Annotated in this window: 173 protein-coding genes and 1 riboswitch (1 of these 174 only partly in view); of the genes, 94 read left to right on the top strand and 79 right to left on the bottom strand. The window is 38.0% G+C overall.

What is annotated here, in order from left to right:
- The 8 genes from tssD to EYS08_RS02640 form a co-directional block, all read left to right on the top strand.
- Positions 1–300, top strand: a 300-nt coding sequence (tssD, locus tag EYS08_RS02675; RefSeq protein WP_131028297.1) for a type VI secretion system tube protein TssD, incomplete at its 5' end; no start/stop codon positions are given.
- 103 nt (positions 301–403) lie between these two features.
- Positions 404–955 carry a hypothetical protein gene (locus tag EYS08_RS02670; RefSeq protein WP_131028296.1) on the top strand — a complete coding sequence of 184 codons (552 nt, stop codon included), beginning with the start codon at positions 404–406 and terminating at the stop codon, positions 953–955.
- A 1-nt stretch (position 956) separates the two neighbouring features.
- On the top strand, positions 957–1544 hold the full coding sequence (locus tag EYS08_RS02665; RefSeq protein ID WP_131028295.1) for a T6SS effector amidase Tae4 family protein: 588 nt from the start codon (positions 957–959) through the stop codon (positions 1542–1544).
- A gap of 13 nt (positions 1545–1557) precedes the next feature.
- Positions 1558–3375: a type VI secretion system Vgr family protein gene (locus EYS08_RS02660; RefSeq protein ID WP_131028294.1), complete on the top strand. Its 1818-nt coding sequence runs from the start codon at positions 1558–1560 to the stop codon at positions 3373–3375.
- Between the two features lie 19 nt (positions 3376–3394).
- The gene (locus tag EYS08_RS02655) at positions 3395–4678 is read left to right on the top strand and encodes a tetratricopeptide repeat protein (RefSeq protein WP_131028293.1); all 1284 of its coding nucleotides are present in this window, start codon (positions 3395–3397) and stop codon (positions 4676–4678) included.
- Between the two features lie 11 nt (positions 4679–4689).
- Positions 4690–9321 carry an RHS repeat-associated core domain-containing protein gene (locus EYS08_RS02650; RefSeq protein WP_131028292.1) on the top strand — a complete coding sequence of 1544 codons (4632 nt, stop codon included), beginning with the start codon at positions 4690–4692 and terminating at the stop codon, positions 9319–9321.
- Positions 9322–9331: 10 nt separating this feature from the next.
- Positions 9332–10225 carry a hypothetical protein gene (locus tag EYS08_RS02645; RefSeq protein ID WP_131028291.1) on the top strand — a complete coding sequence of 298 codons (894 nt, stop codon included), beginning with the start codon at positions 9332–9334 and terminating at the stop codon, positions 10223–10225.
- 141 nt (positions 10226–10366) lie between these two features.
- Positions 10367–10792: a hypothetical protein gene (locus tag EYS08_RS02640; protein ID WP_165456344.1), complete on the top strand. Its 426-nt coding sequence runs from the start codon at positions 10367–10369 to the stop codon at positions 10790–10792.
- A gap of 89 nt (positions 10793–10881) precedes the next feature.
- Here EYS08_RS02640 and EYS08_RS02635 read toward each other — a convergent pair whose 3' ends face one another.
- A complete protein-coding gene (locus tag EYS08_RS02635; protein WP_131028289.1) occupies positions 10882–11775 on the bottom strand; it encodes a LysR family transcriptional regulator in 894 nt (297 codons plus the stop codon).
- Positions 11776–11851: 76 nt separating this feature from the next.
- Between EYS08_RS02635 and hutH the strand changes: the two genes are divergently transcribed.
- Together hutH and EYS08_RS02625 are read left to right on the top strand one after the other, a co-directional pair.
- Positions 11852–13387: a histidine ammonia-lyase gene (gene hutH / locus EYS08_RS02630; protein ID WP_131028288.1), complete on the top strand. Its 1536-nt coding sequence runs from the start codon at positions 11852–11854 to the stop codon at positions 13385–13387.
- 18 nt (positions 13388–13405) lie between these two features.
- On the top strand, positions 13406–15412 hold the full coding sequence (locus tag EYS08_RS02625) for a urocanate hydratase (RefSeq protein ID WP_131028287.1): 2007 nt from the start codon (positions 13406–13408) through the stop codon (positions 15410–15412).
- A gap of 209 nt (positions 15413–15621) precedes the next feature.
- Here the strand turns inward: EYS08_RS02625 and EYS08_RS02620 are convergent, their stop codons facing one another.
- Together EYS08_RS02620 and EYS08_RS02615 are read right to left on the bottom strand one after the other, a co-directional pair.
- Positions 15622–18117 (bottom strand): PAS domain S-box protein, encoded by a 2496-nt coding sequence (locus EYS08_RS02620; protein WP_131028286.1) that lies wholly within the window; start codon positions 18115–18117, stop codon positions 15622–15624.
- A 97-nt stretch (positions 18118–18214) separates the two neighbouring features.
- Positions 18215–19117 (bottom strand): LysR family transcriptional regulator, encoded by a 903-nt coding sequence (locus EYS08_RS02615; protein ID WP_131028285.1) that lies wholly within the window; start codon positions 19115–19117, stop codon positions 18215–18217.
- A gap of 99 nt (positions 19118–19216) precedes the next feature.
- Here EYS08_RS02615 and EYS08_RS02610 point away from each other — a divergent pair, with 99 nt between their 5' ends.
- A complete protein-coding gene (locus tag EYS08_RS02610) occupies positions 19217–19846 on the top strand; it encodes an NAD(P)H-dependent oxidoreductase (RefSeq protein WP_131028284.1) in 630 nt (209 codons plus the stop codon).
- A complete protein-coding gene (locus EYS08_RS02605) occupies positions 19818–20102 on the top strand; it encodes a putative quinol monooxygenase (protein WP_131028283.1) in 285 nt (94 codons plus the stop codon). Before EYS08_RS02610 ends, EYS08_RS02605 begins: the two co-directional genes overlap by 29 nt.
- Here EYS08_RS02605 and EYS08_RS02600 read toward each other — a convergent pair whose 3' ends face one another.
- Together EYS08_RS02600 and EYS08_RS02595 are read right to left on the bottom strand one after the other, a co-directional pair.
- On the bottom strand, positions 20103–20954 hold the full coding sequence (locus EYS08_RS02600) for an EamA family transporter (RefSeq protein ID WP_131028282.1): 852 nt from the start codon (positions 20952–20954) through the stop codon (positions 20103–20105).
- Between the two features lie 117 nt (positions 20955–21071).
- On the bottom strand, positions 21072–21419 hold the full coding sequence (locus EYS08_RS02595; RefSeq protein ID WP_131028281.1) for a hypothetical protein: 348 nt from the start codon (positions 21417–21419) through the stop codon (positions 21072–21074).
- Between the two features lie 117 nt (positions 21420–21536).
- Here EYS08_RS02595 and EYS08_RS02590 point away from each other — a divergent pair, with 117 nt between their 5' ends.
- The 5 genes from EYS08_RS02590 to EYS08_RS02570 all read left to right on the top strand — a co-directional run bounded on the left by EYS08_RS02590 (position 21537) and on the right by EYS08_RS02570 (position 26657).
- Positions 21537–22067, top strand: a complete 531-nt coding sequence (locus EYS08_RS02590; protein ID WP_131028280.1) for a superoxide dismutase family protein — start codon at positions 21537–21539, stop codon at positions 22065–22067.
- Between the two features lie 203 nt (positions 22068–22270).
- Positions 22271–22804, top strand: coding sequence for an ExbD/TolR family protein (locus EYS08_RS02585; RefSeq protein WP_131028279.1), 534 nt, complete (start codon positions 22271–22273; stop codon positions 22802–22804).
- 306 nt (positions 22805–23110) lie between these two features.
- The gene (locus EYS08_RS02580) at positions 23111–23317 is read left to right on the top strand and encodes a bacteriocin (protein ID WP_057931632.1); all 207 of its coding nucleotides are present in this window, start codon (positions 23111–23113) and stop codon (positions 23315–23317) included.
- Between the two features lie 62 nt (positions 23318–23379).
- Positions 23380–24540, top strand: a complete 1161-nt coding sequence (locus tag EYS08_RS02575; protein WP_131028278.1) for an HlyD family secretion protein — start codon at positions 23380–23382, stop codon at positions 24538–24540.
- A 5-nt stretch (positions 24541–24545) separates the two neighbouring features.
- Complete coding sequence (locus EYS08_RS02570) at positions 24546–26657, top strand: peptidase domain-containing ABC transporter (RefSeq protein ID WP_131028277.1); 2112 nt, start codon at positions 24546–24548, stop codon at positions 26655–26657.
- 582 nt (positions 26658–27239) lie between these two features.
- Here EYS08_RS02570 and metK read toward each other — a convergent pair.
- Positions 27240–28490, bottom strand: a complete 1251-nt coding sequence (gene metK, locus EYS08_RS02565) for a methionine adenosyltransferase (protein ID WP_131028276.1) — start codon at positions 28488–28490, stop codon at positions 27240–27242.
- A gap of 225 nt (positions 28491–28715) precedes the next feature.
- Between metK and EYS08_RS02560 the strand changes: the two genes are divergently transcribed.
- The 3 genes from EYS08_RS02560 to hisS all read left to right on the top strand — a co-directional run bounded on the left by EYS08_RS02560 (position 28716) and on the right by hisS (position 31706).
- Positions 28716–29597, top strand: a complete 882-nt coding sequence (locus tag EYS08_RS02560; protein ID WP_244215836.1) for a diacylglycerol/lipid kinase family protein — start codon at positions 28716–28718, stop codon at positions 29595–29597.
- A 120-nt stretch (positions 29598–29717) separates the two neighbouring features.
- A complete protein-coding gene (locus tag EYS08_RS02555) occupies positions 29718–30068 on the top strand; it encodes a translation initiation factor (protein WP_131028274.1) in 351 nt (116 codons plus the stop codon).
- Between the two features lie 246 nt (positions 30069–30314).
- On the top strand, positions 30315–31706 hold the full coding sequence (gene hisS / locus EYS08_RS02550) for a histidine--tRNA ligase (protein ID WP_131028273.1): 1392 nt from the start codon (positions 30315–30317) through the stop codon (positions 31704–31706).
- A 118-nt stretch (positions 31707–31824) separates the two neighbouring features.
- Here the strand turns inward: hisS and EYS08_RS02545 are convergent, their stop codons facing one another.
- The gene (locus EYS08_RS02545; RefSeq protein ID WP_131028272.1) at positions 31825–32556 is read right to left on the bottom strand and encodes a class I SAM-dependent methyltransferase; all 732 of its coding nucleotides are present in this window, start codon (positions 32554–32556) and stop codon (positions 31825–31827) included.
- A 140-nt stretch (positions 32557–32696) separates the two neighbouring features.
- Between EYS08_RS02545 and EYS08_RS02540 the strand changes: the two genes are divergently transcribed.
- The gene (locus EYS08_RS02540; protein WP_131028271.1) at positions 32697–33995 is read left to right on the top strand and encodes an MFS transporter; all 1299 of its coding nucleotides are present in this window, start codon (positions 32697–32699) and stop codon (positions 33993–33995) included.
- A 225-nt stretch (positions 33996–34220) separates the two neighbouring features.
- Here EYS08_RS02540 and EYS08_RS02535 read toward each other — a convergent pair whose 3' ends face one another.
- Positions 34221–34601 carry a VOC family protein gene (locus tag EYS08_RS02535; protein ID WP_025141902.1) on the bottom strand — a complete coding sequence of 127 codons (381 nt, stop codon included), beginning with the start codon at positions 34599–34601 and terminating at the stop codon, positions 34221–34223.
- 114 nt (positions 34602–34715) lie between these two features.
- Between EYS08_RS02535 and EYS08_RS02530 the strand changes: the two genes are divergently transcribed.
- From EYS08_RS02530 to EYS08_RS02515, 4 genes are all read left to right on the top strand, one after another.
- Positions 34716–35996 carry a replication-associated recombination protein A gene (locus tag EYS08_RS02530; RefSeq protein ID WP_131028270.1) on the top strand — a complete coding sequence of 427 codons (1281 nt, stop codon included), beginning with the start codon at positions 34716–34718 and terminating at the stop codon, positions 35994–35996.
- Between the two features lie 66 nt (positions 35997–36062).
- Positions 36063–37535 carry a DUF5687 family protein gene (locus EYS08_RS02525; RefSeq protein ID WP_131028269.1) on the top strand — a complete coding sequence of 491 codons (1473 nt, stop codon included), beginning with the start codon at positions 36063–36065 and terminating at the stop codon, positions 37533–37535.
- A gap of 2 nt (positions 37536–37537) precedes the next feature.
- Entirely contained in the window at positions 37538–38230 is a 693-nt protein-coding gene (locus EYS08_RS02520; RefSeq protein WP_208745767.1) for an ABC transporter ATP-binding protein, read from the top strand.
- A gap of 177 nt (positions 38231–38407) precedes the next feature.
- Entirely contained in the window at positions 38408–39085 is a 678-nt protein-coding gene (locus tag EYS08_RS02515; protein WP_208745766.1) for an OmpA family protein, read from the top strand.
- A gap of 565 nt (positions 39086–39650) precedes the next feature.
- Here EYS08_RS02515 and EYS08_RS02510 read toward each other — a convergent pair.
- Positions 39651–39995, bottom strand: a complete 345-nt coding sequence (locus EYS08_RS02510; RefSeq protein ID WP_131028267.1) for a hypothetical protein — start codon at positions 39993–39995, stop codon at positions 39651–39653.
- A gap of 105 nt (positions 39996–40100) precedes the next feature.
- Here EYS08_RS02510 and EYS08_RS02505 point away from each other — a divergent pair, with 105 nt between their 5' ends.
- From EYS08_RS02505 to EYS08_RS02495, 3 genes are read left to right on the top strand one after another with little or no spacing between them, the layout of a single operon-like run.
- Entirely contained in the window at positions 40101–41126 is a 1026-nt protein-coding gene (locus EYS08_RS02505; RefSeq protein WP_131028266.1) for a Gfo/Idh/MocA family oxidoreductase, read from the top strand.
- A gap of 51 nt (positions 41127–41177) precedes the next feature.
- Positions 41178–41951, top strand: coding sequence for a M90 family metallopeptidase (locus EYS08_RS02500; protein ID WP_131028265.1), 774 nt, complete (start codon positions 41178–41180; stop codon positions 41949–41951).
- A gap of 16 nt (positions 41952–41967) precedes the next feature.
- On the top strand, positions 41968–42858 hold the full coding sequence (locus EYS08_RS02495; protein ID WP_131028264.1) for a DUF6263 family protein: 891 nt from the start codon (positions 41968–41970) through the stop codon (positions 42856–42858).
- Positions 42859–42974: 116 nt separating this feature from the next.
- Here the strand turns inward: EYS08_RS02495 and EYS08_RS02490 are convergent, their stop codons facing one another.
- From EYS08_RS02490 to EYS08_RS02470, 5 genes are all read right to left on the bottom strand, one after another.
- On the bottom strand, positions 42975–43961 hold the full coding sequence (locus EYS08_RS02490) for an alpha/beta fold hydrolase (RefSeq protein WP_131028263.1): 987 nt from the start codon (positions 43959–43961) through the stop codon (positions 42975–42977).
- Between the two features lie 265 nt (positions 43962–44226).
- The gene (locus tag EYS08_RS02485; protein WP_131028262.1) at positions 44227–45072 is read right to left on the bottom strand and encodes a hypothetical protein; all 846 of its coding nucleotides are present in this window, start codon (positions 45070–45072) and stop codon (positions 44227–44229) included.
- 4 nt (positions 45073–45076) lie between these two features.
- Complete coding sequence (locus tag EYS08_RS02480; protein ID WP_131028261.1) at positions 45077–45451, bottom strand: GntR family transcriptional regulator; 375 nt, start codon at positions 45449–45451, stop codon at positions 45077–45079.
- Positions 45452–45466: 15 nt separating this feature from the next.
- Positions 45467–46285: a hypothetical protein gene (locus tag EYS08_RS02475; RefSeq protein ID WP_131028260.1), complete on the bottom strand. Its 819-nt coding sequence runs from the start codon at positions 46283–46285 to the stop codon at positions 45467–45469.
- A gap of 3 nt (positions 46286–46288) precedes the next feature.
- A complete protein-coding gene (locus EYS08_RS02470) occupies positions 46289–47116 on the bottom strand; it encodes an ABC transporter ATP-binding protein (protein ID WP_131028259.1) in 828 nt (275 codons plus the stop codon).
- Between the two features lie 327 nt (positions 47117–47443).
- Here EYS08_RS02470 and EYS08_RS02465 point away from each other — a divergent pair, with 327 nt between their 5' ends.
- The 3 genes from EYS08_RS02465 to EYS08_RS02455 all read left to right on the top strand — a co-directional run bounded on the left by EYS08_RS02465 (position 47444) and on the right by EYS08_RS02455 (position 50015).
- Positions 47444–47839, top strand: coding sequence for a DoxX family protein (locus tag EYS08_RS02465; RefSeq protein WP_131028258.1), 396 nt, complete (start codon positions 47444–47446; stop codon positions 47837–47839).
- A gap of 2 nt (positions 47840–47841) precedes the next feature.
- On the top strand, positions 47842–48831 hold the full coding sequence (locus EYS08_RS02460) for an aldo/keto reductase (RefSeq protein ID WP_131028257.1): 990 nt from the start codon (positions 47842–47844) through the stop codon (positions 48829–48831).
- A 104-nt stretch (positions 48832–48935) separates the two neighbouring features.
- Positions 48936–50015: an NADH:flavin oxidoreductase/NADH oxidase gene (locus EYS08_RS02455; RefSeq protein WP_131028256.1), complete on the top strand. Its 1080-nt coding sequence runs from the start codon at positions 48936–48938 to the stop codon at positions 50013–50015.
- Positions 50016–50275: 260 nt separating this feature from the next.
- Here EYS08_RS02455 and EYS08_RS02450 read toward each other — a convergent pair whose 3' ends face one another.
- Complete coding sequence (locus EYS08_RS02450; RefSeq protein ID WP_131028255.1) at positions 50276–52594, bottom strand: TonB-dependent receptor; 2319 nt, start codon at positions 52592–52594, stop codon at positions 50276–50278.
- 113 nt (positions 52595–52707) lie between these two features.
- Positions 52708–53127, bottom strand: coding sequence for a hypothetical protein (locus EYS08_RS02445; RefSeq protein ID WP_131028254.1), 420 nt, complete (start codon positions 53125–53127; stop codon positions 52708–52710).
- 100 nt (positions 53128–53227) lie between these two features.
- Here EYS08_RS02445 and EYS08_RS02440 point away from each other — a divergent pair, with 100 nt between their 5' ends.
- From EYS08_RS02440 to EYS08_RS02425, 4 genes are all read left to right on the top strand, one after another.
- A complete protein-coding gene (locus tag EYS08_RS02440; protein WP_131028253.1) occupies positions 53228–53800 on the top strand; it encodes a TlpA family protein disulfide reductase in 573 nt (190 codons plus the stop codon).
- A 115-nt stretch (positions 53801–53915) separates the two neighbouring features.
- The gene (locus tag EYS08_RS02435) at positions 53916–54419 is read left to right on the top strand and encodes a GNAT family N-acetyltransferase (protein ID WP_131028252.1); all 504 of its coding nucleotides are present in this window, start codon (positions 53916–53918) and stop codon (positions 54417–54419) included.
- Positions 54419–54901, top strand: coding sequence for a MarR family winged helix-turn-helix transcriptional regulator (locus EYS08_RS02430; RefSeq protein WP_131028251.1), 483 nt, complete (start codon positions 54419–54421; stop codon positions 54899–54901). Before EYS08_RS02435 ends, EYS08_RS02430 begins: the two co-directional genes overlap by 1 nt.
- Positions 54902–54965: 64 nt before the next feature.
- Positions 54966–56024: a nucleoid-associated protein gene (locus tag EYS08_RS02425; RefSeq protein WP_131028250.1), complete on the top strand. Its 1059-nt coding sequence runs from the start codon at positions 54966–54968 to the stop codon at positions 56022–56024.
- 97 nt (positions 56025–56121) lie between these two features.
- Here EYS08_RS02425 and EYS08_RS02420 read toward each other — a convergent pair whose 3' ends face one another.
- From EYS08_RS02420 to EYS08_RS02395, 6 genes are all read right to left on the bottom strand, one after another.
- Positions 56122–57468 carry a DUF58 domain-containing protein gene (locus EYS08_RS02420; RefSeq protein ID WP_131028249.1) on the bottom strand — a complete coding sequence of 449 codons (1347 nt, stop codon included), beginning with the start codon at positions 57466–57468 and terminating at the stop codon, positions 56122–56124.
- A 100-nt stretch (positions 57469–57568) separates the two neighbouring features.
- Positions 57569–58546 (bottom strand): AAA family ATPase, encoded by a 978-nt coding sequence (locus tag EYS08_RS02415; RefSeq protein ID WP_131028248.1) that lies wholly within the window; start codon positions 58544–58546, stop codon positions 57569–57571.
- A complete protein-coding gene (locus EYS08_RS02410) occupies positions 58527–59717 on the bottom strand; it encodes a DUF4350 domain-containing protein (protein WP_131028247.1) in 1191 nt (396 codons plus the stop codon). Before EYS08_RS02410 ends, EYS08_RS02415 begins: the two co-directional genes overlap by 20 nt.
- Positions 59714–60442, bottom strand: a complete 729-nt coding sequence (locus EYS08_RS02405) for a DUF4129 domain-containing protein (protein WP_131028246.1) — start codon at positions 60440–60442, stop codon at positions 59714–59716. Before EYS08_RS02405 ends, EYS08_RS02410 begins: the two co-directional genes overlap by 4 nt.
- Before the next feature lies 1 nt (position 60443).
- The gene (locus EYS08_RS02400; RefSeq protein WP_131028245.1) at positions 60444–61328 is read right to left on the bottom strand and encodes a hypothetical protein; all 885 of its coding nucleotides are present in this window, start codon (positions 61326–61328) and stop codon (positions 60444–60446) included.
- A gap of 1 nt (position 61329) precedes the next feature.
- Positions 61330–62283: a stage II sporulation protein M gene (locus tag EYS08_RS02395; RefSeq protein WP_131028244.1), complete on the bottom strand. Its 954-nt coding sequence runs from the start codon at positions 62281–62283 to the stop codon at positions 61330–61332.
- A 200-nt stretch (positions 62284–62483) separates the two neighbouring features.
- On the opposite strand from EYS08_RS02395, the gene EYS08_RS02390 reads away from it, so the two are divergent.
- Positions 62484–63227 carry an RDD family protein gene (locus tag EYS08_RS02390; RefSeq protein ID WP_131028243.1) on the top strand — a complete coding sequence of 248 codons (744 nt, stop codon included), beginning with the start codon at positions 62484–62486 and terminating at the stop codon, positions 63225–63227.
- Here EYS08_RS02390 and EYS08_RS26570 read toward each other — a convergent pair.
- The 5 genes from EYS08_RS26570 to EYS08_RS02365 all read right to left on the bottom strand — a co-directional run bounded on the left by EYS08_RS26570 (position 63224) and on the right by EYS08_RS02365 (position 66291).
- Positions 63224–63550, bottom strand: coding sequence for a DUF2752 domain-containing protein (locus EYS08_RS26570; protein WP_131028242.1), 327 nt, complete (start codon positions 63548–63550; stop codon positions 63224–63226). The genes EYS08_RS02390 and EYS08_RS26570 overlap by 4 nt on opposite strands.
- A 7-nt stretch (positions 63551–63557) precedes the next feature.
- A complete protein-coding gene (locus tag EYS08_RS02380) occupies positions 63558–64046 on the bottom strand; it encodes a DUF5684 domain-containing protein (RefSeq protein ID WP_131028241.1) in 489 nt (162 codons plus the stop codon).
- Between the two features lie 86 nt (positions 64047–64132).
- Positions 64133–64858 (bottom strand): SGNH/GDSL hydrolase family protein, encoded by a 726-nt coding sequence (locus EYS08_RS02375; RefSeq protein WP_131028240.1) that lies wholly within the window; start codon positions 64856–64858, stop codon positions 64133–64135.
- Positions 64859–64903: 45 nt separating this feature from the next.
- Positions 64904–65632 (bottom strand): lipoyl(octanoyl) transferase LipB, encoded by a 729-nt coding sequence (gene lipB / locus EYS08_RS02370; RefSeq protein ID WP_131028239.1) that lies wholly within the window; start codon positions 65630–65632, stop codon positions 64904–64906.
- Positions 65633–65643: 11 nt separating this feature from the next.
- Complete coding sequence (locus EYS08_RS02365) at positions 65644–66291, bottom strand: 4'-phosphopantetheinyl transferase family protein (RefSeq protein ID WP_108197253.1); 648 nt, start codon at positions 66289–66291, stop codon at positions 65644–65646.
- A 71-nt stretch (positions 66292–66362) separates the two neighbouring features.
- Here EYS08_RS02365 and dcd point away from each other — a divergent pair, with 71 nt between their 5' ends.
- The 6 genes from dcd (at position 66363) to EYS08_RS02335 (ending at position 73901) form a co-directional block, all read left to right on the top strand.
- Complete coding sequence (gene dcd / locus EYS08_RS02360; RefSeq protein WP_121284464.1) at positions 66363–66899, top strand: dCTP deaminase; 537 nt, start codon at positions 66363–66365, stop codon at positions 66897–66899.
- A gap of 566 nt (positions 66900–67465) precedes the next feature.
- Positions 67466–70156, top strand: coding sequence for a carboxypeptidase-like regulatory domain-containing protein (locus EYS08_RS02355; RefSeq protein ID WP_244215835.1), 2691 nt, complete (start codon positions 67466–67468; stop codon positions 70154–70156).
- Between the two features lie 97 nt (positions 70157–70253).
- The gene (locus EYS08_RS02350; protein WP_131028238.1) at positions 70254–71015 is read left to right on the top strand and encodes an enoyl-CoA hydratase/isomerase family protein; all 762 of its coding nucleotides are present in this window, start codon (positions 70254–70256) and stop codon (positions 71013–71015) included.
- Between the two features lie 149 nt (positions 71016–71164).
- Positions 71165–72046: an SDR family oxidoreductase gene (locus EYS08_RS02345; protein WP_131028237.1), complete on the top strand. Its 882-nt coding sequence runs from the start codon at positions 71165–71167 to the stop codon at positions 72044–72046.
- A 65-nt stretch (positions 72047–72111) separates the two neighbouring features.
- The gene (gene purD, locus EYS08_RS02340) at positions 72112–73383 is read left to right on the top strand and encodes a phosphoribosylamine--glycine ligase (protein WP_131028236.1); all 1272 of its coding nucleotides are present in this window, start codon (positions 72112–72114) and stop codon (positions 73381–73383) included.
- Positions 73384–73394: 11 nt separating this feature from the next.
- Complete coding sequence (locus tag EYS08_RS02335) at positions 73395–73901, top strand: SMI1/KNR4 family protein (RefSeq protein WP_131028235.1); 507 nt, start codon at positions 73395–73397, stop codon at positions 73899–73901.
- A 66-nt stretch (positions 73902–73967) separates the two neighbouring features.
- Here EYS08_RS02335 and EYS08_RS02330 read toward each other — a convergent pair whose 3' ends face one another.
- Together EYS08_RS02330 and EYS08_RS02325 are read right to left on the bottom strand one after the other, a co-directional pair.
- Entirely contained in the window at positions 73968–75122 is a 1155-nt protein-coding gene (locus EYS08_RS02330) for a TlpA disulfide reductase family protein (protein ID WP_131028234.1), read from the bottom strand.
- 234 nt (positions 75123–75356) lie between these two features.
- Entirely contained in the window at positions 75357–76538 is a 1182-nt protein-coding gene (locus EYS08_RS02325; protein ID WP_131028233.1) for a formimidoylglutamase, read from the bottom strand.
- Positions 76539–76609: 71 nt separating this feature from the next.
- Here EYS08_RS02325 and EYS08_RS02320 point away from each other — a divergent pair, with 71 nt between their 5' ends.
- The 3 genes from EYS08_RS02320 to EYS08_RS02310 all read left to right on the top strand — a co-directional run bounded on the left by EYS08_RS02320 (position 76610) and on the right by EYS08_RS02310 (position 79303).
- Positions 76610–77572: an NAD-dependent epimerase/dehydratase family protein gene (locus EYS08_RS02320; protein WP_131028232.1), complete on the top strand. Its 963-nt coding sequence runs from the start codon at positions 76610–76612 to the stop codon at positions 77570–77572.
- A complete protein-coding gene (locus EYS08_RS02315; protein WP_131028231.1) occupies positions 77572–78873 on the top strand; it encodes an HAD-IB family phosphatase in 1302 nt (433 codons plus the stop codon). The genes EYS08_RS02320 and EYS08_RS02315 overlap by 1 nt, the downstream gene beginning before the upstream one ends.
- A gap of 103 nt (positions 78874–78976) precedes the next feature.
- Positions 78977–79303 carry a hypothetical protein gene (locus tag EYS08_RS02310; RefSeq protein ID WP_131028230.1) on the top strand — a complete coding sequence of 109 codons (327 nt, stop codon included), beginning with the start codon at positions 78977–78979 and terminating at the stop codon, positions 79301–79303.
- Between the two features lie 311 nt (positions 79304–79614).
- Here EYS08_RS02310 and EYS08_RS02305 read toward each other — a convergent pair whose 3' ends face one another.
- Positions 79615–80904 carry a voltage-gated chloride channel family protein gene (locus EYS08_RS02305; RefSeq protein WP_131028229.1) on the bottom strand — a complete coding sequence of 430 codons (1290 nt, stop codon included), beginning with the start codon at positions 80902–80904 and terminating at the stop codon, positions 79615–79617.
- Between the two features lie 19 nt (positions 80905–80923).
- Positions 80924–80986, bottom strand: a riboswitch (Fluoride riboswitch).
- Between the two features lie 64 nt (positions 80987–81050).
- On the opposite strand from EYS08_RS02305, the gene EYS08_RS02300 reads away from it, so the two are divergent.
- Together EYS08_RS02300 and EYS08_RS02295 are read left to right on the top strand one after the other, a co-directional pair.
- The gene (locus EYS08_RS02300) at positions 81051–82016 is read left to right on the top strand and encodes a tryptophan 2,3-dioxygenase family protein (protein WP_131028228.1); all 966 of its coding nucleotides are present in this window, start codon (positions 81051–81053) and stop codon (positions 82014–82016) included.
- Between the two features lie 146 nt (positions 82017–82162).
- The gene (locus tag EYS08_RS02295; protein ID WP_131028227.1) at positions 82163–83227 is read left to right on the top strand and encodes a branched-chain amino acid aminotransferase; all 1065 of its coding nucleotides are present in this window, start codon (positions 82163–82165) and stop codon (positions 83225–83227) included.
- Positions 83228–83434: 207 nt separating this feature from the next.
- Here the strand turns inward: EYS08_RS02295 and EYS08_RS02290 are convergent, their stop codons facing one another.
- The 5 genes from EYS08_RS02290 to EYS08_RS02270 all read right to left on the bottom strand — a co-directional run bounded on the left by EYS08_RS02290 (position 83435) and on the right by EYS08_RS02270 (position 89011).
- Positions 83435–83899 (bottom strand): DUF4920 domain-containing protein, encoded by a 465-nt coding sequence (locus EYS08_RS02290; RefSeq protein WP_131028226.1) that lies wholly within the window; start codon positions 83897–83899, stop codon positions 83435–83437.
- A gap of 318 nt (positions 83900–84217) precedes the next feature.
- Positions 84218–85594 (bottom strand): DNA repair protein RadA, encoded by a 1377-nt coding sequence (radA, locus tag EYS08_RS02285; protein ID WP_131028225.1) that lies wholly within the window; start codon positions 85592–85594, stop codon positions 84218–84220.
- Positions 85595–85989: 395 nt separating this feature from the next.
- Complete coding sequence (locus EYS08_RS02280) at positions 85990–87540, bottom strand: Rne/Rng family ribonuclease (protein WP_029274483.1); 1551 nt, start codon at positions 87538–87540, stop codon at positions 85990–85992.
- Positions 87541–87820: 280 nt separating this feature from the next.
- The gene (locus tag EYS08_RS02275; protein WP_131028224.1) at positions 87821–88699 is read right to left on the bottom strand and encodes a tetratricopeptide repeat protein; all 879 of its coding nucleotides are present in this window, start codon (positions 88697–88699) and stop codon (positions 87821–87823) included.
- Positions 88700–88708: 9 nt separating this feature from the next.
- A complete protein-coding gene (locus EYS08_RS02270; RefSeq protein ID WP_025143406.1) occupies positions 88709–89011 on the bottom strand; it encodes an HU family DNA-binding protein in 303 nt (100 codons plus the stop codon).
- A 170-nt stretch (positions 89012–89181) separates the two neighbouring features.
- Between EYS08_RS02270 and mutY the strand changes: the two genes are divergently transcribed.
- Together mutY and EYS08_RS02260 are read left to right on the top strand one after the other, a co-directional pair.
- Positions 89182–90243, top strand: coding sequence for an A/G-specific adenine glycosylase (gene mutY, locus EYS08_RS02265; RefSeq protein WP_131028223.1), 1062 nt, complete (start codon positions 89182–89184; stop codon positions 90241–90243).
- Positions 90244–90299: 56 nt separating this feature from the next.
- Positions 90300–90737, top strand: coding sequence for a single-stranded DNA-binding protein (locus EYS08_RS02260; RefSeq protein WP_131028222.1), 438 nt, complete (start codon positions 90300–90302; stop codon positions 90735–90737).
- 139 nt (positions 90738–90876) lie between these two features.
- Here EYS08_RS02260 and EYS08_RS02255 read toward each other — a convergent pair whose 3' ends face one another.
- Both EYS08_RS02255 and EYS08_RS02250 read right to left on the bottom strand, forming a co-directional pair.
- Complete coding sequence (locus EYS08_RS02255; protein WP_131028221.1) at positions 90877–92316, bottom strand: DUF4270 domain-containing protein; 1440 nt, start codon at positions 92314–92316, stop codon at positions 90877–90879.
- Between the two features lie 22 nt (positions 92317–92338).
- Positions 92339–93163: a glycogen/starch synthase gene (locus EYS08_RS02250; protein WP_116249287.1), complete on the bottom strand. Its 825-nt coding sequence runs from the start codon at positions 93161–93163 to the stop codon at positions 92339–92341.
- A 149-nt stretch (positions 93164–93312) separates the two neighbouring features.
- Between EYS08_RS02250 and panC the strand changes: the two genes are divergently transcribed.
- The 4 genes from panC to EYS08_RS02230 all read left to right on the top strand — a co-directional run bounded on the left by panC (position 93313) and on the right by EYS08_RS02230 (position 97452).
- Positions 93313–94158 (top strand): pantoate--beta-alanine ligase, encoded by an 846-nt coding sequence (gene panC / locus EYS08_RS02245; protein WP_131028220.1) that lies wholly within the window; start codon positions 93313–93315, stop codon positions 94156–94158.
- A gap of 94 nt (positions 94159–94252) precedes the next feature.
- On the top strand, positions 94253–94603 hold the full coding sequence (gene panD / locus EYS08_RS02240; RefSeq protein ID WP_131028219.1) for an aspartate 1-decarboxylase: 351 nt from the start codon (positions 94253–94255) through the stop codon (positions 94601–94603).
- A gap of 4 nt (positions 94604–94607) precedes the next feature.
- Complete coding sequence (locus tag EYS08_RS02235) at positions 94608–95588, top strand: lysylphosphatidylglycerol synthase transmembrane domain-containing protein (protein WP_131028218.1); 981 nt, start codon at positions 94608–94610, stop codon at positions 95586–95588.
- 724 nt (positions 95589–96312) lie between these two features.
- Positions 96313–97452: an acyl-CoA dehydrogenase gene (locus EYS08_RS02230; RefSeq protein WP_131028217.1), complete on the top strand. Its 1140-nt coding sequence runs from the start codon at positions 96313–96315 to the stop codon at positions 97450–97452.
- A 53-nt stretch (positions 97453–97505) separates the two neighbouring features.
- On the opposite strand, the gene EYS08_RS02225 is transcribed toward EYS08_RS02230, so the two are convergent.
- Positions 97506–97850, bottom strand: a complete 345-nt coding sequence (locus EYS08_RS02225; protein ID WP_131028216.1) for a phage holin family protein — start codon at positions 97848–97850, stop codon at positions 97506–97508.
- Between the two features lie 18 nt (positions 97851–97868).
- Here EYS08_RS02225 and EYS08_RS02220 point away from each other — a divergent pair, with 18 nt between their 5' ends.
- The 5 genes from EYS08_RS02220 to EYS08_RS02200 all read left to right on the top strand — a co-directional run bounded on the left by EYS08_RS02220 (position 97869) and on the right by EYS08_RS02200 (position 104699).
- Positions 97869–98300: a hypothetical protein gene (locus EYS08_RS02220; RefSeq protein WP_131028215.1), complete on the top strand. Its 432-nt coding sequence runs from the start codon at positions 97869–97871 to the stop codon at positions 98298–98300.
- 121 nt (positions 98301–98421) lie between these two features.
- A complete protein-coding gene (gene rimP, locus EYS08_RS02215) occupies positions 98422–98886 on the top strand; it encodes a ribosome assembly cofactor RimP (protein ID WP_131028214.1) in 465 nt (154 codons plus the stop codon).
- Between the two features lie 2 nt (positions 98887–98888).
- Positions 98889–100133, top strand: a complete 1245-nt coding sequence (gene nusA, locus EYS08_RS02210) for a transcription termination factor NusA (protein WP_029274497.1) — start codon at positions 98889–98891, stop codon at positions 100131–100133.
- A 62-nt stretch (positions 100134–100195) separates the two neighbouring features.
- A complete protein-coding gene (gene infB / locus EYS08_RS02205; protein WP_131028213.1) occupies positions 100196–103294 on the top strand; it encodes a translation initiation factor IF-2 in 3099 nt (1032 codons plus the stop codon).
- Positions 103295–103466: 172 nt separating this feature from the next.
- On the top strand, positions 103467–104699 hold the full coding sequence (locus EYS08_RS02200) for an ATP-binding protein (protein WP_131028212.1): 1233 nt from the start codon (positions 103467–103469) through the stop codon (positions 104697–104699).
- Between the two features lie 34 nt (positions 104700–104733).
- Here the strand turns inward: EYS08_RS02200 and EYS08_RS02195 are convergent, their stop codons facing one another.
- The gene (locus EYS08_RS02195) at positions 104734–104988 is read right to left on the bottom strand and encodes a helix-turn-helix transcriptional regulator (RefSeq protein ID WP_131028211.1); all 255 of its coding nucleotides are present in this window, start codon (positions 104986–104988) and stop codon (positions 104734–104736) included.
- 397 nt (positions 104989–105385) lie between these two features.
- Here EYS08_RS02195 and EYS08_RS02190 point away from each other — a divergent pair, with 397 nt between their 5' ends.
- Positions 105386–106471, top strand: a complete 1086-nt coding sequence (locus tag EYS08_RS02190; protein WP_165456343.1) for a S41 family peptidase — start codon at positions 105386–105388, stop codon at positions 106469–106471.
- A 163-nt stretch (positions 106472–106634) separates the two neighbouring features.
- A complete protein-coding gene (locus EYS08_RS02185; RefSeq protein ID WP_131028209.1) occupies positions 106635–108089 on the top strand; it encodes an MAC/perforin domain-containing protein in 1455 nt (484 codons plus the stop codon).
- 543 nt (positions 108090–108632) lie between these two features.
- Here the strand turns inward: EYS08_RS02185 and EYS08_RS02180 are convergent.
- A complete protein-coding gene (locus tag EYS08_RS02180) occupies positions 108633–109379 on the bottom strand; it encodes a DUF268 domain-containing protein (protein WP_131028208.1) in 747 nt (248 codons plus the stop codon).
- Positions 109380–109622: 243 nt separating this feature from the next.
- Here EYS08_RS02180 and EYS08_RS02175 point away from each other — a divergent pair, with 243 nt between their 5' ends.
- Positions 109623–110714, top strand: a complete 1092-nt coding sequence (locus EYS08_RS02175) for an acyltransferase family protein (RefSeq protein ID WP_131028207.1) — start codon at positions 109623–109625, stop codon at positions 110712–110714.
- On the opposite strand, the gene EYS08_RS02170 is transcribed toward EYS08_RS02175, so the two are convergent.
- Entirely contained in the window at positions 110711–111718 is a 1008-nt protein-coding gene (locus EYS08_RS02170) for a glycosyltransferase family 2 protein (RefSeq protein ID WP_131028206.1), read from the bottom strand. The genes EYS08_RS02175 and EYS08_RS02170 overlap by 4 nt on opposite strands.
- Entirely contained in the window at positions 111715–112569 is an 855-nt protein-coding gene (locus EYS08_RS02165; protein ID WP_131028205.1) for an alpha-1,2-fucosyltransferase, read from the bottom strand. The genes EYS08_RS02170 and EYS08_RS02165 overlap by 4 nt, the downstream gene beginning before the upstream one ends.
- 82 nt (positions 112570–112651) lie before the next feature.
- Here EYS08_RS02165 and EYS08_RS02160 point away from each other — a divergent pair, with 82 nt between their 5' ends.
- Entirely contained in the window at positions 112652–113596 is a 945-nt protein-coding gene (locus tag EYS08_RS02160; RefSeq protein WP_131028204.1) for a glycosyltransferase family 2 protein, read from the top strand.
- A gap of 12 nt (positions 113597–113608) precedes the next feature.
- On the opposite strand, the gene EYS08_RS02155 is transcribed toward EYS08_RS02160, so the two are convergent.
- The 5 genes from EYS08_RS02155 to EYS08_RS02135 form a co-directional block, all read right to left on the bottom strand.
- Positions 113609–114403: a DUF5672 family protein gene (locus EYS08_RS02155; protein ID WP_131028203.1), complete on the bottom strand. Its 795-nt coding sequence runs from the start codon at positions 114401–114403 to the stop codon at positions 113609–113611.
- 12 nt (positions 114404–114415) lie between these two features.
- The gene (locus tag EYS08_RS02150; RefSeq protein WP_131028202.1) at positions 114416–115582 is read right to left on the bottom strand and encodes a glycosyltransferase; all 1167 of its coding nucleotides are present in this window, start codon (positions 115580–115582) and stop codon (positions 114416–114418) included.
- Between the two features lie 8 nt (positions 115583–115590).
- Positions 115591–117411 (bottom strand): ABC transporter ATP-binding protein, encoded by a 1821-nt coding sequence (locus tag EYS08_RS02145; protein WP_131028201.1) that lies wholly within the window; start codon positions 117409–117411, stop codon positions 115591–115593.
- A gap of 288 nt (positions 117412–117699) precedes the next feature.
- Positions 117700–118755, bottom strand: coding sequence for a glycosyltransferase family 4 protein (locus EYS08_RS02140; protein WP_131028200.1), 1056 nt, complete (start codon positions 118753–118755; stop codon positions 117700–117702).
- Between the two features lie 62 nt (positions 118756–118817).
- Complete coding sequence (locus EYS08_RS02135; protein WP_131028199.1) at positions 118818–119693, bottom strand: glycosyltransferase family 2 protein; 876 nt, start codon at positions 119691–119693, stop codon at positions 118818–118820.
- Between the two features lie 58 nt (positions 119694–119751).
- Between EYS08_RS02135 and meaB the strand changes: the two genes are divergently transcribed.
- Complete coding sequence (meaB, locus tag EYS08_RS02130) at positions 119752–120651, top strand: methylmalonyl Co-A mutase-associated GTPase MeaB (RefSeq protein WP_131028198.1); 900 nt, start codon at positions 119752–119754, stop codon at positions 120649–120651.
- Positions 120652–120702: 51 nt separating this feature from the next.
- Here meaB and EYS08_RS02125 read toward each other — a convergent pair whose 3' ends face one another.
- Entirely contained in the window at positions 120703–121992 is a 1290-nt protein-coding gene (locus EYS08_RS02125) for an aminopeptidase P family protein (protein ID WP_131028197.1), read from the bottom strand.
- A gap of 171 nt (positions 121993–122163) precedes the next feature.
- Between EYS08_RS02125 and EYS08_RS02120 the strand changes: the two genes are divergently transcribed.
- From EYS08_RS02120 to EYS08_RS02090, 8 genes are all read left to right on the top strand, one after another.
- Positions 122164–123507, top strand: a complete 1344-nt coding sequence (locus tag EYS08_RS02120) for an OmpA family protein (protein ID WP_131028196.1) — start codon at positions 122164–122166, stop codon at positions 123505–123507.
- 99 nt (positions 123508–123606) lie between these two features.
- The gene (locus EYS08_RS26515) at positions 123607–123744 is read left to right on the top strand and encodes a DUF6728 family protein (RefSeq protein WP_317130071.1); all 138 of its coding nucleotides are present in this window, start codon (positions 123607–123609) and stop codon (positions 123742–123744) included.
- Positions 123745–123755: 11 nt separating this feature from the next.
- Complete coding sequence (locus tag EYS08_RS02115) at positions 123756–124136, top strand: RidA family protein (RefSeq protein WP_131028195.1); 381 nt, start codon at positions 123756–123758, stop codon at positions 124134–124136.
- Between the two features lie 2 nt (positions 124137–124138).
- Complete coding sequence (locus EYS08_RS02110; protein WP_131028194.1) at positions 124139–125041, top strand: EamA family transporter; 903 nt, start codon at positions 124139–124141, stop codon at positions 125039–125041.
- A gap of 6 nt (positions 125042–125047) precedes the next feature.
- Positions 125048–127153 carry an ATP-dependent DNA helicase RecG gene (gene recG, locus EYS08_RS02105; protein ID WP_131028193.1) on the top strand — a complete coding sequence of 702 codons (2106 nt, stop codon included), beginning with the start codon at positions 125048–125050 and terminating at the stop codon, positions 127151–127153.
- A gap of 471 nt (positions 127154–127624) precedes the next feature.
- The gene (locus EYS08_RS02100) at positions 127625–130897 is read left to right on the top strand and encodes a SusC/RagA family TonB-linked outer membrane protein (RefSeq protein ID WP_208745765.1); all 3273 of its coding nucleotides are present in this window, start codon (positions 127625–127627) and stop codon (positions 130895–130897) included.
- A gap of 116 nt (positions 130898–131013) precedes the next feature.
- Positions 131014–132807, top strand: a complete 1794-nt coding sequence (locus EYS08_RS02095) for a RagB/SusD family nutrient uptake outer membrane protein (protein ID WP_244215834.1) — start codon at positions 131014–131016, stop codon at positions 132805–132807.
- Between the two features lie 177 nt (positions 132808–132984).
- Positions 132985–134307 carry an MFS transporter gene (locus tag EYS08_RS02090; protein ID WP_244215833.1) on the top strand — a complete coding sequence of 441 codons (1323 nt, stop codon included), beginning with the start codon at positions 132985–132987 and terminating at the stop codon, positions 134305–134307.
- A gap of 307 nt (positions 134308–134614) precedes the next feature.
- Here EYS08_RS02090 and EYS08_RS02085 read toward each other — a convergent pair whose 3' ends face one another.
- The 5 genes from EYS08_RS02085 to EYS08_RS02065 all read right to left on the bottom strand — a co-directional run bounded on the left by EYS08_RS02085 (position 134615) and on the right by EYS08_RS02065 (position 144432).
- A complete protein-coding gene (locus tag EYS08_RS02085; RefSeq protein ID WP_131028190.1) occupies positions 134615–134830 on the bottom strand; it encodes a PLDc N-terminal domain-containing protein in 216 nt (71 codons plus the stop codon).
- Between the two features lie 17 nt (positions 134831–134847).
- Positions 134848–136599: an ABC transporter ATP-binding protein gene (locus EYS08_RS02080; protein WP_131028189.1), complete on the bottom strand. Its 1752-nt coding sequence runs from the start codon at positions 136597–136599 to the stop codon at positions 134848–134850.
- 102 nt (positions 136600–136701) lie between these two features.
- Positions 136702–139872, bottom strand: a complete 3171-nt coding sequence (locus EYS08_RS02075; protein ID WP_244215832.1) for a TonB-dependent receptor — start codon at positions 139870–139872, stop codon at positions 136702–136704.
- A gap of 233 nt (positions 139873–140105) precedes the next feature.
- Positions 140106–141422 (bottom strand): amidohydrolase family protein, encoded by a 1317-nt coding sequence (locus tag EYS08_RS02070; protein WP_131028187.1) that lies wholly within the window; start codon positions 141420–141422, stop codon positions 140106–140108.
- Positions 141412–144432 carry an amidohydrolase family protein gene (locus EYS08_RS02065; protein WP_131028186.1) on the bottom strand — a complete coding sequence of 1007 codons (3021 nt, stop codon included), beginning with the start codon at positions 144430–144432 and terminating at the stop codon, positions 141412–141414. The genes EYS08_RS02070 and EYS08_RS02065 overlap by 11 nt, the downstream gene beginning before the upstream one ends.
- 113 nt (positions 144433–144545) lie before the next feature.
- On the opposite strand from EYS08_RS02065, the gene EYS08_RS02060 reads away from it, so the two are divergent.
- The 5 genes from EYS08_RS02060 to hflX all read left to right on the top strand — a co-directional run bounded on the left by EYS08_RS02060 (position 144546) and on the right by hflX (position 149874).
- The gene (locus EYS08_RS02060; protein ID WP_131028185.1) at positions 144546–144989 is read left to right on the top strand and encodes a cytochrome B; all 444 of its coding nucleotides are present in this window, start codon (positions 144546–144548) and stop codon (positions 144987–144989) included.
- A 364-nt stretch (positions 144990–145353) separates the two neighbouring features.
- The gene (locus EYS08_RS02055) at positions 145354–146751 is read left to right on the top strand and encodes an anthranilate synthase component I family protein (protein ID WP_208745764.1); all 1398 of its coding nucleotides are present in this window, start codon (positions 145354–145356) and stop codon (positions 146749–146751) included.
- A 52-nt stretch (positions 146752–146803) separates the two neighbouring features.
- A complete protein-coding gene (locus tag EYS08_RS02050; protein ID WP_131028183.1) occupies positions 146804–147391 on the top strand; it encodes an anthranilate synthase component II in 588 nt (195 codons plus the stop codon).
- Between the two features lie 103 nt (positions 147392–147494).
- Complete coding sequence (trpC, locus tag EYS08_RS02045; protein ID WP_131028182.1) at positions 147495–148316, top strand: indole-3-glycerol phosphate synthase TrpC; 822 nt, start codon at positions 147495–147497, stop codon at positions 148314–148316.
- Between the two features lie 367 nt (positions 148317–148683).
- The gene (hflX, locus tag EYS08_RS02040; protein WP_131028181.1) at positions 148684–149874 is read left to right on the top strand and encodes a GTPase HflX; all 1191 of its coding nucleotides are present in this window, start codon (positions 148684–148686) and stop codon (positions 149872–149874) included.
- Between the two features lie 164 nt (positions 149875–150038).
- Here hflX and EYS08_RS02035 read toward each other — a convergent pair whose 3' ends face one another.
- Positions 150039–150395 carry a four helix bundle protein gene (locus tag EYS08_RS02035; protein WP_131028180.1) on the bottom strand — a complete coding sequence of 119 codons (357 nt, stop codon included), beginning with the start codon at positions 150393–150395 and terminating at the stop codon, positions 150039–150041.
- Positions 150396–150617: 222 nt separating this feature from the next.
- On the opposite strand from EYS08_RS02035, the gene rbfA reads away from it, so the two are divergent.
- The 5 genes from rbfA to EYS08_RS02010 all read left to right on the top strand — a co-directional run bounded on the left by rbfA (position 150618) and on the right by EYS08_RS02010 (position 153754).
- Positions 150618–150995, top strand: a complete 378-nt coding sequence (rbfA, locus tag EYS08_RS02030; RefSeq protein WP_131028179.1) for a 30S ribosome-binding factor RbfA — start codon at positions 150618–150620, stop codon at positions 150993–150995.
- Between the two features lie 5 nt (positions 150996–151000).
- A complete protein-coding gene (gene trhA / locus EYS08_RS02025; protein ID WP_165456341.1) occupies positions 151001–151630 on the top strand; it encodes a PAQR family membrane homeostasis protein TrhA in 630 nt (209 codons plus the stop codon).
- 7 nt (positions 151631–151637) lie between these two features.
- On the top strand, positions 151638–152324 hold the full coding sequence (locus EYS08_RS02020; RefSeq protein ID WP_131028177.1) for a peptidoglycan DD-metalloendopeptidase family protein: 687 nt from the start codon (positions 151638–151640) through the stop codon (positions 152322–152324).
- Positions 152325–152710: 386 nt separating this feature from the next.
- A complete protein-coding gene (locus EYS08_RS02015) occupies positions 152711–153364 on the top strand; it encodes a TonB family protein (RefSeq protein WP_131028176.1) in 654 nt (217 codons plus the stop codon).
- Positions 153365–153754 (top strand): hypothetical protein, encoded by a 390-nt coding sequence (locus tag EYS08_RS02010; protein ID WP_131028175.1) that lies wholly within the window; start codon positions 153365–153367, stop codon positions 153752–153754.
- On the opposite strand, the gene EYS08_RS02005 is transcribed toward EYS08_RS02010, so the two are convergent.
- On the bottom strand, positions 153743–154615 hold the full coding sequence (locus EYS08_RS02005) for a diacylglycerol/lipid kinase family protein (protein ID WP_131028174.1): 873 nt from the start codon (positions 154613–154615) through the stop codon (positions 153743–153745). The two genes, EYS08_RS02010 and EYS08_RS02005, sit on opposite strands and share 12 nt — an antisense overlap.
- A gap of 57 nt (positions 154616–154672) precedes the next feature.
- On the opposite strand from EYS08_RS02005, the gene EYS08_RS02000 reads away from it, so the two are divergent.
- Together EYS08_RS02000 and EYS08_RS01995 are read left to right on the top strand one after the other, a co-directional pair.
- Positions 154673–155647, top strand: coding sequence for an App1 family protein (locus EYS08_RS02000; protein ID WP_131028173.1), 975 nt, complete (start codon positions 154673–154675; stop codon positions 155645–155647).
- Between the two features lie 18 nt (positions 155648–155665).
- Positions 155666–155947: a hypothetical protein gene (locus tag EYS08_RS01995; protein WP_131028172.1), complete on the top strand. Its 282-nt coding sequence runs from the start codon at positions 155666–155668 to the stop codon at positions 155945–155947.
- Positions 155948–155957: 10 nt separating this feature from the next.
- On the opposite strand, the gene EYS08_RS01990 is transcribed toward EYS08_RS01995, so the two are convergent.
- On the bottom strand, positions 155958–156326 hold the full coding sequence (locus tag EYS08_RS01990) for a YccF domain-containing protein (RefSeq protein WP_029274540.1): 369 nt from the start codon (positions 156324–156326) through the stop codon (positions 155958–155960).
- Between the two features lie 105 nt (positions 156327–156431).
- Here EYS08_RS01990 and EYS08_RS01985 point away from each other — a divergent pair, with 105 nt between their 5' ends.
- Positions 156432–156785, top strand: a complete 354-nt coding sequence (locus EYS08_RS01985; protein WP_131028171.1) for a hypothetical protein — start codon at positions 156432–156434, stop codon at positions 156783–156785.
- Between the two features lie 56 nt (positions 156786–156841).
- Here the strand turns inward: EYS08_RS01985 and EYS08_RS01980 are convergent, their stop codons facing one another.
- The gene (locus EYS08_RS01980) at positions 156842–158041 is read right to left on the bottom strand and encodes a DUF1501 domain-containing protein (protein ID WP_131028170.1); all 1200 of its coding nucleotides are present in this window, start codon (positions 158039–158041) and stop codon (positions 156842–156844) included.
- 93 nt (positions 158042–158134) lie between these two features.
- A complete protein-coding gene (locus EYS08_RS01975; protein WP_131028169.1) occupies positions 158135–159577 on the bottom strand; it encodes a DUF1800 domain-containing protein in 1443 nt (480 codons plus the stop codon).
- A gap of 73 nt (positions 159578–159650) precedes the next feature.
- Between EYS08_RS01975 and aat the strand changes: the two genes are divergently transcribed.
- Complete coding sequence (gene aat, locus EYS08_RS01970) at positions 159651–160283, top strand: leucyl/phenylalanyl-tRNA--protein transferase (RefSeq protein WP_131028168.1); 633 nt, start codon at positions 159651–159653, stop codon at positions 160281–160283.
- Here the strand turns inward: aat and EYS08_RS01965 are convergent.
- The 8 genes from EYS08_RS01965 to dapF all read right to left on the bottom strand — a co-directional run bounded on the left by EYS08_RS01965 (position 160280) and on the right by dapF (position 172922).
- Positions 160280–160876 (bottom strand): TMEM175 family protein, encoded by a 597-nt coding sequence (locus EYS08_RS01965; protein WP_131028167.1) that lies wholly within the window; start codon positions 160874–160876, stop codon positions 160280–160282. The genes aat and EYS08_RS01965 overlap by 4 nt on opposite strands.
- Before the next feature lie 250 nt (positions 160877–161126).
- Complete coding sequence (locus EYS08_RS01960) at positions 161127–161909, bottom strand: 3-keto-disaccharide hydrolase (protein ID WP_131028166.1); 783 nt, start codon at positions 161907–161909, stop codon at positions 161127–161129.
- A gap of 65 nt (positions 161910–161974) precedes the next feature.
- Positions 161975–162292: a YgaP family membrane protein gene (locus tag EYS08_RS01955; protein WP_131028165.1), complete on the bottom strand. Its 318-nt coding sequence runs from the start codon at positions 162290–162292 to the stop codon at positions 161975–161977.
- A gap of 308 nt (positions 162293–162600) precedes the next feature.
- Positions 162601–165492, bottom strand: a complete 2892-nt coding sequence (locus tag EYS08_RS01950; protein ID WP_131028164.1) for a DEAD/DEAH box helicase — start codon at positions 165490–165492, stop codon at positions 162601–162603.
- 227 nt (positions 165493–165719) lie between these two features.
- On the bottom strand, positions 165720–167120 hold the full coding sequence (locus EYS08_RS01945; protein ID WP_131028163.1) for an efflux transporter outer membrane subunit: 1401 nt from the start codon (positions 167118–167120) through the stop codon (positions 165720–165722).
- Positions 167121–167130: 10 nt separating this feature from the next.
- Complete coding sequence (locus EYS08_RS01940) at positions 167131–170307, bottom strand: efflux RND transporter permease subunit (protein WP_131028162.1); 3177 nt, start codon at positions 170305–170307, stop codon at positions 167131–167133.
- A gap of 48 nt (positions 170308–170355) precedes the next feature.
- Positions 170356–171525 (bottom strand): efflux RND transporter periplasmic adaptor subunit, encoded by a 1170-nt coding sequence (locus EYS08_RS01935; RefSeq protein WP_131028161.1) that lies wholly within the window; start codon positions 171523–171525, stop codon positions 170356–170358.
- Between the two features lie 614 nt (positions 171526–172139).
- Entirely contained in the window at positions 172140–172922 is a 783-nt protein-coding gene (gene dapF / locus EYS08_RS01930; RefSeq protein WP_131028160.1) for a diaminopimelate epimerase, read from the bottom strand.
- A 316-nt stretch (positions 172923–173238) separates the two neighbouring features.
- Between dapF and EYS08_RS01925 the strand changes: the two genes are divergently transcribed.
- On the top strand, positions 173239–174789 hold the full coding sequence (locus tag EYS08_RS01925; protein WP_131028159.1) for a trypsin-like peptidase domain-containing protein: 1551 nt from the start codon (positions 173239–173241) through the stop codon (positions 174787–174789).
- A gap of 59 nt (positions 174790–174848) precedes the next feature.
- Here the strand turns inward: EYS08_RS01925 and EYS08_RS01920 are convergent, their stop codons facing one another.
- Entirely contained in the window at positions 174849–175193 is a 345-nt protein-coding gene (locus tag EYS08_RS01920; protein WP_131028158.1) for a four-helix bundle copper-binding protein, read from the bottom strand.
- Positions 175194–176013: 820 nt separating this feature from the next.
- On the opposite strand from EYS08_RS01920, the gene EYS08_RS01915 reads away from it, so the two are divergent.
- Positions 176014–176517, top strand: coding sequence for a hypothetical protein (locus tag EYS08_RS01915; RefSeq protein ID WP_131028157.1), 504 nt, complete (start codon positions 176014–176016; stop codon positions 176515–176517).
- A gap of 291 nt (positions 176518–176808) precedes the next feature.
- On the top strand, positions 176809–177000 hold the full coding sequence (locus EYS08_RS01910; protein WP_010599638.1) for a cold-shock protein: 192 nt from the start codon (positions 176809–176811) through the stop codon (positions 176998–177000).
- A 90-nt stretch (positions 177001–177090) separates the two neighbouring features.
- On the opposite strand, the gene EYS08_RS01905 is transcribed toward EYS08_RS01910, so the two are convergent.
- Positions 177091–178212 carry a TlpA family protein disulfide reductase gene (locus tag EYS08_RS01905; RefSeq protein ID WP_165456340.1) on the bottom strand — a complete coding sequence of 374 codons (1122 nt, stop codon included), beginning with the start codon at positions 178210–178212 and terminating at the stop codon, positions 177091–177093.
- Between the two features lie 337 nt (positions 178213–178549).
- Between EYS08_RS01905 and EYS08_RS01900 the strand changes: the two genes are divergently transcribed.
- The 3 genes from EYS08_RS01900 (at position 178550) to EYS08_RS01890 (ending at position 182084) form a co-directional block, all read left to right on the top strand.
- Positions 178550–179230: a succinate dehydrogenase cytochrome b subunit gene (locus tag EYS08_RS01900; protein ID WP_131028155.1), complete on the top strand. Its 681-nt coding sequence runs from the start codon at positions 178550–178552 to the stop codon at positions 179228–179230.
- Between the two features lie 17 nt (positions 179231–179247).
- Complete coding sequence (locus EYS08_RS01895; RefSeq protein WP_057931499.1) at positions 179248–181227, top strand: fumarate reductase/succinate dehydrogenase flavoprotein subunit; 1980 nt, start codon at positions 179248–179250, stop codon at positions 181225–181227.
- Positions 181228–181313: 86 nt separating this feature from the next.
- Positions 181314–182084, top strand: coding sequence for a succinate dehydrogenase/fumarate reductase iron-sulfur subunit (locus EYS08_RS01890; RefSeq protein ID WP_029278232.1), 771 nt, complete (start codon positions 181314–181316; stop codon positions 182082–182084).
- Between the two features lie 488 nt (positions 182085–182572).
- On the opposite strand, the gene EYS08_RS01885 is transcribed toward EYS08_RS01890, so the two are convergent.
- The 8 genes from EYS08_RS01885 to EYS08_RS01850 all read right to left on the bottom strand — a co-directional run bounded on the left by EYS08_RS01885 (position 182573) and on the right by EYS08_RS01850 (position 188636).
- Positions 182573–182971 (bottom strand): energy transducer TonB, encoded by a 399-nt coding sequence (locus EYS08_RS01885; RefSeq protein WP_131028154.1) that lies wholly within the window; start codon positions 182969–182971, stop codon positions 182573–182575.
- A 26-nt stretch (positions 182972–182997) separates the two neighbouring features.
- The gene (locus tag EYS08_RS01880; protein ID WP_131028153.1) at positions 182998–183633 is read right to left on the bottom strand and encodes a TonB-dependent receptor; all 636 of its coding nucleotides are present in this window, start codon (positions 183631–183633) and stop codon (positions 182998–183000) included.
- A gap of 5 nt (positions 183634–183638) precedes the next feature.
- Positions 183639–185630: a M56 family metallopeptidase gene (locus EYS08_RS01875; protein WP_131028152.1), complete on the bottom strand. Its 1992-nt coding sequence runs from the start codon at positions 185628–185630 to the stop codon at positions 183639–183641.
- Complete coding sequence (locus EYS08_RS01870) at positions 185627–186004, bottom strand: BlaI/MecI/CopY family transcriptional regulator (protein ID WP_131028151.1); 378 nt, start codon at positions 186002–186004, stop codon at positions 185627–185629. Before EYS08_RS01870 ends, EYS08_RS01875 begins: the two co-directional genes overlap by 4 nt.
- 208 nt (positions 186005–186212) lie before the next feature.
- Positions 186213–186854: a response regulator transcription factor gene (locus EYS08_RS01865; RefSeq protein ID WP_131028150.1), complete on the bottom strand. Its 642-nt coding sequence runs from the start codon at positions 186852–186854 to the stop codon at positions 186213–186215.
- Positions 186855–186858: 4 nt separating this feature from the next.
- The gene (locus EYS08_RS01860; protein ID WP_131028149.1) at positions 186859–187650 is read right to left on the bottom strand and encodes a sensor histidine kinase; all 792 of its coding nucleotides are present in this window, start codon (positions 187648–187650) and stop codon (positions 186859–186861) included.
- A complete protein-coding gene (locus EYS08_RS01855) occupies positions 187617–188264 on the bottom strand; it encodes a hypothetical protein (RefSeq protein WP_131028148.1) in 648 nt (215 codons plus the stop codon). The genes EYS08_RS01860 and EYS08_RS01855 overlap by 34 nt, the downstream gene beginning before the upstream one ends.
- Before the next feature lie 3 nt (positions 188265–188267).
- Complete coding sequence (locus EYS08_RS01850; protein ID WP_131028147.1) at positions 188268–188636, bottom strand: hypothetical protein; 369 nt, start codon at positions 188634–188636, stop codon at positions 188268–188270.
- 291 nt (positions 188637–188927) lie between these two features.
- On the opposite strand from EYS08_RS01850, the gene EYS08_RS01845 reads away from it, so the two are divergent.
- The gene (locus tag EYS08_RS01845) at positions 188928–189158 is read left to right on the top strand and encodes a response regulator transcription factor (RefSeq protein WP_057931491.1); all 231 of its coding nucleotides are present in this window, start codon (positions 188928–188930) and stop codon (positions 189156–189158) included.
- Positions 189159–189264: 106 nt separating this feature from the next.
- Here EYS08_RS01845 and EYS08_RS01840 read toward each other — a convergent pair whose 3' ends face one another.
- Genes EYS08_RS01840 through EYS08_RS01830 form a run of 3 tightly spaced genes read right to left on the bottom strand, consistent with a single transcriptional unit; the run spans position 189265 to position 191235 of the window.
- Positions 189265–190062: an ABC transporter permease gene (locus tag EYS08_RS01840; protein WP_131028146.1), complete on the bottom strand. Its 798-nt coding sequence runs from the start codon at positions 190060–190062 to the stop codon at positions 189265–189267.
- Between the two features lies 1 nt (position 190063).
- The gene (locus EYS08_RS01835) at positions 190064–190972 is read right to left on the bottom strand and encodes an ABC transporter ATP-binding protein (protein ID WP_131028145.1); all 909 of its coding nucleotides are present in this window, start codon (positions 190970–190972) and stop codon (positions 190064–190066) included.
- A 5-nt stretch (positions 190973–190977) separates the two neighbouring features.
- On the bottom strand, positions 190978–191235 hold the full coding sequence (locus EYS08_RS01830) for a hypothetical protein (RefSeq protein ID WP_131028144.1): 258 nt from the start codon (positions 191233–191235) through the stop codon (positions 190978–190980).
- A gap of 258 nt (positions 191236–191493) precedes the next feature.
- Between EYS08_RS01830 and EYS08_RS01825 the strand changes: the two genes are divergently transcribed.
- Both EYS08_RS01825 and EYS08_RS01820 read left to right on the top strand, forming a co-directional pair.
- Positions 191494–192525, top strand: coding sequence for a sensor histidine kinase (locus EYS08_RS01825; protein WP_244215831.1), 1032 nt, complete (start codon positions 191494–191496; stop codon positions 192523–192525).
- Positions 192526–192582: 57 nt separating this feature from the next.
- A protein-coding gene (locus EYS08_RS01820) for a LytR/AlgR family response regulator transcription factor (RefSeq protein WP_029276707.1) crosses the window boundary here: on the top strand, positions 192583–192721 show its beginning. 611 nt of this gene lie beyond the right edge of the window; the window shows 139 of its 750 coding nt (coding positions 1–139); the start codon lies at positions 192583–192585; its stop codon lies beyond the right edge, outside the window.

Raw genomic sequence — 192721 nt, 5'->3', positions numbered from 1 at the left:
CCATCGTCAGGTGTTTATGGTGGTACCATCCATATCGAAATCGAATCAACCGAAGATACTTCTGTGATCGAATCAATGGTAAACAACCAGTACAAGCCGCTTTCAGGGACATTGGTTTTCAAGAAAGGCGAAGAAGATGCTAAAATGAAAGAACTGTCTTTCGAGGATGGTTATATCATCCAGTATAACGAGGGTATTGCGGTAAACGACAATACACCCATGACATTAAGTTTTGTGGTATCGGCCCGTAAGCTAAAGCTGGGCAACGCAGAACATGAAAACGATTGGCCTAAAGCTTAAATTTCAGCAGACCAGGCCACAGATATCTATCTAATGCCTGGTCTTATATTCTTTCCTTAATCAAACGGGATAGAATTGCAATAAACATTTAAATACCATCCTCATGGCAGATGTATTTGCTTTTAAAATCAATAAAATTATACGGAGGCAAGCAAAAAGATATGCACATAACTTACTATGGGCTCTTTTAGCCATAGGTTTTGCCGCATGCCAGCAAAATAATAATAAGCAGAATGTTTTACCTGCTGCTGTTAATGAAGATTCTTTGACTTTAGTCAACGCAAATAAGCACCTGGAACGCGAAAAAAATCAAGATCCACCAAAAGAAATGGTGCATGAGCTTAAAAAGGAAGCAGGGTACATCGTGCTGGTAAATATTACCAGGGTTGACTCCGTTTACAATGCTGAAAAGGTTTTTAGTGCGAAAGTATTGAAATCATTTAAGGGGAAGCTAAAGCCTATGGATAGCCTGAAGTATATGGTAATGAGTGATTTAAAATATATTGAATACCCAAATGATACGCTGATTGTTTTTCTCCAGAAGGCTAAATCAACTCTTTCATTTTCAGGAAGTAAGGATGTGTTTTTCTACGCAATGGAAAATGCATCATTTACAAGTACTAAATATCTTGATTCACTTCTAACCAAAAAATAGCATGCCACTTTCTTTGCCAAGTTTTACCGATTTAAGGATAAATTACCCCGTAACAAGTAGCGAACTGGTAAAAGCAACAATTGGTGGTGCTGTTAATGCAGCTTACATTACCAATACCTGTGTGGTGAGAATGAGCATGGCGTTTAATTATCTAGGTATTAATAACAAGGTTTTTAGCCTAAGCCTACCTAGCTGGAAATATACTACAAAACAGGATTTCCTGGCCCAGGAAAAGGTAAAAGTCCACGCCATACCCAGTCGGTATCCGTATACTAAAAAGTTCGAAACTATTGCTGGAGCTGATCAAAAGCGCTATTGTTTCCGTGTGAGCGAATTTTTCGACTACCTCAACCATAAATATAAAAAACCCGATATTAAAGTGGAAAAAGGAGTTAGAGACACATGGATAGCACATCATGATTTAAGGGCGTTTCAAAATAAAATAAGCGGCGTATCAGGCATTATCTGCTTTAAAACCCAGTTTAGTGATGCAACGGGCCACTTTACCCTGTGGGATGGCTATAAATGTTTATATCAGGATTATTTCTTAGACCCAAGAACCAGCGGAATTTATTTGTGGATTTGCTAAAAAGATCGAACTTATGGAAAAGAAACTCATTGTAGAAATTAACATAGAAAATAAGGCAATTACCCATTTTGCCTCATTTAGTTTAAAACAAGCTTTTAATGCGCATCATTTTTTCGAGCTGCGGTTTAACCACGATCAGATGGGTTCGCCGGGAATGATCAGTTTAAATGACAGCCGCGATTTTGTAGGTAAAACCCTTACCGCTTCCTTTGGCTACGATTCGGGTAGTTTACAGGAATTTGCTGGTTTGGTAACCAAAGTAGAACTGGCGCAAAGCCACGGTTATCACGGTGTGTTGATTGTGAGTGGTTATAGTCCAACCATTCTGATCGATCGGGGTCCCGACTTAGGTTCTTATCTTGATAAGGATTTAAATACAATTGTAAATCTTGCTACTTCGGACGTGCCTTCAAATGATATTAAGATTGTGGCCAATGCGGCCAGAAAAGATCCTATTGATTATCTGATCCAATATAGGGAGAGTGACTTTGATTTTCTGAACAGGCTTTCTGGCGAATACCATGAATGGTTTTACTATGATGGCAAACAACTGAATTTTGGTAAACCAGATGATCAGAAGGAAATCGCATTGATTTATGGTCGTGATGTACAAAATCTACAGTATGCCATGGAAATTGCGCCGATCAAAAATAAACGTTTCGCTTATAATCCCAAACAGGATGAAATGCTGCAGAGTGAAAGTAGCGGACAGAGCGACGGATCACCCGACCTTGCCCACGCCATACAAGTTTCTAACGCGATGTATAGCAAAACCTTTAATCAACCATCCCTTATTCGGGTAGACAATAGCAGCGACATTAAAAACCATGTTCAGAATGAAGAAAAGGCGCACATCAGCAATTTGTTGAAGGTAAATGCAAGTGGAGATAATGCTGCTTTGGGCATTGGCAGCATTGCCGAAATTACGATGAGTGTGAGAAAAGAATTATCCTTTTCTACAGAGAGCCTCGGTAAATTTTTGATCACCAGTATTAACCATGATATTGATGGTACAGGTAAATATTATAACACTTTCGAAGGTGTGGTAGCTACAACAGAGCGTCTGTTGGTTAAAAATTACGGTAAACCAAGCCCTGATATGCAACTGGCAGATGTAATAGACAATGCAGATCCGCAGGGGCAGGGCCGAATTAAGGTTAAATTTAAATGGGAATGTAAAACCAACGATGTAACGGAGTGGTTGCGTGTAATTACACCAGATGCAGGAAGCAGTGATAAAGTGAGTAAAAACAGGGGGTTTGTATTTATTCCCGAAATTGGCGATCAGGTAGCTTTAACCTTCGAGGAAGGCAATATTGCAAGGCCAATTGTATTAGGTTCGGTATTTCATGGCAAAAGCAGTAGCGGTGGCAGTGCCAGTAATAACAGCAAAAGCTTGACTTCTAAAAGCGGACATACATTAACTATGGATGATGGGGCAGGCATGATCATGCGGGATAAAGACAGCAATTTTATCGAGCTGGATGGTGCAGGAAAGGCCGTTTTCGAGACCAAAGAATCAATCCTCATTAAGTGTGGCGAGAGCAGTATTTTTATGGATAAAACTGGAAAAATTATCATTAAAGGAAAAGACATTTTAACACTTGGAGAAAACATCGGAAATTCTGCCTCAATTAGTATAGGCATAGGGGTAGGGCCTGAAGATGGAACACCAACCTCTGGTATTGGGATAGAATCTCAAACACTGGATATCGGTACAAAAACGCTTTCGATGAGTGGCGAAACAGAGGCCAATCTGGCTTCGAAAAAGATTAATGTAGGTGGCGAAAGTGAAACGAATATCAGCAGCGGTACCATCAATCTAAACTAATTTTCGACATTAAAGCTCAATGAACCCGATACAACTGGAATTATTTAAGATAGACAAACAATGGCAACAAGTAGTAAGGCAATATCCATCAGAAACCCTGTTTCTCTGCCTTGGTGAACGGCATGAGGTAAATCTATTCGAATCTTATTTCAAATACCAATTAACGGAAGAAAGTAGAACCAACGATATATTCCTGCTTCATTATCAGGAGTTCCAGAACAAAAATGATTATGGTAGAAGTTTGGTTAAAGAATGGAAAGAGATTTTTGACTTATGGCAAAAGGATACAAATGCAGGTGTTATTTGGGATGTTGAAACAGGTGGAGGTGATAAAAATTACAAAACCGATGCTTATTTGCCCGTTAGGGCTTTAGTACGGTTGTGCAACCTTTATCCCGATTTAAAATTAAAGAAAATATATGTTCAGCTGGCACCAACTACCATTCATGATGTGGCTGGCCTATCTGAATGGATTAACGAATGGTGTAGTTGTATTAAGGCATCCAATAACCACAATATTAAATTGGTTTATACCGAGCATCACATACACCGCACGTTAAAAAAATTAAAACAGGGAACGGAATTTAAACTCCATGTCGATGTTAGCCAGTTGATGCAAAATGCCGCGGCGCATACCAACCGGGAGAAGAACGATCCCGAAGCCGATTACCAGCAACAGATACTCATTGCGAGTAATTATTTAAGTAAAGGCAAACATGAGCAGGCCAATGCAGTTTTAGAACGGGCAATTGTGATCGCCCAAAAACAAGGGTTGCATGAGGCGGTAGTGGCAGCAAGGATAATGCTGGCACAGAGTTTAGCCGTAAAGAATAAAAGGAGTGAAGCACGCCAACAATATGAAATGGCTTTGGCCCGTGCTGGAGAAAACACACTATTGAGTGCACATATCCACATGAGCTATGGCAGTTTCTTACTGGCACATTCGGGTAAAGATGAGGCCAAAAAGTATTTTGAAAAGGCGATTAAAATTGCAGAAGTTATTGAGAATAATTTTATAGCGATGGAATGTACCCGGTTACTCGGGCAGCTTTCGGAAAGTAAAATAACCGGCTCTGCAAAAGCAATGGGTTATTATTTAAAGTGTTTAGAAATTGCCCGGAAAATGCCGATTGAAAAACGGCGACAGAGTTCGATGGCTTATACCGCATCGATCATGTTAAAGAAATATGGTGAGGAAAGCCCTGAGGGTAAGAAATTAGATATGGATATGCGGCAGGATTATGGAGAAGACTGGAAATCAATGGCCGAAGTACCAAAAAATCATGCTAATCCATTATCATAAAAAATATACGGATGAAAAAAGTAAAAGCAAGTAAACCGAATATGTCTACCGATAGGTCAATGAGCCTGTCTGCAAGCTTAACCAAAGCGGAACCAAAAGCAGTTGGCGGTGGTGGAGGTGTTGCCCCTGGAAGTAATCCCCCTGCGGCAAAAAGCACCTTAAAGCTTGTAAAAGCCCAAAAGCCTGCAATGGCCAATACTGCTGTGCAGCATGTAAGCAAGCATTTTGACGTGGTGCTGGCAATCGATTTTCACTGGACAACCATTCCCATTCCACCATCTTTCGGGTTTATTCCGTTGCCTTTGCCACACCCTTTTATTGGAATGGTGTTCGATCCGATGGATTACCTGCATTTCAGTATTCCTATTCCTAAATTTGCACAAGGTTTAATCGGTACCGCCAGTATTCCGATGGGCGGCTCAATTTATGTACATGGCCGACATAAAGCCACTACTACGACTACAGTGATGGGTGTTTTGCTGCCGTTTAGGCACATCAGTTCTCTTCCAGTTTATTTCATTGTGAACATACCCGGTTCCCCTCATGAAGGTGAGGTTTATTGGGGTTCTACCACTGTAAAAGGACAAGGTTCGGAAATGAGCGGTTCTAATCCTGGGCAGGTGCTTACCTGTTGGTGTCCGCCAATGGGTTTAAAACCCCTGCCAACTGTGCCTGGAAAACTTAAGAAAAACCCATTGGCTTATTTCGCTTTTTACAGTGATTTATTGAGTATGTATGTGCAGATCAATACTGGTAAACCTGTATTGGTTGGTGGTACTTTTGCGCCGCACAATTATACCCTTAAAGAGTATTTAATGCGTTTTGCAGCCATTGGCATTATGAGGGGGCTCACTAAATTGGGCGGAGCTTTAGCTAAGGGGGCCTTAAAAGGCGTAAATAAGCTTCTCCAGCGGATGTTGGGTAAAACAAACCCGCTATCAAAAAAACTTTGCCATTGGGGCCTGGAGCCTGTTAACTTTGTCACTGGTGCCATGTTTTTCGAGTGGGCCGATTTCGAATTACCGGCGGGCCAGGCAATGGTCTGGAACAATGTATGGCGCAGCGATAAGCCATACGCAGGCATGTTAGGCAATCAGGTTTACAATAATTACGATTTATATATTTATCCTGATCCGGAAGCTGGAATTGTAGGTTTTAGCCATCCAACCGAAAACATGGTGATGCCTTTGCGCTATATCGAGCCGTATTCAGGCAAACAGTACGATCGCGCGCAAAAAATCTGGATGGAACGGCCTGATGAAAATACCTGGGTACTCACCATCAATCAGGATATTTATACCTATACACTTTTTGGTGGCGGAGCTGACGGCGATATCTATCGGATTGACCAGATTGAATACACCAGCGGCACCAGTCTTACCTTTTACTATCAGAAACAACTTTTATCCCGCATTGTAGAAAATTCTGGTCGTGTGCTCGAAATGCAGCATAACAAAGGTGGCACGGCGATTAAAGCAGTTTATTATCACTATAAAAATACCAGCGATCTGTTGGTGAGTTACGATTACGATCAGCGTGGCAACATGATCAAAGTATACGATCAGGCAGGTAAAGCGATTAGCTTTGAGTACGATGATCATGATCGCGTAGTGAAAAGAATCAACAGGAACGGGATGGCTTATTTCTGGCGTTATGATGAAGAAGGCCGTGTAATCCATACCGAAGGTAGAGATGGTTTTATGAGTGGATCGATCAGCTATTTCCCGGAAGAAGGGTATAACGAAATATATTATCGCGATGGTAAAGTAGAACGCTATTATTATGATGAAAACGATCTGGTGTACAAAAAAGTAGATGCCATGGGTGGCGAAACCTGGTATGAACACGATCGTTATAATGAAGAAAAAATGGTTTCGAGCCCTGAAGGCAGGGTAATCGGCTACGAATACGACGATCGGGGTAATACCACTACTTACCATACTGCAGATGGCGAGCAATATCAGTATGCATATGATGAGAATAATAACCTGATATTGCGCAGTGATCCGGCTGGATCAAACGAAACGTGGTTATACAACGAGCAGAACCAATTGCTTAAACATGTGCAAAAAGATAATCGCGTAATCGATTTTTATTATACCGAAGGGCAAAAATTACCTATATTTTGTCGCGATAATGATGGCTATGAAATTCATTGGACATATAACGGTTTAAATCAACTGATAGAATCAGTTTCGAGCGAAGGTAATAGCCGTCGCTGGACTTATGATGATTACGGTCGACTGATCCGTTTTAGCCCCGATGGTGATCAAGCTACGATCTGGGAGCGTGATGAAATGGGGCGCGTAACCCTGGTAAAAGATTTTGGAGAAGAGGCTTTACGCTTCGAATACGATGCCTATGATCTGCCGGTTTACGCTACTGATGGCCGCGAAGAATGGCACATGGCCTATACCCCAATGGGTAGCCTAAAAACACAAAAAAGAAGCAGTCAATCGTCCAGTCAAAATGCCCAGGCCCTTCATTTTACCTATGATAAGTGGGAAAATTTAAAGGGTATTACCAACGAAAAAGGTGAAGAGTATATCTTTTTAAGGGATGCGAATGATGATGTGGTAAAAGAAATTGGCTTTGATGGGCAGGAGCAGCAATATATCCGCAACCAGGACGGGCAGATCGTTAAAACGATACAGGCCGATGGAAAGGCTGTGTGCCATAATTACGATCTGAGCGGTCGATTGGTATACAGCAGCTATGAAGATGGAACTTACGAAGCCTTTCAATACAATAAACTTGGTTTGCTCATTGCTGCAGAGAACGAACTTTCTTCGGTTAATTTTAAGCGCAATCCGTTGGGTATGATTACCCAGGAAATACAGGATGGCTACCAGATTAATTATCAATACGATGTTTTTGGAAATCTGACAAGTTTAAAAAGCTCATTAGGGGCCGATATTAAATACGATTATAATGAAATAGGTTATCTGAATGGCATCGCAGCTAAAAGTGGCGGATCAGCAGAATGGACTGCAACCATTGGCCGCAATAAAAACGGGCAGGAAACCTGCCGAAGTTTAAGCGGTGGGGTTAAAGCCACTTTTGATTACGACCACGAAGGCCATCCAATTAGTCAAAAGGTCGAAGCCAGCCGTTCCATTACCGCTTTTAAACAATACGCCTGGGGACCGAACGATAAATTGAATAGCTGCTTAAATAGCATTACAGGCGGCAGCATCAATTACAGGTATGATACTTTTGGAAGTCTGTCTTCGGCAAGTTATAGCGATGATGGTAAAGTGATTTACAAGAATCCCGATGAAACAGGGAACTTATATAAAACAGCCGATCGCAACGATAGACGTTACGATAAAGGTGGTAAACTGCTTAAAGACGACCAATGGTATTACCGTTACGATGCCAAAGGCAACCTGGTGCAAAAAAGTAAACGTAATATTATCGGTCTGGCCAAGGTAGAAGTTGCCGAACCGGAAGATAATGACTTATTTGGCAAAAAATTAAACTGGGGAATGGCCAATCCTGACATCCCCAAAGCCGAAACGCTCGATATCTTGGCAGATGCAGAACCCGATTTGCCAGAATGGAAAGAAGGCGACTGGGCTTACGCCTGGGCCGCCAATGGCATGATGGAAGCGGTTAAAAACCCGCATGGCGAGATCATCAGTTTCGAATACGATGCCTTAGGCAGGAGGAAAGCCAAAATTATTAAAGATACGGTTTACCGTTATGTATGGGATGGCAATTTATTACTCCACGAATGGAATTACCCCTTAAGCGAACGGCCAAATTTGGTAGTTAACGAAGATGGCTTGCTCAGTTACGATAAAACCGAACCGCTGGGCAACGATTTAATTACTTGGGTGTATGATCAGCATAAATTTACCCCAAGTGCCAAAATCGTTAATGGTCAATATTATTCAATTATTAGCGATTATTTGGGAACACCTGTACAAGCTTATGATGGTGCAGGTAAAAAAGTGTGGGATTGCGAGCTTGATATTTATGGAAAAATCCGTAAACTTAGCGGCAGTAGGGAATTTGTCCCGTTCAGGTATCAGGGGCAATATGAGGATGTAGAAACCGGGCTTTATTATAATAGGTTTAGGTATTATGATCCAGAGCAAGGAAATTATATTTCTCAAGATCCTATTGGTTTATGGGGGGCGAATCCTACATTATATGGTTATGTTTCCGATGTTAATAGCTGGATTGATGTCTGGGGTCTTAAATCAATACAGCAAAGTCTAGGAAACTGGGGAGAGAAGCAGGTAAAGGATGCCCTAATGAATTCTGGAAAGTATCAGGATGTTATAAGTGTTCAGAATGCATCAAACCACGGTATTGATTTAGTAGGTATTAGAAATGACGGGAAATATGATATTTTTGAAGTGAAGACTAATATTTCGGGGAATGTTGGAGATTTATCAGCTCGACAGCTAGATTCTGACTTTTTTATTAAAGATATTTTGACAAAACCAAATATTAACGATTTTGGTTTAACAAGAATCGAAGCCGATGATATATTAGACAATATTGGTGACAAGCGTGTAGTTGACGTATTTGTTGGACGAAATGCCAAAGGCCAGTTTAAATTAAAATCTTTATTGTTGTCCGATTGGGATGAAATCTCCCGTACACAAAAAGCAAGAGGTAGTTGTAAATAAATGACCTTAAATGAATAATAGATTAAATAGTCATAAACAAAAACTAAAAGAGTTTTTTATTAAAGTTTATCAATCAGAAAAAGAACAAGCTAGTTTCTTAGAGGATTTTTATTTAGAATATCTCAAAACGGGGAAATCCGATTTTGAATATAAGGCAATTGTTTTTGGCAGGGAAAAAATTGTTAAATATGAGGTTAGCCGAATTTTGCAACAATACTCATATGGATTCAAGATCCCAAAAGCAATAGTTGACTTTGAAAACAATAGTAATAATATAAGTTTTACGGAGCTTCTTAACGCTTACTACTACGATGTATTGGTGAATGCTAGAGCTTTTTTGGAAAGTAAACAGATAGATGGAGTACTGCATACAGATCTATGTATGACCCTTTTATTGACATTGAGTTATTTCCCAGATAAGATCGAAATAATTTCAAATCAATTAATCAGATTTCTTGAAGAAAACTCACAAAAACTAGAGAAATATGCAGCGCAAGAATTTGGACGTGGAAGTTTACTTTATTTGGTAGTCGAAATGTTAAAATTGAGAGATTTCTCCGCTCATGCAGCAACAATTTCAAAATTTTGCATAAAACCGATTGCGTGCTATCAGGAAGCCTTTGAAAGTGCTATTTCAAATGACGAACAAAAATTTTCCGATGCTATTGAAGAGCTTACTGCTTTTCATTTATCCAATAGCAAAGCAGATCTTACACTTCCTTTTAATCACGAAAGATGGCAATATATGCCAATGGAAATAATATCTTTAATTCAGTTATTTGTGTCAAATGGAGATAGGCAGTTGAAAGAAATATCGTTAGTAAGCAATTTGAACAGCTTTCTTTATCTTCCTATTGAGCTATCTGAAGAAACTTTATTGCTTGAATCTAGGATATTGTGTTGAACATGATGAGCAAGATAGATTAAGAAACTACTGGAAAGAAAGAGTATACCTTAAAAAATTATACACAAATTATTTATGGTGTTTTGGCGAGAATACCATATTCAACCCATATTATCGCCAAAAATTTACTCTTCCAAGAAGATGAAAGTTGTTGGAAATATTTTGAAAGAACCGCTCTCTTCTGGACGATGTCGCATATTAACGATCCTTTTATCGATCATATTAAAGCTGCACTTGAGTATCGAGAATTTACACCAAGAGGATTTCAATATACAAATGAGATTTTTGTTAACCTGTTTAGGCTGTGTAAAGCTATTGTATCATAAGTTTGGTATTGAGGTTAATAATGATTCTGATGATTATTCAGCAAAGTTTGTGTCAGGAGAAATAAAAATTAATAATCTGTATGATAAAATATTGGAGATTCTATTTTCCGATCCTGGCACAAAGTTAAATATTGAGGCTGATGAAATAAAAAATGAAGAAGAACAAGGACAAAACATTGTTAATTTTCTTAAGACAAACGAAACATTAGAGGCTTTTCAAAATATAGTTGAAAAAATATAATAAAATAATCACTAACTGTTCCATTAGATGAAGTAACCCACCATTTAGAAAAATCAAACGATGTGGGAAATTGCCAAAGTGGCTGCAACCTAAACCTTATCTTTTAACAACAATTTAATCACATTTTTTAATGCTGGGTTCCGGTTAGATTCTTTCCAGATCATATAGAGCTCCGTTCTTTGTGGAATATGGGTAAGCTCTACAAACTTTACGTTTTCCTGGTAGCCATATTGCAGGGCAGTGGGTACAATGGCGATGCCCAAACCTTCTTCTACCAGTTTGTAAATGGTGAGCGCATTGACTGATTTGTGATAGGTTTTGGGTTTAAAACCATGATCCTCGCAAATGCTCATCATCACATCATAATAAAAGGGGCTGTCATCACTCGAAAAAAAGATAAAAGGTTCATTGCCCAGCTTTTTCACCGCTTCAAAACTTGCCTTTTTTATGGGGTGGTTTTTAGGCAATACCAGCGAAAAAGTATCCTGGTGGATCATGTATTTAGAAATACCCGGTTTAAACTGTTGCATCCTCACAAAACCCATGTCGAGCATGTCTTTTTCCAGCAATTCGATCTGTAGTTTATTGGGCATTTCATCCAGATTGGTTCTGATTTCCGGAAAATCTTTGTTGAGCTTAAAAATAACTTCGGGTACAATTTTTTGTGCCGCCGAGCCTAAAAACCCAATGCGAAGTTCTCCCTGTTTGCCTTCGGTAATATTCATTAACTGTTTTTTAATGTTCTCGATATGGCTGAACAGAAAATCTACCTCGTCTTTAAGGTACAGGCCTGCTTCAGTAAGTTCCACCTTTTTCTTATTACGATCGAACAACGGGGCGTTAAAAATTTCCTCCATCTGTTTAATCTGCCGGCTCAGCCCTGGTTGAGAAATAAAGAGGCGGTCTGCAGCTTTTCTAAACTTCAGTTCCTCGGCCAAAACCTGAAAATATTTTAAGTGCCTAAGCTCTATCTGATAACCCATGGTTATTACATGTTGATGTAATTGGTATTTATAGGTATCAAATATAGGGCTTATTTTTGTTTAAAACCTTTTTAACATGAGCGAACAACAGATTTTTAATTACGGAACGGATCATTTAACTGCTAAATTGGCTTTGGCTATCAGCAATGGCGAGATAAAAGGCATATTGAGCCAGAACACCCGCGATAAAGTGTTGGAAAGCAGTAAGGTGGTTGAGCGAATTGCGGTTTCAAGTAAAGCTGTTTACGGCATTAATACTGGCTTCGGACCGCTGTGTACCTCCATGATTTCGGCGGTTGATACCCGTAAATTGCAGGAGAATATTCTAAAAAGCCACGCTGTTGGCGTAGGCGAACCGATAGATAGTGAAATATCAAAACTGATGTTGGTTTTAAAACTACAGGCTTTGGCTCAGGGATATTCAGGTATTAAAATCGAAACGCTCGATCGAATGATCTGGTTTGTAGAAATCGGTGCTACACCGGTAGTGCCAAAACAAGGTTCTGTTGGCGCTTCTGGCGATCTTGCTCCATTATCTCACCTCTTTTTGCCTTTAATTGGTTTAGGAAAGGTTCATTACAAAGGTGAAATTATTGCTACAGCTCAGCTTTTACAAGAATATCAGATGAGTCCGCTGCAATTGGGCCCAAAAGAAGGCCTGGCTCTAATTAATGGTACCCAGTTTATTGCTGCACATGCCGTTAAAGTTGTACAGCGATTAGAAAATGTGCTGGCTTCAGCCGATATTATTTCTGCGATGATGATCGAAGGACTACAAGGCTCTGAAAAGCCTTTTCATGCGCAGCTTCATCAGCTTAGGCCCTATCCGGCAAATATTGCGGTGGCGGAGCAAGTGCGTAAACTGTTGCAAGGTTCTGAAATTATGCAATCGCATGCCGATTGTGCCAAGGTACAGGATCCATATTCGTTAAGGTGTATTCCGCAGGTACACGGCGCTTCCAGAACGGCATGGTTGCATTTAAAAGAAGCTTTAGAAATCGAACTGAATTCTGTAACCGATAACCCTGTAATATTTAATGACGATTTAACGATCAGCGGCGGTAATTTTCATGGTCAGCCATTGGCCTTACCGCTCGATTATGCCTGTTTAGCGGCCTCAGAAATCGGAAACATCAGTGATCGTCGGATTTATCTTTCCCTGGAAGGAAATACGCCTGGTGTACCTAAACTGCTGATGAAAGAAACTGGATTAAATTCTGGTTTTATGATTGTTCAATATACCTCTGCAGCTTTGGCCAGCGAAAATAAGGGGCTTTGCTTCCCTGCTAGTGCGGATAGTATTCCAACTTCTTTAGGTCAGGAAGATCATGTGAGCATGGGTTCGATCAGCGGACGTAAAGCCCTTCAGGTGATCGAAAACGTAGAAAAAATCCTCGGTATCGAATTATTCTGCGCTGCACAGGCTGTTGATTATCATCACCCACTAAAACCTGGTAAAATACTGACTGCGGTACACGATTTTGTGCGTACCGAAATTGATCATTTTGAGGAAGATCAGATTATGTATGATAAGATGGAGAATGCCATTCAAATGGTACAGCAGGGCAAAATTGTTACCGTTGCGAGCGTAGCAGAATCAACATTGGTTTAAAGAGTTTAAATTGCAAACATGGATTTTAAAACACAGATACTGGCAGGTATTCCTTCAACATTGCCTGCAAAAAAAAACAGAAATACAGCACTAAGCCATGCGCCTGTAAGGAAGGATGTTTTAAATGCAGATGAAAAAAAACTGAGCATTAAAAATGCTTTGCGTTATTTCCCAAAAGAATGGCACCAAACACTTGCGCGAGAATTTTTAGCTGAACTGGAAAAATACGGACACATTTATATGTACCGTTTTATGCCTGATTATGCCATTTATGCAAGAGACATAACGGCATATCCCTGTCGTACTGTTCATGCTGCTGCAATTATGCTCATGATCCAGAATAATTTAGATCCGGCCATTGCGCAGCATCCTGAAGAGCTGATTACTTATGGCGGAAACGGAAGTGTATTCCAAAATTGGGCACAGTATCTTTTAACCATGCAATATTTGGCTACAATGACCGATCAGCAGACGCTGAATATTTATAGCGGGCATCCGCAGGGATTATTTCCATCAAGTACGGCTGCACCACGCGTTGTAGTTACTAATGGTATGATGATACCCAACTATTCTTCACCTGAGGATCTTGAAAAATTTAACGCTTTAGGTGTAACCCAATACGGCCAGATGACGGCAGGTTCGTACATGTACATCGGGCCTCAGGGTATTGTTCATGGTACAGCGATTACCTTAATGAATGCTTTTCGTAAAAAAGGTTTTTATGGGCAAGATACCGCTGGGAAAATCTTCCTTACCGCGGGCTTAGGTGGCATGAGCGGGGCACAAACCAAGGCGGGCAATATTGTGGGCTGTATTACGGTGTGCGCAGAGGTAAATCCAAAGGCGGCAACCAAAAGGCATCAACAAGGTTGGGTAGACGAACTGATTGATAATTTAGATGAATTAGTTAACCGTGTGATAGTTGCCCAAAAAGGAAAAGAAACGGTATCTCTGGCATACATTGGCAATATCGTTGATGTTTGGGAGCGGTTTGATCAAGAAAATATTGGAGTGGCCATTGGTTCTGATCAAACTTCACTTCATAATCCATATTCTGGAGGCTATTATCCGGTAGGTTTAAGTTTTATTGAAGCAAATGAAATGATGGCCAATGCAGCTGATCGGTTTAAAGTTTATGTTCAGGATTCGCTAAAAAGGCAGGCAAAAAGCATTAACAAACATGCGGCCAAGGGAACTTATTTTTTCGATTATGGAAATGCCTTTTTGTTGGAGTGCAGTAGAGCTGGTGCTGATGTAATGTCGCCAAATGGGGTAGATTTCAAGTATCCATCTTATGTAGAAGATATTTTAGGCCCATTGTGTTTCGATTACGGGTTTGGTCCATTTAGGTGGGTTTGTGCTTCAGGTAATGACAAGGATCTCGATTTAACTGATCGGATTGCTAAAGCAGTGATGGAAGAGATTAAACTTAGTGCCCCGGCAGAAATACAGCAACAATTGCAAGATAATATCAATTGGATCAGCGCGGCAAAAGAAAATAAACTTGTGGTAGGCTCAAAAGCCCGGATTTTATATGCAGATGCTGAAGGAAGGGCAAAGATTGCGCTGAGGTTTAACGAAGCGATTAATACCGGCCAATTATCTGCGCCAGTTATTTTGGGCAGAGATCATCATGATGTAAGCGGAACAGATTCTCCTTTTAGAGAAACCAGCAATATTTACGATGGAAGCAGGTTTACTGCAGATATGGCTATCCACAACGTAATTGGCGATAGTTTTAGGGGCGCTACATGGGTTTCGATCCACAATGGCGGTGGCGTTGGTTGGGGAGAAGTAATAAACGGCGGTTTCGGAATGGTATTGGATGGAAGTGAACAAGCTGCTGAAAAGTTACAAAACATGCTTTTTTATGATGTAAACAACGGCATTGCCAGAAGAAGCTGGGCACGAAATAAAGAAGCCCGCTTTGCAATCGAACGCGAAATGGAACGGACGGGTACTTTAAAAATTACACTGCCGAATTTGGTTGATGATGAGGTTTTGGAGGAATTAGAGATAGATTAAAGTTTTACAAAAGAAAAATGCCTTTTTGTCATTCTGAACGCAGTGAAGAATCTTTTCATTTAACAGCATATACCGAAGTGAAAGTTTCTTCGTTTCACTTAGAATGACAAACTAAATATAGATCGTACAAGTTCTGTAACGACAATTTTTCCAGAAAAAACTTAGTGCACTTTGCGAAAACCTTTGTGTTCTTTGAGGTAAAAAATGTGCTAATTCAATGGCAAAGTAAAATGAAAAACAGAACCCTTACCTTCTTCGCTTTCAGCCCATATCCGGCCGCCATGTCTTTCAATAATTTCGGCGCTTAAGTACAGCCCGATTCCAAAACCAGAAATAGTGTGGTTACCCTGCACGCGGTAATAACGTTCGAAAAGTTTATCAATGTCTTCGGGCTTTATACCTATTCCCTCATCTTTAATCTGAATTTCAACCTCTGTATGGTGCAATTTGCAGGTAATCTCGATACGTGTACCATTATCTGAATATTTTAAGCCGTTGCTGATCAGGTTAGAAATCACGTTACCAATTTTATTCCTATCGGCATTAATGTTAACCTCACATGTTGGATTTAATATAATTTGATGCGAAGATTGTGACACATAAGTTTCTTCGATGGTTTCTTTAAGCAGTTCACCTAAGCTAAAGTTTGTTTTTTCGATAAGCAGCTTACCCGATTCCAAACGCGATACATTTAAGAAACCATTAATCATGTTAGTCATTTTTCTGATCTGGCTATGCGTTTTATCTAAAGCGATAGCGGCATAATTATCTTCATCTTTTTTCGCTTTGCGCTGTAAAACCTGTACAAAACCATTAATAGCAGTTAGCGGTGTTTTCAACTCGTGGCTAACCATTCCGATAAAGTCGTTTTTTCGGAGCTCATCTAGTTTTTGCTCCGTTACATCTATAAAAAGACCAGAATACTCTGCTGCCTTTCCATGCTGGTCTAAAAATACACGTCCGGTTGTTCTTACCCATTTCTCGTGTCCATTAATTAAATTGTTAATCGGGTATTCTATATCGCTGGGTAAATGGTTTTTCATGGCATTATCAAGCGCCGAAAAAAGCATGTTACGGTAATCTGGATTCACGGCCTTCATAATCATATCTATTTCTGCAGGTTTATCCAATGGCAAGCCCAGCAAGTCCTTAACAAAGCTCGACATGGTAACTTCAAGTGTATTCGGATTGATGCTCCAGGTACCCATTCTGCCCGTTTCTATCGCCTGTCTGAGTTTTTCCTCACTGTCTGATAGTTTATTGGTGTACTTGACAAGGTCATCGTGCGTCTGAGCAAGCTCTTCATTCGTAGTGGCCAGCTCTTCGTTTGCTGCTGCCATTTCCATATTTATGCCTTGCAGTTCTTCCTGATAAAGTTTTCGTTCTGTAATATCAGGGCTTACCGTAGCAATGGCAACTATTTCATCGGTTTCTTCATTCCGAATGGCAAAGCCATTCCATTCAATCCAAAAAGGATTCCCTGTTTTTTCATTCCAGAACCGAATCTCCTGTCTGAAGGTATTATTTTTTAAAATCCCGGGTAGAATTTCCTCCGCCATTAACCGATCCTCTGGAAAAACGCAATCTAAGATTGTTCTGTTCGAAATGCCAGACCAACCTAGTTTTTGTAATGCGACAGGATTTAGGTACTGGATTGACATATCCAATTCGGCAATACCTATAAATTCTGAACTTGCCGCTATAAGTTTGTTCAGGTTAAGTCGTTCTATTTCAGTTAGCTTACGTTCTGTAATGTCAATGCAAGAGCTAATGTAACCGGCAAATGAGCCATCGGCATGAAAACGTGGAGGGCCGCTAGCAAGCAACCATCTATAGTCGCCTTTTTTGGTGAGTATTCTAAATTCGCCGGTAAAAGGTTTTTTTTCAGCAAGGGCCGAAAGGTAAATATTTAGATACCTATCCCGGTCTTCAGGATGAATTAAATCTGCCCAGCCAAAGTCGAGCAGGTCTTTCATCGATCGGCCCGTTAGTTTTACCCACAATTTATTAAAATAAATGGCATTTCCACTTTCATCAGCAACAGCAATAAAAATATCGGTTCCTTCTGCCATGGTTCTAAAGCGCTTTTCGCTTTCCGAAAGCTGGTTAAAGCGCTCAACCACCCTTAGTTCCAGTTCGTTGTTTAAAACGTGCAGTGTTTCTTGTGTTTCCTGGAGTTCTTCGTTGGTGGCCACAAGTTCTTCATTGGTTGTGGCAAGTTCTTCTACTGTTGCCGCCAGTTCTTCATTTAAAGTTTGCTCGCGTTGTAACGCCTCTTCTCTTTCAAGCGCCTGTTCTACAGCCTGCTGTCTCAGTACCCGCTCGCTTACATCAATTGCTGTATGTAAAATGCAGATGGTTTTACCCGCATCGTTTTTTATAGCCCGGTATTCAAAATCAAAATAAAATGTTTGCAGTTTACCGTCGATCACCAAATCCGCTGCGGTATCTTTTCCCGAGAGAACTAAGCCCTCCAACCATACTTTCCTGAACATATCGATAAAAGGTTGTCCTCTAAGTTCAGGTAAAGCCTCTTCTAACGATTTTCCGATCACGCTCCTGTCTTTTCCCCATATTCTGAGCATTGAATCGTTTGCCGCCTGAATTATGGCCGTTTCGCCAACATGTATGGCGGTTGCCGTATGCGTTAAATTAAAAACTTCCAATAATTGCTCATGGCTTAAAAATAGGCTTGATTGACTCATGTTGCGGTTTTAAGGAAAGATTCTAAAAATAAATGTTTAACTAGCTTTCAAAATAAACTTAAATCATGAATTTAATCATGATTATTTTCGATATAAACTATATACTAACCATAACCTCCTTAAAAAGTTTTTTAATGATGTGAATTTCTGATGCATATTGCGTATTTTTCCTACAACCAAAATATAAAGTGTTGGTGAGTTTTGAGGTGCCTTCCCAAATTACTTTTACTTTCCCTTCTTCAACTTCTTTTTTGCAAAGAAAATCGGGAATAATAGCCAAGCCTTTTCCTCCGGATAAACAGCGCACAATCGAATTAAGGTTAGGTACAATGTAGTTGGGGCGGAAATCGGCATGCTTGCCAAAATTAAGCTGCCAGAAACGTAGGAGATGTTCCATATCGCCAGCTGTTCCATACCATTTTTGCTGTCTTAACCAAACTTCCATTCCGGCTAAATCTTTCTTTTTAACCAGTGAATTAAAAGTTTGCCCATCAGTTTCTATTCCGCCTACTAAAACAATGGTTTCGGAAGAAAAGGCCTCGTGTTCTACATTGGCCGAATTGCTTTTTTGTGGGGTAATAATCAGGTCTAAAATACCTTTATCCAATTGATCTAACATCTCAGGATATTCTCCGAAACGGATAATTACATTAAAAGGAAGTGTAGAAATATATTGTTCGAGCGTAATTTGAAAAGTTTCGAAACACATGCCTACGCTAATGGTAGGTGTATGTTTTTCTGTGCTTTTTTGAAAATGCTTTTCGGCATCCTCAAGTTTTGTAAGTGGCTCTACAATGAAATTATAAAGCACTTTCCCTTTTTCGGTCGGGATCATCTTCCTGCCCGTACGTTCGAACAATTTATATCCAACATAACTTTCTAAAGAACTTAAGTGCAAACTTACCCCTGGCTGCGAAATAAACAGATTTTCTGCCGCACCGGTTAACGTTCCTGTTTTATAAATTGCCTTAAAACTTCTGTACCATTCTAAATTAACCATAATCTTGCTATTATAATTCTGATACAAAGCTATGAATTAACTTGTTTTAATAATAGATTTAGGCGCTGTAATTTTGTCTTATCAAAATAGAAAAACGAAATGACAAAAATATTCATCATCAACGGAGGACAAAAGTTTGGTCACTCTGGTGGCAGATTTAACGAAACAATAGCTGATGCAACAGCTAGTTTCTTTTCTTCATTAGCAGATTTCGAAGTGAAAACAACTAACATCAATCAAGATTACGATCCGAAAGAGGAAGTAGAAAAATATGTTTGGGCAGATGTTGTAATTTATCATACACCCATCTGGTGGTTTCAGTTACCACATGGGTTTAAACAATATATCGATGTTGTGTTTACCGAAGGGCATAAAAAAGGAATTTATGTAAGTGATGGCCGTAAAGCAGATAATCCGAGTAGAAACTACGGTACGGGCGGGATGTTGCATGGCCGTAAGTATATGGTAACATCATCGTGGAATGCACCAAAAGAAGCATTTACCTTACCTGAAGAATTTTTTATGGAAACGAGCGTAGATGATGGTGTATTATTTGGTTTTCATAGAATGAACGCTTTTACCGGAATGGAACGTATAGATGGCATCCATTTTCACGATGTAGAAAAGAATGCAGATATTAGAAGTGCACTTAAATTGCACGAGGAACATTTAACTCAAAATTTTTTAAATACAACAGTATATGAGCATTTATCTAACAGCAATTGTTAAAAGTAAAAAAGAAACCACAGCGGCATTAAGAGCTATGCTGTTGGATATGGTTGTAAATTCCCGTAAAGAGAAAGCCTGCATTCAGTACGATCTGCATGAATCTGCAGTTGATGATACTTTTATTTTTCAGGAGGAGTGGAAAGATCAGGCAGGTTTGGATCTCCACAACCAGCGGTCTTATATTTTAGCCTTTGTAGCCCAAGCGGATGTGTTGACAGATGGTATTGTAATTTATAAAACAGAAAAACTGGCCTAATTACAGTTTTACACGCCTGGCTGTTAACGAAGAACCCGCAGAAGCAATAACAACGAAAGCCACGGCAAAACACTCTTTTAAAGTGAGGTATTCTTGTAAAAAAACGAGCGCAGCTAATGAAGCCATGGCGGGTTCGAGGCTCATTAAAATGCTGAAAGTCCGGGCAGGGAGCTGCTTAAGGGCTCTCATTTCGAGGGTAAATGGGATGGCGCTTGATAGTAGAGCAAGCGCTGCTCCTAAACCCAGTAATTTCGGATTCAGGCTACTTAAACCACCGCTAAAAATACCAAACGGTAGGATTACCAAGGTAGCGAATAACATTCCAATGGCAACAGCATCACCACCTTTCATTATTTTTGAGATTCTACCACCCAGTATAATATAGGCTGCCCAAAAAATGCCAGCTAAAAGTGCAAGCAATACACCAACAACATTTAGCCCTGTACTTGTCCAGGGGGCAATTAGTGCGATGCCGCTTGCAGCCAGTATTACCCAAAGGAAATCTACAGTTTTTTTAGATCCAAAAATAGCTAGGCCCAAGGGACCAACAAATTCTAAAGTTACGCCTAAACCGATCGGAATTCTTGCTATAGCCATATAGAATACCATATTCATTACCCCTAAACAAACACCATATAGGGTAACATATTTCCATTGTTTGGCATTTAGTTTAAATAGGTTTGGCCTAAAAGCGATTAATAAGATGACCGCTGATAAACCGATCCGTAACGATGCTGTAGTAGCAGCGCCAATTTGTGGGAAAAGCCCTTTTGCAATTGCTGCCCCACATTGTACGCTGATAATAGACAGTAAAACGGCAGGTATAGGCGGTATATTGATTTTGCTTTTCATTCGGCGCTCGTAAATGAGGCGCAAAATTACGGAATTATAACCTGCTAATATTTTTAAAATAAAAAAAGGGAGAATCAGATTACGCTAATTCTCCCTCTAAATTAAATTTTTAGACTATTAACAAAAAAGTTCCTGTTCGTCTCTATTTTCGGTAGGAATTTTCTTTAAGAAATCATCAAATGCCGGTCCTTCATTATCAGAGTAGATGCCGTAAGCATCTAATATATACCCAATATTTTTTTCCTGATCTTCTACCAGATACAATACTGAATTGTCTGCAGGATCTGAGTCTCCTTCAAAGCGATAAGTTTTAACAATTGTTAAATCTTCTGGGCTATAAATTTTTCCGAGCGATTTACTTTGCATCTTACCATGATCAGAAATTTTTAATTCGTTATCTTTTCCTTTCAGCCTCAATTTCTCCAAAATTTGACTCAAAGTGTTCATTGCTGTTGGCTGTTCCATAGTTATAAGATTTTACTGATTAAACAAGTGGCATTCGAAATGGTTTTCCTATCTTTCTTTTTAGGTCAAACTAAATGATTGTCAATCTGTTTCTTATGTAAACTAAATTTTTATAAAATGAAAAAATATCTTTTAAGCTTAGCTATTGCAGGTGTAGCACTTATCAGTGCCTGTGCCAAAACCGACAAAGAAATTGCCCAGGCCACTTTGACCGAAACAGCTGATAATACAAAAACCATTGGCACGGCAAAGTTTTACGAATTAAGCGATGGAAAAATTAAGATGGATATCGAGATGAATTTTGCTGCGCGTGCAGACAGTAATGTTGCGGTCCACTTTCACGAACATGGCGATTGCGGCAATATGGGCGAAAATACACACGGCCACTGGAATCCAACCAAAGAAGCTCACGGAAAATGGGGATCTGCCGCTTATCATAGCGGCGATATTGGCAACATCAAGTTAGATAATAAAGGTCATGCCACGCTCTCGGTTACCACCGATAGATGGAGTATTAAAGATGGCGATATTAAAAACATTATCGGTCGTGGAATTATCGTGCATGGCGGTACCGACGATTATACTACGCAACCAACCGGTAACTCAGGGCCAAGAGTGGGATGCGGTGTAATTGAAGCGGTAAAGTAATATTATATTAATATGATCGTCATTGCGAGAAAGCTTTTTCAGCCGGCGAAGCCATCTTAATGCGGTAGCTGTGAACCCACAGTTGTAAGATTGCTTCGTCGTTCCTCCTCGCAATGACGACTTTTCTTAAGCGATTAATTTTTAATCGCTTTTTTTATGCAATTTGATCGGACTTGTCATCATCATAAAAAAACTAAATTATTATGGCAACGCTAAACGAACCTCAAAGCGGCAAGGCTGCAGAAGGAAGAACCAAAAAATCAGCACCAAGGGTAGACCTCACGGCTATGGTAGATCTGATGTTTTTATTGACTACATTTTTTATGCTCACCACTTCATTAGGGTCTTTAAATGCAGCAGATATTGCCAAACCTGATGAAACGGATATTAATGTGGTGCAAAACTATCCCGAATCGCGTACCATGACCATCCTGCTTGGCAAAAACAACAAGGCTGTTTGCTACATGGGAACAATAGAAAAGGCAAACATGAAGGTTACTGCTGTAGCAAACATTCAAAAAGAGATCGTTGCAAACGAGAAACTGGTTGCAGAAACCCATCAACATAATCCAGCCAAATATATGATCGTCATTATCAAACCAGCTAAAACGGCTAAGTTCCAGGATTTTGTTGATGTAATTGATGAAATGAAAATTGCCAATATTAAATCGTATGCCATTGATGATGATCATATCGCAGAAAAAGAGGCGGAATTTATGAGAATAAATGGTCTCTAAGTGGTCAGCTTTTTTGCAGTTGTACTTAAAATAGAGCGAATAAAAAGAATACAAAATACTTTAAGGTTAATGAATAAATTGAATAGGGTAAATAATACACTAAGTTTTCATTAAATGCTTCATTTTTTTTACCTCTGATAGGGTTTTTTATGGGGTATTATAGAATTGTTAGGTTTTTGTTAGGTGTTTAATACTACATCCATATAGCTAATAATGTTACATTCGTCGAAGTGTTTGGCCAAGCATCAGGCGCATCCCGAAAAGCCTTCAAAAGAGTAGGGGTCTTAAAACTCAAAAAAATCTAGTATGAAAAGTTTAGAATTAAAAAATCTTGGTGTTAAAGAAATGAACACAACTGAAATGTCACAAGTTGAAGGTGGTGGTATTATTAACAATACATTAAACGAACTTTTAACTTCTCTTGCAGGAACTTTAAATGCAGTTGGTGCAGACACTTCAGCATTTTTAAGCAAAACAGTAACCAATGTTTTGAAACTTGTTTGGAGTCTATAAGCAATTTATTGTATCCGCTGTTCTGGCTTTCAGAATAGCGGATGCTTTACGATTTCAACACTATGGCGTTAACCAACTACTCTACAGAAAGAATTTCAAATACCGCTCTCGTTTACCGTTCTCAAATTAGCAAATCAAACCAGTTAATTTATATCGTTGCCGTGGCAGCCATTTTAATTGTTTTGATTGCCCTTCCCTTTGTTAAAATACCCATTAGTATAAATGGTACAGGCGTTTTACAATCGACCATCGAAAAAACAGAACTTATTGTACCGGTTAATGGCCGGTTAATACAGTATAGACTATCAGATAATAAAAGACTTAAACTAGGCGATACGCTTTTGGCTATTGATGCCGGTTTACCCAAACAGCAAGATGCGTTAGTCGAAACGCGTAAAAACCAGATCACCCAATTTTTGCAGGATATCCGTACGCTACTTTCATTTAACGGGAGCTCATCCGATTTACAAAGCGGCCAATATGTGGCTTCCTGGCAACAATATGTACAGGAGTCAAAAAACGCCGGTATTGCAAAAAGACAGGCCGCAAGCAATTTTGCGCGGTACAGTAAACTTTATCAGAATAAAGTGCTTACACAATCAGAATACGAAAAATACAAATACGAACTCGAGCAGGCCGAATCGGTTTACTTAATGGTGCGTACCAAATATAAAACCCAATGGCAAACCGAAGCCAATGGTTACCGCAACGAACTGCGCCAGCTTTCTGGGCAGCAGGCAGAACTTAACGAACAGAAAAAACAATATGTATTGCGCGCACCGATTAATGGTTCTGTGCAGAGTTTAATTGGCTTGCAGAATGGTGCATATGTATTTGCCAACCAAAAAATAGGAGAGGTTTCGCCAGATGCCGGTTTGGCTGCTTATTGCTATATCAATCCTTCAGATATTGGTCTGATCAGAAAAGGGCAGGAAGTGCACTTTCAGATTAATGCCTATAATTATAACCAGTGGGGTTTGGCAGTAGGTAAAGTGATCGATATTTCGGATGATATTGTGATCCTAAATGGTAACCAGCCTGCTTTTAAGGTAAAGTGTTTAATGGATAAAAATTTTCTGATGCTAAAAAACGGTTACAAAGGATACCTCAAAAAAGGAATGAATTTTACCGCACGCTTTAAAGTAACCGACCGTAGTTTATATCAATTACTTTACGATAAGGTAGATGATTGGGTTAATCCAAACTTAATCCAAAAAACATAAAGGCAATGAGTACAAAGGTTAAGCAACGAGATATAACAGATTGTGGTGCGGCTTGTCTGGCTTCAATTGCTGCTCATTATAAATTAGATTTGGCCGTTGCCCGCATCAGGCAGCTTGCCGGAACTGATAAAAAAGGTACAACCGTTTTAGGACTTGTAGAAGCGGCTCAGAAATTGGGATTTGAGGCGAAAGGCGTAAAAGCACCTTTTGATAGTTTATTTAAAATACCTACGCCCGCTATAGCACATATCATTGTGAATGATATCCTTCAGCATTATGTAGTGATTTATAAAGTAAACAGTAAGTTTATAGAGGTGATGGACCCTATAGATGGGAAAGTGCACCGTAAAACGCATGATGAATTTAAAAAGGAGTGGACTGGTGCTTTAGTCTTATTGTTGCCATCAGAAGATTTTCAGATCGGCAATGAAAAAAAATCAATCCAAGGTAGATTTTGGAATTTGATTAAACCGCACAAAGGCATTCTGACGCAAGTTTTATTTGGTGCTATTGTTTATACTGTACTGGGTTTATCCACCTCTATTTTTGTTCAGAAATTAGTTGATTTTGTGTTGGTAGATGGTAACCATAATCTGCTAAACCTCATGAGCATAGCCATGATGGTTATTCTGTTGGTACAGCTATTTATTGGCTCGGCAAAAACAATTTTTACTTTAAAAACCGGCCAGTTAATAGATTCTCAGCTTATTTTAGGCTACTACAAACACCTGCTCCGTTTACCACAGCAGTTTTTTGATACCATGCGGGTGGGCGAAATTATTTCGAGGATTAACGATGCCGTAAAAATCAGAACGTTTCTAAATGATGTATGCGTAAATTTTGTAGTCAACATTTTTATTGTTTTCTTCTCATTCATCATGATGTTTACCTACTACTGGAAACTAGCACTCATCACGCTTACGGTTATCCCGTTGTACCTAATAATCTATGTAATTACCGATAGATTTAACAAACGTACACAACGTAGGTTAATGGAAGATGCTGCCGAGCTCGAATCGCAATTGGTAGAAAGCTTAAACGCGGTAGGTACCATTAAACGTTTCGGCTTAGAAGATCATGCTAACGATAAAACCGAAACCCGTTTCATCAAGTTGCTTCAGGCAGGCTTTAAATCGAATATAAATGCCGTTGTATCAGGAACGTCTACCGAGTTTATTTCTCGCATGATTACCATTGTACTGCTTTGGGTGGGTGCAGGTTATGTGTTAAGCAATTCGATTACCCCTGGAGAATTATTGTCGTTTTATACGTTGATCGGTTATTTTACAGGGCCGGTTTCCTCTTTAATCGGAATGAATAAAACCGTACAGGATGCCGTTATTGCGGCAGACAGGTTATTCGAAATTATGGATCTGGAACGCGAAAATGATGCAAACCAGATTGAACTGAGTACCGATAAAATTGGGGATATTCATTTCGAAAATGTTTCTTTCCGCTATGGGGCAAGGTTGCCCGTTTTCGAAAACCTGAATTTAACCATTCCACAAGGAAAATTTACGGCCATCGTGGGCGAGAGTGGATCAGGAAAATCAACGTTAATGTCTATCCTGCAGAATATTTATCCGATACAGGCGGGCAATGTGCGCATAGGTAAATATGACCTGAAGTACATTACCAATTCGTCGCTTCGCAGAATGGTATCGGTTGTGCCTCAGCAGATTGATTTATTTGCTGGCAATGTAATAGACAATATTGCCATTGGCGAAGAAGAGCCCGATATGCAAAGGATTATTGATATCGCCACTAAGCTGGGTTTAATTGGCTTTATTGAGGCTTTACCTAAGGGCTTTCAGACTTATTTGGGTGAAAATGGTACATCTTTATCAGGCGGACAAAGACAGCGGATTGCCATTGCTAGGGCTTTATACCGAGATCCGGAAATTCTGATTTTAGATGAGGCCACTTCATCGCTCGATTCTGTTTCGGAGCAACATGTACAACGCATGATCGAATTTTTAAAAGAAGAACAGAAAACCGTAATTGTAATTACGCACCGATCGAGTACGCTGAACAAAGCTGATAAAATTATTGTATTAGATAAAGGTTTAGTGGTAGAGCAAGGCAGCCACCAGGAACTGAAATACCACTTGGCCTAATACGAAGAGATTGGGCGACTTGCGAAGTTTACCAAGCCCGTAGCCCAATCTCTTCGTAAGGTTCGCGTAGGAAAAAATATTTTGTATTGTTTTTTTGGAAAGCAATTGCAGAAGCTCTTTTTAATGTCAGTCCTGCTCATTTTCATTACAAGTCCGCTCCCGGTGAAGGCCCGGGCTTACGGGCTTTTCATTTCAATCAGGTTTGGGTAGTTAGGCTTTTGCTACTATTACCGGAAGTCTGCACAGTTTCAGTGTATTTATTTCTTATGGGATTATCTCCCCAAGAACCACCAGCCCAAGTTAACTAAACCCGATAGCAGCGGTACGAAGTATAGCGTATAGCGGGATTATCGGAGCCGATGTACACAGAGCCCTGCTTTTCAAGCAAATATCAATGGTTTTTTTGGGTGGAGCCAAGTGTCACCACCTGACACAAATCTATTCAGTCAGATGTTTCCATCTGACTGCACGATCAAACTTACAAAGTTTAAGCAGGCCGCAGTATAGGTATTTGCGCTGGCCGCAACAAAAAAGGCGTTCTGCATAGCTGCAAAATGCCTTTTCTGTAATTTATTAGAAGAATTAAATGCCGAAAGCAGCTTTAACCTGATCTACGTAATCTAATTTCTCCCAGGTAAACAGATCAACCGTAACTGTTTTTTCTTCACCGTTTGGTGTTTTGAAAGTTTTGGTAACTGTTTCTGGTGTACGGCCCATATGCCCATAAGCAGCAGTTTCGCTATAAATTGGGTTTCTTAATTTCAAACGTTGCTCAATAAAGTAAGGGCGCATATCGAAAATCGATTCTACAATTTTAGCAATCTCGCCATCCGTTTTGCCCACTTTACCAGTGCCGTAAGTATTGATGTAAATACCCATTGGTTTTGCAACACCGATTGCGTATGATACCTGAACCAGAATTTCGTCAGCCACGCCAGCAGCCACTAAGTTTTTAGCGATATGGCGTGTAGCGTAAGCTGCACTTCTATCTACTTTACTTGGATCTTTACCCGAGAAAGCACCACCACCATGTGCACCTTTACCACCGTAAGTATCAACAATAATTTTTCTTCCGGTTAAACCAGTATCGCCATGCGGCCCACCAATTACAAATTTACCGGTTGGGTTAATGTGGTATTCAATTTTATCATTAAATAAATGTGCGTATGCAGGATTACTTTTGATAATTCTTGGGATCAGGATATTTACTAAATCAGTTTTGATTTTAGCCAACATCGTTGCCTCTTCATCAAAATCGTCATGTTGTGTAGAAATTACAATCGCATCAATACGAACTGGTTTATTGTTATCGTCGTACTCTAAAGTAACCTGACTTTTTGCATCCGGGCGTAAATAAGTGATTTCGTTATTTTCGCGGCGCAGAACAGCAAGTTCCTGTAATAATTTATGAGAAAGGTTTAATGCCAAAGGCATGTAGTCTTCGGTTTCGTTAGTAGCATAACCAAACATCATACCCTGATCGCCGGCACCTTGTTCTTCTTTGTTGCTTCTATCTACACCTTGGTTAATATCTTGAGATTGCTCGTGTATTGCCGATAAAATTCCGCAAGAGTTGGCCTCAAACATATATTCACTTTTGGTATAGCCAATTTTCTTGATTACATCACGGGCAATCTGTTGTACATCTAAATATGTTTTAGATTTTACCTCACCAGCCAAAATAACCTGACCAGTAGTTACCAAAGTTTCGCAAGCAACCTTTGATTCTGGATCGAAAGCTAAAAAGTTATCAATTAATGCATCCGAAATTTGATCGGCGATTTTATCTGGGTGGCCTTCAGAAACAGATTCTGATGTAAATAAATATGACATTTATTAAATAAATTAATGGTGAATAAACAAATTAATACTTGCCAAACCCCTTGGAAACAGGTGTTTAAGTGATTGAAAGGAGGCATTAGCAATTTTTTTAAGTGGTTGCAATCCGGTCCCGAGGTGTCGGGATAGCAAATCAATCCACTTTTTTACTGGTGCAAAATTAGCATATTTTCTTTATTTCAAAAATTATAGATTATTTTGTGCATTCATTCTTACACTTTGCACACAAAGATCAATATCCTCTTTATTATAAACCCTATCTCTGGTGGGCGAGGGAAATTACGCATCCCTGATTTTATTGATCAATATCTGGATAAGGAAAAGTTTAACCCAAACTTTGTTTTTAGCGAATATGTTGGTCACGCCGGCGAATTGGCAGACGAAGCCGCGACTAAAAATTTCGATGTAATTGTTGCTGCAGGTGGCGATGGCACCATTAACGAAGTGGCAAGCAAAGTGCTAAAACACAAAAAAATTTTGGGGATTTTACCGCTTGGATCAGGAAACGGCCTCGCCAGGTTTTTAAGGATATCGAAAAATTTAAGGTATGCACTTTCCCTGATCAATAATTTTAGGGTTGATGAAATTGATACTGCCGAGTTTAATAACAAATGTTTTTTTAATCTGGCTGGCATGGGGTTCGATGCCCATTTGAGTTCTGTTTTTTCGAAAGATAAAAAACGCGGACTATCAGGCTATGTAAAACTTGGTTTTAAAGAGGTTTTTAACTATAAAGCACAAACTTATCTGTTAAACATTGATGGTGCAGAATATACCAGAAAAGCTTTTGCCATTAGCATTGCCAATTCATCGCAGTATGGCAACGATGTTTATATCGCACCTAATGCTTCGGTAAAAGATGGTTTGCTTGATGTTTGCATTATTAAACCTTTTCCGATAATAAAATTGCCATTATTGGGTTATGTAATGTTAAGAGGTAAGGCCGAAACATCAGAGATGATTGAAATTATTAAAGGCAAAAACATTAAAATTACTAGAGAAAAAGCTGGCGCAGTGCATGTAGATGGCGAGCCTTTACAAATGGGGACAGAGATACATGCGGTAGTAAATCCACTCTCGCTCAAAGTAATTGTTCCTTAGTTGAGTTTGGAGTTGAGCGTTTGGAGTTTGGAGAAAATCTGACTATTAAGAATGAACCATCAAACTATCAACCATGGACTATTGACTAATGAACCAATGGCCAATGAACTTTTATAAAACATGAAACCAAAAAAAAATAGTTTAAGTGATCTTGGCGGAATTATGTATTCTACCAATCCAGAATTCGAATACGAAGAAGAAGTTGATGATACTGTTACTTCGCCAAACAATCAACAGGATTTAAGGGTAATGCTCGATAAAAAGAACCGTGGCGGTAAGGCGGTAACCTTAATTACCGGTTTTAGAGGGCGTACTGAAGATTTAGAAGTATTGGGCAAAATGCTTAAAACTAAATGTGGTGTAGGTGGCTCAGTTAAAGACGGCGAAATCATGATCCAGGGCGATGTGCGCGATAAAGTAATTGGCATCCTTCAGAAGGATGGATACAAAGTGAAAAAGGCTGGGGGGTAGATCCAAGATAAATCAAAAGTCGGTTGTCATCCTGAGCGTAGTCGAAGGATCTTTTTTTGATTGTTCCGGATATAATGGTCTTCGATTACGCCATCAATGACAGATATCTTAAGAAAAGGTCGTGATTGCGAGGTACGAAGCAATCTTAATGCACATGCAAATAGCGATCGTAAGATTGCTTCGTCGTTCCTTCTCGCAATGACGAAATTTTATTTTTAAACATTACATTTTTGTACTTTTGCGGCTATGTCAGTTATTAAACCCTCATTAGCAAAAGGTACCCGCGATTTTTCTCCGGTTGAAATGGTAAAACGCAACTTTATTTACGATACCATTAAATCGGTTTTCAGAAAATATGGTTACGCCGAAATCCAGACGCCAAGTTTCGAAAACCTTTCGACTTTGACAGGGAAATATGGTGATGAAGGAGATAAACTGATTTTTAAAATTTTAAACAGTGGCGAATTTCTTAAAGATCCAAAAAAGAAATCTTTCGATTTTGCAGATGAAGATAATAGCAATAAACTGATTCCGCTAATTTCTGAAAAAGCCTTGCGTTACGATTTAACGGTGCCTTTTGCGCGTTACGTAGTGATGCACCAACACGAAATTACTTTGCCTTTTAAACGTTTTCAGGTGCAGCCCGTTTGGCGTGCAGACCGTCCGCAAAAAGGCAGGTACCGTGAGTTTTATCAGTGTGATGTGGATGTGGTGGGATCTGAAAGTTTATTGAACGAAGCTGAATTTATTTTAATCTACAATGAAGCTTTGAGTAAATTGGGTTTGAAAGATTTCAGCGTAAAAATTAACAACAGAAAAATTCTATCGGGTATTGCTGAGATTATCGGTAAACCAGATTTAATTATCGATATGACCGTAGCCATCGATAAATTGGATAAAATCGGTTTAGATGGCGTAAGTAAAGAACTGTTAGAACGTGGTTTTACCGAAGCTGATTTAGAAAAACTCCGCCCGGTAATTTTGTTAGAAGGAACCAACGAAGAAAAACTGGCTAGTTTGAAAGAAGTTTTAGCACAGTCAGCATCAGGTTTAAAAGGCATTGGCGAAATAGAACAGGTTTTTGAATATGTTGAAAGCCTGATTTCTTATGGCTTACCATTAACAGCTAAATTAGAGTTAGATATTACTTTAGCGCGAGGTTTAAACTATTATACCGGCTGTATTTTCGAGGTTAAAACCAACGAAGTGGCCATGGGCAGCATCGGTGGTGGTGGACGTTACGATGATTTGACCGGTATGTTCGGCTTAAAAGATTTAACAGGTGTTGGTGTTTCTTTTGGTGCCGACCGTATTTATGACGTATTAGAAGAGCTGAACCTTTTCCCCGCCTCGGCAGAAGTTGGAACAAAAGTGTTAATCAGCAATTTTGATGCAGAAGCTGAAAAATACGCGTTGCCAATTGTTCAGCAATTCAGAAATGCAGGTATTTCAGCTGAACTGTACCCAAGTTCGGCCAAACTAAAAAAACAAATGGCTTATGCTGATGCGAAAAACATTCCTTATGTAATTTTAATTGGTGGTGATGAAATTGCAAGTGGAGAACTTACATTGAAAGATATGCAAAGCGGCGAACAGAAAAAACTTACTGTTTTAGGTATTCTGGAGTTGTTGAAATAATAATTTAAATTAACCACAGAGATCGCTGAGTTTTCACAGAGAACATAGAGGCTATATCCCACCTGGAAATTAACTCAGTGCCCTCTGTGCCTTATCTCTGTTCCCTCAGTGGTTAAACCTACCGTCCAACTCGCAATAAAACCGGGAAATGAACATCTTTCTCCGCATCATTGCCCCAGGCTTCTTTTAATTCGGTAAACATATACTCCAATGGATTGCGCTCATTCGCCTTTTTATAATGCTGCAAAGAAGACCAGGTATTTAAATAACCAATCAGTTGGTTAAAATTCCAGGTGGTTTTAATCTGAAAATGAGGAGCAATGATCTCTTCAAAGGGAAAGGGGATGGTTTTATAACCTTCTTCAATATAACGACGTTCGCTGTCCCAATATTTACCCAAAATATCTTCGTAAAGTTTATGTACAGCTTTATCTACTTTTTTATCGATAAACATTAAGCCATAACCAATCACCGCGAAAAGTCCACCGGGTTTTAGTGTTCTTTTTACCTCAGCATAAAACGATTCGAAGTTAAACCAATGGATGGCCTGTGCCACCGTAATCAGATCGAAACTAGCATTACCCACCGATGTTTGTTCCGCTGGTTCCACTTTGTAAGTAATATTTGGTAGTTGAAAAGCATTTTTTAATTGATTCTTGCTGATGTCTGTTGCATAAACAGCATCGAAATGTTGCGCCAATACGCGAGCAACCTGTCCGTTACCAGTAGCACAATCCCACGCCGTTTCTTTGTTTTTTACCAGACTAAACAGATAATCGTACAATTCCTGGGGATAAGTTGGCCTGTAAATAGCGTAATCGGCAGATTGGGTAGAAAAATTATCTTTCATTGCTGTAATGATTGAATTTTGAATGATGGAAGGAGTTGGCGGGATCGGGATGAAAAACAACTCCGCTCTTTCTTTATAAAATTATCATATTTTTGATTAACAACTGTTATAGATTTAAGTTTCATTCAATCATCCTCTATATGGAAAAAGCATTACAACAGAACGGAATTAAGGATGTAGAATATCGTTTAAAATCTATATTTGGTGGTTCGGTTGGTAATCTTGTTGAGTGGTATGATTGGTATACCTATTCTGCCTTTGCGCTTTATTTTTCTCCTGCCTTTTTCCCTAATAGTAATCCAACTGCACAATTGTTAGATACCGCAGGGATTTTTGCAGTAGGCTTTTTAATGCGGCCTATCGGTGGCTGGCTGTTTGGCAGCATTGCAGATAAGTTAGGGCGAAAACGTTCGATGACACTTTCTGTACTCATCATGGCGATAGGATCATTAATTATCGGTTTAACCCCTGGTTACAAACACATTGGAATTGCAGCTCCTTTATTGCTCATTTTTGCAAGGTTGATTCAAGGATTAAGCACTGGAGGCGAGTATGGAACTTCTGCCACTTACCTCAGCGAAATGGCTACCAAAAAACACCGTGGATTTTATTCAAGCTTTCAATATGTAACCCTGATCGGTGGGCAATTATTGGCTTTGGGTATTCAATTAATCTTGCAAAACTGGTTGCTTACACCTGCCGAACTGCATGAGTGGGGCTGGCGGATTCCATTTTTTATCGGGGCCATACTTTCATTCATCGCGCTGTACCTACGTAGACATATCGACGAAACTTCGGCTTTTAAAAGCAAAAACTCGGCAGACAAAAAAGGTGGCATTGCAGTACTGATGAAATATCCAAAGGAAGTTTTTACCGTGGTAGGCCTAACTTTGGGCGGAACCATTGCCTTTTATACGTTTAGCACTTATATGCAGAAATTTTTGGTCAATACGGTTCACCTGAGTAAAGAAACCTCCACAACATTATCATTCGTTTCACTGTTGGTTTTTGCCATTATGCAGCCGCTGTTCGGCCTGTTATCTGATAAAATTGGGCGTAAACCTTTATTAATTGGTTTTGGTGTGCTCGGTACTTTATGTACTTATCCCATTTTAACAGGTTTGGCTGGAGAAACCAATACGACTATCATATTCTTGCTGATGATTGGCGCCTTGATTATCGTGAGCGGCTACACGAGTATTAATGCAGTAGTTAAAGCCGAGCTATTCCCTGCCGAAATCAGGGCTTTGGGCGTAGGTTTACCCTATGCGTTAACTGTTGCCATTTTCGGTGGAACGGCAGAATATTTTGCACTATGGTTTAAAAATATCGGTCACGAAAATTATTTCTATTGGTATGTAACCGGATGTATTTTAATCTCGTTGATTTTGTACACCACCATGAAAGATACCAAACACCACTCGAAGATTGAGGATTAATTTTCTGGAGCTTGATACAATACGGAGCGTCATTCCCAACTTGATTGGAAATCTTAATGCCATCAAAACAACCCTTTTTTGTAATGAGATGTTGAGGTGTCAGACTGAGCTTGTCGAAGACCTTTTAAACACCCCTAAATAGCCATTGTTGCAAAGGAAGTCGATAAAAGAATTACAATCTCCGTGTCAATCTGTGCTTCCGTGGCAAAAGTCTTTGTGAAGAGTTTACAAATAATTACTCACCTCAATTAAATTCATATCCGGATCGCGGAGGTAAATAGAGATGATTTTCCCATTAGCGCCGGTGCGTTCTACAGGCCCTTCCTCAATTTCAATGCATTTTTCTTTAAGTTCCTGCATCACTTCGCGTAAGGGGAAATCGGTAATAAAACATAGATCGGCTGTTCCGGGCATGGGTTTGAAAGCTTTTGGTTCAAACTCACTTCCATATTGGTGCAGGTTAATTTTCTGATTCCCAAATTTCAAAGCTTTTCTATTCTCGCCAAATTCAATAATTTCCATTCCCAGGGCAAGGCTGTAAAACCTGCAGGTACTTTCTAAATTCGCAACCGTTAATACAAGGTGATCTAAGTTTTTAATGTCCATAGTAATAAATTAGAACTAAGCATTCGTCCTTTTGTTTTAAAAGCGTTATGCTTTCAATATTTGGTTAGTAAATTATCGACAAACAAAATACTCAATTTTTATATATTTACCATTATGCAAAACCTGCCTCCTTTAGCCGAACGTATGCGCCCTCAAAATATCGATGAATATGTTGGTCAACAGCATTTAGTTGGAGAAGGTGCGGTTTTACGCAAAGCGATCGAAAGCAGTCAGCTCCCCTCCATGATTTTTTGGGGACCTCCAGGTGTGGGTAAAACAACTTTGGCCTATATCATTTCGCAGGCATTAGATCGTCCGTTTTTTAACTTAAGTGCTATTAACAGCGGTGTGAAAGATATTCGGGAGGTAATCGATAGGGCTGCACAGCTGAAGGATAGTTTTTTAGGCCTACCCATTTTGTTTATCGATGAGATTCACCGCTTTAGTAAATCGCAACAGGATAGTTTACTTGGGGCTGTTGAGCGGGGCTTGGTTACCTTAATTGGTGCAACAACCGAAAATCCATCTTTCGAGGTGATCTCTGCTTTACTTTCCCGTTGCCAGGTTTATATTTTAAAATCGTTAACCGAAACGGAGTTAGCGGGTTTATTGGAAACAGCCATTAAAAAAGATAACATTCTTTCAGAGAAAAATATTACTATAAAAGAGCACGAAGCACTGATCCGTTTATCGGGCGGTGATGCACGGAAATTGTTAAACGTGCTTGAAATTGCCATTAATGGCATTGGTGGAAATAAAATTGTACTCACCAACGAAAATGTGCTGGAGCATGCACAGCAAAATCTTGCGTTATATGATAAAGCCGGAGAGCAACACTACGATATCATTTCGGCCTTTATTAAATCCATCCGTGGTAGCGATCCCAATGCCGCTGTTTATTGGCTGGCCCGGATGATAGAAGGTGGTGAAGACCCACTGTTCATTGCCCGTAGGTTACTGATCTTGTCTTCAGAAGATATTGGCAATGCCAACCCTAATGCCCTGCTTTTGGCCAATAACTGTTTTACTGCAGTAAATGTAATCGGTTACCCGGAGGCACGGATCATTTTATCGCAGTGTGTAACCTATCTGGCCAGTTCGCCTAAAAGTAACGCATCTTATGAGGCTATTAACAAAGCACAGGCCTTGGTTAAACAGACCGGAAATTTGCCCGTGCCTTTGCATATCCGTAATGCACCGACCAAACTGATGAAAAATATCGGTTATGGAAAAGATTACCAATATTCGCACGGATATGAAGGCAATTTTTCACCACAAGAATATTTTCCAGAAGAATTAAGTGGCACAAAACTCTACGATCCGGGGAAAAACCCTGCAGAAGAGAAGTTGCGTGAAAAGCTTAAGCAGAACTGGAAAGACAAATACAAGTATTAGTGTAACATTTTCTGCTGAATGCATACTAATAGATATATTGACTAAAATCAAACACCTAAACTAAATATGCTGAGTACTTTTTTAAGCCATCAAAGAAAATCTTTCTGGCGTTCGCGGAATAAAGGCGGTAGTATTGCTACACAAATCATTATTGGTTTTTTTATGCTTTATTTTCTTGTTGTTGCGGTGGGGATTGGCTTTGGTATGACAATTTTCCTCCCAAAAATTTTCCCCAATCAAACTGTAATGACAAGCTTCAACGGAATAATTTTATATTATTTCGCATTCGATTTTTTGATGCGGTTACAGCTTCAGGACATTCCGACACTGAGCATCATTCCCTATTTGCACCTCAAGATACCAAAGCGTAAGATCATCAACTTTTTAAATGCAAAGGCACTTTTCTCGGCCTTTAATTTATGGCCATTTTTCTTGTTTTTTCCGTTCATATTCATCGAGATATGGAGTGTAGATGGTGCGTTAGTTGCAGTAATGTACATTGTCGCTATCCTCTCCATAATGGTATTTAACAACTATTTTATACTATACCTTAAGCGTAAATCGATCACCAATGTATTGTTTACCTTGGTTGGTTTGGTTATAATCGGCGTGTTTGCCGCCTTAGAATATTATAAGGTGATTTCTATCATGGTCGCATCTAACTTTGTTTTTAGCGAGATGGCCGATAAACCTTATTTGGGGCTTATCTTTCCAGTTATAGCATCTGTAATTTTTATCCTCAATTCTAATTACCTGCGCAGAAATCTTTATGTAGAAGAATTAGGTTCGAAACAGGAGAAGAAAGTAAGTACTGATTATGCCTTTTTAAACCGATTTGGGAAAGCCGGCGAGTTGGCTGCACTAGAACTCAAATTAATTTTAAGGCACAAACGGCCGCGATACTCGGTATTTATGGGGCTGTTCTTCTTATTATATGGATACCTCTTTTATAAGGCCCCGTATATTGCAGCAGATTCTTTTAGTAAGATGATTTTTGCAGCAATTTTTATGACGGGTTTTTCTGTACTCAGTTATGGCCAGTTTATGTTTGCGTGGCAAAGTTCACATTTTGATGGTTTACTCATAAATAAAATCGACTTTAAAGATTACATCAAAGGCAAGTTTTTGCTCTTTACTATAATGTGTACCATAACAACTATTTTAGCCAGTTTTTATGGCTTTTTAAGTCCAAAACTTTTATTATTACACTTAGCGGCTTATCTGTATAACATTGGCTTCTGTACAGTTCTGGTTTTGTATTTAGCCACTTTTAATTACAAACGGATTGATATCACAAGAAGTGCTAGTTTTAATTTTCAGGGCATGGGAGCCACCCAATGGATCTTAATGATCCCTTTTATACTTATTCCCTATCTTGTTTATTTGCCTTTTGGTTATTTAAACAGGCCTTACCTGGGTTTAATGACAATCGGATTTTTCGGCCTTATCATGTTATTCATGCGGGCTTACTGGGTTAACTATATTGCAAAAAGATTAGAACTACAACGTTATAAAATAGCCGAAGGCTTTAGAGAATAATTATGATTTTAGAAGTTAAGAATTTACAAAAAGTTTATGGCGATAAAACCGTTGTAAACATCGAAGATTTACAGATTGCTGCAGGCGAAACAGTTGGCTTGGTTGGGAATAATGGCGCTGGTAAAACCACTTTCTTCCGAATGCTTTTAGATCTGATCCGCCCTACCAATGGACAGGTTTTATCAAAAGGTGAAAATGTAATGCAAAGCGATAATTGGAAAAATTATACAGCATCGTTTTTGGATGAAGGTTTTCTGATCGATTACCTAACTCCAGAGGAGTATTTCATTTTTATTGGCAGTTTGCATAATTTAAGTGTGGCTGATGTTTCTGCCTACCTAAACCAATATGGCGAGTTTTTTAATGGCGAAATATTAAACAGTGGAAAATACATTCGCGATTTTAGTAAAGGAAACCAGAATAAAGTAGGAATTGCGGCAGCCCTGATGCAGAAGCCAGAAATCTTAATTTTGGATGAGCCTTTTGCCAACCTTGATCCAACCACGCAGATCCGTTTAAAGAAATTGTTGAAAGAGCAAACAGGCAACATGACTACCTTTATCTCCAGTCATGATTTAAATCACGTTACCGACGTTTGTAACCGGATCATTTTGGTTGAAAAAGGGCAAGTAATTAAAGATTTTAAAACAGATGAAAATACATTAAAAGAGTTGGAAAGTTACTTCTCTGCTTAGTTTTTGTACTAAGAATGATACATTATCGAAGCGTCTCCATTATTCGGGACTCTTTTTTTTATGCCTATAATTCTTATTTATAGTAAAATTTGGTCAAAACAGACAGAAAATACAGTTCGGTAACTTTTTGGCATTGTGTTTGAATATAAGGAGTAGAAATTATAAATCTAGATTATTATGAGTATTTCAAAAGTAAGAATAGCAACATTAAGTATAGGGTTAGCAGTAGGTTCGATGGCATTCCAAAGTTGTGATAGTTTAACTAAAACACAAAAAGGAGCTGGTATTGGTGCTGCAGCTGGTGGTGTTATTGGTGCATTGATCGGTAAAAAAGCCGGTAATACAGCAGTAGGGGCACTGATTGGTGGAGCTATTGGCGGTACAGCGGGAGCTTTTATCGGCCGTAGAATGGACAGACAGGCAGCTGAAATTCAGAAAGCTATTCCTAATGCAGAAGTTATTCGTGAAGGTGAAGGAATTATTGTAAAATTCGACAGTGGTATTTTATTCGATTTCGATAAAACGGCTTTAAAGGATGCAGCTAAAACAAATATCCAGAGTTTAGCTTCTTCATTAAATCAATATCCTGATACAGATATCAAAATTATCGGTCATACCGATAGCCGTGGTACAGAACAATATAATATGGGCTTATCAGAAAGAAGAGCAGCAGCAGTTAAAGCTTATGCCGTTTCTCAAGGTGTGCCTTCAACAAGGTTAGTTACCATTGGTAAAGGTTTTGCTGAGCCAATTGCAGATAACGAAACTGATGCAGGACGTGCAGCTAACCGTCGTGTTGAGATTGTAATCGTTGCTAACGATGCATTAAAAGCGACTGCACAGAAGCAAGGATAATATCGCAATTTCCCTCTACCTATGAGGTCATTATAAATGCAGCCCCAGTGTACATCCACTGGGGTTTTTTGTTTATGAGTTGTCAACTTTCTCGCAAACCTGCTATTTAAGTTGACAACTCTTTAAATGGAGATAACATAATTTTTTGAAAATCAGGTTCCTGTGCAGATCGGTTCCGAAAGTCCTGCTATGCACTTCAAGCCTCCACTGTGTTACGGGCTTTCCGTTTCTATCAGTAGTTTAGTTAACTTGGGTTTGGTGCTGGCCAGGCCAAACTTACGAAGTTTTCTAACCGCCCTGCAAGCCCAAATACTTGCACAAACTGAAGGATCTAAACGGGATTGAAGCGACATCCTCCCGATCCCGATTCTTCATCGGATTGGGAGATATAGTGAAAAGCCCGACTGACATTAAAAAAAGTAAATGGCCTTGCTTTCCAAAACCTATAAATAGATCGTGTCGGATGGTAACATCCAACACCACGATAAGATATTGTGCCGTCAGATGTTACCATCTGGTGGAGTAGATCGATGCCGGATAGAAATATCTGACAGCAGGATAGAATTTACGAATAAATATCTTCGAAATAACTTACCACGAGCGATTTCATCAGCATTTCCTGCTCGAGCATGGTATAGGGAGGTATTGCTTTAATTAACTTCCAATGAGGCCAGCCATCCTGATCTAGGCCCTCGAGTTCATAGAATCCCATTTCGCTTAATAAACGGCAGGTAGCAATGTGCATCAGTTCCTCTTTTTGGCGTTTACTGTATTTCTTTGGCCCTTTGCCCAATTCCTGAACGCCAATTAGAAAAAGCATTACTTTTAAATCAGGAAAATCCGAATCAAATTCCTTTGAAATCTTTTCCTGTAAAACTTTCCACTTGGCATTGATCTCCGACGGCTTCATATCTTGCAAAGATAAGGTAAAAAGGTGTAAGGCCTAAGTAAAAGCTTTGCTGTTTTAACATTAAAGCTTGAATCATAATTGTATTTTTAGCTACATTTATAACCTATGGATACGAATATCAATAAAACAATTAATGCCGGTTTATTAGCTTATGGCATGTCGGGGAAGGTTTTCCATGCTCCTTTTTTAGAAGCACATAGTGGGTTCAATTTAAAGGCTATAGTAGAACGCAGTCATAAAAATGCAGTTAATGATTACCCTAATATTACAAGTTACAACAGTGTTGATGAGCTTTTAAATGATACCGAAATAGAATTGGTTGTTATTAATACGCCTAATAATCTTCATTATGAGCATTCGAAAGCGGTATTAACCAAGCATAAACATATTCTGGTTGAGAAACCATTTACGGCAACAGCTGCGCAGGCAAAGGAACTTTTTGAACTTGCCGATAGTGTAGGGAAACAAATCTTTTTCTACCAGAACCGCCGTTGGGACAGTGATTTTACCTCGGTTAAAAAGGTAATAGAAAGTGGTAAATTAGGTAAATTGAACGAAATGCACCTGCGTTACGATCGCTATCGTAACGTAATTGGGCCGAAGGCATTTAAAGAAAACCCGGTAGAGGCCAGCGGGCTTTTATACGATCTAGGCCCACACCTGTTAGACCAGGTAATCTGCCTGTTTGGCAAACCATTGAGTTACCATAAAATTCTGGGTAAGAATAGGGTAGGTACTTTGGTTGACGATTATTTCTCGATCCAACTGAGTTACCCTAATAGCTTGTATGTTTTTGTTACTTCGAGCATGTTGGTGGTAAACCCACAAGCGGGATTTGTTTTACATGGCGTAAACGGAAGTTTTATTAAACAAAGAACAGATATCCAGGAAGAACAGTTGCTGGCGGGTATGAAATTAACCGATCCGGGTTACGGCGTTGAGCCTGCAAGTAAAGATGGTTTATTAACAACCATTGATGCCGAAGGCCGTAAAACCGATGAGACAATTCCATCAGAAGTAGGAAGTTATTTGCCGCTTTTCGAAGCCATTTATCAGGCCATAAACAACAATAAACCTTATCCGGTTACACGCGAAGATGTTTTGATCCAATTAGAAATTATCGAAAGCTAATATAAACCATCATCCAATCTGTGTAATCCCCTAATCTGTGTAATCCCATTTATGAACTCGCTTCCACTTGCCTACTTAATTCCTATTTTTTTAATTGCTCTTTATCTCATCCTTAAAAAAAAGAAGGTTACTATTGAGCCTTTAACGGATGTAGACAAAAAAATACTGGATGATTATGTAGGGTATTACCATAATCTTGATTCGACCGATAAGCTGAGGTTTGAACAGAAAGTGGCCGCGTTTTTTAGCACGGTTAAGATAGAAGGGGTGGGTTTAGAAATGACAACATTAGACGAATTGCTAATTGCTTCGAGTGCAGTTATCCCCATTTTCGGTTTTGACGATTGGCAATACAAAAACTTAACCAGCGTTTTATTGTATCCTGATACTTTTAATAAAGATTTTCAGTTTGAAGGTGGCGAAAGGAACATTATGGGTATGGTGGGTACAGGTTATATGAACGGACAGATGATTTTATCGCGCTCGGCCTTGCGACATGGTTTTTCTAAAAGTGCAGGGAAAGAAAATACGGCTATCCACGAATTTGTACACCTTTTGGATAAATCTGACGGCGCAACAGATGGTGTTCCGGAGAATTTAATTGCGCATGAATATACTTTGCCCTGGATTAAGATGATGCATGAGGAAATGGAAAAAATTGAAGACAATAAATCGGATATTAATCCATATGCCATCACCAATCAGGCTGAATTTTTTGCTGTGGTTTCTGAATATTTCTTTGAAAAACCTGAACAGTTAAGGGATAAACATCCGGAATTATATTTTCAGTTAAGCCGTATTTTTGCGCAACAGCCTGCAGGTTAAAATGGTCAATTATCAAATGAAAATATTTGCAACAATCATCTGGAGCCTACTCTCTATAAGTGCCTTTGCGCAGAAAACTTATGTGCTGAGACAAAATTATCCAACGGGTTATAGGTACGCTTTCACGCTTACTTCCGAACAGATCATTAACCAGAAAATTGCTGGCCGCGATGTACATTTAACCCAAAGCATTGGAACAGATTATACTTTTGATATTACCGAAGGCCATAGTGGCGAAAAGGACGTGAAAGTAACTTACAACAGAATTTCTATGAAATCTGTAGCGATGGGTAACACCATGGCCCTTAATTCAGATGATCAGGATAGTACCAAAAAGAATCCTTTTAGCGGTTTAAAAGGGGCATCTTTTTATATGACTGTAACTCCAAATGGTGGCATTAAAACAGTTGCTGGTATAGATAAAATGCTTGACAATATGGCGGCAAGGATGACTAAGGATACCAGTGAGGTTAAACAGATTAAAAATGCTTTAAGTAAACAATTTAGCAACGAGGTGGTGAAACAAACCATGGAATCGTCATTTAAAATTTACCCTGATAAACCTGTTAAAATAGGCGATAGCTGGACTGTTGATACCAAAATGCAGATGAATATGCCCATTGAAACAATTACACAATACACATTGAAAGAGGTAAAAGATGGCATTGCGATACTAGGAGTAAAAGGAACCCTCATATCAAAAGGGAATTTTGAAGTGATGGGCAACAAAATGGAAACTGATTTACAAGGAACCAACTCCGGAGAAACCTCACTTGATATGAAAACCGGAATTGTACTTAACAGCCACCTCCGTGTTGAGCTGTATGGTAAAATGAAATCGATGAGGCAGGACATCGATTTCGAAATGCAGGGTATTAATAAAATTGTAGGAAAAGAGGTTAATTAGATTTAGCGTTGTCGTCATTCCCAACTTGATTGGGAATCTTAATGCTATATAGTGTTTGTTATAAGCTTTAGGATTCCCACATACGCGAGAATGACGACCACTCAAAAATATTTAAGTTACAAACTACCAGTTAAAGCGACCAAAAACTCCGTCGGAATTTCGATATGCGGAATATGCCCGCAGGCATCAAATTCGATAATTTTGGCGCCGATAATTTTGGCTGCAGTCTGCTTCCCTAAAAGTTTATACTGACCATGTAAGGCTTGTTGATCTGGCGTAAGCAGGCCTTTGCCTACAATGGTTTTATCTTCCTTACCAATAAATAAAACAGTAGGGACCTTTAAGTTCTGAAATTCGTATACTACAGGCTGTTCATAAATCATGGTATAAGTTAGCGCGGCAACTTTAGCCCAGCGCGGGTAGTCGGAACTATTGGTTACGCCTCCGGCAATGCTCACCAGGTATTCATATTCAGGTTTCCAATACGTAAAGTAAGAGCCCTGATAATACTTTCGTACGCTCTCAGCTGTGGTTTTAAGTTCCGTTTGGTACTGTTGTGCAGTGGTGATGTAAGGAATGAAAGTTTTATAATCTTCGAGCCCGATTGGATTTTCGAGCAAGAGTTTTTCGGTTGTTTCCGGGTACATCAAAGCAAAACGCGTAGCCAGCATACCACCCATACTATGACCTAAAACTACGGTTTTTTGAACGCCTAAGGTATCCAGAAGTCTTTTATTCCAGGTAGCCATTTGGTGGAAACTGTAATGAATAAAAGCTTTAGATGATTTACCAAAACCAATTTGATCGGGTACGATAACCCGATAACCGATGTTGGTTAAGGCTTTAATTACATTGCCCCAGTAATAACCTCCAAAATTTTTTCCATGGAAAAGGATGGCTGTTTTGCCATTGGCCGCAGCGGTTGGTGCAACATCCATATAGGCCATTTTAATATCCTGCCCTTCGGTATTAATAGGAAAATATTTAACTGGATGTGGGTATTTAACGTTATCAAGGGTGATAGATAGGGTGTCTATTTTTTGTGCATGTACATGGCTAAAAACGAATAGGCTGAGGGCAAATAAAAGAAAATATCTCTTCATAATGGGGTAATGATGTAAAACTAAAAAGCTAATTGGCCCAAGTTAAACTTTTGCCAATTAGTTAGCTTAAAAATCATGCCCTTTTTACAAAACCCGAATAAAAGACGTTTATAAAAATATTTGGCAAGAAAAAAGAGGCTGTATCATAAACGTGTATTGTCATCCTGAGCCTGTCGAAGGACTTGCTTAAATGTCTTGCAGGGCGTTTCGACAAGCTCAGCCTGACAGATCTGAATTATTTAACTTTATGATACGGCCTTATAAATTATTTCTTAAACAGCTGCTTAAGCAGAGGTGTTGGAATCTGCAGGGTTGTAGCATCAGAAAAATCGCCAGTGAAGGTTTTCACTTTAACGTTTTGCAACTTTACGCTCGATGTATCCGTTGTTTTGATATTCAGGTTATCAAAAGGGAATTCTTTGTTATCATCTTCATTTCCAATTTCGATCGCTGATTTATTTGCTGTAACGTGCAGATCTTTAAAGGCATTTGTATAACCATGAAAAGTGGTGCTGTTTAGGTTCAGGAAGAGTTTTCCGATTTTGGTTGGGTTAATTACACTGATAACTTTCCCTTTGGGATCGTTGTTAGTAATGTCACCTGATAAAAATAAACTTTCACTATGATCTACATTTAGTGTTAAAGAATCTGCACGAGCACTAAATTCTAAAATGGATGAATTTGCAACTGAAACCCTGTTGATTTTAGGGCAGTAAATCACAAGAACAATTTTTTCGCCATTATTATCGTCGGTGAAATTGTTGATCGCAAACTGTATTACACCATTGGCATCTACCTCAAATTTTAAATCGTTTTTAAACTTTTCGGGGACTTTAAGTCCATATCTGTTGTCTTCTTTTATAAAAAGTTGGACATTAAAACCTTTTGCGTCTTTAAACTGAATAGCCTCAAAAGGCGTTTGTAAGGGAATAGTTATCCTACCTTTCGATTTTTGATCAAAAGTTTCGTTATTGATTTCTTGTGTCCCCAAATAAGAGTCTTCGATACCTCTTTCTTTGTAGTTCAGCTTTACATTTATGGCCACCACTAAAATTGGTATAACAATTAATAGGATCGCCAGGCTGATTAATAATTTATTACTTGTTTTCATTTTATTAAGCGTTAAAGTTCTCTTTTACAAATGTTTTATATTGATTTTCCAATTCGTCAAAACTAATATTAAGTAGGTAAATATTCCTGAAAACCACAGGCAGATCATCTATAATGAACTGCTGTTTTCTGTAGTTTATTACATTGTCTATTGCCGCTTCGTCCACAAAAAAACCAATTCCTCTTTTATTGTTAATGATGCTCTTGTTTTGTAGCAGCTCGTAGGTGCGCATTACCGTATTAGGATTTACTTCCATTTCTACAGCCAGTTCCCGCACAGAAGGAACTTTTTCATCGGCTTTCCACTTTCCCAACAAAATGTGTTCGCAAACATATTCTGCTATTTGAAGGTATATTGCCTTGTTATCTCTAAATTCCATATCTATACCTTTTAATTAAACTTCTTTTTCTTTAAGACGGATGTAAGTAATCGTCCAGACAATTAAAGTGATGATACTTGTTACTAATAAAATTGTTAGCAAAACCCAGTCTTTATCTTCTTTTCTAAAATTATGATGATTAGCAACTTTGCCCTCCATTAACCATATCGAAAGTTTAACCACCAGGTAAGAAGCTAGGCCGATAAAAACCATAACCGAAAGCGCCGTTTTGATGTAGTGAAAACGGTTAAAGTAGACAGACCCTAAAAGGAACAGGCTGGTAATAAGAAAGGGGAAAGCAAAAAAGTAGCCGCAATATTTTCTATAGCCTTCATCATTAAATACCTGATAGGTAATCGTTTCAACTTCTCTAATAGCCCCGTTTTGTGGCAATAGGACTTTAAAGGCATCAAGGTGACCGTTCAGGTATTTTACAAAGGCCAAATCTGTTAAATAAAAGATCAACAGATAACTAAACAAACTTATTATTGCAGTGTAAACTACACCTGCCAGAAATTTTTCGAATATTGAAGCGGGTGTCATCAGTTCTAAAATGGCCCTTGATTTCTGCCCCAGGATATTAAAATAGCTACTGGCTACAATACTGATAAAAACAAAACCCAAAATCAGGAAAAGAGGGTAGCGGAAACGCATATCAAGGTTGCCGTTGTAGTCAAAATTATTGTCTTTAAATGGCGAGGGTATACTGTAGCTATAAAATCCCACTACAATTCCCAATAACACCACTAGACTGATCAGGTAAATCTTCCCAAAATCAAGCCATTGTCTTCTAAGCAATAAGCCAAATCGATTAATATTAAATGTGTTGTTCATTGCTTAACTGAATAAAGGTTTAAATTTGATTTTTTCTGCAAGTATGGCATTGAAAAGAAGCTCCATATCTAATTTGCTTTCTTCTTGATGATAGTTTGGCATAACAGCATTATAACCAGAGAGTGATGCCTCCGCGTAGATGATGCTATCATCTATTTCTTTGACTTTCTTGAAGGTTAATTTTGCTGTAATTTCTTCTACTGAAGCTTTAAGCGCAACATCATTTTCGTCAAGCATAATCACCGTGTCGATCAGGTTATCTAAATCCCTTACCTGATGGGTCGAAATGATGATACAGCGTTCATCGGTCATGGCTGAGGCCATAATTTTTCTGAACTGTGCCTTTGATGGAATGTCTAATCCATTTGTAGGCTCGTCCATAATTACCAGTTTGGCTTGTGTGGCAAGGCCGAAGGCAATAATTACTTTTTTCTTCTGTCCGTAGCTCATGTTAATGAGTTTCTGTTCAACAGGAATATCGAATTCCTTAATCAGATCAGTAAAGTAACTGTGATCAAAGTTTTTGTAAAATGGTGCGTTTGCTTTCAGATAGGCATCAATTTTTACCGATGGTAAATAGAATTCTTCTGGTATAAAACAGATTTGCTCTAACAGTGCGGGTTGTCTTTTTGCTGGATTAAAGCCCATTACATCCAATGTGCCGCTTTGTGCATATACTAAACCGGCCAGGTTTTTTAATAAGCTCGATTTACCAGCTCCATTTTTTCCAAGCAAACCGTAAATATGCCCATTGCTTAACCGCATGCTCATATTTTTAAATAATGGCTTATGCTTGCTGTAGCCAAAATTAAGATTGTTAATATTGATCATATCTACTGTATTAGTTAAATAGTACACTAATGTATGATGTTGTTTGATGATTTCCAAATTTTTAGAGGAAAAAGTCTGGCGATTAGCGTAACGTGTATCGCGGTTGAATATGGGAAATGTAAATAGATGAGAAAATTAATTTCTGATAACACCATGCGCTCTTTGCGCTCTGTGATTTTCTCCGTGCCCTTTGTGGTAAAATACACTATGCACTTTACGCTGGACCCTCTGCTAATCGCCATTGAAAGGTAAAATATCAGTCTAATAATTGTTGCATTAAAACATCCTTAATATGGAGATTGTATGTTTGTAGCATATCGATATACTATGGATACAAAATGGGCATATTTACTTAGCCGCTTGGCAATTGGTTTAAGCTTTTTCGGACATGGTTTGGTACGTTTACCAAAACTTGTAGGTTTTAGCCATTGGATGGTAGGGCAATTCTCTAAATCTTATTTACCCGATACATTGGTTATCCCCTTCAGTTATATTTTGCCATTTGCTGAATTTATAGCAGGGTTAATGATTATATTAGGATTATTTACAAGGCAAGGGTTATTATTTGCCGGAGTAATTTCTTTGGCACTGATTTTCGGAACAACGGTAATTGAGAATTGGGAGGCACTACCTTCTCAACTCGTCCATGTGGCATTTTTATCGGTACTACTCGCTTACTTGCCGCATAACAGTTATGCGGTAGATAAAATCATTAAAAAATAATTATGGAATACAGAAAAATTGGAAACTCAGATTTGGAACTTTCAGTAATCACTTTTGGCGCCTGGGCAGCCGGGGGATGGATGTGGGGAAGTACAGATAGAAACGATGCGATTAGCGCAATTAAAGCAGGTTACGATTTAGGGGTTACATCAATCGATACCGCTCCAATTTATGGTCAGGGCGATAGTGAAGAAATTGTGGGCGATGCAATAAAAGGTATCTCACGCGATAAATTACAACTGGTAACCAAATTCGGGATGCGCTGGGATTTGGCCAAAGGTGATTTCGGTTTTAAAAGTAAAAATAACGATGGAAAGGAAATCGATATTTATAAATATGCCGGAAAAGAAAGTGTAATTTATGAATGCGAGCAATCTTTAAAACGCCTGGGTACAGATTATATCGACCTTTACCAGATCCACTGGCCAGATGTAACCACACCGATCAGCGAAACTTTCGAAGCGGTGAACAAATTAATTGAGCAGGGTAAAGTGCGTTATGCCGGTGTATGCAATTATAATGTAGCACAATTAAAAGAAGCAGATCAAACTTTAGAAATTATATCCAACCAAATTCCATTTAGCATGGTAAACCGCGGGGTAGAAGAAGAAACTGTTCCATATTGCATCGAAAAAAATAAATCGGTTTTGGCTTATAGTCCGATGGAACGTGGTTTGTTAACCGGAAAAATGACTACCGATTATAAATTTGAAGAGGGTGATCACCGTCAGGGAAATAAATTCTTTTCATCAGAAAGCATCGAAAAAACAAATGCATTTTTGGTTAAAATAAAACCGTTGGCCGACGAGAAAAATGCTAGCTTATCTCAATTGGTTTTGCGTTGGACGGTTGAACGACCAGGTATTACCATTGCTTTGGTTGGCGCCAGAAATGAAAAACAAGCCGTTCAGAATGCTGAAGCTATAAACGTAAAATTAAACGCTGAGGAAATTCAGTTCATCAATACTGAATTAAAGAAAGCTGGTTTTTAATTGTAATATTAACCACAGAGCAAACGGAGTTTTTCACAGAGAAAAGCATTCGGTGTGCTCTGTGTATTTCTCTGTGCCCTTCGTGGTTAAAATATTAAAAAGATATGTCTAAATTATTTTCTCCTTTTACCATAAAGGATGTAACCTTAAAAAATAGAATTGTTATTTCGCCAATGTGCCAGTACTCGGCTATTGATGGTTTTGCAACCGATTGGCATTTGGTGCATTTAGGAAGCCGTGCCGTTGGTGGTGCAGGTTTAATTATCCAGGAAGCTTCTGCGGTAACTGCCGATGGAAGAATTACCTATGCCGATTTGGGCATCTGGAAAGATGAACATGTAGCTAAATTAAAACAGATTGTTTCGTTTATCCATGATAATGGAGCAATTGCAGGCATCCAGTTGGCACATGCAGGTAGAAAAGCCAGTTGTGAAGTGCCCTGGAAAGGTGGCGAACAAATTGCCGCTGGTGAAAATAGCTGGAAACCAATTGCGCCATCTCCAATTTCTTTTAAGCCAGGACAGGTTGAGCCACATGAATTAACAATTTCAGAAATTCAGGATATTGTTTTTGCTTTCAGAGCAGCAGCTAAACGTGCATTGGCTGCAGGCTATAAAGTAGTAGAAATACATGCTGCACACGGTTATTTATTGCATCAATTTTTTAGTCCGCTAAGCAATAAACGTACAGATGTTTATGGCGGAAGTTTCGAAAACCGGATTCGTTTGGTAATCGATGTGGTTGAGGCTGTACAATCGGTATGGCCAGAAAACTTGCCTTTATTTGTTCGCATTTCTGCAACGGATTGGACGGAAGGTGGCTGGAACGAGAATGACTCATTACAATTGGCAGCGGTGTTAAAAGATCGCGGTGTTGATTTAATTGATACCTCATCGGGTGGTAATGTACCTGATGCCTTTATCCCAGCCGGACCAAACTACCAGGTTCCTTTCGCTGATAAGATCAGAAATGAAATTGGTATTTACACGGGAGCAGTAGGCGTAATTGTAGAGGCGCAGCAGGCGGAAGAAATTTTAGAACAGGGCAAAGCTGATTTGATTTTTATTGCCCGCGAATCGCTACGTGATGCTTATTTTCCTACACATGCAGCGCAAGTGCTTGGCGATGATACCGAATGGCCAAGCCAGTATGTTAGGGCTAAAAGGGAGACGTTTAAAAAGTAACAGCGATAATAAACAGCCATAAATCGTCATTTCGACTGAAGCTTACCGATTTTTCATCGGTTGCATAACGGAGAAATCTTTAATTTTTTTAATAAACATGTTCAAAGATCTCTCCACTCCGCGTTGCTTCGGAGATGACGACCTTTCTATTGGAGCCCGTTAATGATAGCGGAATGACGATTAATCTTAGATATACTTAAACAAAAAGCGAAGTGATCTCAATCAGCTCCGCTTTTTGTCTATAATGAAATTAATGGGTTTTATTTAACCACTGTAAAAGGAATATACAATCCGAAAGTGATGTTTCGGCCAGGGTTGTAAACACCTAAATTAAGGTTTTCTGAATCTAAACGACCAGGTTTTAATCGGCTCAATGCATCATAATATTTCTGATCTAACAAGTTGTTGGCCGAAACAGATAATTTAACAGGTTGTTTGCCCAAATTAAAGGTAGCGCCGATACCTGCATTTAACAGCGTATAGCCACTTGTTGGTGTTTCAAAAACATCATCCACACGGGTTTGTTTAAATGCCGAGTTGATACCAACTGATAGGTAGGCATCATTTGTTCCTTTAAGTTTAGGCTCGAAACGTAACTCGTTTCTTAAAGTTCCCGCAGGAATAAATGAAAGTGGCCTGTTTAAAGTGTTATTCTGTGCATGAACATAACCAAAGGTATTTTCGAAATGGATAAACGGAACAGGGTGAATAGTTAAACTCGCCTCAGCACCATAAAGATTAGCATTAACCTGGCCATAACGGTAAACTGGATAATTATCGCCTTCTGCATCTATTCTTTCTCCGTTGGTAGAAGCATAAATGAAGTTGTGAATATAGTTATTGTAAATACTCGCACTTGCACTGACAATCTTTCCTTCGTATTCTAAAGCGGCATCTACCTGATAACTGCGTTCGGGGCTTAAATTGGGATTACCGATTTCATAGCGAAAAGTTCCTTCATGTACACCATTTGAGGCTAACTCAGCTGGATTTGGTGCCCGGAAAGCCGAACCTGCGTTGGCTTTAAAGTTTAACTCTTCATTAAATTGATGGGTAAAACCTAAGGCACCACTCACGTTCGAAAATTTATTCTGAAAAGGTGCAAACTGCTCTTCGTCATCTACAAATAATTGTTTCCCATTATTTTTTCTATAATCGTAACGCGCACCGATGCTAAAAGTATTGTTCTCCCAGTTTTTCTTGGCATAAGCAAAAACACCAATGCCATAAGTGTTATAATTTGGTATCAGAAATTCATCATTTGCTTTGTTTTCACTATGGCCAGCATCGGCACTTACTCCAAATACAGGTTGCCATCCATTCGTTTCGTGGATGTAGTATTTTAAATCGGCATTATAAGTTTTAAGATCGAAAAATAAAGATGGGTCTGGCCCTTCTTCTAATTCGCGGCGCTGATTTTGTTGATAGCCAAAATCAGCTTTGAAATTACCGTTACCGATAATGAAATTGTTATTTAAGGCAATTTTAAAGTGGCGAATATCCTGACGAGGGTAATCCAGATCACGGTTTTTAAACTCTGAGGTAATAAACGATTCACCATCTTCTTTAACGAAGTTGCCATTCTCATCTAATGTTGGCTCGTAAAAACCAATATTATTACGGAAGTTAGAAACGTTTAAATGAGAATATCCCCAGCTTTTGTTTAAACCAATCATTCCACTTAAATCGGTTTCATTAAAACCAGAATTTGGGAAATATCCAGTAGGTGTTTTAAAAGAGTAGGCATTTTTGTAGGTTCCACGTGCTCTCCAAACAAAACCGTTTTCGTTACCGGTTAACATTAATGAATTAGCCGTAAGCCCATTATTAGTAGAATAATTGGTGATAAATTCACCTTTAACCTGTCCTTCAGGAGCGGTACTTGGCTCTAATAAATTAATTACACCACCCAGCGCATCAGAACCGTACATTAACGATGCCGCGCCACGTAAAACTTCAACGCGGTCTGATTTAAACTGATCGATTTCAATACCGTGCTCATCGCCCCATTGCTGGCCCTGTTGTTTTATCCCATCGTCTAAAGTTACAATTCTGTTATAGCCCAAGCCTCTGATTACAGGCTTAGAAATAGATGGGCCAGTAGTAATTTGCGATACACCGGGTATTTTAGTCAATGCATCGATTAAATTGGTTGAAGGCTGTAATAACTGATCCTTGCCAACTACCGCAGATGAAGCACTATTTCTTTTGCTGGTACTGCTGATCAAACTTCCGGTGATTACAATTTCTTTGGTCTCTATTGCAGTAGGTTGTAAAGAAAATTCTAATCCGGCTGCTGTAGCCAGATTTACTATTTGTGTAGCTGTTTTATAGCCAACGTAATGTACCTCAACGAGGTAACTTCCTTTTGATGGAAGGTTATTCAATGTAAATTCACCATCATTGTTGGTTACTGCAGTAACTTTTAAATCAGGGATAAAAATGGTTGCCCCTGGCAACGTTTGTTTAGTACTGGCATCAATAACCTTACCTTTTATATTCTTTAAAGCGGCAGCAAAAACAGTGCTGCTTAATAATGTATATAGAATTACTAAGCCAATAAGCTGTAATTTTTTCATGTGTTGTAGTAAATAAAAATGATAGAAAAACCAAAGCAATAGCGTAATGAAGCTAGTTTTAGTTTCTCATGTAAATAATTTGATTAAGCGCGGATGCACTTGAAAAGAAAAAATTAAGCTAAAGGAGGGCCACGTAAGCAAGCACGCTTTATTTCTGTAAAAGCATTCTTTAAGGTAGGCTCGGTTCGACTAAAAATTTTGGCCGATAAGAAGATTCTGTAAATGTGGTGCGTTTGCACATAATTTTTTTCAAAACTAGCATTACAGATTAAACAGGTATCGCCATGGGCCTGCACATGGCTAACGTGTTTACAGTTGACCTCTTTCTGCACAACAGGAAGAGGGATATGGTGGTGAAGTACACTCCACGGAGTTAAAGCAATAGCAAATACAATCAGCATAAATGCTGATAGATATTTCTTAATGTTTTGTCTATGCTTTTTCAACAGGGCAAAAATAGTAATTCCTAAGCAATTATATATATTTACAAAGTAACATTGTATTTGCGCTGTTTTGACTGGTGATTTAATCAATAGTTTAACGTATGAAGGGTCTAAATCTTCTAATAAATTATTGAAGTACCAATTGGAAGCCCATTTCGTTATTATTTACGATAACTAAAACGAACAATTAATGAAGTTTATCAGGAAAAATATATTCAACGCATTATTTATCATTATCCTTTTGGTAATTGTTTTGGTACCTGATGCTAAAGCATTTTTAATTAAGGGATTAATGGAAATTGGTTTTTATTCGCCAAAAGTTGAAAGCCCAAAGGAAATCGTAACAAGCCTTAACGGAATGCGGTTTAAGGATGTAAAAGGAAATGTGATTGATCTTGGCGATTTAAAAGGAAAAGTTATTTTTCTTAATTTTTGGGCAACCTGGTGTCCGCCATGTAGAGCAGAAATGCCATCGATCAATAAATTATATACTCAGTTTAAAGATGATAAACATGTTGTCTTCATTTTTGTGGATGCAGATGGCGATTTTGCCAAATCAGGCAAGTTTATGTCCGACCGTAATTATGCAATGCCGGTTTATAAAGTAGAAAGCGAGATTCCTGAAAAAGTATTTGCTGGCGCTTTACCAACAACAATTATTTTTGATAAACAAGGCAGATTGTCTTTCAGGCATGAAGGCGCGGCCAATTATGCTGATAAAAAGATTGTCGACTTTCTCAATAAGTTAAAGAACACAAAATAATTTTCTCCAATAACCAAAACAATTCCCAGTCCTTCCTAAAATTTGAGGTTCAAATGATATTTGCATTTGGAATATATGTAGTTGACTACATATATTTGTCGAATAATATTTAGCAATGCAAAACGATTTTAAAATTGAACGGTTAGATAATCAATTCTGTGAAGCGATTATTGGGTTAATTCTACCCATCCAGCAAATAGAATTTAATGTCGATATCGATTTGGCAGCACAGCCAGATTTGTTGGATATAGAAAAAAATTACGATGGTTCTGGCGGTGCTTTTTGGGGTGCCATACTAAATGGTGAATTGATTGGGACTATTTCTTTAATTGCTGTACCTGAGCACCAATCGGGGGCAATTAGAAAAATGTTTGTTAAAAAAGAATTCCGCGGAAAGGAACTGGGGGTAGCGCAGGCCTTATTAAAAACCCTATTGACATATTGCAATGATAACAAATTGAATGAGGTATATTTGGGTACTAAAGACATATTGCAGGCCGCCTGTCGCTTTTATGAACGTAACGGATTTAAATCAGTTGCAATGGAAGATTTGCCGGTTTACTTTCCTAGGATGGCTGTAGACAATGTTTTTTATAGCCTGGATTTAAAATCTCTTTAATGGAACAAAATGTAATTGATGCTTCTGGTTTATTGGCCGTTTCTACCCGATTGCAAAGGCTGAGCGATCAGATCCGTAAAGATGGTCTGTTGATTTATAAAGCATTCGGAATTGATTTTCAACCCAAATGGTTCCCTGTGCTTTATACTTTATATAAAAAATCGACGATGAACGTGGTTTCGTTGTCTGATGAAATTGGTTATGCACACCCTTCTACCATCAGTTTGTTAAAAGAATTGGAGAAGGAGAAACTGATCCGGTCTAAAAAAGATAAAGTAGATACCCGTAAACGTTTGGTTGAACTTACAGAAAAGGGTACAGCACTTCTTTCCACTATGGAGCCTGTTTGGGATGTGATTATTAAAGCCACAGCAGAAATTACGAACACTCAAAATAACTTAATGAAGGCTATAAATGAGGTTGAGGCATCCTTAAAGGAAAAAAGCTTTCTGCAGAGGGCCGAGGTTTATATCAAGAAATAATTGAATTATAGAATGATTGAATGACGGAGGTGGTTAACCCAATGATTTTACTATTTTTGCGCCCATGATTTCATTTTTCGAGGCTTCACTTAAGCAACTTTCTATCCACCATACAGGCAATAAACTGCTTGAAGAATATTACAAATTATCTGATGCGCCTTTAAAAATTGATGATGAAGTGTTGGGAAACCTGTTAATGCAGTATTTCTTAAAACCTTTCGAAAAGGTAAATGAAGTCTACCGTTTTTATCACCCCAACGATAATTTAGAACTAAATGAAGTATTTCATTTTGTTCATGAAATTTTCGAAAACAACGAACTTTTTCACGAAGATTCGCAACAACTGGCCAAACATTTATACGATGTAGCCAACCACCCAAAAATTAAATCTGGCGAGCTATATGTCGCTTATTTTGAAAAGGTGCAGATAGAAGGCGAGCAATTGGATGTAGTTGGTGTTTTTAAATCTGAAACAAAAGATACTTACCTAAAAGTTTACCCTGAGCAGGATGGCTTTAATGTAAGTTACGAGCAAGAAGCCATCAGTATTAATAAATTAGATAAAGGCTGCCTGATTTTTAACGTCGATAAAGAAGAAGGCTATAAAGTTGTGGTGTTGGATCAATCGAAAAGTAGCAATGATTCTGCTGTTTACTGGAAAGATGAATTCTTGAAGCTGAAAATCAGGAACGATAGTTATAACCAAACCAATAATGTTTTAGGGGTTTACAAAAACTTCGTTACGCAGAAACTTGAAGATGATTACGAAATCAGCAAAGCGGATAAAATCGATCTCTTAAACCGCTCGATGAAGTATTTCAAAGAAAAAGAAACCTTTGATATTGAGGAATTCGGTAATGAAGTAATTGGTAATGCCGAAGGGATTGAATCATTCAAAAACTATAAGAAGAATTACGAGCAAGAGTACGAAAGTCCGATTGCCGATAATTTTGAAATCGCTGAATCTGCCGTTAAAAAACAAGCCCGTGCCTATAAAAGCGTGTTAAAGCTGGATAAAAACTTCCACATTTATATCCATGGCAATAAAGAGATGATCGAAAAAGGTTACGACGATGATAAATCGATGAACTTTTATAAGGTATATTTTAGGGAAGAGGAGTAAAGGAGTTTTGAGTTGGGCGTTTGGGGTTTGGGGTTTGGAGTTACCTAGCATGGTTCAGTAGAACAGTGCCTCCAAACTCACCACTCTCAACTCCAAACTAAATCCTTTGCTGTGCCTTTAATGCCAAATACTGGTTAATTACATTAACAGTAAGTTTTTGGGGAGGGGTAAGGATGGCTAAAATGCCATGTTTGTTGAGTTCCTTAACCATTAGTTTTTTCTCGTAGATAAATTTCTCGGCAATGGTTTTATGGTAAATGCCTTCTACATCTTTGGCAGGTTCTGTACTTAATTCTTTTAGTTCTGTATTTTCGAAAAATACCACAACCAATAAGTGATATTTTGCTATTCTTTTTAAGTAAGGCAACTGTCTTTGCAGTGCCGATAAACTTTCGAAATTGGTAAAGAAAACCAAAAGGCCCCTTTGTTTCACTACTGATCGTACCGCGGAATATAGTGCCTCGAGATTACTTTCAAGGTATCTTGTTTTTTCTTTGTAAAGCACATTCATGATGCTGCCAAGCTGAGAAGCTTTACGATCTGCTGGTACAACAGCGCCAATATTTTCAGATATCGTAATTAAACCTGCCTTATCTTCTTTAAGCATGGCCACTTTCGAAAGTGCAACGGTTGCATTTATAGCATAATCGAGTAGGCTCAATCCTTCAAATGGCATGCGCATCACACGCGATTTATCAATAACGCAATAAATATTCTGCGATTTCTCGTCTGTATAAGTATTCACCATTAAGCCACCTTTTCTGGCGGTAGCTTTCCAGTTAATGGTTCGGATATCGTCGCCACCAACATAGTTTTTAATCTGGTCGAATTCGCTGCTTTGTCCAATCTTCCTGATCTTTTTAATACCGAATTCTGTTAGATAGCGTGAAGCGGCCATCAATTCGTATTGACCAAGATTAATAAAAGAAGGAAAAACAGGCAGGATCTTGGCGCCATCAAAATTATAACGGCGGTTGATTAAACCCAAAGGTGAACTGATATACGCTCTAATAAAGCCAAAATCATACTCACCACGTTTCGTTGGTCGCAGGTTGTAGTGGATCGATTTTACTTCAGCAGATTTTAGGTGAAGTTTAAAATCTTTATCCCGGAGTTGAAACTGAAAAGGTACTTCATCAATCACCCTGGCATTTACCCCAAAACCATAACTATTCTTGATTTCGATTTGTATCGGATTTTCATCACCATTACTCAAACGTTTCGAGGTAATTCTTTTGACATCAATCCCTTGGGTATTTCGGTATAGAATAAAAATATCGATAAAAAATAAAACAAATACGGCGCCAGTGGCAATTTCAGGGATATCGCCCATCCAGGCAAAAAAGAACTTCAACAAAAAAAGCACAATGCAGAGGCCTAAAGCCGCAAATAAGCGATCGCTTAGGAATAGATTGTTATAATATTGCTGAAAGAATTTTTTCACTATAGGATTAATTGTAAAAGTTGGTTAATCGGTTAATTGTTTAAACTGGTTAACTGTTAGTCGCCAACCGTAAACTGAAAATCGGCTACTGATAACTGACCTACCGTGGTACTTCAATTTTTTTAATAATCTGGTTAACGATGTCGCTTGTGGTTAATCCTTCCATTTCTTTTTCAGGTGATAACAAAATCCTGTGCGCTAATACAGGGGCTGCAACAGCAATAATATCTTCAGGTGTAACAAAATCGCGGTTTTGAATGGCAGCGAAAGCTTTTGCACTGTGTACAATTGCTAAAGATGCCCTTGGTGAAGCGCCCAGATAAAGAGACGAATTGTTGCGGGTTTCGTTTACAATTTTGGCGATAAACTCCAATAATTTTGGCTCTACAAACAAATTGCGGATGATTGCCCTAGCCTCTTGTATCTGTTTAACAGACAATACTGGTTTTACATCGTTTAATAGTGTTTTATTAACTAAAGTGTGCTGAGCCATTAAAATCGCAGTTTCTTCCTCTAGCGAAGGGTATTTAACCTCAATTTTGAATAAAAACCTATCCAATTGTGCTTCAGGCAGGCGATATGTTCCTTCCTGTTCAATCGGGTTCTGTGTGGCCAATACCATAAAAGGCTCGTCCATGATATAGGTATGGCCATCTATGGTTACCTGGCGCTCTTCCATCACCTCGAACAAGGCTGATTGGGTTTTTGCCGGTGCACGGTTTATCTCGTCAACCAGAATAATATTGCCAAAAATAGGACCTTTCCTAAATTCGAAATCTCCTGTTTTGGTATTAAAAATCGGGGTTCCTAAAACATCAGATGGCATTAAATCGGGCGTAAACTGAACCCTCGAAAATTGTGCATCTATAGATTTTGCAAGCAACTTTGCGCTAAGTGTTTTGGCTACTCCCGGTACGCCTTCAATTAAGATGTGCCCGTCGGCAAGCAAACCAACAATTAAGAAATCAATAACCTGTTTTTGGCCAATAATGATATTTCCAAGTACATTTCTGATTTGATTTACAGCTTCATTTAAGGCGCTTAAATCGGTACGTGGGTTAAACTGTTCTTGTTCCATTGCTTTGCGTATTTTTATAAAACTGTTCTATGCTTTCGTTTAAATTAATCAATTGGGTATCACTTAAATCGCCCATTGTTGGCGTTTGGATAAAATGTTTGGTCAGGGTTTTGGCCAGCGCTTCATTAATACCTGTTTTCTCTATTAGGACCTGGGCAAATTTGCTGTCTATATCGTAGGTCTTTAGATAATACCTGGCCCTTAAGTACTCCATAAAGTAATTGATCTTTTTTAAGGCTATATCGAGGTTGTTCCGCTCGTGGTAATAAACACTGCCCACCACATTAACAAAGGCCAAAGAAGAGTTAGTAAGCGGATCTGCGATTGGGATAATTCTTTGCCTGCGCTTAATGTCATACAAAACAAAAATTATCAGACTAAATATGGCCAGATAGTATGCAAACTCCAATTCAGGATGTTTAAAGAACACCCTGAGCATATCGGTAGTGGTGTTCTTTTGCGCAGAAAAATATTCGTCAAAAATGAGCTGCTTATTTCCGTGTAAATAACTCAGGGTTTTAGCGGCATATTCTGCGCCATATTTATCCAGCAGATTAAAATTAGTGTAAAAACCGGGTTCAGCAATCAGGTAAAGATTGCCTTTTCCGTAAGCATAACGGATAAAATTAGGCTGGCCTTTCCCATTTACCCCAAGTATTGTGGTTTTACTTGTATCAACCTTACTAAAATACTGGCTGCCAATACCTCTTTCAAAACCATAGTTTGCATCGGTTTTTAGTTCTGGATTAGTGAAATTTAAGGTACTTCCTTCTGGAGACATTGCGGTAGAAGTTTGCACTTTAAGTTCCTTCCTTATTTTTCCTAAGTCATAAGTGGCTATAAATACATCATTACCTGCTTGCATATATTTTATCAGCTGTTCAAGATCAGTTTTACTGACGTCTGTCTTTTGCGCAACGATTATATAAGCCGTTTTATTGAATTTTTTAGATTTTAGCGTAGTGTAAACAGCAGTTTTCGACTGTTGAATACTTGCCGATGGCAAAATATCTTTAATTCTATTGTATAAAATATATGTTCCATAAGGGATTTTATCTTTAACAGCATACGTTGGTGCCCAGTTTGTTGGCGTAGGCTTATTATACTGCGCAATTAAATAACCCAAAATTAGAATGGAACCGATAATCAGATATAATTTGTAGCCTTTCATTTAATCTGGTTGTTAAACTGGTTAAATGATTGCTTAATGGGGTCGAATTTCACTTCATCGATAGGAAAATCGCCGTACCAGATATAATCGAACTGTAGGGTAAGCTGGCCAAAATCGTTTCTTAGCTCCGGCTTACTAATTTCCATTAAATAATTATAATTGGTTTTATCGGGCTGCCACTGGATAATTTCGGCATCGCTCAATTTTTTAAGCGCCCTCAAGTACAGAAGCCTAACGGCCAAACGGAATTTTCTTTCGGTAACTAATCTCTGTAATTCCTGTTCATAATCTATCTCATGGATATTTTCGGTAATTACATCGTACGGTAGGATTGTTTCTTTCGATTTTTTAGTGAAGATTTTTTCAGCACCAATAACCTTAAACACAATAAATATGATCAGCGCCACACCAAGTCCGATAAAAATATACCTGGAAAAAATATTAGATGCTGCTCCCTGAAACAGCTCGCCGATTATACTCCAAAACCATAACCAAAATTTATCCCAGAGCGATAATTGTTGCTGACCTATTTCGTCGTATTGAAACTCTTTTTGTTCTTTATAATTACTTATGGCCTCTTTATCAAATTTCGAGGTCATAACCTTACTGCTATCTGTTTTAATTATAGCAGTAACAGGCTTAGGTTTAGCCGTTTGTGCTTTGTTAATTACCGGAATAAAAAACAAAAGAGAAACAAGAAGATATCGGAATAGAGCACGCTGCATTTTAATATTCTTCAGGTCTGGTATCTATGGGTTTTTCGGTATTGCCAAAATTTGCGATACGTTCCATCAGGCCAGTGCTTTCTTTTTGTTCAACCAAACTGAAATAGGCCAATGAAATGGTAATAATCGGGATGACGGTAAATACCTGGCATAATGACTGCAAAACAGTTGTAATCATGGTAAGTGTTAAAGACATGTGCGGTGTTTTATGGGTAAACATACCAATCATATTAAAAATGCTTGTAGGTAAAATGATCATGGTCATACAAGCATAAACAATAATCCATACCACGATCAGCGTGCCAAAAGTAATCCAGAAATTATCTTTAATAATTTTGAAGCTTCTGCTAAAGGAGTAACCTAAAGAACCATTTTCGATTACCATTATGGGGAGCGTCATGGCCGCATAAGGAAATAGCCAGAAGAAAGGCACCCCACAGAATAACATGGCTACACCAAGCATCAGCATCAATAAAAGGGAACTCCCAAAAATCCTGAAGAAGTAATACTTAAAATATCCCCATACCTCATCGGTGGTTGGTATTTGGTTCCCTTTCTGCACGTATATAGAGATATAAGAAAGTATAGCAACACTCATACTGGCATATGTTGCTAAAGAGAATAAAATAGATAAGAAATACTCTAATCCATATAAAGCTGAAAAACCTAAGCCTTTGGCATTTCTTCCATTACCGATGGTATTGATGATGTTTACCATTTTGTATTGTTGCAATAACATGGTTAACATACTGGCCAGTACAAATAAGCCACAAAATGTGAAATATATTTTAATGAGGGGCTTAAAATTTTGACGCATGAAGGTAAAGGTGTCGTTAATCACCTGTCCGAAGTCTCTTCTTTTCTTAAATTCAATTTTCCCTAGCATGTTAATTTAGCGTTGTTTGTTTATTGTAGATTTTTATGGGGTATATAAATACATACCAAATAATGAAAGCCGCAGAAGATAATAAAATGAACATACTTAACCATACAGGCATTTCAGTATGTCGGGTAACAAAGCTTTCAAAAAATGCTGCAACTATAAAAATCGGTATCAGGCCAATTACAATTTTTAATCCATCTTTGGCCCCTTTTAAAACTGAAGCCATACGCGTATAGGTTTTGGGAAATAAAAGGCTATTCCCTAAAATCAAACCAGCAGCTCCAGCCAGTACAATTGCCGATATTTCTAATGTGCCGTGAATCCAGATAACCAGAACCGATTGAAAGCCCAGGCCTTTACTAAAAAAGAAATATTGGAACGAGCCAAGCATCACTCCATTTCTGAATAATGAAACGATAGACCCAAATGAAAATATAATGCCCAAAACAAAGGTATATAGCGCAACATAAATATTATTAACTCCAATTTGCATAAACATCATTAACTCGTTACGCTGTTTATAAACCCCAAATGGATCACCTTTGGCAATGTTTTCATTTGTCATGTTTACATAACCATCGCCCATGATCAATCGTACAAAGGTATCATCATATTTGGCTGATAAGGCACCAATGGCACAAGAAACCAAGAAAAAAACCAATGCATAAACTACCTGTTTTCTGTGTTCCAGGAATATTAAGGGGAGCTCTGTTTTCCAAAAATGGATAAAACGGTTCGATTTTTCCTTTTTGTTTTTGTAAACGGATTGATGTAATTTAGAGGCTAAGCCATTGAGATAGGCTGTTGTTTTCGAATTTGGATAAAATGTTTTTGAGTAAGCCAAATCGTTGGTTATTTCGATAAACTGATTGGCCACTTCATCAGGGTTTGCCTGTTGCATGGAATCATAATGTTGCCACTTCTTCGAATTCTGTTTAACAAATAATGCTTCTCTCATCTAAAGGCTTTACCAAATCTCGGGTTAAAATAGCTAATTTTTTATGGAAATGAAACCAACATAATTTTCAGATCAATTAACCAGTCTGAACAAATATACATAGATGAACAATCTAAATATTAAAATATAAGAAAACTTTAGTTTAAAAAAAATAAAGATCTGCCTACAGCTAATATCCTTAAAAAAAATTATGTTTGAATATGGATAGCATCAGAATTAGCACTGCTCAAAATATTGATATTGATTACGAAATTGCTGGCCTTGGAGAGCGTATAGCTGCAAGGTGTATCGATCTGGCTGGATTTCTAATTCTTGCTGTAATTACTTTAGTAGTAATGGGCGCTGCACAAATGGCGATGTCGGGAAGTGCTGCAATAGTTGTTTTCTTCATTTTCCTGGCAATTTTTGCTTTCTACGACCTGGTTTGCGAAATCACTATGGATGGCCAAACTTTGGGAAAGAAGGTGTTAAAGATAAAGGTAATTAGCATTGATGGCACACAGCCGACCATAGGGCAGTATATTTTTAGGTGGTTATTTCGGATGATTGATTTCGGCTTCCCTTTTGGCTGGGGTGTTGTGGCGCTGGTTTCGGTAGCGGTAACAAAAAATCATCAGCGGTTGGGCGATATACTGGCTAAAACAACGCTGATTAAAACTAAACCACGAACTGAATTTTCTAATGTGGCATTCAGTTTTAATTTGCCTGAAGAATACGAACCGCAGTTTAAAGAAGTTCTGCATTTAAACGATAGGGATATAGAACTTATTCATGAAGTGTTAACCGGTTATTACCAAACAGGGAATGCCGATTTAATTTATGCCATGGCAGCCAAAACCAAGGAACACATTTTTGTAACTATTCCGAGTGGAATGAACGAGTTACAGTTTTTAGAGGTGGTATTAAAAGATTATAATCACCTTACCGCTAATATAAGTGTTTAGCTAAAAAACATTTTGTGTACATAGCTGATCATTACAAAATTACCGATTACAATAACCAACACTTTAAAAATAAGGGAACGTTGTTTGATTTGGAATTTATACAATAGGCCCGCTGAGATAAACAAGAACAACAGTGGAATGGTGGGTGGATAAAGCGACCAGCTTTTTGATAAATCCCCTTGAACAAGAGCGATAAAAGATCTTTGAAAGCCACAGCCCGGACAATCGATTCCGGTTAGTGCTTTAAATGGGCAGGGGATTAAATGATTTTGCAGCCAATCAACCAGGGTGATTAAGCTGCAAAATATAAATATGATAAACATCCTTGAATTAAACTACCGGTGGAGGAGTATCGTTTGGAGTGTCTTGATTGCCGAATGGTTTGTTAAATGGATTATTTGGATTGTTGAATGGGTTATTGCCAAAACCGCCATTTTGTGCTTCTGCTGCCGAAGGACCTAAATATTTAGCATCGCTAAAACCTAAAATTGGCCAAAAAATGTAAGGAAAAATAACTAAACCAACAGTAAAGCCTTCTGATTTGCCGAAGCTCTTGCTTAATAGATTTGTTGCCCAGATTCCGAATACAATGTTTACGCAGGGGATAAGCATCCATAAAATCCAGATCATTGGTTTGCCAATGATTTCAAGTAAAATAATTAAGTTGTAAATGGGAATAATTGCAGCCCAGCCTGGTTTGCCGGCTTTTTCGAAGGTTTTCCACATGCCCACAATCATCAGGACAATTACCGCCAGGTAAATAATCCCGCCTACCAGACCAATACCCGCGGCTATTCCGCTTGATTCATACTCATTCATAATTTACTGTTTTTAAAGGTGATTAATTTAAATAGTTAAACTAAAATATATTTTTTAATTTAAAAACAGCATAAACAAATGTTTAATTATTTCAATACTTTGGCCACTTTTGATAATAAAGCGGTTGCCCATTCGGTGTACATTTTAGCACTTGGATGCAATCCATCGCTTGCCACCAAAGATAAATCTGTTTCAGCATTTCGAGATGCAGGGGTAATATCGGTATAGTTTACACCAGCTGAAAGCGTTATTTCTTGGTTTACGGTGTTAAAGCTATCGATTTCATTGGCAATCGTTTGTGGGGTTCGCCCCGAGCTTTTGCCAAAGGGCGTAGTGCCCCAATCTGGGATAGAAACTACAAAAACCTTATTCTTGTTGCCTCCGGCAAAAGCGATTGCTGTTTGTAACAATTCTGTGAACTCCTTTTTGTAAGTATTTATTGGATAACCCCGATATTGATTGTTTACACCAATCAAAAGCGTAACAAAACTATAGGAGCCTGTTAAATTCTCCTTTTTTATAGCGCCCTGCAGCTCGTCTGTGGTCCAGCCGGTAACCGCAATAATTTTTGGATTTGCTACACTGCTACCTTGGGCTTTTAATAAACTTTGAAGCTGATAAGGAAAAGATTCTGCCCGTTTAACTGATTCGCCAATCGTATAAGAATCGCCAAGTGCCAGATATGTAAAATTACCTTCTCCGTTTGGTGAAGCTTTTGTTCGATCGATAACTGGTTCAATGGGCATAGGCTGTTGTTTTGTACAGCCCGAAGTTAAGAAAGAAAATAAAATGGCGCTTAATAAAATCTTCATAGCTTAATCTACGAATTAGCGTTCCGTTTAGTTTTATCCAGCTAGTTAAATCAGCTGCATTTTAAAGAGTTGGGCAATGTGATTCTTTAATTTTCCTTTAACCTCTTCCATATCAAGATGATAACCAAGCTCCTTTGCTAAAGAAGTTACGGCTTTATCATCAATGCCGCAGGGCACAATATTTTTAAAATAATCTAAATCTACATTTACATTAAATGCAAAACCATGCATGGTAACCCAACGGCTGCAACGAACGCCCATAGCACATATTTTACGGGCCTTTTTGTTATCGGCATCTAACCACACCCCTGTAAAACCAGGATAACGGCCAGCTTCTATCCCATAATCTTTTAAGGTAAGGATAACGGCTTCTTCCAGTGTGCGTAGATATAAATGGATATCGGTAAAGAAATTATCAAGATCAAGAATAGGGTAGCCCACTAGTTGCCCTGGGCCATGATAAGTGATATCGCCACCCCGGTTTATTTTATAGTAGGTTGCTTGTTTATCTTTTAATCCCTGCTCATCCAACAATAAATTTTCGGGATGCCCGCTTTTACCTAAAGTATAAACATGCGGGTGCTCGCAAAATACAAGATGGTTCGGGGTCGGCTTATTACTGTTGTTTACGCGGTTTTCTGTTTTAATGGCCACCGTTTTATTTAGCAAATCTTCCTGTTTATCCCAGGCTTCCTGGTAGTCTGTTAAGCCCCAGTCTGTAAAAATAGTTGGCTTTAAATCTATTGCAATTGCTTTTTCCGCTGTCTCGTTCATCTCTATTTATTTTAAGAATTGCTGGCTACATAGCCTAACATGTAACTGTCTTTAGTTTTAAAGTAATTAACGGTCAGTTCTCGCGTACCTGTTGGCAGTTCTACCAATGCATTTAGTGAGCCTTCGTTTTTTAGCTTAAAGGGTTTAATATGGATATGCTGTTTAAATTCTAAACCCTTTTTGCCGTGCCATTTGTAAATAGCTTCTTTAGCACACCATGCAACATATAGGCCATCCGTATTATCGCCAATCTGTTTCTGGGCAAGCTCTACATCGCTTAAAAACTTGTGTTTAATGCTTTTTATCTTGTGCTTAATCAGTTCAATATCAACACCCACAGCATGGTCTTTGCTAATCATTACGGCAGCATAATCATAAGAATGGCTTAACGAAATATGATAGTCGAAGTTAACCAGATAGGGTTTGCCGTGTTCATCAAACTGACAATCGATATACTCGGTTGTATTAAGCATTGTTCTCAATAGCAATCTCGTGCTTAACCAGTGCAGTAACCGCTTGCCGCTGTTTAACGACGAAATAATATCATGTTCATGCTGCTTAAGCTGCAGTCCGGCCAACAACTCTTCCTCCGTTTCTTCAATTTTCCAAATTGCTAAAACAGAATGCTGATCAATATTTTTATTGTAAATTATTGGCATTGATTAAATTGGAGATTACATGCAAAATTATCTTAAATAAATGATAATTTAGGCCAAAAATACGTATAAAAATGATATTATCTGATAGCAGGATATTAGAAGAAATTGAGAAGGGAACAATCATCATTGAGCCTTTTAAACGCGAATGTTTAGGAACCAACTCGTATGATGTTCATTTGGGAAAATACCTGGCTACTTATAAGAGCCGTGTGCTTGATGCGAAGGCTCACAATGAAATCGAACATTTCGAAATCCCTAAAGATGGCTATGTCCTTCATCCAGGCACACTATATCTTGGTGTTACAGTAGAATATACCGAAACGCATGGGCATGTGCCTTTTTTAGAGGGTAAAAGCAGTACCGGCCGTTTAGGGATCGATATTCATGCAACAGCAGGTAAAGGTGATGTTGGTTTTTGTAATACCTGGACTTTAGAAATATCAGTAGCACAACCTGTAAAAATTTATGCCGGAATGCCTATTGGCCAATTGATTTACTTTGTTGTTGAAGGTAAGATCGAAACGATGTACAATTCAAAAGGTAATGCTAAGTACAACAACAAAACCACCCGGCCGGTAGAAAGCATGATGTGGAAGAATAAGTTTTAACAATTTGCTAATCGGTTAACTGTCAGATTGCTTTTAGACCACCCATTTGCAAATCACTGAGCCTAAAAAGAATGTTTTTTGTTTTTTTGGAAATGAAAACCTTGTGCATTTGGCCGCTGTAGCCCCGCCATTCGCTAAGGTCCAATAGAAGAATCGGGAGCCGCCGCTGCTGTCGGGTTTATGATTGGCAGTCTGTTCTCCGTGGTCCAAACATTGTTCCTGAACCCGATTGTCGTGAATGCCGATTTTTCATCGGCAGAAACAAAAGCGGGGCTGGTGAGGCCAAGTGATCAGAACCTCTCATTTCCAAATCAATAGCCTAAAAGAATATTTTTCTTTTTGGAAATGAAATCCAATGTGCTTTGGGCCGCTGTCGGGTTTATGAACAACGGACGGATAAGGTCAAGCACACTTAATCCTTCATTTTCAAATCTATATTGATAAATTAATGTGTTTCTTTAACTGTGAACTAAAAATTTAGAAGTGAAACTAAATTTCATGGTATCTTCATAAAAATATGCCTTAGGTTTTGTACCTTGACACATATTTATTTGTTACCAAACCACATGAAACTCAAAATTACTCTCGCAATCAGTTTTCTATCTCTACTTATTGTTTTTGCCGCATTTAAAATGGATGATGATCCATTTGGTCAGCTCTTGCAAAAACTCGAAGATTACACCAGTAAATATCCACAAGAAAAAGTTCACCTTCACTTAGATAAGCCTTATTATGCCATTGGCGATGATATTTGGTTCAAAGCCTATGTGGTGAATACGAAGACTTCGGCCCCTTCGGGCATTAGTAAGATCCTGTATGTGGAGCTGATCAATGAAAAAGATTCGCTAAAGAAACTGGTTAAGTTACCCATTATGGGAGGAATTACCTGGGGCGATTTTAAGTTAACAGATTCACTTGGCGAGGGCAATTATAGAATTAGGGCCTATACCAACTACATGAGGAATTTTGGTACTGAATTCTTTTACGATAAGACAATCAAGATCGGAAATAGCTGGGCTAACAAAGTTTTTACAAAAACTTCTTACAGTTTTACCAAAGAAAACACTGCAGATAAAGTAACGGCAACAGTTCATTTTGAAGATAAAAATGGTGTAGCCTACAGTGAAAATGAAGTAAGTTATGAAGTTCAGTTAGATTATCGTACCATAACAAAGGGCAAAGTTAAAACAAGTTTGACTGGTGATGCGGTAATTAGCTTCACAAACAATCAATCTTTCCAAAATAAATCAGGGAAGATTATTGCTACCATCGCGCTGGATAATAAACAAAAAGTAATCAAATCTATCCCGATCACTTCTACGTCTAACAATGTTGATGTACAGTTTATGCCAGAGGGGGGAACGCTTGTTGAAGAATTGCCGCAAAAAGTTGCCATTAAAGCAGTTAATGCCGATGGCCGCGGTGAAGATGTAGAAGGAACTATAGTAGAAGAAGGGGGAAATGAAGTAACCAGTTTTGCCACCAATTATTTAGGTATGGGTAACTTTGTGTTTAACAACCAGGCCGGGAAATCATATTCTGCAAAAGTTAAATTTAAGGATGGATCAGAAAAAACGTTGAAATTACCTTTGGCCGTTAAAAGTGGTTATGCACTTTCTGTAAATGCTTTAGATACAGGTAAAGTGGTGGTTAAAATTATGGCCAGTGCCGATCTTGTAAATGGCGAAGAACTAAAAGTTGTTGCACAGCATGGTGGCAATGTATATTATGGCTCCAAAGCTAAAATGGATAAACAGGTACTAGTGGCTAATATTCCAAAAAAGAACCTGCCAACTGGCATTGTGCAGTTTACTTTATTTTCAAGCACCAATCAACCTTTAGCAGAGCGGTTGGTTTTTATTAATAACAAGTCTGAGTTAATTGATGTATCACTTAATTCATCTGGAGTTTCTAGCGCAAAAAGAGGGAAAGCAGCCTTTACTTTCAATGCTACTAATGATAGCAAACCCGTTTTAGGTAGTTTTTCGGTTGCTGTAACCAACTTGGCAAAAGTAACACCTGATGAAAATAATGAGTCGAATATCCTCTCCTCGTTATTACTTACCTCTGATTTGAGCGGCTATGTAGAAAAACCTAACCATTATTTTTTAAAGGATGATCTTCAAACACAAAAGGAACTCGATAACTTAATGCTTACCCAGGGCTGGAGAAGATTTCTCTGGAGAAATATCATCAATAATGTTGGCCCGAACATTACTTATAAACCCGAGCAGTCTATTACCATTAGCGGAACGGTAATGAGGGGTAATAAACCTGTACCAGGTGGTAAGGTAATGCTAATGGCTACAAAAGGAACGGTAGCCATTTTGGATACGGTAACCAATGCCGAAGGAAAATTTGTTTTCGATAATTTAAGTTTTGGCGATAGTACAAAATTTGTTGTTCAGGCAAGAACTAAAACAGAAAGGAAGTTTGTAGATATTAATCTTGATATCGTTCCTGGGCAGATTGTAACCAAGAATAAAAATGGAGCCGATGTAGATATCAATGTGAATAATACTTTGATGAAGTATATTAAAGAAAGCGATAACTATTTTAATGAGATGACCCGTTTAGGCTTGCTAGAGCGGACAATTAAACTCGAAGAAGTAACCATTACTGAAAAGAAAAACCCAGCGAAAAATTCATCCAACCTAAATGGTGCCGGAAGAGCCGATTTCGTGATGACAGCCGATCAGCTATCTACCTGCATTACCTTATCGCAATGTTTACAGGGCAGACTGCCCGGAGTAATATTTAGAGGTAACGTGCCATACTTAATGCGTAGTCAAAATCAACCTATTAATATTATTGTTGATGGCATGCAGATGGAAGCCGATTTTTTGGATAATGTTAATCCTAACGATGTAGAATCTATTGAACTTTTAAAAAGCATCGGCAATACGGCCATTTATGGTTCGCAAGGTGGTGGAGGTGTAATTATTATCACTACTAAACGTGGCGATGGAGGTAGAAGTACCAACCGGTATGCACCGGGAATTGTAACGTTTAATCCACAAGGATTTACGATTTCAAGAGAGTTTTATTCACCAAAATACGATGCGGCAAGCTCAAGTAGCAGGGCCGATTTAAGAACAACTATTTATTGGAATCCACAGGTTGTTACAGATAAAGATGGAAAAACACAATTCGAATTTTATAATGCAGACGAGCCTGGAACCTACCGTGTAGTAATAGAAGGAATAGACGCTATAGGGCATTTGGCAAGAAAAGTTTACACTTATGATGTTAAATAGAGAAAAATAGATAAATTTGAATTAGTATGCATGCATAGTTTATGCTATGGTGTATTTGTCTTGATACTAGATTCTTAAATCTTGATACTATTTAAATATGAATACAATAAAAGTAAGTGTTAAAGATCGCCTGGCAACCATTACATTAGATAGAGGTAAATCGAATGCCTTAAACCGCGAGTTGATTACCGATCTTGACGATATGCTTAAAAATATTACCGCCGATGATAACATTGGCGGTGTAATTTTAACTGGTACAGCACCTTTCTTTTCTGCTGGATTGGATTTGGTAGAACTTTATAAGTACAACGAAGAAGAGGCTAAATCTTTCTGGCAGTTGTTTTTGGGTTTTACTGCCAACATGGTTGCGTTTAAAAAACCAATGGTAGCTGCAATTAGTGGTCATAGCCCGGCCGGCGGATGCGTAATGGCATTAGCCTGCGATTACCGGGTAATGGCAGAAGGGCAATACATTATCGGACTAAATGAGGTGCCAGTAGGTATTATTGTGCCAAATAGTATTTTTCAATTGTATGCGTTTTGGTTAGGTAAGGCAGAAGCCAGTCGTAGTTTGCTTTCAGGTAAGCTTTATAGCCCAGAAGAAGCTTTGAAGGTTGGTTTGGTTGATGAACTGGTGAGGAATGAAAGTTTGTTAACGGCTGCCGAGCGTAAGATCAAGAAATACATGGAACTCGAAAGTAACACCTGGTCGCAAAGCAAATTAAATATCCGCGAGGAATTAATTGCTGCGGTAACTGCAGATCAATCTGCTACGTTAGAAAAAATGTTAGCACAATGGTGGTCGCCGGCAACGCGCCATATTATAAAAACGATTTTAGCTAATCTGCAGAGAAAATAAGTTTGGAGTTCGGCGCAGGGCGTTTGGAGTCGATTACTCGGTTCAAACAACTGAGCGATTATCCAAGCTAAACAGTTAACCAGTTTAAATAATTAACCGATTAACCATTCCCAACAATCTAATAATTAACTTAATAACCAACCACCGCTATGTTCAGTTATAACGCACCAATGCTCAGAGAAGACGCTTTAAAAGGAAAAACCATTGTAATTACAGGTGGCGGAACGGGCTTGGGTAAAGCAATGGGCGTATATTTCTTGAAATTAGGAGCCAACCTCGTAATTACAAGCAGAAAACAGGATGTACTACAAAAAACTGCCGATGAAATGGAAGAAAAAACAGGCGGCAAAGTATTGGCAGTTGCCTGTGATGTTAGAGAAGTAGCACAGGTAGAAAATGTATTGGCCAAAACTTTAGAAAAATTTGGCTCAGTTGATATATTATTGAATAATGCTGCGGGTAATTTCATCTCTCCAACCGAAAGGTTATCGGCCAATGCATTTTCATCCATTATCGATATCGTTTTAAAAGGAACAGTTAACTGTACACTTACCTTTGGTAAACATTGGATTAAGGAAAAGCAAGCTGCAACAGTTTTAAATATAATTACCACTTACGCTTTTACAGGCTCAGCCTATGTTGTGCCTTCGGCTTGTGCAAAAGGTGGTGTTTTAGCACTAACCAGATCTTTAGCCGTAGAATGGGGTAAATATGGTATTCGTACCAATGCAATTGCTCCAGGTCCGTTTCCAACTAAAGGTGCCTGGGAGCGTTTATTGCCCGGCGATTTAGCTAAAAAATTCGATTTTAAAAACCGTGTGCCGTTAAAAAGAGTAGGGGACCATCAGGAATTGGCTAATTTAGCCGCATTTTTAGTGAGCGATTTCTCCGGATACATTAATGGTGAAGTAATTACGATTGATGGCGGTGAATGGTTGCAGGGCGCAGGTCAGATGAATGGCTTAGAGGCAATCCCGAACGAAATGTGGGATATGCTTGAACAAATGACAAGAAGTGCAAAAGGAAGCTAGTATTTGAAGACAAGTCTTATTACTTGATACTCGCTACTTGTTACTAAAATATTATCTTTGCCGATATGAATATCTTACTTTTAGGGTCAGGCGGCAGAGAAAGCGCATTCGCTTGGAAAATGAGCCAGTCTTCGCACTGCGATAAACTAATTATTGCTCCAGGTAACGGTGGTACAGGAGCTTATGGTACAAACATCAACATCAATGTAAACGATTTTGATGCCATTAAAAAAGTAGTGCTTACCGAAAACATCGAACTCGTTGTAGTAGGTCCGGAAGAACCTTTGGTAAATGGTATTCACGATTTTTTCCTTGCCGATAAAACCATTGCGCACATTCCAGTTATCGGACCTAAAAAAGAGGGAGCTATTCTAGAAGGAAGCAAAGATTTCTCTAAGCAGTTTATGGAGCGCCATGGTATTCCAACTGCGGCTTCAAAATCATTCACGCCCGAAACTTTGGAAGATGGCTTGGCTTATCTGCAAAACCATGCTTTACCGGTTGTTTTAAAGGCCGATGGTTTGGCAGCAGGTAAAGGTGTGTTAATCTGTACCGAAACCATTGAGGCTCAGGAAGAATTAAAACTGATGCTTGGCGGTAAATTTGGTGCAGCTGGAGCAACAGTCGTAATTGAAGAATTTTTAAGCGGAATAGAACTTTCGGTATTTATTTTAACTGATGGTGAAAATTATATCACACTGCCTTCAGCTAAAGATTATAAACGGATTGGTCAGGGCGATACCGGTTTAAATACTGGTGGTATGGGCTCAGTTTCGCCGGTTCCTTTTGCCACGCCAGAATTTTTGGCTAAAGTAGAAGAGCGGATTATTAAGCCAACGGTTGATGGTTTAAAGAAAGATAATATCGATTATACAGGTTTCATCTTTTTCGGACTGATTAAAGTAGGAGAAGAGCCATTTGTAATCGAATACAATGCACGTATGGGCGATCCTGAAACAGAGAGTGTGATCCCTAGAGTTGAAAACGACTTGGTAGAACTGTTTTTAGCTACTGCCAACAAACAATTAAACCAGGTGAGTTTGGTTATTTCTGAGCAAACAGCTGCTACTGTAATGATTGTGGCAGGTGGTTACCCAGGCGATTATCTGAAGGGTAAAGCCATTACTGGAATTGAAAACCTACGTCATTCTAATGCATTCCATGCCGGAACATTGTTAGAAAATGATGTAGTGAAAACAAATGGAGGTAGGGTAATTGCCATTACCAGTTTGCAAAAAGATTTGTTTACTGCTTTACAATCGGCAACTGCTGATGCCGGCAGAATTTATTTCGATGGCAAATATTTCAGAGAAGATATTGGTTTTGACTTAATTTAAAAGAATATAAGTTGAAAAAAGTACTCAAAAAGATTTCCGAAACCGCAATTAAACAAGGAGAGTTTAGTTTTACAACCAAACAGATCGAAACAAAATGGCTAGGTAATCAACCTGCCACATTAGCTGAAATACAGGAAGCTGAAGCAAGATTGGGAATAGCGTTCCCAGCTGATTATAAAGAACTCCTGTTGATTACCAATGGATTTACTACACCAAACGAAAACGTTGATCCATCGTTCTCCAAAATAAGCGATGTGGCATTTCTAAAAGATGTTGACGCACAGCTCATCGAAATCTGGACTGAGCATATAGAATTGCTAGAGGTGGCCATTAAACTGGCTCGAAGTATTGTAATCGGTGGCTTAACTGAAGAACAATATTTTCTTTTAATCCCACCGGTAATCGAAAATGCCGATTGGGAATACTGGAAATTCGCATCATGGATTCCAGGAGAAGATCCTTACGAAGGACTTGAAAACTATTTCATTAACGTATTGGATTTCTTAAAATCTGCATAATACGTTTTCGTATAAACAAAGAAAGCCCCAATATCGATTGGGGCTTTCTTTGTTTTGAATACTTTTTTATTTCGATTTGCTTCCTAATAATTCTTGAAGTTTATCTTGTAAAGCCTGTTCTCTTAAGCCTTTTGCAATAATTTTGCCTGTTGGATCAATTAAGAAATTAGCCGGGATAGATTGGATGCCATACATTTGGGCCACTTCATTGCTCCAGCCGTTTAAGTCTGATACATGTGTCCAGGTTAACTTGTCGGCTTCGATGGCTTTTTGCCACGCAGCTTTAGTTGTTCTGGTATTTCCTCCATCTAAAGAAACACCCAAAACAGTAAAGCCTTTATCTTTAAATTTGTTGTAAGCCACTACTACATTTGGGTTTTCCTGACGGCATGGGCCACACCATGATGCCCAAAAATCTACCAGAACATATTTACCTTTAAAATCAGATAATTTAACAGGTTTACCTGCAGTATCAACTTGTGTAAAGTCCATAGCCATGGCACCTACAGCGGTTTTCCTTCCAGCGTCGAATATTTGAGCAATTTTTTTACCTGTCGTAGTTGCCTTCAAATCTGGCGATAATCCAACAAAAGCTTTTTCTGCTGCTGTTGCCTGTTCAGGATCTGCGGCCAATTGGCTAATTGCGCTTAAGCTGATAAAAGATTTTGGATTGCCGTTTGCATACTGTAATAATAATGGAGCCATTCCAGCAGCTTCTTTTTCATAACGGGCACCTAAAGCGCCCATAACCGCTTTATCTTGTTTTTGCTCGGGTGTATAGCCTGCATATTCAGCATTAATTGCAGCAAGTTTGTCTGCTACAGGTTTAGTTAATGCTTTTAATTTCTTTGCATCGTCATTAACTGGTGAGCCGGTGATTGTTGCTTTCTTTAAAGAATCTGCTGCGGCTAGCTTTATATTTCCTGGCTCTACATATAGAGATAAAGCATCTAATTTCTCACCTTGTGCCGGGCGGTTTACGTAAGGGTTTTTGTTTAAGAAAAGACTTCCTTGCGCAGGGCTCAACAATGTTCCTTTAAATGCAAAAGTACCATTTGTCACTGTTGTAGAATCGGTGACATTTTTGCCGTCACCTTGATAGATCAGATAAACCTTATCTCCGGTTTTCAATCCTTTTATGTCGCCACTAATTGTAAATGGCTTTTGTGCCAAAGCTGCAAGGGGCAATAGCGCCATTGCAGATAATAATATTTTTTTCATCTGTATAATATTTTTTCATTGGTGATGAAGCTATCATGATTTGTTGATTTTACTTTGTGGTCACGAAAATCATGATGGTTTCATGAGGTTAGTTTAATCCTGTTCAAATATAGAAATCTGTACCGCTAAAACGTAAATAGCTGTGTAAAATTATGATAGACTGTTCATAGGGTAGACTTTTATTTTATCGATTTCCAGCAAAAAGTAAGATATAAACTTTGAACTTACATAAGTTTAGTTTAGTTTTTGGTAGGTTCTCCACCATAAATCAGGCATTTCGCCATTAACAGCAGTCTGGTAATCATCATATCTGCAAGGCACAAGATGGTAGCGCTCATTTTTGGATTGCCCTGAAGGGTAAGGGACCTGCATCCACCAGCGGTCTGATTTTTTGCTTTTTACAAACATCATTTCTCCCGAACCATCTTTTAAACTGGTTCGATAGATCATAAACTGCGATTTAGGTGTAAGCGGGAAATCCTTTTTACGGGCGTAAAATCCATCCACAAAATACCATACCATTTGAGCAAGTAAGAAGGCCGTTTGGCCGTTGTTATCGTAGGCTGGATTAAACTCGTAAAAGCCAATTGAGGTCAACTTATCATTCATGCCAGCATAACGGGCAATTCGACAGGCTTCTTCGCCATCAAAACCATTTGGCGTGGTATTCGCATTTGCTGCGGCATCTGCAGAACGGATAGCGCCCATGTCAAAGCTAATCATATTTGCATTACGGATAATGGGCTCTGTTAAGGAAATGTCCTGAGCAAATTCACCTAAACGGTGTACATCAAAGTATAATTTATCCATCACACTTAAACTCTCCTGGTTTACAAAATAAGTTTGATAACCCACATTGCTGAAATTGAAAAGGTAATTGGGCTGGTGAAGAAAAATTTTGTTTAGGTAACAGTCCGATCGGGTAGCAATTCCTTCATTGTCATCATCGCCAATGTCAAATTGGTTATCAATAACCACCAGATCTACTTTTTGCTCTAAATCTTCATAACCCAGGTACTGGCCATAGGTTAAATCTTGGCCGCCACCAATAATGACTGGAATAATGTCTTTTTTAATCAGCTCCGAAACCACCATCTTGATCGCAATGTAAGTATCGGCAATGGTTGCGCCGTGTTTAATATTGCCTAAATCGACAATCCTGCTATTAAAAGCACCTTCGTTGAGTTTATAAAATTTCTCTCTAAAATAATCCGGTGCCAGGGCAGAACCTTCATTATTAACGGCGCCTCTTCCATCAAGTACCCCAAAAATTGCCAAATCATAGGTATGCTCCTCAAAATCGGGGAACGATTCGGTGTAAATTTGCGCTTTTAACCCCAGCTGACTTGTAAAAAATCCTTGCTTAGGTGTAAAACTATCTGGGTTTATAGGGGAAAAGAAATCCGTTAATGACATATATTTAAAACTCTCGGCTCAAATATCTATTTTTGAATGCGTATTTCCACATATAGCTCGAAAAAAATAAAATGATACTGGTAACCGGAGGAACTGGATTTTTAGGATCTGAATTAATTAAGCAGTTAACCGATAAGGGATTAGCTGTTCGGGCCTTGAGGCGAGAGAAATCTAAAATCCCTTCACAAATCAAGAATATTCCACTCATTGAATGGTTTGAGGCTGATATTAATGAGCCATCAGCTCTGGAAGATGCCTTTTTCGGGATTACCAAAGTTTACCATTGCGCAGCTTTTGTGTCCTTCAACCCAAAAGATAAAAAACAACTTTTTCACGTAAACATAGAAGGAACCTCGAACATTGTAAACCTTTGTGCCGAAAATAATTGCCGTTTATTGCATGTAAGCTCAGTTGCTGCGTTAGGAAATGCTAAAAAGGGCAATAAAATTACTGAAAAAGACTTTTGGGAATATGATGCCAAAGCACATGCCTATGGTTTATCGAAATACGAGGGTGAGATGGAGGTTTGGCGGGGCATCACTGAAGGTTTAGACGCTATTATTGTCAACCCATCGGTAATTATCGGTAAAAATGCTGGATTTGAGGGAAGCGGAGCAATTTTTAAAGTGGTTAGGGGTGGTTTCCCGTTTTACACCGATGGTGCTTCTGGTTTTGTAGATGTTGAAGATGTAGCCAAAGCGATGATCCTGTTAATGGATGCGGAAGTTTCGGGACAACGGTATATCATTTCTGCCGATGATTATCATTATAAAGATCTGTTCAGCGAAATTGCACAGGGTTTTGGTGTTAAAACACCAAAAAGAGAAGCAAAATCATGGATGCTCGGAATAGCCTGGAGGGCACTAAAATTTGCATCTATATTCACTGGTAAACAGCCTTCCATCACTAAAGATGCAGCGAAGAGCAGTTTAACCTTAAGTTATTACAATAACAGTAAAATAAAAACGGAAACAGGCATTACCTTTAAGCCGGTTGCCGAAAGCATAAAAGAAATTACCCAACATTTAAGATAATGCCCAAACAGAAAGCCTATTACATCATCGATTTTGATAGTACCTTTACACAGGTAGAAGCACTTGATGAACTTGCCCGAATTTCGCTAAAGAACCATCCAGATAAAGAGGCGATTTTCCAAAAAATTGAAGATTATACTAATTTTGCCATGGAGGGAAAACTCTCCTTTTCCGAAAGTTTAGCCCAACGTGTTAAGCTTCTTGAGGCGAATGAAGATCATTTAAAACAACTCATCAAACATTTAAAAAAGAAAGTATCAACTTCTTTTTCGCGCAATGCCGAGTTTTTTAAGAAACATGCCGATGAGGTGCTGATTGTTTCTGGCGGGTTTAAGGAATTTATTACCCCTGTAGTGAGCCAGTACCACATTAAAAAGGAAAATATTTATGCCAATACCTTTGTAACCACTGGCGATGGTAAAATTATAGATTACGATCATGCCAATCCTTTGAGTGAAGAAGGTGGTAAAGTAAAATTACTTCAGCATTTAAAGCTCGAAGGCGAACTATTCGGTATTGGTGATGGATATTCTGATTTCCAATTGCGCGAAAGTGGTATCATCAATAAGTTTTTTGCATTTACGGAGAATATAGCCCGCGAAAGTATTGTTTCGAAAGCTGACCATGTAACACCAAGCTTCGACGAGTTTTTATACGTAAACGATCTGCCGCGTGCCATTTCTTATCCTAAAAACAGAATCCTTTGCCTGGTAATTGGAGAGGTTGATCCCTTAACAATTTCTATCCTTAAAAATGATGGTTTGTCAATTAGGCATAAAACTTCTTTTGAAGATAAATACGTAAAGGATGTGGGGATTATCCTTTTAGGTGATGGTGAAAAAATAAATGCGGAACAGTTAAAAAATGCGGCTAAGCTAAAAACTATAGGTTATTTAGGTAATGCGAAAAATAAAATAGACCTCGATTTATGTACCAAACAAGGTATTGTTGTTTTCGATGATCCTAAACATAATCCACGTAATATCGATTTTATCCCGAAACGGGTTGCCGATTTTATGAATACCGGAGCAACTTATCTGAGCAGCAATTTCCCTAACTTACAATTGCCAAAAATTGAGAAATCGCACCGCTTAATTCACATTCACAAAAACGTTCCGGGTATTATGGCGAAAATCAATACTGTTTTTGCTAAGCACGACATTAACATTGTGAGTCAGTTTTTAATGACCAATCCTGAGATTGGCTATGCCATTACCGATATCAATGCAGAATACGATAAACAATTGTTTAAATCGCTTAAAAAGATCGAGCATACCATAAAGTTTAGGGTGCTTTACTAATGTAGTTGATCAAAGTTTTTGACAACCTTATAGGCTATTTGCCAGTAGGTTGTCAAAGCTTTTTATAGCCTATTTTTAGTATATTGGTTTATGCAATTATATTATGGCAAAAACCGAACATTACTATACTAAATTTGAAGAGGGAAAATTCTATCACGTGTATAACCGATCTATAGATAGGCAACCACTTTTTAAATCTGATGCCAATTATAGATTTTTTCTAAAGAGATTTGACCAATACCTTTCAAATGTTTTAGATGTTTATGCTTTTTGTCTGTTAGGAAATCATTTTCATTTATTAATTCTTGTTAAAGAAAATCTAAAAGATCTGAATCACAATAATTTATCCATTCATGATCTTGTAAGCAAACAATCAGAATATTCTTCCAATCATATGCATTGGCATTTAATATCCAGCATAAAAGAATAGGTACATTATTTCAAACTCCATTTAAACGTGCTCAGATAAACGACGAATCTTATTTTACAAGGCTTGTTTATTATATTCATTCTAATCCTCAAAAGCACAATCTTATTTCCGATTTCAGAGATTAGAAATGGAGTTCTTACGGTCGGATTCTACTTGAAACCGATACCAAACTAAAAAAGCAAGAAGTATTGGACTGGTTTGGCGGGAAAGCAGAGTATTTAAAATTTCATTCTAATCTTCATGAAGCCATCCTGCTTGATGAGCTTTGACAACCTTCATTGCTAAGCACCAGAAGGTTGTCAAAGCCAATTCTATCTCAAGAACTGGTGTCTCTTCAACAACAAATGCTTAGGCGCACCTATCGTTTGCGAGCGATAAATCCCCGTATGGCCTGAAAATAAGTAAGCAGTAACGCAGGCTAAGGCGATATAAATTCCCGATGAGGTACCAAATAGCTCTACACCCATAAAAATGCAAGCCAAAGGGGTGTTCGCTGCCCCTGCAAAAACAGCCACAAAACCCATTCCTGCTAACAGCCCAACAGGTAAGGGAATAAAGAAACTCAAAAAGCTACCAAGTGTGGCCCCAATAAAGAAAAGTGGAGTAACCTCGCCGCCCTTAAAACCTGCACTCAAGGTAAACGCAGTTAAAAATAATTTGATTGCAAATGTATAATACGCTTCTTGTTGAACAAAGGATTCTGAAATAACCGGAATGCCCAAGCCGATATATCGTGTATTCCCAATCAGGTAAATAATGCCAATTAAAACTAGTCCACCAATAAATGGCCTTAATGGTGGGTATTTGATTTTACTGAAAAGACTTGATAAGCTATGGTTTAAGGCCGAAAAAGATCTCGCCACGAGTCCAAATAATATTCCTGCACCTAATGATAATAGTAAATTTATCGAATTCATTTCCGGTACCACAGAAATGGAATAATGGGTATGCCCAACACCCCAGCTTTTGCAGGCATAATCGGCAATAATTGCAGTAATAAATGAAGGAAGAATGGAACCGTAAGTTAAACTTCCAATAACGAAAACTTCCAATCCAAATATAGCACCTGCCAAAGGTGTCCCGAAAACAGAGGCAAAGCCAGCACTAATTCCGCAAATGAGGATCACTTTTCGATCTCTGGCTTTAAGTTTAAACAGTTTCGTAAACTGATCGGCAAAGGCCCCTCCAATTTGCACCGCTGTACCCTCTCTTCCAGCCGATCCGCCAAATAAATGGGTAATAATCGTGCCTGCGAAAATGAGTGGCGCCATGATCAGCGGAATCACATTTTTGGGCGATTGTAATTCCTCGATCAAGAGGTTGTTGCCCTTTACAACGGCTGCACCCCAATAATGGTAAGACAGACCAATAATTATACCCGCAATTGGTAAAAAGGCGATAATCCAAAGGTGTTGTTCACGGTAATTGGTTGCCCAGTTTAAAGTTTCTAAAAAAAGGGCAGAGGCAGAGCCAATAATCCCACCCAAGATTGCAGAAATCAATAGCCACTTTAAAGTGCTAATTAAGAGTAATCCGAAGTCGAGTTTAATAAAATGTTTAATCGACAGAAGAAATCCTTCTGTTAGTTTTTTAACAGGCATTTGAATTCAATTCTAAATAAAAATCGTAGGAGTCATCAGCCTGTTTGGGCGGTTTTGGCGGTACTCCATCGCCATTGTTCCAAATGTATAAAATTTAGTTATTTGTTGCAAAATCTTTATCACCTTTGTGCAGCTAACTTTAAACCATGGATTTCACACCCGAAATAAAAGACAAACTACACCAACTGCAGGAAAAGTATACGGCAATGGGGCAGGATATGGCATCATACCTCGATGGGCTTTTATATGCCGATTTCTTAACCTATTGGGACTACATTCATTTGGATACTTTGCTGAGCTTACAGAATCCTAAAACACCAATTCCGGATGAAGAGATTTTCATCATGTACCATCAAATTACGGAACTTTATTTTAAGCTTGCACTGCACGAATGCAGGCAGATTGCTGAACATGAAAATTTAACCGTCGAATTTTTTACTGCACGTGTAAAACGGATCAACGCTTATTTCAGCGCCTTAACTACTTCTTTCGAGGTGATGGTTGATGGTATGGAGAAAGAGCAGTTCCTGAAATTCCGCATGTCGTTATTGCCTGCCAGTGGATTCCAATCGGGCCAGTACCGGATGATCGAGATCTGTGCTACAGATTTTATCCGATTGGTAGATAAAAGCAAACGCGAAGAACTAAATAATGCAACAATAGAAGAACAATTCGAAAATATTTACTGGAAATTCGGTGCAACCGAACTGTCTTCGGGTAAGCAAACTTTAACCTTAAAGCAATTTATTAAAAAGTATGCTGCTCAGTTTCTGCAACTGGCCAAAGACCGCACTTTAACCAATTTTTCAGCTTTATACCATCAATTGCAAACGAATGGAGCCGATGTTTCTGCCCTTGCAGAGGAGCTGCGTAAGCTGGATTTATATGTAAATGTAGAATGGCCTTTATCGCACTACAAATCGGCCGTACGTTATTTGGAGAAGGATCCGGTTGATATTGCTGCAACAGGCGGAACCAACTGGCAAAAGTATCTGCCTCCGCGTTTTCAGAAGAGAATCTTTTACCCGTTCTTATGGACTGGTGAGCAAATGGAAGAGTGGGGTAAAGGTTGGGTGCTTAGTGTACTTAAAACACTCAAAAACAAAGATTAATATTGCAAAAAGCTATTAAAAAAGCCTGTTTTTTCTTAATTTGCGCGAAATAATTAATGACAGAATGAGTAAATTATTGAATTAGAGAATAGGAGAGTAAAATACTCAATTATTTCAATCAATCACCCATTCAAAATTCAAATACAATGACCGAGACATTAGATATAAAAATCACCAAAGCAGAACAAACACGTTTGGCTGTTACTGATTTTTCGCAATTACCGTTCGGTAAGGTTTTTACCGATCACATGTTTACTGCCGACTATGAAGATGGCGAATGGAAAAATTTGCAGATTCTTCCATATGGCCCAATTCCAATGAGCCCGGCAATTTCTGCACTTCATTATGGACAGGCTATTTTCGAAGGATTAAAAGCTTACCGCCAACCAGATGGTAAAATTAGTGTTTTTCGTGCTGATAAAAACTTCGAACGTTTTAACAAATCAGCCGCAAGAATGTCGATGCCAGGTATTCCTGAGGAAATTTTTATGCAAGGTTTGGCTGCACTAATCAATGTTGATGAGAAGTGGGTGCCGAATCAAGAAGATTATGCTTTATATATCCGTCCGGTAATGTTTGCAATGGATCCTTATTTGGGCGTTAAGGCATCTGATACCTATAAATTTGCTTTATTAACCACCCCAACTGGTCCATATTACAGTAGTGCGCTAAAGGTTAAAATTGAAACTGAATTTACACGTGCGGATGAAGGTGGCGTAGGCTTTGCCAAAACAGCTGGAAATTATGCACGTTCGTTATATCCTTTCGAGCAAGCAAAAAAAGAGGGTTACGATCAGTTGATCTGGACAGATTCGGTAACCCATGAGTTTATTGAAGAAGCTGGAACGGCTAACTTACTTTTTGTAATTAATGGCAAATTGGTTACCCCATCAGTACGCAGTACGGTTTTGGATGGTGTAACGCGTGATACCATTATTAAACTGGCTAAAGATGCTGGAGTAGAAGTTGAAGAACGTAGGGTTTCTGTTAAAGAAGTGATCGAAGGAATTGAAAACGGAAGCTTAACAGAGGCTTTTGCCGCAGGAACTGCAGCTACAGTAACACATGTAGGCGAAATGGGCTATAATGGTCAGATCTATAAATTAACCGACCCATCTACTAGACATATTTCTAACGGCATTGCTAAAAAATTAAACGATATCCGTTACGGTTTAGCACCAGATGAATTTGGTTGGAACTGGGTAATCTAAGATCACCGTCCATAAAATATAAACCCCGATGTATATTCTGTATCGGGGTTTATATTTTATAATATCGTCATGCTGAATTTATTTTACAAGTAGAAAAATTATTTTCAATTGTCTTGTAGCTACTTCGTGGTCAGCATCTTTCTTTGCCACCATTAAGACCCTGAAATGAGTTCAGGGTGACGAATATTACTATGTTAATTCTGGGAATTATTTATCTAAAATCACGACGCCTTTAGCTTCGAAAGCTAGTTCTTTTTTAGGATCGGTAATTTTGGCTACTTCTTCAGGGGATTTTTTAGCGTCTTCTGCATAATGGCGTAACGTTTCTACCGAGATGGTTTGCTTCTTAGCTAAGCCATCTAAAACTACTTTTTTGCCAACAATGTCCATCGGCATAAAGAATGCATAATCTTTAAAAGTTACCCGCATTGGATCGCCATTAGGCATTTCTAAAGTCATCCAGCAGCCCTTTTTCTTACACACATCTACTACCTTGCCTTCGATTTTCATATCGACAGTTTTTTTATCCCCCATGGCAGCTTCCATCTTTGCAGCTGGTTTTACATCGCCTGGTTTAACTTCTTCTCCAAATTTTTGACCAGTATATGCGCTTTGAGCAAATGAAAATGCCGTAAATAGGCAAAAGCCCAAGCTTAGAATGATTTTTTTCATAATTATAATTATCCGGTTAATGATCTAATCAAAGTTATTTAAAATTTTTCTAAATAATGAAAACAAAAAATCCCCGCTAAACTCCATTAGCGGGGAAAATCATCCCTATAATTGCAAATCACATTTTATGATGTACATTTAAATTGTTATATGCAAACTAGAATCCAAAAGTTTAATTTTTATTTTGGTTTTAATTAATGTATTTGTATACAGTTAGTTGTGGTTTTTTGTCAATTTATTAATGTTCAATGATGTTGTAGGAATGTAGAATATTATCTTCTTTTTGTGGAAATTTGTTGAGCTGTTTCCCCATCTTATCTATCCAAAAACAAGACTGAACACTTCTTCTATTTTACTTACTGCTTTAATCTCAAGGTTGTATTTGTCTACAGCAATTCCTTTCAAATTGTATTTAGAGATGTAAATTGTTTCGAAACCTAATTTGTCTGCTTCGGCAATACGTTGTTCGATTCTGTTTACCGCCCTAATTTCTCCTGATAGGCCTACTTCTGCGGCGAAACAGTTTTTTGAAGAAACAGCGATATCCTGATGCGATGATATAATGGCAATTAATACAGCCAGGTCAATTGCAGGGTCTTCTACTCTAATTCCACCGGCAATATTTAAGAAAACATCTTGTGTACTTAACCTAAAACCACAGCGCTTTTCTAAAACGGCTAGGAGCATATTCATCCTTTTGGTATCGAAGCCTGTTGCTGAGCGTTGAGGGGTTCCATACGCAGCCGAACTCACTAAGGCTTGTGTTTCAATCAACATCGGCCTTGCGCCTTCTAAGGTTGCGGCTATGGCGATTCCGCTTAATTCTTCATCGCGTTGTGAGAGTAAGATTTCTGAGGGATTGGAAACTTCTCTTAAACCACTGCCTTGCATTTCGTAGATACCCAGTTCTGCTGCCGCACCAAATCGGTTTTTGATTGATCTTAGGATGCGGTAAACGTGGTGCCTGTCGCCTTCGAACTGCAAAACCGTATCAACCATGTGCTCGAGTATTTTAGGCCCTGCAATGGCGCCGTCTTTGGTGATGTGGCCGATAAGAAAAACAGGTACGCCGGTTTCTTTTGCAAAACGCAATAGTTCGGCAGTACATTCCCTTACCTGCGATACACTGCCTGGGGTTGAATCGATATGCGCAGAGTGCAAAGTCTGGATAGAATCTACAACTAAAATTTCAGGTTCCAGAATTTCGATCTGTTTAAATATGTTCTGGGTAGAAGTTTCTGTTAAAATGTAACAGTTGGATGAGGGACTTTCCTGGATCCTTTCTGCCCGCATTTTAATCTGCTGTTCGCTCTCTTCACCGGAGATATAAAGCAGTTTTTTGCCCTTTAAGTTTAAGGCCAGTTGCAGCATCAAGGTCGATTTTCCGATACCGGGTTCACCGCCGATGAGCACTAGCGATCCTTCTACCAATCCACCACCTAAAACGCGGTCTAATTCTTTATCGCCAGTTAATATTCTACGTTCTGTAGATGACTGTATTTCATCAACCTTGCTTGGTTTGCTTAATTTGCGACTGGTATTATCACTTTTCCAGGTCGGAACAGAAGCTGAGCTTTTTTCTACAATTTCTTCGACAAAGGTGTTCCATTGGTTGCACGATGGACATTTACCCAGCCATTTGGCCGATTCGTAGCCACAGCTCTGACAGAAAAATGCACTTTTTGATTTTGCCAATTGATTTAGATTTAAGATTACGAATTTAACCTTTCAGGATTGAAAGTGTCTTTATTTTTTTGAACAATTAATCGTTTGCCTGAATCGCGTTTACGTTAAACCTCGCAGGTTTTCAAAACCTGCGGGGTTTGAAACATCACTATAAAATGCAGAGCCATTGTTGATAAATCTGATAGAACGGAAAGCCCGGAGCAAGGAATGAGTGAGGACTTGGAGGGATAGCAGGACTAAGTGACCAAAACGCACAGGACAGTTGTTTTCCAAAAATATTGACCACCTAAGTCATCTGAGCACAACTTAGCGAGGCACTTAATTAATATTTTAGGTTTGAAATACACTTAAACAAAAAAGCCCAGATTTAAAAAAACCGGGCTTTCTGTTAAATGTGTTTTGAGTTATAATTTAATCTCTTCATCTTTTGCAGAGATGAAGTGAAACTCGGTTAAGTGATACGATGATTGTGCCTTAACTTTAATCCATTGGCCGTATTTAAAGAACCAGCGGCGTTGAAGGTTGAAAATGCCTTTTGTAATATAAGCTTCGATGTATGGGTGTACACAAAGTGTTACGCCTTTTTCATTCTGCTCTCTTAAAATATAATTAAGGTTGTTCTCAATATCATCCATTAAAACGATACTCGCTTTAATTTCTCCGGTCCCATCGCAGGCCGGACATTTTTCTACCGTAACAATATTCATTTCCGGACGAACACGTTGTCTGGTAATCTGTACCAAACCAAATTTGCTTGGAGGCAAAATAGTGTGTTTGGCTCTATCCAATAACATCAGCTCACGCAAATAATCGAATAGCATTTTACGGTTTGTTGGTTTGTGCATATCGATAAAATCGATTACCACAATACCGCCCATATCGCGCAAGCGCAATTGACGGGCAATTTCTTTGGCCGCCTCTTTGTTTACCTGTAAAGCATTCTCTTCTTGATTTTCTTTACTGGCAGTACGGTTTCCACTGTTCACGTCTATCACGTGGAGTGCTTCAGTGTGCTCTACAACGAGGTAAGCACCGCCTGGTAAGTTTACTGTTTTTCCAAAAGCGTTTTTAATTTGCTTTTCTACACCAAAATGATCGAAGATAGGTTCTTTCTGTTTATAAAGTTTAACGATCTTTTCCATTTCAGGAGAAATATCGTGAACATAAGAACGGATATCATCGTAAAGTTCTGGCGTACTCACGTAAACGTTTGTAAAATCAGGGTTCAGAATATCACGGATTAACGTCGATGATCTGTCCATTTCTCCCCAAACTCTTTTTGAAGGTTCGGTAGATGGCATTTTTTTAATAAAGTTTTCCCACTTTGCAATTAAATCTAAAAGATCTTTTTGCATTTCGGCAACTCCTCTGCCTTCAGAAACGGTTCTGATAATGACCCCAAAATTTTGAGGTTTAATACTTTCAATAATCTTTTTTAAACGATTACGTTCGGTATTACTTTTAATTTTTTTTGATACAGATATGGTATTGGAGAATGGCACCAGTACCACATACCTGCCGGCAATCGAAATGTCGGAACTTAAACGTGGTCCTTTTGTAGAAATTGGCTCTTTGGCAATTTGTACAGGTAGGAGCATGTTTTTACTGAGCACATCAGAAATTTTGCCTGCCTTGTTAATGTCGGCTTCTAGCTTTAAATTATCTAATAAAGTGCCTGTAACCGAGCCATTACGCTTGATCTTCGTTAGCTTAATTAAAGATTGCACCTGAGGGCCCAAATCAAAGTAATGCAAAAAAGCATCTTTTTCATAACCAACATCCACGAAAGCGGCATTCAGACCAGGCATAATTTTTTTAATGCGGCCTAAATAAATATCGCCTACAGCGTAGTTAATATTGATTTGTTCTTTGTGAAGCTCAACAAGTTGTTTGTCTTCAATCAACGCTATGGTAACTCCGGCAGGAGTCGAATTGATAATTAATTCTTTTACCAACAGCTACAGATTTAAGGCTTTCGCCTATTAACAAATGGATAGTAAATAAAAACAATGATGTAGCCAAAAAAATATACAATAAAAAAATCATATAAATTGTTTAAACCTCATAGTGTTTACTATGAGGTTTAACTGGCTTTATCAAAATAAGAAACTATTTTTTCTTATGTCTGTTTTTTCTTAAACGTTTTTTACGTTTGTGGGTAGCCATTTTATGTCTCTTTCTTTTTTTACCGCTTGGCATAGTTTTAAGTTTTAAATGTTTTTATTAATCTGTTAATTAATTTTTATTCTTTAGTTCAGCCACCTTCTTATCAATGAATGAAGATAAGGTTGGGTTAGCCGCTAATTTTTTGCTTGATAGGTAAGCATCTACTGCTTCTTTATTTCTGCCTAAATTTTCTAAAGCTGTTCCTAAATAAAAATAGGCTTCAGGGGTTGGAGCAGTGGCAATTACGGTGTTAAAACGAGGAATTGCTTTATCAAACTGACCTGATTTTATGGAGAACAATCCTAAATTCATATTCGCCTTTACATTTTTAGGTTCTTTAGCAACAACTTCTAACAACATTGCAATACCTTGCATTGGTGCGCCTAAGCCGTTTACGATCGTTACACCTAAGCCTGTTTTAGCTTCAATGTTTGTAGAGTCTTTCTCTAATGCATTTTTGTAAGACGTGTTAGCTTTCTGCAATAAAGCAGGTTGCGCTATGCTATCTTGTGTGCTTTCAAAAGCTTTTATAAATTGATTGCCGGCCGCTAACCACGATTTTGTTGATGGTTCGCCTTCGGCTACAACTTCTAAATACAGTGCAGATGGCGTAATTTGTTCAACATCGTCCCATTTCTGAGCCAGTTGTTTGGCAAGTTCAATCTTCTCTGCGCCATTTGCGCCTTTGTAGCTATTTTCTAAAGCTGTAATATCTGTAGCCAAATTTTTATTGATTACATTCTTTGCAGCAGTAGACGAAGTTTCGAGGTTTAGTACCGATGTAGCTGATGGAGAAGCTGCTCCGGCCATTGGGCCACTTGAAGGCATTTTTCCATTTTCTTCCGTTGGTTTAACCAAACCCTTAATGTCTCTTGTAAATAAGAATGCAACAAGCAATGCAATCGCTCCAATAATAATGGTTTGTTTTGATCTGATGTTGCTATTCATATATAAGACTTAGGCTTCTACGTTAATTTTTTTTGAATTACTTTTCACTTTATCAACAAATACTTTTGCTGGTTTAAAGCTGGGAACGAAGTGTTCTGGGATAATTATTGCAGTGTTTTTTGAGATATTTCGCGCAGTTTTTTGCGCTCTCTTTTTAACAACAAAGCTTCCGAAGCCTCTAACGTATACATTTTCACCGCCAATCATGCTGGTTTTGATAACCTTGAAAAATGCCTCCACTGTTTCCTGTACATCAACCTTCTCAATTCCGGTTTTTGTTGATATTTCTGAAATAATATCTGCCTTAGTCATATTTTATTATTTATTATATTATTATGTTTTAATATTACTACTGTTTTGGGGTTGCAAAAGTATTGCTTTTTAATGAGATAGGGAAATAAAAGATGATTTTTTTATCACTAGACTTATCAGGCAATTGCAAGTTTTTTTTTAATCGGATAAATAGACCGTAATTTGCAGTAATGACATTTCAAAATGAACTCATCAATTGGTACCTGATAAACAAGAGAGATTTGCCCTGGAGGCATACCAATGATGCCTATACCATCTGGTTATCAGAGGTTATATTACAACAAACACGGGTAGAACAAGGGCTCCCGTACTTTAATAGGTTTTTGGAGAATTTTCCTACAGTTGCCGATTTTGCCAGTGCTACCGAAGCCAAAGTTTTGAAGCTTTGGCAAGGACTGGGTTATTACTCAAGGGGCAGGAATATGCATGCAACCGCTCAAATTGTGGTGAAAGATTACGATGGAATCTTCCCAAACCTGCATGATGAGCTCATAAAATTGAAAGGAATTGGTGAATATACAGCTGCTGCCATATCTTCATTTTCATCGGGAGAAGCAAGGGCTGTGGTAGACGGAAATGTATTTCGGGTGCTTTCCAGGTTCTATGGTTTAGCTACGCCAATAAATAGCCCCGCTGGCAAAAAAGAATTTTATGCATTAGCAAATGATTTGCTATACAAAGAAGATCCTGCCTTATATAACCAGGCTATTATGGAGTTTGGGGCCATGCAGTGCAAGCCAAAATCGCCCAATTGTGGTATTTGTCCGGTTAACCAGAGCTGTTATGCCTTTAACCATGGTCAGGTAAATGTGCTGCCTGTTAAAATCCGCAAAGCCGAACAAAAACATCGATATATTAATTATTTTGTTTGTTTTGAAGATGAAAAGGTATTGATCAGAGAGAGACAAGCAGGAGACATATGGCAACATTTATATGATTTCCCTAGCTTGGAAACTACAGAAGAATACAAGTGGAGCGATTCATTACTCATCGATCGGGTAAAAACTGTATTCGGAAGTAAGGCTGATTTTACATTTATAAGCGCCAAAAAGCACATATTAACTCACCAAATAATCCATGTACAATTTTTTGCATTAAAAAATTATATATTTAACTTTAATAAACAAAAGGAACTTAATTGGGTTTCTTTAAGTAAATTAGATGAGTTACCGCAACCAAAAGTAATCCATGATTTTGTCCTGGAATATTTTTATAAGGACAAAATGGAGTAACTAACCATCTTATCCTGCGCGCATTTAGAAAACGAAACAACTAACCAAAAATATTTATGTCTGGGATTAACAAAGTTATTTTAGTAGGCCATTTAGGCAAAGACCCTGAAGTGCGACATTTAGACGGTGGCGTAACAGTAGCCAGTTTTCCATTAGCTACATCGGAAACATACAACAAAGACGGTAAAAGAGTAGAGCAAACGGAGTGGCACAATATTGTGTTATGGCGTGGCTTAGCAGAAGTTGCTTCCAAATACCTTCAGAAAGGCAAACTGGTTTACATTGAAGGCAAATTAAGAACAAGATCCTTTGAAGATAAAGAAAAGGTTAAAAAATATGTAACAGAAATTGTAGCCGAAAACTTTACCATGTTAGGCAGAAAAAGCGATTTCGAGCAAAGTCCAACTACACCAACACATCAAAGTTCTGAAACTAAAATTGAAGATGAATTTACAATTGGCCCATCAGATGAAAATGGAGATCTTCCGTTTTAATTAAGGGCTTAAATGCATAAAAAAGCTACCTGATGAGAGGTAGCTTTTTTATGCACTTTTATTTCGTAGCTCTAAATAATGATACAAAAAACTCCTGCCAGTTTTGCTAGCAAGAGTTTTTATGATTACACTAAAACTATTAATTAATTTTAGTGTAATAAATATTTAGCTTTATTTTATTTGCAGTTGTATTGCTGGCACCTATAATAGATCTTTCTGCAGATGTAGCAGTAGATGCTCTCTGGAAATCGGTATATGATGTAGGAGCTAGGAATGTGCCATAATCTTCAACGTTTTTATCAATCAAGCTTTGAACATAACTGGTTACAATAAAGATGTAGCGTTTCTTTAACGAATCGAAATAACCGCCAAAAAGCGCTGCACCACCAGAGGCGCTACCAGAGAATGTTGTATAATCTGGTATGTCGGCTGGTTGTTGTGCAATATCCCAACGATATAAAGAAAGACGTTGAGTGGGATTAAAAGGATATGCTGGCGCACTCTCACCAAGCTCTACAACTAACTCTGCCTTATTAATAATTGCTTTTCCGTAAGTATTGGTAAAACTTGTCAATTCTGGGAAAGTTAGCTTGGTTTTTACACCGGCTAATCCTTGTAAATAAGTTACATTATATTGTTGAGTTGGATCTGTTGGAGCCGGAACATCAATTTGCGTTTGCACTTGCGTACCTGTGTAATCGTGTTTAATGTTAGTTGTTACACCAGAAATTATATTTGCAGTTTGTGCAGGATTCAAAACCATCTTTCCTACAGGGAAATTTACACTTGTAGTATCTATGCCGCTTGATGAGTTCGTTTTTTTCCAAACCAGTTGCAGGTAAGAGTCAGTTCCCGAAAAGTTAAAGAATGCAATCCCTCCAACACCTGTTGAAGATGTTTTATTGATCTGTGCGTACAAACCTTTAAATGATTCTATAAACTTAGCATCTGTTGCTGTTCCTGCAGTACCCAGGTTTAATATCGCGTTTTGTATAAATGCCTTGTTTAAAGGAATCCTGATCTGTGCAGGTACGGTTTTTAAAGTATCAGCTTTGCCTGTAACAATATCAAATATCTTTCTTTTCGTATTTGGGGCCAGTTTACCTGTAAAGTTACCCAAAAGTGTGTTGTTAATCGCGTGTATATCAGAGCTTTTGTAAGTGGTAACCTTATTGGCTAACTGATAAACATCAATACTGTATTTAGAATTAGTGGTATCGCCGTAAAATTTGGTTAACGTAGATGTTGTATCTAATTTTAATACCAAAACTGCAGAGTCGAGTACTGGGGAAGTACCGAAATCATAACTTGCACTCACTGGGTAAACTGTTAATGCTAAAGCTGCCTCCGTTTTTCCAAAAACAGGATCAACCATATATCCCAACGGGTAACGGTTTAATCCGTAGGTATTGGCAGCGTCTTCTTGTACAAGTTGAGACTTAACTTGCGATACCACCAGCGTCCCGGTAATTGCAGCGTTCGGATCAACATCTAAACCAACACCATCAGGGTTTTTGCACGATGCAAAAAGAAAAAGACCTATCAACAGGGTTAATAAGTCTTGTTTTGTAAATTTCATATTTAAAATAATAATACCTTAATTAAGCAAGTGAAACCAGTTCGTCATTCGAAATTTCTTCATAAAAAGTATAGAAGTTTTCGAAATTCTCGGTTAAGTTAAAAGCTAATGTTGGCTTATTGGAATCTTTAACAAATTTTAACATAGCTGCATTAAGGTTTTCATCTGCTAAAACTACTGCATCAGCGTGTGTTATCGCACCAATGTGCATGCTGTCGCAATCAGATGGTAAGAATGCTTTAGTGTCGTCTTCTGTCATATTTGCCATCACTGCTTTATTCGCGAAATTAGCATTTAACTTCTCTGTAAAGCCATCTTCATAAACAGAATATACTACTTTAGAATTTTTAAAAGTAGGATCGTTTTTATAAGTCGTTTTGATGTAGGCAGGAACTAATGCACTCATCCAGCCATGACAGTGAACGATATCTGGCGCCCAGCCTAATTTTTTAACGGTTTCCAATGCGCCTTTGCAAAAGAAAATTGTGCGTTCATCATTGTCGTCGAAAAATTTTCCGCTAGCATCTCTAAATACTTGTTTGCGTTGGAAATATTCTTCATTGTCTAAGAAATAAACCTGCATGCGTGCAGCTGGGATGGAGGCTACTTTAATGATTAAAGGGTTATCATTGTCATCAATTATGATGTTCATTCCTGATAAGCGGATTACTTCGTGTAAACGATTTCTTCTTTCGTTGATGTTACCAAATTTAGGCATTAAGATGCGGATTTCGAATCCTTTTTCTTGCATTGCTTGTGGTAATTGGCGCGTGATTTCAGAAATTTTAGTAAGCTCGAGGAAAGGCGACATCTCGTGTGTAACAATCAGCAGCTTCGTTTTGGCCATCTCCATATTCTAAGAAAATATTAAGTTAAATAAAAGATAATGAGCTGCAAAGGTAAGCATAATAATACTATTTATCAATATAGCAAGCATTTGTTTGGTTTCGTTTAGATTAATTTACACCTTTACGGCTTTAATTTAGTTTGTCCAAATTGGAAATATTTAAAACCAAAGCAGCGCTTAAGGCTTTTTTAAAACCCTTAAAAGCATCAGGTAAAAAAATAGCACTCGTACCTACTATGGGTGCCTTGCACAATGGCCATATCTCGTTGATAAAATTGGCACAGCAGAATGCCGATATCATTATCTGTAGCATATTTGTAAATCCAACGCAGTTTACAGATCCTAAAGATTTAGAGAAATACCCGCGCCCAATTGAACACGATTTGGCCATGTTGGCAGATGCTGGTTGTAATGGAGTGTTTATGCCTAAGGTAGAGGAGATGTATCCTGCCGGAGCCCACGAGGCTTGGCACATTGATTTGGGCAATGCCGAATTTCTATTGGAGGGCGAATTCAGGAAGGGCCACTATCAAGGCGTAACGCAGATTGTAAAAAAGCTGTTTGATGCCGTTGAACCAGATGTAGCCATGTTTGGACAAAAAGATTTCCAGCAGGTATTAATGATCAAGAATATGCTGGCTTATTTTAAGTTGCCTATCACTATTATTACCTGTCCGATTATCCGCGAAGCCGATGGTTTAGCTATGAGCAGCCGAAATATCCATTTATCAGCCAATGACCGTAAAAATTCTTTGGTATTAAGTAGGTCATTGCAATATGTAGTTGACCATTTTAATGAATATTCGTTAAGTGAGCTGGAAGATAAGGCCAGATTGTTCTACCATAATATTGATGGTGTTGAACTGGATTATTTTACCATTGCCAATGGCGATACACTGGAACCAGCCAAATCAAAAGACGAGAATAACTTAGTTGCCCTGGTTGCCGCAAAAGTAGGTTCGACCAGGCTGATCGATAATATGATTATTAAGTAAAGTCAAGATGTGAGTATCAAGAGTCAGAATTTATCGATTTGCGAAACTCCAAACTGATGACTGAAAACTCCAAACTGATTACTAACTTTGCCGAATGGTTATCACAATATTAAAATCGAAAATACACCGCGTTAAGGTAACACAAGCTGAATTGAACTACGTAGGCAGTATAACGATAGATGAAGATTTGATGGATGCAGCTAACATTATCGCTAATGAAAAGGTGCAGATTGTAAATAATAATAATGGTGCACGTTTCGAAACCTATGTGATTAAAGGCGAGCGTGGAACCGGAACCATCTGTTTAAATGGTGCTACCGCCCGTTTGGCACAATTAGGTGACATTCTGATCATTATGTCTTATGGTTCATTACCAATAGATGAAGCCAAAAAATACAATCCAATATTGGTTTTTCCTGACGATAATAACCACTTGCTAAAATAACCTTGTGATAATCGACCTCAAAACAGCGCTAAAATATATCATCCTGTTTTTAATAGGAATGGGGGTTTTGTATTTAGCATTTCGGGGTCAGGATTTAGAAAAAATTTGGGAGGAAATTAAAGCGGCCAACTACTTTTGGGTAGTCATCTCTGCTATTGCTGTTTTAATTGCCCATGTGTTACGGGCTTTGCGCTGGCAGATGCTGTATCAGTCTATCCATTACAAAGTAAGTTTCTGGAACGCCTACCATGCTGTAATGATCGGTTACCTGGCTAATCTGGCATTACCCCGCTTTGGTGAAATTGGTCGCTGCTCTGTTATTCATAAAGTAGAGAAGGTACCTATGTTTGCCTCTATTGGAACCGTAATTACCGAACGGCTTTTTGATGTGCTGATGCTTTTTTTCACCAGTGTAGCGATGGTGACCTGTCAATACGATATCGTTTCCGATTTTTTGTACAATTTAATTTATCTTAATCTTGTTAAAAAATTAGGGGACATTAATTATTTATGGCTGGTTGGAATTGGCATTATTATTATTTCTCTTATTATAGTTGCCGTCTATTTTCTCCGTCAAAAATTCAGTAAAAAATTCCTTCGCATTTTTGTAAACCTCCGTCAGGGCTTTGGCTCATACAGTAAGCTAAAACAAAAAGGCTTGTTCTTAACCTATACCTTAGGTATTTGGCTTTTCTACTCACTCTCCATGTATTTTGCCTTTTCTTCCATTCAGGCTACTTCCGGATTGCATTTTAACGCCGCATTTACGGCAATTGTGTTTTCTGGTTTTGCTATGGCAGCCCCTGTTCAGGGTGGCATTGGTGTTTTCCACTGGATGGTTGCCCAGTCATTGGTGCTATATGGCGTTTCTTTTAAAAATGGCTTGGCTTATTCAACCATGATTCACTCTTCGCAGGTTTTGTTGATTTTAGTTTTAGGAAGTTTAAGCCTGGGTCTCATCCTGACTAAAAAAGAAACTAAATAATTCTTTTTTATATGGGCGTTTTAACACGCTGTCCGCTGTATCTTTTTGGTTGTCCTTCGACTACGTCCAGGATGACAGCCAAATAGGATGCGCTTCCATCGTTAACGCAGATCACACAAGCAAAAAAATCTGGAACTTCTGTCGCGTTTAGGTGGCTTAATAGTACAGCTAGCCTTGGTTAAATAAACCTGATCGATGGCGTTATTCAGATTATTCCATCTGCATTAAGCAAAGGGCAGGGCTATCGGAACTAAAGTATTACTGCTGTTGCTTTCCAAAAAGCTGAATATTTTTTTGCAACTACAAGAAACACCATAATACACGCAAGCACATATAACATAAACCGGTGCTTAATTGGACGCCGCCGCTGCTGCCGGGTTTATGATTAGCGGTTTTGTTCTCTTGGCACTATACGTTGTTCCTAAACCCGATTAGAGCGAACACGGATCGCAGCGAAGTAAAGCGTAAAGCGGGCCATGGCTGCCAAACGCTTGGAACACCTCATTTCCAAGCCAATAGTCTAAAAAGAACGTTTTTTGGAATAAATGGAGGCCGGTGCGCTTTGGGCCGCTGTAATCCCGCCATTCGCTGTGATCCCAATAGGAGCAGAACCAAATACGCCGTCGCAGCATGAAATAAATTTAAAAATAAATTACTATGCAGCCATAGTAATTCGAATCATAAATGCTACATTTGATTTACTAACCTTTTATACATAAATGTTATGCATTTTGAATTAAGTGAAGAACAATTAATGATCCAGCAGGCTGCCCGCGATTTCGCGCAGCAAGAATTAAAGCCTGGTGTAATCGAACGAGACGAACATCAGAAATTTCCGGCAGAGCAGGTGAAAAAACTTGGAGAACTTGGTTTTTTGGGGATGATGGTGAGCGAAAAATATAACGGAAGCGGACTCGATGCCATTTCTTACGTTTTGGTAATGGAAGAGCTTTCTAAAATAGATGCCTCAGCATCGGTAGTGGTTTCGGTAAACAACTCATTGGTTTGTTATGGATTGGAGGCCTATGGCAGCGAAGCCCAAAAAGAAAAATATTTAAAGCCGCTTGCAGCTGGAGAAAAAATAGGTGCCTTTTGTTTATCAGAGCCCGAAGCCGGATCTGATGCTACCTCGCAACGTACAACTGCTGAGGATAAAGGCGATTATTATCTGCTGAATGGTACAAAAAACTGGATCACCAACGGAAGTACCGCATCAACTTACCTGGTTATAGCACAAACCCATCCCGAATTAAGGCATAAAGGCATTAATGCTTTTATTGTAGAAAAAGGAATGGAGGGTTTTACCACTGGGCCAAAAGAAAATAAATTAGGCATCCGTGGTTCTGATACGCATTCGCTGATGTTTAACGATGTTAAAGTGCCAAAAGAAAATAGGATTGGTGAAGATGGCTTCGGTTTCAAATTTGCCATGAAAACTTTAGAAGGGGGCAGGATTGGTATAGCGGCACAGGCTTTAGGCATTGCACAAGGTGCTTTCGAGTTAGCTACACAGTATGCTAAAGAGCGTAAATCATTCGGCAAACCAATTGCTGAACATCAGGCTATTGCTTTTAAACTGGCCGATATGGCGACACAGATCGAAGCCGCCAGGTTATTGGTTTATAAAGCTGCGTGGTTAAAGGATCAGGGTTTACCTTACACACAGGCTGGTTCTATGGCCAAGCTGTTTGCTTCGAAAGTGGCGATGGATGTAACCATTGAAGCCGTACAGGTGCACGGCGGTTACGGTTTTGTAAAAGAATACCACGTAGAACGTTTAATGCGCGATGCTAAAATTACCCAGATTTATGAAGGTACATCTGAGATCCAGAAAATGGTGATTTCGAGAGAAGTTATTCGTTAGTTTTGAGCTTGGAGTTTGGAGTCTTTCCAAACTCTCAACTCAAAACCCCCAACTTAATCTTTCTCCCCAGCTACTGCACTAAACACTGCTTTGATTAAGGCTACAACTATAGCCAAAAATGCCGCAGCGATAAAACCTGAAGTGTTAAAAGAGGTCATCATGTTATCAACCAGTAAAATCATTAAAACGGTGATGATAAATGATACTAACCCTAAGGTTAAGAAATTGATCGGAAAAGTTAATAGCCTTAGGATGAATCCGATCGTTGCATTTGCAAGAGCAATAAGCACAGAGGCGATAATTGCATTTCCGAAGCCATCAATACTTACCCCTGGCACCAGTTTTGCGCCTACAAAAAATGCCAGTCCTGTTAAAAGGATTTCGATAATAAATCTCATAATTGTTTATTTTTGTAAATGTTTAAATGCTTTTTTAAATACCAGGCCGTAATTGCTGTTGCACTATTTGCACCTTCATGTTCGAATACAAACAACAGGCCAATAATTAAGTTTTCTGAGGATAGTTCATCAATAATAATTAAAAATATTGATGAGGCGAGTCTCTTACAGGTAAAAAATGCCTATCAGGCTAATGCAGATACACTTAATTTGGTGTCTGTTTTAATAAAACCAGGTGATCTGGACAGTATCCAAGATGAGCTGGAAGTGCCCGGCAAGGTTGAGATACTTGGTGATTCACTCGTGTTTAATCCCGATCAGCCATTTCGTAAGGGTAAAGAATATCTGGTTGAGAGTTATATCGGAATAAAATTTGCAACCGTGGGCGATCTGATTATGGGAAAGGGTAAGCAGAATTTAAAAGCGCAGCGACAAACACTTAAACGGTAATAATCAGCATAATAATTAGCGCAAGTGTTTGATTTTTTCTAAAAAATTACTACATTTGCATCGTAATCGAAGAAAAGAGAAGGGGACAGTGTCCCCTTTTTCTATGAAATCAGGTTAAAATATGCAGGTAGAAAAGAGAGTTGCAGCCCTCGTTGAGGAAAAAATAGCAGACCGGCCAGAACTCTTTCTGGTTGAAGTAAAAATGTTGCCAAACAATAAACTAATTATTCATGTTGATGGCGACGAAGGTATTAGCATACAGGATTGTGTGGCCATAAGCAGGCATGTTGGTTTTCATCTCGAAGAAGAAAATGCAATAGAACAGGCTTATAATTTAGAAGTTTCTTCACCCGGTGTCGGTGAGCCTTTAAAATTAATCCGTCAATACAATAAAAATATTGGCCGTACAGTAAGCATTAAGCTGAAGGAAGGATTGAAAAAAGAAGGGAAACTGCTATCGGTTACAGAAAATAATCTGCTGATTGAAGAATCGGTTAAAGAAAAAGGGAAAAAGGCGGTAGCAATTCAAACAGCTGTTCCGTTTAATGATATATTAGAAACAAGTGTGTTAATTTCATTTAAGTAAAAATGAGTACTACAACAATTAATTTGATCGACTCTTTTCAAGAGTTTAAAGATTTCAAAAATATAGATCGCCCAACTGTGATCAGTGTGCTGGAAGAAGTTTTTCGTAGCATGTTGCGTAAAAAATACGGAACAGACGAAAACTGTGATGTTATCGTGAATCCGGATAACGGGGATTTGGAGATCTGGAGAACAAGAAAAGTAATGGAGGATGGATTTTCTGAGGATGATGATTTAGAGATCGAGCTTGCTGAAGTTTCTAAATTAGATAGCACTTTAGAAGTTGGCGATGATTATATCGAACAGATTACTTTAGAAAGTTTTGGCCGTAGAGCAATTTTAGCTGCACGCCAAACTTTGGTTTCTAAAGTATTGGAATTAGAGAAAGACGAAATCTTTAAAAAATATAAAGATAGAGTAGGCGAAATCGTAACAGGTGAGGTTTACCAGGTTTGGAAGAAAGAAACTTTGGTTTTAGATGATGAAGGTAACGAACTTTTAATGCCTAAAACAGAGCAGATCCCAGCAGATTATTTCAAAAAAGGCGATTCTGTAAGAGCAGTAATCTCTAAAGTAGAAATGATCAATGCCAACCCTAAAATTATCATTTCGAGAACGGCACCAGAATTTTTGCAACGCCTGTTCGAACAGGAGGTTCCAGAAATTTTCGACGGTTTAATTACCGTTAAGAAAATTGTTCGTGAGCCAGGAGAGCGTGCTAAAGTTGCGGTTGAATCGTACGATGACCGTATCGATCCGGTTGGAGCGTGTGTAGGTATGAAAGGATCACGTATCCACGGTATTGTTCGCGAATTGAAAAACGAAAACATTGATGTGATTAATTTCACAAATAATATTTCATTATACATTACCCGTGCTTTGAGCCCGGCAAAAATCACCTCTATTAAATTGGATGATGAAACAAAACATGCATCGGTTTACTTAAAACCAGATCAGGTTTCATTGGCAATTGGACGTGGCGGACACAATATTAAACTGGCTGGTAAGTTAACTGGCTACGAAATTGATGTGTACCGTGAAGCTGGAGAAGAAAACGACGAGGATGTTGATTTAGAAGAATTCTCAGATGAGATTGATAGCTGGATCATTGATGAATTAAAGGCTATCGGTTGCGATACTGCTAAGAGTGTATTAGCACTTACAGTAGAAGATTTGGTAAAACGCACCGACCTTGAAGAGGAAACCATTAAAGAAGTGGTTCAAATTTTGAAGTCAGAATTTGAATAAGTGGTGTAATTGCCAAATAAACACTACTTTTGTATTAAATAAAAAACAATAACAGGAGCTAAATGTCAGACGACAAACCAATCATTTTAATTAAAGCTATTAAAGAACTTAATATAGGCATGGGTACGGCCGTTGAGTTTTTAAACAAAAAGGGGTTCTCTGCCGAGAAAAGCCCTATGTTTAAACTTACGGGAGACATGTATAATGCCTTATTGAAAGAGTATCAGGGAGATAAGATCGTAAGAGAAGAAGCCAAACAAATAGTGATTGGTAAAATACGTCGTGATGAGCCTGAGACTGAAAAGCCAGTAGAAGCGCCGAAGAAGAATACCGATTTTGAGAAAAATGAAGAGATTTTAATTAAAAATGCTCAATCATTTACCCCTCCGGTAGAGAAACCAAAGGTTGTAGAAACACCTAAGGTAGAAACGCCAACGCCAGCACCTGCGGCAGCAGTAGAGCCGGTAAAAGAAACTAAGGCAGAAGATAAGGTTGAAGAAACTGGATTGCCGGGGGTTAAAATTGTAGGAAAGATCGATTTAAACGACCTTAACTCTAAAACACGCCCAGCTAAGAAAGAAGAAACGCCTGCTGCACCAGCGCCTATTGTAGAACAGCCTTTGGTTAAAGCACCAGAGCCTGTAAAACCAGTTGAACAACCCAAAGTGGAAGAAAAGCCGGTTGAGGTTAAAAAGGAAGAAACTCCTGCTGCACCGGCACCAGTTGTAGAACCGCCAGTGGTTAAAGCACCGGAGCCTGTAAAACCAGTTGAACAGCCTAAAGTGGAAGAAAAACCAGCTGAAACAAAACCGGTAAGCAACGAGCCTGAGGTAATTAAAGCACGTACCGTTAAATTAACCGGTCCGAATATTATTGGTAAAATTGTTTTACCAACCACACCGGATAGAAGAAACGGTCCAGTAGCATCATCTAGCGATAGTGAAGCCGCTAAACGTAAGCGTAAACGCAAAAAAACTCCAGGAGCACCGGGTCAACCAGGTCAACACGGTGGTCAAGGCCAGCAAGGACAAAATAATCCTGCAGGTCAGGGCCAAGGTCAAAGCGGTACGCCAGGGCAACCTCGTACACCTTATCAAGGTAATAGACCAGGCGGTGGAACCCCATACCAGGGTAACAGACCAGCGGGACAAGGCGGAACTCCATACCAAGGAAATAGAAATAACAACAATAACAGACCAGGTTTCCAAAATAGAAACGCTACACCAAGCGGACCTAAAGAAGAACCTACAGAGAAAGAAATTCAAGATCAGATCAAAGCAACACTTGCCCGTTTAAGTGGTGCTGGTAAATCAGGTAAATTTGCACAACGTGCTAAGTTACGTCGTCAGAAACGTGATGATGTAGCGTCGAACGCAGAAGAGGCTGCAAATGAGCTTGAATCACAATCGAAAATATTAAAAGTAACAGAATTTGTTACGGCTAATGAGTTAGCGAGCATGATGGATGTACCGGTTACCAAAATTATTGGTACCTGTATGAGCCTTGGTATGTTCGTTTCCATTAACCAACGTTTAGATGCTGAAACCTTAACCATCGTTGCTGACGAGTTTGGTTACGAAATTCAATTCGTTAAACCAGATGAGGATGAAGAAAATGTAATTGAGGAAGAAGATAACGAGGCAGATTTAATCGAAAGAGCTCCGGTTGTTACGATTATGGGGCACGTCGATCACGGTAAAACCTCATTGCTGGATTATATCCGTAAAGCAAACGTGGTAGCTGGTGAGGCCGGTGGTATTACCCAGCACATTGGTGCTTACATGGTAACTACGCCAACTGGTAAAAAAGTAACTTTCTTAGATACACCAGGTCACGAAGCCTTTACAGCGATGCGTGCACGTGGTGCTAAGGCTGCCGATATTGCCATTATTGTTATTGCTGCAGATGATGCGGTAATGCCTCAAACAAAAGAGGCGATTAACCACGCACAGGCAGCAGGGGTACCATTGGTATTTGCTTTCACTAAAGTAGATAAACCAGGTGCAAATGCAGATAAAGTACGCGAGCAGTTATCAGTAATGAATATCTTGGTTGAAGATTGGGGTGGTAAATATCAATCGCAGGAAATCTCAAGCAAAAGCGGCTTAAATGTTGATTTACTTTTAGATAAAGTATTATTAGAAGCCGAATTATTAGAACTGAAAGCAAATCCGAATAAGAGAGCTACAGGTACTGTAATCGAGTCGGCATTAGATAAAGGACGTGGTATTGTAACTACGGTATTGGTTCAGGCCGGTACATTAAGAGTTGGTGATCCAATCTTAGCGGGTAGTTATAGTGGACGTGTAAAAGCATTAACCAACGAGCGCGGTGCTAAAGTAGAATCAGCAGGCCCATCACAACCGGTACAGGTTTTGGGTATGCAAGGTGCACCTACAGCAGGTGATAGGTTTAATGCTTTAGAAAGTGAAACTGAAGCTCGTGATATTGCAAACAAACGTATGCAGTTACAACGTGAGCAGGGATTACGTACACAGAAACACATTACCTTGGATGAGATCGGTCGTCGTTTGGCCATCGGTAACTTTAAAGAGCTTAACATCATTGTTAAAGGTGATGTGGATGGCTCTATCGAGGCATTGGCCGATTCATTGTTGAAATTATCAACCGAGCAGATCCAGATCAATATCATCAGTAAAGGTGTTGGTCAGATTTCGGAGTCTGATGTACTGTTAGCTTCGGCTTCTGATGCGATTATTATTGGTTTCCAGGTTCGTCCATCAACAGGTGCACGTAAACTTGCAGAAGCTGAGCAGATCGATATCCGTTTATATTCTATCATCTACGATGCAATCAACGAGATTAAATCGGCGATGGAAGGTATGTTGGATCCAGAATTTGAAGAGAAAATTGTGGCTAATGTTGAGATTCGTGAGACTTTCAAAATTACTAAGGTGGGTACCATTGCAGGTTGTATGGTATTGGATGGTAAGATTACCCGTAACAGCAAGATCCGTATCGTTAGGGATGGTGTTGTAGTGTACACTGGTGAACTGGCATCGTTAAAACGCTTTAAAGATGATGTGAAAGAAGTGAATAAAGGTTACGAGTGTGGTTTAAACATTCAAAACTTTAACAACATCGAAGTTGGCGATATCGTAGAAGCTTACGAACAAGTAGAAGTAGCTAGAAAACTATAATTCTACAGTGTATTATAAAATTAGAGTGGCCCAAAAGGCCACTTTTTTTATGCTAAAAATATTTTAACCTTAAAAATATCGGATAATTTTTAATTCCAATCTTAAAAATATCGGATAATTTTGAATTAAAATCTTAATAATATCATATATTTGTCTTTTGGTATCGATAATTATGGAAAGATCAGGAGCACTAAAATCTTTAAAAGACCATTTGGGTAAGCCTCAGCATACTATCGTGATAGGTCCAAGGCAGATCGGTAAAACCACACTGGTTAAACAATTGGCTGAACAGTTAAATCAAGCTAATGAATTGGTTTATTTTCTGACTTTTGAAGATCCTGCTATTTTAGAAGCTGTAAATCATCATGCTGAAAATATCTTTAATTATACATTATTACCAGCTGATGTTCCTGCAGATAAAAGATTATATATAATTATTGACGAAGTTCAATATGCAAAAGATCCCAGTAATTTTTTAAAGCTTTTGTATGATAAGTATGCTCCAAAATTGAAAATTATTGCAACAGGGAGTAGTGCATTTTATATTGATAAAAGCTTTAAGGATAGTTTAGCGGGAAGAAAAAAGGTATTTGAATTTTTTCCTTTGGCTTTCGATGAGTTCCTGCACTTTAAGGGTGAGGATAATTTAATTGCAGAGTGGGAGCAGATGAAGAAAAGGGCTTCATATCAGGGTCTTCAACGTAACCGTATAAATTCACTTTTTGACGAATATTTAGTTTATGGCGGTTATCCTGCCGTAGTTTTGGCTGATACTGAACAGGAAAAGCAGGAAATGCTTAAAGAACTTGTAAATAGCTACATGAAAAAGGACGCTTTAGAAGCGGGCATTAAAGAAGAATTAAAATTTTTTCAGCTGGCAAGGTTATTGGCCGATCAAACAGGTAATCTGGTGAATAATCATGAGCTGGGAAATACCTTGCAAATGGCCAGTGCTACGGTAGAAAGCTACATTTATTTAATGCAGAAAACCTTTATTGTACACTTGCTGTCTCCTTTTTACGGCAATGTGCGGAAAGAATTAACCAAAATGCCAAAGATTTATTTTAACGATAATGGTTTGCGTAATACATTGTTAAATAACTTTTCTAAGCTGAATGATAGAGCAGACAAAGGAGAATTGTTAGAAAATTATGTCTATTGTAGGTTAAGGCAGTTATTTGATACAGATAATCTGCACTTTTGGCGAACTGCTGATGGTAATGAGGTAGATTTCATTATAGAAAAACACTTAAACAAAGGAATTGCTTACGAGGTGAAGTATAATGATGTTCAGTTTAAGCCAACCAAGTATAAAAAATTTGTAGAGGCATATCCTGATTTTGATTTAGAATGTGTTTGTAAGATACTTACAAAAAATGATTCGATAGAGGCTATTAGATTATAACTTGCTGATCAGAAGATAAACCCAAAAAGGGGTATCAATAATATTGATGCCTTTTTTGTTGGATAGAGATTACTTTGTTCTTTTTAAAATCAGATTGGATGATGATCTCATGGATCGGCATGTCATATAGTTCGGCAACTTTGTTTAGTTGAGATAATGAAAAATCAACCTCATTATTTTCCCACTTTCGATAAGCAACCCTGCTTATTCCTATTACATCAGCAACATACTGCTGTGTATAATTGTATTTGTCTCTATACCTTCTTAATGAGGTTCCTATGTCTAACATGTTGAGAAGCGTTAATGATTATGTGTATTTTCTGTTTACTCATTGTATTTGTAATAAGTAAATAATGATAATAAGAGATTGTCAAAATTAGCGAATAAAAATCAGTAATTTGTGTTGATAAAAATTATTAGAAAAAATAAATTATATCAAATGAATCGTTATAGTTTAATTAAACTTTAAGTTCCAAAAATTGAAAATTCATAATATTTTGAATTGCAAACTGATAAAGATGATTATGTTTTTGTTTATCGCATTAACTTACATCAGCTGTAAAAAGGATAAGCCAACCGATCAAAATGATGAAGAAATTGTTTCGCCATCTAGGGGAACAAGAACTGAATTTACCCTCGATTCTATTTTTCTATATGCAAAACAGATTTACTTATGGAATGATGTATTGCCTGGTTATAGCAATTTTAATCCCAGAGAAAAATACGGCAACATCAAACCAGAATTAAGTGCTTTTAAGAACGAACTTTTTGATATTTCACAACTTAAACTAAACCCTGTAACCGGCAAACCATTTGAAATCTCAAGTCAAAATAGCGTGCCAAAATACTCCTATTTACAGATCGGACGATCTAATAGTGGTGGAACTCGTGCAGGATTCATTAACGGAGAAGCTGTATTGGCCAAGCGCATCATTGAGTCAGACGACAAGCTTATTGCTTATATAGCCTTAGGTTCATTCCCCTCCTTAATTAGCGCTCAATCGAAATTAGATCAGGTTTTTAAAGAAATGGCAACTGCTAAACCTAAGTATCTTATTTTAGATTTACGTTCTAACGGGGGCGGTTATGTTGAAACAGCAGAGTATGTTGCTAATCTAATCGCTCCAAGTGCATTAAATGGCAAAATAATGTATTCAGAACAGTTTAATCAAACACTTCAAAGCGGTAAGGCAACAATTCTGCGTCATCAACCGTATCTAGATGAGAATGGAAAAACCGTAATTTATAACGGACGTTTGGCAACACTGGCTGATGTTGATTATACAGAAAACGGTAATACTTACAAATTCAATAAAAAGGGAACTTTAGAATCAATACAGAACGTGTACATCATAGTATCTGGCCAAACAGCTTCGGCAAGCGAATTATTGATTAGCTGTTTGAAACCTTATTTTAATGTTAAACTAATCGGAGTAAAAACATATGGAAAACCTGTAGGCTTTTTTGGGGTTAATATAGATCAGTACTCGTTTTATCTCAGTAGCTTTTTAATCAAAAACGCCCAAGGATGGTCTGATTATTTCAATGGCATGGAACCTGATTTGAATGTTGTTGGATCTGCAAATCCTATATTAGGTGATCCTGGAGAAATATGCTTAAAGTCAACGCTTTCTGCAATTAGCGGTAAAATACAGCTAATACCCAAAAAAACTGCTAGCATCTCAAAAAGAAATATAGTTGTACAATCTTCTGTGTTTAGTGCTCAAGATAATGTTGGTATGATCGAAAATAGGCTGAGGTTAAAACATTAATTGATTTTATATTTATCAAGCAACATGTATGTAGAATTAACTCTTTAATTTAGTATTTACTAATTTATGAATGAGTATGATTAATAATTATTGATAACTACACATTATCATAATTAATTTTTCTTATCGGTAGTTTTGTGAAAAAAATAACAGATAAATACTGATGAAAAACAATTACAAATTAAAAATTATTTGCTTGCTGTGTGTCTTAACAGCATTGTTCAGCAATTGTAAAAAAAGTGATCTTACTGAAGAAGCTAAATTAACTAATAATCATAACGAATTGGCATTTGCTGGTGATAATATATATGATGTTTTGGGATTTGGTTATGATGTAACTGATAGATTTGCGGAATATTCATCAACAAGATCTTCTGTTATCGATATTGCAAAATTTGTAAGAGAGGATCCTGGGAGTTATTTGCCCAAGAAAGGGGTTATTGATTATTGGATTTATGCTTATGGGGAAAATGCGCTAAGCTACTCTAATAGATTATCACAAAAATATACTGCCACATCTGATGTATTTGGTCTTTTTAAGGGGGAATTTAATTTATCTTTTGCAGGGAAAGATAGTACGTCTTCAAAATATGTATATTCTTCTGCAAAAAAGATAATTGAGCAGCAAAGCCAACAAATATTCTCCAGTGCTGAAAATCTGAAGAATAACTATCTGACTGAAAAATTTAGATCTGACATTTATGACTTGTCTCCACAGTTATTTGTTGAGAAATATGGGACACATATATTAACAGATATTACATTAGGTGCTAGATTTGATTTCAACTATGAAAGCCAAACAAATAATTCCAAAAGAGAAGAAGCGGCAAAAGCTGGTTTAAAATATAACGGTCTTTTAGCTATTATCAATGTTACAGCCGATATAGAAACAAACAGCGTTGAATCCAGCTCAAATTTTAATCAAACAGTACACTATAGGTCAATAGGTGGTGATGGAACTAAAGGACTTGTTGGAGATATTTCATTAGATAATACTGCACCAAAATTAACTGTTGCTACGTGGCAAAGTAGTTGTACTTTCGAAAATAAAGTACTAATTAAAATTGGTGAAAATGGATTGATGCCGATTGAAGAGCTAATAAGTGATCCGAATAAGAAAGCGGAAATAAAAGCATATATTAAACAGTATATTGATAGTAAGAAAATTGGAATTACAATAGATCCAGAAGAAAATTATAATCCGTTAAAAGAAGGATTACTCCTGCAAACACCTAATGGTAAAGTGTTTAGCGTAATAAATGGAAAAGCTAGACATATTCAAGATTACGGGACTTTAACAGCCGTTTATAATTACGAAACTGTAACAATAACACAACGACCTCTCTTTCCACCTGTGAGAACAGTAGTTTCACATATTAAACAGATAACAAACCTGTCGGATGAAGGTGTTACTGAAGGAAGCCCAATACCTCCAGGCGCTGAACTATTGCGTGATTCTAGAGATGGTAAAATTTATTTTTTCGAAAGTGCTCAGGGAAAATATATATTAAGACATATTATTAGTCCCGAGGTAGCGAATAAATATTATTTCAAATTAAATAATGCTAGAAATATTAGCAGTACGGTTGGTTTTACAATTGCCGCGCCAATTCAGTAATCCAAATAATATTTTAAACACTATTCTACATTAATAAAGAATAGTTTCTTGAGTTTGACTATTTACTAGTCAAGAAAGAAAAGTAGCCGTAAATTTGGTTTTACGGCTACTTTTTTGATTTTTATATCTAGTTAAAGAACTAGATATTGCGCACTTCCCCAAAATCAGATCAGTTAAATGTATAATTCTAGAACGTATATTATAATACAGTTCTGCTGGTCATTATTACGGCTTAGGTAACCAACCTACAATCGGTAATAGAACTTTTAGAAATGAAGGAATTGCTTTCTGTGCATATCCTAATAATACGCCAAATACTAGGCCTGTTTACATGTATTGTGGGTCATGAGATAGCGACCACTATTTAGGTACAGGTAATCATCCAACTATTGAAAATGGAGTTTTTGTAAATGAAGGTCCTGCCTTCAATGTTCCTTTGTAATATAATGGTGTTATCATAACTGTAATATTTTACACACTAAATGTTAAAAGAGCTTCAATATAAATTGAGGCTCTTTTTTGTACAATAGGGTAAGCCTGTGGTTATTTGCCTTTGCTAAACCAAAAACACCCACAGCCATAGAACTGCTTTTTAAGTAATTCCTCTGATGGATTAACTACTAATCCGCCATCTGCTTCATCTTCTGGGATTAATGCGAATTCTTTAAGTTTCAGGTCTGAAAACAAATTTAAAACCTGATCCCTGGAATAAATTCGATGCGCATTAAAACAGATTACATCTTTTGCCCCAAGAGGAACAACGAATAACAAATTGCCACCAATTGCTAATACCCGCGTCAATTCTTTTACTGCTTTAATATCCGCATCGTAATCCAGAGGGTCTCCATAACGGCCTAGGCCAACATGCTCTACTGTGTGCATGCATGATAACGATTCGACGGAGGCCGATTCAAAGGGCAAATTCATTAGATCGCCAGATAACGATTTCAAATTTGGTAATTCCAATTTCGCTGGTCGATAATCATAAAACTCAACTGGTAAAATTGCTGAGAGCATAGAGCAGAAATGCAGCGTAGATGAGATGTCTATATGTTTAGAAGGCTTATTGTTGATGATTATTCTGGTTGCCCAGGCAGGATGATAAACGTAATGCCTATCAAAGCCTGTATCTGTTGTATTATCAAATAAACATGGATAAAGATTTTCTTCATCCAAAGAAAAACGTTTTTTTGAACTTTTCTCTAAGTCAAGCAATTGTTTAAATTCGGCTTTGAATTTTATATTGTGGGAATTGTCTTTAGAAAATGCTTTTCTTATTTTTTTAATCATACTAAGTACTAATTATTCTCCCGACTAAGATAACGCAATTATTTAATGAAACCTTTCAGCCTTACTTAATATTAAATGATGTAAACTTATAGCGGGGTAAAAATAATTCTTGTAGAGATCTAATACATATCTTCTACCTGATATGGGTAATATTCTTTATACATGTGTGTTAAAATTTGCTCGATTTTTTATATAAGATCATTTTTTGTAGATATTCGCAGACTGTTTTAAAAATGTTATTCAATGGATACTGAGCCAATAAAAGTTACGACACCTAAAACAAAAAATTTTTCTTTTGTCGATTCAATCAGGTGTATATCTATGATTGGGATTGTTCTTGAGCATTGCGGAGTTGTTCCTCCAAATCACTATAGCAGGCAGTTTGAAAACATTGTCGAAAGTTCTATTATACAATCTTTTAAGTTCAGCACAATAGCTTTTTTTCTAATTGGCGGTTTTTTAATTAACCATAAGTTTAATGAATACACCCCTTTTCAGTATTTAAAGAACAGATTTAAGAAAACCATTAAACCATGGTTGTTCTGGATATTTATGTTAATTATGCTAAGTGTTTTAGACCGTTATATCGCCCATAGTAGAGGCAGCGAGATGGGTTTGATAGGAAGTAACTTTTTCCTATACTTTGTTGAAACCTTTACACGTATCGTACTCATTAGCCCATATTGGTTTATCCTTAATTTTCTTATTTGTATTACCATTTTATTGCTATTTAAAAAGCATTTGTATAACCTTTGGTTTGGTTTGGTTTTGGCGCTTTTTTCGCTGTTTTATAGTGTTAATATTTATCAGGACTGGATTGCCACAACCCATACTACCGCAATTTTTGGATTCGTATTTTATTTATGGCTCGGCGTTTATTTTAACGAGTATTATGATAAAATAATGAATATAATTAAGGCCACATCCTGGTTTATTATCTTGCTTTTAGCACTTGTTACCTTTTGGATAGCGGTTGGGGAATCTACTTTCCTTAACAGTATTGGTATAAAAGATGCATATAATACCTTACGTTTTAGTAATATCATCTATTCTTTGGTCATGTTTGCATTATTGTTAAAAGTCGGCAGTTTAAATTGGCTCCAGCGAAATTTACGACCCAGGGAAACTACGTTCGGTATCTATCTCATCCATGTGATTATAATTGACAGAGGACTTCCCCTAATTTTTCAGCCCTTAAAGTTAAATTTTCTTGAGCTTAGCATATGGCAGAATACCGGAATACTGCTAATTAGATTTTTAGTTACCTATGCGCTAAGCTTTTTCCTGGCTAGAGCTATAGGAAAAACCAAAGTGAAATGGATGGTGGGGAATTAACTGATTAATCCCCTAAGCGTGATTTTAAATATTTTTCGAAATTGCTTAAAATTGAAATACGCTACATTATACAATTCCTTTTTAAAATACCAATTTAATGCTTTAGCATTTGATTTTTTTAACCGCAGTATTTCGTACCATTTATTAAATAAAAACCGATTCAATTTAGCTGTATCAAATCTTTTTGATTTTGTATTTGCAACTTTCATTGCAATCAGTAGTTCGAGATATCCAGCAAAATGAGCTTCATTTAAATTATTTGTTAATAATTCTTTATGTAGATTTAAGCTGCTCGTGTTAAACGACATGCCTAAGTTATCTTGCATATTTTTAAGAATTTCGAGTTCATTTTTTCCCTGATCCTCTGATCTTTTGATCGTTATATTTTCACCATGTATCCTATACTTAACTAAAAAGGCATCAATATTTGCAACTTTGTATTTTTCTGAAATCCGGGTAAAAAGGTCAAAATCTTCAGCTAATGCAAAATCTCTATAGCCGTTAAGTGCTTTAAAGATTTCCGTTTTAAACATTGTACTTGAATTTATGAAAGAATTGGCAAATAACATACGCATGTTTATCGAATCATCAGTTGGCACAATTATTTTTTTATCGGCTTCTATTCCATTTTCATTTATAATTGTACCATGCCCTCCACATAATGCAACTTCGGGATGTGAAGAAAAAAAGTTTAACTGTAACTGAAACCTATCAGGATAAGCGATATCATCACTGTCTAAAATTGCAATGTACTCACCGTTAGCTAGTTCAAGCAACCTGTTTCTGGTAAATGGCAATCCTTTATTCACGTCGTTTTGTAAAAACCTGATTCTGTTATCATTAAATTTTTTAACTGCTAACGCCGTATCATCAGTTGATCCATCGTCAATAATAATAAGTTCAAAATCTTTAAAGGTTTGGTTTAAAATACTAGATACAGATTCTTCTATATAATCAGAAGCATTATAGGCAGCTATAAATGCTGTTATTTTAGGGCTTTTCATAGTTTGATCCAGCTTTTTGGACAAATATCAGTATCATCAACAGCAAGATTATTTACCCATTTCCCTGGGGCAATCACCACTTTATTAGTATTGTTATTTAGCCATGCACCCCACCAGCTAAAGCTGCTATTTGCAATAATATTATGCTTACAGTTACTCATCAATTGCATATCTATATAACTGTTTTTTCCCTTATTCAAATCAATGTAGGTTACATTCTCCAATTTAAGATTTTGTCTGCACCAGGCCATGTCATCAGAGAAGACAAAGAATTGCGTGTCTTTAATTTTTGAATTGATGTTCAATATCGCTTCCTCATAATAATATAAATTACAAATATTGCCTAATAAGGGGTCTTTTAAATAATCACCCCTTCTCACATGGATCGATACACTTTGAGTATTTGTGATTTTTTGAAGGATTGTTTTATTTTCTATATCTACAATTTTAGGGAAAATGAAATCATGTTTTATTTGGTCAGCTATATCATGGAAATATCCCTCGTTTTGCCAATAACCAAAATAATATTTATTAGTATCGCTTAAAAAAGAGGGATCGAACCTAAATTCCCTTTCCTCTACCCTGTAGGTCTTTTTTAAATTTAAAACCCTTTTCAGTTTTCTAAATACCCATTTGGTTTGATTGGGCTTAAATAGATTTAAAATAAATTTGCTTGGTGTTCTTACGGTTAAATTAAAAATTCTTCCCAGTTCATAGCCATTATGTAAAGGATAATCTTCAAAATCAGATAAATCTGCATAAACCTTGAAGCCCTTACTTTGTAAAGATTTGTAGAAAGAATATTGAAACATCTGATTGCCCAATCCGCCTATTATTTTTATGATGATCATACCTTGAATTGAATCAATAAATTTCTACTTAAATCTGAATGATCTGAAATACATACTCAGATTTAAATTAACTTTGTTATAAATGGAAAATCCTTTAGTTACTATTGTTATACCCGCATATAATTATCAGTCGTTTTTACCTGAGACTTTAAATTCGGTATTGGCACAAAAATATCAAAATTTTGAACTTATTGTTGTAGATGACGGTTCGACAGATAAAACAAAAGATGTTGTAGCTGAATTTTTAGCAAAAGATCCCAGGATAAAATATTTCTATCAATCAAATGCTGGCTTATCGGCTGCAAGAAACCTGGGGATAAAAAATGCACTTGGAGAATATATCCAGTTTTTAGATGCTGATGACCTTTTGTCTGATCTAAAATTAAGCTTGCAAGTTGAAGAGATGGAAACAGATGCTCATATAGATATCTCTTATACTATAGCGCGTTATTTTGTAGACGGCAATAAAGAAAAGCTTTATAAAAGTATAAACTTAAACCAAGATGAATGGATGCCTAAGTTGAATGGTTCTGGATATGAAGTTTTAGAAATGCTGGTTAAGCAAAATATAATGCCAGTTAATTCTGCTTTAATTAGGGCATCTTCATTGAAAAAAGTAGGCTTTTTTGATATGTTTTTGAAAAGTTTGGAAGACTGGGATTTTTGGATTTCGTGTGCATTTAGAAATTTCTATTTTTCTTTTTTGCCGGTAGAGGAGGCTTTTGCTTTAATTAGGGTTCACAAAATCAGCATGAGTCAGAACAGGAAAAAGATGTCGGAGTATGAAGTAATAGTGAGGAAGAGAATTAAAAATTTAATAAAAAACTGTTCATTTATTAATCCAGGGCAAAAAAAGATGCTGGGAAAATCAAATTCGAGGCATAATAAGGTTATTTTAAGTGGATTGATTAAAGAATCAAAGCCTAGCTTAAAAGAATGTTTTAGCTTAATTAAAAATGCTGGTATATCTCAATTCCTGGCATCTTACTTAAAAGCAATGAACGATAGCAGAAAAAGTAAATCCTAACGCGATTGTAGTTTAAATAGAATATCCAAAGCCTTTAAATATAGGTCTCCATACATCCAGATTTTTGTTCCAGGCATGGCATCCAAAAGGGAGTGCATTGTTAGTGAGTTCGAAGGCCCTATCAACAGGCACTTCAAACGCAAAATATACGGCTTCCTTATATGAAGGTATCCTTAAATTTTTTTTCTGCCTATTTACTTCTATGCTCCAAAAAACATCTTCATTAAAGTTAGCTGCCGGATTTAAAGAATATTCTTTTATTTTTTTCTGGAAGCGTTTGGTTAAATCATAAAATAACTGTGTTCTACGTAAAGATAAACCCCCATTTCCTACTTTATACTCCCGCTGGATGTCGGTGGGGGCAAGCGTATTTTTCTCTTTAATATCGAATTTTCTGTGTATGTAACCCAAAACGCTATTTTTTATTGCTTTGATCGCATCAGGATATTTATGTCTGAGCCACGGAGCTCCAACGTAGTCTATGTTTTTTTTACACCAGATAGTTAAGTCATCTTTAAAAACAAAAGCATCTAGTTGATAAATCAAGATGTATTCATAGTCTAAAAATGCTTTATAAAATTCTCCGGACAGCATTAATCTGTTGTAGCCTGCGATATCTTTAAAATACGCATCATCAAAACTGATGAAGTTACTAAATGGATACTTGGTATTTAAATTTAAAGAGTTAGGTTTTATGCAAAAGATTGGATGTGATTTAGAAAGAACTTTGAAACACTGCTGCAAGGATACATCCTCTAAATAGCTTATTTCTTTATAAATAGGTACAATAACGGCAACCTTTTTCATAATATGATGAGATTAAACTATTTCAAAAACAGTATCAAGATTTTTGTAACAACGTTCTTTTTCATAATTAATACTAAAAGCAGCAAAGGCATTTTCGGCCTGTTTTTTATATTCCGATTCGTCTGTTAATAGTTTCATTATGTTATTTCCGAATTCAACGGGATCATCACTAACCAAACAGCCATTGTCGGTCTTGTTGATCAGCCCATCGATCCCACGGGCATTACAAACGATCGGTAAGCCATAAGATAGCGCTTCTACTACTTTTATCTTGGTTCCGGTGCCCGTAAGCATAGGGCATAGCGATACTTTAGCATTTTGGTAATAGATTGATAAATCTTCGGCAAAGTTTACGGAAACAATGTTCGGCGCCTTTATTGAAAGATGCTCGTTTATCTGTCCAATGACGCATATCTGCACGCTGGTTGGTAATAACGGATACACATCCTTAAAAAACCATTTGGCAGCTTTTTGATTATGTACATTATCACTAGCGACATATATCAGATCAAACGACTTTTCATTAATATCATGAAGATTTTGGGGTTTATCAAGCATCATTGGCGCTAACACAATCTTGTTTTTACAGAATTGACTAAAGATATACTGTTCTTCGACAGAAATGGCTAATGCAATATCAAATAAAGAAATTCTTCTGATTTCTTCTTTAAAAGCCTGGCCAATATTAACTTTTTTTTGAAGTTGAGCGGTTATAAAATCATGTGTATCAATTACTTTAATTGCATTTTTTGCGAATCGGTTATTTTCTACCAATGTTGCCCAACTTGCATAGTTGATGAAGATGTAATCGTAATCGTTGTTTTTTAGAATTTTTTTGAATGCCCTCTTAAATCTTAAGGTTACCAATTCAGGGAATTGAAGCGGAAAGAACCAGGCCTTATTCTGATAGAAGAAATTAGGCAGTTTATAAAAAAGCAGATAATAGAATATGTTCTTTTTAGATGGTTTTTTTTTAATTACATAAGTATTATTGGCCAGGCCTGCTTGCTCAAATGCTTTAATATCTGTTTCGTTCCATTGCCCAGTGAAATATTCGCTTACAAAATCGATTTCAAAATCCCTTGATTTAAAATAGCTTAACATGCTTAAAGCCCTGGTTCTGTTGCCCGCATTTTTTTTTAGCGGATTATCAGGCATAAAAAATAGTACTCTACTCATCTAAATATCTAGTCGTTAAAGGCCTGCATATCAATTAAACGCTTGTACAAGCCATTTTTAGTCATTAATTCGCTATGGCTTCCGGTTTCTACAACACTACCTTTATCAATCACTACAATTTTATCCGCATGTTGTATTGTACTTAAGCGGTGCGCAATTACAATTGAGGTACGATTTTTCATTAAATTATTTAAGGCATCCTGAACTAATTTTTCAGATTCTGTATCTAATGCTGAGGTGGCCTCATCCAACAGCATGATTGGTGGGTTAGCCAATACGGCCCTTGCAATACACACACGCTGTTTCTGTCCTCCTGAGAGTTTATTTCCTCTATCGCCGACAAAAGATTGATAACCATCTTCTGTATTCTCGATAAAATCGTGCGCATTTGCAATTTTCGCAGCAGCAACAACTTCTTCCATTGTAGCATCTGGTTTGGCAAACGCAATGTTATTAAAAATGGTATCGTTAAATAGAAAAGACTCTTGATTAACGGTTCCCATTTGTGCCCTGATGCTTTCTACAGTAAGTTCCCTGTAATCGTGGCCATCAATTTTAATCACCCCCGATTTCGGATCATGAAAACGGGGGATTAAATCCATTAATGTGCTTTTTCCACCTCCTGATGGACCAACCAAGGCTAGTGTTTTTCCTTTCTCAATATCAAAAGAGATGGATTTTAGAATTTGTTTATCCCCATAGTTGAATGATACATCCTGAATACTGATGACATTGTTAAAGCCATCCAACACTTTGGCATCGGATTGATTAACGAGCGATGGTTTTGTGTCTATTAAGTCTAAAACACGTTCTCCGGCAGAAATTCCAGAATGTATTCCGCTAAACGAATCGGTTAAAGCTTTAATAGGTTGCATCACCTGAGAGAATGTTGCCAGGTAAACCACAAAATCTGCTGCTTCAAGATCTCCCTTTCCGCTTAAAATCAAGGTGCCACCATATAATAAGATAAATACGACAACCAAAACCCCGAGTGTTTGCGAAACTGGGGAAGCAAGCTGTTGCCTTCTTGCCATCTTTCTGTTCAAAAACGAATAAAACTTGTTTTCGTCATCGAACTTTTGCTTCATTCTTTCTGTAGAATTAAAGGCTTTGATAATCTTTATTCCACTGAGCGATTCATCTAAAAATCCGATCATCTTTGCAAAAGATTCATGCGATTGTGTTGCCTGCTGTTTTAATCTTTTTACTATTTTGCTGATAATAAAACCAGATATTGGGATAACCAACAATGAAAACAACGTTAATTTCAATGAGATGGAGATTAAAACCCCTACGAAGAACATAAGCTGTAAAGGTTCCTTAAAAACCACTTGTAGGGTATTGGTTACGGTAAACTGAACCACCTGCACATCAGATGCTACCTTTGAAATGATATCGCCTTTGCGCTCATTATTAAAGTAGCCCACGTGTAAATTCATAACGTTATTAAAAACTGTTTTCCTTAAGTTTAATAAAGTATGCACGCGCAGATCTTCCATAAAACGCTGAGAAAAATAACGGAATAAATTAGATAAGAATACCGTTGCAATAATAACAACGCAGATAATTTGCAACGCATGTATTTTATCGTGTGCAATTATGGCATCCATGTAATCATTAAACCTGCCAAGAAAATTTAATGAGCCTGTAACTTTATCAGGTTTAATGTTCGTAACCGCTTTGCCAAGAAACAAAGCCTGCATTAATGGACCCAGCAATGTGAATAGAAAAGTGTTAAAAATTATCGCGAATAATGTTGCAATAATATAAGGTATGGCAAACTTTTCGATGGGTTTGGCAAATGATAATAAACGAAAATATGTTTTCATTAAGTATTGTATATATAACAAAACCCAGGAAGTACCTGGTCGGGAAAAAAATATAATAAAATCCGAGCAAATGTACGGTTTTTCATACATATGAATAAGATCGTGAAACCCAACATAATTAAAAATACAATTCTTGGGTTTTAGAATGCTATTTTACGGGATGTAGTGAGTTAATAGTCTGGTATTAATTATTTGATTCTTGTCATAGAATACAGGGTTAGGAGCTGTTACTATACCTTACTTATGTTTTTACACCTGTTAATTTTTGCCATTAAAACTTACTTTTTGTTATTCCAAACATTCTTGATATAAATTCAGATACTGGTTGGCTGCAATTTCCCACGAAAATTTTTCTGCTTGTGCAATTGCTTCTTGAACACGATTATTTTGAGCGAAATCACTCATTCCTTTTTTAAATACTTCCTGCATGTGTTCAGGTTCGAAATTGTCGAAGTAATAAGCCACGTTGCCGCCAACCTCTGGGAGTGAGGTGAATTTTGAGAGAAAAACAGGTTTTCCAAAGTGCATGCCTTCTATTACAGGAAGGCCAAAACCTTCAGCAACCGAAGGGAATAAAAAAGCATCGCAATTTTTGTAGTACCAAGCTTTATCTTCATCACTAATTGGCCCGGTAATGTGTACCCTGTCTAGACAATTATGTTTTTCTGCTTCCTCTAAAATCCGCTGCTTGTGAGGTGTTTCTCTTCCGGAAATGACCAGTTCAAAATCGTTATCTTTTAATAATGCAGGTAACAAGTGGAAACCTTTTTGTACCGAAAGCAAACCAATGGTAAATAGAAATTTCTTTCTAGGTTTAAAAGCTGGCTGATGATTTTCATCTGAAATTAATTTATCGGCCCCGTTATAAATTACACTGATTTTATTTGCTGACTCAGGGAAATAGTGTTTCACATCATTTGCAACAAATTGCGATATGCATACAATTTTATCACACTGTGCTATTAGCTTGCCTAGTTTTTTTAGATATACCTGGATTCTGTGTGGCTTGCTAAACTTTAAATGAACCTTATTCATGTCATGAATGGTCATTATTTTTTTTGCATTAACTTTTTTTGGCCGTAATCTGCAGGTCTGATCAGAGAGATGAACAACTTCGAAATCATTTTTTTTCTTAAAAAATAACCGATCTAATCTCGAAAGATAAATGATATCAACCAAGCCGTTAAAAAGATATTTTGTCTGTTTGAAAAGATAAAATTTTAATTCAAACTTTCCTTTGTTTTCCTGGATTAATGCGTCGCCTAATCCTTTTCCAAACGAAAAATAGCCACAATTGGCATCTTTCATCGAATCAAAAGTTACTAAGACCTTAGGCTTTTCCATTAATTAAATCGTGTATTTAGAAGAAAAAAATTATGCAAATATAGACAGATTTAAATTGTAGACTACTTTACAATTTTATAATTTCGGTATTCGAACAAACGCATTCCTGTTAAATCTTCAATTTTTTGCAAAACGCTCCTGCGGAAATTCATTTTTGGAGTTTCCTTGGTTAAATCTTTTTCAAATTTCCAGTTTGCAGCAGCTATTCTTTCCTGCATTACTTTTGGATGGCTACCTTTAAAATGAACTAAACGATCGGCATTGTGCATATCATAGGTTTCCTGCACAGGATAATTCTCTTCAATCCATTCTTCTGTTTGATAAAACTGATTAAAGTTCCGCACTTTACCTTGTAATCCTTTTGGTGGTTTAACCCAGCCATAATGATAAATATAAGCATCAATTAGCTTAACCTTAAGTTTTCTGTCGTTAATTCTGAAGCCTTGCGCGTCGCGGTAAGATTTTACCCCTGGTAAATTTTTTATAATCCGAACCTCTCTTCTATACCAGCGTCTGGATTCAGCCAGATAGTCGTAAGAAGCATAAAAATGTTTGTATTTTAAAAGTAAGGCCTCTACATTGCTATTGTTAAGCGCTAGCTCCATTTCTTTTTTGATCAGGGGGAGATAATCTTCATGTATGGCTTCGTCACCCTGAATATAGATCATCCAGTCGGTATCTTTCCCTATTTCTGCTAAGGCCTTGTTGGTTTCATCAGCAAAAACACGGCCCCCTTCCCTTATGCTGTCATCCCAAACGGTATCGATGGTCCTGATTTTAGGATCGATGCTTTTAACCATTTCAGAAGTCTCATCAGATGAGTTGCCCAGTGCAACTATAAAATCATCACACAAGGGTAATACAGAAAGTATGGCTTCTTTTGCTGGATAATCGTTTACAATTGCATTTCTTAAAAAGGTAAAACCGGTAACTTTCATTATGGGGATGCTTTGTAGCTGATAATTTTTGTTTATTTGTACAAAGATAGTTTTATTGATGAATACGCATCTATCCATTTTAAGCGAAGTAAAGGCGGGTAATTACAAGGTTTTGGCAAGAACATTAACCCTTGTCGAAAACAATATTACACCAGCTGATTCGATTTTAAGAGATCTGGATAGTCGGGTTAATGTACCGGTTTTAGGCATTACCGGACCTCCAGGTGCCGGTAAAAGTACCTTGGTAAATGCAATAGCTGGTCATTTTGTTGCTAAAGGAATGCGCATTGCTATATTGGCGATAGATCCTACCTCTCCATTTAATTTTGGTTCTTTGCTAGGTGATCGTATCCGTATGGCTGGTCAGTTTAACAATCCAAATGTTTTTATCCGTTCGTTGGCTACACGGGGTGCTCTGGGCGGTATTTCGGCGAAAACTATCGAAATGGTTGATGTTTTAAAAGCCGCTAATTTTGATCTGATTATTGTAGAAACTGTTGGTGTTGGGCAATCTGAAGTAGAAATTGCCGGATTAGCAGATAAAACCATCGTGGTGCTGGTTCCCGAATCGGGTGATGAGGTGCAGAATATCAAATCTGGTTTGATGGAGATTGCCGATTGCTTTGTGATAAACAAGGCTGATAGAGAAGGTGCGGATGTTTTTGCCAATAATTTAAAGAAAATTGTTCATCAGGGCACGAAGACTATCCCAATATTAAAAACAATGGCCGATAAAAATACAGGTATTGATGAATTATGTGCTTGGATAATCAAGCCGCTTACTGCCGATCATAACCAAAAGGCTTTTCTGTATGCAGAGAAAGCCTGGAGACTTATTCAGCATGAGAAAATGAGGGGTGTTGATAAAAAAAGGCTGCTAGAAAAAGTTCAGGCAGCCTTAAAGCAAGATGATTTTAATATTTATCGTTTTGCTGATGAATTTATCCGTAATGGTTAACCTATAAATTGTCGAAATCGGTTAACTGAAAACGGCGAGCTGTAAACTGAATTAACTATTCATAATATCCTCAATTTCTTCAGCTTCTAATGGGATATCGGCCATTAAATCTACATTTCCACTTGCGGTGATAAGAATATTATTTTCTAAACGGATACCCAGGCCTTCTTCTGGAATATAGATTCCTGGTTCAACAGTTAAAATATTGCCTGCTGCAAATGGCGTGTATCTTCCGGCAAAGTCATGTACATCAATGCCTAAATGGTGTGAATTGCCATGCATAAAATATTTTTTATAAGCTGGCCACGCTGTCGTTTGGTTCTTCACGTCTGTTGCAGAAATAAGTCCAAGATTTACCAGCTGCTCAGTCATAATTTCGCCGACCTGTTCGTGGTAGGTATTCCATATGGTTCCTTCGCCAATTAATTTAATCGACTCTTTCATTACGTGCAATACTGAATTGTATACCTGTTTTTGTCTTTCGGTGAACCGACCATTAACAGGGATGGAGCGGCTCATATCTGCATTATAATTGGCATATTCGGCCCCAAAATCAAAAAGTATTACGTCGCCATCTTTACATTCCTGATTATTATCATTGTAGTGGAGGATGTTTGCGTTATGACCGGAAGCAATAATAGGAGAGTAGGCATGGCCTGTTCCGCCTTGGCGGATAAATTCGTGGATAATCTCCGCTTCAATTTCATATTCTTTAACACCGGGCTTGGTGAATTTTAATACCCTGATAAAAGCATCTCGGGTTATTGCTGAAGCCTTTTTAGTTAGCTCAACTTCAACATCCGATTTAACTGCACGTAAATTTCGCATAATTGGTGCCGAACGTTCATAATGATGCAATGGATATTTCGCCCGCATTTTCTCAATGAAACGGATATCACGATAAGGAACTTCATGGGCATACCTATCATTTTCATTTGTATTTAAATAAATATGTTCAGCATAGTTAACAATGCTATGCAATATGTTGTCGAAATCCTCTAGCCAATATACCTCTTGAATACCCGATGCAGCTTTAGCCTGCTCTTTAGTGTATTTGTATCCTTCCCAAACTTTAATGTAATCGTTGGTCTGTCTTAAAAACAGGACTTCCCTGTACAATGGATTAGGACAATCAGGAAATAATAGCAATATTGTTTGTTCTTGATCAATTCCAGATAAATAAAATAAATCAGGGTTTTGCTTAAAAATAAAGTTCTGATCACCACTTCTAGGAAATTCATCGCTTGAGTTGAATATGGCTAATGAATTGTTTTTTAGGTTATTAGTGAATTTTTTTCTGTTTAAAATAAATAATGACTGATCAATAGTAGGATATTTCATGAAAATGGTATTTTTATATGGGCAATGGCCAAATGTAATAAAATGATTAATTACTGTGAAGTTTGGAACGGAGTTTGTATAAAAGTTTGAAAATTTAAAATTTTGTTTAATTTTGGCATTACTAAAAAATTAATCAATTAAATTGTTTAACCCTTAAAAAAGAAAAAGATTATGAATTATTCTACTTTAAAGAAAAGTGTTGCACTTTCTTTAGTGGCATTAACAGGAGTTGCTTCTCTTGCTGTCGCTCAAGATGCACCTGCAACAACTTCTGCTACCAAGGTATTTGGTGGTAGAGGACAGTACAGAACTTGGTCTATCGGTGTACATGGTGGTGTTTTAATGCCAGTTGTTGCTATCGGCGGTTCTAATGACTTCAACAAATGGGATGCTAACTTAGGTTACGGTTTAAATATCCGTAAACAATTAGGTCACTCATTCGGTTTAGAATTAAACGGAACACGTGGTAAACTTTCAGGTACAAACGAAGGTATTACTTCATCAGTTAAAGATTTCGAAACTGAATTGCAATATGCTGTAGATTTACGTGGTGTTGTAAACGTAGGTTCTATCGATTTCTTACGTCGTGAGAACTCAGTAGGTTTCTTCTTAACTGCTGGTGCTGGTTACATGGCTTATGCTCCAAAAGTTACTTTATCAAACGGTTCAGTAATTGATTGGAAAGGTAAAGCTACTGGTCCTGCTGATGACAAACATGATGCTAAAGATTACGTAAAAGGTTTCTACATTCCAGTTGGTGCTGGTGTTAAATTCAAAGTTTCTGAGCGTGTTAACTTTAACTTAGGTTACACAATGAACTTTGTTGATGCTGATAACTTAGATGGAGTTTATGCAAAAGGTACAACTAAAGATAAATTCTCTTACGGTTATGCTGGTTTAGAATTCTCTTTAGGTTCTTCTGCTAAACCAAGTTTAGAGTGGACTAACCCATTAGCTACTATGTACGATGAGTTAAAAGATCCAACTTTACGTCAAGAAGTTGAAGCATTGAAAAACCGTGTTTCTGCTGTTGAAAAATCTGTTGAAGATTTGAAAAAAGATACTGACGGTGACGGTGTTGCTGATCAATTCGATAAATGCCCAGGAACTCCTGCTGGTACTGCTGTTGATGGTTCAGGTTGTCCTCTTCCAAAACCAGCTCCAGTTGATTCAGTATCGTCAAATGTAACTGGTTTCGAAAAAATCGGTTTCGATTTCAACTCTTCAGTTTTAAAAACTGAGTCTTACCCTACTTTAGATAAATTATCTTCAGTGTTACGTGAAAACGGTGGTAAAGTAACTGTAAACGGTTACGCTTCAAGCGAAGGTACTGCTGCATATAACTTGAAATTATCTAAAGACAGAGCTAACTCTGTTAAAACTTACTTAGTAAACTCTGGCGTTAACGCTAGTCAAGTTGCTACTAAAGGTAATGGCGAAGCTAATCCAATTGCTTCTAACGATACTGAAGAAGGTCGTATCCAAAACCGTCGTGTTGAAACTGCTAGAAACTAGTATTTCAATATAAGATTTAAAAAAAAGTCCTGATGAAAGTCAGGACTTTTTTTGTGCCTTTTAATTTTCTGTGTTAAGCTTTTTAGCTAAGTTTGTGTTATGTACTTCTTTAGAAAAAAGGATCCGAACAGGCCAAATAATATCAATCTGAAAATTATGCATTTTATAAATGCATTGGCCATCTTAATTTTTCTTGCAGGTATCATCTATAAGCTGATCCAATGGCTTGCTAAATAACCCTAAATTGTATGAAACAAATTATTAAAACAACCAATGCTCCAGCTCCAATTGGACCATATAGCCAGGCTGTACAAGCCGGAAACTTTTTATTCATATCTGGCCAGGTAGCCATTAATCCCGAAAATGGAGAATTAAATATTGGTAATATTGAAGAAGAGACGCACCAGGTAATGCGTAACCTTAAAGCAGTTTTGCTTGAAGCAGGTTTAACTTTCGATAACGTTGTAAAGTCTACTATCTTCTTAAGCGATATGGGTACCTTTGCTCAGGTAAATGAAGTTTATGGTCAGTATTTTACTGCTGATTTCCCTGCACGCGAAACGGTTCAGGTTTCGGTATTACCTAAAAATGTTAATGTAGAAATTTCTGTAATTGCCATTGTAGGCTAATTTTGGCAGATAGTAAAAGCAAATATTTTATAGCGGGCATTGTTCCTTACATTATCTGGGGAACAATGTCTATACCTTTGCGTAACATAAAAGGTTTCCCGCCACACGAAATTTTATACTACAGGATATTTATTTCCATTATCGTAGTTTGGACAACCATTTTTTTATTCAGAAGGGAAGCATTAAAAAATGATTTGAATTTCCTAAAATCATTAAGCCCCCATAAGAAAACCAGGCTGTTGCTGCTTACCGTAGTGTCGTCATTTCTGATTACGGGAAACTGGTTTACCTATATTTATGCTGTAAATAGCGTAAGTTTAAAAGCAGCAGCCTTTGCTTATATGGTGTGCCCACTGTTAACTGCGCTCTGTGGATTTATCATTTTAAAGGAACAGTTAACAAAGGCTAAAATTATTGCCCTGATCATTGCATTTATAAGCATTATCCTATTGGCAACAGGCTCGTTACACGAAGTAATTTGGGCCATTATCATCGCATCTTTTTATGCCATATATGTTATTGTGCTAAAAGTAATTAAAGACGTAGATAAGTTTAATTTTTTGGGCGTTCAATTAATTTTATCAGGATTAATGATGCTGCCGTTGTATTTTCTTAACGCTGCGCCTTTTCCTACAGAAACCTTCTTTTGGTTGCATATATTGTTGATTGCCATTGTCTTTACAATTATCCCGCTCTTTTTAAATTCGTATGCACTGTTGGGCATGCCTTCGTCGGCCTTAGGTATTTTGATCTATCTCAACCCTATAGTTGCATTTACAGTTGCATTTTTCTACTTTAAAGAGAAAATAGATCTGCACCAATTTTTTGCCTATTTGCTTTTGCTGCTATCGATCGTTATTTTTAACACACAGTTGCTAAAGAGTGTTATTTACAAAAAACATTAAAATATTTTGTTTAATTCGGTATTAGATACACCTGTTGAGTTTTTAAAAGGCGTTGGACCAAGCCGTGCCGATGTTTTGAAAAAGGACCTCGGCCTGTTCACTTATCAGGACATGCTTGCCCACTATCCGTTCAGGTATATCGACCGTACAAAATATTTCAAGATTAACCAGATTAATCCGGATTTGCAATATATCCAGATTATTGGGCGTGTGATTAGCAAAAAAGTAATAGGCGATAAAAGAGCAAAACGTATTATTGCGGTTTTTAAGGATGAAACCGGAATTATGGAATTGGTTTGGTTTCAGAGCCTAAAATGGGTTGATGACAATATCACTGTTGGCACCGCTTACGTAGCCTTTGGGAAACCAACTATCTTTAACGGAACATTCAGTATCTCGCACCCAGAAATGGAGCTGTACCAGCGTAAACAGGTGGGGCGTGGGAATTTAACCTTACAGCCAGTTTATAACTCAACAGAGAAGCTTAAAAAGTTTAATCTCGATTCAAAAGGCTTGCAACGTTTAATCGCTGGCTTGTTAGACCAGATTATCCCTCAGGTTCCAGAGAATTTACCACAATACATTATTGATAAGTATCAGCTGCCAGATAAAAGATTGGCCTTGCTGAATATTCATTTTCCTAAAAATGTCAAGGATTTAAGTGCAGCAGAAAGACGTCTTAAATTTGAAGAATTATTCTTCATCCAGTTACAGCTTCTGCACAATAAACATTTACGCCAGTTAAAATTTAAAGGTGTAACTTTTGAAAAGGTGGGCGAAAAAGTAAACCGTTTTTATAATGAATTTTTGCCTTTCGAATTAACCAATGCGCAAAAGCGTGTGGTTAAAGAAATTAGGATAGATACACAACGTGGTGTGCAAATGAACCGGCTTGTTCAGGGCGATGTAGGAAGCGGTAAAACTGCGGTTGCATTGATGAGTATGCTTTTGGCAAATGACAATGGCTATCAGGCTTGTATGATGGCTCCAACAGAAATTTTGGCCCGTCAACACTATGCATCTATAACTGAACTTGTAACCGAAGACCTGGTGCGTGTGGCTATCCTTACAGGAAATACCAAAAAGAAGGAACGTACTGTTTTGCATGAGCAATTGGAGAATGGAGAAATCGATATTTTGATCGGAACCCATGCCCTGATTGAAGATAAGGTTCAATTTAAGAATTTGGGGCTGGTTGTGATTGATGAACAGCATCGTTTTGGTGTGGAGCAACGCGCTAAGCTTTGGCGGAAAAATATTATTCCCCCCCACATCCTCGTGATGACCGCTACGCCAATTCCGCGTACTTTGGCCATGACCTTATATGGCGATCTTGATGTTTCGGTTATTGATGAATTACCTGCCGGCAGAAAACCTATAGAAACCAAACACCTTTTTGAAGCCCAACGCCTCAGGATGTTCGGTTTTATGAAGCAGGAAATTGCTAAAGGCAGGCAGGTTTATATTGTTTATCCTCTAATTAAGGAAAGCGAAAAATTAGATCTTTTGCACCTCGAAGCTGGAATTGAGCAGTTGAGCTATCAGTTTCCAAGGCCAGATTACCAAATGAGTATTGTGCATGGGCAAATGCCCAATGCCGATAAACAGTTCGAAATGCAGCAGTTTATTGATGGTAAAAGCCAGATTATGGTAGCCACTACCGTAATAGAGGTAGGCGTAAACGTACCTAACGCTTCGGTAATGGTAATTGAAAATGCCGAACGGTTTGGGCTTTCACAACTGCACCAGTTGCGCGGCAGGGTAGGTCGTGGTGCAGAACAGTCTTTTTGTATATTAATGAGTGGGAATAAACTGAGTAAAGAAGGTAAGATCCGTTTGGAAACAATGGTAAGAACCAACAACGGCTTCGAAATATCAGAAATAGATTTACAGTTACGCGGCCCTGGCGATATTACTGGAACTCAGCAAAGCGGCGTTTTAGATCTGAAGCTTGCTGACCTGGCCAAAGACCAGATTATTTTGTCGGAAGCACGTAACACCGTAATCGCACTTTTTGAAGACGATCCGCAGCTGACAAAGCCCGAAAATGCAATCTTAAAAGCTTACCTGCAAAAATTAGAAAGAGGCATTTCTTTCGACAAGATAAGCTAATTTTTGTATTGAGTTTGATGCTTCTGATTATTATAATCTTCTTCTCCTCCTATTTTGCAATTATATTTAGTGCTGTATTATTAGTGCTACTTTGTGTCGTTTGTAATTGTTTTTTTACGAGTCAGCCCCTTATAATTATTATTATACCCCCTTTTTTTTAACTCCTAATATTTCTATCTTGCGTGTAACCAAATGTGAACTGTAGCATCGGCAAGTCCAAAATTAGGTGCATCGTACCTTGTAATTTTTAATCTCAAAAATGAATTTTGAACTAATTAAAGCCGATTTGATATGGTTAACAATGATTTATTGGCGTAATTAGAAGGGAGCCTTAATTTTTTTGATGTTAAGTGGTGTAAGCAATTATGTCGATAAGTCATATTTAATTGATTTGTGTAATGACAGTTCGATATTACTTATGAGTATTAAATTATAATACAATTATTATCTAACCAAAATAAATTGAAAACTATGAAAAAAAATCTATGGAAGACTTTTGCCAGAAGTAGCATGTTTCTTGTTTGCGGTGGTTGTCTCGTTTTTTCCCCGTTTACCAGCATGTCTGCTAAAGCATCATTGCACGAAAAAGAACCCTTTGATTTTTACAGACCTCCACTTGAGGATATTATTGTGAAGGGACAGGTTACCGATGCTAAAGGTCCGATTCCTGGAGTAAGTGTTAAATTAAAAGGAGGTGCTACAACTGCCGTAACAGATGCTTCCGGAAAATTTAGCATAAAAGTACCCGAAGATGCTACTTTAGTATTTACTTATGTAGGTTATGTAGATCAAGAAATTCAGGTAAAAAACCAAACCAATATTAATGTCAGGTTATTAGAAAACAACCAAAACTTATCTGAAGTAGTAGTGGTAGGGTATGGAACCCAAAAGAAGGCAGTCGTATCTGGTGCCGTAGCATCGGTTAAAGGTACAGAGCTGGCTAAATCATCTTCAGTAAACTTGACCAATTCATTGGCTGGTCGTTTACCTGGCGTTACGGCACTGCAAGGAAGCGGGGAGCCGGGATACGATGGCTCGACGATCCGGATTCGCGGTATAAATTCGCTTGGTAATAATAATGCCTTAATTGTAATCGATGGAATACCTAACCGAGCAGGCGGGATTGAGCGGCTAAATCCGAACGATATAGAAAGTGTATCGGTGCTAAAAGATGCATCTGCTGCTATTTATGGCTCGCAAGCTGCAAATGGGGTTATCCTCATCACTACTAAACTAGGAAAATCGGGGAAACCACAATTTTCTTACGATTTTAGCTATGGCCTACAACAGCCTACACGCATACCTAAAATGGCCAATTCCACTCAATATGCTGAGATTTTAAATGAACTGAATATTTTCGGCTCTGATCTTAATCCGAATGAATGGTCGGCAGCGGGGAATAGTTTCAAAACAACAGGTACTTATTTGTCTACTGGTGGTAAAACGATTAATGCAGCTTACAAACCAGATGAAATCCGGAAATTCGGCGACGGCTCAGATCCTTTAAGGTATCCCAATACTGATTGGTTTAAAACTACTTTCCAAAATTGGTCTCCTCAGCAAAGACATAACGTTCAGATTAATGGAGGGAGTGAGAATGTTAAATATTTACTTTCACTAGGCTATCTAAACCAGGATGGTTATTATAAAAATTCTGCCACAGGTTATCAGCAGTATGATATGCGTTTTAACCTGGAAGCAAAATTAAGTAAGTATATTACTACAACATTGGGAGTAAGTGCGAGAGAGGAAGATCGTAATTTCCCAACGGTTTCAGCAGGTGATATCTTTAGATTCTTAATGCGGGGAAGGCCTAACGAGATAGCCATATGGCCTAACGGGTTGCCTGGTAGGGATATTGAATATGGCTATAATCCGGTGGTTTCTACTACAGATTTAACGGGAACTAATAAAGATGTTAGAGATTACTTTCAAACTACAGGTAAAGTAGAAATTAAAATTCCTGGTGTTGATGGATTAAAGGTAACTGGTACAGCTGCAATAGATAAATATTCTGGCAGGCAAAAAAACTGGCAATTGCCCTGGACACTTTACGATTGGGACAAGAAGACGTTTGCAGCCGATGGTGTAACACCAGTGCTTGCAGGTACGGTGCGTTCTCAATACACCGATCCAAGGCTTAGGGAAACTGCAGGTGGACAATTGGCCATAAACTTAACAGGAATGGTTAACTATGATAAAAAGATTAGTGATCATACGATTGGTTTGATGGCTGGCGTAACACGCGAAACAGTTAACAACGATGGTTTTACCGCATTTAGAAGATACTTTATATCATCATCTGTCCAAGAGTTACTTGCAGGTGATGAAAGGGAGCAATCGTTAGGCAATAATCCTGGTGATCCGAATAATTTATTTAAAAGAGCACGGTTAAGCTATTTTGGTAGGGCAGGCTATAATTATAAAGAAAAATACCTTGCCGAATTTTTGTGGCGGGTAGATGGATCTTATATCTTTCCAACAGATAGACGTTTCGGTTTCTTCCCTGGGGTATCAGTAGGTTGGCGCTTATCTGAAGAGCCGTTTTTCAAAGACAATGTTAAATTTGTCAACAATTTGAAATTAAGGGCTTCATGGGGCCAAATGGGAGCTGAAGCCTATTTCGGAGATGCTTTGCAAGAATATCAATACCTCAGTTTGATGAACTTTGGCACTTATACCTTTAATGATTTGGTAACCAAAACCTTAACTGAAGGCAAGGTGCCTAATTTTGATTTTGGATGGGAAGTAGCAAATAATACCAATATTGGTTTAGATGCATCCTTTTTAAATAATAAACTGTCGTTAGAGTTCGATTACTTCTATAATAAGCGGACAAATATTCTGATCAGTAGAGGCAGCTCAGTGCCAGAAAGTTCGGGTATTACCGATCGTTTACCGCCAGTTAACTTAGGAAAAGTAAACAACAAAGGTTTCGAATTTAAATTAAGTTATAACGACCAGGTTGGCGATTTAAATTTTGGGGTGAGTGTAAACGGTGGCTACGCCAAAAATAAAATCATCTTCTGGGATGAAACTCCTGGTGCTCCGGAATGGCAGCGTTCTACAGGTAGGGTAACTAGTTCGTGGTTGGTTTACGATTATGATGGTGTTTTTAAAGATCAGGCAGAAATTAGCGCCAATAAACTTAATTATAGTGCACTTACCAATAACCTGCGCCCGGGCGATATGAAATTTAAAGATATTAACGGCGATGGTAAAATTAATGCAGATGATAAAATACGTTTAGATAAAAATGGTACACCAACATTTACAGGCGGTGTAAATTTTAATGTTCAGTACAAAGGATTTGACTTATCAGTGCTTATTCAGGGAGCAACCGGCGGGATGCAGATTGTTGGTTTAACAGAATCTGGAGATATTGGTAACTTCCTGGAATGGTCATACCTGAACCGTTGGAGTATCGATAATCCAAGTTCGGTAAACCCGCGCTTATCAAACAGGGGGGCTACCTATTATACCGATAGCAATAATGCATTAAACAATACCTATTGGTTAAGGAGCAATAACTACATCAGACTTAAGAATGTAGAGCTAGGTTATACATTGCCAACCACGTGGGTTGAAAAAGTTGGGTTAAATAGTGTAAGGGTATATGCAAATGGCCTCAATTTGGCAACGCTTGATAAAATCAAGATATGGGACCCTGAATCTACCAATACAAGTGGACAGTACTATCCACAAGCTAGGGTAATTAATATGGGTATTAAAGCCACTTTTTAACAATGTATAGCTGTTTATCAATTACAAAGAAGAATATGAAAACAATAATTCAAAATAGAAATTTATATCTATTGGTTCTTATTACCTTTTTTGCATTTGCGTGTAAAAAGGATTTTTTGAACGTAGAATCACCTGGACAGGTGCCTGCCGAATCGGTATGGAAAGATCCAGCAACTGCGCAGGCATTTGTGAACGATATCTATAACGGATTGGGTAACGGCGGCTTTTCTGAACAGATGTTAGCATCTGTTTCTGACGAAGCCTTGTTTACGCATCCTACCCGTGGAATAGATCTTGTTAATAACGCTACCATTAATCCTTCAACACTTGGGTGGGTAGACGATACCTGGGCTTATAAACAAATGTATAACCGGATCAGGGCCTGCAACATTACCATTGAGAAAATAACCAGCGGTGATAATTCACTTACCAGCCAAGCGTTAAAAGATCAATTGCTGGGCGAGGCCTATTTTTTAAGAGCCTATTTTTATCAACAACTGGTGCGCTTTTATGGAGCGGTGCCTATTATTACAAAAATTTATGTGTTAGACGATAATTATAATGCAAAGCGCAATACTTATGAGGAGTGCGTAAACTTTATTCTAAAAGATTGCGATGAGGCCAATAGATTATTAACCGGCAAAACCATGGAAAAGGGGCGCACTACTGCACTTGCAGCCTTAGCGTTAAAATCGAGGGTATTGATTTATGCAGCAAGCGATTTGCATGACAGGGCAAAACTTACAACAAAAGTTAGCGGAATCGCCACTCAAAAATTAGATTTCTTAAGTTATGCAAGTGGCAATCAGGCAGATCGGTATAGATTAGCCCAAACAGCAGCAAAAGCAGTTATGGATTTAAGTACGGGCTATAAACTTGATCTTACGGCACCAGCTACTTCAGCCAATGGGCAGTTAAATTATAAAAGCATTGCTATGGGCGGAGCCAGTAAAGCGCCTGGTGTAGATGCTAGTGCAGCTTCAGAATTAATTTTTGCACGTTATTTTATTATTCAAAACAACATCAAACATGCACAACAGAATGGTCCAAACGGTTACCACAACTGGGCGGGCAATACACCAATAGGCTTATTGGTTGATGATTATGAAATGTTAGATGGTACAAAGTTTAGTTGGGCAAACTCAGCACAAAAGGCCAGTCCTTACCAAAATAGGGATCCACGCTTTTACGCTACTGTTTTATATGATGGTGCTGGTTGGAAACCCCGCGATAAAGCTTCGGGTAATGTTGATCCAGCCAGTCAAATCCAAACTGGTGTATACGATTTAATGGATAACACTACGAGGATTGACTTTAGAGGTTTAGATACACGTGCAAGTTCTATCGAAAACTGGAACGGCAGCTGGACAGGCTATTACTACCATAAATTTATCGATCCAGATCCAAGTATTGTAGATGCCTCGATGTCGCAGAATGTGCCTTGGCCTTTCTTTAGGTATACCGAAGCAGTATTTAATTATATCGAAGCGAGTATTGAGCTTGGCGAACTGGGCAATGCTACAAACTGGTTAAATAAAATCCGTTTCAGGGCAGGTATGCCTGCTGTTACAGCAACAGATCAGGCTGGCCTTAGAGCGGTTTACCGTCACGAACGCCGCATAGAAATGGCTTACGAAGAACAACGTTATCATGATACCCGCAGGTGGTTAATCGCTGGTGAAACATTGGGCAGAAAAACCACTTATATTAAGGTTACTGGTAAATTTAAACCAGGCAAAACGATGTCTGCCCCTTACCATTATGATAATACTGTATACGATTATACTTATAGTCCGGTGGAAGAGAATGCACAAGAGAACAGGAGCTGGAACGATAAACTTTATTTCAGGCCATTTAGCCGTGATGAAGTAAACAAAAATAATTTGCTGGAGCAAAACCCCGGTTACTAAGCTAACCATTTCCAGATACCCGATGGATAATATTATTCATCGGGTTTTTTATGTAATAATTTCTGGAGCTGGCCGATCGGATATTTTTACTTTTAAATAGAAAAACAGGTGAGCTTAAGCCTTTGGCCATTCCCGTATTTAATTTTCAAAGCGTAGTTTTGCAAATAAATTTTTTCTGTGGCAGATTCAGACCTCAACTCCGTTATTGTAAAACCAGATCCTTACGCCGCATTGCGCTTTAGGGAGTTCCGCTCTTATTTAGGCATGCGTTTTTTCTTCACATTTGCCTATCAAATGCAGGCAGTAGTGCTTGGGATTTATATTTATCATGTAACAAAAGATCCAATGGCCTTAGGGTTTGTAGGCCTGTGTGAGGCTATTCCTGCGATAGGGATTGCATTATACGGAGGTTATGTTGCAGATAAAAGCGAAAAAAGGGGTTTATTGCTCAAAGTATTTGGAGGCGTATTTCTTTGTACCCTTATTATGCTGCTGGTAACATTACCGCAATTTAACCTTAGGCAATTCGATATTATTTTTACCCTGTTTAATTTTAAGGTTAATCTAATTGCCTTAATTATGTATGTACTCGTATTTGGGATGGGGATATCAAGAGGGTTTTTCGGTCCGGCTACATTCTCTTTAATGGCTCAGATTTTACCAAAAAACCTTTATCCAAATGCGAGTACCTGGAGCAGTTCGAGCTGGCAGATGGCTTCTATTTTAGGGCCGGCAATAGGGGGAATAACTTATGGTTTCTTCGGTATTACCATCACTTATATCGTAATTATTTCTTTTGTATTTATAGCCCTTATCTGTATTTTCTTTTTAAAAGTACACCCTCCGCAGTTTGTGCCCAAAGAAAATATTAAAGAAAGTTTGCTTAAAGGAATAAATTTTGTGTTTAAAACCAAAATGATGGTTTGGGCAATGAGTTTGGATCTGTTTTCGGTGTTTTTTGGTGGTGCGGTAGCCATATTGCCCGTGTTTGCAAATGATATATTAAAAGTTGGCCCCGAGGGTTTAGGGTTTATGCGGGCCGCTGTTTCTGCAGGATCTGTTTTTACCATGCTTGCTATGACGCGTTTTTCGCCTATGAACAAACCATGGCGAAATTTATTGATCGCCGTAACCGGTTTTGGCTTAAGTATCATCTGCTGGAGTTTATCTAAAAATTTCTACTTAACGCTCTTCTTTCTCTTTTTAGAAGGCTCTTTTGATAGCGTAAGTGTAATCATCAGATCAACCATTATGCAATTGTTAACACCCGACGAAATGCGCGGACGTGTATCGGCAGTAAACAGCATGTTTATTGGGTCGTCAAACGAAATCGGAGCTTTCGAATCGGGCCTTACAGCAAAGTTAATGCGTACTATCCCATCGGTAGTTTTTGGTGGAACGATGACATTGGCAATTGCTGGAATTACATGGTTAAAAACTAAATCTTTAACGAAACTAAGTTTGCAGGATATTAATGAACAAACCAGCAAGGCTGCTTAGTTACTAAAAGAGTTGTCAACTTTAATAGCCAGTTTGCTGGAAAGTTGACAACTCTGAAATTTAATGATAATTAAGTACTATTGTGCCTTTGCGTCTTGGTGATGAAATACAAAAAATGGTTCGTGAGGACACGAACCATGGCGATAGAAATAAAATCAGGATGGCGATTCCCGGTGTAGAGTTGACAACTTTAACAGTCAGTTTGCTAGAAAGTTGACAACTCTGGAATTTAAATATTTATTGTGTTTTTGTTTCTTGGTGGTGAAAAGCAAAAAATGGCCCGTGAGGACACGGACCATGGCGAAAATTAAAACTTCTTATTCTTACCCCAGATTAGATAAATAATGGAACCTAAAAAAGGGGCAAGAAGGATAATGATAAACCAAAGTACTTTTACCGAGAAACCGATGCTATTGTTTCTTGATATATGGTACAATGCTGTTAATATTAAGGCTAGCCATAATACGGCTGCTATAATAATGATAATTGCAATCTGGTTGCTTTCTACTTGTGCTAGTAACATAATAAAGATATTGTTCCTTAAGCTTCAACAACTCTTTCGCCAATTTGTTGGCGCCACATGGCTTGATATAAACCATTTTGTGCAATTAGCTCTTCATGCCTTCCTTGCTCAATGATATGGCCTTTCTCCAGCACATAAATTTTATCAGCATGTTTTATGGTCGATAAACGGTGGGCAATCAAAATGGTAATGTGATCAGTTAAATTTGAAACCGAACGGATGGTTTTGGTTATCTCTTCCTCTGTAATCGAATCTAGCGATGAGGTAGCCTCATCAAAAACTAAAATATCTGGCTGACGAAGTAATGCTCTTGCAATTGATAAACGTTGTTTCTCGCCACCAGAAACCTTAACCCCACCTTCGCCAATTAACGAATCTAAGCCTTTGTCGGCACGGGCCAAAAGCGTTTGACAGGCAGCCTGGTTTAATACTTTATAACATTCTTCATCGGTTGCGTTGGGGTTAACAAACAACAGGTTTTCTCTTATTGTACCCGAGAATAACTGTGTATCTTGCGTTACGAAACCGATTTTCTCACGTAAAGCATCAAGATCGATATCGTTACTTGGAATGCCATTATATAAAATCTCACCATCTTTTGCCGGATATAAACCCACCAATAATTTCACCAGTGTGCTTTTTCCAGAACCTGATGGACCAACAAATGCAATGGTTTGCCCGTGATGGGTTTTAAACGAAATATTATCTAAAGCATTTCTATTGGCTGTTAGGTGTTTGAACCCCACATTGCTAAAGGTTAAATCTTTAATTTTTGCAATCGAAGTTGGGTTTTCAGGTTTTTTATCAACAGGGGTACTTAGTATCTTTTTAAAGTTACCTAACGAAACTTCTGCCTCACGCCAGGTTAAAATCACATTGCCCAACTCCTGTAGTGGTCCGAAAAGGAAGAATGAGTAAAAAAGGAATGAAAAATACTGTCCGGCAGTAATGGAATTATCGAAAATAAGCAACAGTAAAACCAACACCATTGTGCTACGCACCAGGTTAACGGTAGTACCCTGAACAAAACTCATACTGCGTACATATTTCACTTTTTTAAGTTCTAAGCCGAGAATTTTGTAAGTGGTTTTATTCAGTCGGTCAATTTCCTGATCGGCCAAACCTAAACTCTTAACCAGCTCGATGTTTCTTAACGATTCGGTTGTAGAGCCTGCCAAAGCTGTGGTTTCGCCAACGATAGAGCGTTGGATAGTTTTGATTTTTCGGCTTAAAAACCAGCTTACAAAACTGATGATCGGGATAGCTGAAAAATAAACTAAGGTAACTTTGTAGCTTACCGAAACCGAATACACGATAACGAAAATCATTCCGATTAAACTTACAAAAAGGATGCTGATAAAGGCGGTGATAAACTTCTCCGAATCTAATCGTACTTTTTGTAAAATACCCAGGGTTTCTCCGCTACGTTGATCTTCGAAAACCTGATAAGGCAATTTTAAAGAATGTTGCAAACCATCAGCATACATTTTTGCGCCAACTTTTTGAACGATCACACTGGTGAAATAATCCTGAAAGTTTTTAGCGATACGCGAAACCATAGCTGCGCCAATAGCGAGGCCAATTAAACCCAATGAGCCCCAAAGGTACTGGTTGTAGGTTAACGAATCTTTTTTATTGATAAAGCGGTCTAAAATTCTTCCGGTGATATATGGATCTAAAAGTGAAAAACCAATATTTATGCCTGCCAGCAATAGCGCTAAGGCCACAATCCACTTGTGGTGTTTCAGGTAGTCAAGTAATAATCCCATTAAGTTTTGCTGTTTGTTAATGCAAACATAAAAAAAGGGAACGGATTAAAATCCATTCCCCTTTTTTATGACTTTAAGCTAAGAAAGTTAGCTAAGTAAAGGTTAAAATCCGTAACGTAAACCGATTTGTGCCTGCCAAGGGTTTCCGGTTGGTGTTACAATACCAGTATTGTTTACGCGGTAATTGTAATTAGAAGTTGCAGCGTCAAAGCCTGTAACAGCATATAATGCCTGTGTACCTAAAGTTTCCGTAGTACCCCACGTTTTCTTAAATAAGTTTGCTACGTTAAACAAATCGCCAGAAATTTCAATGCTTTGTTTTTTACCACGTCCGAATTTAATCTGATAAGCTAATCTTAAATCAATTGTACCATAAAAACCATTTATACCACCATTGCGCTCAGCAAATGTACCTTCATACTTAGTGATATAATCTTTCAAACTTTGGCTTGCAGCACCATTATCCAATAAGGTTTGTAAAGCAGTTCTAAGGGCAGCTGGTACATTGGCATTTGATCTGCTGAAGATGTAGGCTAAATCATTTGTTGCCACGAAATCACCATTGGTATTTCCACCAGATAGTAAACTATATCTGGTACCACCAATGCCCGAATATCGAATACCGGCTATAATACCATGGAATGATGGTAATGTTCCGTAAACTACAACTTTGTTTCTAAATTGACCATTTGAGTAAGTCATTCTGCTTAAATCGCGTGGATCATCAACAACAGGTAAAGATAATGTTGCTGAGTTAGCTACGTTACCATTGAACGATGTGTTATCTTTTGTATCATTCCAGGTAAAACTAGCCGAAATTTCTCCATCTTTAAAGTATCTCCAGGTACCATCTACAACTACCGCAAATTGATTTACCTTGCCTTTGCTGTTCATCTCTAATACTCTACCAAACTGATTAGTTAAACGACCTCTTTTCCAATCTGTAGTTCCATTACCTGTAATGATACTGTTTGCAGGCACATAAACTCCTCTGTTTCCTTCGTTCGATAATCTGAAGAAAGGATCGACAACCATATTTCTATCAACATACATGTAGTTATTACGTGCTAAAGTTGCATAACCCGTAATACCCACCCTTATTCTATCATTTATTAATTTGTTATAAGATAAGTTAGCTTTATACACTACTGGTACTTTGGCATCATCAGCATAAGTATTTATGGTAGGGATTTGTAATGCTGGTAGCGTTGGTGCTGTAACAGTTCCATTTCTGTAACCAATAAAATCTGGAGTTGGTACACCTGTACCAGTAACGTCAACTGTAGCCAAGTGTTTACCATCAAATGTTAAGTTGTTAATGATTACATAATTGTTTACATCTGATCCAAAAATTCCGGCGCCTAAGCGAACGTAATCAGTATGTTTTTCATTCACATCCCAATTAAACTGGATACGAGGCTGAATTAAAAACTGCTTTAATTTATGATCTGTTCTTACACCTATGGCATCAAATAATTGCTGATTTAATGGTGAGGTTGGGTACTTGCTATAATCTAAACGTAAACCACCTGTAAAATCTAAACCTTTACCCAATTTAGTTTGCATTTGGCCGTAAAGTGCTGTATTCCATAACTTGCCTACAACAGTTGGATCAGCAACTAAAGGAACTTCTCTGTAATAACTGATTGGTGTTAAATTATCGAAGTTTTGTAGAGCGGTTGCATCGGTTGCTCCTGTGCCTGATCTGTTAAAAGTAAAACGACCATTTACTTCACTGCCATACAATGATTTTGCATGGGTGTACATGATATCTACACCAAAAGTATATTTAATTTTATCTGTGTTATAATAAAAATTATCTACCAATTGCAACACGTTATTGGTAAAATCTTCTTGTCCAAAGCGGTGACCACCAATTTGAACAGCTGTTAATAAACTGCCAGTTGGGGTAGTAGATTGTAAATTAGAAACAACCGCTCTTGGTATAGCAAAACCTAGTTCATCATTTTGCGTACTGGCCTGGTAGGTGTACAAATGCTGTAACTTTAATTCATTGGTAACTTTGCTGCTGATTGTTGATCGTAAGGTAGCCAATAAGCTATTATCCACGTTTTTATCATTTCCATAACTTTCATAAAAGTTGATGGCCGTATTGTCAGCTAATCCTAACGGATTTCTGTCGTTGGTATAGTTATCTCTGACGGTTAATAAATTTTTATCATCAATCTGCCAATCCAAGCGTAAGAAACCGGCATCAGTTCCTCTCTTCTTATCGAAAGAACCAAACTGAGGTGTGTTTGCTACGCCATATTTGTTGCGTGCAATGGCCAAAAAGTTGTTTAAAGTAGTATTGGTAACATTAAAACGGGCTTCATCTGCTGATGAATTGATATCGGCAATAATTAACGGACGAGAATCTCTCTGGTGATCCCATGCTGCAAAATAGTGCAATTTATCCTTTATAATCGGACCGCCTAAGCTAAAACCATACTGGTAGGTAGAGAAATCGTTAACCCTTTTATTACCCCTTATATCGTAAGTACTTGCCAAAAAATCGGCCCTGTTGTAAGCAAATGCGCTACCGGTAACCTGGTTGGTACCCGATTTTGTTACGGCACTGATGGTACCACCACCGGCACGGCCTAAACTTACATCATATTGGTTGGTAACTACTTTAAACTCCCGAACACTTTCGATAGAGATGGAATAGGGTGCACCGCTTCGGCTAGTTGTACTACCAGCAGATGTCGGGTTTTTTGCCGTCATACCATCAATAGTAAAGTTGGTAGAAGAACCCAGCTGACCAGATATACCGCCAGGGCCAGACAAAGGAGATAAATCTGTTAAGCTCGAGAAATTACGACCGTTTACTGGTAATAAGTTCATCGTTTTTGATGAAATCTCGGTAGATGCGCCAAACTGTTGCGCTTTATTTCTTAACGAAGATCCGTTAATTTCTACGCCATCGAGGTTTTGAGCAGTCTCCTGCATGTTAATGGCAACCCTTACTGCATCGCCTTGGTTTAACATGTAACCTGTTCTATTTTGCTCTGCATAGCCTATATAAATGGCTTTAACAGTGTAGGGTCCACCCAATGGAAGCTCTTTAAATGTATACTCGCCCTGGGCATTGGTTGAGGTTCTGGTGGTAAAACCTGTTGAATTGTTTCTGATTTGGATAGAAACTCCAGGTATGGGCTTCTTTTGTTCATCCGTTACAATGCCGGAAATTGATGCCTGCGTTGTTTGTGCAAATGCCGAATTGTTGGCAAAGCAAAATAGCAACAATACCGCAATAAGTAAATTTTTCATCATCATTTTTTTTTAGGGATTATGAAGCTTGCCTGAGGTTTTTTATTTGCCCAAGCAGGTTCATCATAATTAGTTTCTGATTTTTATGATGACAAAGGTGTTAATGTGCTGTTAACTGAATTCTGATTTAATATTAATAATAGGTTTAGTAATTGACGGTTTTTAGACCTGATGTTAAAATAAAAAACGGCCAATAAATTAATATTGGCCGTTGGTGTTAAACTGGTGTTAACTTATTTCTTTTCAGCGGTGTATTTATCACTGAATTTTTTATCCAATTGTTTGTGCAGATTATCCAGGTTGATGTCTCTCCCCTGAATAAAAGCCTGCTCCACTTTGTTGGTACGCATATCCAAAGCATCACCAGCCGAGATAAAAAAAGTAGCATCTTTGCCCGTTTCGATACTGCCGGTAGTTTTATCAATGCCCATTGCTTTGGCCGCATTTAAGGTAATGGTTGATAATGCTTTTTCTTTGTCTAAGCCCCAGGCCGTAACTGTACCCGCCATAAAAGGCAGGTTACGCTGTTGCCAGTAACCATCAATGCTCAATACTACGTTTAGGCCTGCATTGGCCAATACTGCGGCATTTTTGTAAGGCATATTCACATCATCATCATTGTTATTGGGTAAAGCATGAGGCTGCTTAACTACAAGTGTGATATTGTTTTCTTTTAAGAAATCGATTATGAGATAAGCTTCATCGGCACCTGTGATTATCGGCGTGATACCAAATTTCTTGGCGAAATTAACGGCTGCAACAATATCTTTCTGACTCTCGGCAGCAATGAACAATTTTTCATTACCAGCGAATACTTTTTTCATCGCTTCGAAACGGGTATTGATAACCTCTGGTTTACCCATTTCCGAATAGGCTTTCGCCTCGGCGAAGAAAGAGGTTAACTGTGCAATGGCAGCTTGTGTTCTTTCGGCGAGGACCTCTGGCGATTGCTGTGGTCTGCCGAAACCACCAAAACCACCTCTAAAACGAGGGGTAACGGGCCAGGTCATGTGCATGGCATCATCCGTTTTAAGGGCTGCATCTTCCCAGTTCCAGGCATCGAGCTGAACAACTGATGAACTGCCCGAAACGGTGCCGCCCTGTGGTGTTGGTTGTGCCATTAATACCCCATTGCTGCGTAATGTGGCCGGAACTTTCGAATCGGTATTGTAAGCCACTATAGAACGGATGTGCGAGTTGAAATCGCCGATTTCCTGAAAATCCAGGGTTGCTTTAACCGCTTCAATTTCTGTTAAACCCAGGTTTGTGGTTGCGGCAATAAAACCTGGGTAAATGTGTTTACCTGTAGCTACGATGCGCATTACATCATCTTGTGGTACCTGTCCGTTAGCAGTAACCGAAATAATTTTTCCGTTGCCAAAAAGGATGGTTCCGTTTTCGATTACTGTACCATTGCCCACATGCACGGTTGCACCCGTAATGGCGATGGTTTTGCTTTGTTTTCTAGCTGGCGAAATGTTTGCCTGCGCGAAACACATCAGGCTTGTTGCCGATAAAGCCAGACTGAATAAATATTGTTTAGTGTGCATGTTCTTTCTCGGTTAATTCTGATGAATAGTTTTCTAAAGTTTCGCAATTGTACAGGCGTGGTGCATCACCCAATGGGCGTTGTGTACGGCTGCCTTTACTTTTACTCTCTAACATCTTTTGGATCAGGCGTGCTTTTTCTGCCTGCTGGGTTTTAATTACCTGAGTATCTTTCTCAATATCCCAATACGCGATACCATCTACAAAAGTTTTCTCTGCCCTGGCATAAATAGAAAGTGGATTGGCTGTCCAAATCACCACATCTGCATCTTTACCTGCTTTTAAGCTGCCTACTTTATCATCAATGTGAAGCATTTTTGCCGGGTTTAGGGTTACAAACTTAAAGGCATCTTCTTCAGGAACGTTACCATACAATACCGATTTACCCGCTTCCTGGTTTAAGTGACGGGCCATTTCGGCATCATCAGAGTTGAAAGCTGTTGTTACACCAACATTATGCATGATTTTTCCGTTATAAGGAATCGCTTCGGCAACTTCGTTTTTATAAGCCCACCAATCAGAGAAGGTTGAACCTGCAATGCCATGTGCTTTCATTTTATCGGCCACTTTGTAACCTTCTAAAATGTGCGTAAAGGTATTGATCTTGAATCCTAAGCTATCAGCCACATGAATTAACATGTTAATTTCGCTCTGCACATAAGAGTGGCAGGTAATGAAACGTTTGTTGTTCAAAATCTCAACAATGGCATCTAATTCTAAATCTTTACGTACACTATTGCCTTTTACTGATAAAGCTTTTTCGTACTCTTTTGCGCGTGTAAACTCATCCACAAAAGTTTGCTCAACACCCATGCGTGTAACGGGGAAACGGGCACCTGTACCGAAATTACTTTGTTTCACGTTTTCGCCCAAGGCAAATTTGATGAAGCCATCGGCACCTGCAAATTTCAGTTCCTCTGGCGATTTACCCCAGCGCAGTTTGATCAGTTGCGATTGACCACCGATTGGATTGGCCGATCCGTGTAAGATTTGTGAAGTGGTAACACCACCGGCCAGCTGGCGGTAAATGTTTACGTCTTCGGAGTTGAGGATGTCGGCAACGCGTACTTCAGCAGAAACCGATTGTGCACCTTCGTTAATACCACCCGACCCTGCAATGTGCGAGTGTTCATCAATAATACCAGCGGTAACATGTTTTCCTATAGCGTCGATCACTTTAGCGCCACTTGCCGAAAGGTTTTTTCCAACCGCTTTAATTTTTCCGTTTTCTAAAAGTACATCAGCATTTTGGAGGATTCCGTCTTTTTCATTCGTCCAAACAGTACCATTTTTAATTAAAACCGTTTCTTGTTTAGGCAGTTCAGTATTGCCGAAAGCCGAGAAAGGGTAAATTACCGGTCCCATGGCTAAAGTAGTTTTTGGTTCTTCTTTTTTAGGCGTTTCTTTAGCTGCTTCTTTATAGGTTGCGGTAAACTTTCCGGTAGTACCATCAGCCAGCGCCGATTCGCCTTTAATCGTAATCGGATTTACCGAAGTAAGGTACCCGCTTAAACGGACATCACCTTTAGGGTTTTTCTTTAAGTTGAAATTGATACTTACCCAATCGCCATTTCTGGTAAAGGTTGCTGTGGTTTTAACACTATCTACACCAATTCTTTCAATTGCAGCTGTCGATCCGCCACCTGTGCCCGTAATTTTTAGGGTCAAAGCACCCACGCCATCTACATTTAAGTTATAAGTACCTCGTACATCGCTCACATCCATTTTGTTTACAATGAAACGTTTGCCCTGCACCCAGTTTTCGAAAATAATGTTTCCGTTTTTGAACAGGTTATCAGAGGAGATTAAAAAGTTGGCTACTTTTCCTTTTTCTAAAGATCCTACTTTATCGCTGATGCCTAAAAGTGAAGCAGGGATTTCGGTAACTGATTGTAAAGCTTGTTTTTCGGTTAAGCCATTTTCTATTGCTGTGCGGATGTTTGCCCAAAAATCGCGGCTGTTTTCTAAGCCAAATGCCGTTAAGGCAAATTTAATTCCTGCTTTTTCTAAACTTGCCGGATTGGTTGGTGCCAGTTCCCAGCCTTTCATTTGCGATAAACTTACATTTCTGGCTTCTGCAGGATCTTCAACATCATACGCTTTGGGGAAAGTTAAGGGGATAATTAAACTTGCACCTGTAGCCTTAACCTCATTTATGCGCTGGTATTCATCGCCTGTAGATTTAATGATGTATTTCTTGCCAAATTCTTTTCCGATTTTATCCGCACGGAGGATATTCTGCCATCCATCTACTTCAAATAGCTGCGGCAGGGTCTGTTGCTTGCCAAATTCATCTAACGAGATATTGTACTCATCTTTTTGTTTGCCATACCATTGCGCATCATAATAGGTTTGGCGCAATAAAGCAATCGAACCCATTAACGAAGTCGGGTAATCGTTTGATGAAGTTCCTTTGTTAAACGAATAATTTGCTGCGGTCTGATCCTTTAAAAATACACTGTTAACTGCGCCTTCGTTTAAAGTTACAGCAGCAGAAACACCCCGCGCTATACCATCGCGGTTAATTACATTTACACTACCAAAGCCTACTTTACGCAGTTCATCTGCTTTTTTGCTGTCGGTAGAAAAGATACTTTTTACATAAGTTTCTGGTCGGATAGATTCGTTCCAGCCATAAGCACCTTTTTTGGTCGATAAGAAAATAGATTGGCGCTGAGCTCCGACAACACGCTGTTGTGCAGGTGCTTCGCTAAGGCCATAACTGGTAAAGGCATCAATTAAGGATGGATAAACAAATTTTCCTTTAAGATCGATTATCACATAGCCTTTAGGCACGGTTAAACCAGTACCAACACCCTGTATGGTTTGTCCTTTAATTAAAAGTGTGGCGTTTGTTAGGGTTTGGTTGGCGTTAACTACAATAGTTGCATTGGTAAAAGCAAACATTCCGGGTCTGGTATCGAAAGAACCGTTAACAGGAAAGGAGGTTTGCTGTGCAAACAGTAATGTAGTAGAAAATACCAGCCCAATGGCGAGTAAAATTTTCTTCATAATAAGTTTAGCGTTTTTTTTTGTTTAAAACTAATATAAATAAGCGTTCAATCTGCTGAATATCCTATTTTTTACAATTAATGTCTATTTTTGACTAAACATATTTGATAAAAATGTACAACATCTTAAAATCTGCGCACTCCGGATGGCGCTACATCGTATTAATTCTATTGGTTATTGCTGTAATCAATGCTTTGTCGGGCTGGTTTGGTAATAAAACTTACACAGAAGGTAACCGTAAGCTGAATGTATTTACGCTGATCAGTGCACATATTCAATTCCTGATGGGTTTGGTGCTATTTTTCTTAAGTCCATTAACAAAATTGCCGATGAGCGATGCCATAGGCCGTTACTTTAAGGCTGAGCATACTTCAATGATGCTTATTGCCATTATTTTGATTACAGTAGGTAATGCTAAATCGAAAAAGGTAACGGAAGCTGTAGCAAAACACCGTACCATTGCCGTTTTCTTTGGATTAGCATTGATCCTGATCATTGTTGCCATTCTGCTGATGGTTAAAGCTGTGCCAGGAAGATCGTTTTTTGGGGTTTCTTAATAAGTTTGGAAGCGGGGGCTGGGCGCATGGCGAAAAGCGTAGGTAATCAGGATTAATCTTATGCTGTATTCGACTTCGGACTCCCGACTACTGACTTTGGACTAAATTTATTTTCATAATTATTTCCATTTTTGGAAATTCTTTATATTTTTGTTGCTCATGATCAACAATATACATACATGGCTTTGGCAAAGTAATTCGAACGAATTGCGCTGGCTGCGTATGAACAAAATATAGTTTATCAACCTAAACCTTATTAAAGAACCATTAAAGCCCGGCGTAGAACCACACGCCGGGCTTTTTATTGTTAAAAAATACGAAATGCAAACCTTAAGCCCTATAGCTTACACCATTTACCCTTATCATGTATAAAATTAATACCACTTACAAAAAAATGCTTGCCGATACCACAACACCAGTGAGCATTTATTTACGCTTACGTGATGTGTATCCTAACAGTATCCTGTTAGAAAGTTCTGATTACCACAGCAGAGAAAACTCGATGAGTTTTGTTTGTGCCGATCCGGTAGCGGGAATTATTTTGAAGGGATCGCGATTGGAGACTTATTTCCCCGATGGCACTGTAGAGATTACGGAAAGTAAAAACCTGATCGAAGAAATTACCGATTTTAAAGATAAATTCAGAGAAACGGAATTACCCGAAATTAAATTCATTTCGAGCGGTCTGTTTGGCTATTTTACCTGGAATGCAGTACAACATTTTGAAGATATAAAGTTTACTTCTGAAACACCAGAGGGTGAAGAAATCCCAGAAATGCAGTACCATTTGTATCGCTATATTATCGCCATCGATCACTTCAAAAATGAAATTACCCTTTTCAAAAATACTTTCGAAGGAGAAGAAGAGGGTGGGCTTGAAAAAATGGAATACCTGATCCAGAATAAAAATTACCCTGAATATAAGTTTCAACTTCGTGGTGAGGAAAGCTCAAACCTAACCGATCAAGGTTTTATGGATCTGGTAGAGAAACTACAAAAGCATATTTACCGTGGAGATGTTTTTCAGATTGTGCCTTCAAGGGCGTTTAAGCAATCATTTTCTGGTGATGAATTTAATGTATACCGTTGCCTGCGCTCGATAAACCCATCACCTTACCTGTTTTACTTTGATTACGGGAATTTTAAGTTGTTCGGTTCTTCACCAGAGGCACAGATTACCATCAAAAACAATTCGGCCAACATTTTCCCAATCGCAGGGACTTTTAAACGCAGCGGAAACGACATCGAAGATGCTGAACAGGCCCGTAAATTAGAACAAGACCCAAAGGAAAGTGCAGAACATGTAATGCTTGTTGATCTGGCCAGAAACGATTTAAGCAGGCACTGTAACCGTGTTGAGGTAAAATCTTTTAAAGAGGTACAATACTATTCGCACCTGATCCACCTGGTAAGTAAAGTGAGCGGCCATTTGCAGGAAAACGTAAGTGCTTTTAAAGTAGTTGCCGATACCTATCCGGCAGGTACCTTAAGTGGTGCGCCAAAATATAAAGCCATGCAGCTGATTGACGAAAACGAAAAATTGGGCAGGAATTTTTATGCGGGTGCAATTGGTTTTATGGGCTTCAATGAAGATTTTAACCATGCCATCATGATCAGGACGTTTATGAGCAAGAATAACGAACTGCATTACCGTGCAGGTGCAGGTATTGTGGCCGATTCTGTTCCCGAAACTGAAATGCAGGAGGTGAACAATAAAATTGCAGCGTTGCGTAAAGCGGTGCAAATGGCAGAGCAAATCTAGTTTGGAGTCGAGGGTTTTTAGTTAGGAGTAAAATCCACTAGTAAGAAATACAATGGAAAATATAAATAAGAAAACGGTATTGGTAATCGATAACTACGATAGTTTCACCTACAACCTGGTGCATTTAATTAACGAGGTGGGGTACGAAGCCGAAGTTTGGAGAAACGATAAATTCGATCTGGCCGATGTAGATAAGTACGATAAAATTTTACTTTCTCCAGGCCCAGGTATTCCTGAAGAAGCTGGATTGTTATTGGATGTAATTAGAACGTATGCGCCAACCAAGAGTATTTTTGGGGTATGTTTAGGCCAGCAAGCCATAGCCGAAGTTTTTGGTGGCACTTTATTGAACTTGGGCAGACCAATGCACGGAATTGCTACACCGGTAACTGTTGTAGATGGTGATGAGCCTTTGTTCTGGGAATGTCCACAAACGATAAATGTTGGCCGTTACCACAGTTGGGTAGTAAGTAAGGAGAACTTCCCTTCGTGTTTAAAAATTACAGCAAGAGATCATAAGAATGAGATCATGGCGTTAAGGCATGAAACATTAGATGTTCGCGGGGTACAGTTTCACCCAGAAAGTGTACTAACGGAGTATGGGAAACAGATGATGAAGAATTGGTTGACGACCCCCTAGCCCCCTAAAAGGGGAATTAAAGGCTAGTTGAAAATAGCAAAAGCCAAAGGGCATTTAAAACTCAGTAAAATAACTAAAGATTTAACTTAATTATAAAAATGGCATGAACGATAGCGCTGAAAAGCCCCCTTTAGGGGGTGGGGGGTCTATATTAGATAAAATAGTATTACGTAAAAAAGAAGAAATTGCTGCGGCAAAAGCTCTGGTTTCTGTACAGGATTTAGAAAATTCGGTGCATTTTAACCGAATGCCTTATTCTTTTAAAGAGTTTCTATTGGCTGAAGACCGTACCGGTATTATTGCTGAGTTTAAGCGCCGCTCACCATCAAAAGGGTTAATCAATGGTATTGCCGATGTTGCAGAGGTAACCCAGGCTTATAATGCCGCGGGTGCATCTGCGCTTTCGGTATTAACGGATGTAGATTTCTTTGGCGGTAAAACCGACGATATTCTGGCAGCACGGGCGGCAAACAATATTCCGATCTTAAGAAAGGATTTTATGATCGATGAGTATCAGATCCTGGAAGCGAAGGCCTGGGGTGCTGATATTATTCTGTTGATTGCGTCAATATTAACACCTCAGCAGATTAACGATTTCGGAAAGTTTGCAAAAGATTTAGGTTTAAATGTGTTGTTAGAAGTGCACAACCTGGAAGAGTTGGAACGGAGCATCTGCCCGAATCTGGATGCTATTGGTGTAAACAACAGAAACCTGGGCGATTTTACGGTAGATATTCAGACATCGTTCGATTTGGTAAATAAAATCCCGAACGAATTTTTAAAGATTTCGGAAAGTGCGATCAGTAATCCACAAACAATCAGCGAATTAAAAACCGCAGGTTTTAACGGATTTTTAATTGGCGAGAATTTTATGAAAACCGATAATCCAGGTGTTGCGATAAAAGAATTTGTAGGGCAGATATAGTCTGTATACACCTTATAGGTCTTAAAGACCTATAAGGTGTATATTGCACTTTGCCTTTAAACTAAGGACTTCAGTCTGCTATTAAATAAACCTGATAAAGTGGAAAACCCGCAGCGAGGCAACGAGCGAGGATTTGAAGCGGTAGCAGGACTTTCGTAACCGAAGTGCACAGCCCCCTGTTTTCCTAAAAAATAATTTTTGACCATCTCAGTCACCTGAGTGCATCTAAGTGTTATGATTTGGTCGTATTGCCATAGAAGCGATGACAATCCCTTTTCTCCAAAGGAAACTAAAAACTTTTATTGCATCCGTATGGTTTGTTAATGGATTTACACGTTCGCAAATTTCGTATATTTGCCTCAATTACATGGGAAAACAAAAGACATATGATACTGCCGTGGTGCAGGAACGGGCAATTTTAGTCGGAGTGGTTACACCTGGTGAAAAAGAAGCCCAAACAAAAGAATATTTAGATGAGCTGGCCTTTTTGGTCGATACAGCTGGTGGGAAGGTAGAGAAGGTTTTTACACAGAAGATGCTTAAACCAGAGCGTGCTACATTTGTGGGTACGGGAAAACTCGAAGAGATAAAAGCTTATGTAAAATCAGAAGAAATTGATGTGGTGGTTTTCGATGATGAATTATCACCCTCGCAGCTGCGTAACATCGATCGTGAACTTGGAGTTAAGGTGTTAGATAGAAGCAATCTGATCCTGGATATTTTTGCCAACAGGGCCCAAACTGCACAGGCAAAAACACAGGTAGAACTAGCACAATTGCAATATGTTTTGCCACGGCTAACCGGTATGTGGACTCACTTAGAGCGCCAGAAAGGTGGTATCGGGATGCGTGGTCCGGGTGAAACGCAGATTGAAAGTGATAGACGGATTATTTTAAATAAAATCTCTTTGTTAAAAGAGCGTTTAAGAAACATAGATCGTCAGAACGAAACACAGCGCAAAAACCGCGGTCAGTTAATTCGGGTAGCTTTGGTTGGCTATACCAACGTTGGTAAATCTACCATCATGAATATGCTGTCGAAATCGGAAGTATTTGCTGAAAATAAATTGTTTGCAACTTTAGATACGACTGTGCGTAAGGTGGTGATTGAAAATTTGCCTTTCTTGCTTTCTGATACCGTTGGGTTTATCCGCAAGTTGCCTCACCATTTGGTAGAATGTTTTAAATCTACTTTGGATGAAGTTCGCGAAGCTGATTTGTTGATCCATGTGGTAGATGTTTCGCACCCTAATTTCGAAGATCAGATTAATACGGTTAACGAAACGTTGAAAGATATTGGCGCGATTGATAAGGACATGATCTTAGTTTTTAACAAAATTGATGCTTATGTTTCGCCTGAGCTTGACGATGAAGAAGATGATGGCAAGCTGACTTTAGAAGACTTTAAGAAAAGCTGGATGAGCCACGATAAGGTGCCGGTTTTGTTTATATCGGCCACAGAAAAAGAAAACTTAGAAGAGTTTAAAACATTATTGTACGATAAGGTTAAAGCTGCGCACGTGGAAAGATATCCGTATGATAGTAACCTCTTGTATTAATCGTTAGAAAAAAAACTGGTAGATTAATAATCAATCACCAATTTTCAATGATCAAACCGTAGCGATGAGCTTAGAAAGATCGGTTATAAATAACCAAAATTGTCTTTTTCGATTGTAATTTGATAGTTGAAATTGGTTATTGTGATTTGGCCATTGGTTTGTGACTATTGCGATTTTTTAATTATTGCATTAAAGATTAACATGAGTTGATTGGCTTCACTTACGAGACTTATCTTTGTTGGTTCCAGTTCTTTTTTATCATCAATGTCGATCAGATTAAGCCAAAGTTTAGTTTCTTTAGCTTCTTTTCGGCAGACTTTTATCCGATAAATAAAATCAGCTTTGCTTAACGATTCATTGGCTTCGATATAATTTGCAGAAACGGAGCCAGAAGATCGAACAACGTGCTTAATATCTTGAATATTGATAATGCTATGTGTAACCTTTTTACAATATGACCTAATAGATTGAGCAAATAGAAAAGTTCTTTCTTCAAGATTAAAATTTGTTCCGTTGTTCATTAATTAAATATAAGTATTTTTACAAAAAAACTAAAGGCTAGTAACTGGCCAGCAGTTTAATAATTCGTTTTTAAATTTTATTGTCTTTCCCATTTAACATTAGCAGATTAGTTATGGTCTGATAATTGACTATTGGATTGATGATTTTAAAACCTTATCAATTTAATTTTAGGCCCTGCATGGTCTGATGATTGATTATTGGTAATTGATAATTATAATATTATGGAAAGTAAACGTCAGCAGAAATTTGCAGGAGTATTACAAGAGGAGTTAGCGCAGGTTTTTCAGCGGGAAGGTGCTGCATTTTTGCCTAATACATTGGTAACCATTACCCGTGTTCGGGTTTCACCAGATTTGGCAGTGGCTAAAGTTTACCTGAGCTTTTTTAATACCAATAACACCACGCTTTCTATCAATACTGTTAACGCACATTCGGGCGAAATCAGGTATAAACTGGGAAGCAGAATCCGCCATCAGGTTAGGGTGGTGCCAGAGCTTACTTTCTTTGTAGATGATACGAACGAGTATGTAGAGCGGATGGATCATCTTTTTGATAAAATTGCAAAAGAACCCAGACAGAAGGACGAAGACGGCGAATAATCTTTGTGAGGAAGCTAAGGGAACCCGTTAATTTTTTCACTCATTTTATACCGGCGTTAATTGCAATTCCGGCTGGCTGTTTGTTGCTCCAAAAATGCAATACACCTATTGAATATACTGCTGCCTGGATTTATAGCATTGGCACTTTTATCCTTTTTGGCGTAAGTGCCGTGTATCATGGTTATCCGGCTACCGATTATGGTGTACGTTTTTGGCAAAAATTCGATCATTGCTGCATTTACTTGATGATAGCAGGTTCTTACACACCAACTGCTTTGCTGGTTTTTGATGACTGGTTACGTTGGATTTTGTTCGCCATTGTATGGATTATTGCTATTGTCGGTTGCCTGCTTAAAATCTTTAACCGATTAAAAAGCATGGCTATTTCATTGTCTATTTATATTTTAATGGGCTGCTTAATTGTGCCTTTGCTACAGAAAATGCTAGGTACGTTACCTATTGGCGCTATTTTCTGGTTGCTGTTTGGCGGTGTTTTTTACATTGCCGGAACTTATTATTACGCAAAGGATAAACAGCTGTTCGGGTGGATGCACAGTCACGAACTTTGGCACCTGTTTGTAATCGGAGGGGCCTTATCACACTATATTTATAACTTCGTTTATATTTTTAAGTAGATTATAAATGCAAACTTTTGAGCAGCTTATTCAAGCGAATGTTTCATTGATCCATAAGGTGGTTGATTTTGATGTAGAACGGGATCAGCTTTTATCTTTAGATTTTACAGTAGCAAATACTGAACTAACGGATGAAATTCTGGATAATACCGATTTATTTTCTGCCTGGGTAAATGAAAAACTAACTGATAATAATGCTCGGTATGGGATTGGTGGCTATGGCGAACACCGTGCTATTTACTCGAGAAGTGAACATTTTAATACAGGTGAAGAAGCCCGAAGGTTACATTTAGGTGTAGATATCTGGGGCCCAGCTGGAACACCGGTCTATAATTTTTATGATGCCACTGTTCAAAGTTTTGCCAACAACAATAATTTTGGCGATTATGGCGCAACCATTATCCTCGCTTATGAAATAGGTGGACTTAAATTTAATGCGTTATATGGGCATTTAAGTTTGGCTTCGTTAAATGGCCTCAAGGAAGGTGAATTTATTCCTGCTGGGGCTAAAATAGCAGCATTAGGAGCAAAGGAAGAGAACGGTTACTGGCCACCACACCTTCATTTTCAATTGATCGAAAATATGGAGGGATTAAAAGGCGATTACCCCGGGGTTTGCAGGTTTAGTGAGCGGGAAAAATATCTGGCAAACTGCCCCGATCCTAATTTGATTTTGAAGGCTACGTTTTCTTAGTTTTTAACCACCGAGAACACAGAGGGAAGGCCACAGAGACCTTAGAGAGGTTTGTTTGCGATTGTCATTTCCAGAGGTCAGTCTTAGAAAAAACACGGAAGTTATGATGACAAACATAGGCGGATTATCATTTGCTTAAACAAAGGAAATGATGGTCGATTTTTTTAAATCCGTCATTGGTGACTTGATTGGGAGCCACGAAGTGCTAATCGTAATGCAATAAGCTTTAAGATTCCCGCCTGCGCAGGAATCATGATCTTACTATTTAAATGTCAATTAAATCTCTCATTTTCTCTGTGAAAAACTCCGTGCCCTCTGTGGTAAAATATCAAGCTACCTTACAAAAAACTTTACGTTCTCTGTGGTTAAAAGCGTAAATTAGTATAATGAAAAACCTGTTCACCCTTTCTTTACTTTTCTGCTGTTCATTGGCCATGGCCCAGGTTCAGTTTAAATCGGGTAAAAGCGGTTTTGTAAATTTTCTGAGAGAGAATACCATTTATCCGCAGTTCTCTAAAGATAATTGTATTCAGGGAACGGTAAATGTGAGCTTTAAGCTTGATGCACAAGGGAAGGTTTATTTTTCGAAAATTAGTAAAGGCATATTGTCTGACCTGGATGAAGAAGCCTTGCGCTTGGTGCGTTTAAGCAGTGGCAAATGGCAGGTTCCGGTGGGTTACGATACAACGGTTTCAATTGTTGCGCCAGTTAATTTTAAACTTTCGGGCTATAATTGCGAAGGAAAATCAAGTGAAGCCATTCAGGAAGCTATCCGTACTTATTTGGCTGAAGAAGGTTTAACCAACTCTGTCATTAATTTTTATAAAAACATCGACCAGGCAAAACCTGGACAAGAGGTTCAGATTATTGCCATTAAAAACCAGTTGGGCATTGATGATGAATATTTGGATGACCGGATAAAAATGGCCCTAAAAAAAATAAAACAGGGTGATAAACAAGGTGCCTGTGAGGATTTTTTATTTGTTAAATATATGGGAAGTAAAATGGCTGATGATTATCTAGCAAAGTATTGTAAGTAAATGAAGAACACCATTAAATTTTTTGCCTTATTGGACATCATCAGCATTGCATTATTGGCTAAACAGTTTTGGCAGATTTTAACACACCTGAACGAAATCCCCGATCAGATCCTTTCGCAGGCCAAGGTTGTTTTATTGCTACCTTTATTTGTTTCGCTTTTTGTATCGGCAGCAGGTTTAATCTTGTTTAAAAAATTCGGTTTTATTACCTACTACATTCAGTTTCCATTTCGTTTGGTGGTATGGATATTTTCCATCGGCTTTATTACTTATTTACCAGAAGTGTTAAACCTCGGCGAACGGTGGTTTGATATTTTATTCCGCATCTGTTTTATCGCCGAATTTTTCAGATTATATTTTACCATTAAAATTCACCGCTCATCTTTCTGATACACTTGGTAAAACCACTGTTATGGCAGCAGGCAGGATTTTTGCTTCAACGGTATTCACCCTGCCAATGTATTCTCCATCAATCTGGAAGTGTGCTTTATGTTTCGAAGAAATTTTGACTTCAGCAGTTTGGAACACCTCTATTTTTTTAGGGTTGAAAGGCAATTTGGTGATCCATATTTTTAAGATCTCGAGATAAGAGTAATCTTTTACCAAAACCACTTCGAACAGATCGTCGTCTAATTTTCCGTCTGGATTTATCTTTAATCCAGAGCCGTACATGGTTGCGTTGGCAATGGCCACCATCGCTGCTTTAGAGGTAATGGTTTCGTTTTTAAGTTTCAGCTGCACTTTCATTCCGCTGTGGTTCCATAAGGCATGCCAGGTGGCTTTTGCATAGCCCCACATCCCGCGTTGAGGAAGACTATCAAATTTCTTTACCAGATAGGCATTAAAACCTAAATCGGATAAATGGATGCAAATCTCATCGTTAAGTTTAACTACATGGATTTTTTGCAAATGGCCTTCATCCAGAATAGCTAATGCCAGTTCAATATCAGTCGGGATGCCTAATTCTTTCGCCATCCCATTGGCCGAACCCGCAGGGATAATCCCGATAGGGGTTTCGGTATGCAACAGGCATTCGGCAACCAGTTTTAAGGTGCCATCGCCACCAACGGCCACCACACGATCTGCCTTCGCCCTTTTAATCCTTTCTTTTATCTTCTCTAAAGAGCAGTCTTCTGGTAATTCGAAAAGATCGATTTCCGTTTTTTTTGCATCGAAATGGGTAGAAATTACTTCCTTTAGGTTAATGTCGTGACTGCCCGAGCCTGGATTGATGATGAATAATAATTTCATTTGTTACCTTATGGTTTACATCACAAACAACTTTTAATAAACTCTGTTTTAATACAGATGAATAAATCTGCTAGTGTTAAGGTGTATCATGGCTACGGTCACGCACACAATTTGGTTGTTTATGGTCATGTTTTTAAACGCAAGGCAAAAACACAGCAGGTTTACAGCAATAATTTGTTTGTTAATATCGCACATCTTTTAAAGCTCTTCATCTTAAAACCTTATGCTTTTGTTGAGGTGCGTTTGCAATTTTTTGATCAAACGATTTACAATAAAACCGAAGGGGATGGCTTTTTTAAGTTCGAATGGAAAGCCGAACATGATGTGCCTGCAGGCTGGCACTTTGTTAAAGTGGAAGCGGTTGATAAAAACGGGAAAGTATTAAGTGCAGGTGAAGGGAAGGTATATGTACCGCACATTACGCAATATGCCTTTATTTCGGATGTGGATGATACTGTGATGATTTCTCATTCGGCAACTATTGGGAGGCGGTTGCGAGAGTTGTTTATCAAGAATCCGCATACGCGTAAAACCTTTCCTGATGCAGCCAGTCATTATCAGCAACTGGCCTTGTCGCATACTGAATCAGATCAGCCCAATCCTTTTTTTTATGTAAGCAGCAGTGAATGGAACCTTTACGATTATTTGGTCGAGACTTTTAGGTTTAACAAGCTGCCTGACGGTGCTTTTCTTTTAAATACATTAAAACGGTGGAAAGATTTAGTCCGAACAGGTAAAACAGGCCATGAGGGTAAATTATTGAGGGTAATGCGAATTTTAGATGCCTTCCCCAACCAGAAGTTTGTGTTTTTTGGTGATAACTCGCAGCAGGACCCAAAAATTTATTCTACAATAGTGAAGAAGTATCCAAAAAATATCGAAGCGGTATACATTCGCAATATTCGTCCTGAAAAAGAAGCAGAAACAAGGCAATGGCTTAAAAAAGTTGAAGAGAAAGGGGTGAGGGCATGTTTATTTAATAATAGCGAGCAAGCGATTGAACATTCTAAATCAATAGGATTGATCCAGTAGTTTTGGAGCGCAAGGGTTGTGCTCATCGGTTTCGACAGTCCCCGCTTTCCTTCCTGCCCCGATGAAGTATCGTGGGCACCCATTCAATCGGGGCTAGGTACAGTGTTTTTTGCTAATGGCAACAGGCCACAGTTCAATAAACCTGACAGGAGCGGGCACCGAACGCAGAGAGGTAAAGCGGATGGCGGGACTTTCGGATCCGATAAACACCGAACCCTGCTTTTCAAAAAAAAATCTACAGATTTCTCTTCTGAAGAAGTTTCTTTGGAACACCGCGGTAAAAATGACGAAGCTATATAGATTTATTTAATTAAGAAATCGATTTCCCGAACGGTGTAAAAGCTAAGTTCATCAACTTAAAATGCTGGCGCCCAAATGGGATACCTACAATGGTAATGCAAAGCAGGATACCAAAAAACAAATGGGTTAAAGCAATCCAGAAACCGCCACATAAAATCCAGATCAGGTTCATAATGGTAGAAAGGCAACCTGTGTTTGATGAGGTATCAGTTATTTTAACGCCAAAAGGGGCAAGGCCTACAATAGCAAATTTAAAACATTGGATACCAAAAGGAATCCCCACAATGGTTAGACAAAGGATAAGGCCTCCAATAATATATTCGAAGAAAATAAAGATACCACCAAAAATAATCCAGATAATATTGCCTAAAAAGTTCATTATGTTTTTAGTTTAAGATTTAATTTGGAAGTATTTGTTACAATTCATTTAATACATACTCATGTATTCTTCGTAATTTAGAATCACACACAAAAGAAACACAACATGAAAAAATTAATTCTTGCAGCGACATTCGTCGCTTGCTTTGGGCTGTTGCGTGCCAAAGCCCAAAATGTAAATGGCGTGAAACTGACCGATATCCATGTGGATTATATCCAGATCCGTGCAGTAAAAAGTTTTTTAGCAGATAAACAATGGATTGCGCTAGAGCATGGCCAAAAGGTGGGCGATTACAGCGAACTTTATATTAGAGATGATAATGATAAAAAAATTGAATTTAATTCAGCAATCGATGCCGTAAACAAAATGAAAGCCTATGGCTACGAGTTGTTTAGTGTTTACACAGAGCAGGTAGACCAATCATCAAACCGGCCTGTATATGTGTTAAAAAGGAAGTAATAAAGAAGTCAAGTTTCATAGCAAGCTGCTTATTAAACTTGACTTCTTTGTAATATCTATATAAAATCCAGCGTATTAAATTTTTTGTTCAAGATATCAGCATTATTTACATCTAACCATTTATCTAAAATGGTACCATAAACCTGTCTGAAATCCAGTTGGTATTTTAAGTCGCCAGTGTCCAGGTCGCTCAAGTTAGGTGCAGCGTTAAAAATCCCTTGTTTCTTTAATTTTCCGCCAAAAACAAACATATTATTTGCCGTTCCATGGTCGGTGCCGTTACTGGCGTTTTGTTCTACCCTGCGGCCAAATTCGGAGAAGGTAATTACCAAGGTATCCTCCAACTTATTGTTCAATTTTAGATCTTTCAAAAAAGCAGCCATACCTTCACTATACTGTTTAAGCAGATTACCTTGTTGACCAATTTGATTCACGTGGGTATCAAAACCACTGAGCGATACATAATAAACCCTTGTTTTTAATCCCGAAGAAATAAATTTAGAAACCGTTTTCAATTGGTTTGCAAAACCCGAAGTAGGGTAAGTAGATTTCGACCGATAAATTTTGGAGGTATTCTGGATATAGCTGGCAGAGGATGAAGTTTCGATCATCGTTTTATACAAATAACCTAAATTGTCTTCGTCTAAATGTTCCTTGTCATTCTGCAACATAGCCTTAAAAAAGGGATCATTTGTATTGCGGAACAAAGCCGCAGGATCTCTTAGTGCAATTCCTTTTTTGGTTTGTCCTTTCATGGCCAGAGAAAGCGAGTCGTCTACTTCTATCGCAGTATATGGGGATTTGCAGGTTTGGCAATTGCTATCTAAATAACGGCCAATCCAACCAGTTGATAAGAATTGATTGCTATCGCTACCCGTTTGCCAGATATCCATCGAACGGAAATGCGAGCGGTCTGGGTTAGGGTAGCCAACATCGTTGATGATGGTCATCCATCCTTGATCATAAATTTCTTGCAGGGCGGCCATGTTCGGGTTTAGCCCTTGCATGTCGTTCAGTTTAATCACCTCTTCAGGTTTAATGGCAATGCTTTTTCTTTTCTGGTAGTAAATATCGTTTCCGAAGGGAATAACCGTGTTTAAACCGTCATTTCCACCAGAAAGCTGTACCACAACTAAGTTTTTGTATAGGCTCAGCTCATCAAGCGCCATGGCCTCAAGCGGTTTCATAAAAGCCGGAACAAATAGTGAACCTGCTGCAACAAATCCTGTATTTCTTAAAAAATTTCTTCTGTTCATCTTGTTAATGTTTTTGTTCACTTGTTCATTCGTCAATAGTACATTGGTTTGGGTGTTTAGCTAATCGGCTATTGGACCAATAACTATCGACTATTAACACAGTTGATACTCGGGCATGCTGGTAATTTCGACTGCTGTACTCCGCAATCCTTTATTATCGCTTACCATCGCTGTAATTTTGGCGTTTAATTTCGGTTGTAATAAAAACTCGGTAAGTTCCAAAGGTGTTAGTCCTTTTGGTAATGTATCTAAAAATTTAGGCCAGTCTGCATTTGCATTTACATACGATTTTGGTTTCATTTTGGCGTTTGCATTAGTTGTAGCTGTTCTGCTTAATGCAATTACGGCTTCATCTTCAGGATCGGCTTTGCCACTGAAATCGATTTCGCCATCATTTAAAACGAGTGAAGGAATCCGCATCCTCAACATTAACGATGAACTATCAATCCAACTTTGTCCGCCAGGCCAACCTGCAACATTAGGTGGGTTAAATAAATATTGCCCCAAACTGCTTTGTAGCTGTATTAAAACCTGTGGTTTGTTATAGGTAACATAAAACTCGCGACTTAAGCCTACCAAAAAATCGGCTGGTGATTTAATTTTTGTGCCTACATTTTCAGGGCTATAAAACCAATCAGATGTAAATATTTTTTTCATCATCGAGGCAATATCGTATTTCGAGTTGTAAAAATGTGTGGCAAGTTCTTTAATATGATCCTCATTCGGGTTATCGTTTACGAAGAATTTATATATTTTCCTGGCGATAAACTGCGAGGTTTCTGGTTTCTCGAGAATAATATCGATGATGTTTTCGCCTTCAAAATTCCCGATTTTACCGAAGAAATTTTTTGTTCCGGAATCGTGCAGATTTTGTCTGAAAATGAACGAGCCGTCTTTGTCGTACATCCATCCAGTAAAAGAGCGGGCAGATTCTTTAATGTCCTGCTCGGTATAATTTCCTCTTCCCAGGGTGAAAAGTTCCATGAGTTCGCGGGCGAAGTTCTCATTTGGTTTACCTTTTCTATTTTGCTGGTTATTCAGGTATTGCAGCATTGCAGGCGACTTAGAAACCTCAATCAATAAGGTTTTAAAGCTGCCCAGGGCATTTGTTCTTTGGATATTATTTAGTTGTTGTGCAAAAAACGGGTTATTGCTGCGGCAGGCAAAATGGCCATGCCAAAAGAGCGTCATCTTTTCCCTCAACGGCGCATCTGTGTTGATCATTTTGGTAATGAAGGCAATATTCAGGTCGCGGCTTACTTCGTTTTGTTCGCGAACAATCTGCTGGCGCATTTTTTTTTCATCATCATTCAGATCTTTTTTAGCATATAAACCTGCCTGTATCAAAAGCTGTCGTTTTGATTCAAAGTCGTTTACTAGATTGATTGGATCGTCTTTTTGGGAATCTTTAAGCAAGTTGTCCACCACCTTATCGAGATTCTTTTTGCTTAATTTTTGTAAGTCGGTATAAGAAACCCCGAAGCCTGCCCGGTTGTAAAGATGTTTTACTTTAAGGAAATTATCTTTTGCGCTCATAATGGACTGTTTTACAGTATGACTTATTTAAAACGCCAGGGTTTAATCTTTGTTTTCTTTCTTATTTTTGTTGATGTTTTTTCAGTTACTAGATGATGACCCGGGCTTTCCAGATCCGGCTTTGGCAGAAGAGGATGGTTTATTGGCCATTGGGGGCGATTTAAGTACGGAGCGGTTGTTAATCGCCTATTCGAATGGTATATTTCCCTGGTTTAGTGAAGGCGAACCTATCCTCTGGTATTCACCACACAAGCGCTGTGTGATTTATCCTAATAAAATTAAGATCAGTAAAAGCATGCAGAAAATTTTAAACCAGGAAGTTTTCAAGATTACTTTTAATCAGGCTTTTGCCGAAGTGATCCGCAATTGCGCAACTACCGAAAGGAAAGGGCAGGATGGTACCTGGATTACCAACGAAATGCAAGATGCTTACATTAACCTTCATCAGCAGGGCTATGCGCATAGTGTAGAGGTTTGGCAGGAAGACAAATTGATTGGGGGCTTATATGGTTTAAAAGTAAACCGTGTTTTTTGCGGCGAAAGTATGTTTAGCCATGTAAGCAATGCCTCAAAAGCAGGATTGATTTTTTTAAGTAAAATGAATATCGATTTAATAGATTGCCAGTTACCAAACGATCATTTAATGAGCTTAGGCGCTGAAATGATAGAGAGAGAAACATTTATGGGTGTTTTGAGAATGGACTAGCCTTTATTCTCTAATGATTGATGTATAGCCCGCTCAATTCTGGTATCGGGTATAAACCAAATGGCTGCAACAATTACATACATCGAACAGCCAATCCAAGGGTTTATGAAGCTGAGGCCTATTCCCAGGGCATAAAAAACTAAAGAAATTTTTCCTTTACTATCATTGCCTATTGCTTCAACTACGAGTGAATGTGCACCCTCTGTTTTTTTAATCGTGATGACCAAAATTAAATAAGCAATGGCTGCTAAAAATAATACTACGCCATAAGCCACAACTGGCCAAAAGGTGAAATGGTTTTCTCCCATCCATCCTGCTGTAACCGGAAAAAGAGATAACCAAAAAAGCAAATTTAAATTGGCCCACAGCATTGATCCGCTCACTTTCTTAACCGCATGCATGAGGTGATGGTGATTGTTCCAGTAAATACCCACATAAGTAAAACTTAAAACGTAACTGATAAATTTAGGAATAAGTGGTTTTAAGCTAGCTAATGTATCGCCATGCTCTGGAACCTTGATCTCTAAAACCATAATGGTAATGATAATTGCAATAACCCCATCACTAAATGCTTCTAATCTGCCTTTGTTCATAAAAAATACCGCTGTTAATCTGATGCAATTATCAATGAAATTATCTTATAAAACAAAACCCGCAAACTTTTGATCTGCAGGTTTCTTATTATTGTTTTGTTTTATTTATAATTCTCTAACTGTGATCGTCCTCGTTTGTAACGAGGATGCAAGAGATTCATATTTTTAATGTGTTTAATATTAGGCGATAAAATCGCTGTTTTCATTAATCCTTGTTACAAACGAGGCCTATATTGTTGTTTTGTTGAAATTATAATTCTCTTACCCAGATGTTCCTGTAACTGATTGCAGGACTTGGATCGCCGTGATCTTGTAATTTAATTGAAGCCGGACCATGTTTTTTGTATTCTGGTGCACCGATATACCTGGTTTCCCCTTTTAGTACAAATCCGTTCTGTAAAAGTACGCCGTTTAAAAATACAGTAACACTTGCTGGTTTTTGTACTGTTCCATCTTCATTAAAACGTGGCGCGTTCCAAATGATATCGTAATATTGCCATTCGCCTGGTTTCTTGTTGGCATTTGCCAATGGAATAGCTTGTTTGTAAACACTGCCTGTTTGTCCGTTAACATAGGTTTTGTTATTATAAGCATCCATAATCTGGATTTCGTAACCGTCATCGCCACCGCCAGTTGAGGCTAAAAATACCCCGCTGTTTCCACGTGACTGACCTTCGCCAGTTATGTTTTCAGGAATTTTCCATTCCATGTGCAATTGATAATCGGTAAATTTTTTATTGGTTTCGATATTTCCTGTGCCTTTTTTTACCGTGAAAAAACCATCGTCGATTGTCCAGGCAGCTGGTTTAGATGGATCTTTAACAGAATGCCATGCATCTAAATTTCTCCCGTTGAAAAGAATGGTCGCATCAGATGGTGCATCCTGAGGCAATTTGCCCGGTGTAACAATTTTAGGAACGGGTTCCCAAACCTCAGTTGTTTTTGGGTCTTTGGCAGGATCCGGTTTCTTATCTTGTGCCATAGCTTGCACTGCAAAAAGCGCAGGAATAAATAATAGTGTGTACTTGTTCATGATTGTGGTTTAACTTTTTAAAGTTAACCAGTTTATTAAGAAATGGAAATTTCGTATTTAAAATTTTACCCCAAATCGTCAACAACATAGGTTTCACTTATAATTACTTCGTCAGGGGCAATATCTTCTTTACGCTGTTCGGCCAAATCGCGCATTGGGCAATAACCCGTAATGCCGCGGTATAGTAATCCTGCACCAATGGTTGCACCCGTAAGGCCAATTACAGGATGCGAAAAGATACTGGTAATACCTTTAAAGAGTAAATATGTTCCTGCAGCGCCGGATAACCAACGTTCAGATTTTGAGACGTTTTCGAATAATTCCGGGTACTTCCAGGCTTCTTTAACGTTGTTTACAGCGGTATTAAAATCTTGATTTGTCATGATGGTAAAATTTATGTTCTACTGTATAACAAGTAAGAAGGAAATGAGTTTTGAAAAGAAGTTTAAATGTAAGTCGTTACAAATAAAAATTTCGTCACCTAAGAAACTTAAGGTCATTTAAGAGGATTTTATTGTTCGCATCATCGTCATTCTCGCGTATGCGGGAATCTTAAAGCTAATGTGTCTCACATTTATAATGCATTAAGATTCCCAATCAAGTTGGGAATGACGATATTTCGAGATATATCCAGCTTGCAAAATGTTCACGAATGAACCAATGACTAATGAACCAGTTCCTTGTGACGGCTTTAATTCAATATATCCCGTATATCTTCTTTGCTTAACGATTTAAAGAAACTTTCTTCAGTTGTAATTAAAGAGTTTGCGAGCGATTTTTTACGGTTCTGTAAAGCTAATATTTTCTCTTCAACGGTGTCTTTTGCAATGAATTTGTAAATGAAAACCTTTTTATCCTGACCAATACGGTGCGTTCTGTCGATGGCTTGTTGTTCTACTGCCGGGTTCCACCATGGATCGAGGATAAAAACATAATCAGCTTGTGTTAAGTTTAAACCTACGCCGCCAGCTTTTATAGAGATTAAGAAGACCTTCAGTTCGGTATTTTGCTGAAATTCTGAAACAATTTCGCCACGGTTACGGGTTGCGCCATCTAAATAAGCAAATGGGATATGTTCTGCTTCAAAATGTTTTTTGAAGATATCCAGGTGTTTCACAAACTGAGAAAAAACCAAAACCTTATGTCCGCCTTTAAGTACATTATCTAGTGTATGGATCACGTTTTCGAACTTTCCAGAATCTGAAACATAGGCGCCATCAATCATTACAGGGTGGTTGGCCAGTTGACGTAAAGCGGTTAGCCCTTGTAAAAGCTGCACTTGTTTCTGTGCGAAAGTTCCATCGTCCATACTCTGCAACAAATCGTTACGGTAGGCAGATTTTATTTTTTCGTAATAAGCAGCCTGATCTTCGCTCATGTCGCAATAAATTACCTGTTCCGTTTTAGGTGGTAATTCTGCTGCTACTTGCTCTTTCGTCCTACGGAGCACAAATGGTTTGATAATCGATTGCAGTTTACGCGCTTTTTCTTCGTCCTTTTTCTTTTCTATCGCTTGTACATATTCTTCGTAGAAGAATGCCTGTGTGCCCAATAAACCAGGGTTTAAAAAGGTCAACTGCGACCATAAATCGCTTACTGAGTTTTCTACAGGTGTACCACTCAGAATCAGTTTATGTTTAGATTTTAAGCTTCTAACGGCTTTGAACGATTTCGACGCAGGGTTTTTAATATTCTGACTTTCATCAAGAATAATGTAATTGAAATAGAAGTTTTTCAGTTCATCTACATCTACTCTGGTTACACCGTAAGTGGTAATGATAATATCGTAATTGGCAAAATTGGCAACATCTTTATTTCGGTTGGTACCCGTATGTGCCAGTATTTTAAGCTTTGGTGTAAATTTTTTAGCTTCTGTTAACCAGTTGTAAATTAAAGAGGTAGGCATGATGATGAGCGAGGTCGTCTGCGTTTCAAGCAATTGGTCATCTTCCTTCACCTTTTGCAGCATGGCCAATGTTTGGATGGTTTTACCCAAACCCATATCATCGGCCAAACATCCACCGAAATTGTATTCGCGTAAAAAGCTGAACCAGTTATAGCCAGCTTTCTGGTAATCACGTAAACTGCCTTTAAAATGAACAGGCATTTGCGTATCGGCAATATCCTCAAAGTCTGATAATCGCTGTAACTTGCGTTCAAGCGTAACATTAGCTAAGCTATCTTCAGCCAAATCATTGATGAGACCGATATGGTGTTTCTTTAATTTTAGCGTTTTTCCGGCCTCTGCCAAACTGAACAAACTACCGTATTGCGTAAACCATTTATCCGGGATAATGGCCACTTCGCCATCGGGCAATAAAAACTCACGCTTTTTGTGTAGAATATGCTGCTTTAGTGAAAGAAAAGGAATCTGGTATTTTCCGAACCATACCACGGCATGGATATCGAACCAATCGTTTCCTTCTTTAACTTCAAGATCTATTTTGCTGGCGCCGAAAACAAATTTTTTCTGCCCTGTGGCCTGTTCAATTTCAAAACCCGATGCCTGTAAGATTTCGATATGCTCGTTTACCCAATTTATAGCCCCGTAACTTGGATTTTCGTCGGCAGCAGCTACTTCCAGGTTGCTGAATAAAGAACTCGTTTTTTTTAGTCCTAACGATAACAGCAAATTGAACTGCTTTTTCTCCCATTCTGCCGAACGTTTGATGCGGTGGAAAATATAGTTGTCGGCAGTTTTTTCTAAACGTACAGTTACTTTGTGCGCATTCTCTACTGAAAATGTATATTCTCCGTATTTAAAATATAGTTGAATTTGAGAAAGTCCGCCATCCACGTACAAAACTTTAATTACCGGTATTGCCTCAAACTGTTCGGTTCTGATTTCGAAACCCTCGGCATACACATGGTGTTTTTCTATTAGGGGGGCTACAAACTTTTCAAAATAAGTGGCTTCAGTTGTTTTGGGTATGGCAATAAAGCGTTTATTTAAAAAGGGTTGCAGTTTTTTTCCTTCAATATCCTGATCAAAAAAGTACAATACATCGTTAAGCAACAACCACGCAGGTTTGTTGCTGATAATCTGTGCTTCTTTAAACATAAATTCGATGCGCAGATTCTGATATTTGATGGTCGGAAAATAACGTGTTTCAGTTTCGTTCCTTCGGAAATGAAAAAGAATAGATGCAGGCTCATCAGCCAGTTCGATTTTTCGTTCTACCGGCCAGCCATCTTTGTCCATTATATAAAGCTCGTTTTTGACTTTCAAAAGCTCTAAAGCTTCGGCAAGTTTCTTCTCGATTTTAGGGCGAACATTTTCATAAAATTTATTGTCGAAAATTTTAGTGAAAAACTCAGTTGGCCTGATTAGTTTTTTGTAATATTTTTTAATCAGCGAGTCTTGCTCAATGTCATCTAAAATTTTGATCAGTTTATAATCAATATCACTTAAACAGGCATTAAATTCTTCTGCAGTATGTGTAAAAATCCGTTGGTAAGTAAACGAAAAATCTCCTTGCGGATTGAGCTGAACAATGTGAGGTTCAATTAAATAGCCCAAGTACTCATGTTTGCACAAAGAGTACACCACTTTACAGGCTTTAGAACTATCGACACGTAACATTGATTGGTTTAAAATTTTTTCTAAGCTAAGCGCTTAAAAAACTTTAAACTTACAATATTTTGAGGTTACATCAAAAAGAAGTATCGGTTTTTGAGATAAAAATTATCAGTTTTTTATCGGAATTTAAAGAACAGTGAATTGTTGGATTGTATGAGTGCAAACGAATCAGCCTAAAACAAAAAGGCATCCTGAAAATCAGAATGCCCTAAAAATTTGTTAATTATTGTCTATTTCCAGCCACCGCCTAATGCGCGGTATAAGTTTACAACCGATTGTAGTTTTTGTAATCGATCGTTAATGCCACTTAATTGTGCTGTTAATAGACTTTGTTCTGAAGTTAAAACGTCAGTATAGTTTGTTGCCGAACTGTACCGTAACAATTCTTTGGTAAAATCTACTGCTTTGGTTAGCGAGGCAATTTGTTTTGCCCTTGTTGCTTCTTTTTCCGAAGCGGTTTGATAGGCATACAGTGCATTCGATACTTCCTGTCCACCGGTTAACAGTGTTTGTTGAAAGTTATAGAAAGCAATTTGTTGATTCGCTTCAGCTGTTTTTAAGCGGGCCTTGTTTGCTCCTCTTGCAAAAATGGGCTGCGTTAAACCACCAACCAGATTATAGAAGATAGATTTGCTGAAGAAATCCTGTAATTGTAAGCTTGATAAGCCACCTGTTGCGGTAATGGTTAAAGCAGGATAAAAATAAGCTTTTGCTACGTTTGTGTTTTCGAAAGCTGATCTGAAACCAAATTCGGCAGCTATTACATCCGGGCGGTTTTTTAATAATTGTGCAGAAACGCCGGTTTGTAGATCAGCATATGGTGTCTGCTGATCCAAGGTGGTACGGTTAATTGCATTTGGCGCCTTAGCAACCAAAACACTTAAAGCATTTTCGGCCTCTTTAATACTTCTTTTTAAATCGGGCAGGGTTACCTGAGCTGCGTATAAGTTGGCTTCACTCTGTACAACAGCGGCACCATTAACTACAGCACCTTGTTTTAAGGCTTTCATGGTTTCTACATCCTGCGTTCTTACTTTAATGGTTTGCTCGGTAATTGCCAATTGTTTGTCAAGGGCCAATAAAGTGTAATAATTGTTGGCAATTGTGGCAATTAACTGAGTTTGAACAGCGCGTTTTGCTGCATCACTTTGTAATAAAGTAGCGTAAGCACCGCGTTTTGCACTGCTTAATTTTCCCCAAATATCAGCTTCCCAACTGGTGCTCAGCTGTGCTTTATAGGTTTGAGTTTCTAAATTAATGTTAATCCCAGGAGGAAAGTTTAAGGAGGCCTGCGATTGTTTATTATCCGTTACATTTACATCAGCCTGTAAGCTTGGCAATAATGCTCCACGACTTTGTATTAGTGTTGCTTCGGCAATTTTAATACGCTCGATGGCCTGTTTCAGGTCTAAATTTTCATTTATCCCCTGTTGGATCAGCGACTGTAAAGTGGTATCTGAGAACAACGTTTTCCATTGCACATCGGCAATAGTGGTTGTGTCTGTTGTATTGTTATCACGGTATAAACCTTCACTCTTTAGCTGTGGGCGCTCGTATTTTTTAGTTACGCAGGCGCTTAGGCTGAGGATGGCTAAACCGATTAAAATGGAATGCTTATATCTAAATTTCATGATTTTCAAATTAATGTGGACGGTTAACCGCTAACTCGTACTCTTCTTCTGTTTGTTCGCGATCAATGCCTTCCTCAAAAGGAGAACTGTTACTTATTTTTTCCTGTAAGGTTTGGAAAACAATGAACAGGGCCGGAATTACAAACACACCGAATATAGTACCAATTAACATACCACCTACAGCTCCAGTACCAATAGAAGTATTACCTGCTGCACCAACACCTGATGATAACATTAAAGGCAATAAACCTAGGATAAAAGCAAAAGAGGTCATCAAGATCGGACGTAAACGGGCAGTTGCACCATCAATAGCAGAGTTAATAATACTCATTCCCTTTCGTCGCCTGTCTACCGCGTACTCTACAATTAAAATGGCATTCTTTGCGAGTAATCCTACAAGCATGATCAAGGTAATCTGCGTATAAATGTTATTATCTACACCAAAGATTTTATCAAAGATGAATACCCCGGCTAAACCAATTGGCAACGAAAACAATACCGCCAATGGTAAGATGTAACTTTCGTATTGTGCCGAAAGCAGGAAGTATACGAAGACTACGCAAAGCAGAAAGATAAAAATTGTCTGACTACCACTGCTCACTTCTTCACGCGATAAACCAGAGAACTCATATCCATAACCTGCTGGAAGGTGAATTGCGGCTTCTTCCTGAATGGCCTTAATGGCGTCACCAGAACTAAATCCTGCATTCGGGTTACCTGTAACTGCAATTGAGGTATACAAGTTAAAACGTGAAATAGCTTGTGGCCCATATACTTTTTCTAAGGTGATAAACTCAGAAATAGGAGCCATTGTACCGCTCGAATTACGTACGTAAATACTGGTTAAACTTTGCTGATTAGCACGGTACTTGGCATCTGCCTGGTACATTACCCTGTACTGTTTACCAAATTTATTAAAGTTTGAGGCATAAACACCACCATAATAACCTTGCAAAACACCCAACACATCGCTAACCGTTAAGCCAGCTTGTTTCACTTTTGCCACATTTACATCGATCTGATATTGTGGGAAATTCGGGTTGAACGAGGTTGATGCGTATTGAATTTCAGGACGTTTACTCAATGCAGCTAAAAATGCATTACCCACTTCATTGAATTTTTTAATGTCGCCACCGGTTTTGTCCTGTAACTGAAACTCGAAACCACCACCGGTACCAAAACCCTGAATGGTTGGCGGAGCAAAGAAAATAACCTTTGCACCTTTAATGCTGGCTGCTTTTGCAAATAATTCACCGATAATGGCTTTAACATCACGCTTACGTTTATCCCACGGTTTAAGCCTTGCGATAACCATACCATAAGAACTACCCGAACCACTGATCAAACTTCGGCCAACAACCCTAAATGTAGCCTCTACCTCTGGTACCTTACTTACAATATCATTGATTTTTACAATAATTTTATCGGTTTCTTCCTGTGAAGTAGAAGGTGGCAATGAAATATCAGAGAAAACTGTTCCTAAATCTTCGTTTGGTACGAAACCTTTAGGAGTAGTATTCATAATCCATACCAGCACCACTGCGAAAACAGCAATTCCTAAACCTGCAAGCCATCTTTTTTTGCCTAAGAAGCCAACAGAGCGTTTATATTTTTGCGTTACGGCATCAAATGAAGTATTGAAAGCAGTATAAAAACGCTGCAAGAAATTTTTGCTTTTTTCGTGATCTTCTGCATGTGGTTTTAAGAACATCGCACACAGTGCCGGACTTAATGTTAAGGCGTTGATCGCCGATAAAATAATCGCGATAGCCAGTGTTAAACCGAATTGTTTATAAAATACACCCGACGAACCCTGGATAAAACTTACCGGGATAAATACCGCCGCCATTACCAGTGTAATCGAAATAATCGCACCACTAATGTCATCCATCGCATCTTTCGTTGCCTTTTTAGGGTCTTTGTAACCGGCATCGAGCTTGGCATGCACGGCCTCAACCACCACAATGGCATCATCTACTACAATACCGATGGCCAGTACCAATGCAAATAAGGTTAACAAGTTAATGGTAAAACCGAACAGACTCAGGAAGAAGAAGGTACCGATAATAGCTACCGGAACACTGATTGCCGGAATTAAAGTAGAACGGAAATCCTGTAAGAAGATAAATACAACCAGGAACACCAAAATAAATGCTTCGATCAGGGTATGGATTACCTTTTCGATTGAGGCATCCAAGAAGTTATTTACATTAACTACGGTTTCGTAATGAACACCTTTAGGGAAAGAAGTTGCGGCTTTATCTAAAGTTTTGATCGAGTTTTCGATTACTTCTTTCGCATTCGAGCCCGCTGTTTGACTAATGGCGATACCTAAAGCAGGTTTACCGTTAAACTTTACATAACTGGCATAACTTTGTGCACCAAGTTCTATTCTGGCTACATCTTTTAGACGAAGAATCTGTCCATTAGCATCTGCCTTAATAATGATGTTGCTAAACTCGGTTTCCGTTTTTAAACGACCACTATATTTTAACGTGTATTGAAAAGCCTGGTTTCCCTGCTCACCAAACTGACCTGGTGCAGCTTCGATGTTTTGCTCTGCCAAGGCTACGCTTACATCGTTCGGTACCAGACCGTAAACAGCCATTACTTCTGGCTTAAGCCAGATACGCATGGTATAATCTAAAGTACCAAATGCACTTGCATCACCCACACCACTAATCCTTTTAATTTCGGGGATGATGTTAATGTTGGCATAATTCTGTAAAAACTTCTGATCGTATGATGGATCATCACTGTAAATGGCAAAAATAAGTAAGTTACTCGCCTGTCTTTTTGCCGTAATTACACCCGATCTGGTTACCTCTGCAGGTAATAAACTGGTTGCCCTGGCTACACGGTTCTGCACGTTAACCGCTGCTAAATCGGCATTTGTGCCCAATTTAAAGTTAACGGTAATGGTTGCAGTACCATCGTTACTGGCACTAGAAGTCATGTAAGTCATGTCTTCCACACCATTTATCTGCTCTTCCAGCGGAACAACAACACTGCTCATTACCACATCGGCATTTGCCCCCTGGTACGAAGCCGATACCTGAACGGTCGGCGGTGCAATTTCGGGATATTGCGAGATGGGTAGAGTTACGAGGCCTAATACACCTAATATTACAATTATAATGGATATAACTGTTGATAAAACGGGCCTGTCTATAAATTTCTTAAACATAATTAATATGGATTACACTGATGTAGTGTGATTGCACTGACTATATTGTTATTTTTTTATTTCAGCATAAACTGAATCGGTGTTTTTTACCTCAGGTTTAATTTTAGTCCCGTCTTTTAATGATTGAAAGCCTTCTAAAATAACTTTATCGCCTGCTTTAAGTCCTTTGGTAACCACGTAGAAATTGCCTTTAGCCAATTCCATCACTTCAATTTGGGTATTGATCACCTTAGCGGAATCGCCTAAAATGTAGACGAATTTTTTGCCCTGTAAATCGATAGTTGATTTTTGAGGAACTAAAATTGCATTTTCAACATGCTGAGGGATCCTAACCGATGCACTTGCACCATTTTTTAATAAGAAAACCGGATTAGGGAAGGTTGCCCTTAAACTTGCCGAACCAGTACTTGTGTTAATCTGCCCATTGATGGATTCGATCTTGCCATTTTGTGCATAAATTGAACCATCGGCAAGAACCAAGCTCACCGCAGGGATGTTTTTCATCTGCTGTGCAAGCGTGTTGCCTTTATAGGTATTAGAAAAATCTAAAAGCTGTTTCTCGTTTAGTGAGAAATAGGCGTAAACCTTCGAAGTATTAGAAACAGTAGTTAAAGGCTGTGTGCTGCTGCTGCTCACTAAACTTCCATTTCTGAAAGGGATACTGCCAACTACGCCGTCGACAGGACTGGTAATCGAAGTATAACCTAAATTAACCTGTGCATTTACCAATTCTGCTTTCGCTTGTGCCAGTGCAGCTCTCCTGCTTTGAAGCGTTAGCTGCGCTGCATCCAGATCGTATTTGCTAATGATATCTTTTTCTACCAGGGGTTTGGTTTTGTTTACTGTTAGCTGGGCGGCATTTACATCGGCTTCGGCACTGCTAATTGCTGCTCGTGCTGTTCTAACCTGTTGCTCATACTGTGGTGCATTAATGGTAAAAAGCAATTGACCTTTCTTAACTACAGCACCTTCATCCACCAATATTTTTTCAATAAAACCATCAACTTTCGGACGGATATCGATGTTTTGAATACCTTCAATTGTCGCTGGATAATCAGAATCTAATGTCGTATTTTGTGTGGTTAATGTAAAAACAGGGTAAGCTTGTGGACCAGCAGCTGCAGCAGCAGCAGCTTTTTTAGCTGCATCGTCATTTCCGCAGGACGCTAAAAGCATACCAATGCTCACGCTAAAAAAGAGAGTTGTTACTTTTCTCATGGGTATTTCTGTGTGTTTAAATTTAAATTTCCGGAATTAAGGGCGTTGTCAAAAAATATAGGACTTCGATTTTCGCCAATAAATGCCCAAAAATAGAGCCTAAAAAAAAATAAATCTGTCCGAATTCTGTCATTTAATCAATCGATTGATTTATTTTCCGATTGAAAACCTATTGGATTTCCTTTAAAGTGCTGTTAAGGATTGTGTTGTCATATTTTTTTGCATAAATAACAGTATGTAAATATCTTGCGACAGATGTTAAAAGCTGTTAATTTCAAAGGAAATATACGATTTTTTAGAATAAATGTTGAGTACTTTACGCAACAAAATACATGGATAGTGTCTGTTTTACACAAGCTGTTCAGGTTGCGCTAAACCTATGAGGTTTGAAAAGAAGGTTATTTCATTCCTGACAATAGTCCCCGTGTGTAACGAGGATTAATGAAAACCGCATTTGTAATGCGGAGTAATATTTACCTATATTGGATTATAAATCTCCCATAAGTCTTATGAAAGCGAGATTTAAAAGAAAGCGATGAAATCGCTAATCTCATACATCCTCGTTATAAACGAGGACGATATATGATCTAAAGCAAAATAAGTTTCTATGAAAACTACTCCACTTCTCCCTCAAAAACCAGTTTAGCCGGGCCGCATAAAAATACATTGGTAAATTCCTTGCCATCGTAATCGAATTCTATTTTAATATCGCCACCCAAAACTTTAATCGCTGTTTTAATATGACCGGTTTGTTCTTTGTGTTTCGCCATGGCTATGGCGACTGCGGTTACCCCAGTACCACAGGCATAAGTTTCATCTTCAACACCACGCTCGTAGGTGCGTACAAACAAATAGTCGCCATTATCCTCTACAAAGTTTACATTTATACCTTTTTCTGCATAAGTTCCATTGTAGCGAATGTTTTTCCCTGCAGTAAAAACATCAAAGTCTTTTAAACCGCTTTGCAACGCAACATAATGTGGCGAGCCAGTGTTCAATACATAAGCCTCACCATCTTTGGTAATGGTATCTACATCAATCATTTGTAAATCAACCCATTCGCCATTTTCTGAAATTCTGGCATAATGTGGGCCATCTACTGCCAAAAAGTTTGTTTCGCGATCGATGATTCCAAGTTGTTTGGCAAAGGCAACAATACATCTGCCACCATTTCCGCACATGCTGCCCAGCTTACCATCAGCATTAAAATAATGCATCTCAAAATCGTAATCCTCATGTTTGGTAATAAACATTAATCCATCGGCACCAATGCCAAATCTTCTATGGCATAATTGTTCAACTAATTGATTATCAATGTTTTTTAATGGACTCGCGGTGTGGTCTATTAAAATAAAATCGTTGCCTGCGCCTTGGTATTTAAAGAAATTAATTTTCATGAAAGCTTCATTTTTTAATGCAATATTTGAGTTGCAAAAAGGTAATTAGTGGGTTGTGTTATTAAATTTAACACTTTTTAACACAAAACTAAGTGCTTTGAAGATGCAAATATCGTTTATATGGTATTAAATTTGAGTAAACTTACAAAAGAAAATTTGAGCAGATAGAAACTGCCTGAGCATTCTGCTTAAATCAAAGTGAAAGTGCTCTTGCAAGTAATAACATTTAACAAATGAATATTATAAGCTAACCAAACAATTAGCTAGCAAATCGGCTTATAATAAATCATGGCTTTAAAAAACACAATATAGAAACATGAAAAAAATATTAGGAATTACCGTGTTGGCTGCTTTTATAGGTGGAGCAGCAGCAATTGGAGGTTACAAACTATTTGAGCGTAACCAAAGTGGCAGTACCATTACTGAAAAACAGAACTTATACTTTGCAAATAATCCGCTTAAAATTTCATCAGCGGGAACAGCGGATTTTACGCAGGCGGCAGCAGCTGTTGCACCTGGTGTAGTTCACATTAAAACTACATATGCGGCGCAAAGCGGCGGTGGTAGAAGTTCTTCCCCATTTGATATGATGGAAGATTTCTTTGGTGGTGGTGGCCGTCAAATGCAACGTCAGCCTAGGGCAGCATCGGGTTCTGGTGTAATTATCAGTCAGGATGGTTATATCGTAACCAATAACCACGTGGTAGAAAATGCAGAGAAGGTTGAGGTGGTTTTAACAGACAGACGTAAAGTAGAGGCAAAAGTAATTGGCCGCGATCCGAATACCGATTTAGCATTAATTAAAGTAAATGCAACTGGTTTACCTGTAGTAAAAATGGGTAACTCAGATAATGTGCAGGTTGGAGAATGGGTTTTGGCTGTTGGTTTCCCATTAGATTTAAATACTACGGTAACAGCTGGTATTGTAAGTGCAAAAAACCGTAGCATTGGTATTATTGGCCGCGAGCAACAAGGTAATGAAATTACAGAAGAGGAATATCGCGAATACCAACGTACAGGTAAAAGACCAGATCGTCCGGCAAATACCAGTATCGAATCATTTATCCAAACCGATGCTGCCATTAACCCAGGTAACAGCGGTGGCGCCCTTGTAAACGCAAATGGCGAATTGGTAGGTATTAACTCGGCAATCGCATCGCAAAGCGGATATAACCAAGGTTATGGATTTGCAATTCCGGTTAATCTTGCCCGTAAAATTGTAGATGATTTTATGAAATATGGCTCGGTTAAACGTGGTTACATTGGTGTTAATTTTGTGCCATTAAGTGGTGAAGATAAACCTGAAGGCATTAAAACCAACGAAATAAGTGGTTTGTATGTGAATGATGTAGTTGCTGGTGGCGGTGCTGCTGCTGCAGGTATTAAATCAGGCGACGTAATTAAAAAAGTTGATGGAGTAGTGATCAACGATTCACCTGATCTTCAGGAAAGAGTTGGTCGTTTAAATCCAGGTGATAAGGTTAAGTTAACAGTATTGAGAGATGGTGCACTTAAAGATTACACCGTAACGTTAAAAGGAGAAGCTAGCGTAGGCCTTACAGCCAAAAATGCAACAAGCAAAGGCGCTGAGGTTTCGAAATTAGGTGCAACTTTTGCTCCTGCTACTCAAGCACAGAAATCGAAATATGGCATTAATAGTGGTGTTATAGTAACCTCAGTAACCACAGGAAAAGCATTTGATAATATTGGTGTAGAAAAAGGTTTAATCATTACCAAAGTGAATGGGCAACCTGTAAATTCTGTTGCCGATGTTCAAAAAGCATTGCCTTTAGGCAGAAACAACATGGTGAGTATTTCTGGTGTTGGCGAGCAAGGGTCTTATAACTATAGCTTCCCAGCACAGTAATTGATCTGATAAAAAATGGTTTTTAAAAGCGTCCCAATTTGAAATCGGGGCGCTTTTTTTTAATCCTGATGGATTGGTTCGTGATTGGTATGACAGGCATCTGCACATTCTTCGCAGGCAACAGCGCATTGTCTGCAATGTTCATGATCGTGTTTGCTACATTCGGCTGCACAAAGCCTGCATATTTCTTCACAAAGCAATAAATATTGATGCCCGATAATTGAATCTCTTTGCAATAACCTGGCTGCCTGGGTACAGATATCTGCGCAATCCCGATCTAGTTTAATGCAGTCAATCATCATGCTGATATCTTCTTCTTTTAAGCATGACGATGCACAATGTTCGCAAGCTAGCGCGCAATCTAGTAAAGCCTGGATTAAACCATGGTTGTTTCTCGTTTCCATATCGTAAAAGTTTTGGTTATACTTATTTTGTATATTAATAACCTGTTGGAAATTAAACTGTTTTAAAAAAATGAAATGGGTGACTGGGTGCATCGTTTGCCGCTAATTTAATAGTTTGCTCTATAAACTATTAGGTTATATTTTTAGCCACGGAGGAGGCACAGGTCATTAAGTTAAGTGCCTTTGTTGTCAGTCTGTCCAAAGGACTCCTGTGGAGAGCGTAGTCGAAGATCATTATCTTCGCATTTAAAGACCCAATTTAATATTTTCATGTTTGGAGGGCAATGCTTGTACATAGCAATAAATGCGTTCCCGTTTTGCGCTTATAGGCTTTGCTGCCTCGTACCTCGTTGCTGCAGGGTATCGCTTCAACCGGGGCTAGCTGGCCACAACAACATTTCATTTTTGGGGTTGCAGGGTGTACAAACCCTTGTTCTTTAACCCGACAATAGTGGCAGCTCCCGATTTAAGCACTGTTTTCTTCTTTTTATGGTGTGCTTGCTTGTTCACAGGTTTCATGGGGACTAAAGCGAATGGCGGGACTGCAAACCGCCAAGAACTACTACAGCTACATTTTCTAATAAAAAGACTATCCTTCAACTACGCCCGAGTTGCCCCCTTCAGGAATCTCGAAATGTTAAAATAGCTTAAATAACGGGCTGTTCAGCCAAATCCCTGTACTCAAATCAATATTCATCCGTTTTTCATAATCAAGATTTAGTTTCGCTATTTACCGATTGATAATCAGCGTTTACCGGTACGCTATAAATTAATTTTTTTTATTGTTCCATATTTGAATCAGCAACAAAAACCGAATATTATGGCTTTAGCTAGCATTAACCTCAGGGTAAAACAATATTTCAATTTCATGTGCAGAACGGATTTTGAAAGACGGATATTTCACGATACTTACAAAGAATTTCAAAAAAGATCAAAAATATACAGCTTAGATGAGCAGGCACATACCTTTTCTCAGATGCAGCAAGCCAGCGAAAAGGCAAACGCGTTACATCAAAAACTTCAGTACGCCGTAATGAACAGCATTGCTGCCTTGGAACATAAAATACCTGTCTTAAACGATTTAGAAGATCATCCGATCCTTTTCGATTGGGCCGAATTATATATTTACACTTCGGATCTGTTAAATAAAGCAGCACATGTGGTATCGATCACCTATACCACTCCGAAATTAATTTTACACGAAATCATTGGCGATCTGTTAATCCTAAGCTATAATGGTAAAGAACACGAAACATTAATGGTGAAAATTACTGAAAATCTGATGGTAAATTATGAGCAGCGCGAAAACCTGGTTTATAGTTAATTTATCCTGATTTCTTTCCAGATAGCCAGTATCGATTACGACAGCAATTTATATGTTGAGTTGGTATTTGCTTTTTTTCGATAGCAAAAAGGAGGCAAAGGCTTATTTTGAACGTGCTTTATTGATGAAAACCGGGTGATACATCGAGTAATAATAAATTAAATCGGGCCATTAAATGGGGCTTAAAGGGCAAATTATCAATATATTTAGCAATTATTTATATAATAAAAAATAAAAAATTGATTTATAGGGATTTAACTCTATCTTTGAAACAAATTAAAATACAATATAATGCAACAAGGAACAGTAAAATTTTTTAATGAAACTAAAGGTTTCGGATTTATCACTCCATCTAATGGCGATGCCGAAATTTTTGTTCATGCTTCAGGCTTAATCGATAACATTCGCGAGAATGATACCGTAAACTACGATGTAGAAGAAGGTAGAAAAGGCCTAAACGCGGTAAATGTTAAAGTAGCTTAAGAAAACTCGAACACATAAATCGTAAAAAGTCCCGATGCAAATCGGGACTTTTTTTGTGGAATCAACTTTTGGATTGTCAATTCACACCTTTTATCTGCCTGCCAAATTTTTGCTGATTTCATCATCAACAAAATCTAAAGAAAGATCATTATTGGTTAATACAGTGCCGTTTTTATCTACTAAAAAGAAGTAAGTAACATTATAATTGCTCAGATTCTTTGCATTGGGCGATTTTGCTCCCTGAAGGTCTGAATATTGTGGCCAGGTAAGATGATCATCCTTGATTACATTTACCCACCAATCCCTCTTCTTATCGAATGATACGCCAATAAATTCAACATCTTTATTTTTATACTTCTCGTAAAGGTTAACCAATACCTGATTGTTTTTTCTGCTTTTTCCACTATAAGAAGTCCAGCATATAACCAGGTTTACTTTTTTAAGCACACTAAGGTTGAACTTTTTTCCATCTGGATTTTCACCTTCAATATTGGGCATTTTACTCCCCGCCATCATCTGGCTGGCCTGGTTAATTTCAGCTAAAAGACTTTTGCCTTTTTTACTATCCTGAACTTCTTTATCTAAACTGTTAAAAATGGATAAATAGTTCTTGGCTTCCGAATCTGCCCTGCCCAGTTGTTCCAATAAAAACAGTGTATGTGTAGAACCCGGATACTTTTTGGCAAATGCCTTTATGATATCCAATTGGAGCAAGATTTTTTTCTCTCTCCAACGGTCTACTTCCTTGGCCCGTTCCAAAACATTGGCTCTTGTGGCCTGGTCGAATGCCAATTCAGCAATGTCCAAACTGTCGAGTAGGTTTTTACTCATACTGTCTTTTAACTTATAATAGTTTATAAATTGCTCACCCTCTTCAGTTGGAACGTTTTTTAAAGGATATGAATTGATGTTTTTCCCATCAAGAACGCCTTTGAAACTGCCTTTATCAAGATAGAAGTAATATTCTCCCGTGTGACTGCCATCCTCAGTTCTTAATGTGGCATATCCTTTTATTGGGATATTGATTTTAAAAGTCTGGTTGGTATTGGTGATGTTTTCAACTTTGAGTGTCTCGCCCTTTTCAGCGCTTTGAATGGTAATTACAGCATTTGGGCCAAAGTTTTTGGTTTCGAGATTAAATGTAGCAGGAGCTGGATCACAAGAAGAGAAGAGGCCGGCTAATAAAGTAAGTAAATAGAGCTGTTTTTTCATGTTAACAATTTGATAGAGCAATATAACGAAAAACTTAGTTATATAGGTTTGCATAATTAAAATAAATTCTTAAAAAATCGTCATTGCGAGGAGGAACGACAAAGCAATCTTAAAACTTTGGTTTATTATAGCTCTATAGTGGGATTGCTTCGTGCCTCGCAATGACGAATATTCTGTGAGTGAAACCACAAATAATCCAATAATCTTTCAATTATTTTTGAATATGCTTTAGAATGTTTCTAAATAAATGTTTTATCGTTGTTTTGTCATATTCGTTTATAAATTAAACTCATAATTAGATACTTTTGCAAGAAATTTAGATATAAATCCTAATCAAATGAGTGGTTTCGGAAATGCATTTTCTTCTTCAATAGGGAAGAAATTCATCATGGGTATTACAGGTTTGTTCCTGATACTTTTTTTAATTGTACACTGCGGTATTAATGCTTTAATATTTATTAACGATGGTGGTTTAACATTTAACGTAGGCGCACATTTTATGGCCACTAACTGGATTATCCGGGCTGGCGAGATTGTGTTGTTTATTGGTTTGCTTGCGCACATTTTTCAGGCGTTACGTTTAACGTTGCAAAATCAAAAAGCGCGCCCAGTTAAATATGCCGTAAACGATGGTAAGGCAAACAGTAAATGGTACAGCCGTTCTATGGGCTTGCTGGGTACGCTTTTGCTGATCTTCCTGGTAGTTCACCTGAAAGATTTTTGGGTTGTTTCCCGTTTTACAGGAATCCCAACGGTTGATGCCAACGGACATGAAGATCTTTATGCGGTAATGAAGGAAAAATTTCAGGATCCGGTAAGGGTTATCGTATATGTTTTGGCAATGTTTTCTTTATGCTACCACTTATTGCATGGTTTTGCTTCCGCATTTCAAACATTAGGATGGAACCACTCAAAATATAATGGTATAATTAAAGGAGCTGGCGTTTGGTATTCGGTTATTATTTCGATCCTTTTCGCAGCCATGCCGATTGCAGTTTATTTCGGTCTTATTCAATAATTTTTAGCACAAAAGATATGTCAGATATTAATTCAAATATTCCAGAAGGCGAATTAACCAGCAAATGGACAAAATATAAGTCTTCTGTGCCTTTGGTTAACCCATCGAACAAAAGAACTATTGAAGTAATCATAGTAGGTTCGGGTTTAGCAGGCGCTTCGGCAGCCGCTACTTTGGCTGAAATGGGTTACAAAGTAAAATGTTTCTGCTTCCAGGATTCACCGCGTAGAGCACACTCAATCGCTGCTCAGGGTGGTATAAATGCTGCAAAAAACTATCAGAATGATGGTGATAGCGTTTATCGCCTTTTTTACGATACAATTAAAGGTGGCGATTATCGTGCCCGCGAAGCCAATGTGCATCGTTTGGCCGAAGTAAGTGCCAACATTATAGATCAGTGTGTGGCTCAGGGCGTGCCTTTGGCGCGTGAGTACGGTGGTTTGTTAGATAACCGTTCATTCGGTGGTACACAGGTACAACGTACTTTTTATGCGGCTGGTCAAACTGGTCAACAGTTATTATTAGGTGCGTATTCTGCTTTAGAACGCCAGATTGGTATGGGTAAAGTAGAAATGTATACCCGCCACGAAATGCTTGAGGTTGTTAAAATTGATGGCAAAGCACGCGGTATTATTGCACGTAACTTAATTACAGGAGAAATCGAGCGTCATTTCGGTCATGCGGTGGTATTAGGAACAGGTGGTTACGGAAACGTATTCTATCTTTCTACCAACGCGATGGGAAGTAACGTTACAGCAGCGTGGAAAGCGCACAAACAAGGTGCTTATTTTGCAAACCCTTGTTATACGCAGATCCACCCAACCTGTATCCCGGTTTCAGGCGATCACCAATCTAAATTAACCCTGATGTCAGAGTCGTTACGTAACGATGGACGTATTTGGGTTCCTAAAAAGAAAGATGATAACCGTAAAGCTTCAGAAATTCCTGAAGATGAAAGAGATTATTATTTAGAGCGCCGTTACCCTGCTTTCGGTAACTTAGTTCCTCGTGATGTGGCCTCCCGTGCTGCGAAAGAGCGTTGTGATGCAGGTTATGGAGTAGGTGCTTCTAAGTTAGCAGTATACTTAGATTTTAAAGCCAATACAGAACGTTACGGAAAAATCGAAGCTTCTAAGGCAGGTAACCACAATCCTGACAAAGAGACCTGTATGCGCTTAGGTACCGCAGTAATTAAGGAAAAATATGGTAACCTGTTTGATATGTATGCGCAGATTACCGGTGAAAATCCTTACGAAACACCAATGCGTATCTATCCTGCAGTTCACTATACCATGGGTGGTTTATGGGTTGATTATAACTTAATGACATCGGTACCTGGTTTATACTGTACTGGTGAGGCTAACTTCTCAGATCACGGTGCCAACCGTTTAGGTGCATCTGCTTTGATGCAAGGTTTAGCTGATGGTTATTTCGTTCTCCCTTACACCATTGGTGCTTACTTATCAAAAGAGATTTCGGTAAAAGCAATTCCTACTGATCACCCTGCTTTTGTAGAGGCTGAAGAAAGAGCAGTTGGTATTTTAAATACACTGATCAATATTAAAGGTACTAAGTCGGTAGATCATTTCCACAAACGTTTAGGCCACATTATGTGGGAGAAATGTGGTATGGCCCGTAACGAAAAAGGTTTAAATGAAGCAATTCAGGAAATCAGAGCTTTACGTGCTGAATTCTGGAGCGACGTTCGTGTACCTGGAACAGCCGATGAGTTAAACACCGAATTGGAAAAAGCTGGCCGTGTTGCCGATTTTATCGAGCTAGGCGAGTTGATGTGTATTGATGCATTAAACCGTAACGAAAGTTGTGGCGGTCACTTCCGTGAAGAGTATCAGACAGAAGAAGGTGAAGCACTACGTGATGATGAGAATTATGCTTACGTAGCCGCTTGGGAATTTAAAGAAGGTGTAAACTTCGAACTTCACAAAGAAGAATTGAAGTTTGAAAATATTAAAGTAGCACAAAGAAGTTATAAATAGTAGCAAGACGTAAGTATCGAGTGTCAAGACTTGAATTAGAATCTTGATACTTGGTTCTCGCTACTTGATACTTAAATCTCAATATCATGAGTACAGGAAATATGAACTTAACGCTAAAAGTTTGGCGTCAAAAAAATAACAATGCCAAAGGTGCTTTGGTAGATTATAAATTGGCCGATATTTCACCGGATATGTCTTTCTTAGAGATGTTCGATGTATTAAACGAACAATTAATTAATAAAGGCGAAGAGCCGGTGGTATTCGATCACGATTGCCGCGAAGGGATCTGCGGAATGTGCTCGATGTTTATAAACGGCCGCCCGCACGGACCAAAAGACTTGGTTACTACCTGTCAATTGCACATGCGTTCTTTCAAAGATGGCGATACCATTGTTGTTGAGCCTTGGAGAGCAGCGGCTTTTCCGGTAGTAAAAGATTTAACTGTAGATCGTTCTGCATTCGATAGAGTTATTGCTGCTGGTGGCTTTATTTCGGTAAACACTGGTAATGCGCAGGATGCTAACAATCTGCCAATACCTAAAATGCAGGCTGATGCTGCTTTTGAAGCTGCGGCTTGTATTGGTTGTGGTGCTTGTGTGGCAACCTGTAAAAATGCTTCAGCAATGTTATTCGTATCAGCTAAGATCTCTCAATTGGCATTGTTACCACAAGGTCAGCCAGAGCGTTACCGCAGGGTGCAGAGCATGGTTGCTCAAATGGATGCCGAAGGTTTTGGTAACTGTACCAATACTGGTGCTTGCGAAGCCGAATGCCCTAAAGGAATCTCTTTAGAAAACATCGCTCGTATGAACCGTGATTTTGCATCTGCAAAATTTATTTCAGAAGAAACCGTTTAAAAAATATACTGTGCATGCAGCTTAACCGCTGGGTTCTTGAGCCTCCACAACGTGGAGGCTTTTTAGTTTTAAGGGAACTACAAACTAATTATAAATAAAAATATCCTGTTGAGGACATATTCTTAGCCTAATACTGGTTAAAGACCAGGAATAAATAATGAATTAAATTTTAATGATTTGTTAGCAAGCTGACGACTAAAACAGATACATATTTAACATTTGCCCGCTGTTGTGAAAACATATGAAACTTTATAATTTAAAACTGAAACCTTGCACAACAAAGTGGTCTCGAAATAAAAGTTTGCGAAAGTTGCAATAATCTTATGTTTGCATATTAAAATTTTGCGTATTTAGAAATTTTATTCTGTAATATTTGCATATACATTAAAATTTTTCTAAATTTAGTCTTCCGAGACAGGAGAGAAAACATAAAACCCCGGCAATTTTGCTGGGGTTTTGTGTGTTTAAGCCTATAGCCAATTTCAGGTTTACTTCATACTGAAGTTAACATTGATGTTGTATTTCACACGAACAGGTCTTCCATTTAATAATCCAGGATTCCACCTTGGCGATTTGTTCAATACTCTTAAGGCTTCGTCATCCGTTTCTTTTGTCAGGCTTCTGGTAATCTGAATATCTGTTAGCGTCCCATTTTTCTCTACTACAAAAGAAGCAAATACTTTTCCCTGTGTGCTGTTTTTCCTAGCTACTTCAGGGTACTTAATCTCACGACCTAAAAATTCATAAAATTTCTTAATTCCTCCAGGATAATCTGGTGTCTTTTCTAGCGAGGTAAAATCATAAACTTTGTTTGGATTGTCTTGTGCATTTGCTAGATTTAAGCACATAGCGATGCCCATTAGGGCTAAAAAGATTAGCTTTCTCATTGTTTTTTTATTAAAATGTTGATTATTTAGTTTTTCTTTGGAATTGCTTTCGGTTTTTTAGTGGTAATAATCACCACTCCATTTTTGCCCTTATCACCATATATGGTTCCTGCAGATGAGTCTTTAAGCACTTCTATTGATCCAATAGATTCCTGATCCAAACTTTTTATCTCTGAAACTTCTTTTCCGTCAATGATATAAAGTGGTTCTGCCTTTGGGTCAAAATCTCTATTCAATAGATTTCTTAAGGTTATAGACGTATTAGGCTTAGGTACATTTGGCCGAACACTGAATCCTGATACTTTCCCTTTTAACTTGGTATCGCCAATTTTTATTGGAGCGGTTTTGAAATCAGAATTGCTCAAAGAACCATTTTTGGTTGTAATTTCTATTACCCCCGCAAAACCATCAGTGCCATATCGCGCCGTTGCTGAACTATCTTTTAAGATGCTTACAGACGCAATGTTATTGGGATCAACATCACTAAGTGATGATGTGCCTCTTAAATACTGTTTATTACCATCTATTACAATTAAGGGTTCAGTGCCAGAGGCGGGTACGCCTCTAAGTGTAATTTTCGTTGTTTTTGTGCTATCTGCCTTTTGAGCAAAACCAACTAAACTAAAACCTATCATTATGGTAAAGGCAATTATACTTTTCATTTGGGTTAGAATTTTCTTTTAAGTTCGAAAAAATTAGAAGTTTTGTCGATAGTAAGTTCCTTTGCATCCAATGCTCTGAAAGCATTGTTTTTAGTTCCTTTACTTGTAATTAGAATTGCACCAGCTTTGGCCCTTGGTCCATAAAGACTAACAGCGGCCTGATCTTTTAAAACCTCAATAGATTCAATACTGTTTGGATTTATAGCACTTAATTGACTGTTTTCATCAAGTTTAACTCCATCTAATATGATAAGACCATTAAAATTGATATCGTTTTTAAGTCTTATGCCAGTAGGGTTTTGCGATAATGTTTTAAGTGGCTTTGGGGCGTCGGTATTTAGTGTGAAATTAACATTGATGTTATATTTTACTCTCACAGCTAAACCATTCTGGATACCTGGATGCCATTTTGGCGATTCTTTTAAAACCCTTATCGCCTCTTCATCGGTACCGCTTCCTAAACCTCTTGTAATTTGGACATCTGTCAAAGAGCCATCTTTTTCAACAACAAAACTGAGAAAAACTTTACCCTGAACATTATTCTCCTGTGCCATCTTTGGATACTTAATGCTGCCACCAAGATATTTATAAAACTTGGCTATCCCACCCGGAAATTCGGGTTGTTTCTCTATTGAAACGAAATCATATACTTTATCTGTATTTTCAGATTTAACAGCACCGGTTTCTGTTTCAGCGGTTTTAGGAAGATAAGATATGATGTTAACCTTGTTCAGATTTACATATCCATCCGATTTAGGCAATAATGTATTCCTAAACTCTTCTGAAGATTCTGGAATTTTAAAACTTACCGTTAAAGCATATTTGCCATCTGCTACAGTTTTAAATCCTTTATAAGATAAAATGGCTTTCATCACTTCTTCATCGCAACCTGCGCCTAGTTCTATATTGGATGTAATATTGGTAACCCTGCCGCCTTTTAGATTAAATTTTATCTGGGCATTACCTTGTACCTCATCGCTGCTGGCTGCGCCTGGGTATTTAATATTTCTTAATAAAAACTGATAAAATCCTTTCCAGTTGGCATCTGTTTTGCCATCAACCGATAGTTTAGGTGCCTGAATAGCTTCAGTACGCTCTTCTGTAACAATAGCCTGTACCATTTCGATCGGTTTATCTAAAGGGATCTTGTCAGAAATAGACATTAATTTTTCGTTTTTGCGGACAGTAGCCGACGAAAACACAATCAGAAGGGCAAATAGCGGAATAAAAATTCCATACTTCATAATAGCGATCTTTTTAGACCGCTCTTTATGAAGCATGAAAATTCTTTTTTTGATCAATGATTTTTCTAAAAAGCCATTTGTTAAGGCATTAGGCGAAATGCCAAACGACTTACTTAGCAATAACATGGCATACTCCGCTTTGTCACCCTGAAATTCTGCAGCAAGTTCATCAGCTAAAAACTCGTGGATATTTTTAATGGCTTTTTTATAAAGATAAATCACTGGATTTAGCCAGGTAATAATCCCTATAATTTCGAAAAATAAAATATCTACTGTATGCCATTGCTTGATATGTGCTTCTTCATGAATATCTATCACATCCATTTGTGGCAATCCCCGATCAATTACTTTTTTGCCAAAAAAAGAGAAAGCCGAGCCCGCTTTGCTTACCGAGAGGAGTTTTTTAACCGCTAATAGGTTAAATACCAATCTACCTAAGAAGAACAAAATACCTGCGCAATAGATGTAAACGAATGCGTTCCCCCAGTTAAAACCGGTATTGCGCTCCGTTACAATCGTTGCTTGTGCTAATACAGCTTCCCAATTAACTGAAGTATAAACCTGTTGTGCCGCTCTTTGCTCCGTTAGCCATTCTAAACGGATAAATGGTATACATAAGGACAAAACGCCCGCAGATACTAAATAAATGCGGTTTAAAGTGAAGTAGGTCTCCTTATCTAACAGTAATTTGTAAAAACCAAAAAAAACAATTAAGTATAAGTTCACCTGTAAAAGGTAGTGGGCAAAACTCATTTTGGCTTATGTTTAATTTTATTAATCATTTTTAAAATTTCATCAACATCACTTAAATCCAGTTTTTCTTCTTTAACGAAGAAAGAGAACATGCTCTCTACCGAATTTTCGAAGTAATTGCCTAACAGTTTTTCTGTTGCATGGCGTTTATATTCTTCTCTGCTGATTAGAGGATGATATTGGTGGGCCTTACCAAAGGCTTCGTGACCTACAAAACCTTTGGTTTCTAAAATTCTAATAATGGTTGATACGGTATTGTAGGCAGGTTTAGGGAGGGGTAGCTCATCAATAACTTCTTTGACGAATGCTTTTTCCAGTTGCCATAAAACCTGCATAATCTGTTCTTCGGCTTTGGTTAAATCTTTAATTTCCATAATAGTTAATAATAATAAGGATGACGGCAAATTACTTTGCCTTAACTAAAGTTAAAACTAATTAGTTAGTTATCCAAATTTTATTTAATAAATTATTAGGAAAATTAATGAAAATGTGTTTTTGTCCTGTTTTAGGGGGCTACTTTGAGGAAAGTAATTAGATTTTAATGATGATTTGTTGTAAATCAGTGTTTTATGTATGTAGGTGCTATATGGTGATCAGGTTGTTTTTGATGCCATATACCACTAATCCGGTGCGCGATTTAATATTTAGCTTCGCAAAAAGAGATTCCCGGTAGTTATCTACTGTGCGTGGACTGACATTCATGAGGTCTGCAATTTCCTTATAAGTAAGTTCGGTACTGCAATATTGTAAAAATGTAAGTTCTCTTGCCGAAAATACTGGTTTTTGATCATCGTCTTTCAGCGCCACCAAAAGTCTGCCCGATACCAGTTCATTTACATAAAAACCTTTATCTACTATTACTTTAATTGCTGTTAGCAGATCTGATGGGGTTGATTCTTTAAGCATATAGCCTCCGGCACCAGCTTTAAGCATTCCGATAATCGCTTTTTCATCTTCGAGCATACTTAATGCAAGTACATGTACATTCGGATGATTAGTTTTAACCCATTTAGTTGCTGCAAAGCCGTCCATTACAGGCATATTAATATCCATTAGTACCAGTTGAACGTCTTTGTAGCTATTTATTTTAGACTGGAGATCTAATCCGTTTACAGCCTCAAACGTGACATTTATTTCGTCAAATTCTTCCAATAGGCTGGCCAATCCGGAACGGAAAAGCGTGTGGTCGTCAACAATAGCGATAGAGATACTTTGGTCTTGCATACAATTAAGGGTATGGAACTTCTATTGAAATGGAAGTGCCTTCTCCTGGAGTCGAATTTAATATTAATTTTCCATTGATCATCTCAATTCTTTTATAAATAGAGTTTAGTCCCATTCCCGATTTTTTTGATTTGATTTCTTCAGGGTTAAAACCAATTCCATTTTCTGCAACTCTTAAATGTAAAATATTGTTTGCCAGGTGCGAATCAATTTGAATATCGGTTGCCTGGGCATGTTTAATGATATTATTGATGATTTCCTGCAATAAACGAAGAATGATTAAATCTTTATTCGGCGATGTAATTTGCAGATCAATCAACTGGTTATTGATTTTTAATTCGTAAGAACCAGCCTTATTCAACCAATTAATTTCCTGATCAATTGCGTGGCCAATGCCATTTTCTACCAGTTGTTCGCCATGCAATAGTTTTGCCAGCTCCCTTAATTCTTTAATGGATTTGTTAACAAGTGCTAATGAATTATCAATTTTTTTCTTGGCCTTTTCTCCGTCGTTTAAATTTATAGAGTTTAGGGTGAGTGTGGTAAGACTGAGCAACTGGCCAACATTATCATGTAATTCTGTGGCTATACTTTGCATCGTTTGATCTTGCACTTCAACACGGGTTTGAAGCATTTCGGACTCAAATTTTTGCTGCATATTCTGTTTTTCCAGAAAATGGTTCTTTTTATGCCTGGTATAAGATCTTATATATAGAATCAAAAACACAGGCATAAGAAGAAATACCAAAGTTGCAATGGCAACTAAGATTGCAATTTTTGTTGTTTCATTCTGCATATAAAGGAATATAACCAAAAGCTATATAAAATAAGGTTTAACAGGATATAAATAAGGAATCTTAAAGTAACAAAGCCTATAAGTCTAACCATAAATAACCCATCAAAAATATTCGACATGGTACTTCCAAAGTAATAAAACAAAACTCCTGTTACCCACCAAAATTCAGGATGAGTTTTAATTTCGATAAAGTTTTCATCTTTTAACAGCAAATAATAATAGTAAAGGCAATAAAGCGTGAAAATGACAGACATCACACTAATTGTAATCGTGTTTAAATCGGTAAAGGGTTTGGTGGTTATAAAGAAAATATAGGTTAAGCTTATAATGCCTAAACCTATAATAAATATAGATTTAGGTTTTGTATATTTTTTTATACAATAGTAAAGGCCATATAATATTGCACTGATTTCGAAAACAATATAAATATTAAATAGCCATAAATTGTGTATACCTCTTATAGCCATATAAGCAGCAGCTTCTTCAGTAACTAATGCGATAGCTAAATAGCAGGTAATCACTTTCCCAAAAGCATGTTTATCTTTCCATATGATTGCTATAGCAGCTATAAAACAGATAACTTCTGCTATAAATATAGGAGTTAAGTACCTCATTCTTTATAATTGTGTGCCTTCACAAGCTTCTGGACAGCCCTGACCTCTGTTTCCTATGTCATCAAGGTTATCCTCATGTTCGTCATCATTGCTTTCACATGTAGTAGTAGGTACCAGTAACAAGGTGTTTTTGCCTGCATATCCGCTTTTTACACCTTCAGGTAAAACATCGGTATATTGCGCAAAATAAAGCCTTAACCCATCATATTTTCCTTCACTCATTAATTTTGCAATTTCCAGTATTTGTTCTGCCGGAAACCATACTGCTTTGGTGAAAGATTGTGGGAATTTTCTTGCCTCCACGGCATAGGCATCAACCATGTCCTGCGCAACCTTCTTATCGATGGGTTCCGAATTAAATTTTTTGCTCATAAAAGTTAAAAGTTTGATTTTCTCTAAAAATCGATAATAATAAGGGTTTCGGCAAGAGGTATTTGCAATTAAAATACCGTAAAAATACCCTGTTATTTAGGGCGTTTTGTGCTAACGCCGAATTGCGACGTACCACTACTTTTGGTATACAATAACAGTTGAACAATTTGCGGTTATAACATATTAATGCAGTCTACCCTGGAAAAACAACTATTTTGAACTTATTCAAAAAGAAGTCTATCTGGAGTAAAGATCGATATAGAAAACATTAACCATTTAATTCTTTCAAAAATGATAAACAATATCCTGCTACGGGAAAATCACAGTTCGATCAGTGAAAGGGAAGTTGAAATTGTACACCTGTTATCAATGGGTTATAACAGTAAAGAAATTGGCGAAATGCTTTTTATTAGTGAGCATACCGTTAATACGCACCGAAGAAATATGGTGAGAAAGCTCGATCTTAAAAATTCTTATCAATTAATTGTTTGGGCCTTTAAAGAAAGAATATTATCCTTATAAGGGTTAAAATACGCATAACCTCTCATTCTAAACAGCAAAGCCTGCTATTTGATACTAAAGTCAAATCAGCAGGCTTTTGTTTTTAATGTCTTTGCAGTAGCGGCAGCTATTTTATGCTCTTTTTGGTAACAATAAAATAGCCGATGATGAAAAGTATGATTGCGTAAATCAAACTTGTCCATATTTCTTGTGTAAAAATTGGGAATTCTAATGGATCAGTGTTTTTGCTTACTTTAGTAATTCTTAATGCCAGTGTAGGTAGAGAATAAGGGTTTAGGTAAGCGTATTTCCAGCCAACATTTGCGGTGATAATACCCATAATGGTTCCAACAAAACCTATTCCCATCGGTTTAAGAAAATCGCCCCATAATAAACTTAATATAAACTGGAGTGATAAAATCCCAAATGATGACAAGAACAATTTCGTATAGGAATTGATTAAGATAGATGAGGGATTGTATTGGTTAAAATTATATTCAGGGACTAAAACCTGTAATAAATAGCCAAAACCATAGGTGAGTGTGGCAAATAAGAATAAGCAGATCAATATTAAAAATACTGCGTACAGATATTTTGCAGCATAAATGGAAAATTTATTTAATGGTTGGGCAAATAGCATTTTCCACGTATCGTTTTTATGTTCGATATTATTGACTGAAAAAGCCATAAATATTACATAAAAGGGCATAACCAATAAACCCATTACGCCAAGCGCTGCGCCAATATAGTTACCCCATAGCATCATAGGCGGGTAATGCCTAGCCAAAATCTTTTCAGAACCCGAATAAAAACCAAAGGTTATTAATCCACATACAATAACAGGCAGTAATATTGCTGCCCAAAATGCTAAAGTTTTTCTCGATTTGTAAAATTCTGATACTAAAGAAATATAAAGAGCGCGCATGTTAGTTTGTTTTAGTAATATCAAGGAATAAATTTTCGAGATCTTTTCGTTGTTGATAAAGACTGCTCACCGTAAAACCATTTTGGATAAGTAATGTATTTAGTTCTCCACTTTTTTGCGCCGAAGTAAATGGTACAGTAATTACCCTATCTGTTTTTGCCGCAATTTCATAACCTGACTTTGTTAAAAAGGAACTTGCACTTTCAATCTTGTCAACTTCAATTTCGAGCATAGGTTTGCTCAGTAAATGAAGTTCGTTAATTGTGCCCTGAAATAATAATTGGCCTTTGTTTATAATGCCAACATGGGTTGCTGTTCTTTCTATTTCTGCCAATAAGTGGCTTGAAACCAGTATTGTTTTTTGGTGTTTTGTGGCTAAATCGATCATCAGATTCCGGACCTCAATAATGCCATTTGGATCTAAGCCATTTGTAGGCTCATCTAGAAGGAGTAATTCCGGGTCTGAAATTAGTGCCTGCGCAATGCCTAGCCGTTGTTTCATGCCTAATGAATATTTATTGGCTTTTTTATTTGCTGCTTCTGCCAAACCTACTAGCGATAGCATTTCATCAGCTTTCGTTTTTTTTATGCCTAACAGGATACAGCGGTTAATGAGGTTTTCTTTTCCCGTTAAATGCCCATAAATGGCTGGCTGTTCTACTAGAGCACCAATACGTTTAAGGGTAGCAATGCGATTACTGTTTATTTCTTTGCCAAATATAAAAACCTGATCGGATGGCGACTTCAGCAGGTTAAGTAAGATTTTTATGGTGGTTGTTTTTCCAGCTCCATTGGGGCCTAAGAAACCATAAATACTGCCTTTTGGCACTTGTAATGAAAGATCTTTTACAATAACCTGGTTGCCAAAGTTAAAGTTTAAACCTACGGTTTCGATAGCGTAATTGCCCATTATTTCTATTTGAAAATAGCTGATGCTTGTTTCACAATAGAACCAGATGTTTTTGTAGGTTTTACAACGATTTCTGCATCATTTTGATTGGTGCTTACAGTAAGCGTTAAAATGATCATCATAAATACTGGTAATAATAAAAGTAAAAATGGCGATGTGTTTGCTAACTTTTTCATGATTGATAGTTTTATTTGAGAGGCTGTGAAATGATCATCAGCCATTACTGTTTGATTGTTTAAGTTGATTGCTGATGGTGTTTTCATTTTGTTTTCGTTTTGATGATTCAAAGAAACTCAAGAAAAACAACCTGCTAAAATCTATTATACCAAGTGTTCAAGATTCTAGATCAACAGACATTTTTGGCGTTTGTCGATAAAATTTGCCTATTGGGCCGTTGGTAGAAAAAAAATGCCCGTTGGTAGATTGTGTAAGTAAATCGATAAAACTTTATTTATTTTGTGGCTTGTATGATATGCGCTAGTTAAACACATATCATTTGATTACTATTTAACATATTTCAAATGAAACAAAGTAAAGGCCCAATCATTTTACATTCTATATATTGGGGAATAATTATAATGCTCCTTATTGCAGTGAGTTTTATGCGGGAAGGTAGCGTAACGATGAAAGATTATTTTTTAAGCTATGGTGCACTCGGCATTATCAACGTATCGTTATTTTATATTAATTATATCTTTTTAATCCCCGAATGGATTAAAAAGAGAAAGCGTTATTGGATTTATTTTCTATCCTTTTTCTTAATACTTATTGCCGGAACTTTTTTGAAAACTGTATTAGCCGTTTTAAACCCTGAAGAGTTGCTTACCTATCGTACAGATAAAGAAGTACATCATTTTTCAGTTAACAATTTTGCACTGAACGCTGCTTTTTTTAGTGGATTTTTCTTAATCAGCAGTTGTATCATCAAATTTATCATCGATTGGTTTTCTAGCGAAAGGATCCAACGTAACTTAGAAAGTGAGCGCAGAGAGATGGAGCTTCAGTTTTTAAAATCGCAGCTAAACCCTCATTTTCTTTTTAATTCGCTTAACAATATCTATTCTCTGGCTTATCAGAAATCAGACAAAACAGCTGATGCCATTATGAAGCTTTCGGAAATTATGCGTTACATGATTTATGAGAGCAATACACCAACAGTAGCGTTAAGCAAAGAAGTAGACTATTTAACCAGTTATATCGAACTGCAAAAAATAAGGTTTAAAGATGGTGCCTATATTGAGCTTACCTTAAACGGCGAAATTGACAATCAGAAAATCGTTCCTTTAATGCTGATTTCGTTTGTAGAAAATGCATTTAAACATGGCGTTGTAACCGATCCTGCAGAACCGGTAAAAATCAATATTATTGCCAATCAGAAAATTCTGCACTTTAGCGTCATCAATAAAAAGAACCAGCAGAATAAAGATGCGCAGGGCGGCGTGGGTTTAACCAATGTAGAACGTAGGTTACAATTGGTTTATCCCGACAGATATAAATTAAATGTTGTAAATTCGGCTACCCATTATACCTGCGAACTGATGATTGACATATAATCTGGTATTAACCTAACCGGATAATAAGAAAATCATGAATTAAATAGATTAACCAAAATGAACTTAAACTGTATTGTTGTTGATGATGAGCCTTTAGCGCTTGATATTTTACAGGATTATATATCGAAAGTACCTTTTTTAACCATGGTTAAAAGGTGCGAAAACCCAATTGAAGCTTTGCAGATTGTGCAGGGCG

The sequence above is a fragment of the Pedobacter kyonggii genome, assembly GCF_004310665.1.
In the GTDB taxonomy this organism is placed as follows: domain Bacteria; phylum Bacteroidota; class Bacteroidia; order Sphingobacteriales; family Sphingobacteriaceae; genus Pedobacter; species Pedobacter kyonggii.
This window is presented reverse-complemented; position numbering and strand designations above follow the sequence as displayed.

Excerpts from the sequence above, each read along its gene's own strand:
- EYS08_RS02670 (WP_131028296.1), top strand. The coding sequence starts at position 404 with ATGGCAGATGTATTTGCTTTTAAAATCAATAAAATTATACGGAGGCAA.
- EYS08_RS02665 (WP_131028295.1), top strand. The coding sequence starts at position 957 with ATGCCACTTTCTTTGCCAAGTTTTACCGATTTAAGGATAAATTACCCC.
- EYS08_RS02660 (WP_131028294.1), top strand. The coding sequence starts at position 1,558 with ATGGAAAAGAAACTCATTGTAGAAATTAACATAGAAAATAAGGCAATT.
- EYS08_RS02655 (WP_131028293.1), top strand. The coding sequence starts at position 3,395 with ATGAACCCGATACAACTGGAATTATTTAAGATAGACAAACAATGGCAA.
- EYS08_RS02650 (WP_131028292.1), top strand. The coding sequence starts at position 4,690 with ATGAAAAAAGTAAAAGCAAGTAAACCGAATATGTCTACCGATAGGTCA.
- EYS08_RS02645 (WP_131028291.1), top strand. The coding sequence starts at position 9,332 with ATGAATAATAGATTAAATAGTCATAAACAAAAACTAAAAGAGTTTTTT.
- EYS08_RS02640 (WP_165456344.1), top strand. The coding sequence starts at position 10,367 with ATGAAAGTTGTTGGAAATATTTTGAAAGAACCGCTCTCTTCTGGACGA.
- EYS08_RS02635 (WP_131028289.1), bottom strand. The coding sequence starts at position 11,775 with ATGGGTTATCAGATAGAGCTTAGGCACTTAAAATATTTTCAGGTTTTG.
- hutH (WP_131028288.1), top strand. The coding sequence starts at position 11,852 with ATGAGCGAACAACAGATTTTTAATTACGGAACGGATCATTTAACTGCT.
- EYS08_RS02625 (WP_131028287.1), top strand. The coding sequence starts at position 13,406 with ATGGATTTTAAAACACAGATACTGGCAGGTATTCCTTCAACATTGCCT.
- EYS08_RS02620 (WP_131028286.1), bottom strand. The coding sequence starts at position 18,117 with ATGAGTCAATCAAGCCTATTTTTAAGCCATGAGCAATTATTGGAAGTT.
- EYS08_RS02615 (WP_131028285.1), bottom strand. The coding sequence starts at position 19,117 with ATGGTTAATTTAGAATGGTACAGAAGTTTTAAGGCAATTTATAAAACA.
- EYS08_RS02610 (WP_131028284.1), top strand. The coding sequence starts at position 19,217 with ATGACAAAAATATTCATCATCAACGGAGGACAAAAGTTTGGTCACTCT.
- EYS08_RS02605 (WP_131028283.1), top strand. The coding sequence starts at position 19,818 with ATGAGCATTTATCTAACAGCAATTGTTAAAAGTAAAAAAGAAACCACA.
- EYS08_RS02600 (WP_131028282.1), bottom strand. The coding sequence starts at position 20,954 with ATGAAAAGCAAAATCAATATACCGCCTATACCTGCCGTTTTACTGTCT.
- EYS08_RS02595 (WP_131028281.1), bottom strand. The coding sequence starts at position 21,419 with ATGGAACAGCCAACAGCAATGAACACTTTGAGTCAAATTTTGGAGAAA.
- EYS08_RS02590 (WP_131028280.1), top strand. The coding sequence starts at position 21,537 with ATGAAAAAATATCTTTTAAGCTTAGCTATTGCAGGTGTAGCACTTATC.
- EYS08_RS02585 (WP_131028279.1), top strand. The coding sequence starts at position 22,271 with ATGGCAACGCTAAACGAACCTCAAAGCGGCAAGGCTGCAGAAGGAAGA.
- EYS08_RS02580 (WP_057931632.1), top strand. The coding sequence starts at position 23,111 with ATGAAAAGTTTAGAATTAAAAAATCTTGGTGTTAAAGAAATGAACACA.
- EYS08_RS02575 (WP_131028278.1), top strand. The coding sequence starts at position 23,380 with ATGGCGTTAACCAACTACTCTACAGAAAGAATTTCAAATACCGCTCTC.
- EYS08_RS02570 (WP_131028277.1), top strand. The coding sequence starts at position 24,546 with ATGAGTACAAAGGTTAAGCAACGAGATATAACAGATTGTGGTGCGGCT.
- metK (WP_131028276.1), bottom strand. The coding sequence starts at position 28,490 with ATGTCATATTTATTTACATCAGAATCTGTTTCTGAAGGCCACCCAGAT.
- EYS08_RS02555 (WP_131028274.1), top strand. The coding sequence starts at position 29,718 with ATGAAACCAAAAAAAAATAGTTTAAGTGATCTTGGCGGAATTATGTAT.
- hisS (WP_131028273.1), top strand. The coding sequence starts at position 30,315 with ATGTCAGTTATTAAACCCTCATTAGCAAAAGGTACCCGCGATTTTTCT.
- EYS08_RS02545 (WP_131028272.1), bottom strand. The coding sequence starts at position 32,556 with ATGAAAGATAATTTTTCTACCCAATCTGCCGATTACGCTATTTACAGG.
- EYS08_RS02540 (WP_131028271.1), top strand. The coding sequence starts at position 32,697 with ATGGAAAAAGCATTACAACAGAACGGAATTAAGGATGTAGAATATCGT.
- EYS08_RS02535 (WP_025141902.1), bottom strand. The coding sequence starts at position 34,601 with ATGGACATTAAAAACTTAGATCACCTTGTATTAACGGTTGCGAATTTA.
- EYS08_RS02530 (WP_131028270.1), top strand. The coding sequence starts at position 34,716 with ATGCAAAACCTGCCTCCTTTAGCCGAACGTATGCGCCCTCAAAATATC.
- EYS08_RS02525 (WP_131028269.1), top strand. The coding sequence starts at position 36,063 with ATGCTGAGTACTTTTTTAAGCCATCAAAGAAAATCTTTCTGGCGTTCG.
- EYS08_RS02520 (WP_208745767.1), top strand. The coding sequence starts at position 37,538 with ATGATTTTAGAAGTTAAGAATTTACAAAAAGTTTATGGCGATAAAACC.
- EYS08_RS02515 (WP_208745766.1), top strand. The coding sequence starts at position 38,408 with ATGAGTATTTCAAAAGTAAGAATAGCAACATTAAGTATAGGGTTAGCA.
- EYS08_RS02510 (WP_131028267.1), bottom strand. The coding sequence starts at position 39,995 with ATGAAGCCGTCGGAGATCAATGCCAAGTGGAAAGTTTTACAGGAAAAG.
- EYS08_RS02505 (WP_131028266.1), top strand. The coding sequence starts at position 40,101 with ATGGATACGAATATCAATAAAACAATTAATGCCGGTTTATTAGCTTAT.
- EYS08_RS02500 (WP_131028265.1), top strand. The coding sequence starts at position 41,178 with ATGAACTCGCTTCCACTTGCCTACTTAATTCCTATTTTTTTAATTGCT.
- EYS08_RS02495 (WP_131028264.1), top strand. The coding sequence starts at position 41,968 with ATGAAAATATTTGCAACAATCATCTGGAGCCTACTCTCTATAAGTGCC.
- EYS08_RS02490 (WP_131028263.1), bottom strand. The coding sequence starts at position 43,961 with ATGAAGAGATATTTTCTTTTATTTGCCCTCAGCCTATTCGTTTTTAGC.
- EYS08_RS02485 (WP_131028262.1), bottom strand. The coding sequence starts at position 45,072 with ATGAAAACAAGTAATAAATTATTAATCAGCCTGGCGATCCTATTAATT.
- EYS08_RS02480 (WP_131028261.1), bottom strand. The coding sequence starts at position 45,451 with ATGGAATTTAGAGATAACAAGGCAATATACCTTCAAATAGCAGAATAT.
- EYS08_RS02475 (WP_131028260.1), bottom strand. The coding sequence starts at position 46,285 with ATGAACAACACATTTAATATTAATCGATTTGGCTTATTGCTTAGAAGA.
- EYS08_RS02470 (WP_131028259.1), bottom strand. The coding sequence starts at position 47,116 with ATGATCAATATTAACAATCTTAATTTTGGCTACAGCAAGCATAAGCCA.
- EYS08_RS02465 (WP_131028258.1), top strand. The coding sequence starts at position 47,444 with ATGGATACAAAATGGGCATATTTACTTAGCCGCTTGGCAATTGGTTTA.
- EYS08_RS02460 (WP_131028257.1), top strand. The coding sequence starts at position 47,842 with ATGGAATACAGAAAAATTGGAAACTCAGATTTGGAACTTTCAGTAATC.
- EYS08_RS02455 (WP_131028256.1), top strand. The coding sequence starts at position 48,936 with ATGTCTAAATTATTTTCTCCTTTTACCATAAAGGATGTAACCTTAAAA.
- EYS08_RS02450 (WP_131028255.1), bottom strand. The coding sequence starts at position 52,594 with ATGAAAAAATTACAGCTTATTGGCTTAGTAATTCTATATACATTATTA.
- EYS08_RS02440 (WP_131028253.1), top strand. The coding sequence starts at position 53,228 with ATGAAGTTTATCAGGAAAAATATATTCAACGCATTATTTATCATTATC.
- EYS08_RS02435 (WP_131028252.1), top strand. The coding sequence starts at position 53,916 with ATGCAAAACGATTTTAAAATTGAACGGTTAGATAATCAATTCTGTGAA.
- EYS08_RS02430 (WP_131028251.1), top strand. The coding sequence starts at position 54,419 with ATGGAACAAAATGTAATTGATGCTTCTGGTTTATTGGCCGTTTCTACC.
- EYS08_RS02425 (WP_131028250.1), top strand. The coding sequence starts at position 54,966 with ATGATTTCATTTTTCGAGGCTTCACTTAAGCAACTTTCTATCCACCAT.
- EYS08_RS02415 (WP_131028248.1), bottom strand. The coding sequence starts at position 58,546 with ATGGAACAAGAACAGTTTAACCCACGTACCGATTTAAGCGCCTTAAAT.
- EYS08_RS02410 (WP_131028247.1), bottom strand. The coding sequence starts at position 59,717 with ATGAAAGGCTACAAATTATATCTGATTATCGGTTCCATTCTAATTTTG.
- EYS08_RS02405 (WP_131028246.1), bottom strand. The coding sequence starts at position 60,442 with ATGCAGCGTGCTCTATTCCGATATCTTCTTGTTTCTCTTTTGTTTTTT.
- EYS08_RS02400 (WP_131028245.1), bottom strand. The coding sequence starts at position 61,328 with ATGCTAGGGAAAATTGAATTTAAGAAAAGAAGAGACTTCGGACAGGTG.
- EYS08_RS02395 (WP_131028244.1), bottom strand. The coding sequence starts at position 62,283 with ATGAGAGAAGCATTATTTGTTAAACAGAATTCGAAGAAGTGGCAACAT.
- EYS08_RS02390 (WP_131028243.1), top strand. The coding sequence starts at position 62,484 with ATGGATAGCATCAGAATTAGCACTGCTCAAAATATTGATATTGATTAC.
- EYS08_RS26570 (WP_131028242.1), bottom strand. The coding sequence starts at position 63,550 with ATGTTTATCATATTTATATTTTGCAGCTTAATCACCCTGGTTGATTGG.
- EYS08_RS02380 (WP_131028241.1), bottom strand. The coding sequence starts at position 64,046 with ATGAATGAGTATGAATCAAGCGGAATAGCCGCGGGTATTGGTCTGGTA.
- EYS08_RS02375 (WP_131028240.1), bottom strand. The coding sequence starts at position 64,858 with ATGAAGATTTTATTAAGCGCCATTTTATTTTCTTTCTTAACTTCGGGC.
- lipB (WP_131028239.1), bottom strand. The coding sequence starts at position 65,632 with ATGAACGAGACAGCGGAAAAAGCAATTGCAATAGATTTAAAGCCAACT.
- EYS08_RS02365 (WP_108197253.1), bottom strand. The coding sequence starts at position 66,291 with ATGCCAATAATTTACAATAAAAATATTGATCAGCATTCTGTTTTAGCA.
- dcd (WP_121284464.1), top strand. The coding sequence starts at position 66,363 with ATGATATTATCTGATAGCAGGATATTAGAAGAAATTGAGAAGGGAACA.
- EYS08_RS02355 (WP_244215835.1), top strand. The coding sequence starts at position 67,466 with ATGAAACTCAAAATTACTCTCGCAATCAGTTTTCTATCTCTACTTATT.
- EYS08_RS02350 (WP_131028238.1), top strand. The coding sequence starts at position 70,254 with ATGAATACAATAAAAGTAAGTGTTAAAGATCGCCTGGCAACCATTACA.
- EYS08_RS02345 (WP_131028237.1), top strand. The coding sequence starts at position 71,165 with ATGTTCAGTTATAACGCACCAATGCTCAGAGAAGACGCTTTAAAAGGA.
- purD (WP_131028236.1), top strand. The coding sequence starts at position 72,112 with ATGAATATCTTACTTTTAGGGTCAGGCGGCAGAGAAAGCGCATTCGCT.
- EYS08_RS02330 (WP_131028234.1), bottom strand. The coding sequence starts at position 75,122 with ATGAAAAAAATATTATTATCTGCAATGGCGCTATTGCCCCTTGCAGCT.
- EYS08_RS02325 (WP_131028233.1), bottom strand. The coding sequence starts at position 76,538 with ATGTCATTAACGGATTTCTTTTCCCCTATAAACCCAGATAGTTTTACA.
- EYS08_RS02320 (WP_131028232.1), top strand. The coding sequence starts at position 76,610 with ATGATACTGGTAACCGGAGGAACTGGATTTTTAGGATCTGAATTAATT.
- EYS08_RS02315 (WP_131028231.1), top strand. The coding sequence starts at position 77,572 with ATGCCCAAACAGAAAGCCTATTACATCATCGATTTTGATAGTACCTTT.
- EYS08_RS02310 (WP_131028230.1), top strand. The coding sequence starts at position 78,977 with ATGGCAAAAACCGAACATTACTATACTAAATTTGAAGAGGGAAAATTC.
- EYS08_RS02305 (WP_131028229.1), bottom strand. The coding sequence starts at position 80,904 with ATGCCTGTTAAAAAACTAACAGAAGGATTTCTTCTGTCGATTAAACAT.
- EYS08_RS02300 (WP_131028228.1), top strand. The coding sequence starts at position 81,051 with ATGGATTTCACACCCGAAATAAAAGACAAACTACACCAACTGCAGGAA.
- EYS08_RS02295 (WP_131028227.1), top strand. The coding sequence starts at position 82,163 with ATGACCGAGACATTAGATATAAAAATCACCAAAGCAGAACAAACACGT.
- EYS08_RS02290 (WP_131028226.1), bottom strand. The coding sequence starts at position 83,899 with ATGAAAAAAATCATTCTAAGCTTGGGCTTTTGCCTATTTACGGCATTT.
- EYS08_RS02275 (WP_131028224.1), bottom strand. The coding sequence starts at position 88,699 with ATGAATAGCAACATCAGATCAAAACAAACCATTATTATTGGAGCGATT.
- EYS08_RS02270 (WP_025143406.1), bottom strand. The coding sequence starts at position 89,011 with ATGACTAAGGCAGATATTATTTCAGAAATATCAACAAAAACCGGAATT.
- mutY (WP_131028223.1), top strand. The coding sequence starts at position 89,182 with ATGACATTTCAAAATGAACTCATCAATTGGTACCTGATAAACAAGAGA.
- EYS08_RS02260 (WP_131028222.1), top strand. The coding sequence starts at position 90,300 with ATGTCTGGGATTAACAAAGTTATTTTAGTAGGCCATTTAGGCAAAGAC.
- EYS08_RS02255 (WP_131028221.1), bottom strand. The coding sequence starts at position 92,316 with ATGAAATTTACAAAACAAGACTTATTAACCCTGTTGATAGGTCTTTTT.
- EYS08_RS02250 (WP_116249287.1), bottom strand. The coding sequence starts at position 93,163 with ATGGCCAAAACGAAGCTGCTGATTGTTACACACGAGATGTCGCCTTTC.
- panD (WP_131028219.1), top strand. The coding sequence starts at position 94,253 with ATGGTTATCACAATATTAAAATCGAAAATACACCGCGTTAAGGTAACA.
- EYS08_RS02230 (WP_131028217.1), top strand. The coding sequence starts at position 96,313 with ATGCATTTTGAATTAAGTGAAGAACAATTAATGATCCAGCAGGCTGCC.
- EYS08_RS02225 (WP_131028216.1), bottom strand. The coding sequence starts at position 97,850 with ATGAGATTTATTATCGAAATCCTTTTAACAGGACTGGCATTTTTTGTA.
- EYS08_RS02220 (WP_131028215.1), top strand. The coding sequence starts at position 97,869 with ATGTTTAAATGCTTTTTTAAATACCAGGCCGTAATTGCTGTTGCACTA.
- rimP (WP_131028214.1), top strand. The coding sequence starts at position 98,422 with ATGCAGGTAGAAAAGAGAGTTGCAGCCCTCGTTGAGGAAAAAATAGCA.
- nusA (WP_029274497.1), top strand. The coding sequence starts at position 98,889 with ATGAGTACTACAACAATTAATTTGATCGACTCTTTTCAAGAGTTTAAA.
- infB (WP_131028213.1), top strand. The coding sequence starts at position 100,196 with ATGTCAGACGACAAACCAATCATTTTAATTAAAGCTATTAAAGAACTT.
- EYS08_RS02200 (WP_131028212.1), top strand. The coding sequence starts at position 103,467 with ATGGAAAGATCAGGAGCACTAAAATCTTTAAAAGACCATTTGGGTAAG.
- EYS08_RS02195 (WP_131028211.1), bottom strand. The coding sequence starts at position 104,988 with ATGTTAGACATAGGAACCTCATTAAGAAGGTATAGAGACAAATACAAT.
- EYS08_RS02185 (WP_131028209.1), top strand. The coding sequence starts at position 106,635 with ATGAAAAACAATTACAAATTAAAAATTATTTGCTTGCTGTGTGTCTTA.
- EYS08_RS02180 (WP_131028208.1), bottom strand. The coding sequence starts at position 109,379 with ATGATTAAAAAAATAAGAAAAGCATTTTCTAAAGACAATTCCCACAAT.
- EYS08_RS02175 (WP_131028207.1), top strand. The coding sequence starts at position 109,623 with ATGGATACTGAGCCAATAAAAGTTACGACACCTAAAACAAAAAATTTT.
- EYS08_RS02170 (WP_131028206.1), bottom strand. The coding sequence starts at position 111,718 with ATGAAAAGCCCTAAAATAACAGCATTTATAGCTGCCTATAATGCTTCT.
- EYS08_RS02165 (WP_131028205.1), bottom strand. The coding sequence starts at position 112,569 with ATGATCATCATAAAAATAATAGGCGGATTGGGCAATCAGATGTTTCAA.
- EYS08_RS02160 (WP_131028204.1), top strand. The coding sequence starts at position 112,652 with ATGGAAAATCCTTTAGTTACTATTGTTATACCCGCATATAATTATCAG.
- EYS08_RS02155 (WP_131028203.1), bottom strand. The coding sequence starts at position 114,403 with ATGAAAAAGGTTGCCGTTATTGTACCTATTTATAAAGAAATAAGCTAT.
- EYS08_RS02150 (WP_131028202.1), bottom strand. The coding sequence starts at position 115,582 with ATGAGTAGAGTACTATTTTTTATGCCTGATAATCCGCTAAAAAAAAAT.
- EYS08_RS02145 (WP_131028201.1), bottom strand. The coding sequence starts at position 117,411 with ATGAAAACATATTTTCGTTTATTATCATTTGCCAAACCCATCGAAAAG.
- EYS08_RS02140 (WP_131028200.1), bottom strand. The coding sequence starts at position 118,755 with ATGGAAAAGCCTAAGGTCTTAGTAACTTTTGATTCGATGAAAGATGCC.
- EYS08_RS02135 (WP_131028199.1), bottom strand. The coding sequence starts at position 119,693 with ATGAAAGTTACCGGTTTTACCTTTTTAAGAAATGCAATTGTAAACGAT.
- meaB (WP_131028198.1), top strand. The coding sequence starts at position 119,752 with ATGAATACGCATCTATCCATTTTAAGCGAAGTAAAGGCGGGTAATTAC.
- EYS08_RS02125 (WP_131028197.1), bottom strand. The coding sequence starts at position 121,992 with ATGAAATATCCTACTATTGATCAGTCATTATTTATTTTAAACAGAAAA.
- EYS08_RS02120 (WP_131028196.1), top strand. The coding sequence starts at position 122,164 with ATGAATTATTCTACTTTAAAGAAAAGTGTTGCACTTTCTTTAGTGGCA.
- EYS08_RS26515 (WP_317130071.1), top strand. The coding sequence starts at position 123,607 with ATGTACTTCTTTAGAAAAAAGGATCCGAACAGGCCAAATAATATCAAT.
- EYS08_RS02115 (WP_131028195.1), top strand. The coding sequence starts at position 123,756 with ATGAAACAAATTATTAAAACAACCAATGCTCCAGCTCCAATTGGACCA.
- EYS08_RS02100 (WP_208745765.1), top strand. The coding sequence starts at position 127,625 with ATGAAAAAAAATCTATGGAAGACTTTTGCCAGAAGTAGCATGTTTCTT.
- EYS08_RS02085 (WP_131028190.1), bottom strand. The coding sequence starts at position 134,830 with ATGTTACTAGCACAAGTAGAAAGCAACCAGATTGCAATTATCATTATT.
- EYS08_RS02080 (WP_131028189.1), bottom strand. The coding sequence starts at position 136,599 with ATGGGATTATTACTTGACTACCTGAAACACCACAAGTGGATTGTGGCC.
- EYS08_RS02075 (WP_244215832.1), bottom strand. The coding sequence starts at position 139,872 with ATGAAAAATTTACTTATTGCGGTATTGTTGCTATTTTGCTTTGCCAAC.
- EYS08_RS02070 (WP_131028187.1), bottom strand. The coding sequence starts at position 141,422 with ATGCACACTAAACAATATTTATTCAGTCTGGCTTTATCGGCAACAAGC.
- EYS08_RS02065 (WP_131028186.1), bottom strand. The coding sequence starts at position 144,432 with ATGAAGAAAATTTTACTCGCCATTGGGCTGGTATTTTCTACTACATTA.
- EYS08_RS02060 (WP_131028185.1), top strand. The coding sequence starts at position 144,546 with ATGTACAACATCTTAAAATCTGCGCACTCCGGATGGCGCTACATCGTA.
- EYS08_RS02055 (WP_208745764.1), top strand. The coding sequence starts at position 145,354 with ATGTATAAAATTAATACCACTTACAAAAAAATGCTTGCCGATACCACA.
- EYS08_RS02050 (WP_131028183.1), top strand. The coding sequence starts at position 146,804 with ATGGAAAATATAAATAAGAAAACGGTATTGGTAATCGATAACTACGAT.
- trpC (WP_131028182.1), top strand. The coding sequence starts at position 147,495 with ATGAACGATAGCGCTGAAAAGCCCCCTTTAGGGGGTGGGGGGTCTATA.
- hflX (WP_131028181.1), top strand. The coding sequence starts at position 148,684 with ATGGGAAAACAAAAGACATATGATACTGCCGTGGTGCAGGAACGGGCA.
- EYS08_RS02035 (WP_131028180.1), bottom strand. The coding sequence starts at position 150,395 with ATGAACAACGGAACAAATTTTAATCTTGAAGAAAGAACTTTTCTATTT.
- rbfA (WP_131028179.1), top strand. The coding sequence starts at position 150,618 with ATGGAAAGTAAACGTCAGCAGAAATTTGCAGGAGTATTACAAGAGGAG.
- EYS08_RS02020 (WP_131028177.1), top strand. The coding sequence starts at position 151,638 with ATGCAAACTTTTGAGCAGCTTATTCAAGCGAATGTTTCATTGATCCAT.
- EYS08_RS02015 (WP_131028176.1), top strand. The coding sequence starts at position 152,711 with ATGAAAAACCTGTTCACCCTTTCTTTACTTTTCTGCTGTTCATTGGCC.
- EYS08_RS02010 (WP_131028175.1), top strand. The coding sequence starts at position 153,365 with ATGAAGAACACCATTAAATTTTTTGCCTTATTGGACATCATCAGCATT.
- EYS08_RS02005 (WP_131028174.1), bottom strand. The coding sequence starts at position 154,615 with ATGAAATTATTATTCATCATCAATCCAGGCTCGGGCAGTCACGACATT.
- EYS08_RS02000 (WP_131028173.1), top strand. The coding sequence starts at position 154,673 with ATGAATAAATCTGCTAGTGTTAAGGTGTATCATGGCTACGGTCACGCA.
- EYS08_RS01990 (WP_029274540.1), bottom strand. The coding sequence starts at position 156,326 with ATGAACTTTTTAGGCAATATTATCTGGATTATTTTTGGTGGTATCTTT.
- EYS08_RS01985 (WP_131028171.1), top strand. The coding sequence starts at position 156,432 with ATGAAAAAATTAATTCTTGCAGCGACATTCGTCGCTTGCTTTGGGCTG.
- EYS08_RS01980 (WP_131028170.1), bottom strand. The coding sequence starts at position 158,041 with ATGAACAGAAGAAATTTTTTAAGAAATACAGGATTTGTTGCAGCAGGT.
- EYS08_RS01975 (WP_131028169.1), bottom strand. The coding sequence starts at position 159,577 with ATGAGCGCAAAAGATAATTTCCTTAAAGTAAAACATCTTTACAACCGG.
- aat (WP_131028168.1), top strand. The coding sequence starts at position 159,651 with ATGTTTTTTCAGTTACTAGATGATGACCCGGGCTTTCCAGATCCGGCT.
- EYS08_RS01965 (WP_131028167.1), bottom strand. The coding sequence starts at position 160,876 with ATGAACAAAGGCAGATTAGAAGCATTTAGTGATGGGGTTATTGCAATT.
- EYS08_RS01960 (WP_131028166.1), bottom strand. The coding sequence starts at position 161,909 with ATGAACAAGTACACACTATTATTTATTCCTGCGCTTTTTGCAGTGCAA.
- EYS08_RS01955 (WP_131028165.1), bottom strand. The coding sequence starts at position 162,292 with ATGACAAATCAAGATTTTAATACCGCTGTAAACAACGTTAAAGAAGCC.
- EYS08_RS01950 (WP_131028164.1), bottom strand. The coding sequence starts at position 165,492 with ATGTTACGTGTCGATAGTTCTAAAGCCTGTAAAGTGGTGTACTCTTTG.
- EYS08_RS01945 (WP_131028163.1), bottom strand. The coding sequence starts at position 167,120 with ATGAAATTTAGATATAAGCATTCCATTTTAATCGGTTTAGCCATCCTC.
- EYS08_RS01940 (WP_131028162.1), bottom strand. The coding sequence starts at position 170,307 with ATGTTTAAGAAATTTATAGACAGGCCCGTTTTATCAACAGTTATATCC.
- EYS08_RS01935 (WP_131028161.1), bottom strand. The coding sequence starts at position 171,525 with ATGAGAAAAGTAACAACTCTCTTTTTTAGCGTGAGCATTGGTATGCTT.
- dapF (WP_131028160.1), bottom strand. The coding sequence starts at position 172,922 with ATGAAAATTAATTTCTTTAAATACCAAGGCGCAGGCAACGATTTTATT.
- EYS08_RS01925 (WP_131028159.1), top strand. The coding sequence starts at position 173,239 with ATGAAAAAAATATTAGGAATTACCGTGTTGGCTGCTTTTATAGGTGGA.
- EYS08_RS01920 (WP_131028158.1), bottom strand. The coding sequence starts at position 175,193 with ATGGAAACGAGAAACAACCATGGTTTAATCCAGGCTTTACTAGATTGC.
- EYS08_RS01915 (WP_131028157.1), top strand. The coding sequence starts at position 176,014 with ATGGCTTTAGCTAGCATTAACCTCAGGGTAAAACAATATTTCAATTTC.
- EYS08_RS01910 (WP_010599638.1), top strand. The coding sequence starts at position 176,809 with ATGCAACAAGGAACAGTAAAATTTTTTAATGAAACTAAAGGTTTCGGA.
- EYS08_RS01905 (WP_165456340.1), bottom strand. The coding sequence starts at position 178,212 with ATGAAAAAACAGCTCTATTTACTTACTTTATTAGCCGGCCTCTTCTCT.
- EYS08_RS01900 (WP_131028155.1), top strand. The coding sequence starts at position 178,550 with ATGAGTGGTTTCGGAAATGCATTTTCTTCTTCAATAGGGAAGAAATTC.
- EYS08_RS01895 (WP_057931499.1), top strand. The coding sequence starts at position 179,248 with ATGTCAGATATTAATTCAAATATTCCAGAAGGCGAATTAACCAGCAAA.
- EYS08_RS01890 (WP_029278232.1), top strand. The coding sequence starts at position 181,314 with ATGAGTACAGGAAATATGAACTTAACGCTAAAAGTTTGGCGTCAAAAA.
- EYS08_RS01885 (WP_131028154.1), bottom strand. The coding sequence starts at position 182,971 with ATGAGAAAGCTAATCTTTTTAGCCCTAATGGGCATCGCTATGTGCTTA.
- EYS08_RS01880 (WP_131028153.1), bottom strand. The coding sequence starts at position 183,633 with ATGAAAAGTATAATTGCCTTTACCATAATGATAGGTTTTAGTTTAGTT.
- EYS08_RS01875 (WP_131028152.1), bottom strand. The coding sequence starts at position 185,630 with ATGAGTTTTGCCCACTACCTTTTACAGGTGAACTTATACTTAATTGTT.
- EYS08_RS01870 (WP_131028151.1), bottom strand. The coding sequence starts at position 186,004 with ATGGAAATTAAAGATTTAACCAAAGCCGAAGAACAGATTATGCAGGTT.
- EYS08_RS01865 (WP_131028150.1), bottom strand. The coding sequence starts at position 186,854 with ATGCAAGACCAAAGTATCTCTATCGCTATTGTTGACGACCACACGCTT.
- EYS08_RS01860 (WP_131028149.1), bottom strand. The coding sequence starts at position 187,650 with ATGCAGAATGAAACAACAAAAATTGCAATCTTAGTTGCCATTGCAACT.
- EYS08_RS01855 (WP_131028148.1), bottom strand. The coding sequence starts at position 188,264 with ATGAGGTACTTAACTCCTATATTTATAGCAGAAGTTATCTGTTTTATA.
- EYS08_RS01850 (WP_131028147.1), bottom strand. The coding sequence starts at position 188,636 with ATGAGCAAAAAATTTAATTCGGAACCCATCGATAAGAAGGTTGCGCAG.
- EYS08_RS01845 (WP_057931491.1), top strand. The coding sequence starts at position 188,928 with ATGATAAACAATATCCTGCTACGGGAAAATCACAGTTCGATCAGTGAA.
- EYS08_RS01840 (WP_131028146.1), bottom strand. The coding sequence starts at position 190,062 with ATGCGCGCTCTTTATATTTCTTTAGTATCAGAATTTTACAAATCGAGA.
- EYS08_RS01835 (WP_131028145.1), bottom strand. The coding sequence starts at position 190,972 with ATGGGCAATTACGCTATCGAAACCGTAGGTTTAAACTTTAACTTTGGC.
- EYS08_RS01830 (WP_131028144.1), bottom strand. The coding sequence starts at position 191,235 with ATGAAAACACCATCAGCAATCAACTTAAACAATCAAACAGTAATGGCT.
- EYS08_RS01825 (WP_244215831.1), top strand. The coding sequence starts at position 191,494 with ATGAAACAAAGTAAAGGCCCAATCATTTTACATTCTATATATTGGGGA.